The following is a 229,360-nucleotide window of genomic DNA, read 5'->3' on the forward strand; positions in this document are numbered from 1 at the left end:
TCGCCTACCTCCACGGCCACGAGGTCGGGGGCACCAACCCCAGCCTGCTCGAGGGCATGGCCTCCACCGGCCTGTGCCTGCTGCTCGACGTGGGCTTCAACCGCGAGGTCGCCGGCGACGCCGCCCTGTACTGGACCAAGGAGGAGGGCTCCCTGGCGGGGCTGATCGCGGAAGCCGAGGCGCTAGATGTGGAGGAGATCCGGCGCCTGGGCACGGCTGCCAAGTCAACCATAGAAGAGCGGTTCTTGTGGAAGTGCATTGCTAGTAGATACGAAGACCTCTTTGAAGATGACTTCTAAAAAGAAATACGTGCAGATTAGCACTCATGCGGATGGGTGGGGAAAGACTATTCTATTCGACAAGCATGAGGAGCTTAGAAGCGACGGGGTGGAGTCTTATGTATTTTGGGCGAGAGGAGACCATGAGCAAGATAACTACATGAGGAAAATCGCGAGCTTATCTGAGTCATGCATTGATGCTGTTCTAACAAAGCTGGATGGAAAGGCAGGCTTTCATTCTAAAAGACAGACGAAGCGACTACTGCGCATGCTGGATGAGATTGACCCGGATGTAGTACACCTGCATGTTCTCATTGGCTATTATCTGGATGTTGAGCAGCTGTTCTCGTGGCTTGCGAGGAGTCGTTGCCAAGTGATCTGGACACTGCATGATTGTTGGGCGTTTACAGGCCACTGCATACATTTTTCTTCTGCCAACTGCAATCGATGGAAGACAGGATGCACGTCTGAATGTCCGCAGATCAACTCTTATCCGAAAACGCTGAACAGACATACCATCAGTTGGAATTACCAGAAAAAGAAAGAAGTTTTTACTCAGCTTCCAGTTGACCGAATGAAGTTAGTAACTCCATCTAAGTGGCTTCGAGATTTGGCCAGCGAGAGCTTTCTAGCCAAGTACTCGATCGACGTTGTTCCAAACACAATCGATAGAGAAGTATTTAAGCCGGTGACAACAGATTTTAAAAGTAACTATGGCATTGAAGGAAGATACGCCATCCTGGGCGTTTCTTCAGCGTGGTCGGAGAAGAAGGGGCTACAGGATTTCATTCGCCTTTCAGAGGAAGTAGATGAATCTCACGTAATTGTTCTTGTTGGGCTAACTTCAAACCAAATAAGGCGTCTTGGAAGGCGACAGAACTCAAAGTTACTTCTTCTTCCAAAAACAAAGTCTATCGAGGAACTTGTATCGATATATAGTGGGGTAGATGTTTTCTTTAACCCCACGAAAGAAGATACTTTTCCAACAGTAAATCTCGAGGCTGAGGCGTGCGGCCTTCCGGTTGTGACCTACGATGCCGGTGGTTGCCGAGAGACGATAAGACGTGATGATTCCGCATGCGTCGACAACTACGAAGAAGCTGTAAGACAGATAGCTAAGCATAAGGGGCAGGCGACGCTCCAATGAGCAGAGTACTGCCTTTGGGAGCCAGGTCGTTCAATACTATTGAGAGGCCCATAAGAGACATAGCGGGACTAGACGGATGGTTCGGGATCGACAAGGCTGCCCTCGCACTTATTCTGGCAAAGGAATTCCTACTCGATTATCTCGGAGCAGGGTTAATTGCAAATCTTGTTATCTGTGGATACATTTTTGTACGCCTTGTTCTTTCAAAGCAAGGGCTCCCTTATTTTGCATATGCACTAGTGGGTACAATGTGTCTACTGTTCGGAGTCGGTTCCATCCTTGCTGGGGATACAATTACCGCTGCCAAAAACCTGTTGAGAATAGCGCAAGTCTTTCTTTATGCAATGTTCTGCTTCTTTTTACTCCAAAATTATGGTAATAAATTTCAGTCTCTTTTTCGAAAAAGCGCCTTCTTCTTCAACAGTGTTTTAGTCATTAATATCTGCGTGATTGTGCTTCAGTTCTGGTTTCCGGGTAGTTTTGTCGCATATCCGGGGGACACCACACTCACTCTAGAGGATACGATGTCGGGTTTGTTCGGCTCAGCCTCAACTCATGCGATCGCGATATACACGACCTTTGTGATTATTTACGATTATGTGGTGTTTCGTCGCGATAAGCGCGGGGTTCAATACTGGCTATATCTCATTGCGATAGCCATAGTATCGCTATGGATAGCTACTCTTAACGACAACAAGGCGTTGTTTTTCTTCCTTCCCGTTGGACTTCTTTTGTGTCTGGTAATGTACTGTTGCGTCAGGCCTCGAGTGGCAAGAAGGATTCTACTTCCTTACGCCGTTGGGGCGATCGTCTTGATCGCGGTTCTTTATTCGGCTTTACCCTTTTTCCGAGAGTACCTGGAGCAAAACATCTTCAAATCAATCGAGATAGCCACACGTGCCTTTGACTTGAATGCTTACGTTAATGGAAGCGATGAGAGGTTTAAGCTGATCGTGTATGCCCTATCTCTTCCTGGTACATGGTTAATGGGGGATGGATTTGGATTGGTTAACTTGTATCAAGAAGGATATAGGGGATTCAATCACTTCGGGTTAAGCGATTTTGGATCAATCGCTATCTTGGGAGGCATCTGGTTCTATATAGTGGTGCTTTACGCCTTCTCTCGTCCGTTTGGGGATTTCAAAAAAGAAAATGCTCCGCTAGTTTTTTCCGTGGTAAGCCTCTTTGCTCTATTGGCTTTCTATACTCAAGTTTTCACGCAAGTTAGGATAGCTATTCCGGCTTTTATGCTGGCCATTACCTTCTGTTGCCTATGGCGGGATCTGACTGTCTCGACATCGGGTCAAGGCAATCTGACGGATGGGCGGTAATTATTTCTAACCTAAGCAAGACAATCAGATTTTGTCGGGAAAGCCCAGACCAAGAGATTTTCAGCGAAACTACTGACTTTTCCGATAAGAGCTTTTCTCCACTTGTAACGGTTGTCATTACCACCTACGGGGATTGCTCGACGTTACTGAGGGCAATTGAGAGCGTGTTGAAGCAGAGCTATAAGAGTATCGAGATAATTGTTGTAGACGACAACGGAGATAGAGGAATGTATCGAAAAGCGACCGAAAAGATTATGGGCCGCTACGAAAAAGACCGTCGGATTCGCTATATCTGTCATCCGAAAAACCTGAACGGTTCAGCGGCGCGAAATACTGGTATAGGTCATTCGAATGGAAAATATCTAACATTTCTCGACAACGATGATTTTATGCTGAGCGACAGAATCGCCAACGCCGTAAAGACGCTCGAGGAAGTTAAGGCAGATGCCTATTTCTGCGATGTTCTGCTAATGGCTCAAGGACGTTACGCTAAGGTTCATGGCTTTTGCGGATCCGAACTAGTTTGGAAGGATCTGCTCTTTAGCGCAAGTTGCATGGGAACGGGGAGTAATTTATTTTTGCGTCGATCAGCTATTGACGAAACAGGTTCGTTCGACACTTCCTTCAAGCGAAATCAAGACGTTGAGTACATGCTGAGGTTTCTTCTCAATCATAAGTCTATCTGGCGCCCCGATTTGGATTTGGTTAAGGGCGAGAGTGCAACGAGCAATGAGCAATCATATGAATCATACGCGCAGACAAAAGCTCATTTTGATGTGACTTTTGCAAGCCTTATTTCTTCGTTAGATGAAGAAGAGGAAAAGAAGCGCCTTGTGTGCAGGGAGACAGAGTTGCTTTCTGTTGCTATTCGTAGCTGTAATGAGAGAGCAGTTCAATGCGCCTTGAAGAGGCTGGCCGACCTAGGTCGGCCAGTGGGAATGGCGCAAAAGGCCATGATCGGCCTCAAATGTAAGCGCAGACACGCTCCGCTTATGATCGAGAAGCTCATGAGATTGTTGAGGCATTACAGTGTGAGACGCCGATTGAGCGCCTCTGACAGGATCTCTGTTTCAGAATTAGCGAGCTTGGCCGTTACTCCCGAGTGTTGATTTGCTTGCAAGTAGTATCCAGCAGACTCTCACCGAACTTGCCAAAGATCGATGGCGGAAGATCGTTCACCAGTTATATAGCGATTCAAAAGGAGCTTTCCATGACGACATCAAGTCTTAGCGGTAGCACGCTCATGATTACGGGCGGAACGGGGAGTTTTGGCAATACCGTGCTCAAGCATTTTCTTGACTCTGGTTTATCGGAAATCAGAATATTCTCACGCGATGAGAAGAAGCAGGACGACATGCGCCATTTGCTGCAGGCTCGTCACCCCGATCTCGTCGGTAAGGTGAGGTTCTTTATCGGAGATGTGAGGGACCCTCAATCTGTGAGGGATGCTATGCGCGGGGTAGATTATATCTTCCATGCGGCTGCTCTCAAGCAAGTGCCTTCTTGCGAGTTCTTTCCCATGGAAGCAGTCAAGACCAATGTTCTCGGCACTGACAATGTGCTGCATGCTGCTATCGATGAGGGCGTAAAGCGCGTAGTGTGCCTCTCTACTGACAAGGCGGCGTATCCGATCAATGCTATGGGCAAATCCAAGGCCATGATGGAGTCCATCATCTACGCAAATGCGCGCAATGGTGCCGGCCGTACTACGATCTGTTGCACGCGCTATGGGAACGTTATGTGCTCTCGAGGCAGTGTTATCCCCCTGTTCATTGACCAGATACGCCAGGGAGAACCCGTTACCATAACGGATCCGACCATGACGCGTTTTCTCATGAACCTTGACGAAGCTGTTGATCTTGTCGAATTCGCTTTTGAGCATGGCGAGCCGGGCGATTTATTTATCCAAAAGGCCCCTGCCTCGACCATAGGGGATCTCTCCGAAGCAGTTCAGGAATTGTTTGGACATACGGGTACGCGGGTCATAGGAACTCGTCATGGCGAGAAGCTCTTTGAGACATTGATGACGCGTGAGGAGATGCTGCGTGCTGAGGACATGGGTGCCTATTTTCGAGTTAGCGCGGATACTCGAGATCTGAATTACGACCGTTTCGCGGCAGGCAACGTTCGCACACAAGCCGATGACTCCTATACCTCCCATAACACCCAGAGGCTAAACGTTGTCGAGACAATAGAGAAGATTCAGACCGCAGAATATGTGAGGCTTGCCCTTGAGGGACGTGAGGACGAGGTAGCGCAATGAGGTTTCTCGTCCTAGGTGCAACGGGCATGGCTGGGCACGTGGCTTCGCTGTACCTTTCTGAGCGGGGACATGAAGTCTGGGGGTTTTCCCGTCGTCCCGCCTCCTTTCTCAAAAGATCGCTGACAGGCGATGCTCTCGACGTATCGTCGCTGGAAGATGCTCTTGCCCAGTCTCGCCCCGAGATCGTGCTTAACTGCATTGGCTTGCTGAACGCTTCCTGTGATGAAAGGCCCGATCTAGCGATCTATCTAAATGCCTACCTACCTCACTTGCTCGAGCGGATGACGGCGGAGAGTCGGACGAGAGTGTTCCATCTCTCGACGGATTGTGTGTTCGCTGGCAACACCGGCCCGTATGACGAGTTCTCTACTCCCGATGGTAGGACGCTTTACGACAAGAGCAAAGCGCTTGGTGAACTTAGAAATGAAAAAGATCTAACGCTTAGGCAGTCAATTGTCGGTCCAGACATTGACCCGCACGGAATTGGGCTACTCAACTGGTTCATGGCGCAGGAGGAGCGTGTGCGGGGTTGGACTGGCGCCATCTGGACGGGGCTTACGACTCTTGAACTTGCGAAAGCCATTGAGGCGTGCGCATTGGATGGGTCTTCTGGCCTTGTGAATATGGTGCCAGACGGGCACGGAATCCCTAAATCCGATCTGCTGAGATTACTTTCTACGTATTTTCGTGATAGCTCCGTGACAGTGGAAGACGACCCTTCGGTGTTGCTCGACAAGACGCTTGTGCGTACGGTGCTGCCTGCGGGGTACCGGCCCATTCCCTATGCCGACCAGATTCAAGAGTTAGCAAGCTGGGTAAATGCCCACGGGGATATCTATCCCGAGAGGTATCAGAGGAGCCATGCGTATGAATAGGCTTCCCTTGAGAGGCAAGTACGACCTGATCGTTGTAGGTGCTGGGCTGTTCGGGTCTACCGTAGCAAGGCTTGCCACTGATGCTGGTATGGATGTGCTTGTGATCGAAAAGCGAGAGCATGTAGGGGGTAATTGCTGGTCTTTCAAACGTTTCGGCATCGATGTTCATGCCTATGGCCCACATGCCTTGCATACTAATGACAAGTCTGTTTGGGAATGGTTCTGCTCTTTCGCGGATTTTACTCCATGTGTCATGTCTCCGATTGCCAACTATAAAGGAAGCCTCTACAGTCTTCCGTTCAGCATGCGTACGTTCTATGAACTCTGGGGTGTTGTGACTCCAGAGGAGGCGGCACGCAAGCTAGAAGAGCAACGGGTGCTGTGCGGTAACCCTTCGAACCTAGAGGAACATGTTCTCTCCATGGTAGGGAGCGACGTCTACGAGAAGCTAGTAAAGGGCTATACGGAGAAGCAATACGGCAGATCTTGTAAAGAGTTGCCATCGTCGATAATAGCCAGGATGCCGCTGCTCATGACCTTCGACGTTGACTATAACCACAAGAAGTATCAGGGGATCCCCACAGAGGGGTGGGATGCTTTCTTCAGATGCCTGCTTAAGGACATTGAGGTTTTGACGAAAGTGGATTTTCTCGAAGTGAGAAGCGAGCTTGAAACACTTACAGGCCAGACAGTGTTTACTGGCCCGATTGACGAGTACTATGATTATCGTTTTGGCCCACTTGAATATCGGGGTAGGCGATTCGAGCACGAGGAACTCGCGATGTCCAACTATCAGGGTTGCGCATTGATGAACTTCACTGACGCGGAGACGCCCTGGCTGAGGACGATAGAGCACAAGCATTTCGTTAGATCCAACTCTCCCGCCACGGTGGTCACGCGCGAATATGCTACTTCATGGCGCCCTGGAGATGAGCCTTATTACACGGTAAATGATGAGGAAAACCAAGAGAGATATGGGCGTTATCGGGATCTTGCGTCCAGAGATGAGCGGGTTCTGTTCGGAGGCCGGCTGGGAGAGTACCGCTACTACGCGATGGATGACGTGGTTTTATCGGCGCGTCGATGCTTCAGCTTGATTGAGCGGAGGATAAATGTGTGAAACAAACGAAGAGGGCGAGATTGTATGCGAGGAGCCACTCCTATCTGTATCTATTGCTGCGTGTAACTCCGAGGCCTATCTTGAGCGATGCCTTGACTCTTGCCTCGGTTTCGAGGGGCTCTTGGATGTAATTATTGTTGACGATGGAAGCATTGACAGCACTGCAGAGATTGCAGACGCTTACGTTGAAACCCATCCCAAAATTTTTCGCGTTATACACAAGGAAAATGGCCACTACGGCTCTACGGTTAACGCCAGTCTTCCCATGGCGCGCGGGAAGTTCTACCGATTGCTCGATAGTGATGACTGGTTTAACCGAGAATCGCTATGTGAGTGGCTCAAAGTTCTTTCCGAGTCCGAGGCGGACGCCGTTTGTACCGCCAGTTTGAGAATAATGGAAAAGAGCGGATGCAGGATAACGATGGATCCCTGGCCAAACGTGGAGTCAGGTGAACATGATTTAGAAAATCTTGATGTGAATGAGGTTCCAGGGCCTGGAATCTCAAATCTGGCCTACCGGACAGACTTTCTCAGGAAGATGAAACTCAGTCTTCTAGAACACTGCAACTACGTTGACGAAGAGCTGCGTGCCGTTCCTTGGTGTCGAGTACGTACCGTAAGAGTTGATCATCTTCCCGTTTACTGTGTTGTAAAAGAACGGGATGGGCAGAATACTAGTCTTGTGGGAATAAGGAAAAGTGCTTTTGATAAAGGAAAGATGCTTTTTCATATAATAGATCAAGGCGATTTTGGCGAGCTTGGGGCACGAACGCATGCTCAAACTATGGCCTTAAGGGTTGTTGCTGATGACGTAGCCGGTGGCTGCTATAGCAACATGCTCCTCTTGGATACCACCCGGGAAACGAGGAAGAAGATCATCGACTTCGACCGAAGGCTTAAAGAGGAGTTGCCTGAGATATATGCTTTGAGCGGAAGAACTAGTCGAACTCTTCGCGCTTTAAGAGCGAGCAGCTTTCTTCTCTATTCTCCTCTTGCTCATAGGTGGCAACGAAAATGGAGAGCGTAGCCTGAACGTGAAGAACAAGCTGCGCGGATCGGGTCGCGTTTCAATGAGAAGAGCTGCGGCGATTCAATTTGCTTCGAAGTATGTAAGCCTGGGTGCACAGCTTGTCATCACCGCTGTTCTTGCCCGGCTCATATCTCCTGAAGAGTTTGGCTTACTTGCAATCATCACCGTGTTCACGGCATTCTTCTCCCTCTTCTCTGATATGGGAATCGGGGTCGCGATAGTGCAATTTCGCGATTTGGGGGAGCGAGACTTTGGCGCCCTCTTTGTCTTTTCGGCTCTGATAGCCTTTGCTTTGGCGGGATTGTTTTGCGCCCTGAGTCCAGCTGTGGCTGCTTTTTATGGAGAGCCATCCTTGATGCCGCTTTGCTGCGCGGCGTCCCTCTCCCTTGTGTTTTCGACACTGAACATGGTTCCGAATGGACTGATGCTTCGCGAGAGACGCTTCGGCTCCATCGGATTGAGGTTGGTGGTCGCTACTGCTGTCTCTGGCGTTGCGGCAATTGCTTCGGCGTTCTTCGGAGCCGGTGTTTATTCGCTTATCGTTCAGGTTGTCACTTCTTCTGCAATTGTGTTTATATGGAATTACACTATGAGGCCCATCGGGCGATTAAGCATTCACTTTGTTGCCCCATTGAGAAGGATCATTTCTTATTCGGGCTATCAATTTGGATTTAGCGCGATCAACTATTTTGCGAGGAATCTCGATACACTTCTTATCGGAAAGGCACTCGGCGTAGTTGCGGTTGGCAACTACGATAAAGCCTATAAGCTGACAGGCTACCCGCTCTCGTCGTTTTCGAGCGTTGTCGCTTCGGTGGTGCAGCCCTATATGGCCGAACATCAAGACAACAAGGATGTTGTCTTCGCCTATTGGATGAAGATAGAAAAAGGACTCTCCTTGGCAGGAGCATGCATCATGGCGGTCTTTGTGTCTGCCGCCGCCGAAATAGTAGGCCTGTTTTATGGTAGTCAATGGGGCGCTGCGATTCCACCGTTCGCTATTCTTTCATTCTCCGTGTACTTCCAGGTCGTGTGGAACCCTTCCGGGGCATTCTTCCAGAGTCTTGGACGGACAGACCTAATGTTCAAGGCGGGAGTCGTGAACACGCTCCTCACTATATCCGGCTTGCTGGTGGGCCTTGCAGGTGGAAGCATCGTGTCCGTTTCTGTGGGAATCGCGGTAGCATATTGTCTGCATTCGATTTCGCTCTGCTGGTTTCTATTATGGAAATGCTTCGGGGTCAAGCCTGCGAAGCTGCTTTCCTTTCTGCCCGAATTCGCGACAGCTCTTGTGGCGATTGTAGCGTGCGAGTTTGCCTCTCCGTATTTCCCTGCTGGGATGTTCCCCTCGTTCTGCTGCAAGGTTCTTCTGGCGGGAGCGGTGCTGCTCCTTGGTTTTGGGCTTACAGGTCAGCTCTCTCATCTGCGTGCGCTTTTGTGCAGGTAGGTCTCGTTGCTTAGCGGAGGAATAGACATGAGAATCGCAGTTGCTGGTACTGGGTATGTGGGGCTGTCGCTGGCCGTCTTGCTGGCGCAGCGCAACGAGGTCGTGGCGGTGGACGTGGTGCCGTCGAAGGTCGAGGCGCTCTCGCGGTGGGAGAGTCCCATCGCCGACGCGGAGATAGAGTCGTGGCTCGCCGAGGCCGCGGCGGGGGAGCGCGAGCTCTCGCTCGCGGCCACGCTCGACGGGGCGGCGGCCTACCGGGACGCCGAGCTCGTGGTCATCGCCACGCCCACCAACTACGACCCCGACCGCAACTTCTTCGACACCCGCTACGTCGAGCAGGTGGTCGAGCTGGTGCTGGGGGTGAACCCCTCCGCCGTCATGGTCGTCAAGTCGACGGTGCCCGTGGGCTACGCCGAGGAGCTCTGCGCGCGCTACCCCGAGGGCCGCTTCCTGTTCAGCCCGGAGTTCCTGCGCGAGGGCCGCGCGCTCCACGACAACCTGCACCCCTCCCGCGTGATCGTTGGCGTGCCGCGCTCCTCGGCCTTCGCCGGCGAGCTGGAGGGGGCCGCCCGCGCCTTCGCGGGGCTGCTCGTGGAGGGCGCCGACGCCGCCGAGCGCGAGCGGGAGAACGCCGACGGCACCCGCGGCATCCCCGTGCTGGTCATGGGGTCGACCGAGGCCGAGGCGGTGAAGCTCTTCGCCAACACCTACCTGGCGCTGCGCGTGTCGTTCTTCAACGAGCTGGACACCTACGCGGCCACCCGCGGGCTCGATGCGGCCGAGGTCATCCGCGGGGTGTGCCTGGAGCCGCGCATCGGCTCGCACTACAACAACCCCTCGTTCGGCTACGGCGGCTACTGCCTGCCCAAGGACACCAAGCAGCTGCTGGCCAACTTCGACCGGGTGCCGCAGAGCCTCATCCGCGCCATCGTCGAGGCCAACCGCGTGCGCAAGGACTTCGTGGCCGACGAGGTGGTCGACCGGGTGATGTCGCTCGTGTACGCCGGCGTCGAGGCGCCGGTGGTGGGCGTCCACCGGCTCACCATGAAGACCGGGTCGGACAACTTCCGGGCGAGCTCGGTGCAGGGGATCATGCGGCGGGTGCGCGCCCGCGGCGTGCCGGTGGTGGTCTACGAGCCGACGCTCGACGCCCCCGACTTCTACGGCGCCGAGGTGATCCGCGACCTGGCCGAGTTCAAGTCCCGCTGCGACCTCATCATCGCCAACCGCTGGGATGACGAGCTCGCCGACGTGGGCGACAAGGTCTACACGCGCGACCTGTTTCGGCGGGATTAGGAAATGATCAGCCCTGCTTGTCTAGGAACCGTCCATTGAAGCATGTGTTAAAAACTAGTGCGCAGCTTGGCGATATGTTTGTGAGTGCGATTCGGCTTAGAAAGCCGATGAAGCTCAGTTCTGAAATGAGGCTTACGAGAAGTTGGTCTGCGTAGGATGCGCTAACGATCTCGATGCCGGCAAAATCTATGTAGCATTTCCCGGAACACTCTTTAAGGGCGTTGCAGACTATATTGGCGAAGGCCTTTGCCTCGTATCGGCTGGCACATCCACGCGATTCCTCTCTGATTAATAGAGACGCATTCTGCAGTTGATCGTCCAACCGGTTTTCAAGCCACAGGTTGACCGGCGAATAACTGTCAAGCGCCTTTTCTAGTTGTATGGGATGATCAGTTCGTAGTTGGAAATCTACCAGGGTAGTACCCTCCTTGGGCGTTCGCACGGTCGATAACTTAGGCTCGGGAGTATCATCGACGGCCTTATGGCGAAGGGAATACTTCGTTCCGTTGGAGGTAAGCTCGAATGAGCCAGCAGATGCGGAGATGATGTTTCTCATCATCCATGGCTTATTGCCTGCTCCCTTGCCATCCGTGACGCCCTTTTGGAGTGCGTAATGAAGAGCTTTTTCGGCGTTGACGAACTTATGACCGCCTTGAGCCAAAGAGCTCTCAATGCCTTGGCCGGAGTCGAATACGGCAACAGCAACATGGTGCTCTTTTATATGGTATTGCACCATGACGAATCCAAGCATTTTCTCAGATTCCGACGCGGAGAAAGCATGCTGAAGGATATTGTCGGTCACTTCGTTGAGGGCAAGTTCAAGCCCTAGGATGACTCCGGATTCCATGGGTGCCGCTCGTCTTAGAGAATCGGCTATTCCTTTCATGATTTCGTAATGATCTTCAATTGAGAACTTCCAGATGCGATCAAGAAGCGAACTCGGAGAGGTCTCATTGTCGAGAGTGTGAGGGCTGATGATCCCGATTTGCTCGAAATGCGATTTTTTGTAAGCGGCAGAACTTATGAAATCGCAGCCTAGCTCGGCTCGACAATAATCAATAATTCCGGCAATGGGTACGCAAATGTTAGGGTAGTGTCCTCCGGAGGATGATCGTATTCTCAGCTTGAAAAGCGAGTGGCCTTGCTTCAATCCTTCCTGAATCTTTTTAAACAGGAACAGAGGTGCGCCCTTTTTTCGCGATATCCAAATTGATACTGACATGAGTTTGTCTGTCCGGTGAAAAAGTTGTAACCATAGGCAGACTCCTCAAACCCGTCTCGCTCAGTCTGCATTAGAATATAGCACGTGAAATCCCCCGGGCCTCTGCCATTGGCATGCAAACTTCGGGGGATATTTATTTGGCGGGGATCTGATGCTTTCGCTAAGAGCGTGGCCTTTTGCCAGGGGTTATCGCGCTGTTTGGTGGGCAGGAGCCGCCTCGTTGCGTCGGTCTTCAATGATCCCTGACCACCTAAAACCCCACCTCTTCGTAGATGAGTCCGCGCTTCTTCATGAGGGCAAGCCACTCTGTGGGTGAGAGGACGGGAATGGGGGAGCGCTCGAATCCCTTGGCGTCTCGGGTGATGAGGTAATCGGCGCGAACCTTGTCCGCCGCCATTGCTATTAGGCAGTCCTCGTAGTCCTCCCACTTCAGTCGCGCTGCGCGGCGCAGGTCATCGGCGGTGAGGGATACGGGCTCAATGAGGTTGAAGGCGCTCAGGAGCGCTTCTTGCAGCCGCTCGGCCGAGACATAGCGACTGAGGACATAGAAGGCATCGGTTGCCGACTGGGCGGGCACCCAGAGCTTGGCGTCTCCGAAGAAGCCGGCGGCGACGATGCGCTGGGCGCTATCGAAGAAGGGCTGCTTCCGGCCAAGATAATCGATGAGGACGTTGGTATCAAGCAAGAGATTCATAGCGCGTGTGCTTCCCGCCTCGAATGAGCTTCCGGTAGTCTCCACTGAGCTCTGAGCTTTCCCAGGGGATGTCGAGGGTGCTCTTTCCGAGGAATTGGGCGAAGGACTCTGTCGGACGGTCTTCGGGCTGCTCGGCCTGCGGGAGGTGTTTGGTAGCAAGCAGGTAGTCAAAGGCGCTGTTGACGAGATCCGATGTGGTGGCGCCAACGGCCGCGAGTACTCCTTGGGCGGCTTCCCGCTTTGCGGTAGGGACACGAGCGCTGATGAGAGAGCTGGCCATAAGAGGCTCCTTTCTATGGTGTAATACATATTACACCATAGAAAGGAGCCTGGTAATGTCGTAATAAACTCGCTTTATTACGACATCATGCGAACAGTAAATCGGTTATTGCGACATGAAAAGGCCCCCGCGCTGCCTTTGGGCGGCGCGGGGGCCTTTGGTTGCGTCGGGCGCTTTTCCCTATCGATACGCCGTGAGCGTGGGCATGTTGTAGAAGGCCAGCTCCCTTTCGGGGTTGGGGGCGGTGGTTACCGTGTAGGTGAGGGAGATGCTCTTCGACGGCAGCAGGCTCGGGCGGAACCAGAGGTAGGCCTGCAGGTCGTCTTGGATGGCGGAGGAGAGCTGGGAGCCGTCGCTGGCCGTCAGGTTGGTGATGGTGCCGCCGGCGGGCGCGTAGAGATAGATCTGCGGGATCATGTCGCCCGACTGGTACCCTTCGAGCTTGCCCATGATATAGGGGCCGCCGTCGTAAACCTCCTGCTGCTTCACCGTGTTCGTGAACGTGGTCTTCACCTCGTAGGACACGGTTCCGTCGGCGTTGGTCGTCGTGCTGAGGATCTCGTTGTTCAGGTCGAGGTACCAGCCCAGCTTCGATCCGATCCACAGGTTGAAGAACACGCCCACCTCGGGCGCCAGCGGGTCGGTGTTGAGCGAGCCCGACCAGCCGGCCTGCTGGATGGTGGTCTGATCGACCTCGTTGGTGAGCCACATCATGGTCTCGCGGCTCTCCATACAGTCCATCATGAGCGTCGCGAACTTCATGAGCGTCTCGGAGTTCATGTTGCCGAGCAGCTGCTTGAACGACAGGTCGGCCGCTTGGGCGAACAGCGCATCGCAGATCTGGTTCCCGTTTTCTGTCGGCGTGCCGCTCAAATACTTCCAATACAGATCATGCTGCAGCACCTTCGTCGCATTCTGCCCGTTGAGCTCGGTGCCATCACTCAGCTTGATCGGCCCGGTGATCGCCAGGATCTTCTGCACCACGCACGGCGTGATGCCGATGACGCCGTCCACGGAATTGCCCGTGCGCGCCGTGTACGATGCGGCCCAGATGTTGGCCACGGTGGGGAAGTCGGGGTCGAAGCCGGCGTCGCGCGGCACGGCCATCCAGTTCCCGAACAGCGCCTGCTCGGCCTCGGTCAGCTGGATGGACGACGGCGTGGCGTCGGTGAGCATGTCGTAGACGGTCGCGAAGTCGTTGAGCGAGATGGCGCCGTTGTTGATCTTGAGCGTGCCCATCGATCCGGGGAAGCCGCCGCTCGAGCGGATCTCGGCGGAGTTCTGCGCGGCGATGAGGTAGGTGCGCTCGCCGTCGACGCCCAGCAGCGTGCCCACCAGAGGGGCGAAGGCGTTGGCCTGCTGGAACGTGTCGTTGATGCCGACGATCTTCTCGCGCGCCGGGCCCATGACGGCCTCGAGCTGCTCGATGTTCATGGGCGTCATGTTGGAGAGCGAGTCGGTGCAGCGCTGCATGACGGGCGCCGCCTGCTGCAGCGAGTCGAGCAGCAGCCCCAGCGCCGCCACATCGATGGCGCCCTCCTGCGTGATGAGGGCCGACGGCGGGTTGGCCTGCAGCGCGTCGGTCAGGGGCACGAGCGCGTTGGCTGACGCATCCTTCAGCGTGGCCACCACGGTGCGCACGTTCTGGATGTCGGGCCCCACCACGGGCAGCGCTGACGCGAGCCCCCACAGCGGGCCGTCCATCTCGGACTGCATGGCGCTGGCGGTGTCGTCGATCTTGTGCGCAGCCGCCGCGGCGCCGGCGTAGTCGCCGCCCACGATCTGGTCCTTGATGCCCGAGACGCTGGTCATCACGGTGCTGGCCTGGGCTTTCAGCGTCTTGGCGGAGTTGAGCATGGTGTAGCCGGACACGCCGACGGCCACCGCCAGCAGCACGATGACGCCGAGTACGACGAAGGGCCACTTCCGGCGGCGCTTCTTGGCCGGCGGGGCCATCATCTCCTGGTAGTTGCCGAAGGCCGCGTAGCCGCCCTGGGCATTGCGCTGGCCAGCAGGAACCATGCCGGGGCGCTGCCCACGGGGGACGTTCACGGCCTGGCGGCGGCCGCCGCGCACCGAGGGGCGGGCGGCGGGCTGGCCTTGCGGCTGTCCGCTGGGATGCGCCGTCGCGCGCTGTCCGGCCGGCCGGCCGCCACGGGGCTGCTGCGCGCCCGCGCCGCCGTGCGTCGCGTTCAGACGCGGGTTGTTGCTGGGATGGCCGGTGGGGCGGGCGTCCTGCTGCGGTCGGCCGGCTCGCGGCGCGGCCTGCCGCGGATCCTGGGCGGCGCGGCCTCCCTGGGCGGCCTGCGCCCGGCGCGGACGCTGGGCCTCGCGACCCCCGGCACGCTGCGGCGTCCGACCGTCGCGGGGGCCGGCGCCCTCCTGCTGCGCCCGCGCGCGCGGGTTGTTGCTGCCCGCCTGCGGCCGGCGCCTCTCGGGCCCGGAGCCCCCCTCAAACCTATCCGTCATGATGCTCCTCTTCGTCCTGGATAAATGCCCGTGCGATCAGGCACGCGAATTGCACTGAACAGATAGCCAGAATGATACCAGCCCGGGCTGCCAACCGTCCGATGGTTGACCCAATCACAGACTATTCGGACACCATCAGGCGCGAAAAGGCGAGGTCAGGAGTGGAATGAGGGGTAAGTAGGCGAATGAGGCACCCTCGCGCCTGTGCCCTATTCCACCGTCAGGACGGGGAGGCTGGTCTTGCGCATGACGGACTTGGCGGTGCTGCCGAGGAAGTCGAGGATGCCGCGCTTGCTGTGGCGGCCCATGACGATGAGGTCGCAGCCGTGCTGATGCGCGTAGTCGGCGATGGGCTCGGCGGCGGTGGGGAAGACCTGCGCCTCGCTCGCGATGCGGCTCGGATCGATGCCCTCCAGCGTGGCGACCGCGTTGCGCAGCTGCTCGCGGGCATGCCTCTGGTCGGCCTTGTCCATCTCCTGGTCGAGCTCGAAGGTCGAGGGGTCGGGCATCATCGCGCCGCCGTCGTAGAAGGTGCCGGGGTCGACGTCGGCGGGGAAGACGATGGTCAGCAAGGTCAGCCGGACGCCCTCGTCCGCCAGGGCGAACTGGTGGGCGACCTCGAGCGCCGCCTTCGCGTGGTCGGATCCGTCGTACGCAACCAGGATGTTCGAGAAGATCATGATGGCCTCCCAAGGCTCGTCTGCCGTTGGGCCCATGGTACGGCGCCGCCTCGCGCGCTCGGGCCGCCGCCGCGAACCGACGCCGTTCCGCCGCCGCAAGGCAACCCGCACGTTGACGGGGAAGGTGAGGGAGGGCGCGAAGGCGCCCGCGCCGACGGCCGCGCGTCCCGCCGGCGCGGGTGGCTCGCGGTCCTTATCCCGCGCTGGCCACGTCGTTGGTGGTGAGGCCGGCCTTGGCGGCGAGGGCCTTGTAGTCCTTGGGGGCGGCGGAGTTGGTGGCGGCGCCGAGCGTGGTGCTGGAGGCCTGGGGCTCGGGGATGACGGCGCTCGTGTCGGTGGGGTCGAGGCCCGCGTCGACGCGCTTCATCATGTCGCGCCACTCGTCGAACATGGTGCCGACGTAGCTCACCCCGCCCTGGCTGAGCGAGTAGCTGGGGCACGCCGCCTGGTACATGACCAGGCCGTTCCCCTGGAACTTGGTGGCCAGGCCCACCAGGTCGCCGACGGAGTAGTCGGTGGTCACGCAGCCGGCCAGCTCGCCGATGAGGCCGGGAAGCTGGGTCGGCGGCGCGTCGAGCACCTGCTGGATGATGGCCATGATGATGAGCCGCTGGGCCTGGGCGCGGCCGAAGTCGCCGCCGGACACGTTGTAGCGCTCGCGCGCGAAGGCCAGAGCCTGCTCGCCGTTGAGCCGCTGCTCGCCAGCGCTGAAGCTCATGCCGCCGTTGCCGGCCTTGAAGCTTTCGGGCACCGTGACGGTGATGCCGCCGAGCAGGTCGACCACGTCCTTCAGCTCGTCGAAGTGCACCTCGACGTAGTGGCTGATGGGGACGCCGGCGAACTCGGAGATGCACTCCACGGCGCCGGGCGCGCCGCCGAAGGCGAAGGCGGCGTTGATCTTCTGCGTACCGTGGCCCTCGATGGTCACCATGGTGTCGCGGGGGATGGAGATGAGGTCGACCACCTTGTTCTTCTGGTCGACGCGGGCCAGCATGGTCACGTCGCTGCGGCTGGTGGTCTCGCCCTTGCGCGCGTCGCTGCCGAGGATGGCCACGTAGTAGGCGTCGTCGCCGCGCGTGGGGGCGAGCTTGTCGAGCAGCGCCTTCCGCTCGGCCTCGGTGTTGAAGCCGAGCGCGCGGTCGAGGGCGCCCACCCAGAAGGCGAGCGCGCCGCCACCGACCAGCGCGAGCGCCAGGATGACGCCGAGCGCCACCTTCAGCTTCCTGTGGCCCCCGCCGCGCCGCTTGGCGGCGGTGCCGGGCGGCACCACGGCGCCGGCCTGGGCCTGCTGGGCCTGCACGCCGCGGCTGCCGCGGCCCTTCGCAGGCGGCATGGCGATGGTGCGGCCTGGCTGCTGGCCGCCCGCCGCCCCGGCGTTCATGCGCACGGTCTGCGCCGACGTGCGCGTCCCGCCCGCGCCGGCCCGCGCCCGCGGGTTGCCGGGCACGCCCGCGCTGCGGCCCGCGTCCACGTCGCCCGCGTAGCCGCCGAAGGCGTCCTCGTCCGCCGGCTGGTAGTGGATGCCCTGGCCCGTGCGGATGCCCTGGCCGCCGGCCGCGCGGTGCTGCGGGTTGTGCCGCTGGCCGGACTGGGCGTTATGTCTGGGATTGTTGCTCGCCATAGCGTTCGGCGCCGGGCGCCTTGCCTCCTCGGTGGCCGTGCGCGTCTCGGTCGCGCGCTCCAGGATTCGGCGACGCCCGCCGGCGCGCCGGGCCCCGCATCCCCCGACGCGGAGGGCCTTTCTCGCCTTCATCCTACCATGGCCGCCTGGCCCCCACGCCATTTCCACGACGAACCCAGCTCGCCTGCATCGACGCGGGGCGAGCACCGGCATCGCATCAGCATCGATTCGGCCTCGGCGAGGGGAGGGGTTGTGCCAGAGCGGCGCGATCGGCTAGTATCTTTTTCAGGGGAAAGCTGTTGATCTGGGGATACGGCTGAATCAAGGGGAAGGGGATCCGTGGGTTTCCTGGTTGGGCCGCAGGGCGGGGACGACGCGCGCTCGTCGCGGTTTGTAAAGGCGCGTTTGCGTTTCGCGGTCGCGTTCGCCGCGGCGGCCCTGGCGGTGTTGGGCGCGTTGGGCGGCTGCGCGGTTGGCGGTGGGTTGGCGGATCCCAGCGATGCCGCTCGGGAGGCGCGCCCGTCAGTCGAGCGTGCCGTCGAGGTCGCGGGGGAGACGCCCGCGGAGGTCGGCGCCCCCGCGGACGCGCCGGATGACGGGGCGTCGGATGCGTCGGGCGCCGAGGCGCCCCTCGCCGGCACGGGCGATGCCGCCGACGCCGCTGTGGCCCCCGAGCTCGTGGTGCGCTTCCTCGACGTCGGCCAGGGCGACGCCGCGCTCATCAGCTGCGACGGCCAGTGGCTGCTCATCGACGGCGGCCCGCCGAAGGCGTCGTCGACGCTCTACGCCATCCTCCAGCGCCTCGGCGTGACGCGGCTCGACTGCATCGTCTCCACGCACCCCGACGCCGACCACGCCGGCGGCCTGTCCGGCGCCCTGGAGGTCGCGACCTGCGGCACGTTCTACGCCTCGACCGCCACATCCGACACGCGCACGTGGCGCGGCGTTTGCGATCGGCTCGAGCGCCAGGGCGTCCCCCTCTCCATCCCCGCCCCGGGCGACAGCTTCGATCTGGGCGCGGCGCGCGTGACCTTCCTCGGCCCCGTGCGCGCGGCGCCTGACGACAACAACAACTCGCTCGTGCTGCGCATCGACCATGGTGGCGACTCGTTCCTCTTCACCGGCGACGCCGAGCGTGAGGAGGAATCCGACCTGCTGGTCGCGGGCGCGAACTTGTGCGCCGATGTCCTGAAGGTGGGACACCACGGGTCGGCGGGGGCGTCGTCCCCGGCGTTCGTGGCAGCGGTCGACCCGCAAGTCGCGGTCATATCCGTCGGCCGCAACTCCTACGGCCACCCCACCGACGAGGTGCTCGACCGCCTGGAGGTCCAGGGCGCACGCGTCCTCCGCACCGACCAAGGCGGCGATATCGTGGCAACAACCAGGGGAAACGGCATAGCGTTTGAGCAGGTGGGGATGATCGGCGAGTAGGGAGAGCGGCCCGCGTCTGCTCGGCGGGCCCCGCTGGTGGCCGAGCGCCGCGGCGGGTGCCCGCGCCCGCTCGGCGGGCCTCGCTGGTGGCCGAGCGCCGCGGCCAGGGGCGCGCTTCTCGGGCGGTGCGGGCTTAGCGGGCCGAGGCGCCCTGGGCGTCGGCCTCGGCGGGCTCCGCGCAGGGGCTGGCGACTCGCGCCGCCTGCGCGTCCGCGCCGCGCCGCCGCGTGCCGTCCTTGGGGATGAGCGGCGCGATGAACACGCGGGGCGCGGGCGGGATCAGCCGATCCAGGACGGGCGTCAGCGTGCGACCCCACATCCCCACGGCGCGCCCGACCAGCAGCGCGGCGATGATCGTCCCCTCGCGCACCTGGTACAGGCCGCCGAGCGTCAGCAGCGAGAGCGCGGCCGCCGAGGTCATCAGCGTCACATCGACGGCGATCTTGCAGGTGGGGAAGGGCCGCCCGGACACGTAGGCGATGACCTGGATGATGGCGTCTGCCGGCGACATCACCAGGTCGGGCGCCATCTGAAGGCTGATGCCCAGCCCCAGGGTGAGGATGGACAGCGCCAGGAACGCGAGCTGCATCGGGTAGCCCGTCGGCGGTACGAACGAGAGCGCCCACAGCCACACGTCCACCGCCACGGAAAGCAGGAGGAACAGCGGCAGCTGCAACAGCTGGATGGGCTTGAACTCCTGGCGCAGGAGCGCCATCTCCAGGAACAGGAACGCCAGGTTGATGACGAACGTCCACGCACCCATGGTCATCCAGCCGGCGTCCAGCCGCGCGCAGAGCTCGGTGAGCACGGCCGGCATCGACGAGATGGCTGCCGTGCCCGTGCACGAGTGCTTCGACAGCGCGATGCCCAGCGCCACCAGCACGGCGCCCAGCACCGTCACCGCTACGCGCAGGCAGAAGTTAGCACGCGCGCCCGCGAAGAGCGCGCTCCAGTTGGTCTTGATGTGTCCCATAGCCAGAAGTGTAGCACCTCGTCTCCGCACGCCCGCCGCCCGCCGTCGGCGAACGGCGCCCAGCGCGCCGACGCCTCGCTCGTGCCCGGCGCCCGGGAGCGGCTTCTCGTGGACAAAAAACGCCGATCTCGCAGCTCTTCCGCGGGCGACCCCAAGCGCGGGTTCCGCTCCTCTCGCGATATGGCCAGGTCGGGAAGTCGCGGCCTTCCTCGCCGTCCTCCCCACCGCTCGCTTTCCCTCTCGGATTCATGCGAGATCGCCGATTTTTGTCCACCCAAATGCGAGATCGCGTGTTTTTGTCCACGCGCAGGGACAAAAACACGCGATCTCGCAGACCGTCCCGCCGCGCATCGACGCCGCCCGAGGGCTACGCCGCGCTCATCGCCCAGCTCGCCGTCCGCTGCGCGCCCGGCTTCCGCGACGAGCGCACCACCACGCCGCGCTCGCTGCTCGCCCCGGCCTCCGGCGCCTACGAGTTCAGCACCGACTCGACGCTGCGGCTGAAGTAGCCCTCGGGGATGTTGGCGGCTACGAACTCGGCGAAGGCCCGGGCCTCGTCGGAGCGGGGCGCCTCGGAGGGCCAGGTCAGCGACACGGGGTACCACATGGTGTCCGTCGCCACCTTGAAGCGCACGATGCCGGGCTCGTTGCGGTAGCGGTTGGCGATGCACTCGGGCAGCGTGGCCCATCCCAGGCCCGCCTTCACGCCCTCGACCATGGCCTCGTGGGTATCGAAGCAGCCCACCATGTTGTGGTCGCGCAGCGATATGCCGTAGCGCTCGCGGAAGTGGCGGTTGCCCACCATGTGTCGTCCGGAGTGCCACTCGTACACGATCATGGGCCACTTGAGCAGGGTCTCCACGGGCACGGGGTAGATGATCTGGTTGTAGGGCGCCTTGTCCGGGGCCAGGAACACGAGCTTCTTGTAGCCCAGCACCTCGTTGACGATGCCCGGCTCGGTGGGCTGGTTCTCCAGGATGGCGAAGTCCAGCTCGCCGTCCTTCAGCTTCTGAACCAGGTCGGGCTCGTAGCCGGCGTCCAGGTGGACGCGCGCCTCGGGAGCCTGCTTGACGTACTCGGCCACCAGGCGCGGCAGCAGCGTCACGCCGTCGGCGAAGCTCATGCCGATGGTGAGGCTGGCGGGGAAGTGCTCGTCGATGGCGGCGATCTGCGACGCCAGCACCCGTTCCATGCCCGCTACGTTCTGGGCGAACTTCACCACCACCTTGCCAGCTTGCGTGAGCGATATGCCCGCCGACGAGCGGTTGACGAGCGAGGTGCCGAACTTCTTCTCGATGCTGTTGATCTTCTGCGAGAGCCCCGGGCGCGACATGTACAGCTGGTCGGCCGCCTGCGAGAGGCTCTTCGCCTTCGCCAGGACCAGCAGGACCTCAACGTCGTCAAACAGCATCGTTCCCCCTTGCTTTTGGGAACTACGGGCGTGGTCGGGGTCGGGCGGGCGCCATCCGGCTTTGCGCTGTGCGAAAGAGGGTGGCCCACCCCGGCTCCGCGCCGCCGGCGCAGCATCCGCGATTAAGCACACATGAGCAGATTAAACACTGGCCGCTTGGAGTTAGTCCAGGGTGTCCGGCGGAATCGGTGAAGTTCTTTTTTCCCGAACCTGCAACAAACGCTTACATGTCCGAATTCCTTTGCAACCCCTGCAAGGAAGTCGAACGGGCAATCGGTGACTGACGTAGTAGCAATTACCTCCACCTTCCTATGATCGAGGCACAGGCGATAGGGGGTTGCGTCGTCGAGGGGGCCCACAAGAACCGTCGATCAACTCCCAAGCCTTGAGTGTCACGAAGAGGAAAGACGAGGAGGAATCGATGGACAAACAGGGAATCATCGAGGCCAGCCGGGAGCGTCGCGAAGGTGAGCGCATCTTCTACACGTCCTGCCCGGCGAACGGATGCTGGGACTCCGCATGCATTCTGAGGTGCCATCTGAAGGAGGGCAAGCTCATTGCCGTCGAGCCCGACGACTCCGTTAACAAGAACGACAGTCGCGAGGACTGCGGCTGGGAGAACATCTGGAAGGGCAACGTTCAGATGCGCCCCTGCGCCATGGGCCATTCCTGGAAGAAGGAGCTCTACGCCGAGACGCGCCTGCTCCATCCGATGAAGCGCGTCGGCAAGAAGGGCCCTGGCAACGGCTACTTCGTGCAGATCAGCTGGGAAGAGGCCCTCGACACCATCGCTGAGAAGATGATCGAGATCAAGGGCAAGTACGGCCCTTACGGCATCTTCCACTCCCAGTACCCCAGCTTCGAGAAGAACGGCTTCCCCCTGGCTCCCTGGTGGGAGGCGGGCTTCGGCGCGTGGGGCGAGCACTCCTGCTCGGGCCATGCGGCTGGCGAGATGTTCCACCTGGGCGTCGACATGCCCAAGTGCGCTCGCGGCGTCGCGGATAACCTGCCGGGCTTCGAGGCCTCGGACATCTTCAACTCCAAGCTCTTCATCATGTGGGGCATGGATCCGGTGGTCGCCTGGTTCGGACCGACGTCCTACTACATGCAGCTGGCCCATGAGTACGGCTGCAAGACCATCGTCATCGACCCGCGCTACACCCAGTCCGCCGAGATCCTCGCCGATCAGTGGATTCCCATTCGCCCCGGCACCGATCTGGCCATGATGCTGGCCGTGGCCCAGGTGCTCTATGAAGAGGATCTCATCGACCACGAGTTCGTCGACGAGTGGGTCGAGAAGGATGGCTTCGAGGAGTGGCGCGCCTACGTCATGGGCGAGGGCGAGGACGGCATCAAGAAGACCCCCGAGTGGGCTGCCCCCATCACCGCCGTGCCGGCTGAGACCATCCGCGAGTTCGCGCGTCTCTACGGCACCGAGAAGCCGGTGCATCTGCAGTACTTCTACTCCTGCGCCAAGCGCCACCTGGGCGACTACAGCGCGGCTGCCGCCATGCTGCTCCAGGCCATGACCGGCAACGTCGCCTGCGCTGGCGGCTGCGAGTCGGGCGCCTGCCTGCCCACCCCCGGCCGCGTGCCCGCGCCTCGCGCCGACTTCGGCCGCAATCCGGGCGACTACACGGTGCCGGTGCTGTTCAACAACAACTGCCTGACCGAGATCCTGGCGTCGCAGAAGGACTACTGGGAGGGCCGCATGAGCGAGGACGAGTTCCGTCATCGCATCGGCTCGCCGACCAACGACAGCCCGCTGCCCAACATCCAGATGATCATCTTCGAGAACAACTACGCCAACAACCACTCGAACGTGAACCGTCGCTTCCAGGGCATGGCCGACACGGAGTTCAACTGGGGCTTCCAGTGGCACGTGAACCAGCCCACCGCCGAGCTCTGCGACATCATCCTGCCGGCGCCGGTGTGGCAGCTCGAGGGCATGGACGAGTACATGTACGGCCATCAGCGCTTCGTGAGCGGCCCGAACGGCATGCGCAACTACTTCACCTTCTGCGCCCGTGGCTGCGACTTCCCCGGCGAGGTTCGCTCCAAGGAGTGGGTGTGGACTGAGATCGCCAAGCGTCTGGGCGATGAGGTCGTCGAGGGCTACAACCCCCGCATGAAGGACGTTCCGGTGGAGAAGTGGGTTGACGCCCAGGAGGCCATCTACAAGGAGGCCTTCGAGAAATGGGCCGACAACGAGACCGTCATGGCCTACCTCGGCTACGAGAAGCGCCCCACCTGGGAGGAGTTCAACGCGAATCCGGTCGTCCGCACCGAGATCGACGTGCCGTACTACCCCTTCAAGAACGTCATGGAGCGTGGCGACAGCCCGTTCCTCACGCCGTCGGGCAAGGTTGAGTTCGTGTCCAACTTCGTGAAGAACAACGACATGACCGAGACCCGCTGGCGCGGCCAGTACGAGGCCATGCCGGTGTGGAGCCCCAGCTACGTCGAGGGCGACATCTCCACGGCCTCCAACGACGGCTTCTACAACCCGAAGGTCAAGGACTATCCGCTGTCGCTGGTCACCCCGGTGTCCATCTACCGACAGCACTCCTCCAACGACAACAACCCGTTCATGCGCGAGGACGTCTACCGCCACGGCGTGTGGATCTCCGGCGTGGACGCCCAGGCTCGCGGCATCAAGGACGGCGACGTCTGCCGCGTCTACAGCGATCGCGGCGAGGCCATCCTCACGGCCTACGTGACCAACCGCTGCATGCCCGGCACCGCGGCCATCCACCATGGCGGCTGGTACCAGACCAACGGCGAGACGAGCGAGATGAACGCCTTTGGCCAGGATATGCGCGGTACGCCGAACATCTTCCTCGATGACGGCCACCTGCCCCACATCCTGGGCGCGCTGATCATCGCCGGCCTCATCAACGTTGAGAAGGTGGCCGACGGCGACGCCGAGGGCTACGGCTCCGAGGCCGAGCGCGGCGGCATGCGCGGCGCATCGGTCGCCATTGGCACCCGCGATGCCCTGGCCAAGAAGGACGGCGCCCGCGACGCGGCCGCCACGGCCTAGTGGCGAAGACTTCGAGAGGAGGAAACAGACAATGACCCAGTACGGATTCTTTTTCGACATGAACCGCTGCTACGCCTGCCAGGCCTGCAGCATTGCCTGCAAGGACTGGAACGGCCTTGAGCCCGGCGCCGAGAAGTGGATGACCGTCTACGAGTGGGAGCAGGGCACGTTCCCGAACATCCGCCTGCATGCGCTGGCGTTCCCCTGCGCGCACTGCGAGGATCCCTCGTGCGTGAAGGTGTGCGAGTCGGGCGCCCTCTACAAGGAGGACGAGTTCGGCGCGGTCCTGGTGGATCAGGACAAGTGCACCGGCTGCCGCAAGTGCTACGACGCGTGCCCCTATGGCGCGCCGAAGTTCGCCACCGACGAGCCGACGGCCAAGATGAGCAAGTGCACCATGTGCGTCGACCGCCTGGCCGAGGGCCAGCAGCCCCTGTGCACCCTGTCCTGCCCGCTGCGCGCCTTCGACTTCGGCCCGCTCGACGAGCTCATCGAGAAGTACGGCGACGTGCGCTACTGCGAGGGCATGCCCTCCCCGGACGCCACCAAGCCGGCCTATCTCGTCTGGAACCCGCGCGAGAAGAAGCAGCTCATCCCGTATCCCGTGGACGAGGCCATCGCGCTCAACCAGCAGCGTGGCGACCTGGGCACCATGTTCGAGAGCGAGGAGGACCTCACCACCTTCGACGAGGGCACCATCCGCCGCGACAAGCTGCAGATGAAGTTCGACAGCAACATCGAGCTCATGCGCGCCACCCGTAACGATATGGCGTAAGTCGTCTGACGACGGCCAGGGAGGTGGGGCCGAGGGGCGAAGCGAAGGCTGCGCAGCTTCTGAGCGTAGCCCCTCGGCCCCACCTCCCGTCCCGCGCTAGGCGAGGGGCCTGGCGCGGGCACGAGTTCCACCATCTACGTCCACTTGCTGGCTTGGAGGACCCGGAAGTGGGCTTAGGGGAAATCAGCATCAACCTGAAAGGGGAAAAGAAATGGAGTGGATAGGAGTCATCGGCATCGTCGCCGGTCTCGTCTTCTTCGTCGTCGCGGCCATGAAGGGCTGGAACGTGCTCATCACGTCCCTCGTGACCGCCATCGTCATCGCTTTGACCAACGGCATGGACATCATGAACTCCATGGTGGGTGCCGAGAAGTCCTACGTCACCGGCCTGGCCGGGTTCATCCGCGGCAACCTGCTGATCTTCATGGGCGGCGCCATCATGGGCGAGTTCATGGACAAGTCGGGCGCCGCCAAGGCCATCGCCCAGTTCGTCATGAACAAGGTCGGCACCAAGAGCCCGTACCTGGTGCTCCTGGGCATCGCCGCCGTGGGTGCCGTGCTCACCTACGCGGGCATCTCGATGTTCGTCGCCATGTTCGCCCTCATCCCGCTGGCGCGCCCGATGTTCCGCGAGTGCAACATCCCGTGGCACCTGTTCTGCGCCGCGTGGTCGCTGGCCGCCTGCTCGTTCACCATGGCCATGATCCCCGGCGTGCCGGCCGTGGCCTGGATCAACGCCGCCAACGGCTGCGGTGTGTCCCTGACCGCCGCCCCCATCATGGGCATCGTGGGCTCCATCATCGCCATCGTGGTGAGCTGCATCTACATCAAGTTCGCCCTCAAGCGCGCTGAGGCCAAGGGCGAGACCTTCGTGGCCGACGCCGACGACGTGGCCGTCGAGGAGCAGAAGGACCTGCCGAGCCTGTTCCTGTCGCTGCTGCCGCTGATCGTGCTGATCGGCGTCATCATCGGCCTTTCCGCCACCGGCATGAAGAACGTCGTCTACATCGGCATGCTGGCCGGCATCATCGCCTCCATCGTGTGCTTCTTCAAGTACGTGCCCTCGATGCGTGACACGCTCGGCAAGGGCGCCGTCGCCGGCGTGGGCCCGGCCGTGTTCACCTCCGCCGCCGTCGGCGTGGGCACCGTGGCCGCCGCCTCCGTGGGCTTCACCGTCATCTACGAGGCCATCTTCAACATGCCGGGCGGCACCTACGTGTCCGCCGCCACCATGGCCGCTGCCCTCGGCGGCATCATGGGATCCGGCTCGGGTGCTGTGGGCATCATCGCCCAGAACTTCCTGGAGCCCTACCTGGCCACCGGCGTCGACCCGGCCGCCCTGGCGAAGATCATCGCCACCTCGGCCACCATCGGCGGCGCGCTGCCCAACTCGGGCGCCATGTTCGGCATGCTGGCCGCCATGGGCCTGAACCACAAGAACTCCTACAAGCACATCGCCGCCATCTCCATCGGCGCCGGCCTGTGCGCCCTGGTGGTCATGATCATCATGGCCAACGTGGGCATCTACTAGGAGATTCTCCGATCTTTCCGGCTGGCGCGGCTGCGGCGCGCGGCATCCTCCAGGCCCCGCCGCGGCCGGCCGGCCCCTTGTCCCCCTTACCCTCCTGAGGAGAACACCATGTGCTTTAGACCTGCTGACACCGGCGCCTCCGCCGGTCCCGCCAAGTGCCCCGAGTGCGGCAAGACCATCCAGGCCATGGGCGGCATCGAGCTGAAGAGCTGCCCGTTCTGCAAGTGCGACTTCACGCCGTACCTGAACGGGTCCAAGCCGCTGCCCAACGGCGCGCCGGCCGCTCCGGCCGCGCCGGGCGCCCCCGGAGCCCCCAAGGCTCCCGGCGCCCCGGGTGCTCCCGCGGCCCCGGCCGCGCCTGCCGCGCCCAAGGCCCCCGGCGCCTAAGCCGCGTCAGCCTTGGGAGCTGGGCCTCCGCCGAGGGGCCCAGCTCCCTTCCCGAAGGTGCCCGCCGCACCCCACCTTGCGGGCGCCTTCGGGAAGGGAAGGGCATTCGCCGGCCGCCGAGGCGGTCGCCTGCCTCCCTTGCCGGAGGCGGCGGCCCGCGGCCGCCCGGCCCGCGCACGGCGCCGGCGAGCGGAGTCAGAGAGGGGAATCCGCCGATGGATACCAAGACGAGCGAGGCGAAGGGCAAGCCCACTGCCGACGTGGCCGAGAAGACTCGGGGCCGTGCCCCGGCGGCCGGAGGGGACGCGGCCAAGCCCCGGAAGAGGGGCTCGGCCACCGAGCAGGTGTCGCTGTTCGAGCGCGTGCCGGCCGACAAGCGGCTCGCGTGGCCCGACATCGGGGCCATCCTGGGCGGCGTGGTGTCGAGCCTGTCCAAGGTCATGGGCGGCGGCATCGTCGCCTTCTACGCCGGCTGCCAGATGGGCGGCGTGACGGTGGCCATCACCTTCGTGCTGTCGTTCTTCCTGACGCTTCTGGTGGGCAAGATCTGCTACCGCGAGGGACTGCCCAACAACGTGGTGTCCCGCTTCTACGTGTTCGGCCGGCGCGGGTCGGCGGCCGGATCCCTCATCTGGATCTTCTGCCTGGTGGGCGTGCTGGCCGTGGGCACGGTGCAGCTGGGCAACGCGATACTGTTCGCCTTCGGGTGGGAGGGCGAGGCCGTCCGCTGGGCGCTGTTCATCGGCATCTCGTGCGTGTGGGTGGCCATGGCGCTGTTCGGCACCAAGGTGATCGCCCGCATGAACGCCGTGTTCGTGGTGGCCCTGTTCTGCGTCATGGGCTACGTCATCTACCTCATCGCCGCCGACGGGCAGCTGGTCGACGCGGCCACCCACGGCATCCTCATCCCCGGCGTCGAGCCGCTCGAGGGCTTCGCCTACTCCGTGAACTACGCCATCATGACGAGCGGCCTCATGGCGCTGTTCGCCGCCGACTTCACCCGCTTCGCCCGCAAGGAGCGCGACATCGCGCCCATCGCCGCCACGGGCAGCGTCTTCGCCATCATCACCTACCTGTGCGGCGCGCTCATCGTCTACTACGGCTTCGACAAGTCGGTCGAGTACTTCTCCGCCCAGGGCATGGGCGCCACCCTGGCCGCCAACGCCGCGGTCACCAACCCGGGCGTGTCGTTGGTGCTGGCCGCGGGCGGCGTGGGCCTGGCGGTCATCTGCCTGTCGCAGATGAAGGTGGAGACGTCCAATTCCATCGGCGGCGCCAACGCCGTGTCGAACCTGGTCAACTGCCTCACGGGGCGCAAGCTGCCCTGGTGGGCGGCGGTCGTGGCCGCCAACGCCATCGGGCTCGCGTTCATCCTGGGCAACATCCTCGACCAGGTGAACGCCTTCATGAGCTACGGGTCGATCCTGACGAGCTCGTGGTGCGTGCTGCTCATCACCGACTACTACCTGGTGCGCGGCAAGATGGGCATCGGCGTGCAGGGCATCGACCTGGACGCGCCCGAGCACGAGGTCAACTGGCGCGGCGTGGGCACCATCGCCGTGGTCGGCCTGATCGGCAGCGTGCTCTACGCCACCGGCGCCGTGGCCGTTCCCTTCCTGGTGGTGGCCCCGCTCACCGTGGCCGCCTACGTGGCCGTGAGCTGGCTTCTGCGCGACAAGGTGCGCGCCGGCGAAATCGGCTAGCCGCGCCGAGCGCGGGTGTGCGCGTGTGCGGACGTGCCCCGCGAGAGCGCCTGCACCCCGCACTTCGTGGGGCGTGCGTCTCGTGAGAGCGTCCCTGCGAGCGCACCCGCATTGCCCCCACACCCCCGCGGGTGCACCTCCTCCCTTGGGCGCCGGGATGTTTCACGTGAAACATCCCGGCGCTTTCTTCTGTGAAAAACGTGTCTTCACACCATTTTTTATTACGAAAAAGTGGCGTGAAGATACGTTTTTTCTTATTATGATCGTATTCACCACAAGGAGGGAGGAAAGGGTGCGCAGGAAGATAGACGCGATCCTCGACCGCTGGGCCCAAGAGGGCGATGCTCGCCCGCTTCTGGTGCGCGGTGCGCGGCGCGTGGGGAAGACCTACGCGATCAGGCGCCTCGGCGAGGAGGCCTTCGGCGGCGACTTCGCTTACTGCGACTTCCAGGCCAATCTCGAGCGCCTGGAGGCCGTCTTCGCGGGGTCGACGGACGTGGCGCGCATCGTGGCCGACCTTGAGCTGCTCCTTCGACGCGACATCGTGCCCGGCCGCACCCTCATCGCCTTCGACGAGGTGCAGCTGTGCGAGAAGGCTCTCAACGCCCTGCGCTTCTTCGCCGGCAGCGGCTATCGCGTGATCGCCACGGGCTCGCAGCTGGGCCTCACCCTGCGTCATCGCGAGCTGCCGTTCCCCAGCGACGTGACCCACGTCTACCTGCGTCCGCTCGACTTCGAGGAGTTCCTCTGGGCCCGCGGCGAGGAGCGCATGGCCGCTGCCATACGTCGGGCCTTCGACGAGCGTGCCCCCTTCGCCTTCCACGAGGAGGCCCTCGACCTCTACCGGCGCTACCTGGTGGTGGGCGGCATGCCGGCGCCGGCGCGCGCCTTCTGCGAGGGAGGCGGCCTCGAGGAGGTGCGGGCGCTCCAGGCGGAGATCGCCCAGACCTACGTCGCCGACATGGCGCTCTACGCGCCGGCGGAGGAGACGGCGCGTATCCGGGCGGTGTGGGCGAGCCTGCCCGCGCAGCTCACCCGCGAGAGCACGGCCAAGTTCAAGTACGCCGACGTGGCGTCCGGCGGGAGGGAGCGCCAGCTGCGCGGGCCCCTCGCCTGGCTCGAGGCGGCGGAGCTGGTGCTGCTCAACCCGCAGACCAATGATGCGCAGCCGCCGCTCACGGCCCGCGGGGGAGGCTCCTTCTTCAAGGCGTACCTGCTGGATGCGGGCATCCTGTTCTACCGGCTCAACCTTGACGGGGGCATCTTCCTGGATGCCTCCCTGCGAGTCTCGCTCTCGCCGTGGTTCCGTGGGGCGCTGGCGGAGAACTACGTGATGGAGTCCCTGGTGGCCAACGGGGTTCCGACGTTCTACTGGACACCGGGAACCAGCTCGTCGGGAGAGGTCGAGTTCGTGGTGCAGACGCGCCGCGGCGCCATCGTGCCCATCGAGGTGAAGTCAGGGCCGAACGTGCGCTCGCGCAGCCTCAACGCCTATCGGGCCAAGTGCGGGGCGGAGGTGGCCGTGCGCCTGTCCGAGCGCAACTTCGGCCTGGAGGGCGGCATCCTCAGCATCCCCCTCTACGCCGCCTTCTGCTTGGACGAGGCTGCGCTGGCGGCGCTGTAGGCGCGCATGAGAAGGCCCCGGCGCGGGTTCGCGCCGGGGCCTTCTGGGTGATGGGGGAGGGGAGGGTGCTACTTCTGGGTGGCTTCCTTGGCGTCTTGGGCCTTGGCCTCCACGGCGCCCTTGGCCTCGTGGGCCTTGGCGACGACGGCGTCCTTGGCGTCGCCGGCCTTGTCAGCCGCGGCGTCCTTCGCCTCGGCTGCCTTGTCGGCGGCCTTGTGGGCGGCGTCGCTGGCGGCCTGCTTGGCGTTCTCGGCCACCTCGCCGGCCTTGTCAGCCGCGGCGTCCTTCGCCTCGGCTGCCTTGTCGGCGGCCTTGTGGGCGGCGTCGCTGGCCGCGTCGGCCAGGTCGCCCGCCTTCTCGACGGCGGCGTCCTTGATGTCGCCGGCCTTGTCGACGGCCGCGTCCTTCAGGTCCCCCGCCTTGTCGGCCAGGTTGCCCGCGGCGTCCTGGATGGCCTCCTTGGCGTCCTCGGCCATGTCCTTGAGCTTATCGGTGAATCCCATGGTCGTTCTCCTTTCGAGCTACTGCGTCTCTGACAGCCCGTCCGGTGAGTTAGCGGATCGGAGGGCTGCCGAGGCATTTGCGTTAGGTTACGGGGAGCCCGGCGGCGCGCCGCTGTCGCCGAGCTCCTGAAACGCTCTCATAGCCTAGCTGTGAACTAGGCGTTGTCATCGGCGGCGGGCGTAACGGTTCCGCGCAGGATGGGAAGCGGCGCGGGCGCGGGACGCGGGCGCTGTGAGAGAATAGCCCGAGGAAACCGGTCGTGGAAGGAGCGCTGCCATGACAGATAGCCAGGTCAGCTATGGGGAAGCCGTGGAACGCGGGATGGATGCGACGGGCGCGGCGCCCGCGGCCGTGGAGCTCGCGGCGGACGCCGTGGGCGTGGCGGGCGCGGAGCCTGGGGTCGCGGACGCCGCCGGAGTGGCGGGCACGACGGGCGACGGCGCGGCGAGCTCGCAGGGCGCCGCAGTCGCCGGCGCGGCGGGCAAGCCGCGGAAGTCGGCCGCCGAGTACGCCGAGACCTTCGGCAAGGTGGTGGACGTGGCTGACAAGGCCCTGCGCTTCATGCCGCTTCCCAAGGGGGCCAAGCGCGTCGTAAACAGCGCGATGCCCCTGGTCAAGCAGGTCGCCCAGATAGCGCCCGCCGCCGCGCCCGTGGTGGAGCCCTATGCGCGCAAGGCCGTGGCCCAGGCGAAGGTGGCGGCTCCCAAGGCCGCCGCCGCGGCCAAGGCCGGCGCCCGCGCAGCCGCCGCCACCGCCGGCAAGGCGGGCCACGCAGCGGCTACCGGGCTGTCCCATGCCGGCCACGCCGCCGCGACCGCCGGGCACGCCGTGGCCTCGGGAGCGTCGGCAGCCGGCCACGCCGCAGCGGCGGGAGCGTCGGCGGCCGGCCATGCGGCCGCGACCGCCGGGCACGTCGTGGCGGGCGGCGCCTCCCGGGCGGGCCATGCGGCCGCCGCGGGCGCGCGTGCGGCCGCGGGCGGCGTGCGCGCCGTCGCCGACCGGGTGCGCCCTAAGGAGCGCTAGCTCGCCTTCCCCGCCTTCATCCCGGCCTTGCGATAGCCGTAGTGCCCGCTCAGGGCGATCATGAACACGGCGGTCACCAGCACCGATGCCAGCTCGGCCACCGTCACCGACAGCCAGATGCCGTCGACGCCCAGCCACAGCGGCAGCAGGATGACGGCGCCCACCTCGAAGACGAGCGTGCGCAGAAACGATATGAGCGCCGACACCAGCCCGTTGCCTAGCGACGTGAAGAACGCCGACCCGTAGATGGAGAAGCCCATCAGCAGGAAGCACAGCGCGTACACCCGGTAGGCGTGCACGGTGAGCGCCAGCAGCGCCGCGTCGTAGCCGACGAAGATGCGCGACAGCGGCTCGGCCAACAGCTGCCCGGCGGTGAACATCGCCACGCTCCCGGCGGCGATGAGCCCGAGGCTCCGCAGCAGCAGGCTGCGCATCTCGCGGTGGTTCCGCGCGCCGTACTGGAAGCTCATCAGCGGCGACGACCCCATGGCGTAGCCCATGAAGATGGCGCCGAACACCATCCCCGTGTACATGATGACGCCGTAGGCCGCCACGCCGTCCTCGCCGACGTAGGCTAGCAGCTGGAGGTTGTACAGCATCCCCACCAGGCTCATGGCCACGTTGGCCACCATCTCCGACGACCCGTTGACGCACGCCTTGCCGATGACGCGCCACTGAGGTCGCACGGGGCGCAGCCGCAGGAAGCTCGCGTTCTTGCGCAGGAAGTAGATGAGCGGCAGGCCGCCGCCGACCAGCTCGCCGATGTTGGTGGCCAGCGCGGCGCCGACGAGCCCCCAGCCGAGCGCGCCGACGAACAGCGCGTCGAGCACCATGTTCGTCACGCCGGCCGCCACGATGATGCCGAAGCCGAGCTGCGGCTTGCCGGCCGTGACGAAGAAGCTCTGGAAGGCGTACTGCAGCATGAAGAAGGGCAGCGTCAGGAGGATGAGCCGCCCGTAGAGCGTGGCATCGGCCAGCAGCTGGCCGCTGGCGCCCAGGAGCGCGGCCACCGGTTCCGTCGCCGCGAAGCCCGCCGCGGCCAGCACGATGCCGAGCCCCAGGGCGAACCACACGAGCATCGAGAAGTACCGGTTGGCGCGGTCGTCGTCGCCCTCGCCGCGGGTCTTGGCCACGATGGCGCTGCCGCCGGTGCCGATCATCATGCCCGAGGCCGACAGGATCATGATGAAGGGGAAGATGAGGTTGACCGCCGTGAAGGCCGTCTTGCCGGCGAAGTTGGACACGAACAGGCCGTCCACGATGGAGTAGAGTGACGCGAAGATGGTCATGGCGATGGAGGGCGCCACGAACTTGAGCAGCTTGCCTGTGGTGAAGTGCTGGGACATGTCGACGGTCATGGAGGCTCCTCGGAGCGGGGGGGGCGGGCGCGTAGGGCGCGGGGTTGCGGGGCGTGCGGCGGCGCGCACGCGGGCGCGTGTGGCGGCGGGTGCGCTCGACTGGGGCGGGCTTCTCTCTCGGGGGCCCAGTGTCGCCCAACGCTGAGGGCGGATGTCAGGGTCGGCCCAGTCTCCAGAAGTTTTTCAGATAAGATGTTGACGAGTATTGGATAGTGTCATATAGTGTCCGTAGTCTAAAACACAGCGAAAGCGGACTGGAGCCTCCCCGATGGCACCGGTCCGCTTTCGTGTTCGGGGCGGTTGCGGGGGCGTCGCGGGTGCTGGCGCGGCCGCGCGTTCCCCGCCTCGTCCCACCTTGCTGTCGCGGTTCACGGCGGCTCGACGGCGCGGGCGGCGCCGGGCGTGCGGTCGCGGGGGCGTGCTATGCTGCTCGGCAGCAACCGACCCCGAGGGAAAGGCCCGCCATGCCCCATCAGCCCGACAACCCGAAGCGCGACGCGTCCCGCCTCATGGCGTCCATGGGGGAGCCGGCCGTCGGGCGGCGCGAGGCCCCGCAGCCGGAGGATCCCGGCGCGTCGCGGCGGCGCGTCGTCGTGGGGGTGGCCCTGGGGGCGGTCGTCGTGGCGGCGGTCCTCGCGCTCATGCTGTTCCTGGCGCCGAGCGCCGCGGCGGCATGCTAGGGGAGCGTCCGACGGCCGGCGCTGCCGCGGCGGGCGCCGCCGTGTCGGCGGCCGACCTGGTGGTGACGGCACGCCACGGCTTCACCGCGCTTGACGACGAGGTGCGCCCGCTGGCCGTGGGCATCGCGGGCGACCGCATCGCGTGGACGGGCGACCCCGCCGAGGTGGGCGACGCCGCCCATCCCGTGGCCGCCGCCGCGCGCCGCGCCGACTACGGCGACGCCTTCCTCATGCCGGGCTTCCACGACGCCCACCTGCACTTCTTCCACTCCGCGCTCTACGCGTCGCCCCTGGCCGACCAGTTCCTCGGCGCGAGCGAGCAGGACTGCGTCGACCGCCTGGCCCCGCTGGCCGCGCGGCGCCCCGCCGGGTCGTGGCTGCTGGCCCAGGGCTGGCGCGAGTACCGCTGGAACCCGCCGGTCATGCCCACGCGCGCCTCGCTCGACGCCGCCTACCCCGACCGGCCCGTGGCGCTGTACTCCGGCGACGCCCACACCTTGTGGCTCAACGGGCGCGCGCTCGAGCGGCTCGGCATCACCGAGGCCTCGGAGGCGCCGGCCGGTGGCAGCTACGACCGCGACGCGGAGGGCCGGCTGACCGGCATCGTGCGCGAGGCGGCGGCCATGGAGCTCATGCCGCGCATCGTCGGCGAGTTCACAGCCGACGAGCTGCTGGACGCTTACCGCGCCTTCCAGGCCACGCTCAACGCCCAGGGCGTGACGGCGGTCTGCGACATGGCGCTCATGGCGGGGCCGGGGCTCGACTTCGTGCGCGACGATCTGTTCGCCGCCCTGGAGGAGGCCGGCGAGCTCACCCTGCGCGTGTCGCTGTTTCCCACACTGCTGGCCGACGGCAGTCGCCTGGCCGGCCTCCAGGAGCGCCTGGACGGCCCGCTCGTGCGCGCCCAGGGCTACAAGCAGTTCTTCGACGGCGTGTCCAGCCAGCACACGGCCTGGCTGCACGATCCCTACGCCAACGCGCGCTTCCCCGGCGACTGCGGGCGCCCGACGGTGGATCCCCAGGTCATGGGCGAGCTCGTGCAGAAGGCGGCCGCCGAGGGGCAGGGCGTGCGCATCCACGCCATCGGCGACGAGGCGATCCACCGGGCGCTCGACCTGTACGAGGCCGCGGGCATCGGGCGGTCGCGAGCCGGCGCTTCGGATGCGGGCGTCGCGGGCGCCGCGGACGCCCCGGGTGCCGCCCCGCGCCCCGCGCCCGTCTTCACCCTGGAGCATCTGGAGAACTTCCAGCCCGCCGATATCGCGCGCCTGGCGCGCCTGGGCGTGGCGGCCTCGGTGCAGCCGCGCCACATGACGCTCGACCCCGGCGGCCCCGAGCGCGACCTGGGGCCCGCGCGCGTGCCGTACATGTGGCCCCTCCGCCAGCTGCTCGACGCCGGGGCCGTGCTCGCCTTCGGCACCGATTCGCCGGTCACGCCCACCGACCCGCTCGCTGCCGTCTACACGGCCGTCACCCGCAAGGACGCCGACACGCGCGCGCCGGAGGGCGGCTGGTTGCCGGCTGAGGCGCTCACCGTGCCCGAGGCCCTGCGCGCCTACACCGCCGGCAGCGCCCGCGCCGCCGGCCGCGGCGCCGACCTGGGCGCGCTCGCCCCCGGCATGCTGGCCGACCTGGTCGTGCTTGACCGCGACCTCACCGCCGTTGACTCCGAGGCCATCCCCGATGCCCGCGTCCTGGCCACCTACGTCGGCGGTCGCCGGGTCTACGCCGCCGACGAGTAACCGCGCGCCGGGCCTGCCCCGCGCCGCCGACGAGCGGCGACGTGCCGCGCCCGGCCCACCCCGCGCCGCCGACGAGCGAGGCGCGGCGTGCCAGGTTGCCGGCGGCTTGCCCCCGGCGATTGGAGCCCGCCGCCCCGAATCACCGGCGGCTTGCACCGATTTGGGCGTTTCATATCCATTTCGTCGAGTTTCCCGAGGCAAGCGACGGCGCCTCGGAGGGCCGCGCCGGCGTTTCCCCAGGTCAGTTTTTTCGCGTTCCCCAATCGGCGCCCGATTCCCGCGAAAAACGCCCTCCGAGCCTCGGGAAACTCGCGAAAATGGATATGAAATCCCGTCTGACCGAAAAGAGGGCGGCGTGGGAGGGCTCCTTCGCGCGGGAGCGGTATGCTTAGCGGGTCACTGACAACGCGCGCCGGCCGGGGGCCCGCGCGCCGACGCTAAGGGGTCGCCATGTACAAAGTCCACTGCCTCAACAACATCTCGCCGGAGGGCCTGGCCCTCCTGACCGACCAGTACGAGATCGTCGACGACATCGAGCAGGCCGATGCCGTGCTCGTGCGCAGCGCCAACATGCACGAGATGGCCATCCCCGCCAACCTGAAGGTGGTCGCCCGCGCCGGCGCCGGCGTCAACAACATCCCGCTCGAGGCCATGGCTGAGGCCGGCATCCCCGTGCTCAACACCCCCGGCGCCAACGCCAATGCCGTGAAGGAGCTCGTCCTGGCCGGCATGCTGCTGGCCAGCCGCGACATCGTCGGCGGCATCGCCTGGTGCCGCGACAACGCCGACGACGAGAACATCGGCAAGTCGGCCGAGAAGGCGAAGAAGCAGTTCGCCGGCCGCGAGATCACCGGCAAGACCCTCGGCGTCATCGGCTTGGGCGCCATCGGCAAGCTCGTCGTGGCCGCCGCCGAGGCCCTGGGCATGAAGGTCATCGGCTACGACCCGTTCCTTGACGCCGAGCGCGCCGCCGCCATCTCGCCGACCATGACCTTCACCGCCGACCTGGCCGACCTCTACGGCGCCAGCGACTTCGTCACTATCCACGTGCCGGCCACGGCCGACACCAAGGGCATGGTGGACGCGGACGCCATCGCCCAGATGAAGGACGGCGTCGTCTTCCTCAACTTCTCGCGCGACTCCCTCGTCGACGACGCGGCCATGGCCGCCGGCCTGGCCGACGGCAAGGTGGGCTGCTACGTCACCGACTTCGCCAACCCCGCCGTCATGGCCATGGAAAACGCCATCGTCATCCCGCACCTGGGCGCTTCTACCGCCGAGGCCGAGGACAACTGCGCCATCATGGCCGTCAACCAGATCATGGACTACCTGGAGAACGGCAACAAGGTGCACTGCGTCAACATGTAGGCGCGCCCGGCACGTCCGCGGGGGCATCCCCCGCGCGAGCCCCGCGTTTCGAGTTTGTTGCAAACGGCCGCCGTGCCCTCGGGCGTGGCGGCCGTCCCGTATCATGGCGTCCAATGCGAAAGCGGCCGTTCGGCGCTCTGGCGCCCGACGGCCCGTCATCGGCCCTGGCGCCCCGCGCGCCCGCGGCCGAAGAAGGAGGAACCATGGGCATTCTCGACGGGAAGGTCGCCATCATCACCGGCGCGACGCGCGGCATCGGCTTCGCCATCGCGCACGAGTTCCTGGAGAACGGCGCGAAGGTCGCCATCTGCGGCTCGCGGCCCGAGACGGTGGAGCGCGCGCTGTCCGAGCTCCAGGTCATCGACGAGGGCTACCCGGTCATGGGCATCACTCCCGACCTGTCCGACCCCGACTCCATCGCGGCGGAGTTCCAGAAGGTGGTCGACGCCTTCGGCCGCCTGGACATCCTGGGCAACAACGCCGGCGTCAGCTCGCGCACGCCCATCCTCGACTACACGGCCGACGAGTTCCGCAAGGTCATGGAGATCAACGTCGACGCCGTGTTCCTGTGCAGCCAGGCGGCGACCCGCATCTTCCGCGAGCAGGGCGAGGGCGGCTGCATCATCAACACCTCGTCGATGGTGGGCCGCTACGGCCAGCCCTCTGGCTCGGCGTACCCCACGTCGAAGTTCGCGGTGAACGGGCTGACGCTGTCGCTCGCGCGTGAGCTGGCCAAGGACCACATCCGCGTGAACGCCGTGGCGCCGGGCGTCATCCACACCGACATGGTGGACGCGCTGCCCGACTCGATCATCCAGCCGCTCATCGCCAGCATCCCGCTCGGCCGCATGGGCGAGCCGTCCGACATCGCCAACGCCTACCTCTTCCTGGCGAGCGACATGGCCAGCTACATCTCCGGCGCCGTCCTGCCGGTTGACGGGCTGTCGCGCCCGTAGCGAATCACACGCGCCGCTGATGCGAAGGGGCCCCTCCTCGGAGGGGCCCCTTTTGCGCGGGGAGGGAGGGACCCTTCGCTTGCGAGGGGCGGCCGCTAGCGGAGGTTGCGGCGGGCGGCCTCCACCACCAGGCGGACGCGGTTCTCGCGGTTGAGGGCCGATGCCTCGGGGTCGTAGTCGAGCACGGTGATCTGCATATCGGGGTAGCGCCGCCCCAGGTCGTGCAGCGCGCCGCGGCTCCTCACGTGGCCCTTGAGGCAGCCGAAGGACTGAAGATAGATGACGTGGCGCACGCCGGCGGCGGCGAAGGCGTCCAGCTGGGGGAGGAAGCGCACGTCGTCGGAGAACAGCAGGGCGGGGTCGGGGAGCACCGGCTCGGCGTCGAGAGCGCCGAGCATCTCGACCAGCCTGTCGTTCATGAAGGGGTCGAAGATGAGCAGCGGGTTGCCCACCAGCCCGATGCGCGGTCGGCTGGCGTCGTCGCCGGCGGGCGTGGGCGCGGGCACGTCGTCGGGCGCGGCGCCATCGGGCGCGCGCCAGGCGCGTTCCCAGGTGAAGGCGGGCGTGCGGCCCGTGGCGCGCTCGACCATGCGGGGCACGGCGTCCACCAGGCAGCGCTCGCAGACCGCCGGCAGTGTGATGGCGTCCAGGTCGGGGTCGGCCTCCAGCAGGCGGATGGCGCGCGCCGCCAGCGCGGTGGCCGTGAAGCACACGTCCTTGGCCGTGCAGCGTCGCGCCACCTCCAGGTCGCCCTCGTCCAGCCCGCGTGCGAGCAGGAGCGCCTCGTGGTCGCCGGTCGCCGCAGCGTCACCGGCACACGCCGCGGCCGCCTCGCCAGCATCGGGCGCGCCCGGCGCGTCGCCCGCGGCACACGCCGCGCCCTCCGCATCGCCGACGCCCGTCGGCGCCTCGCCCGCAGCGCCCGCGTCGCCCGTCACCGCGCCGCCGCTCGCCGCGCCCCGGCGCTTGCGCACGGCGATGGTCTCGGCGAGGGTGCGCAGGCGGATACGGAGGTGGGCGGTGTCCACCATCTCGTCCACCTTGAGCGCCGTGAAGGGCGCGCCGGCCGCCGTGACGAGGTCGCGCACCTCCTCCAGGCTCACGGCGTCGAAGCCGCAGCCGAACGACTGGAGGCACACCAGGTCGACCTGGGGGTGGGCCAGCGCGAAGCGCGCGCTCCTCACCAGGCGCTTTGCCGGCTTCCACGGCTGGGCGCCGGGGGCGTGGCCGTCCACCGCGCGCAGGCGCGCGCCCAGGCCGAGGGGGTTGAGCACGGCGAGCCCCATCTTCTGCAGCATGACGTCCACGTCGTGGGCCAGCGCGGCGTCGTTGTGGTAGGGGCGCCCCGCCACCAGCACGGCGTGGCGCCGCGGGTCGGCTTCCACCCAGGCGAGCGCCGCCTCGCCGGCGCGCTCCATCGTGTGCTCGAAGTCGGCCTGGGCGGCCAGCGCCGCGTCGAGCGCCGCCTCCAGCTCGCCCTCGGCCAGCGGCGCCCCGGCGGCGGTCGCCAGGGGGTCGAGGCAGGCGGCGAGCGCGGCGCGATCCTCGGGGCTGGCGGCGATGGCGCGCGGCTTGCTGCGGCTGAGCGTCGGCGCGATCAGCGGCGGGCGGCCCCCGCGGGCGCCCATCCCGGCGCCGTCGGCCAGCGCATCGGCGTACTCGCAGGTCACGGGGCAGTGGTAGCTCCGGTCGTAGCGTGCCATGAGCACGGCGTCGCAGTCCTTGCCCAGAAGCGAGAACAGGCGGCTGTGCGACAGCTTGGCGGGGAAGCACACGCTCTCGGAGGGCACCGTCTCACAGGCGGCTCGCGATCCGCCCTGGTCGGAGCCGTGATCGGGCACGCGCACGCTGAACCCGAGGGCGCGGATGAGCCCATGCCAGAAGGGCAGCGCCTCGTAGGATTCCAGGGTGTCCATGATCCCGATGGTCATCCGGGCGCGCGGGCCCAGGCCCTCCTCGTCGCCGAGGCGCCCGACGAGCGCCTGCTCGAGCGCCATCAGGTTGGGGGCGCTCTCGCGCCCGCCATCGGCCGGCCCCGCGTCGCCCGCGCCCTCCGCCGCGGCGCGCCGCCGCAGCTCGTCGGCGCCGCGGTCGCACTTGTTGCCGCTCACGAAGGCGCGGTCCTCGCCGAACTCCACCACGTCGAGCGAGCAGGCGTTGGCGCAGCCGGTGCAGGTGAGCGCCCGGTGCGCCGGCTTGAGCGCCGCCAGCTCGTCGCGCCCGATGAGCGTGCTCCGCCTCCTCGCCCGCGCGCCGTCGTCCGCGCCCTCGCCGGAGGCGGGGCCCGCACCTGCCCGGCCGTCGCCCTCCGCCTCCCAGCGGTCGCGCGCCACGAGCGCCGCGCCGATGGCGCCCATCAGGTGCGCCCGGTCGCAGCGCACGGCCTCGACGCCGCAGATCAGCTCGAAGGCGCGCAGCACGGCGTCGGACTTGAACGCGCCGCCCTGCACCACCACGCGGTCGCCCAGCGACGCAGCGCGCTCGCTGCCGATGATGCGGAACAGCGCGTTCTGCACCACCGAGTAGGCCACGCCGGCGGCGATGTCGTCGAGCGAGGCGCCCACCTTCTGGGCGTGCTTCACCCGCGACGACATGAACACGGTGCAGCGCATTCCCAGGTCGACGGGATGGTCGGCCCGCAGCGCGGCGGCCGCGAACTCCGAGGGGGTCGACCGCAGGCTGTGGGCGGTGCCCTCGATGAACGCGCCGCAGCCGCTCGAGCAGGCCTCGTTGAGCACGGCGTCAGCCACCGCGCCCTGCTCGACCCACAGCGCCTTCATGTCCTGGCCGCCGATGTCGAGCACGAACGACACGTCGGGCACGAGCTCCTGGGCGCCGCGCAGGTGCGCCGCCGTCTCCACCACCCCCGAGTCGATGCCGAGTGCCGCGCGCAGCAGGTCCTCGCCGTAGCCGGTGGCGGTGGCGTGTGCGATCCACGGCGCCTCCTCGCCCCGCGGGGCTGACCGCGGCAGCGATGCGAGCGCGCCCAGGACCATCTGGCGCACGGTGTCCAGCACGTCGCCGCGCGTGGGCTCGTAGGCGTTGTAGACCAGGCGCCCGTCGGCATCCACCAGGGCGACCTTCGCCGTCGTCGACCCGGCGTCGACGCCCAGGAACAGCGGCCCACGCGCGTCGAAGGAGCGGAGGGAGGGGAAGACGGCCCGGGCGTGCCGCTCGCGGAAGGCGGCCAGCTCCTCCGGGTCGGCGAACAGGGCGGGCAGGCGTCCCAGCTCCTCCTCGGCGTCGATGAGCTCGCCGGCGCCCGCGCGCTCGCACAGCTCGTCGAGCGACGCGGTGACGGCCTCCTCCTCGGACAGCAGCGCGGCGCCCAGGGCGGTGAACAGGTGCGCGTCGCGGGGCAGGATGCCCGTCGCGGGGGTGAGCCCGAGCGCGCGGCGGAAGCGGTGCGCCAGGTCGGGCACGTACTCGAAGGGCCCGCCCAGAAACACGAGCGTCCCGCGCAGGGGCCGTCCGCAGGCCAGCCCGCCCAGGGTCTGGCGCACCACGGCGTCCAGCGCGCTCGCGGCGATGTCGGCCTTCGCGGCGCCGGCGTTGAGTAGCGGCCGCACGTCGGTCTGGGCGAACACGGCGCAGCGCGACGCGATGGGGTAGAGCCGCGACGCGCCCATGGACAGCCGGCTCATGGCGCCGGTGCGCACGCCCAGCATGAAGGCAATGGTGTCGATGAAGCCGCCCGTGCCGCCGGCGCAGGTGGCGTTCATGCGCTGCTCCAGGCCGCCGGTCAGGTAGATGACCTTCGCGTCCTCGCCGCCCAGCTCCACCACGGCGTCGGCGTCGGGGTAGGCGCCGCGCACGGCCCGGGTGGTGGCCACGACCTCCTGGACGAAGGGGACGCCGAGCACCTCGGCGGCGCTGATGCCGGCCGACCCGGTGATGGCGACGGTGCCCTCCAGGTTGCCGTGGCGCCAGGACAGGTCGTGCAGCACCGTCTGGAGCGTCTTGCGGATGTTGGACTGATGGCGCTGGTAGGCGGAGTGGAGGATGGTGCCGTCCTCCTCGGCGATGACGACCTTGATGGTCTTCGACCCCGCATCGATGCCGATGCGCAGGGTCGGCCGGGACGCGCCGAGGGGCGCCCCGCAGTCGGTCTCGTGCATGATGTGCCTGCTCTTCCCTCGATGTTCTCGGGTCGATTATGACACAGAAGGCGCCTGCCAGCCCGTCGGCGCGCCCCGTGCGCAAAGCGCCCACACGCGCCCGAGCGCCGCGCCCGCGCCCGCCGCTTGGCGCCCGCCGCGACTGCGCCGGCCGCCCCGGTCGCCCGCGTCCGGCCGCGCCCGCTGCCCGCGCCCCGCGCGCCCTAGCGCCGCCGAGCCTCGAGGGGCGCCGGCACCTCGCGCTCCTCCACCATGGTCAGCAGCTCCTGCTGGGTGTGGATGTCCAGCTTGCGGTAGATGTGGTTGATGTGCGTCTTGGCGGTGCTCTTCGATATGCACAGCTTGTCCTGGATGAACGCCGCGTTGTGGCCCTTGGCCAGCAGGAACATCACCTCGGTCTCGCGCCGCGACAGCAGGTAGCGGTCGGCTATCTCCTCGCAGCGGCCGTGGAAGCGGCCCTTCGCGGCCCGCTCCTCGGCCTCGGCCCCGGCCGTCTCGTCGGCGTCGGGGGCGCCTTGCCCGCCGGTCTCCGCGGCCTCGGCTCGTGCGGCCGCCTGCTCCTCCTGGCGGTTCACCGCGGCCTTGAGCGACGTCCAGCCCGGGCTCTCGCCGCGCCGCGGGTCGATGATGGCCTGGATCTCACGCTGGCGGGGCAGCAGCGAGTAGCCGACCAGCAGCAGGAGCATCAGCAGCAGCGCCTCGGTGGGGGATCCGGGGGTCGCGCCGATCCCGGCCAGGATGCCCTCGGTGATGGTGGCGCCGGCGAAGGCGCCGATGGCCAGCAGGCCGCGGCCCAGCCCGAACACGAAGATGGGCGACAGCCGCAGCTCCTGGGACATGTCCGAGAAGAAGATCCACATCAGCGACTCGAGGCAGATGTAGCCCACCAGCACCATGAAGCACGCCGGCAGCTCGGCGGGGCCCGACAGCAGCGGCAGGCAGAACAGGGCCGCCGCGGCGAAGGGCACCAGGCAGCGGAACAGCATGTCCCAGTGCGAGTCGCCCTTGGTCACCGCCGCCACCACCAAGACGACGGCCGCGCCCACGCAGGCCCCCGCGCCGATGGCCAGCTGGCCCGTGAGGTCGCCGGTCTGGAGGAACCCGGTCACCACGCAGACGCGCAGCGCCCCCAGCGACACCCCGAAGATGAGCGAGGGCAGCCCGAAGCGCGCCACGAAGGAGGCGCGGCGGATGGGCAGCGGGTGGAAGATGGGGATCTCCTGGCGCCGGTAGTAGGGGATGGGCGTCAGCTTCCACAGCAGCAGCGACGCCAGCACCGGCAGCAGCGCGGCCATGAGGGCCGACACCGGCACGATGACCCAGTTGACGAGGCACAGGTAGAGGGCGATGCCCAGCACCACGGCCACGACGGTGTTCAGGATGATGGTGGTGAACTCGTAGCGGGCGAAGGCCGTGCCCCACATGGCCACCATGAGGCTGCCCCCCGCGCCCATGCACGCGCCCGACGCCACGGCCGCCGCGGCTGCCGTCGGGGAACCGGATCCCGCGGCGAACAGGCCCAGCGTTCCCGCCGAGGCCAGGATCGACGCCAGGGCCAGCGCCTTCTTCCCCACGTAGAACCGCAGAAACAGCTGGTTGGTGAAGGCGAGCAGCAGCAGGGCCAGGGCGAAGCTCACGCAGAACGCGTCAAAGACGAGCGTCGCCACCCCGCCGTCGTCGCCCACGCCGGGGAACACCGCCACGCCTCCGAACACCGCGGCGTACAGCCATCCCTGGAACATCCCGAACCCGACGCAGAGCGTGTTCAGGTCGCCCGAGGCGTCGGACTCGTTCCTTCCATGGGCGACGCTGATGGTGATGTGCGGGAAGTTGGAGGGCATAGGAGCTCCTTCGTCGTCTTGTCAGCGATCGATGAGAGGGGACGGGACGACGTCCTCCGAGGGCTTGGCGAGCCGGCCGGCCGCTGCCCAACGCGCCCCATAATACTACGCTCCCGGGTCGCCCGTAAGGAGCAAAATGGGAGCCCCTAGCATCCCCCCGCCGCCCCGCCCGAGAGGCGGGGAATCCGTTTCCATGGCGTTGACCAGGTGCGACCATTTCGAGGACGAGGAAAATCAACCCAGGGGGTTGAGCGGCGCCGCGCGAAAAACGACCCCCTGGAATGAACCTCGTCCCCGCCGCGCTCCGTACACTCCGGCTTGTCGGAGGCGCTGGGGACGCAACGGCTCCTCCGGCAAGTCAGCCATCTTCTATAAAAGGAGGAACCCCGATGTGCTTTAGACCTGCTGACGCCTCTGCGGGCTCGGGCGTGAACCAGTGCCCCGAGTGCGGCAAGACCATCCAGGCCATGGGCGGCATCACGCTCAAGTCCTGCCCGTTCTGCAAGTGCGACTTCACCCCCTACCTCGACGGCACCAAGCCGCTGCCCAACGCGGCCCCCGGCGCGCCCGCGGCTCCCGCGGCCCCCGGCGCCCCGAAGGCCCCCGGCGCCCCGAAGCCGCCGGCGGCCCCCGGCCAGTAGGCCGACCCTTGGCAACAGGCGCTCGGGCCCCTCACTAGGGATGGGAGGCCCAGCCGCCCCGGAGAACCACCTCCCCGGCGGCCGCGCTTGCTGATAGCGTGCCGCCAAGCACGCGAAGTTTCTACGGTATGGAAAACGTGGAGAAAGAAGGAAAGTATGGCATACGGTAAACAGTGGCAAACCGTAATGGAGGACGGCACCGTCGTCACTCGCTCCAACACCTGGTCGCCTCCGGGATCCCACCCCGTGGGGTACGGCGTCAAGGTCGTGACCAAGGACGGCGAGCTGATCCGCATCGAGGGCGATGACGACAACCCGATCACCACCGGTCGCGTGAACGCCATGAACCTCGCCCTGCGCGAGTACACCTACGCCCCCGAGCGCATCATCTACCCGATGAAGCGCGCCTACGAGGACCGTGGCAAGGACAAGTGGGTCCGCACCACCTGGGACGAGGCCATGGACACCATCTGCGAGAAGGTGCGCTACTTCCAGGAGACCTACGGCCCCGAGTCCATCGTCTGCTTCGGCGGCACCGGCCGCGAGGCGTGCATCTTCTACTACGCCCTGACGTTCTCGGTGCTGCAGTCCCCCAACTGCTGCTACACGCAGTCCGGCTGGTCCTGCTACGGCCCCCGCTGCTCCATCTCCGACTACGTGCTGGGCGCGGGCTACCCCGAGCTCGACTACGCCGGCCACCTGCCGGGCAGCTACGACGACCCCCGCTACACCCTGTCCAAGTGGGTCGTGGTCTGGGGCAAGGAGCCCCTGCCCTCCAACGGCGACGGCTTCTTCGGCCACTGCCTCGTCGACATGATGAAGCGCGGCACCAAGATCATCTCCATCGACCCCCGCATCACCTGGGTCGGCGCCCATAACGGCAACATCAACCTGCAGGTCCGCCCGCAGACCGACACCGCCCTGGCCCTCGGCATCATGAACCTGATGTTCGAGACCGGCGAGTACGACCACGAGTTCGCCGAGAACTGGATCTACGGCCTCGACGAGATCAAGGCCCGCGCCGCCGAGTACCCGGTGGAGAAGGTCTCCGAGATCACCACCGTCCCGGTCGAGGACATCAAGCGCGTCGCGCACATCATCGGCACCGAGCGCCCGATCGGCTGGGCCTGGGGCCTGGCCTTCGACCAGAACAAGAACGGCGTGCAGCTGTCCCAGGCGTTCATCGTGCTGGCGGCCCTGGCCGGCTCGATCGACCGTCCCGGCGGCCTGACCCTCGGCCCGCCGTCCGCCCTGCTGGGCAAGTGGCGCATGGAGCAGCGCGGCGCCATGGACGACGAGGTGTGGTCCAAGCGCATCGGCGCCGCGGCGTGGCCGGGCCTGTCCACCGGCATGGCCACCACCCAGCCCGACGAGACCCTCAACACCATGGAGACCGACGAGCCCTACGCCCTGAAGATGGGCTGGTTCAACAGCTCCAACTTCCTGACCCCCACCTGCTCGGCCCAGCCCAAGCGCTGGCACAAGGCCCTGCAGAAGCTGGAGTTCGTCGTGGTGCAGGACATCACCATGACCCCGACCGCCATGGCCGTCGGCGACTACTTCCTGCCCATGGCCACCTGGGCCGAGCATGACGGCATCGTGCTCACCCACTACGGCCGCAACACCGTGTTCATGGGCCCCATGAACAAGGCCCTCACCGTCGGCGAGTGCAAGTCCGACGTGGAGATCTGCCTCATGTTCGGCCAGCGCCTGAACCCCAGCTGGTGGCCGTGGTACAAGCCGGCCGACGGCAAGTCCCTCGACCTCGAGGCCCTGCAGACCGCCGTGGAGGACTTCTACAGCGACCAGCTCAAGGAGCTCGGCTTCGACTGGAAGGGCTTCCAGGAGCTCGGCCTGTACCAGCCCGGCGCCCACGGCTTCGAGTACGAGAAGTACGAGAAGGGCCTGCTGCGCTTCGACGGCCAGCCCGGCTTCAACACCATCACCGGCCAGATCGAGGCCTACTCGATCCTCTACGAATCCTGGGGCGAGGATCCGCTGCCCTACTACGAGGAGCCGAACTACAGCCCGATCAGCAAGCCCGACTTCGCCGGCCAGTACCCGCTCATCACCACGTCCGGCTCGCGCCGCTACAGCTCCTTCCACTCCGAGCATCGCCAGGTGCCCTCGCTGCGCCAGATCGATCCGTGGCCGTGGGTGCAGATCAACCCCGAGACCGCCAAGGAGTACGGCATCACCGACGGCGACTGGGTCGAGGTCTACAACATGTTCGGCGAGGCTCGTTTCAAGGCGGAGATCACCCCGGTCATGAAGCCCGGCATCCTGAACTGCGCCCATGGCTGGTGGTTCCCCGAGCAGGACGGCGAGGAGCCCAACCTGTTCGGCGTCTGGAAGTCGAACTTCAACAGCCTCGTGCCGCACTTCAACGTTGGCAAGCTCGGCTTCGGCGCGCCGTATAAGGGCGTCATGTGCAACGTCCGTCGTGTCCGCAGCCTCGACCAGGACTAACTCGAAAGGTAGTGACACACATGGCAGATCAGAAATACGCTTTGCTCGTTGACTACACCTACTTCTCCGGCAACCATGCCGCCGAGATCGCCTGCAAGGAGGAGCTCGGCCTGCCGATCGACCAGTTCGGCATCAAGGAGGTCGAGGTCGGCCCGTTCAAGAAGGGCGAGGGCAACGACGGCGACGCCTGGGAGTGGTTCTACATCCCCTGCCCGACGTCCATCTTCTCCGACCACTGGGGCACGGGCGGCGACAAGGCCGGCCAGCGTCCCCTGGCGGTCCAGGTCGAGGAGTCCGCGTCCATGTACTACGGCACCCTTGAGGAGATGCAGGCCAAGATGGCGGAGTTCGACCGCCCGATGGTCCTGTTCCAGCTGTAGTCCCGCGATCCCCGCGAGGTAGTGTGCCGCGGTCATCGGCTCGATGGCCGGTGACCGCGGCTTGTGCTTTGAGACTGACAAGGAGGGCACTATGACCCGCGACGAATTCCTGGCCCTCGACGCCCCCGAGGCGGCCGAGGTCCTGAACAAGCTGGTGGCCGAGGGCAAGTCCAAGGACGAGGCCCTGGCCGAGGAGGGCATCACCCAGGCTGACCTCATGAAGGCGCAGATCTTCTGGGTGAAGGACAAGTTCATCGCCCGCGCCTGGGGCGGCTACACCTCCACCAAGCGCACCGGCAACGAAGCCGGCGACGACGAGAAGGGCGTCGGCGGCAGCGATCCTTCCAAGGGCTTCGCCGGCATCTAGCATCTGCCGGCGAGGGATCGAAGGCCCGTCTCGTCCCCCTGAGGCGGGCCTTCCCCTTGCATCTCCGGCGCGGGCCGCTCCTCTGCCCAGCGGCCCGCGCCGGCGATGCATGCGCCTGTCAAATCACGGAGCGATCACGAAGTCGGGAAAGTCATCGAACGCGAGGAGGCATCAGTCATGGCGACGGAAGAGGAGATCAGGGCCGAGATCGAGAGGCTCGGGCGCCTGACCGAGGAGCAGGAGGACATCCTGTACAACATCTCGCTCAAGCAGGACGAGCTGGGCCGCCAGCCCACCAACCTGCTGCTGGAGCAGATCGAGGGCAGCGACGTCTACGGGCCCCTGATCGAACGGGAGTACCTTACCTACGAGGTGTTCAACCACGGCGGGCGGCACGAGATAGCGAGCCTGTACGTCACGCTGAAGGGGATGCGCTACTGCATTCTGTTCAGCGACGAGCTGTCGCCGCGCCGCAAGCTGAACCCCGCCGGCGCGCCCTGGTAGGCGCTGCGCGCGAGCGCGCGGGCGCTTGCTGCGCGGGCGGCCGGGCGCTACGATGCCCCCTGACCGATGGATGGGCCGCGGGCCCGGGGAGGGGAGGCGCGATGGACGCGGACGAGCTGCGGGACTTCTACGAGGGGCGCCAGTTCGAGTACGGGTTCGCCAGCATGTGCAAGATGGTGCTGCCGGACGACGAGCTGGCGGGCAGGCGCATCCTGGACGTGTGCTGCCGGCGCGGCCGCGGGGCCTACCGGCTGGGCGAGCTGGCCGGCGACGAGGGCTCGGTGCTCGGCGTCGACTGGAGCCCCGCCTACGTCGAGGAGGCCCGCGCCGGTGCCGAGCGCGCCTGGCGCAAGGGCGGCCTCTCCCGCAGCAACCTCGCGTTCGCCGTGGCCTACCCGGAAGACCTGGCGGCCGCCGGCGTCGAGGACGGGTCGATGGACGTGGCCTACGTGAACAGCGTGGTCACGCTGCTGGCCGACCCGGCGGCGGCCCTGGCCGAGATCGGCCGGGCGCTGCGCCCCGGCGGCCTGCTGATCCTGGAGACCGTGCTCGCCGACCGCCCGCGGGACGAGGCGGTGGTGGAGGCGGCCCGCGCGCTGGGCAACAGCGTCCAGGCCGCCCGCACCGAGGCCGAGACCCTCGCATGGCTCGCGTCCGCCGGCTTCTCGGCGCCCGAGGTGGTGGCCGAGGAGCCCGTCGAGGCGAGCCGGGGCTACCGGGAGGGCGCCACGGCGCCCACAGCCCCTGGCGACGAGGACGTGCGCTTCCGCGCCGTCGCCCTCAACGCCCATAAGAAGTAGGCGCCCTTCCGCGGGGAGGGCGCGAGGCCCGGCGCGCGGGGAGCGCGCCTTCCCCCAAAGGAGCACCGCATGGAGCTTGGATCGACCGTCACCCTCACCTACACCGGGAAGCTCGAGGACGGCAGCGTCTTCGGGTTCGCCACCGCCGATGCGCCCATGGTCTTCCAGACCGGGATGGACATGACCATCGACGGGTTCGAGCAGGCCGTCCTCGAGATGGCCGGTGAGCCAGGCGAGCGGAAGACGTTCACCGTCGGCCAGTACGACGCCTACGGCGAGTACCTGGACGACTACGTCACCACCATCCCCGCCGAGCAGATCCCCGCGCGCGACGTGGCCGTGGGCAAGCGCATCTGGCTGGCCAGCGGCGAGGACGGCGCGCCCATGCCGGCCACCGTCACGGCCGTCGGTGCCGGCGAGGTCACGTTCGACCTGAACCACCCGCTCGCCGGCCACGACCTGACCTTCGAGGTGGAGCTGCTGTCCGTCGAGGAGCCGCCGGCCGACTTCGTCTCCGCCGCCGAGAAGGCCCGCCACCTCAAGGAGCAGTCCAAGCTCCTCGGCGCCGACCAGGCCAGCGACTACCGCTAGTGCGCGCGTCGCGCGGGGTGTGCGTGCGGGTGTGTGGCGCGTGGCGCGTGGCAAGAGTGCGGGTGCGGGCGTGCGGTGCAAGAGTGCGGGTGCGGGCGTGCGGTGCAAGAGTGCGGGTGCGCGTGTGCGGCGTGGCAAAAGCGCGGCATGTGGGGTGCGTAGCGCGGGCGTGTTGTGCCGCGAGCGGCGCGAGCGCGCGATGCAAGCGTGTGGTGCGCGGGTGTGGTGAGGGTGTTGCCGCCGGGCTGCGCGTGATTGCTCCTGGGGGTGATCTGTGGGAGAATACCGGGACGCGGACGTCCGCCAGGCGGGCGTGGCGCGCGATGAGGTCGCGTGGCGCAGCGGGAGCGCAGGTGCCTTACAAGCACAAGGTCGGGGGTTCAAATCCCTCCGCGACCACCACGATACGAAAGGCCGGGGCCCACGCCCCGGCCTTTTTCGTTGCGCCCCCAACCCCCAACCCCCAACCCCCCAACCCCCAACCCCCCAACCTCCGACCCCCGACCCCCGACCCCCGACCCCCGACCCCCGACCCCCGACCCCTCCTGACTTCCCGGCGCCGTTTTGCGTCTTCTTCCTCCTGCTCTCGAAAATGTTTCACGTGAAACACTTGTTCTATTGTCGTGTGACATTGCGACAATAGCGCCCTTGCGCCCAGCATCCCGTGACGTGTCGGGTGCACCGCCATGACGCTCGCGCGCCGCCGGGGGAGCGCCATCGCGACGCCCGCGCGCCGCCGGGGTGGTACCGCTGTGACGCTCACGCGCTGCCGGGGCGGCCTTGCCGTGACGCCCGCGCGCCGCCGGGGCGGCTCCGCCGTGCGTCATCGAGCCGTCGGGGCGTCGCTCTCGCGGGGCTCGCGCATCGCGGGGGCGGCGCTGATGGCGGTCGCCGCGCCGCGGGGGACGATGGTCCGCGGCCCTCCGAGCACGCGTCGCGGCGGCATTCGCCATGCGGGGACGATGGCGGCGTGACGCGGGGCAGCCGCATCTGCGCCGCCGTGTGAGCGCTCCCCAGTTATTGGGGGTGCCCACAATGGCCTCCGATCGAGAGGACGGAGGTTCTATGAAGCGAAGTCGATCCCTCGCCGTGGGCGTTCTGTGCGCCCTGGGCTGCGCGGTGTGCGTGGGCGCGTTCCTCATGCAGGTGAGCGACCAGGCCGACGCCGCGCGAGCCGAGGCGCTCGCACGTTATGGCGGCGACCAGCTCGAGGTGTGCGTCGCGCGGCGGGACATCGCGGCGGGCGAGATCATCGACGAGGGCGCGGTCGACACGGGCCTGTGGGTGGCGGGGCTGCTGCCGGAGGGCGCCGTCACCGCGCGAGGGGAAATCATGGGCAAGCAGGCGTCGGCGCCCATCCTCAAGGGCGAGGCGATCACCACGCGGCGCATCGGCGCGCCCGCGGCCCAGTCGCTCGACATTCCTGAGGGGCTCGCGGCCGTGAGCGTTCCCGCGCGGGAGGTGCAGGCGGTGGGCGGCGCGCTCCAGCCGGGGATGCGGGCGGACGTGTACGCCACGGGCGCGAGCGCCACCGAGCTGCTCGTGCCGCGCGCGTTGATCGTGGCCACGAGCAGCGACGCGTCCGGGCCGCTCGCACCCGGCGCCGTCGCGTGGGTGACGCTGGCGGTGAGCCCGTCGGCCGTGCAGGAGCTGGTGGCGGCCGCCCAGAATCTCGAGCTCTACTTCGTCCTTCCCACGGGCGGAGGGGAAAGCGGCCGCACCGAGGCCTAGGAGAGAGCCGGCGCTGCCGGCGGAAAGGATGGCCATGGGCAACATACTATTCTGCGCTGACCGGGCGTCGCTGGCGAGTCCCGCGTCCCTGGGGTTGGCGGACGACCTGCTGCGGGAACGCGACTGGCTGGAGGGGCGCTCGGATGCCGTCGAGGCCCGGGCGCGGCTGGCCCAGCAGCCGCCCATCGAGGAGGCCTGGGTGGCGTCGAGCGACCAGATGGGAGCTGTGAACCTGGCGGCCGCCCTGCGGCGGGACGACGCGCGCATCCCCCTCTACCTGGTGGCGGAGGGCCTGAGCGGGTCGGAGGTCAGCCGCGCTCAGGCGGCCGGCGTCACGGGGCTGCTCACGCCGGATGGTCTGGCGCGTCGCGTCGCCCACGAGGATCGCCGCCGGCTGGCCTCGGCGGCGCGCGCGGCGGCCGTGCGGGCGGCCGAGGCGTCGGCGCGTCCGCTCGGAGCCGGGGATGACGCGCGGCTGCCGATAGTGTGCGCCCCGCGCCCGCCGCGAGACGACGGCGCGTGCGCCTGGGAATGCGACGGCGGCCCAGATGCGGAGGATCCGCTGCCGCCGCCGGCGCCCGCTGTGGAAGCGGGGCGGGCGGCTGCCGCGCCTGGCGCGCCCGGGGCGCCGTCGGGGGAGCGCGCCCCGGCGCTCTCGCTGTCGGCTGCCGACACGGCGCCGCTGCCGCCTGTGGCGTTGGCGCCCGCGTCGCCCGCCGCGTCAGCGTCCGCGCCTCGTGTGCCCGTGTCCACCGCGTCGGATCCCGCTGCCCCGGCGGCATCCCCGGCCCCCGCTCCACCGCCCGCGCCTGCCGCTCCCGCGGCACCGCCGCCGGCATCCGCTCCCGCCGCCGCCCGCCCTCCCGCGTACGTGCTGTCGGTGGTGAGCGGCAGCGGCGGCGCGGGCAAGAGCACCGTGGCCGTGCTGGCCGCCTGCCTGGCGGCGCGTCGCGGGCTGCGCACGCTGCTCGTCGACGCCGACCTCCAGTTCGGCGACGCCGCCGACCTGCTGGGATCCTCCGGCGCCCCCACGGTGGACGAAGTTCTGGCCGATCCGGGCCTGCTCGATGCTCCGGCCGACGCCGGCGTGCCGGCCCTCGTGGCCGCACCGCACCGCCTCGAGTTGGCAGAGGCCCTGGCGGCCCAGCTCCCGCGCCTGCTGGAGGAGGCGTCGGCCCGCTTCGACGCGGTGGTGGTCAACACGGGCGCCAGCTGGTCGGAGGGCCACGCCCTCGTCATCGAGCGCAGCGCCCGCACGCTCTTCCTCGTCGACCAGCGCGCTTCGTCGGTGCGGGCCTGCCGCCACGCGCTCGAGCTGTGCGCGCGGTGCGGCATCGCCACGGGCTCGTTCCTGTTCCTGCTCAACCGCTGCGCCAAGGGCGTGCCGTTCACCTCACTCGACGTGTCCTGCGCGCTGCAGGGCGCCCCGGTGAGGGAGCTGCGCGACGGCGGCCCGGCGGTGGAGGAGCTGCTCGGATCGGGGCTGGCCCAGACCCTGGCCTCCGAGCGCAACGAGCTGCGCGAGTCGCTGGGGGCCGTTCTCGACGACCTGCTCCCCGGGGGCTCGTCGGGTCGGGGCGCCGGCAGGGGCCGGAAGAGGGGGCGCGGGGCGTCCGAGGCGACTTCTGAGGCGCCCCCTGACGCCGGCCGCCCGCGTGGCCGGGACGCCGGGGGTCGCAAGGCGGGCCGGTGGGGCCGGCGCCGCGGCCGCCCCGCGGTGCTCGTGGAGGCGGGGGCCGCGCGATGACGCTGCTCGAGCGCGCCCGCGCGGCCGAGGCGGCGCCCGTCCCCGGCCGCCCTGCCCGGACGGCGACGGTGGAGGACCTGCGCCGCAGCGTGCGCGAGCGCCTGGCCATGGAGAAGGTGGCCGCGATGATGGGGGACAACCCCGAGCGCGCCCGCAACGAGCTGCGCGCCGCGTGCCGCCAGGCGTTCGCCGAGGGCGGGTGGGACGCCGTGACCCCGGTGGAGCGCGAGCGGCTGGTGGCCGACCTGGTGGACGTGGTGTTCGGCATGGGCCCCATCGACGGGCTGCTGGAGGACGAGACCGTCACCGAGGTGATGGTCAACGGCACCAAGAGCATCTACTACGAGCGGGACGGCCGGCTCCACCGCAGCCCGGCGCGCTTCGCCAGCGACGAGCAGGTGCGCGTGCTCATCGACCGGATCATCGGCCCGCTGGGCCGGCGCATCGACGAGGCGTCGCCGACAGTGAGCGCCCGGCTGCCCCAGGGGCACCGCGTCCACGCCATCATCCCGCCGCTCTCGCCGGACGGCCCGCTGCTGACCATCCGCCTCTTCTCGCGGCGCGTGATGACGCTCGAGGAGATGGTGGCCCGCGGATCGTTCGGCGACGACTTCCGGCAGCTGCTCGTATGGGCGGTCGTCGCGCGGAAGAACGTGGCGGTTTCGGGCGGCACGGGCAGCGGCAAGACGACGCTGCTCAACGCGCTGTCGTGCCACATCCCCGCGGGGGAGCGCGTCATCACCATCGAGGACTCGGCGGAGCTCAAGTTCGACGAGCACCCGCACGTGGTGCGGCTGGAGGCGCGGCCGAGCAACGCCGAGGGGCTCGGGGAGGTGACCATCCGCGAGCTCGTCATCAACGCGCTGCGCATGAGGCCCGACCGCATCATCGTCGGGGAGTGTCGCGGCGGCGAGGCGCTCGACATGCTCCAGGCCATGAACACGGGCCACGAGGGATCGCTCACGACGCTGCACGCCAACGCCCCGCAGGAGGTGGTCGACCGGCTGGTCACCATGGTGCGCTATGCGGTCGACCTGCCGCTCGACGCCGTGGAGGCGCAAATCGGCGGCGCGTTCGACCTGATCGTCCAGACGGCGCGCGCCCGCGACGGGTCGCGCTTCGTGTCGGCGGCGGCCGAGGTGGTCTTCGACGCGCAGCGGCGCGCATGCGTGCTCACGCCGCTCTACGAGCGCGGCCCGGGCGAGGAGCGGGGAAGGTGGCTCGCCGAGCCCGGATGGCTCGACGCGGCCGTGAGGTGGGGAATCATCGACGAGGAGGAGGTGGTCGCATGGAGGCGGCGACTCTCACGGCAGGCGGCGCGCTAGCGGGCGCGGCGGCGGCCGGGCTGGTGCTGGGCCAGTGGGGGTTCGAGGGGATCGTGCGGGCGCGCCGCGCCCAGGCCGTCGTGGGAGGCGATGGCCCGGGGGCCGCGCCGTGGCTCTTGCGCCACGGCGCGCGGCCGCTGCTGCCGGCGGCGCGGCTGCTGCTGCGGGCATGCGGCGCGCACCAGATGGCCCGGGACGCCTGCGCCCTGCTGGCTGAGCGCGGCGCCGTGTCGTCGCCCGAGGCGGTCGCGAGCCTGCTCCTGCTCGCCTGCGCGGCCCTCGGCGCTACGGCGTGGCTCGCGTCGGGCACGCCGGTGTGCGCTGCGGCCGTGGCGGCCTGCGTCACCGTGGCCGCGGCGGGCGCCTTGCGAGCCGCCCAGGATCGGCGGCAGGAGGCCCTGCGGGCGGGGGTGCCCGACGCGCTCCGCTCGATGGGGGTGTGCTTCCGCGCCGGCCTCTCGCTGCCGCAGACCCTGCGGCAGACGGCCGACGAGGTAGGCGGCCCGCTCGGCGCCCTGTTCGCCCGCGCCGCCGCGCGGCTGGGGACGGGCTGCACGCCGGGGGAGGCCCTCGCCGTCTTCCGCGGCCAGGAGGGGCTGGCGGAGCTGGCCTTCGTGGCGGTGTCGCTCGACGTGCAGCACCAGAGCGGCGGCAGCCTGGCGTCGGTGCTCGACGCCGCGCGGGAGTCGGTGGAGGGCGAGCTGGAGCTGCGGCGCTCCCTGCGGGTGCAGACGGCCCAGGCGAAGCTCTCGGCGCGCATCGTGACGCTGATGCCCTTCCTGCTGGTGGCGTTGTTCTCCCTGGTGAGCGAGGGGTTCCTCGAGCCGTTCTTCGGCAGCCCCGTGGGGGTGGCGCTGCTCGGCGCGGCCCTTGCCATGCAGGCGGCGGGCGTCCTCGCCGTGCGCCACATGCTCGACGTGGGCGTGGGGCGATGACGGCGGCCGGGGCGCCGGCCGCCTGGGCCGCGGCGGCGTGCGCGTTCGCGGCTCTGCTGGGGCTGTGGGGCTGGGATGCGGCGCGGCGCTGGCAGCGGAGGCGCTGCCACCGGCGGGCCCTGGGCGGCGCGGAGGCGACGGCCGCCGCGGGATCGACGGCCGCATCGGGCGGCTCGGCGGACGACCGGGTCGTGGCCTACCTGACGGCGTTGACCCGCCGGCTCGAGGGGGCGGCGCCCCACCGCTGGGCGCCCCCGCCGCTGGGCCGGCCGGCCTGGTTCGGGGATCACCTGGCGCGCGCCGGGCTGGGGGACGCCGTGTCGGTCGCGGCCTGCGGCGAGGCGCGGGTGCGCCTGGCGGCGGCCGGCGCGGCCCTGGGCGGCGCGCTCGGGATGGCGGCCTCGCCCGAGGCGGCCCTGCTGCTGGCGGGCGCCGGCGGCGCGCTCGGATGGCGCGCCCCGCGCTGGGCCGTGGCGCGCCGCAGCCGGCGCCGGGCCGAGGAGATGGAGCGCCACCTCTCCGAGATGCTGGACGTGGTGGCCCTGGGGCTGCGCAGCGGCCTGTCCTTCGACCGGAGCCTGGCGCTGTACGGCGAGCACTTCGACACGCTGCTGGCGGCGTCGCTGACCGGCGCGCGGCGGCAGTGGGAGTGCGGCCTGGCCACGCGCGAGGAGGCGCTGCGGCGCGTGGCGGCGTCCTACGACTCGCCGCCGTTCACGCGCGTGGTGGAAAACGTCGTGCGGTCGCTGCGCTTCGGCGCGTCGATGGCCGACAGCCTGGAGGACGCGGCGCGCGAGGCGCGGGCGGCCTACCGGGCGCGCCTGCAGGAGCAGGTGGCGAAGGCGCCGGTGAAGATGATGGTGCCCACGGCGACGCTCATCCTGCCGGCGATGCTGATGCTGGTGCTGGGCCCGGTGATGCTGGAGCTCATCGGGGGTTTCTCATGAGAGAGGAGAGAAGTCATGGTCAAGGACACGCTGGAGAAGGGGTGGGCACGCGCGAGGGCGGCCTGGGATCGCGCGGGGCTCACGGCGGCCGCGCTGCCGGGGCGCGTGCGGGCGAAGCTGGCCTGCGAGGCGGGCCAGGGGACGACGGAGTACGCCATCCTCGTCGGCATCCTGGTGGTCATCGCCATCCTGGCCATCACGCTGTTCCGCCCCAAGCTCCAGGAGCTGTGGGACGCCATCGCGACGGGCATCAACGGCTTGTAGGGCTCGCGGCCGACGAGGCGGGCCAGGCCACGGTGGAATACGCCGTGGTGGCCGGGGCGCTCGTGGCCATCGTGCTCGCCTGCGCGCTGCTCGCCCGTGCGTTGGGGGACGGGATGTTCGTCGACCACGCCCTGGCGGCGGCCTCGCATCACGTGCGGGCGGCCGCGGGCTGGGCGGCGGACGTGTTCTGCTACTGAGGAAGGAGGGGAGGAAGAATGGCAGGAAGGAGATCGTTCGCGGAAGCTGGGCGACCTGCGGATCCCGCGGTGCCGAGGCGGGCCGCGGGGCGGCTCGCGGAGCCTGTGGCGCCGGATCGCGCCCGTTCGCGCGGCGCGGACGTCCGACACGGCACGCGGTGTCAAGCGACGCGCCCCCGCGTCTTCGCGCGCCTCTGCGACGAGCGGGGCCAGGCGACGGTGGAGGCGGCCTTCGCACTCCCGGTGCTGCTCCTGCTGGCGCTCCTCCTCATCCAGCCGGGCATCGTCCTCTACGACCGCATGGTGATGGAGGCCGCCGCGGCCGAGGGGTGTCGCCTGCTCGCCACGCGGTCGGATGCCATGGGCGACGCGGAGCGGCTCTGCGAGGAGTACGTCCTGCGCCGCCTGGGGTCGGTGCCGTCCGTCGACTGCTTCCACGTCCACGGCGGCGGCTGCACCTGGCGGGTCGAGCTGGAGGGCGACGAGAAGTCGGAGAGGGTGCGCGTCTCGATAGCGACCGAGGTCAGGCCGCTGCCGCTTCTGGACGGCGCGGCGGTGATGGCGGGAATGGCGAACGAGCGCGGCAACATCGTGGTGTCGGTGGAGCGGTCGATGGCCGTGCAGCCGGCGTGGACGTCGGGGGCGGAGGCCGGGCGCGACCCGGCCCGCTGGATAGGGGCGTGGGTCGATGGGAACGTATGAGGCGGCCGCGGACGCTGTCGGGCGGTGCATGCGCGACGAGGACGGCCTGACGACGGCCGGCATGGCCGTGGCGCTGCTGCTTGTGCTGGCGCTCGTGTTCAGCAGCGCCCAGGTGTACCGGGTGAACGCGGCCGCGGCGGACATCCAGGAGGTGGCAGACGCCGCCGCGCTCGCGGCCGAGAACCCCGTGGCGGAGTTCATGGTGGCCGTGCGGCTGTGCGACGCGGTGGTGCTGTCCCTGTCGCTCCTAGGGACGGTAGCCTACGGCGCGGGGGTGGTGGCCCTGTGCGTGCCGCCGGCCGCGACCGTGGGGGCGCGTCTGGTCGAGCTGGGGTCGAAGGTGCTCGACGCGCGCGACGCCTTCGCCGAGCGCGCGGCCCGCGGGCTCAACCGCCTGCAGGCGGCGCTGCCGTTTCTGGCGGCTGCCAACGCCGCGGCCGTGGGCGCCGCTAACGACGGCGGCGCGTCGGGCGGCGGCTACCTGGCGGCGGCGATGCTGGTGCCGACGCGGGGGACGGACATCGCGGTGGGGCCGGATGCCGACGCCGCGGCCCTCCGCGAGGCCGTGGAGGCCGACGCCGAGGCGGTGAGGCAGGCGGCGGCCCTGGCCGAGGAGGCCGCGCGCCGGGCGCAGGAGGCCAAGGAGCGCGCCTTCGAGCGCGACTGCGGGGCCGATCCGGCCTACTGCCTCTATGAGCGCGCGGGCCACTTGGCCGGCCTCGGCGCGGGGGACAACCCCCTCTACCGCAGCGTCGACGCGTGGTCGTTCGCGGTGCCGCTCGAGCGGGCGCGGGCCTACTACGCCGCGCGCCTGGCCCAGGAGCGCCCGGCGGACGGCTCGGCGCAGGAGGGCGCGCGCTCGGCGCTGCGCCGGCTGTTCTACGAGTTCGCCGCCGACGAGCTCGCGGGCGGCTACGTGCGCGAGTCCGACGGCTCCTTCGAGGCGCTCTTCCCGCGCCTGCCGCGCAACACTGACGAGCTGCGCGCGACGACGCTCTACCGCCTGCGCGCCTTCCCCGTCACGGGCGAGGGCGACGCCCGCATGATGCACGCATGGGAGGGCTGCCCGGGTGCCGTCGGGGCAACGGGCCGAGGGTCGGTCGCCGACCTGGAGGAGGGCGGGTTCGCGCCGTGCGCCTCCTGCGCCTTCGAGCCCGCGAGCCTGGGGAACGTGGCGTCGGCCTCGACGGCCATCGAGAACGGCTTCGAGTACCACTACGCGGCCATCGCCCAGGCGGCGGACGACTACCAGGCCGCCCGCGAGGAGCTCGCGCCCGTGGCGGCCCAGGCGAAGGGGGTGGCCGGCGATCTCATCGGGCGCTGCGCCGAGGCGGCCCGCGCGGCGGGAGGCTTCCGCATCGAGGCTGCGCCGCCGGGATGCCGGGGCGCCGTGGCGCTGGTGGTGAACGTGCGGGCCGTCGCTGCCGACGGGGGCTTCGAGTCGCTGTTCGTCCTGGGCGGCATGACGCTGGGCGCCCGGGCCGCCGTATCGGGTGCCACGCTGCTGGAGGATCCGTCGCCCGAGGGCCAGACGGTCATCACGGCGCTCCTCGACGGCTTCGGGCGCGACGGCGGCGCGGCCGTGGGAGCGGGACGCATCGTGCTCGACTGCTGGTCGGGGCTGCTGCGGGCCTACGGCGAGGGGCAGGAGGCGCTTGCGGAGGCGGTGGAGTCCGCCACCTCGGAGGTGCCCCTGGTCAGCGCGAGCGGCCTGGGGACGTGGGCGGCCGGGGCCCTGCGCGACGCGTTCGCGGCGGCGGGGCTGCAGCCGGCGCGCCTGGGCGCCCTACGGCCCGTGCTGGTCAACAGCGCGCACGTGGCCGCGGCGGGGGACGACCGCTTCTCGGCGACGTTCCGGTCGGTGCGCGAGCAGGCGCTGCGGTTCTCGTCGTCCACGGCCGACCTGTTCACGTCGGTGGCGCTCGAGCTGGAGTCGGAGGCGCTCGACGCGGTGTCGGCCGCCGAGCGCGGCGTGGAGGTGGCGCGGATCGAGCTCCCCGTCGGCGACCTGTCGATCCCTGTGACGGTGGCGCTGCCCCCGTCGCTGGGCGACGACGCGCGCGATCTGGTGGGACGCGCCTTCGACGCGGCGGCCTCGCTCTACGGCGAGGTGACGGAGGTGACGCGGCCATGGCGGTGAGGGGGCCTGCGGGCGCCGCGCGCGGGCGTGGGTGCCTGCGCGGGAGCAGGCGGCTTGCGGGCGCGCTCCGCGACGAGGGCGGCCAGATGACCATCGAGCTGCTGGTGGTGCTGCCCGTGATCCTGATCGTGGCGGTCATCGCGGTGAACGCGCTCACGTTCTTCGGGGACTGCGCGGCCTTCGACCGCGTGGCGCGCAACGCGGTGAGGATCTGCGCGGCCTCACCGGGCTACGGCCAGGACGTGGGGCAGAGCGCCGCACAGGTCGAGACGATGGTGGGGGAGGCCCTGGCCCGCGACAACCTGGAGGTGTCGGCGGAGGCCTCCGGCGGCGCGCTCGGCCAGGTCACCTTCACGGTGCGGCTGTCCTACGCGCCGACGCTGTTCGGGCTGGGGCTGCGCGACGAGGTGCTGGGCGTGGCGCTCCCGCGCCTGGAGCACCGGGTGGCGCTGACGGTGGATCCCTACAAGCCGGGGATGCTGTTCTGAGGAGGGACGATGGACGAGGAGAGGCAGCGGCGCCGGGCGCTTGGCGCGTCGGCCCTGGTGGCGGGGATGCTCGCGATGGCGGCGGTGGCCGGCGCGCTCGGCCGGGAGCCTCCGCCGCAGCCCCCTGCGGCTACGGGGCGCGCGGCGTCCCTGGCGCGGGCGGCGCTGGGAGGGGAGGAGGCCTGGGCCGACGCGGTGCCTGGCTACCGGGAGGGGTCGGCCGCGCCGGACTGGTTCGCCGAGGAGCTGTTCGCGCCGGAGGGCGCCCTCGCCTCCTACGCCGACGAGGACGGTCGGGTGGTGGGGTTCTCGTTTCCCGGCTCCGCCGCCGACTGCGCCGCGATGGTGGCGGAGGCGATGGGGGAGCGGGGCTGGCTTGGCGTGCCCAGCGGCGTCGAGGGCTGCGTGACGTTCGTGAGAGGGGAGGGGTCGTGCCGATGGGCGATGGTGTCGTGCGTCGACGTTCCGGGAGGAACGAGCGTGGTGGTGCAGGTGCAGAGGGCATCCTGGGGCCGGTCTTCCTGGCCGTGAGCCTGCCGGCGCGGCTGAGGGGCCTTCTCCTGCGCGCCCCGCGCGACGGGGTGACGGTGCTGGCGCCCTGCCGCGACGTCCACACCCTCGGGATGACCCGCGCCATCGACGTGGCCTTCGCGGACGACCGGGGGCGGGTGATCCGCGCCTTCCGGGACGTGGGCCCCGCTCGCCGGCTGCGCTGCCCGGGTGCGGCGGTGGCGCTCGAGCGATTCGCGGCCGACGGCCCGTGGCTTCGGCCGGGAGACCAGATGGAGATTGCCGTCGCCAGCGCGGCGGCGCGAGAGGAGGAACGATGAAGATGTGTCCGGTATGCCGGACGACGCTCTTCGAGGATATGGAGGTCTGCTACGGATGCCTCTACCGCTTCGGGAGCGAGCCGGCCCTGGAGAAGGCGGCGCGGCAGCTGGAGGAGGGTCCCGCCAAGGCGGACGGCGGGGCGGGAGGCGCCGGCGACCTGCGGCGCTGGGCGGTGCGGCTGGAGGTGCGCAGCTGGTCGAACCCCGATCAGGTGTGGACGGCCGAGCTGATACCTCCCTACGAGGACGGCGGCGCGGCGGCGCTGCCGGTGCGGGCGCGTCCCGGTGGGAGCGGCCCCGGCTCGGCTCCGGCTGCCGCGGCGGCCGTGCCGGAGGCCGCGGCAGCCGTCTAGGCGCCCAGCTCGGCGAAGAGGCGCTGGGCTTCGGCCTGGAGGCGCGCGTCGATGGCGATGTAGGCGTCGAGGAGGCGTCCGCCCCTCTCGGTGAGCTCGCTACCGTGGGCGCCGTCGCGGTTCAGCAGCTGGATGTCGAGAGCCGCCTCGGTGTCCTTGATGATGCGCCAGGCCTTGCTGTAGGCCATGCCCATGTTCTTGGCGGCGGCGTTGAGCGATCCGTATTCCCGCACGCCGAGGCAGAGGTCGGCAACGCCGCGGCCGAACGCGGAGGTGCTCTCGGAGTGGGGGTTCCTCACCGAGAGGCGGACGTTCGTCTCCAGCTTGTCGAGTTGATCCATGGTGTGTGTCCCTTCGGTCGGGATGCCCGGGTGCCCTCCGGTCGCCTGGGCACCGCTCCAGGTTAGCACAGCTGGGCGCGGTTCCCGGGGAATTGGGCCACGGCATCCTCTGGAACCGTGGCCCTCAGGTGGCGTTCCTAGCGAGTCAGAAAGCCCGCGGCCGCCTCCTTGATGGATTCCACGTCGCCGTCGATCACCGCGGAGAAGCGCACGGGCATCGTGTCCAGCGAGGCCAGGCCGGCGGGGATGGCGCGGCCGCCCGTCTCGCGGGCGATGAGCTCGTTGAGCTGGCAGCCGGTGAGCTTTGCCACGTCGTCGGGCAGCGGGGCGCCGGCGTCTAGGCCGTGGAGGGCGCGGTACACGTTGTCGCCGAACTTGGCCCAGTGGGCCGTGCTGGCGATGAGGACGGGGTTCTCGCCGCGGAGGTTCTGGGCCACGCGGTAGGCTACGGCCGTGTGCGGGTCGAGCAGGTAGTCGTGCTCGTCGAGGGCCTCGCGGATGACGGCCAGGCACTCGTCGTTGTCCACCGAGTCGGCCGCGAAGTCGGCGCGCACCTTGGCGAAGGTGTCAGCGTCCACGCGGAAGCGGCGCTCCTCGGAGAGGTCGCGCATCCACCCGGCGATGGCCTGGGCGTCGCGGCCCGTCAGCTCGAAGAGCTGACGCTCGAGGTTAGACGAGACGAGGATGTCCATCGACGGGGAGGGGGTGGTGACGAACGGGCGGTCGGAGATGTCGTAGGTGCCCGTGTTGATGAAGTCGGCCAGGACGCGGTTCTCGTTGCTGGCGCACATGAGGGTGCCGATGGGCACGCCCATGGCCTTGGCGTACCAGGCGGCCAGGATGTTGCCGAAGTTGCCGGTGGGCACGCAGACGTCCAGCTCGGCGCCGGCCTCCAGCTTGCCCTGGGCCACCAGCTCGGCGTAGCTCGATACGTAGTAGACGATCTGGGGCATGAGGCGCCCCCAGTTGATGGAGTTGGCGCTCGAGAGGGCCACGGCGTGCTCGTCGAGGAGCCTGCGCGCGAACGCGTCGTCGGAGAACGCCCGCTTCACGCCCGTCTGGCAGTCGTCGAAGTTGCCGCGGACACCCCACACCTGCACGTTCGACCCGGTGGTGGTGACCATCTGCTTGCGCTGGATGTCGCTCACGCCGCCGTCGGGGAAGAGCACGCCGATGCGCACGCCGTCCGCGTCCTTGAAGCCCTCGAGGGCGGCCTTGCCGGTGTCGCCCGAGGTGGCGACGAGGATGAGGAACTCATGGTCGAGCGCGCCGGCCTCGCGCAGGGCGCTCGCGCTGGCGGAGAAGAACTGGGGCAGGCACTGGAGCGCCATGTCCTTGAAGGCGCTCGTGGGGCCGTGCCACAGCTCGAGGACGTGGGTCTTGTCGTCCAGCGACGTGATGGGGCAGATGGCCTCGTCGTCGAAGTTATCGCCGTAGGAGCGCTCCATGAGGCGGTCGATCTCCTCATCGGGCAGATCGATGCCGAAGGCTCGGTAGACGGCGGCGGCGCGCTGGGCGTAGGGGAGCGCGGCGAGCCCCGTGATCTGGTCGAGGGAGAGCTGGGGGATGCGCTCGGGCACGTAGAGGCCGCCTCCCTGGGCCAGGCCGTTGACGACGGCCTCGGTGAAGGGGACGGGTGCCTCGCAGCAGCCGCGCGTGTCGATGTAGAGGTTCTGGCCGGCGGGGGCCTCGCTGGATGCGACGTTTGTCATGTGGGGTTCTTCCTTCCCGGGGGCGGACGCGCACAAGTATACTATGCTGCCATCCGGGCCGGCTTGCCGCGGGCCCAGGTTCTGAGCAACGCGCGATCGCCCCGCCCGGGCGGCGCGCCTCCGCACGGCGATCCTGACGGGAGGCCTCTATGGCGCAGCGGTCGTTCTCCATCTTCGGCGACTCCATCTCCACCTTCGAGAGAGTCACCAACCCGGCGAACCGCATCTACTATAAGGAAGACCTGCGCGCCGCGACCGGCGTGGAGGAGGTCGGCGACACGTGGTGGGCGCAGGTGATAGCGCGCCTCGGCGGCCGCCTGCTGGCCAACGCGTCGTTCTCCGGCTCGATGGCGGAGGGCGCGGGATTCCCCGCCGGGTGCTCGTCCGAGCGCATCGCCCAGGTGGCGGGGCCGGACGGCGAGGCGCCCGACGACATACTGGTGTTCATCGGCATCAACGACTACGGCTGGGCCGGCGCGCGGGCCCAGGCGGCGGCCCGCAGCGAGGCGATGCCGCGCTGCCCCGAGGCGCTGGCGGTGCCCGAGGGCGCGCCGGGCCCCGCGACCGCCGCGTCGCTGTCCGGGTTCGCCCGCGCCTACGGCGAGATGCTCGCCGGGCTGCGCGCCGCCTACCCCGCCGCGCGCGTCTGGTGCCTGACGCTGCTCCCCGGCCGCGAGGTCGGCGCCGCAGGGCCCTCCTTCGCCTACCAGCTGCGGGGCATCGACCTCGACGACTACAACGACGCGATCCGCGCGGCAGCGCGCGCCCACGGCTGCGAGGTGGCCGACATCCGCGCCGCGGGCTTCGATTACGAGGCCCTCGACGGCACGCATCCCACCAGGCGCGGCATGGCGCAGTTGGCCGAGCTGACCCTCGCCGCGATGAGCGCTCCCGTCCCCAGCGTTTCGCCAGCGGATGGGGGAGCGAGCGCGCCTGGTGCCGTAGGTAGCCGCGCGAGCGCGCCGGACGTCGCAGGCAAGACCGCCAACGCGCCGGATGCCGCAGGCGAAGGCGCGGGTGCGCCGGGCGCCGCAGGCGAGGGTGCGGGCGTGCCGGGTATCGCGGGCGAGGGTGCGGGCGCGCCTGATGTCCCGGCGCCGGTGACGGTCGATGAGTTCGGCGTGCGGGATGCGGGGCTGAATGTTTCACGTGAAACATTCGTGGCGCTTCCGGCCGACCTGTTCCCCGCTGAGATGCGCTCGCGTCGCCGCTGCATGCGTTCCACCTGCTTCGACTGCGAGTTCGCCCGCAGCACGGGCGTCAAGTGGTCCTGCGTCTGCGAGCTGCCCTAAAGCCCTCCTGCCCTCGCCCACGCGCCTCGCGTCTGCCGCACGCTCGCGCCGGGGCGACCGCCCGTCCCTCCCGGCGCCCGGCGTGTGTCTCGCGCCGGCGTATGCTTGTCGTCTGCCCCGCCCGCGCGGCGCGTGCCCTGCCCCGCCTGGCGCGTGCTCGCGCGCTCCGCGCCCGCCCGTGCCGCGCTCTGCGACGCCGCGTGCTCGTCGCCTGCGTGCCGCGCGTTCGATGCATCCTCCTCCCTCTGCCCTTGTGAATTCTCTGTGATCTCCTCATCTAAAAAAGTTATCCAAGGCTTTCATTCTGAGAGAGTTTCCCTTATCATACTTTTTGTTATAGAAAGCTAACACTGATGGGAGTTGCGATGGAAGGCGTGATGAGGATGGCGGGCGCGGGCTTCGGTCTCGCATCGCTCAAGGCGAGGCGCGCGGCCGGCGCCAAGTCCAACCCTGGGGCCCTGCCCGACACGGGTGCCATATCTGGCCATGACGCTGCGGCCGGTCTTGGCGCAACCGCCACCGCGGAGGCCCGCGGGCCGCAGATGCCGCTGACGTTCCTGCGCAGCGGGGACGCGGCGTGCGTCGCGAAGGTGCGCGGACGCGGCGAGGTGCATCACCACCTGGAGAACCTGGGCTTCGTCGAGGGCGCGCCCGTGCGCGTCGTGAGCGAGCAGGGCGGCAACCTCATCGTCGAGGTCAAGGGCGCCCAGGTGGCGCTCGACCGCACGGTGGCGTCCAAGATCATCACCGCCGCGGCCTAGCACCGCTTCGCGCGCCGTCCGTGCGGGCGGATTCCGCCCCGGCTCTCCGTCTCGTCTCGTTTTCCGCGTACGAATGTTTCACGTGAAACATTTTCGGGCGGGTTCGCCTCGCGAAGGCGCGCAGGTTGATCGCGGCGGTGGGGGTCTCATCGGTAGTTGGCTAAGCATTGGGAAGGGAAGGTAGCATGAGCGAGATTGAGGGAGCGCGCACGCTGCGCGACGTGCCCGTGGGGCAGTCGGCGGTCGTCCGGCGCCTGGTCGGTGAGGGCGCGGTGAAGCGCCGCATCATGGACATGGGCATCACGAAGGGCACCGACGTCTACGTACGCAAGGTGGCGCCGCTGGGCGACCCGATCGAGGTGACCGTCCGCGGCTTCGAGCTGTCGCTGCGCAAGGACGAGGCTGCCCAGGTGCTCGTGGCCTAGGGATGTCGCGCGCCTGTACCCCCACGGCTCGTACCCGGCGCGCTGCCTGGCGTCGCGCTCGCGCCTTACGGCACGCCGCGCGTTTGACGGTTCGCAGCCGGCGCGCTGGCTGGCGCATAATCCCTGCTCAACGTATGGTTCTTGCACCTTAGCGTCGGGTATCTTCCGCGTCTTGGGACGCGGTTTTTTCGGAGTAGCAGTTAGTAATGGTTAACACTTCCACGGCGCACCGCCTGAGAAGGACTGAGAGGAAAGGCGGATCATGGGAATCAGCATCGCGCTTGCCGGCAACCCGAACTGTGGCAAGACGACCATGTTCAACGAGCTCACGGGGGCCAGCCAGTACGTCGGCAACTGGCCCGGCGTGACCGTCGAGAAGAAGGAGGGCCGCTACACGCGGGACCGGGACGTGACCATCACGGACCTGCCCGGCGTGTACTCGCTGTCTCCCTACACGCCGGAGGAGATCGTCACGCGTGACTACCTGCTGAGCGGGCAGCCCGACGTGGTGGTCAACCTGGTGGACGCCACCAACCTGGAACGCAACCTGTACCTGACCACGCAGATCCTGGACCTGGGCCTGCCGGTGGTCGTCGCGCTCAACATGATGGATCTGGTGCGCAAGAACGGCGACAAGATCGACGTCGAGGGGCTCTCGCGCCGCCTGGGCTGCCCCGTCGTCGAGACCACCGCCCTCAAGGGCCAGGGCGTGGAGGCGCTCATCGCGAAGGCGATCGAGGCCGCCTCCGCGCCGACCCCGTGCGCGTCGTCCGCCGCGCCCTCGTCCGCCCCGGCCGCCTCCGCGCCGACCCCCGCCGCGTCTCCCACCTGCGCCTCCGCCGCGCCCGCGTCGCCCGCGCTGCGCTTCCCGGGCGCCGTCGAGGACGCGCTCGCCGCTATCGCCGCCATCGTGGGCGACCGCGTCGCGCCGGCCCGGGCGCGCTGGTTCGCCGTCAAGCTGCTCGAGGACGAGCAGCTCACCGTCGACGCGCTCGACCTGTCCGCCGACGACCTCGCCTGCATCGCCGCCATCCGCGAGGCGCTCGAGGACGCCGAGGACGACGACGCCGAGTCCATCGTCACCAACGCGCGCTACGACGCCATCGGCGAGGTGTGCGCCGCCTGCGTCGAGCGCTCGCCCAAGGCGCTGACCACCACGCAGCGGATCGACCGCGTGGTCACCAACCGCGTGCTCGGCCTGCCCCTCTTCATCGCCGTCATGTTCTGCGTGTACTACCTGGCCGTCAGCGTGGCGGGCGGCCTGTTCACCGACTGGGCCAACGACGGCCTGTTCGGCGACGGCTGGCTCTACACCGGCACCGAGCAGTACGAGGCGACCGTCGCCGACTTCGACGCCGCGCTCGAGACCGCCGAGGGCGTGGCCGCCTTCGAGGCGGGCGCGCTCGTCGAGCCCGACCCGGCCGACTTCGGGCTGTACCACGTGGGCATCCCCGTCGTGGTGGGCGGCTGGCTCGATGCCGTCGGCTGCGCCCCGTGGCTCCAGAGCCTCCTCCTCGACGGCATCCTGGCCGGCGTCGGCGCGGTGCTCGGCTTCGTCCCGCAGCTCATCGTCCTGTTCCTGCTCCTGTCCTTCCTCGAGGGCTGCGGCTACATGGCGCGCGTCGCGTTCATCATGGACCGGGTGTTTCGCCGCTTCGGCCTGTCGGGCAAGTCGTTCATCCCCATGCTCATCGCGTCCGGCTGCGGCGTGCCGGCGGTCATGGCCACCAAGACCATCGAGAACGAGAAGGACCGCCGCATGACCATCATGACCACCACGATGATCCCCTGCGGCGCCAAGCTGCCCATCATCGCGCTCGTGTTCGGCGCGCTGGCCGGCGGCGACTACGCGGCCACGTGGTGGGTGGCGCCCCTGTTCTACTTCCTGGGCCTGGCCGCCATCATCATCTCGTGCGTCATGCTGCGCAAGTTCCGCGCCTTCGCGGGCGAGGCGGCGCCGTTCATCATGGAGCTGCCCCAGTACCACATCCCCACCCTCAAGAACGTGGCGATGGCCACGTGGGAGCGCGTGCGCAGCTACATCGTGAAGGCCGGCACCATCATCTTCCTCAGCTCGATGGTCATCTGGTTCCTCATGAACTTCGGCGTGTACGAGGGACGGTTCGGCCTGCTCGACACCAGCACGGACGGCTATCTGGGCCACAGCCTGATGGCCGGTCTGGGCGGCGGGCTGGCGTGGCTGTTCGCGCCGCTGGGCTTCGGCAGCTGGGAGGCGACGGTCACGTCCCTCACCGGCCTGGTGGCCAAGGAGAACGTCGTGGCCACGGTGGGGATCCTCACGAGCCTCGGCGAGGCCGGCGAGGGCGACCCGGGCATGTGGGCCGGCTTCGCGGCCCTGATGGGCGGCAGCTCCGCGGCGATCATGGCCTTCTGCGCCTTCAACCTGCTGTGCGCGCCGTGCTTCGCCGCCATCGGCACCATCCGCCGCCAGATGGCGTCGGCCAAGTGGACGTGGGCGACCATCGGCTACCTGACGGGCTTCGCCTGGTGCGTCGGCCTCATGATCTACCAGCTGGGCGGCCTGGCCCTGGGCGAGGTGGCCCCCAGCGGATGGACGGCGCTGGCGGTCGCGGTGCTGGCGGGGATGCTGTTCCTCGTCTTCCGCCCGGCCCCGGGCGACCGGGCGCGGAAGGCGTCCGCGGCGGCTGCGGCGCAGGGAGCCTAGGATGGCGGAGCTCACCCTCACCCCGGCCACCGTGCTGCTGCTGGCGGCCGTCGCCGCTTGGGCCGTGTGGGCCGTGCGGCGCCTGACGCGCCGGGGGCTCTGCGACTGCCACGACCACGGCGGCGGCCGCGCGGGATGCGCGGGATGCGCGGGCTGCCCCGCGGCGTCGGGCCGCAGCGGCGCGGCGGCGCCGGCGAGCTGCCCGGCGGCCTGCCGGGTCGCGCTGGATTCCGCCGCCCTGACCGGCGGCAACGCCGGCGAGCAGCCCCGGTAACCCTTCCCTGGTGCGGGCTTCAGCTGTGTTACTATAGCCCGTACCAAAGGAAGGGAGGGGTGCGGTGGAGAAGATGTCCATGTCCCACGAGGACTACCTCGAAGCCATGGTCATGTTGGGGGCCTCGCCGGAGAAACCCATCCGATCCGTCGACGTCGCCACCAAGATGGGCGTGTCGAAGGCGTCGGTCAACAAGGCCATGTCGGTGCTGAAGGAGAAGGGGTTCGCGGAGCAGCCGTACTACGGCGACATCACGCTGACGGAGCGGGGCTACGAGTATGGCTCGTCGGTGCTGGATCGCCACAACCTGCTGTTCCAGTTCCTGCACAAGGCCCTCGGCATCCCCGAGGAGCGGGCCGACCACGAGGCGTGCCTCATGGAGCACGCCATCAGCGACGAGTCCTTCGAGAGGTGGTCCGCCTACATCAAGGGGCTCGACTTGTAGCGCCGCCAGCAGGCCGCGAGGACGCTCAGGCGCCCGGCTCCGCACACGCGGGGCCGGGCGCCTTCTGCGTTGGAGGGGGAGGGAAACCTGCCATCGCCCGCCAAAAATCGGCTCGAAAGCTGTCCGCGCGGGCCGCCCCGCGCCTCGAGCGCCGCGCGGTGGGCGGCGGGCGGCCGCGGGGCTGGGGGTGCCGTCGGGCTTGTCTGTTTCGTGACGGCGTTGAGGGGGCGCGGGGGCGTGTGGTATCCTGCTGGCTAGCTTCTCGCATACCCGAAGAACCAACGCACCCCATGCTTGAAGGAGCTCATCGGCAGTGAATCGCCAGACGCATATCGTTTCCTTTGACGACGCGAAGCGCTCGCGTCGTTCTTTTGCGTCCGATAGCGGTTCTGATCTGGTGAAACGTGGGGAATCGGGCCGCGGCGCGCGCACCCGGCAGGGCGCTGGGCGCCGCTCGAGCGACGCGCCGGGCGCCGCAGGCCGCGAGGCCGCCAGCTCGCGCGCGGGCGCGCGCGGCGGGGCGCGACCCAGCCGCGAGACGCCGCGGGCCGCGGCAGGCGCCGGCGCGGCGTCAGGCCGCAGCGTGGCACGGGCGGCACGCGGCGCGTCTGCCGGCGACACCGCCGCCGGCTCCCTCCGTGCCGGCCGCGAGACCTTCCGCTACGACGGCCTGCGCGACGAGGTGCGCGTGCTGGATGGCGGCGCGCCCGCCCGCGGCACCCGCCCGCGCGGCGCGGCGCCGGCATCCGGTGGCGCCGGCCGCAGCGCGGCCCCCTCGCTGATCGCCGGGGGGCGTCGGCAGCGCGGCGCGTCCGCCGGCGCGCGCTCGACCCGCCACGACGCCGGCGAGGCGGCAGCCGAGGACTACCTGGAGCGCACCCGCGCCCGCCGCGGGGCGCGCGACGAGGGCGTCGAGGACGAGCCGCCCGCCAAACGCGGCCTGGCCGGCCGCCTGTCGAAGGCCCGCCGCAACGCGTCCAAGGCCAAGGCCGACCGCGAGTTCACGCGCCGCTACGGCGACGACAAGCCCTCGGCCGCCGAGGCGGGGCCCCGCGCCGCCGTCTACGAGACCCAGATGGGCCGCCAGCACAAGCGCGCCGCGCGCATGCAGGGCGACGGCCCGTCGCGCTCGTCGGCGTCCGGCCCGCGCCCCTCGGACAAGCGCGAGGGGGCGTCGTCCCGCAGCCGCTGGGCCACGCTGGGGGCGGTGGCCGCCTGCCTCGTCCTCACCTGCGTCTTTCTGTACCCGCCCGCCCAGCAGTACTACCAGGAGCTGCGCGAGCGCGACCGCCTGCAGGCCGAGTATGCGGCCATCCAGCAGCGCAACGACGCCATCCAGCGCGAGGTGGACTACCTCTCCGGCGACGCCGGGGTGGAGGACAAGGCGCGCAGCGAGTTCGGCTGGGTGAAGGCGGGCGAGCGCTCGGTGAGCGTCTCGGGCATCGACGTGCAGAAGGAGTCCAACTTCACGGCGAACATCGTGCCCGGCGAGGTGCCCGCGCCCGACACCTGGTACTCGTTCCTCGACCCGCTGTTCGGCGTGGAGTAGCGCCACCGGCCGCGCTTGCGCGGGCTGACGCGGCTGTATGCCGCGCCCGACCGCCGGACAGCCGCGCCGCCGGCAGCCGAGCGCGCCATCGCCCGTCGCCCCGGGGCGCGCGGGCCGCATCGAACCGACATCCCCGACCGAAGGGAGCACGCCATGGGTTACCGACCGGGTCGCTACGCGGCCATCGACATCGGGACGGTCACGTGCCGCATGCTGGTGGCGGACGTGGACGCCTCCGGCGCCATCGCGGAGCTGGACAAGGAGTACGCCATCACCAACCTCGGCGAGGGGGTGGACGCCTCGGGCGTGCTTGCGCCGGCCGCCATGGCCCGGGTGCTCGCGGCGGTCGACCGCTACGTGGCGGTGCGTGATGCCCTGGCCGAGCCCGGCCGCCCGGTGACGACCATCGCCATGGCCACCTCGGCCGCCCGCGACGCGGCCAACGCCGCCGAGTTCGCGGCGCTTCTGGCCGAGTGCGGCGTCACGCTCGCGGTCATCCCCGGCGAGCGCGAGGCGGCGCTGTCGTTCCTCGGCGCGAGCAGCGACTTTCCCGACGAGACGGTGGCCGTGGTGGACATCGGCGGCGGCTCGACCGAGGTGGTGGCCGGCCGCGCGGGCGCCGTGCCCGCGATGGCCCACTCTTTTAATGTAGGGTGCCGGCGCGTGACGGAGCGCTTCTTCCGCGCCGACCCGCCGAGCGCTGATGAGCTGGCGGCGGCCCGCGCCTGGGTGCGCGACGAGATGGGGCCGTTCTTCGCGCGGCTGCGCGCCGATGTGCCCGTCGACCGCCTGATCGCCGTGGCGGGCACGGCCACCACGGTGGTGTCGGTGCGCGAGGCGATGGCCTCCTACGACTCGGCTCGCGTGCACCGCGCGTTCGTGTCGGCCGACGACCTGCGCGCCGTGGCCGCGCGCCTGGAGGCGCTGCCCCTGGCCGAGCGCGAGCGCGTGGTGGGCCTCGACCCCGGTCGCGCGCCGGTGATCGTGGCGGGTATGGTCATCCTGGAGGAGGTACTGGCCCAGAGCGGCCGGCCCGGCTTCACGGTGAGCGAGTCCGACATCCTCCACGGCATGGTGCTGGAGGCCGCCCGGGCGTAGCGCCGCCCGCCTCCGTCGCGCCACGGCACCCGCCCGTGGGGTTCCGCCGCCGTGGCGCGAGCGTAAGGTTTTTCCCGGGGCCGCTGTGCTAACATGGTGCGCTGTGCTGCGGGGGCGTGGCGGAACTGGCATACGCAGCGGACTTAAAATCCGCCGCCGCAAGGCTTAAGGGTTCGAACCCCTTCGCCCCTACCAGGCTTCTTCCCGCGGCACCATGACCGTCCGACCCTAGGCAGAGAGCGCTATGGAAAACATCAACGAGATCATCGCCGGCGTCGAGAACCCGCCCACCACCTTCGAGGAGTACCTCACCTGCTACGCCGACAAGGTGGGCGCGCTCGTCAACGAGTACATCCCGCGCGGCACCCACCCCGACATGGATCGCTACCTCTACGCGCCCCTGTTCGACTACAGCCAGAACGGCGGCAAGCGCCATCGCCCTCTCATCTGCTTCGCGGCCTGCCAGGCCGTCGGCGGCGACATGGCGCGGGCCACCTCGGCGGCCGCGGCCATCGAGCACTTCCACACCGCCGCGCTCATCCACGACGACATCGCCGACGAGGCCGAGCTGCGCCGCGGCGAGCCGTGCCTGCACCTCACCGAGGGGCTGGGCCTGGCCATCAACATGGGCGACCTGGCGCTTTCCCTGGTCAACGGCACGGTGATGAACGACGCCAACCTCGACGACGCCACCAAGGTGCGCGTGGTGACCGAGCTCATCAACATGACGCGCCGCACCATCGAGGGCCAGGCCCTCGACATCGGCTGGGCGCGCGACGGCCGCTACGACATCACCCCCGAGGACTACCTGGTCATGGCCACGCACAAGACCGCCCACTACTCGGGCGCCGTGCCCCTGGCCATCGGTGCCATCATCGGCGGCGGCACCGACGCCCAGGTGGAGGCCCTGCGCAACTACGGGCTCGACACCGGGCTCGCCTTCCAGATCCAGGACGACCTGCTCAACCTGGTGGGCAGCGAGGAGTCCACGAAGAAGGACTTCCGCAACGACCTGACCGAGGGCAAGCGCACGCTGGTGGTGGTGCACGCGCTGCAGAACTCGCCCGACCGCGACCGCCTCATCGAGATCCTCTCCTCGAAGGAGAAGGATCCGGCCGTGCTGGCCGAGGCCGTGGCCATCATGGAGGCCAGCGGCTCGGTCGACTACGCGCGCGCCTACGCCGAGAACCTGACCAGCATCGCGAAGAACCGCCTCATCGACATGGTGGAGCCGTCGCCCTCGCGCGATTTGCTCGTGTCCATGGCCGACTGGTTCGTGAACAGGCTGAAGTAGCATGGATACCATCGAGAAGGGCCACGCCGGCCCCGCCGTCGAGGACGTGCAGCACCGCCTGATGCTCATCGGCCACCTGGCCGAGGATCAGGTCACCGGCACCTATGATGACGCCACGGCCCAGGCCGTGCGCGACTTCTGCCGCAACGTGGGGCTGCCCGAGTCCGACGAGGTGACGCAGAAGGTGTGGGCGGCCCTGGTGGACGCCTCCTATTCCCTGGGCGACCGCACGCTGTACCTGCGTATGCCCTACTTCCACGGCCATGACGTGCTGGAGCTCCAGCAGGCGCTCGGCGCGCTCGGGTTCGCCATCGGGCACGAGGACGCCATCTTCGGCGCCTACACCGAGACGGCCCTGCGCAAGTTCCAGCTGAACCTGGGCCTGCCCTCCGACGGCATCGCCGGCGCCTACACCTACGCGGCCCTGCGCAACCTGCACCACTCCTGGGAGGGGAAGGGCGCCGCCCACGCGCCGCTTCACCTGGGCTTCGCCCGCGCGGCCGACGTGCTGGAGGCCAACGCGCTGTGCCTGTTCGGCACCGACCCCTTCACGCGGTCGGTGGCCTCGCGCATGTCGAACCTGGCGCTGGCGACCAACCCGCTCTCTAAGATAGTGAGCGCCGACTCGCTTTCGGTGGCACCCGACGACAGGATGCTGCTCGTGCACGTGGTGGTGCAGGGCGCGCCGGTGGAGGAGGCGGTGCCCGCCGTCGACTGCACCGACGACGAGGGCCTGTCCCTGCGCCTGAAGAGCGCCATCGCCGCCGCCCGCGCCGCGCGCACGCCGCGCATCACGCTGACGCTCCCCAGCCAGATGTGGGAGGACGCCGGCGCCGATCGCTCGGCGCAGCACTTCGCCATCACGCTGCTCGACGCGCTCTGCACCGCCCTGTCGGAGTAGCGGGCACGCTCGGGCTGCTCGCCCCGCCCCGCGCGCTCGTCCGTCGCGCGCCCCGCGCCCCGCGCCCCCGCCTTCCGCGCCTTTGTTTCACCCTGGTTAACCGCCCGCCGGCAGTGTCCGGCCGCCGTCGGCCCGGTGGTACAATGCTGGGGTTTCGCAGGCTCGTGACGGAAGGGGAGGGCGAATGGCGCGTCCCATGACCATGGCAGAGAAGATCCTCGCGGCGCACGCGGGGCTCGATGAGGTGGAGCCCGGGCAGCTCATCGAGTGCGACCTCGACCTGGTGCTGGCCAACGACGTGACGGCGCCTCTGGCCATCAAGACCGTCCGCGAGGTGTCGGGCCGCGTGTTCGACCCCGAGCGCGTCATCCTGGTTCCCGACCACTACGTGCCCAACAAGGACATCAAGAGCGCCGAGCAGGCCAAGATCGTGCGCGACTTCGCGCGCGAGCAAGGCGTCACCCACTACTACGAGGTGGGCTGCATGGGCGTCGAGCACGCGCTTCTGCCCGAGCAGGGCGTCGTGGGCGCGGGCGACCTCATCATCGGCGCCGACAGCCACACCTGCACCTACGGCGCGCTGGGCGCCTTCGCCACCGGCGTGGGCTCCACCGACGCCGGCGTGGGCATGGCCACGGGCAAGGCGTGGTTCAAGGTGCCCGAGACGGTGAAGGTGGTGGTCGACGGCACGCTGGCGCCGGGCGTCACCGGCAAGGACGTGATCCTGCACCTCATCGGGCTCATCGGCGTGGACGGCGCGCTCTACCAGGCGCTGGAGTTCACCGGCAGCGCCATCGAGGCGCTCCCCATGGACGAGCGCCTGTCCATCTCGAACATGGCCATCGAAGCGGGCGGCAAGGCCGGGCTCATCCCCGTGGACGACGTGACGCGCGCCTATATGGACGGCCGCGTCGAGCGCCCCTACACCGCCTATCAGTCCGACCCGGACGCCGCCTTCGCGCGCGTCGTCGAGATAGACGCCGCCGACATCGTGCCGACGGTCGCCTTCCCGCACCTGCCCTCCAACACCCGCCCGGCCGCCGAGGCGCGCCACGTGCGCATCGACCAGGCGGTCATCGGCAGCTGCACCAACGGCCGGCTCGACGACATGCGCCAGGCCGCGGCGGTGCTGCGCGGGCGCACGGTGCACCCGGATGTGCGCTGCATCGTCATCCCCGCCACCCAGCAGGTCTACCGCCAGTGCATCGAGGAGGGCCTGATGGACGTGTTCCTCGACGCCAACTGCGCCGTGTCGACGCCCACCTGCGGCCCGTGCCTGGGCGGCTACATGGGCATCCTGGCGGCGGGGGAGCGCGCCATCGCCACCACCAACCGCAACTTCGTCGGCCGCATGGGCGATCCGACGAGCGAGGTGTACCTGTCCTCGCCGGCCGTGGCCGCCGCCAGCGCCGTGCTGGGGCACATCGGCCTGCCGGAAGACCTGGAGCCCGTCGCCGCGGCGGCGGACGCGGAATAAGGGGGAAGCCATGGAGTTCAAGGGCACCGTCCACCGCTACGGGCGCGACGTCGACACCGACGTCATCATCCCCGCCCGCTACCTCAACACCTCCGACCCGGCCGAGCTGGCCAGGCACTGCCTGGAGGACCTGGACGCCGGCTTCGTCGGCCGCGTTCGGCCGGGCGACATCATCGTGGCGGAGGAGAACTTCGGCTGCGGCAGCTCGCGCGAGCACGCGCCCATCGCCATCAAGGCGACGGGCGTGGACGTGGTGATCGCCAAGTCCTTCGCGCGCATCTTCTACCGCAACGCCATCAACACGGGGCTCGCCATCATGGAGTGCCCCGAGGCCGTCGACGCCATCGCCGACGGCGACGTGGTGCGCGTCGACGCCGACGCCGGCACCATCACCGACGAGACGACGGGCCAGGCCTTCACCGCCCAGCCGTTCCCCCCGTTCATCCGCGAGATCATCGAGGCCGGCGGCCTGGTTCCCCGCTGGAAGGCCCGCCTGGCGGACTAGCCCCGCCCGCCGCCGCTCGGCGCGCGAGGATTCCCTAGAGAAAGAAGGCATGCCATGAAGACGTACCGCATCTGCCTGCTGCCGGGTGACGGCATCGGGCCCGAGATCATCGCCGAGGGCGTGAAGGTGCTCGACGCCGTGGGCGAGAAGTACGGCGTGGGCTTCACCTACGACGAGGCGCTCATCGGCGGCGTGGCCATCGACGAGATGGGCGAGGCGCTGCCCGCCGCCACGCTCGCGGCCGCCAAGGCCTCCGACGCGGTGCTGCTGGCGGCCGTCGGCGGCCCCAAGTGGGACACCACCGACCCCGCGCGCCCGCGTCCCGAGCAGGGGCTGCTGGGCATCCGCAAGGAGCTCGGCCTGTATGCGAACCTGCGCCCCGTGACCATCTTCGAGGCGCTGGCCGGCGCGTCCACGCTCAAGCCCGAGGTCGTCGACGGGGTCGACCTGGTCATCGTCCGCGAGCTCACCGGCGGCCTGTACTTCGGCGAGCGCGAGCGCTTCTACGACGAGGAGGGCGCGGGCCCGGACGGCGGCAACGGCCAGCGCGCCTACGACACGCTCGAGTACCGCGAGTACGAGATCCGTCGCATCGCGCGCCACGCCTTCGAGATGGCCCGCAAGCGCCGCTCCAAGGTGTGCTCCATCGACAAGGCCAACGTGCTGGAGACGAGCCGCCTGTGGCGCGAGATCGTCCACGAGGTGGCGGCCGACTACCCGGACGTCGAGCTCTCCGACATGCTGGTGGACAACGCCGCCATGCAGCTCATCAAGGCGCCGGCCCAGTTCGACGTCGTGGTGACCGAGAACATGTTCGGCGACATCCTGTCGGACGAGGCGTCGATGCTCTCCGGCTCGCTCGGCATGCTGGCCAGCGCGAGCCTCGGCGACGGCGTGGCGCTCTACGAGCCGAGCCACGGCAGCGCCCCCGACATCGCCGGGCAGGGCATCGCCAACCCGCTCGCGCAGATCCTCTCGGTGGAGATGATGCTGCGCTACAGCTTCGGGATGCGGGAGGCGGCCGACGACGTGCTGGCCGCGGTGACCGCCGTGCTGGACGCGGGCTTCCGCACCGGCGACATCGCCGACGCGTCCACGCCGGAGGACCGCGTGGTGGGCACCGAGATGATGGGCTCGCTCGTGGCCGAGCAGATCCAGCCGACGGAGAAGTTCGCCGAGCTGTGGGGCCGCCACCCCGACGACTGGAAGGACTACCGCGCCAACTAGCGCGCGTCACGCGGGCGCGTGCCCGCCCATCGCCTCGCCAGGGCCCCGCGCAACGCCGCGGGGCCCTTTTGCGTGTGCGGACAACGCGCGCGGACAACGGGGACGCGGACAACGGGGACGTAGGATGTTGGACAACGGGGACGTAGGATGTTGTCCCGCCGCGCCGCCGTCCGCCCGCTCTTTTATTCCGGGGACAACGGGGACGTAGGATGTTGTCCCGCCGTGCTGCCGTCCGCCCGCTCTTTTATTCCGGGAATAGTTGACGCGGCGGGCGATAACGGCTTGAATGGTGGGGAACCAAGAGAGGGCCCGCGGGATGCGGGCGCACACGAGAAGGAGAGAATCCTATGACTGCCATCAAGCTTGCCGTCCCCACCATGGGCACCGCCGGTCTGGACGCCGAGCGCAGCGGCCACTTCGGCCACTGCGACTGCTTCACCATCGTCGACATCTCCGACGGCGAGATCACCCAGGTGTCCGCCCTGGACAACCCGCCCCACGAGGAGGGCGGCTGCCTGCGTCCCGTCAGCCTGCTGCACGATGCCGGCGTCGACGCCATCGTGGCGGCCGGCATGGGCATGCGCCCGATGATGGGCTTCGCCGACGCGGGCATCACCGTGTACTTCGACAACCAGACCCCCAACGTGGGCGACGTGGCCAAGATGGTCGCCGCCGGCCAGGTGCCCACCATGGGCCCCGAGAACGCCTGCCATCACTAGACGCGGGCAATCCGAGAGCAGAGAGGGGCCGCCTTCGGGCGGTCCCTCTTGTATTTTGCGTAATACTATGCTTCTCATAAGATAATTATAATGATAGAATTCTATCATTATAATTATCTTTAAGGAGAGCATCATGACGCAGATAATCCCGTCGACCGATCTCCGCAACCGGTTCGCCGAGGTGGAGCAGCTGGCCAAGGACACGCGCGAGCCCATCTACCTCACCAAGAACGGGCGGGGGAGCTTGGTGCTCATGGACATCGACGCCTTCGACGCCTACGTGGAGGAGCGGGCCTACCGGTGCTACCTGGACGCGGCGCTCGAGGAGGCGGCCCGCAACAAGGCAGCGGGCCAGTCGCGCTACCAGACCATGGAGCTGGCCTTCGAGGAGCTGCTCTCCGAGCCGCCGGCCGCTCTCTCGCGCCGGTCCAGGCCCCTCGATGAGACCGCGTGAGGTTCTGCTGCTGGACGACGCGATAGCCGACTTGCGGGATATCCGGCAGCATATCTACGAGGTGTCCCGGTCGCGGACGGTGGCGGACAAGTACCTGAAGCGGCTGCGCTACGGACTGCGCCACCTCGACTACACGGCCGAGGCCTGCCCGCGCTACCGCAGGGAGGACGGCGGGGAGACGCCCTACCGCTTCACGCCCCTCGGCCACTACATCGCGTTCTTCATCGTGGAGGACGACGTGGTGAAGGTCGACCGCATCCTGCATTCCCGGCGTGACTTCGGGCGTGCTCTGGGCGGGAGCGGGTTGGGGTACAATTGAGGTGAGAAACGGGTGGCGCCCTGGGGCGCCTGGCTATTTGGAGCGCTATCGTGACGACTGGAGGCGGGGCCGCGGAGCCCCGCGTTTTCACCATAGGCGGCCTGGCGGGGATGATCGGATCCTCGCGGCGCGTGCTGGAGGGGGCGCTGGCCCCCTTCCCCGGTGCGGCAGGGGATCCGGAGGGGCTGTTCGCCGAGCCGCTGGCCGAGGGTGGGGTGCTGCCGGGGCCCGGCAACGTGGTGGTGCGCCTGCCGGAGGTGCCCGTGTGTCCGCTGGGGCGGCCCATCGAGCCGGGAGCCGCCGTCGGCTGGGTGTGCGGCGCGCTGCCGGCGCCGTTCAGGGACGACCGCTACATCGTGGAGTTCACCGGGCGCAACGAGGTGCGCGTCCTGGCCTACCTCGACCGCTTCGGCCGGGTGTTCACCGCTGACGAGCCGAGCGAGGTGCCGCCCGCCCGCGTGCCCGACCTGGCCTTCGTGCGGGATGAGGAGGCGTCAGCGGGCGGGGATGAGGCCGGCTGGGTGGTCGTCAGCGCGGGCGGCGAGGAGCGCCGGGTGGCGCGCTACCGCGTGCGGAACGGCCGCTACGACCTCTTCGACAGCTGGTACGGCTTCGGCGCGGCGGGCGAGGGGCTGGCGTATCCCGACGCGCTGGCCCGCGCCTACCTGGCCTGCGTCCACCGGCCGTCGATCACGGGCACCCCCGTCCCCTCGAGCGGCCTGGGCTGCATCTTCGAGCTGCTGGGATCGTCCAACCCCGTGCGGGCGCTGCGGGCCGTGTGCCTGCTGGTCGAGCGCGCCCGCCGCGACCCGGCCCTGCGCCCGCCCGCGCTGGCGTCGCTTCTGGTGGCGTGGCTGGATGAGGCGGGCTTCACCGACCGGGTCAGCCGCGGTTGGCTCATCGGCGCCGACGCGGAGGGTCCGCTGCGACTCATCCGCACGCGCCGCTACGCCGACACGTTCTACCTGGCCGTGAGCGACGAGGACGCGGGGGTGCCCGAGCAGACGGTGTGGGCGGTGGAGTCGGCGCTCAACCGGTTCCTGCTGCTGGCCGACGCCCTGGGCGAGCGCGCCGCCGTGGCCGACGAGGCCGAGTGCGCCCGCTGGGACGAGGGGCTGCGTCGCGCCCTCGTGGATCAGGCGGCCGACGCAGCGTGCCCCGCGGACGCGGAGGCGCCCGAGCCGGCGGGGGAGTGGGCGGCCCGCGTGGCCGTCGCCGAGGCGATGGAGCACCTGCGGGTGCCCGTGCGCTTCCAGGCGGCGTTCGACCTGGACGTGGCCGAGCCCGGCGCGGCCGCCTTCCTGCTGACGGCGCCCGGCGCCGCGCTCATGCCGGCGCGCCGCTATGATGCGGAATCCGGGTGCTGGGCCGAGCAGCCGCCGGCGGCGCGTGAGGCCGAGGCCCGCGCCTACGCGGCGCGCCTGGGCATCGCGCTGGCGGCATCGGCCTTCGCGGCCAGCCGTGCTATCGACGAGGTGATGGTGACGGCGGTGCCGCTGCTGGGCGACGCGGACACGGCCGCGGCCGCCGCGGGCGACGCGGGCGAGGGAGCCGCGGACGGGGAGGGGAGGCTCTCCTGGTCGGAGGCCGCTGCGCTCGCCCTGGCGGCGGACGACGCGCTGGCGGCCGCGGCGGACGCGCCCGGGCCGGCGGCAGATGGCCCCTTCTTCTACCAGGTCGTCTTCGACCGCGCCCGTTTCACGGGCGGCGCCTACCGCGATGCCGCCGCGAGCGACCCGCTGGGCTTCCTCGCGTCCTTCGGCGCCGTGACAGACGCGGGGCTCGCCGCCGCGAGCCCGGCCGCGGCTGTTTCCGACGCTGCCGCGTCTGGTGTCGCCGCGGACGCGGGCGTTCCGGTCGCCGCCGTCCCGGACGCGGGCGTTTCGGGCGTCCCGGTCGCAGGCGTCCCCGCCGCCCCGGCCCCGGCCCTGCGCGACCCCTTCGCCCTGCTGCTCGATCGCCCCTCCCGCGCGGTGCGCGAGGCCGCGCCTGAGAGTGCCGATGCGCCGCTCACGGCCGACCAGCAGCGGGCCCTGGGCGCGCGCTCGGCCCGCGACCTGCGCGTCACCTACGACGGCGTGCTGCGGAGCACGGCCGACGAGCTGGTCGGCGCCGTGGCGGGGGCGGCCTCGGTGCAGGAGGCCATCCACCGGGTGATGGCGGCCCAGGACGCGACGGGCGACCCGCTGGTCTACCAGGGCTGCACGCGGCTGATGACGGCGCTCACTCAGGGCAGCGTTGCCCTGCACGACCGCACGGGCCTGCGCGCCGCCCTCGTCGGCGACGACCCCCTGGCCGAGGCCGTCGCCCGCGCTCGGGGCGCCCTGCCCGCCGACCCCCGCAAGGCGGCGGACATCCTGGCCGAGGCGCTGGCCGAGGCGGAGTCGGGCGCGCGCTTCGCCGACACGGCCGAGGCGGTCCACCGCTTCTTCGACGGCTACGCGTCGCGCCTGGCCTACAACCTGGCCGGCCCCGACGACGGCCGCGAGGTGGAGCTCGTGCCGCCCTCGCTCGTGCTGTGCTACCTGGACGCCATCAACCTGCTCGACGAGTCCTTCGCGCAGTCGGAGGCGGCGGTGGCCTATGGGCGCCGCTGCATCGAGCTGGCGCCCACCTTCTCGCTGGCGTACCGCCGCTGCGCGCGGGCCTACATGCTGGTGGGCGACCTGGAGAGCGCCGCCGACCTGCTCGTGCGCTGCCTGGCCTTCACCACCTCCTCCGACGAGATCGCCATGGCCTACTATCAGCTGGCCTACGTGGAGTGGAAGGCGGGCCGCGCGCGGGAGGGGCTGGCGTGCTACTGCAAGTCGATCATGGCGTCGCCGGTGTACGCGCCCCAGGCGTCGGTCGAGCTGCACGAGCTCATGCGCGAGGAGGGGCTCGACCTGCCGCCGCGCGACCAGGTGGACGACGTGCTGGACGCCGCCGGCATCCCCGTGGCGCCGGTGGGCGACCGCCTGGTGGAGCTGGAGGCTGCCTTGCGCGCGGCCGTCGACGCCAACCTGTTCGCCGTGGGCCGCTCGCTTCTGGCCGCCTACCTGCAGCATCGTCCCGACGACGCGCTGGCCGGCGTCCTGCGCTCGCTCGGCGGCCATGCGGCCAGCTAGCCCCCGCGGCCCGGCCCCCGCCTTCGCCTTGCGCTACAATAACTCGCGGTCAATCGCCGGCTGAGCGCCGCAACCGCCTACAGGAAAGAAGGAACCATGGCCATCCAAGCACCCGAGGGAACCCGCGACCTGCTGCCCGACGAGGCGCTGTTCTGGACGCGCTTCAAGGACACGGCCGCCGAGGTGTTCGGCCGCTACGGCTACGTGCTGGTGGAGACGCCCGTCATCGAGCAGACCGAGCTGTTCGTGCGCGGCATCGGCGAGGCCACCGACGTGGTGTCCAAGGAGATGTTCACCGCCGTGTCGGGCGAGAACCTCAAGCGGCTGCTGGATGGCGGAGCCATCAAGGCCAAGAGCCGCCTGTCGCTGCGCCCCGAGGGCACGGCCGGCGTCGTGCGCGCCGTGGTGCAGCACGACCTGGTGCCCCAGGGGGCCGCGCCCGCCAAGCTCATGTACGCGGGCCCGATGTTCCGCGCCGAGCGCCCGCAGAAGGGCCGCCAGCGCCAGTTCAACCAGGTGGGCGTGGAATGCCTGGGCGCCGAGGCGCCCTCCATCGACGCCGAGGCCATCATCATGCTCATGCGCTTCTTCGAGAAGGTGGGCATCCCCGCGTCCTCGATGGAGCTGCTGGTCAACTCCATGGGCTGCGAGAAGTGCCGCCCCGCCTATCGCGACCTGGTGCGCGCCTACATGGACGAGCACGCCGACGAGCTCTGCGAGACGTGCATGACGCGCGCCGCGGTGAACCCCCTGCGCGCCTTCGACTGCAAGAACGAGCAGTGCGCCGCCGTCATGGCGGGCGCCCCGAAGATCACCGACCATCTGTGCGACGACTGCCGCGAGCACTACGCGGCCGTGCGCGAGTTGCTCGACGGCGCCGGCGTTCCCTACGTCGAGGAGCCCAAACTGGTGCGCGGGCTCGACTACTACACGCGCACCGTCTTCGAGGTGCAGGTGGTCGACGGCCTGGGCAGCCAGAACGCCATCGGCGGCGGCGGGCGCTACGACAAGCTGGCCGAGGAGGTGGGCGGCCGGCCCACGCCGGGCCTCGGCTTCGCTCTGGGCTACGAGCGCTGCCTGATGGCGCTCGAGGCCGCCGGCGTCGAGCTGCCGCGCGCCCAGCGCTGCGACCTGTTCGTGGCCTGCGTGGACGACAGCGTGCGCGCCTCGGCGTTCGGGCTCGTGCAGGCCTGCCGCGACGCGGGCATCGTCTGCGAGATGGACCACCAGGGCCGCAGCCTCAAGAGCCAGTTCAAGCTGGCCGACAAGCTGGGCGCCGCCCGCGTGGCCGTCCTGGGCCCCGACGAGCTGGCCGAGGGCGCCTGCACCCTGCGCGACATGGCCGCCCACGAGGAGGCCCGCGTCAAGCTGGCCGACGTCCCCGAGGAGATGCACCGGGTGTTCCTGTAGCCGCCCCGGCCGCGCCGCCCCGTGCCTGTCCCAGCCGCGCCGCGCGTCCCACGTCCCGCGTCCCGCCGCGCTCCGGCTGCCGCGTCTCCCGGCGTCCGCCGCCCGTCGCGCCCCATCGGCGGGAGGGGGGCCGCCCGGTGGACAAAAAACGGCGATCTCGCAGGTCTTCGCGAGGTGACGGCGCGGCGTCGGGAAATACGCCGTGCGTAACCCCAGGTCATGATTATCCTCTTTTGCGATAATCGCGAGCGGCGCCTTCTCGGTCCTCGTTTTTCCTGCGAGATCGCCGTTTTTTGTCCACCCAAATGCGAGATCGCGGATTTTTGTCCATCGGGCATGGCGTATGGTGGGGGCAGGCAAGGTGACGGCCCCGTGCGAGAGGGAGGCGGCAATGGATGGCAGGGAGGAAGCCCGACGCTTGGGAGCGGACGCGGGCGACGAGGCGGGCGCGCTGCCCCCGGAGGCGGCGACGCTGCGGCGGTGGATCGGCGAGTGCCGGCCGGGCGGCATGGTGTTCTTCGGCGGCGCGGGCGTGTCGACCGAGAGCGGCATCCCCGACTTCCGCAGCGCGGGCGGCCTGTATTCCCAGCGCTACCCCCATCCGCCGGAGAAGATGGTCTCGCGCAGCTTCTTCGACGCGCACCCGCGCGAGTTCTACGAGTTCTACTTCGACCGCATGATCGCGCCGGACGCCCGGCCCAACCAGGCGCACCGCAAGCTCGCCGAGCTCGAGCGCGCGGGCACGTGCGCGGCGGTCATCACGCAGAATATCGACGGGCTCCACCAGGCGGCCGGCAGCCGGCGCGTGCTGGAGCTCCATGGCAGCGTGCACCGCAATCGCTGCACGGGCTGCGGCGCCGCCTTCGACCTGGCCCTGATGCAGGCGCTCCACGAGGAGGCCCCCGACGGCGTGCCGCGCTGCCCGCGATGCGGCGCCGTGGTGAAGCCGGACGTGGTGCTCTACGAGGAGCCGCTCGACGGGCGCATCCTGGAGGAGGCGGTGCGCGCCATCGCCGCGGCCGATCTGCTGGTGGTGGCGGGCACGTCGCTGGTGGTGTACCCGGCCGCGGGGCTGCTGCAGTACTTCAGCGGCGACCACCTGGCCATCGTGAACCTGGCGCCCACCGACGCCGACCGCCACGCCGACCTCTGCGTCCCCGCCAAGGTGGGCGAGGTGCTCGCCTTCTAGGCGGCGTCCCGCGCGCCTGGGCTCGTGCGCGCCTAGGCCGGCCGCATCCCGCGCCTCCGAGGTCGCGCCTCGTGCCCCGTGCGCCTGCGCTCGCCCCGCCCTTTGCGCCCTGCGCGCCTGGGCCGGCGCCATCCCGCGCGCCTGCCCATCGCTAGCTGCGTGGAGGTTTGCCCCATTCGGGCGCGCGTCCTGCCGCTCGCGCGCGGGCGCGGTACAATAACGCAGTTTGCGCGATCAGGCCGCTTGGGCTGTCGCGCCCCCAGGGGCGGCGGCTCGCGCGGCAGGCAGGATACCCGGTTCCAAGGAGAGACGCCGTCATGAACGACCTGAAGAACGAATACTGCATGCACACCGCCACCTGCGGGGAGCTGCGAAAGGACAACGTCGGCAGCGAGGTGGTGCTGACCGGCTGGGCGTGGCACAACCGCGACCACGGCGGCCTCATCTTCGTCGACCTGCGCGACCGCGACGGCTACACCCAGGTGGTCGTCGACCCCGACTGCGTGAGCGCGGACGACTTCGCCAAGGCCGAGCACCTGGGCCGCGAGTACGTGCTCAAGGTCACGGGCAAGGTGCGCGAGCGCGGCGCCGACGCCGTCAACCCCAACATGGCCACGGGCGACATCGAGGTGCTGGCCAGCGCCGTCGAGGTGCTCAACGAGTCCGTCACGCCGCCGTTCGCCATCGAGGACGGCATCGAGACCGACGAGACCACCCGCATGAAGTGGCGCTACCTCGACATCCGCCGCCCGGAGATGCTGGCGGCCCTCACCCTGCGCCACCGCGTGGCCCAGGCCATGCGCCAGGCCCTCAACGAGCGCGGCTTCCTGGAGATCGAGACCCCCATCCTCGCCAACTCCACGCCCGAGGGCGCGCGTGACTACATCGTGCCGAGCCGCCCGAACCCGGGCAAGTTCTACGCCCTGCCGCAGAGTCCGCAGCAGTTCAAGCAGATGCTCATGATGGCCGGCGTCGAGCGCTACTACCAGATCGCCCGCTGCTTCCGCGACGAGGACCTGCGCGCCGACCGCCAGCCCGAGTTCACGCAGGTGGACATCGAGATGTCGTTTGTCGAGGGCGACGACGTCATGAACATGATGGAGGGCGTCATGGCCGAGACCCTCGACGCCATCGGCGTGCCCCACGCCTTCCCGCTGCAGCGTATGCCCTACGCCGAGGCCATGGATAAGTACGGCTGCGACCGCCCCGACGTGCGCTTCGGGATGCTGCTGCACGACATCACCGACATCGTGAAGGAGTCGGGCTTCAAGGTGTTCGCCAGCGTCGCCCAGTCCGGCGGCGTCGTGAAGGCCATCAACGCCAAGGGCGCCGGCGACTGGAGCCGCGGCGACGTGGAGAAGCTGGCCTCCATCGCCGAGGCCAACGGCGCCAAGGGCATGGCCTGGGTGGCGTTCACCACCGACGGCCAGGAGAAGAGCCCCATCAAGAAGTTCTTCAGCGATGAGGAGTGGGCCGCCCTCAAGGCCGAGATGGACGTGGAGCCCGGCGACCTGCTGCTGTTCGCGGCCGACAAGCCCGAGGTGGCCAACGCGGTGCTCTCCGCCCTGCGCCTGCACATGGCCGAGGCGCTCGACGTCCCGCGCGAGGGCCACGCGCTTCTGTGGGTGGTCGACTTCCCCATGTTCAAGTACGACGAGGAAGAGAAGAAGTACTCCGCCGAGCACCATCCCTTCACCCACATCCTGGAGGAGGACCTCGACAAGATCGAGGACGCCCCGCTGGAGTGCGGCTCGTACAGCTATGACCTGGTCATGGACGGCTTCGAGGTGGGCGGCGGCACCATCCGCATCCACCAGGCGGATGAGCAGCGCCGCGTGCTGCGCCGCCTGGGCCTCACCGACGAGGAGATCGACGAGAAGTTCGGCCACCTCATCCACGCGCTCGAGCTGGGCGCCCCGCCGCACGGCGGCATCGCCCTGGGCCTCGACCGCCTGGTGATGCTCCTGGCCGGCAAGGACTCCATCCGCGACGTCATCGCCTTCCCCAAGACCTCGAGCGCGAGCGACCCCATGACCGGCGCCCCCAACGCCGTCACCGGCCGCCAGCTCAAGGAGGTCAACCTGCGCCTGCTGTAGGCGCCCGCGACAGCAGCCGAGAGGGCCCCGCCGGCATCGCGCCCGCGGGGCCCTCGTGCGTCCGGGGAAGGCGACGGCCGCTGGGCGGCCGCCGCGACGCCCGCCCGATGGCGCGGGCGCCCTGTATTTCCTCCCAGTCGTGGGTTTTTGGTTCGCGCGGGGCGGCGCGGTCGCGCGGGGCGGCGGGTTCCCCTATACTTGGGCGTTACAAGTTCGAGTGCCTCGAATGGGTATGGGCGGCGCCATGTTCCGAACCTGGTCAGGTCCGGGAGGAAGCAGCCATAAGGGACCGCTGACGAGCGCCCATGCCTATTCGGGGCACTTTTCTGTATGAAAGGCGCCTCATGGGAATCATCGAGTTCTTCGTCAACCTGCTCAAGGATCCGCGCGGGTTCATCGCCGCGTGGATCATCGCGCTGGGGCCGGTGTGGGTGTACACGCCGCTGTTCCTCATCGTGTTCATCGAGACGGGCCTCGTGTTCTTCCCCTTCCTGCCGGGCGACTCGCTGCTGTTCGCAGCGGGCGTGTTCTCGGCCGACGGCGGCGGCCTCAACCTGGGGGCGACGCTCGTCGTGTTCTACGCGGCGGCCATCCTGGGCAACACGTCCAACTACTGGATCGCGCGGTTCTTCGGCGCGCGCATCATCGATTCGGGCAAGGTGAAGGCGCTCACCCCCGAGCGCATGGCCAAGCTCGACCACTTCTTCGACCGCTACGGCGGCCTGACCATCATCATCACGCGCTTCATGCCGTTCTTCCGCACGTTCGCCCCCTTCATCGCGGGCACCGGGCACATGCACTTCGGGAAGTTCACCCTGTTCAACTGCATCGGCGGCATCGCGTGGGTGAGCCTGTTCGTGCTGGTGGGCTACTTCTTCGGCGGCGTGCCGTTCGTGCAGGATCACTTCGAGGTGATCGTGCTCGGCATCGTGGCCGTGTCGGTGGCGCCGGCCGTCATCGGCGCGGTGAAGGCGGCGATGAGCGCCCGCCGCGCGAAGGCGGGCGACCCGGTGGCCCAGGCCGAGGAGCGCGTGAGCGACGCGGAATACGAGCGCGAGCTGGTGCGCGAGAAGGTGCGCCGCGCCGAGGCCGAGGCCAAGGAGCAGGCCCGCGAGGCCGTCGCCGCCGAGCGGCGGGCCGCGGAGGACGCCGAGCGCGAGGCGCGCGCCGCCGCCGATGACGCACGCGAGGCCGCGGAGGCCGTCGAGCCGGTCGCGCCCGAGGCGTCGGGCGACCAGGATGCGGAAGTCGTGCCGGATGCTCGCCCGGCGCGACGCGAGAACGAGGAGGCGTAGGCCATGGCCGAGGCGCTGTATCGCAAGTACCGCCCGCAGATCTTCGAGGACGTCGTCGGGCAGGAGCACATAGAGCGCACCATCAAGAACGCCATCGAGCAGGACAAGGTGAGCCACGCCTACCTGTTCACCGGCCCGCGCGGCACCGGCAAGACCACCACTGCGCGCCTGCTGGCCAAGGCGCTGCTCTGCGAGCGGGGCCCGACGGCCGAGCCCGACGGCACCTGCGTCGACTGCGAGATGATCGCCGCCGGCGAGCACCCGGACGTCTACGAGCTCGACGCCGCGTCGCGCACGGGCGTCGAGAACGTGCGCGAGGAGATCATCGGCCGCGTGCAGTTCGCCCCCACCCGCGGGCGCTACAAGATCTACATCATCGACGAGGTTCACATGCTGTCGACGGCCGCGTTCAACGCGCTGCTGAAGACGCTTGAGGAGCCGCCGAGCCACGTGGTGTTCATCCTGGCCACCACCGATCCGCAGAAGGTGCCCGAGACCATCCACTCGCGCTGCCAGCGGTTCGACTTCCGCCGCATCTCGAGCGAGGCCATCGTGTCGCGCCTGGGCGCCATCTGCGTGGCCGAGGACGTGGAGTTCGAGGGCGAGGCGCTCGACCTCATCGCGCACCGGGCCGAGGGCGGGATGCGCAACGCGCTCACGTCGCTCGAGCAGCTGATCGCGTTCGGCGAGGGCAAGGTCACGATGGAGGTGGCCGAGCGCATGCTGGGCTCGCTCGACGTGAGCGAGCTGGCCGAGATCGTGCGCTTCGTGGGCACGCGCGACGTGGCCAGCTGCTTCCGCTGGACGGCCGAGTACGTGGAGACGGGCGCCGACCTGGCGCAGTTCACCCGCGACTTCGCCGAGCACATCCGCAACATGTACGTGATGAGCCTAACCGGCGCCGACGTGGCGCTGGACGTGAGCGAGTCGGTGCGCCGCGAGCTGGCCGAGGAGCTGCCGCTGTTCGGGCCCGACCGCCTGGCGCGCCTGCTGGCGGTGCTCGGCGACCTGTCGGCCGAGCTGAAGACGTCGACCAACCCGCGGCTGTCCTTCGAGATCGCGCTGACGCGGATGGTGCGGCCGGATTCCGACCTGACGCTGGCGTCGCTCGCCGAGCGCGTGGAGGCGCTCGAGTCGGGCTACTCGGCGGTGGCCCACGTGATGAGCGCGCCGGCGGGCGCGGGCGCGGCGGGCGCGATGGGCGCTCCGGCGGGTGCGGGTGCTTCACGTGAAGCAATCGGCGCTGCTGCTGGTGCGGCTGCGGTGGCTGGTGGGGCGTCTGATGCGGCTAGCGCGCGTTCCGGTGGCGCTGAGATGCCTGCGGGACGCTTGGGAGATGGTGCCACGGTTCCGGGCGTGCCTGACGCTGCCGCTGGGGTGCCCGGGGATGTTTCACGTGAAACATCGGCTGGCGAAGGCACCGGCAGGGGCGCCGCGGGGAACCCCGGCGCTGCCGCCGGCCAGCCTGCGGATGCTGGTGCAGCGAGCGTGGCCGCGGGTGCGGACGGCGCGGCGCGTGCTGCCGGCGCGGCTGGCGCGGGCATGGCTGGCGTCCCGAACGCGGGCGCTGCGGGCGCGGGCGTGGCGGGGCCGGCGGCTCCCGCTTCCGCGGCTGCGGCGGGCGGAACCGCTGCGGCGGGCGGGGCGCTTCCCGATGCGCTCCTGCAGAGCCTGCGCAACCCGGCGTCGCTCCAGCGCATGTGGCAGGCGGTGCTCTCGGCCCTGACCAAGGCCAAGACCGCCTACGGCGTGCTCTTCCTCAACACGAAGGCCGTGTTCGACGAGGCCTCGGGCACCCTGGCCGTCGAGTTCCTCCCCGAGAACGACTTCGCCTTCAAGACGGCCCAGGGCGCCGGCGTCCAGGAGGAGCTGGGGCGCGCCATCGCCCAGGCCTGCGGCGTCACGCTGCCGTTCATGATCGTGAAGGGGGGCGCTCGCGGCGCGACCGCCGGCGCGACCCCGATGGCCGCGGCCGTCGCTGCCGCGACGGCGTCGATGGCCCCTCAGGCTGCCGCCGGTGCCCCGGCGAGCGCTCCCGGCGCAGGCGCGCAAGGCTCCGTCGGCGCCCCGTCGGGCGGCACGGGCGCGCAAGGCGCCCCCGCGTCGCAGCAGGCCGGCGGGGGAGCCCCCGGTGCCGCCCAGGCGGCCGTCGCGCAGCAGGCCGGCGCTGGCGCCCCGTCGGGCGGCGCAGGGGCCGGTGCCGCTGGCGCCCCGAGCGGCGCGGGTGCGTTCGTTCCGCCGGATCCGGCGCGCGGGCATCACGGCATCGACGCCATGACCGGCGCCTCGGAGCGCCCCGGCGCCGCCGAGCGCGGCTACGGCGCGGCCTACGATGAAGTCCCCGTCGACCTCTACGACGAGGTTCCCTACGACGATGACGGCTACGGCGCCTACGACGCGCCGCCTGCCTCACCGACTCCGGCGGCTGCCCCCGCAAACGCCGGTGCCCCCGCGAACGCCGGTGCCCCCGCGTCGGCGGCTGCCCCCGCGTCGACGCTCGCGGCTTCCGGCGCCGACGTCCCCCCCTGGGAGGCGGCGCCTGCCGCATCGGGCGCTTTCGCATCGGGCGCACCCGCGACGGCGCAGCAGAATGTTTCACGTGAAACATTCGTACCCCCCACGCAGGGGAGCGCCACGCCGGGAACCTCGGCGGCTTCCGCGACCGGCGGCGCCCCGGCCCCCGCGCCGGGAGAGGAGCCCTCGCCCGAGGACCTCAACGCCATGCTGGCCTTCGGGTTCGGCGAGGGCGTCAGCTTCACCGAGGAGTAGCCGCGCCGGCGACCGACCGTCCCCGGCGCCCGGCGTTCGCGGGGACGCGCTCGACGCGCTATAGTGTCACCGGCTGCTTTGGCGGCCGTTCCGCAGCAACCCCGCCGGCGCGCAGCGGCGCCCGGCGCTAACGACGAGCACCAAGAGATGACGAAGGAGCATTCCCCATGGATATGAAGAAGATGATGAAGCAGGCCCAGAAGATGCAGCTGGAGGCCGCGCGCGCCCAGGAGGAGATCACCAAGATGGAGTTCGAGGCCACGGCCGGCGGCGGCATGGTCAAGGTGGTGGCCATGGGCGACATGAGCATCAAGTCCGTGACCATCGACCCCGAGGCGGTCGACCCGGAGGACGTGGAGATGCTCGAGGACATGGTGATGGCCGCCGTGAACGAGGCCCTGCGCAGCGCCACCGAGGCCACCAACCAGCGCATGAACGCCGTCATGGGCGGCATGAAGATCCCGGGGCTGATGTAGCGTACCCGCTCGGCTCGCCCACCGCAGGGCGTCCGAAATGTTTCACGTGAAACATTTGTGCTAGAATCCGATATCGATGAGCCTGGGGCTGCCTGCGATCGGCGCACGCGGCCCCTTCTGCGTCCGAGGAGTCCCCATGCAATCCGCCCCCGCCATCCAGAAGCTGCTCGACGAGCTGGAGCGCCTGCCCGGCGTGGGGCCGAAGTCCGCCCAGCGCATGGCCTACTGGATCCTCAACTCCGACCGCGCCACGGCGCTGCGGCTGGCCGAGGCCATCGCCGAGGTGAAGGACACCGTGCGCTTCTGCTCGCGCTGCTTCAACTACGCCGAGGGCGACCTTTGCGAGATATGCGCCAGCACCAAGCGCGACCAGGGGATACTCTGCGTGGTGAGCGAGCCGCGCGACATCCCGCCCATCGAGCGCACCGCCGTGTTCTCCGGCGTCTACCACGTGCTGGGCGGCGCGCTGTCGCCCATGGAGGGCGTCGGCCCGGACGACCTGCGCATCGCCGAGCTGCTGGCGCGGCTGGCGTCCGAGCCCGTGACCGAGGTCGTCCTGGCCACCAACCCCAACATCGAGGGCGAGACCACGGCTGCCTACCTGGCGCGCCTCATCAAGCCACTCGGCATAACGGTGACGCGCCCCGCCAGCGGCCTGCCCGTCGGCGGCGACCTGGAGTTCGCCGACGAGGTAACCCTCGGCCGAGCCCTGGAAACCCGCCGCCCCCTGTAGGCGGCGGCCGGCGATTGCGCCCGGCGCCTTCCCGTCCCCCAAATGCAAAACGACCCGCACAGGCTCATGCGGGTCGTTCGTGCTTCAGTCAGCGCGCTGATCTGTCCCCTCCAAAAACAGAACGGCGCCCTGACGAAGCCTAATGGGCGAAGCGAATTGACGCTCCTCGCTAAGTTCAACACAAAAGTATATCAGGCCGTTCACAGAACACCAACAACTATTTTCGGCGAGCGAACGGCGCGCGCTGCCGGTGAGAACGACGTTTCGCCTGGGCGCTCTCAGGCGGAATGTCCCGCATATCTGCCTGCTCTCGCATTCCCGTCTTGCGGCGCGGGGCAACGCCGGCCCCCTCTCCTCCCTCTGCTATACTGGGCCGCGAACAAGGAGGGGATCATGGTCAACGTACCCAGCCCGGCCGTCGCCGTCGTCGGGCGCCACAACTCTGGCAAGACCACGCTCATCGAGCAGCTCATCGCGTGCCTGGTCGGCCGCGGCCACGACGTGGGCAGCGTGAAGCACCACAGCCACGCCGGCTTCGAGATCGACTACCCCGGCAAGGACTCCTACCGCCACCGCGCGGCGGGCGCCTCCGAGACGGTCATCGCGTGCCCGGGCCAGATGGCGCGCATCAAGTCCGTCGAGGGCGAGCTGGAATGCAGCGAGATCGTGCGCTCGATGCCCGGCCACGATATCGTCGTGGTGGAGGGCTACCGCAAGAGCGGCCTGCCCACCATCGAGATCATGCGCTCGGGGAACCCCGCCGACGTGAACGTGGCCGAGGCCATGCTCAAGGCGGCCCGCGCCGGCGAGCCTTTGGGCACCGACTTCGTCCAGCGCTACCGCGAGGAGGAGCGCCGCGCGAGGGAGGCCGCCGCCAGCGCCGACGCGCCTGCGCCCGACGCGCCCGCTGACGCCTCGCCCGCTGACGCCCCCGCCGACCCCCACGCCCACACCGCCGAGGACGACCTGGCCCACAAGATGCCCGACGCCAACACCGTCGCCGTCGTCACCGACATCCCCGAGGCGCGCCAGGCCGCCGTGCTGTTCAACGTCCCCGCCTTCGACCTGGATGACGTGGAGGGCCTGGCCGGCTTCCTCGAGGAGCACTATGTCCGCCCGCGCATCAGCATCGTCATCCAAGCCGGCGGCGAGAGCCGGCGCATGGGCCAGTCGAAGGCCACGGTGCCCTTCGCCGGGCGCCCGCTCATCTGCCGCCTCATCGAGCGCCTGTCGCCGGTGGCCGACGAGCTCATCATCACCACCAACGAGCACGACCGCCTGGGCTTCCTCGCCGAGGCGTACCCCGACCTGGACATCAAGCTGGTGGGCGACGCCTTCGACTTCCGCGGCGCGCTGCCGGGCCTCTACACGGCGCTCACCGCCGCGCGCAACCCGTACGTGGCCGTGGTCGCCTGCGACATGGTGTTCGCCAGCGCCGCGCTGGTGGTGGCCGAGTCGCTCGTCATGGTCGACACCGGCGCCGACGTGGTGGTGCCCGTCAACAAGCACGGCTTCGAGCCCTTCCACGCGCTCTACCGCCGGTCGGGCTGCCTGCCGGCCGTGCGCCGCGCGCTCGACCGGGGCGACCGCCGCGCCCAGTCGCTGCTGGAGGATCCCGAGGTGCACGTCGAGGAGTTCTCGCAGAAGCGCGTGCTGGAGGCCGAGCCCCACGGCGGCTGCTTCATCAACGCCAACACCCCCGACGAGCTCAAGCGCATCGAGGATTCCTACCTGGAGGAATAGGCCGGCCTGGCGCCTGCCCGCCGCTTTGCGGGGCCGCCCGCCCCGCGCTGGCGCCCGCCCCGCGCCCGCCCGCCGAACCCCGTCCGAGAGAAGAGGAACCATGCCCACGATCAACGACGTCATGGAGATGGCCGAGGCGCTCGAGAGCGCGTCGGTGGTGGCCGCGCCCGACCGCTGCGTGGCGGTGCGTAACCGCAACTCGACGTGCCGCAAGTGCGTCGACGTGTGCATCGCCGATGCCATCGAGGTGGGCAACAACGAGCTGAAGGTGTCCAACGGCGCCTGCGTGGCCTGCGGATCCTGCGTGGCCGTGTGCCCCACGGGCGCCCTCATCGCGCTCGACCCCATGGCCGAGGACCTGGCGGTGGACATCGCCGGGGCCGTGCGGGCGGCGGGGGAGGGCCGTGCCGTGTTCGCCTGCGCGCGCATGGCCGCCCGCAACGTGGGCGATCCAGACAAGTACGCCGCCGTGCCGTGCCTCGGCCGCATGGTGGAGGAGGACATCCTCGACTTGGCCGCCCACGGCGCGAGCGAGGTCATCCTGGTGGACGGCACGTGCAAGACGTGCAAGTACCGCGCCACGGGCCCCGCCATCGACGCCACCGTGGCCACGGCCCGCGCGCTCCTGGACGCCCAGGGCTGCGCCATGCCCATCACGCGCACCTCCGAGTTCCCGCCCGACATCCTCGGCGACACGATGAAGGCGCGCGGGGCTGCCCGCCGCGGCTTCTTCACCAGCGCCACCTCCATGGCCAAGGACGTGGCCATGACCGCAGCCGAGAAGGCCATCGCCGACGCGCTCAACCAGCGGCAGCAGAACAAGATGGCCACCCTGCGCGAGCGCCTGGGCGTGGGCAAGACCGGCCGCCTGCCGCAGTTCGAGCCCGAGCGCAACTACCGCCTGCTCGACGCCATGGACGCCCTGGGCCAGCCGGTGGAGCCCGTCATCGACACGCGCCGCTTCGGGTCAGTCTCCATCGACCCCGAGGAGTGCACCGGCTGCGGCATGTGCGTGATGTTCTGCCCGACCGGCGCCCTGCGCTACGCCGAGCAGGAGGAGGAGAAGCCGGCCGCCTCGCCCAAGCCGGTGCTGGCCAGCCTCGCCAAGGAAGAGGAGGAAGACACCGGGTTCCGCGCCGTCGAGTTCTCCGCCGCCGACTGCACCCAGTGCCGCCTGTGCGCCGACGCGTGCCTGCAGGGCTGCATCGCCGTGTCGTCGGCCGTCGAGACCGCCGAGCTGTTCGACTTCGAGCCGCGCCCGCTCGAGATCCGCCGCCCCGGCAAGCGCCCCCGCCTCTTCGACCGCCGCCGGTAGCGAAAAGTCGGTTTCATATCCATTTTGGCGAGTTTTCCGAGGCTCAAAGGCCCGATTGGGGGCTTTTTCACCGCCTGCGAGCGGAGTCATTTTCAGCGACCTGGGCAAACGCTTCCGATCCTCGCGGCGGGGCTTGCCTTTGCCTCGGGAAACTCAACGAAATGGATATGAAACCGCCAAACCCCTGCCATTGCCCCTCTCCGCGCCGCCCGGCCGCCGCTCGCCCCCTTCCCGTCCGTCGCCGCGGGGCTGTGCTATACTGACGGCACTTTATTACGGTAGAGTGATGGGGCGGCCAACCGAGGGAGCGGCCGTCACCAGGGAAAACCGATTGGGAGGAAACGACTATGAAGAAGATGAAGGCGCTCATCGTCGCCGCGGCGGCCCTGAGCCTGTCCGCGCTGCTGCTCGCCGGCTGCGGCGGCGCCCCCGCCAACGACAAGAAGGCCGAGGACAAGGCCCCGGCCAAGGAGGAGAAGACCACGCTCGTCGTGGGCCTCGACAACGCCTACCCGCCCTACGGCTTCATCGGCGACGACGGCAACCTGACCGGCTTCGACATCGACCTGGCCACCGAGGTGGCCGAGCGCAACGGCTGGGACCTCGAGCTCGAGGCCATCGACTGGGACGCCAAGGACGCGCTGCTCAACCAGGGCACCATCAACTGCATCTGGAACGGCTTCACCATGGAGGGCCGCGAGGGCAAGTACGCCTTCTCCAAGCCCTACATGCACAATGAGCAGGTGGTCGTCGTGAAGGCCGACTCCGGCATCGACTCGCTGGAGGGCCTGGCCGGCAAGAACGTCATGACCCAGGTCGACTCCGCCGCCCTCGACGTGCTCGAGGACGAGGAGGGCCAGAAGGCCCTGGCCGACACCTTCGCCGGCGGCGCGGCCCAGACCATCGGCGACTACAACAACGCCTTCATGCAGCTCGAGTCCGGCACGGTTGACGCCGTGGCCTGCGACCTGTCCATCGCCGACTACCAGATGGCGGCCAAGCCCGACATGTTCGTGAAGCTCGAGCCCCTGTCCACCGAGAACTACGCCGTGGGCTTCGCCAAGGACGGCGACCAGGCCATGGTCGACGCGGTGAACAAGACCCTGAAGGAGATGTACGACGACGGCACCATCGCCGAGCTCTGCGAGAAGTGGGGCGAGTACGGCATCACCATCGACAACTGGGTGCTGGTCGACTAGCAACGCCACCCCCTTTGGCGCTCTAGTGCGCTAAACTGGGAAACAGAAGCGAACCTGGCGAATGCCGCGGGGCTGCCCGCGGCATTCGCTGTCGTCTTGGCGGGTTTGCCGGGGCGCCGCCCGGAGGAGGGCGGGCCCTGCGACGGGCGGCGTCGGGACGGAGAAGAGGAGGCACGGTGGAATTCTCGGTGATGATGGGCATCCTGGGCGACGGCTTCATGCTCACGGCGCAGATCTTCGTCGTGACGCTGGTCGGCTCGCTGCCGCTGGGCGTCGTGGTGGCCCTCGCGCGCATGAGCCGCTTCAAGCCGCTGGCCTGGGTGGCGCAGCTCTACATATCCATCCTGCGCGGCACGCCGCTCATGCTGCAGCTCATGGCCATCATGTTCGGCCCGTACTACCTGCTCGGCCTGAACATGGGATCGGACTGGAAGTTCGGCGCCTGCGCCATCGGCTTCATCCTCAACTACGCGGCCTACTTCGCCGAGATCTACCGCTCGGGCATCCAGTCCATCCCGCGCGGCCAGTACGAGGCGGCCGCCGTGCTGGGCTACTCCCGCGCGCAGACCTTCATGAAGATCATCCTGCCGCAGGTCATCAAGCGCATCCTGCCCGCCATGGGCAACGAGGTCATCACCCTGGTGAAGGACACGTCGCTCGCCTTCGTGCTGGGCATCGCCGAGATGTTCTCGGCCGCCAAGGCGCTTTCTGCCCGCGAGGTGTCGATGCTGCCCTACGCCATCGCCGCCCTCATCTACTGGGTGTTCTGCCTGCTCATCGAGTTCATCCTCAACCGCGTCGAGAAGAAGCTCGACTACTATCACGACTAGCGCGCCCGCGGGGCGCCTCTGCTGGGAGGCCTCATGACTAACGAAAACCTGCCCGTCGTCACGCTGGAGCATGCGAAGAAGGCGTTCGGCTCGGTCGAGGTGCTCAAGGACATCTCGCTCACGGTGAACCGGGGCGACGTGCTGGCCATCATCGGGCCGTCGGGCGGCGGCAAGTCGACGCTTCTGCGCTGCCTCACGCTGCTCGAGACGCTCGACGCGGGCGACCTGTCCTACGGCGACCTGGCCGTCACGCGCACGGACGGGGCGGGCCGCGCCGTCTACGGCGGCAAGGAGGTGCTCGCCGAGGCCAAGACGCGCTTCGGCCTGGTGTTCCAGAACTTCAACCTGTTCCCGCACTACACGGTGCTCAAGAACATCGCCGACGCCCCCATCTGCGTGCAGAAGCGCCCGAAGGACGAGGTCGAGGCCCAGGCGCGCGCCCTGCTGGCGAAGATGGGCCTAGCCGGCAAGGAGAACATGGTGCCCTGCGAGCTGTCCGGCGGCCAGCAGCAGCGCGTGGCCATCGCCCGGGCGCTCGCGCTCAACCCCGACGTGCTGTTCTTCGACGAGCCGACGAGCGCGCTCGACCCCGAGCTCACGCGCGACGTGCTCCAGGTCATCCGCGACCTGGCCGCCGAGCGCATGACCATGGTCATCGTCACTCACGAGATGGGCTTCGCCCGCGACGTGGCCGACCATCTCATCTTCATGGACGACGGCCGCGTGGTGGAGTCGGGTCGCGCGGCGGACGTCATCAACAATCCCGCCCACGAGCGCACCCGTGCCTTCCTCGCCAACTACGAGCAGGCCTAAGGAGGCCCCGTCATGGATGTGAAGAACCTCTTCGACCAGGGCGTCTCCAAGGCGCGTGGCGCCGTGTCGTCCGTCGCGGTGGAGCAGCGCGGGTTCGTGCGGGCCCTCGCGCGGATGTGCGACGACGGCTGGCGCGCCGGCTGGCACGAGCGCAACGGCGGCAACGCCTCCTACCGGCTGACGGCCGAGGAAGCCCAGGCCTGCCGCCCCTACTTCCACGAGGAGCCGCGCCCCTGGGAGCCGCTTGACGCCGCGGTGCCGGCTCTGGCGGGGGAGTGCCTGCTGGTGACGGCCGCGGGGTCGTACTTCCGCAACGTCAAGGATGACCCGTCGCGGGCGCTCGGCATCATCGAGCTCGACTTGAGCGGCGCGTTCTGGCGCCCCGTCTGGGGCTTCGAGGGCGGCGGCCGGCCCACGAGCGAGCTGGCGGCCCACGTCATCCTCCACGGCGTGCGCAAGGAGGCCACCGCCGCCGCGAGCCGCGTGGTCTACCACTGTCACCCCGTCGAGGTCATCGCGCTCACCTTCGCCCTGCCGCCGGACGCCCGCGCGCTGACGCGCGCCCTGTGGAAGACGATGACCGAGTGCATCATGGTGTTCCCCGAGGGCGTGGGCGCGGTGCCCACGGCGGTGCCCGGGTCGCGGAGCCTGGCCGACCTGACGGCCGCGGCGGCGCGCGACCACGCGGCCGTCGTCTGGGCGCACCACGGGCTGCTCGCCACGGGGGCAACCTGCGACGACGCCTTCGGCCTGGCCAGCGTGCTGGTGAAGGCGGCCGCCATCTACCGCGACGCGCGCGTGCTCTCCGGCGGCGCCGAGCCCGCCTACCCGCTGACCGACGCCGACCTGGTCCTGCTGGCCGGGGGCCTGGGCGTCACGCCCAACCCGGCGTACCTGTCGGCGGATGCGCCTGAGCCCGTTGCGCCCGCGTCGGCGGACGAGCCCGCCGCGTCTGAGCCCGCCGTGCCCGAGCCGGCGTCCGCCGAGCCCACGTCCTCGACATCCCAACCGGAAGGGGAGTGACCCCATGACCGTCACCTTCCACTTCGCGCGTCACGGCGAGACGCTGTTCAACGTCATGGGGAAGGTGCAGGGCTGGTGCGACACGCCGCTCACGGGCAACGGCCTGTACGCGGCCTACCGCCTGGGCCAGGGGCTCGTGGGAACCGACTTCATCTGGGCCTATTCCAGCGACAGCGGCCGTGCGCGCGAGACGCTGGCCGTGGCGCTGGAGGCGCGCGCCAACGAGCGGCGCTTGAGGGGCATCGACGAGGGCGACCGATCCATCCCCGTGTCGGCGGACCTGCGCCTGCGCGAGTGGTGCTATGGCTGGCTCGAGGGCGAGCTGGGCGAGGAGATGCGCCGCGCGCTGGTGGACTGCTTCGGCCGCGACCTCGAGCGCGCCGAGCAGAACGAGCGCCTGCCCGAGATCGCCGACTTCTTCGCGCGGGCCGACCCCACGGGCCGCGCCGAGGACTTCGCCGCCATCGAGGGGCGCCTGCGCTCCTTCATCGCCGAGGCGGCCGCCCACGCCGAGGAGGCCGGCGGCGGCGACGTGCTGGTGGTCACCCACGCCTTCATCATCCGCACGCTGGTCTACCTCTTCGACCGCGCCCGCATCAACGACCCGCTCAAGATAGAGAACGCCAGCCTCACCGAGCTCATCTGGCAGGACGGCGAGATCTGCCTGGGGAAGATCGGCGACACCGCGCACCTGGCGTAGCGCGCCGCACGGCACGTGGTCGGCCTGCGCCTTGCGTCCCGAGCTGCGCGGCGCGCAGTTGTCCCGCGGCGTGCGCGATTCCGCCCGTCTCGCCCGCCGCGGCTACTTCCGCGGCTTCCTCACCATGGCGCGCTCGGTGATGGCGAAGTCCGGGCTCTCGAAGACGTGGCAGACCTCGAACCCCACGTGCTCGTAGAGCTCCTGCAGGCTGTCGGAGTACGTCTCCAGGTAGCAGGGGATCCCGTGCTCGTCCGCGTAGTCGAAGAACGGCGTGATGAGCCGGCGGAAGCGGCCGGTGCCCCGCTGCTCGGGGTCGACGGCCAGCATGACGAAGTGGATGAAGTCGCCTTCCTTCCGCTCGCGCTCCTCCCAGTCGAAGACGGAGATGGGGGCCATGCGCTCCAGCTGCGCGGCGAAGGCGACGGCCTCCTCGTCGGAGAGCACCTCGTCGGTGAGCAGGCGGTCGGCCTTCTCCTCCAGGTGCGCCCAGGTGAGGCCCTCCAGGTCGCTCTTGAGGTAGGCGATGGCCAGGGCGGTGCCGTCCTCCAGGCAGTAGGCGGCCTGGTAGGGGGCGCCCACGACGATGTCGTTCATGATGATGGCGCGCGACAGGAAGCGCTCGCGGTCGGCGCCCTGCGATCCGGCGGGCAGCGCCTTCAGCAGCTCGAGCGTCCACAGCTCCTCGAGGAAGGCGTCGCCTCCCATACGCGCCAGCTTGACGGCCAGCTCCTTATCGGCGGGGTCGACGGTGACGAGTCCGGGCAGCTTCATGGCGGTTCCTCTCGGGTTGGGGCGGGCGGGGCGCCCGTCGGGTTCTGCGACGATTGTAGCCCGCGCCGCGGGGCGTTGGGGCAGGCGTTTCCGAGAGGACACCGGGCGGCGGCGGGTACCCGGCCCGTCAGCTTACGGGAGTACGTCAGTTGGTGTATCTCCGTGACGCGGGGATGACGTTTGCCCGGCGCCGATTCCGGCGTTTTCGCGCGGATGCTAAGGTGGGCGCGTCGCTGCGAGACCCACTCGGAAGCGGCCGCCACCCCTCCAACTCGGCGGCCCTTCGCCAGACGCGTGCGGTATCGCCACCGCCTTCGGAAACAACAGTCAGACCGATCAAGGAGCTAACCATGACTGAGAACAACACCACGCCTCCGGTGCCTGGCGCCGGGCAGCCGGGAGACGTCCCCGGCGCCCAGCCAACCCAGCCGATGCCGGGCGCCCAGCCCGTGCAGCCCGCCCAGCCCGCGCAGACGGTTCCCATGCCGGGCGTGCACGCCGCCCAGACCGCGCCGGTCCACGAGGCCCAGCACGCGATCCCGGCTGGCGGCGTCCCCTATGCCAGCGCCGGCCACGCGGCCGTGCCCCCCGTGCCCGAGGCCAAGAAGAACTCGGGCGCCAAGACCTTCCTCATCGCCTTCGCGGGCGCGCTCGTGGCCTGCGTCGTCGCCTTCGGCGTGATGGGCGCCGTGAACGCGGCCACCAGCGCGGGCAACGGCGGCGCCGTCGAGCCGGGTGCCACCGTGAGCAACCCGCAGGGCACCAACATCACCGTCAACGGCGAGGACGCCACGCTGCCCGAGGTCGTCTCGGCCAAGTGCCTGCCCTCCGTGGCGGCCATCGACGTGTACGCGCGCCAGACCAGCGGCTACGGCAACCTGTACGGCTACGGCTGGGGCGGCGGCCAGCAGGGCGGCGAGCTCGCCGCCACGTCGCTCGGCAGCGGCGTCGTGCTGACCGAGGACGGCTACATCATCACCAACAACCACGTGGTCGAGGGCGGCGAGGCCTTCGAGGTCACCGTCGAGGGCGTCACCTACGAGGCCGACCTTGTCGGCGCCGACCCCAGCTCGGACGTGGCCGTGCTCAAGTGCCAGGACGCCAGCGGCCTCACCCCGATGGAGCTCGGCGACTCGGATGACCTGGTCATCGGCGAGTGGGTCATGACGCTCGGCAGCCCCTTCGGCCTGGAGCAGTCCGTGGCCACCGGCATCGTGTCGGCCACCAGCCGCTCCCAGATCATGGACGCCTCCGCCGACCCGACCGGCATGAGCAGCGGCCAGAGCACCATCTACCCCAACATGATCCAGACCGACGCGGCCATCAACCCCGGTAACTCCGGCGGCGCCATGGTGGACGCCGAGGGCAAGCTCATCGGCATCAACACGCTGATCACCTCCTATTCCGGCAACTACTCCGGCGTCGGCTTCGCCATCCCCGTGAACTACGCGGTGAGCTTGGCGAACCAGATCATCGACGGCCAGACGCCCACCCATGCGCAGCTCGGCGTGTCGCTGATCAACGTCACCCCGCAGATGGCCCAGCGCTACGGCCTGACCGTCGACGAGGGCGCCTACGTCGCGGCCGTCACGCCCGATTCCGGCGCCGCGGCGGCCGGCCTGCAGGAGGGCGACATCGTGACCGCCTTCGACGGCAGCGCCGTGGAGAGCGCGAGCGACCTCATGCTCGACGTGCGCGGCAAGCAGCCGGGCGACACGGTGACGCTCACCATCGACCGCGGCGGCAAGAGCCAGGACGTCCAGGTCACCCTGGGCGACGACTCCTCCAGCCAGCAGCGGCAGCAGGCGCCCAGCCGCCAGCAGCGCTACGGCTACGGCCAGCTGGAGGACGCCGCCTAGCGTGCGTCTGAGGCAACCCGGCGCGGAAGGCGCCCAGAGCCAGCGGGCCCCTCGGTGAGGGGCTCGCTTTTTTATGGGCGGGTTGCTAGCGTGGGGGAAGCTCGTAGCGTCGATTCCTCGTTTCGCCGTGGGCGACGATAACTCCCTCAGCAGCTAGCCGATTCAGGTGGCTGCTGGCCGTTCGTCTGGTAACGCCTGCGACCTCCGCAACGCGGGCGACGGTGACGGGCCCCTCTTGGACGAGCTTCATGACGATTGCGGGGACTCCCTTCGCTGACTCAGCCTTTCGCGAGGGCTCCCGTGCCGTCTCGTCCTTTGCCCGCTTGGGGACGTGCGCGCGAAAGACATCCCCCTCTTCAAGAATGGGGTCTGCGCCTAGGTAGTGCTTGGAGTACTTGAAGAGGTTGCGCGTGCCGCTGCCGAGTTCATCGGCATAGGCAATTTGGCTGAAAAAGCGTGCGATTAGGGGATTCTTCGGAATAGGGTTGAAGCTCAAGGGGCTGATCGTCCCTGAGAACATCGCGCGGCTGGCGTTTTCGGTATGGATGCCGTTTTCGTCGATGATGAGTTTTGCGGGGAAGGGATTCGTATACTCGCGGTGGATGAGCAGGTTCGAGATGAGCTCGCGGCAGATGACGTCGCGCAGGCTTATGCGCGAGTCGCCTTCAAGGAAGAAGGGATTGGGGAGATTCTTGGCGCAGAACTCCATGAGTTGTCGCTGAGCGTCGATGAGGTTTGTCGTCACGACAATCCGATCGTCGTAGCGGTCTGCGTCATGTATGCGCACGATGGCATCTGTCTTGTAGGCGGGAAGTATCTGGGCTATCACCTCGTCTTTGCCCAGCAGAAGCGCGGCGGCTAGGTTGAGTCCCTCTTCGCCGGTAGAGAAGTCTCTTCCGATAAGGCCGGCATATCTCAGGATCTGGTCGTCGTCCAATGACGACCAGGGGTGTCCGGGCGTCCTCGTGGAGGCGAGCTTTCGGGCATGGGCGAGAACGTCAAGGCGAAGGTCGTCCATGCGCAGATAGGGATAGATTCTCTGCTCGGTGAACGTGCCGCTCTTTCTCAGATGAAGCGCGGTGGTCTGTGAGCCGGGAGGAATTTTGATGTCAGCATCGGCGACGCGGTCAAAAACCGTGCCCTTGAAGCTATGCACGTCGGGGCTCAGGGGAACCCATATCCTGATGATGGTACCATCGTCGATGACATGCCTTTCGGTTTCCACGCTTACAGGGGGACTGAATAGCTTTGGGTTGCGTGCCACGCTTGCGATGTTTCTCTGTATGGCAAGCTCCTGGCCTGCTTGGACGCCGGTTACTGTTCCGTCGTCTGCTATGCCAAGAAGGATGGTGCCTCCCGATCTGTTCGCAAAGGCGCAGATGGTCTCAAATACATCCTCGCCTGGGCTAGTTCCGCAGCGCTTGAACTCCATCGAGGGCCCTTCGCCGTGGGCTATCATTCGCAGAAGCTCTTGCTCGGCCATGGCCCTCATCTCCCTCGATGCGTTGAGGATGGTTTCAGGTGAGTATAGGGCATTTCCCGAATCATTTCCCGAATCATTTCCCGAATCATTTCCCGAATCGCCTTGCGCTAAGGAGCGTTCGCCGCTTGCCATCGAAACCAGCACGGGATTGTGTGGAGTTGTACGGATAATCCGTCAGTGGTGAACGTCTTTGGTTGCGTTCCAAGGGCTGTGATACTATATTCGACTGAACTGCCGCATGCATCTGAGCAGGCGGGATGTGATTCGACGAAGAAACGAGGGTGGGCCGCGCGTGAGCCAGTCGACGCTGACATATACCGCAGAGACTCGCGGGGGGGGGGCAGCCGCTTCAAGGTAACCCCGGCAGCCTCCGCGTAGACCCTGCCGCGGCGCGTTCGGCCGATGCCCGCGTCGCGAGGGCGCGCGCCCGTCGGTGCGCCCGACCCGTTTCATCTGTTTTTCCCGATCGAAAGCCGAATATCGCCGCTGACGCGCCCCTGGCGCGCTACGTCGTGCAGGTCGTCCCGTCCCGCGAGGACGCGGCGGCGCGGCGCGTGGCGGCCCTGGGCGGCCCTGCCGTGCGGGCGTGCTTCCCGCTGCGTCGTCAGATGCTGCGCAGGAAGGCCGGCGCGTGGAGCTACGCGCTGGAGCCCCTGTTCCCCGGTTACCTGTTCCTGTCCTCCGACGATCCGGAGTCGGTCGATCGCGCCCTGCGTCGCTCGACCCAGCCCGACGTGGTGCTGAGCGCCGGCCGCTGCGTGGCCGCGCTCTCCGACGCGGAGGCGGCCCTCGTGCGGGCCCTCGCCGATGGCGAGGGGATCGTGCGTTCCTCCCGCGGGCGCATCGTCGACGGCCAGCTGGTGGTGGATTCCGGCCCGCTCGTCGGGTTGGAGGATCTGGTGCGTCGCGTCGACCGCCATCATCGCGCGGCCTGGATCGACCCGTCCCGCGCCGCCGAGGTGCTGCTGGGGGAGGATCCGACGCGCTTCGGCACGCCGCTGACGCTGCCGGCCGGCGCCCACGGTCTCAAGGTGGGGCTGGAGGTGATCTCCAAGAGCTGACGAGCCGTCTCCGCCTTCGCAGCTTGTTGCGGAGAGCCCGAGCGAGCGGCGCGCCGGATTCCCGAAGATCGCGCCAGGCAATCGCCCTTTGAGTTCGCTCGACCTCTCCGCAGGAAACTGCACTGATATCCCGTTGCGTAAAGCGAGGCCGCGTTCGGCAGTCGTACAAGCGCGGGAGGGGAAGAGCGATTGCCGCGGAGGGCCGGAGGGCCCCGATGGCGGAGCCGAAGGAGGCGCCCTGGGCGACCGCCTGCGGCGAAGCCGTGCCGCGGTGGCTGAGCGCGGGCCCGCGGGCCCGATGGCGAGGCTGTGGCAGAAGGGAGGCGCCATGTGGTACGTGGTGCAGGTGGCGACCGGTCGCGAGCAAGCGGCCTGCGGCCTCATCGGCGAGCGCGTGGACAGCGCCCTTCTGAAGGAGTGCTTCGTGCCGCGTCGCACGGTGGCCTACAAGGAGGCCGACGGGTGGAAGACGGTGGAGGAGCCCCTGTTCCCGGGCTACGTCATCGTGGACACCGGCCAGCCCAAGCGCCTGCACGGGCACCTGCTGGCGCTGCCCGACTTCGCGCGCCTGCTCGACGTGGACGGCGAGTTCCTGCCGCTCGACGACGAGGAGGTGGCCTGGATTGACGCCTTCACGCATCGCGGCCACCGCGTGGTGGACATGTCGCGAGCGGTGGTGGAAGGCGGCATCGTCCGCATTGTGAGCGGGCCGCTGGTGGGCAAGGAGGCCCAGGTCAAGCGCATCAACCGCCGCAAGCGAACCGCCGTGCTCGAACTGCGCATCCTCGGCCGCGACGTCGAGGTGCCCATGGGCCTGGAGGTAGTTCGCCGCCAACGCTGATCCCCCTAAAGCACGACCGCCCCACCGGGGCACCCGAAGAACAAGAACCATAGAAGCCTTGCTCGACAACGAGATAGACTACCGCGAAGACGATGCCAGGTCGGAAACCGGCTCTGCGCGCCCGCCTGTTTGCACGCCCGAGTTGGGGAAGGCTGGATTTAACGCGGATGAGGGATGCCCCGCTGTGCCGGTCATCGTGGACGGGCGCTTCGTCGCGCCGCCGCCCGACCCCACGGTGGCCGCGCCCCGCAAGGGAGGCCGGGCCTACCTGGCCGCCAAGCGCGCCTTCGACGTGGCCTTCTCCGCCGCCGTGTGCGTCGTCCTCGCCGCGCCCGTGGCGCTGGCCTGCGCGGCCATCGCCCTCGACTCGCCGGGCAGCCCCATCTTCCGCCAGGAGCGCGTCGGCCAGGGCGGGCGGCCCATCCGCATCCTCAAGCTGCGCACCATGGTCGCCGACGCCCACGAGGCGCCCGAGCGCTACATGACCCCCGAGCAGCTCGAGGAGTGGAGGCGCGAGCAGAAGCTCGACGACGACCCGCGCGTGACGCGGGTGGGGCGCCTGCTGCGCCGCACCTCCCTCGACGAGCTGCCCCAGTTCCTCAACGTCCTGGCCGGCGACCTGTCGGTCATAGGCCCGCGCCCGGTGACGGAGGATGAGACCCGGGAGTTCGGCGACGCGCGCGACGAGTTCCTCTCCTGCAAGCCGGGCATCACCGGCTGGTGGCAGGTGACCGCGCGCAACGACGCCACCTGGGCCGACGGCGAGCGCCAGCTCCTCGAGCTGTTCTACGTGCGCCACGCGAGCCCGGGCCTGGACGCCCGCGTCTTCGCGCGAACCTTCAAGGCCATGCTGAGGGGGCAGTAGGAGATGGGCGAGATTATTGCTTCTGAAGCCAACCCGTTGGTCAGTGTGGTTGTACCGACCTTCAAGCGACCAGATAGATTGCCGGACGCACTGGACTCCATTCTCTCCCAAAGTTATAAGAATCTCGAGATCATCGTAGTTAACGATAATGTCTTATGCTCCGATTATGACGTGGGTACAGAAAGCATTATCTCCGTCTATCGCAAAATGGATAGTCGCGTTAGAGCTGTTCACACTTCTGGCCAGGTTGGGGGCGGGCGTGCGCGAAATATAGCGTGCAAGGAGGCTCTTGGGGAATACCTGGCCTTTTTGGATGATGATGATGTTTTCCTGCCTGACAAGATCGAGACTCAGCTTGCTTTTATGCAAAGTGGCGGATATGAGATGAGTTGGCAGGATATAGCTTGGTACAGCGAGCGTGGTCGCCTTGTTGAGTCTCGTCGGCTAGACCACTGCCAAGACTTCTCAAAAGAGGGATTGCTTCGCGCTCATCTGCTTATTCCTATATCCCCGACAGCAATATATATGCTCAAACGATCCCTCTTTGAGAGGACGGATGGTTTCGGGGAGGTTGCTACAGGGCAAGATTGGTGGCTGATGCTGCGGTGTATTGAGGCGGGTGCAAGGATAGGGTACATGCCTGGAGTCCATGTCCACCAGCGACTTCATGATGGGGAGCGGTTGTCGTTGGGGGAAAACAAGATTGTTGGCGAGGAAGCCCGTCATGATGCTGTGCGTACTTATTATCCGCAGTTGCCAGAAAAGGATGTGAGGTATATAGAGTTTCGGCACAATGCTGTACTTGCTTTTTCGTCAATACGGAGCGGTGCTTTGGCCAAGGGCGCATTATTTGCCTTTAAGGCGCTTGCCTGCTCACCCGTCGCCTTTTTTAGCGAGGGGCTTAAATTCATTCGGTCGGGCAAGAAAGATCGTTTCTAAGTATCGTATGACTTCATCTGGCCTCATTAAAAATATTTACCGTGTAGCGCTTAACGGTCTTGCTTCGGTGACGGGAGTTGAGTTCGCAAAAAAGTTTGACGCACGTATTCGCTTTGGTCGAAAGTTGGATCTGCGGGCGCCTGCCACGCTTGCAGATTTGGTCAACTGGTTGGAGCTCAATACAGATCAGACTTTAGCTGCTCAATGCTCTGATAAGTATGTCGTAAGAGAATATGTTACTTCGAAGAGGCTTGAGGGCATACTCATTCCACTTTGCGGAGGGTCCTGGACGGACGTGAGGCAGATAGACCTAGAATCTCTTCCTCGTTCACTTGTCCTTAAAGCCGCACATGGATGTGAAATGAACTATCTCTGTCGAGACAAAACTGACATCAAACACTCGGATCTAGAGAGGAAGGCGAAACGCTGGCTCAAAACAGAGTGCGTTTCGCCTGTTGATGTGTTTGTCGGCGTTTCGCGGTTCCTCCTCACTGTTTCAGAATCTATATGGCGTCTAAATTGGATGGGACGGGTTGATGGTCGCTGATTCGCTGGTGTCGATTATCATGCCTACCTGCAATTCTGCCAAGCATTTAGAAGCAGCCATTAACTCAGTCTTATCTCAGACTTACAGAAATTAGGAGCTATGCATCACAGATGATTGTTCCAGCGACAATACGGTGGCCATTCTGGAAGAATACTCAAAAAAAGATGGATGGATTAAACATCGACTCCTTTCAAAGAATTCCGGTGTCGCAGTTGCTCGCAACAGCTCATCGGACATGGCCTCAGGTCGGTATATCACATACCTCGATTCTGATGATGTCTGGGATCCGACAAAGGTAGAACTGCAGGTAATGTTTATGGTGGAAAACAGTAGCGCATTCTCTTGCGCTTCGTGCAGGGTCATTGATGGGAGTGGAATGGATCTTGACAAGACAGTTAAGATGCTCGAGAGAACCGATTACAGGGGATTCCTGTTAAATAATCTTTTGCAGACAGTCGGAATCATGGTGGATACAGAAAAGACGGGCAGGTCTTGCCTTGTCATGCCTAATTTAAGAAGACGACAAGATGCGGCGACTTGGCTTCAGGTTTTAGAAAATGATCATATTTGCTATAGAATGAGTGATGTCCTTTGCTCGTATCGTCGAGTTTCCGGATCTCTGTCAAGCGAAAAGTGCAAAGCTGCCAAGGGAGTTTGGTTTCTTTATCGCAAGGTAGAGAGGCTTCCTTTTCTGTTTAGCTGCAAATGCTTTGTTAGGTATGCCGTTTTGGTAGTTTAGAAGAGAACCTATTCGAACTGAGATGGTGAAATAAGCCACATGCGCATCAAACATTTACTGAGGACGGATTTTCCGAATTTGTATTCGAAGCTTAAGAGGGTGTACCAAAAAAGGGAGATAGAGAAACATCGTGAAATGAGTGTCTCAGCGATTGTCTCCGAATTAGGGAAGATGTACAGAAAGAGAATTGGGCTACCGTTAGATTTGTCTGACCCGAAAAGGTATACAGAGAAGATTCAATGGGTAAAGTTGTACGGTTGCTCGGATCAGAGCACCCTTCTAAGCGATAAATATGCTGTGCGTGATTGGGTTGAACGCAAGATAGGTTCTGAGTATTTGATCCCGCTGCTTGGGGTTTGGGAAAGCGTTGACGAAATCAACATTGATGAGTTGCCGCAGGCATTTGTTCTTAAAACTAACAATGCATCAGGTACGAATATACTCGTTCGTGACAAGAGAGAGATGGACTGGCGTAAAACAAAAAGGGTGCTGAATGACTGGCTTTTCATGGATTACGCTTATTACAGTTTCGAATTGCAATACAAGGATATTGCCCCAAGGATTATAGCCGAGGAACTGATGAAACCCGCAGAGGGTGAATCTGATCTAAGAGACTATAAGTTTCTCTGTTTTGATGGAGAGCCTGCGTATATTTGGGTGGATGTTAACAGGAACACCAATCATGCGAGGGCTGTATATAACTTGCGCTGGGAACTTCAATCATGGAACCAGTGCGATTATCCGGAAAAGGTTGATGTTGAAAAGCCTCAGAGCTTTGACGAGATGATCGAATTGGCGAAGATTTTGTCGAGTGGTTTTCCTCACGTTAGAGTTGATCTATACGAAATAAATGGCCGCCCATATTTTGGGGAGATGACTTTCACCAATGGGAGTGGATTCGAGCGCATCGACCCCATTGAATACGACGAGCTGCTCGGTAGCATGTGGACGATTGACTCGGCAGAAGATCCTTATGAGCTAGTAAAAAGAGAAGGTCGTCCGCAATATATCGAGGGAGCGCAGACGACGGCTGAAGGTCATCCGCAGATTTCTCGCTATCCTCGACAGGAGGCAAAGGTGACATCTGCAAAGCCGAGTGGGTATTTGGGACGATGATGAGTGCTTGTTGTCGGCGTTGGACGCTGATTTGTCTGGCGATGCCCAACAAAAGGACGAGAAGATGTTAAAACTTCAGCTGCTTATATCAACTATGGAGAATAGTCCCTCCAGCCTCTTCGCTCGTATGAACGTTCGCAACGAAGCGCTTGTTGTGAACCAATGCGATAAGTATGGCGCGACAAAGGGCGAAATTGCCGGAATAGGGTATATCTGGCTCGATTGTGGTGAACGAGGGGTTGGGCTGAGCCGAAATACGGCCTTGAATCGCGCACAGGGAGACATCGTTCTTTTTTGTGATGATGACTGTTGTTATGTAGATAATCTAGAGGAAGTTATTTTGGGCGCCTTCGAGAAAAATCCTGATGCTGACCTCCTTTTGTTTAATTTGCGACAAACCGGCAATGGCGAGAGAGCGAAGCTCGATATTGCCGAGAACAAGAGAGTGACTGGCTTGAGTTATATGAGATACGGCATTGCTCGGTGCGCTGCACGGAGGTCGGCTCTTGAGAAGAAAACGATCTCATTTTCAACGCTTTTTGGGGGAGGGTCACGCTACTCTTGCGGTGAAGACGTGGTTTTTTTCCATGATTGCCTAAAATCAGGATTGCGCATTTATACATGCACTGACTGCATCGGCACTGTGGACTTTTCGAAGTCTAGCTGGTTTAAAGGATATACAGAGAAGTATTACTATGATCGAGGGGCGCTGCATGCGGCTGTTGGCGGTATGCTTCACCCTGCGATCTCATTGAGGCACGCTCTGAAAACAAGAGATGTTCAGAAAGAAATTCGCTTATCTGGGGCGATGTCGGCCATGCTTCGAGGGGCAAAAGAATTTCTGAAATCTAACTAGCATTCCGGTTTTCGTGGAAAAGAAAGAAAAGCGTGTCAAACAGTATTCTGCTATATCCTGAATCGACGCTCGTGTATGTTGTCGTCGTTGCAGCCTGCTGTCTTGTAGCTTATTTGGGCGAGGGCCACGAAAGTCGCAGCTATCCAGCTATCATTATTTTGATTCTGGCCGTATTTGTGGGGCTCAGGTCAATAGACGTCGGAATTGACACGGGACATTTTTACAATCATTTTAATTCGCCGCTTGTGTTTGGCGTTGAGCCTGGTTTTCTATGGCTGATGAGATTCGTCTCGTCTTTGGGCGCCACGTATAGCTACGTTCTGATTATTGCGGCAGCAATCACTTACTCCTGCTTTGTTATGCGGTTATGGGAGCTCCGTGACAAGCTCAGCTTCCCATTGGGGGTGTTCGTGCTCTGCTCACTATACTTGCCATATACCATGAATACGTTTCGCCAGTTTATCGTTCTGGCAGTACTCTTCTGGGCCTCCCGTTACTTTTTTCGCCGAGAATATGCGAAATACTGCGTAATTGTTTTTGCCTGCATGCTGATTCATAAGACCTCAATTATCGCATTGGCACTACTAGCCTTGATTCCCTTTCAGCTTAAGGAGCTTAAAGGTAACGCCCGAACTCTGGCCCTTCTCTTTTCCCTCTCAATGCCGTTACTTATTGTGGTTGCAGGGTTCTTTTTGCTCAATTCAGGGGCTCTTTCCTCTTATTTGAAATACTTGATCGAGGAGGAGACGGGCCGAACCGGCTTAATGGCCCTGATCAAACTACTGTTCATTTTTCTTGCGTTTTCGTTGTCACGGGGCGGAGGCTATCGGAGAAGTTTGCTTCCTGATACGATTTCAAGGTTCATTGCCGCGATTGCCATATTTGGAATATGCTTAGAGCCGCTAAACGTGATATCTCCGTATCTTGATCGAGCGGCTCTCTATTTCTCGGTTTATCAGATAGCATTCTTTGCTATTCTCTACAAAAACGCCCCGGGAAGATCTCGTGAATTCATTTTTGCGGGGATATTTGTTATTTGCGCCTATGCGCTATATGCGTCTCTCGCATCAAATGGTCACGGAATCATGCCATATTCAATGGCGTCTCCTCTCATTCTATTCGGAAGCGAAGCGTAGCAGCACGATGGACACTAAGCTTCTGTCGGTAATTATTCCAGTGCATGACTCAGCACGATATGCGAACTCGCTCGCAGAGATGGTGATGTCTCAGACGTATAGCCGATGTGAGATTATTGTCGTAGACGACGGAAGTTCGGATGGAACTGCCTCTGCTTTTCGAAATGCATTCCATTCATGTGATTCTGTTTCTGTAATCGAACAGGATAATCAAGGATCCGCTATTGCCAGAAATAGAGGGCTGGCTTGCGCAACAGGCGATTATGTGATGTTTCTGGACGGCGATGACGTGTATCATAGAGAATTGTTCGAGTCTGTTGTTTCCGTTATGTCTTCATCGGGCGCGGACATGTGCATTTTCGAGGCTGCGGCAATTGACTGCCGGAACGGAGTGCGCAGCCCATATATTTCTTATGACGCTTTCCCGCAAGGTCTTTATTCCCGCAGCAAATTCGGTGCAGAGCTATTCGATGTGGTCAGAACCGTTCCTTGGAACAAATGCTTCCGACGAAGCTTTCTGGCAGACAACAATATCCTTTTTCAGAGCCTCCCGGTTAACAACGATGTGTGTTTTTCCGTATCAGCTGCCATATATGCAGAAAAGATCTACGTTCTTCGCAAATGCTTAATCGATTACCGCATGTATCTCGGCGAAAGCCTTCAGGACAAGAGGGGGAAGCATCCAGAGTGCGCCATAAAGGCCCTAGAGGAGGTATGGGCTCGCTGCAGCCAGATGATCGAGACTGATGATGAGGCGTTTCAGGCTTTTAACTCGCTAGCGCTTAACGCATTCTTCTACTCATTCTACGCATCGATCAATGATGAGGATATGTCGCGTCTGGTATGGGTAATGTTCAAAGAAAGCTTTTCTTACCAGGCGCTTGATGACTATCCCAAGAAAAAATTTAAGAGACGATCTGATTTGGTGAAGTATTTTGCAGTAAAAAATGCAGACTGCTCGAGTCTGCGGTATGCCTGCTTGTCTCATGGCGATCACAGGGATTCAGGATCGTTTCAAAAAGTGCTTCTCGCAATCAAATTGGTCTTTGCGGGCTTATTGGGTTTCTCTTGGAAGCGGGGAAAATAAATGGTTATTTTTGGTTCTTCGAACATCATTAAGTCAATCGAATTTAGGCATCGTTTGCGAAAGAAGCAGGAGATTATTAATAGACATAAAAAAATGAGTACATCGGAAATTGTCGATGATTTGCAGAGAAGATACCTTGAGATGACTGGCAGGCACCTCAACCTCGATGAGCCAGAGACGTTTACTGAGAAAATACAGTGGACCAAGCTGTTTGACCTGGACGAAGAGAAGACTACGCTATCGGATAAATATGCAGTTCGATCGTGGGTGGAGGGAAGGATAGGGGAAGAGTATCTCATTCCTCTGTATGGGTGTTGGGATCATGCCAATGAGATAGATTTCGATGCACTACCCTCGTCCTTCGTACTCAAGACAAACAATGCTTGCGGAACAAACATCATTGTACGCGACAAAGGAGAAATTGATGCTCAGTTGGCGAGGAGCCAGCTTGATGCTTGGCTGGAGATGGATTTTGGATGGGAGACCTTCGAGGCTCAGTACATGAGTATTCCGCCGAAAATTATTGCCGAGAAATTGTTGATCGGGGAGCGTGGATCCGACCCTACTGACTATAAGTTCCTTTGCTTTAATGGAAAGCCCGAGTACATATGGGTAACTGATGACCGAAGCACAAATCATACGGAGCTCACTCTGAATACCGACTGGACTAAAGCTGACTGGAGAGATGCTTCAACGAAAGAGCCGGAGACGCTTCCCGAAAAACCGAAAGAATTGGAGTTGATGCTGGAAATAGCTAGAAAGCTGTCGACAGGTTTTTCGCATGTTCGAGTAGATCTCTATTGTGTGAGCGGCCGGGTGTATTTCGGAGAGATGACTTTTACGAGTGGTAGCGGTTTTTTTAGAGTTGAGCCATCTGTGTATGATGAACGCATCGGAGCTCTGTGGAGGATTGACGATGCGAAAACTGGGATGTTTGACAATAGGCTGACGATCGGGAATGCCAGATGAGTAAGGCTATGCACAAAGGCGAGATGAGCGGTAGATACTTGCTTTCCGTTGTTGTTCCCACAAGGAATCGTCAGAAATATGCGCTAGGTCTAATTGAGCAGATAGCGAATTTCCCAAATTCAAACGATGCCATCCAAATCGTCGTTACGGATAATAGCGATAATGACAGCTTGAGGGATGAAGTGGAGAAGGTAGCCGGCAAGAGGAATGTAAAATACCTGTATATAGCCGAGCGCATCCCTGGTGTTGACAACTATGCAAAAGCAATAGAATTGAGCGAAGGGGAGTATGTTTGCTGCGTCGGCGACGACGATGCAATTCTCCCCGACTTATTGATGATAGCTGAATGGGCGTTAGGGAATGGGGTTGATGCGGTAAAGTTTGGCGCTCAGGCCTCATATGTATGGCCTAGCGCAGCAAATGGGTATATGTCTAGCCGCTTAAGTTTGAATCGGTTCTCTACATCGGTATCTGTAGTAAATGTCGAAGATGAGCTAATCAGCTTTCTGCGATCAGGCTGCCTTGACTTGCCCAGTGCGAAAATACCCAAAGCTTATCACGGACTTGTCCGTCGACGTTTATTCGATGAGATATTTAAGCGTACCGGGCGATATTGCGGGGGTTTGTCGCCGGATATCTACTTAAGCGTCTCGCTCGCGCTCTTGCTTGATAATCTCATCTGCATTGACGTTCCCTTGACTATTTTTGGCGCATGCAGGCAAAGTACAACAGGAGATTCGCTTAATAAGACAAATGTTGGCAGGTTGGAGGATGCCCCTCATTTTGTAGGACAAGAATACGAGTGGGATGAATTAGTTCCCAGATACTATTGTGGGGCCAATATTTGGGCGGACTCTGCGATGCATGCTTTAGTCGATATGGGAAGGGCTGATCTTAAAAAGCATTTTTCAGTGGAGCACATTGCGGCGTATGGTCTAGCTGAGAACCCAAGATACAGCGATGCCATAAAAGCATGCTTGTCTTCTTGCCAATGCGATGGCAGGAAAGTACGCAAGCTCGTGCTGTCAATGAGAAAACGGCGCAGAATTCGCTTTATAAAAGACGTGTTGAAGAACAATTCCTCGATAGCAAAGCCGTTTTATCGGGTGCGATCCGCTATTCGAGAGCGAAAGGGCGATGATCGATACGTTGCCTCGGGCGTCTGCTCCGCCGCCGAAGCTGCGAATATTGTCCATGAGCGCATCATGGATTGTATCCCTCGTATAATTAGCGCATTGGATCTGAGGGTCTCTGATAATGGGGAAAGATAGTAGATCAATCGTCTCCAATGTAGGGTGGTCGGTTGTCGAGCGCCTCTGCTCTCAGGTTGTTCTTTTTGTTGTGTCGGTAATTCTGGCGCGACTAATCGTTCCCGAAGTCTATGGAATTGCAACCGTAGTGACCGTCATCGTTAATATTCTTGCGGTTGTTCTTCCATCTGGCTTCTCTAGCGCCTTAATTTATTCAAAGATGGATGATGTTCGCTGTTACTCAACGGCATTTTGGGCGACGCTTATTCTGACATTGGTTCTATATTCTGTATTATTTATCTCAGCTCCCCTTCTCGCGGATTACTATTCGGCTGAGGAGATAACGGTCTATGTGCGCATAACAGCCATCCAGCTGATATTGCAGGGGATCCAATCCATTCCTTTTGCATATATCTCAAAAAAAATGCTTTTCAGGGAAAACTACAAAGCAACTCTTGTGGGCGTAATTGCCTCGGCGCTTGTTTCGATTTCGCTCGCTGTTTTTGGTTTGGGCGTCTGGGCTCTATTGCTGAGCGTCTCCATTCAGACGGCTGTTTCTACGATAGTTTTGTGTCGTGCGATCAACTTCCGCGTTGAGCTCAGGATGGATCTGGGCATTGCGAAAGAGATGTTTCTGTACTGCTGGAAGCTTATGGGCGTCGATTTCCTTAACTCGCTGTACTCAAGCCTTAACAGCTTGATTATTGGAAAGCTATTTCAGAAAACGGAGGTCGCCTTCTATACGCGTGCCTACAATTTGCCGCAAATGTTGCTGGGGAGCGTTACGACTGCAGTATCTAAGGTTTTGTTCCCCGTATTTTCCGAGAGAAATGAAAGCGTTGATTGCGTGCGACTGATGCTCAGAAAGTCAGTTCGACTGATGAACTACACGGTATACCCCTTGCTAGGCGCGTTGGGGGCAATGGGCTATGAGATTGTCGTCGTGCTTTATACCGAGCAGTGGGTTGGGGTGGTTCCATATCTTTACGTCATGTGTTTTGTCTGGGCTTTTCAGCCGGTTCAGACTTGCGCGATTCAGGCCTTCAAGGCTTTAGGGAAGACGGGGATATTTCTAAAACTAGAAATTTTAAAAAAGTTGGCTGGATTGATCATAATAGCGGGCTTTGTCTATTTTATGGGCGACCCGATGGCCCTTGCTTTCTCGTTGCTGGCAAGCCAGGTGATTTCCTCGTTGATTAATATGCCACTTCTAAAGAAACATTTAGGCTATTCGTATGGGGATCAGGTAAAAGACATGATCGAGTCTCTCCCAGTTAGCCTTCTGATGATCTGTGGCATTCGGGGCGCGGCGATGCTGGTTGGGAATTTGGCTATGAGAATTCCCCTGCAGATACTAATCGGAGCCGGGATCTATTCGTTGCTCTCATGGCTTATAAAAAGTGAGAACTTTTTCTATCTGAAGGATGTCGCATTGGAGATCGTTGGGCGCAAGATTAGATAGAAGCCCTCATTTGTCTTTCCGATTAACGGCTGGGCGTAAGTCGCGAAATGCCGAAAGCAGACGAATGGCTTCACTTCGAAATGGTCTGGCGGCCCTTTTAAAGCGATTGGTGTTTGTCGGATGTTTGTGCTGAGATCTGGCATGGCGGATTTTTTTGAGGCCTCTCTATTCTCTGACAGAGATGACGGGACCCGTGCAAGGCCTCCGGATTTGGGTGTGGATCTGTTTGCTGTATCCAGGCTAGTTGTGAACTTTGAAAACGAAAGAGGAAGGAGCTGAGATGAAGGACTCCAGTCATTTTGCAGGGAAAACGCTCATGATTACCGGGGGAACCGGCAGTTTTGGAAATACGGTGCTTAGGCACTTTCTTGAATCCGATGTAGGGGAGATACGAATTTTTTCTCGTGATGAAAAGAAGCAGGATGATATGCGACATCGTCTGCAGTTGATGCATCCGGAATGCGCAGAAAAAGTGCGGTATTTCATCGGAGATGTTAGGGACCAGAGAAGCGTAAGAGATTCGATGCATGGTGTTGACTATGTGTTTCACGCAGCGGCGCTCAAACAGGTGCCTAGTTGCGAGTTCTTTCCAATGGAGGCTGTTCGCACCAATGTAATTGGGACAGACAATGTTCTGCATGCAGCCATTGATGAGGGCGTTGAGCGCGTGGTGTGCCTTTCCACGGATAAGGCGGCTTATCCGATAAATGCTATGGGAAAGAGCAAGGCGATGATGGAGAGCATTATCTACGCCAATGCCAGAAATGGCGCTGGGCGCACCACGATTTGCTGTACTCGATATGGCAACGTAATGTGCAGCAGAGGATCTATCATTCCTCTGTTCATCGAGCAAATTCGCAAAGGAATGCCTCTTACGATCACAGACCCAGCGATGACAAGATTTCTTATGAACCTAGATGAAGCGGTTGATCTGGTGGAATTCGCATTCCTAAATGCTGAGCCTGGCGATCTGTTCATTCAAAAATCGCCGGCTTCGACTATTAGGGTGCTTGCCGAGGCAGTGCAGAAGATATTCGGTCAGACGGATGTGAAAATCATAGGCCCCCGCCATGGCGAAAAGCTCTTTGAAACGCTGATGACTTGCGAGGAGCGGTTGCGCTCGGAAGACATGGGAAGGTATTTCCGTGTGAGGAGCGATACCCGCGACCTCAATTACGATCGACGTATAGAAACTGGTGAGGTTCGCACTATGGCTGACGAATCGTACACGAGTCACAACACGGATCGCCTCGATGTCGATAGAACCGTGGAGAAGATAATGACCTCGTCCTATGTCAGGCTTGCGCTTGAGGGGAAGCTTGCTGAGGACGAGTTTTCCCAGGCGTAGCGATCTCCTTTTGAAAGGAAGGTGCGGAGGATGATCCCCCTCGTTAAAACATTTATTCCCGAGAGAAAAGAGCTCATGCCGGCACTTGAGCGAGAGTTATATAGTGGCTACATTGCGACTGGTGATACGGTTTCCTTATTCGAGCAGAACTTCGGCACTCTTATTGAAAATGAGAATTTCATAGCGCTTAATTCGGGGTCGGCGGCTCTTCACATAGCATTATGCTTGGCGGGAATAGAGCCTGGAGACGAGGTTATTAGTACTCCGATGACCGCTGAGCCCACCAATACGGTTATTGCGCAGACGGGTGCCAAGATCGTCTGGGCGGATGTCGATCCTAAGACGGGGCTCATCTCGCCTAACTCCATTAGGAGCAAGATAACGGAACGGACGAAGGCAATCGTTGTCGTTCATTATGCGGGAATGGTCTGCGATATGCGGGCCATAAATGCTATTTCTCAGGCATCTAATATACCCGTAATCGAGGACGATGCACATGCCTTGCTGGCTCAGTTTGAGGGAAAGCCTATTGGATCTAACTCGGCTTTTACATGCTTTTCGTTTCAGGCCATCAAGCAAATGACGACGGTTGATGGAGGGGGGATAGCTGTCAAGGATCCCTCTCTTGTTTCTGAGGCGAAACGGCTACGTTGGTTTGGTCTTGATAAAGGGGTAAGCCGACTTGGCAATGACATAAAGCGCATCGGCTACAAATACGCAATGAATAATGTGACGGCTGCGATGGGTCTTGTTCAGATAGATCATGTGGAAGGCAATGTAGGATCGTGCATTCTTAACGGAAGGTACTACGACGAGCGGCTTTTGGGCATTTCGGGGGTGACCACGGTTCCGTATTACGCCGATACGAAGCCCTCGTATTGGCTTTATACGATGAAGGTTGATCGTCGTGATGACTTTATTCGGGCAATGCGGGCACGTGGAATTGAGTCGTCTCCTCTCCATCATAGGAGCGACACCCATAGCGTCTTTTCCAATTCAAGATGCGACCTACCCGGTTTGGATGAGTGGTATTCGAATTATGTTCACATTCCTTGCGGGTGGTGGGTTGGTGATGAAGAGCGAGAGAAGATCGTTGAGGCGGTAAGGGCTGGATGGTGACGATACCGTTGCTAAAGCCCCATATGCCCGAGTTGGGCCAAGACTTTCTTGACGTTGTGAAGTCGGGCAACTTAAGTGGCGGCAGCAAAATGCGTCGCTTTGAGGACTCACTTTCCAGGTGGGTTGGAAGCGAAAGAGTGGTAGCGGTCAATTCATTTAATTCTGCGATATATGTAGCGTTGGCGACAATTGGCGTAGGAGCTGGCGATAAAGTTATTGCTTCGCCTATGGGGTGCCTTGCCTCGTTGCTCCCTGTGCGCGCAGCTGGAGTAAGTGTGGTTTGGGCAGACGTAGATCCGCTCACGGGCACTCTTGATCCTGCGAGTGTGGAGAGGTGCATGGGGCCAGAAACAAAGGCTGTGATTCATAATCATTTTTGCGGATATCCAGGACGTATAGACGAGATAAATGAAGTCGCTCATTCCTATGGCGTGAAGGTGATAGATGACGGCATCGAAGCCTTTGGGGCACAGTACAGGGATCGTTCCATCGGGGCGTCTGGAGCGGACGCGACGGTCTTTTCCTTTGGGCCCGTAAGAATTCCAAACACAGTTGATGGCGGTGCGGTTGTTGTTGACGACGAAGAGTTATTTGAGCGGGCGAGGCTTCTTCGCGATTGCGGGGTTGATCGCTCGAGGTTTAGGGACAGCATGGGTGAGATAGACGGGTCGTGCGATGTTCTGCTGCCGGGCATTTCGGCAAAGATGAGTGAGCTTAATGCTTTTATTGGACTATCGCAGATGGAGTATGTGGAAGAACTCCTGAACAAACAGAAGGAAAACGCTGATGCCTGGAAGAGCGTGCTTGTTTCTGAGAATGTTCAACCAGTTGGATCTGCAGATGCCGCCCCGAGCTGGTGGGTATTCGGGGTTTTGGCCGAGCAGAAAAAGGCGTTCATTGAGGAGAGTCGATCGCGGGGCTTTTGGGCCTCAGGGGTGCACGCCGATCTAAGCCAATACTCTATTTTTGGGGGCAGGGAGTGTAGCCTTCCTGGAGTCGATGAGTTCGCCTCTCGTTTTGTGGCATTGCCTTGTGGCTGGTGGGTCGAGCGAGATGAAATCCACGGCTTTTCTTGTAGCTAGGTGAGCAATTGCGGAAATGCTGAATCGGAGGCTTTATGGTTAGGTTAAAGGGCGTCGTTTTAGAGATGCTTCAGCACCAAGATGCAGATGACCGTCTTCTTCGGAAGATTATCGATCTGAAGAACGAGTCTTGGCCATATGGAGAGGAGTCCCAGCGAGAGTGGCTCAAGAAAAATATGGGCGTACATGATTGGCACTGTCTTTTGTGGGCAGGCGATGACTTGACGGGGTACTGCACCTTGTCAGAGGTAGTTCTGGATATCAATGGATGCACGAGCGACATCCTTGGGTTAGGCTGCGTTTGCGTAGCCAGCAAGAAAAAAGGCCATGGGTGGGGGGCAACATTGTCGACGCTCGTTTCCCAGCTTATAAGAGATTCTGGGCATGCCGGAATGCTTATATGCCGTGATGATCTAGTTGGGTTTTATCAGAATAATGGGAATTGGCTACTTTGGGATAAATCGCAAGGAGAAGATGTTTTCTTTGGGGGAAATCCTATTGGGGCAAACGTGATGACGTTGTCGTTGTCGCCCGAATCGGCAAGGGTTTCGATCGACAGAGTGTTTTGAGATCAAATTTAAGGTTGTTTCGCAGAACTTTGACAATCAAATAGGAGGGCGGTATTCATGAAAATCGCAGTAGCGGGTACTGGGTATGTTGGGCTTTCGCTGGCTGTGCTCCTGGCGCAGCGTAACGAGGTCGTGGCGGTGGATGTGGTGCCTTCCAAGGTGGAGGCGCTCTCTCGGTGGGAGAGCCCTATCGTCGATACGGAGATAGAGGCCTGGCTTGCCCAGGCCGCTGCGGGGGAGCGGCCGCTCTCGCTCGCGGCCACGCTTGACGGCGCGGCGGCCTATCGGGATGCCGAGATGGTGGTGATTGCCACGCCGACCAACTACGACCCCGACCGCAACTTCTTCGACACGCGCTACGTCGAGCAGGTGGTCGAGCTGGTGCTCGAGGCCAACCCGACGGCCGTCATGGTCATCAAGTCGACGGTGCCAGTGGGCTACGCCGAGGAGCTCTCGGCGCGCTATCCCCAGGGGCGCTTCCTGTTCAGCCCCGAGTTCCTGCGCGAGGGGCGCGCCCTCTACGACAACCTGCATCCTTCCCGCGTCATCGTGGGCGTGCCGCGCTCCTCGGCGTTCGCCGGTGAGCTTGAGGAGTCCGCGCGTGACTTCGCGGAGCTTCTCGTCGAAGGCGCCGATGCCGTCGAGCGCGACCGCGAGAACGCCGACGGCACTCGCGGGATCCCCGTCCTCATCATGGGCTCCACCGAGGCCGAGGCCGTGAAGCTCTTCGCCAACACCTATCTGGCGCTGCGGGTGTCGTTCTTCAACGAGCTGGATACCTACGCGGCCACGCGCGGGCTCGACGCCGCGGAGGTCATCCGCGGCGTGTGCCTGGAGCCGCGCATCGGGTCGCACTACAACAACCCCTCCTTCGGCTATGGCGGCTATTGTCTGCCCAAGGACACCAAGCAGCTGCTGGCCAACTTCGACCGCGTGCCCCAGAGCCTCATCCGCGCCATCGTCGAGGCCAACCGCACGCGCAAGGACTTCGTGGCCGACCAGGTGGTCGACCGCGTGATGGCGCTCGTGTACTCCGGCGTCGAGGCGCCGGTGGTGGGCGTCCATCGCCTCACCATGAAGAGCGGCTCGGACAACTTCCGCGCGAGCTCCATCCAGGGCATCATGCGCCGGGTGCGCGCCCGCGGGGTGCCGGTGGTGGTCTACGAGCCCACGCTCGACGCCCCCGACTTCTTCGGCGCCGAGGTCATCCGCGACCTGGGCGAGTTCAAGTCGCGCAGCGACCTCATCATCGCCAACCGCTGGGACGACGAGCTGGCCGACGTAGCCGACAGGGTCTACACCCGCGACCTCTTCCGGCGGGATTAGCGCGCAGGGCGCTGCCGCGCTCTTCTCGTAGCAGCTGCCATCCGCTCGTAGAAGTCTGCCGGAATTCGGCGGTGCCCGAAGCCCTTGACTTCTATGCCAGAGGGCGTCCGGCGGTACATGATTCTGCAAGTTGCCTTGACGCCTTGTCCCACACGGTGCTGATAGTGGTAGGATTCCCAGCCTTCGAATTCGTATTTCAGCGAGCTGGCGTCAACCTCCCTGGCTGCTAGGCGCTCGAGGGCGCGGCGTGTGCTTGCGCATGCGGCCAGGTAATCGTTGTCGTGGGGGAATGCGAAAGCCAGAAGAAAAGCATCCTCGACGAGATTGGCGGGATCCATGAGAATGCCGTCGATTTCCGAAAGCGACTCGATTGCCTGGCGGATGAGTCGCTTGCTAATCGCCATCGATGATCTTGCCCAAGGCGGCTGCGTGCTGGTCGAAGTAGTCCAAGGCGCTGGCCTTGAGGTCGGCGCCACCCTTCAGGTCGTTCCGCCCTTCTCGTACTTTGAACATCGTGGCGATCTGCGCTTCCTCGGCTTGCGATTCCAGCTCGGCTATCCGATCGCTGAGGGCTAGCGCATAATCGGGCGCGAGCATGTAGCCGACCACGCTGTTGCGATCGACGACCTCGAAGCACCCTGCCTCGGGGAGCCTTTCGCGCCAAGACTTGGAGCGGGCGAACTCCGAGACGCCCACTCGCTCGGTGGCATTGATCATCTCGCGGAACTTGGCCACCTTTTCTTCGGTAGGGGCGGGTGACATGTCTCGCCTCCTCTGGCCGGCCTGCTAATGGCCGTATTGTATCATGATGCAATCTAATTCACGTTATTATGTGAATTAGATTGCATATTAGTTGGCAAGCAATGCATGGCGATGTTCGTTGAAGCTTGGGCGCCGAAGTCGGGGGCCAGGCTTCGGCGCACCTTCCCGGCGCTTACAGCGCCACCTCGACCACGTGCTCGCCGTCGCCGGCGGCGAGGGCCTCCTCCATCGTCACGCCCTTGATGGCGGGATCTTCGTAGGTCGAGTAGTAGTACGTCTTCGTGGCGGCCGAGAAGCCCCCGGTGTAGAGGGTGACCTCGTAGGCGCCGTCGGCCATCGCGGCGGCTCCCTCTATCATGCCGCAGGCGGCGAGCGTGTGGAACAGGCGGCTCACGTTGGCTGACTCGCCCGACTGCACGGGGTAGTGCGCGTTGAAGTACGCGGCTCGCACGAAGCGCGCGGGGGACGAGTACTCGCCCGGCAGCCCCGGCATCCCCAGGCCCGATCCGAAGGGGGAGAGCGTCTGCTCGCGCCACTTCGCGTCTGCGGGCATGACGGGGGTGTCGGCCAGGTAGTTGCGCACGTTTTCGCGGTGGTAGTCGAAGCCGGGCTGGTTGGCCATGACGTCCAGGTCGTCATGGAAGATCTCCATCCCGCGCTTCGTGTACTCGACGACGATGCTGCGCGTGTCGTCGGCGATGATCCAATGGAGCATCGAAACGCCCAGGCCGTCGATGGGCGCGCCCACGACGGCAACGTCACGCAGGGCGGCCTCGGCCTCGTCGACGGTGGAGAAGCTTGCCGCCACCCATCGGGGCATCTCGTAGGAGGCGATGCTGGTCTTGCCTTCCACGGGCGCGTCCTCGTAGGCAGCGTACCCGGGGAAGTTCAGCCCTGCTATGGCCAGGCCGGCCTCGTTGGCGCAGTCGAAGAACAGGGGCAGCCCCTCCTTGCTCACGATTCCCATGCCGATGAGGGCGTGCGGGCTCGCGGGGCCGTCGACGAAGGCGAAGGGGCGGTCGAACGTCGCGGGCGTTGCCAGCACGCGCTCGCCGAACGGCGTGCACCAGTCGAGGTTGCGGCCGAAGAACATGCGGCCCTTATCATCGGTGAATCTGACGCTTGTGCACATGGGAAGAGCTCCTTTCCGGTGGATTCGCGCTCTATGGCGATGCCGAATAGATGGCGTTTGTATGCTGTGTCAATATATATTCTACATAGCTACTAAAAAAACATGCAAAAACGAACGTATGACGGTATTAAACGCGAAATCGTAGGATTAACAGGTGGGCATAATGCTAAGGTACCTCTTTCGAGGATGGTTTTCGCCAGACCGAAGGAGGATGTTGACCTTATGCGCGCGCATACAGAATATGTCGCGGAAGACCGTGCCTGCCGTCGTGCCGAGCTGCTGTTGAAAAGTCGTAAGCAAAGACGCGGGGCGGGCGCATCGGGGGGAATCGACGTCCTGGTCGCGTGCCCCCCCCCCGACGCTCGGCGCGAGCGTCGGGGGGCGGGTACCTGGTCAGCTGCTGAAAAGCCGGGCCTAGCCCGACGGCGTACCGGGAAAAGCCATGCTTGTCGATTCTGTTAAAACCCGCATAGCGTCCCGCGAGCTCAGATGCGCAGTGGTGGGCATGGGGTATGTGGGCCTCCCCTTGGCGGTGCAGATCGCCCGCGCTGGGTTCGTCACGGTCGGCATTGACGTCGATCAGGGGAAGGCCGAGCAGCTTGCCGCGGGCAAGAGCCACATCGAGGATGTGTCAGGAGACGATCTTCTGCAGCTTGCCCGGCAGGGGCTCCTGCGCTTCGCCGGTGACTTCTCTCCCGTCGCCGATTGCGACTTCGTCGCGCTGTGCGTTCCCACTCCGCTCGACGGGCTCCGCAAGCCCGACCTGTCCTGTGTTGCGAGCGCGGCGCGCTCCGTCGCCCCCTTCTTGAGGGAGGGCGCGATGGTGTCGCTGGAGTCGACGGTGTACCCGGGCGCGACCGAGGAGCTGGTGGCTCCCCTTATCGAGAGGGGCTCCGGCCTTGCGTGCGGAACCCAGTTCCTGCTGGGCTGCAGCCCCGAGCGCATCGATCCGGGAAATGCCGCCTTCGGCGTGGCCAACACGCCAAAGGTGGTCGGCGCCATCGGACAGGAGGCCCTCGACTGCATCTCGGCGGTATACGATGCCGTGCTGGACGGCGGCGTGGTGCGGGTTTCCGGCCCCGCCGTCGCCGAGACGGAGAAGCTGCTGGAGAACGTGTACCGGAGCGTGAACATCGGGCTTGTGAACGAGATGGCCATGCTCTGCGAGCGCCTGGGCATCGATGTGTGGGAGGTCATCGAGGCGGCCAAGACCAAGCCCTACGGCTTCGCCCCCTTCTATCCCGGCCCCGGGGTAGGCGGCCATTGCATCGCGGTCGATCCCGCGTATCTCGCTTGGAGGGCGCGCGAGTGCGGCTTCTCGGCCTCGCTGATCGAGGAGTCCTGCCGCGTCAACGACCGGATGCCGTCGTATTGCGCCGACCGCGCGGTGCGGCTGCTGCAGGGTCGGGGCGTGCCGCCGGCGGGGGCGCAGGTGCTCGTTCTGGGCGTTGCCTACAAGCCGGATATCGGAGATTGCCGGGAAAGCCCCGCGCTGCGCGTCATCGAATGCCTGGAGGGGCGCGGCGTCTCGGTCTCCTACTTCGATTCGCACGTTGCGTCCTGCGTTTGCGGCGGCGTGGAGAAACGCTCGCTTCCGGCGCTTTCGGCGGATGCGCTGGAGGACGCCGACCTGGTCATGGTGACCTGCGGCCATGGCGGAATCGACTACGACTTCGTGCGAGCTCACGCGAAGGCGGTCTTCGACACGCAGAACGCCTTACGCGATGTCGCCTGCCGCGATAACGTGATCGCGCTCTAGCGCCCGCGTGGACGAGAGGGGAAAACGAGTGAAGTATGCGCTCATCGGATGCGGCCGCATCGCGGCAAGCCATCTGCGAGCCGCCTTGAAAAACGGCCTCGACGTGGTTGCCCTGTGCGACGTGCGGGAGGGGCAGATCGAGCGGCTGGCCGGCGCCGTGGGATGCGAGGCCCTTTCCGCGGCTGAGCGCTATGCGGACTACCGAACCATGCTGCGCGACCATCCCGAGCTGGACGTGGTGGCCATTGCCACCGAAAGCGGCAAGCACGCCCGCATCGCGCTCGACTGCATCGATGCGGGAAAGAACCTCATCATCGAGAAGCCCGTCGCCCTCTCCATGGCCGATGCCGACGAGATCGTGCGGCGCGCCGCCTCGCGCGGGGCGACCGTCGCGGTCTGCCATCAGAACCGCTTCAATGCCGCTGTGCGGCGTCTGCGCGAGGCGGTTGAGGGCGGGAGCCTCGGCACGCTGTCCCACGGCAGCGTCAGCGTGCGGTGGAGCCGGTCTGAGGACTACTATCGCCAAGCGCCCTGGCGGGGCACCTGGGAGCAAGACGGCGGCACGCTGATGAACCAGTGCATTCACGGCATCGACCTGCTTCGCTGGATGATGGGCGACGATGTCGTGGAGGTGTACGGCGTTACCAGGAACCGCCTTCACGGCTTTATCGAAGGCGAGGACGTCGGCGCTGCGGTGCTCGCGTTCTCCAGCGGGGCCGTGGGCGTCATCGAGGGAACGTGCAATGTGTACCCGTGCAACTTGGAGGAGACGCTCGGCCTTTTCGGCGAGAAGGGCACCGTCAAGCTGGGCGGCTTGGCGGTGAACCGCATCGAGACGTGGCGGGTGGAGGGGTGCGCGCTTGACGATGCGGCCGCGCTGGACGAAGACGTGCGCAACGAGTACGGCAGCGGGCACTGCCTGCTCTACGCCGACGTGATCGACGCCATCGAGAGCGGCCGCCGTCCCTTGGTCGATGCCGTGGCCGGGCGCAACGCCCTCGAGGTGGTGCTGGCGATCTACAAGAGCCAGAAAACGGGCCGGCCGGTCAAGCTTCCCCTCCTGGATTTCTCGAGCACCGATATGGGGGAGGGGCCGCGTGGCTAGCTTCTTCGCGCATGAGACCGCCTGCGTTGACGAGGGGGCGTCCGTCGGCGAGGGCACTGCGATCTGGCATTTCTGCCACATTCAGAGCGGCGCGCGCATTGGGCGCGACTGCGTCTTGGGCCAAAACGTCAACGTGGGCCCTGGCGCCGTCGTCGGCAATGCCGTAAGGATCCAGAACAACGTGTCGGTTTACGAGGGAGTGGAGCTGGCCGACTACGTGTTCTGCGGGCCCTCGTGCGTCTTTACCAACGACATGGCGCCACGGTCGAAGTACCCGAAGGACCCGACGCGGCGGGGCGTGGGCCGCGTGCGCACGTTCGTGGGCGAGGGGGCCTCCCTCGGCGCCAACGCCACGATCGTCTGCGGGCACGTGATAGGGGAGTGGGCGCTTGTGGGAGCCGGTTCCGTGGTGACTCGCGATGTGCCCGCGCACGCGCTTGTGGTGGGCGTTCCCGCCCGGCAGGTGGGATGGGTCTGCGAATGCGGGGAAACCCTGGGCGAGTCGCTGCGATGCGATGCGTGCGGGCGCGCTTACGCCGCTTCCGATGCTGGCCTGCGGGAGGTCGCGCCATGATGCCGTTTCGCGACGTGCGCGCCCAGTACGAGGCTTTGAGGGCCCCGCTCGACAGGGCGGTGGCGGCCGTGATGGGCGAGGGACGCTACATCGGGGGGCCTCGAGTGCGCGATTTGGAAGAGCGCCTCGCCGACTACGTCGGCGCGCGCCATTGCGTCACGTGCGCCAACGGCACCGATGCGCTCTCGCTGGCCCTCATGGCGTGGGGGATCGGGCCGGGTGATGCGGTGCTCGTTCCCGACTTCACGTTCTTCGCGACGGCGGAGGCCGTGGCGAGGGTGGGGGCGGTCCCGGTGTTCGTCGACGTGGATTCCCTCACCTGCAACATATCCCCTGCCTCCTTGGAGAAGGCGGCGAGCGCTGCCGAGGCGCAGGTGGACGCGCGGCTCGCGGCTGTGGTGGCGGTGGACTTGTTCGGGCTTCCGGCCGATTACCCCGCTTTGCGCGCGGTGTGCGAGCGGCGCGGGCTGTTGCTGCTCGAGGACGGCGCGCAAGGGTTTGGCGGCGCCGTCGGCTCGCGGCAGGTGGGGTCGCTCGGCGATATCTCCACGACGAGCTTCTTTCCCAGCAAGCCCCTGAGCTGCATGGGCGATGGCGGGGCGGTATTTACCGACAACGACGATTGGGCCGCCCTGATTCGCAGCCTGGCAGCCCATGGGGCCGGCGCGTCGAAGTACGAGAACGCTCGGATCGGCATGAACAGTCGCCTCGACGCCCTTCAGGCTGCGGTGCTCTTGGTCAAGATGGATGCGTTCGAGCGCGAGCTCGATGCCGCTCGGGAGGCGGCCGGCCGGTATGGGAGGGCGCTCGGGGAGGTCGGCTTGGGTCTGCCCGTCGTTCCCGATGGGTTCGAAAGCGCCTGGGCGCAGTATACCGTCCGGCTTCCGGAACGCGTCGATCGGGAAGCGTTCCGCTCCTGCTTGGCCGACCTGGGCGTTCCCACGCAGGCGTATTACCCGCAGCCCCTGCACAGTCAGGCGGCTTGGGACGAGAAGGTCGTCTGCTTCGGCTCGCCCGAGACGGAGCGCCTGTGCCGCACGGTCGTCAGCTTGCCCATGGGGCCTTACCTGTCGGATGCCGACCAGCGATGCGTGATCGACGCCGTGGGGAATGCGCTGCAGGCGATCGAGGGGGCCAGCCCCCGTCGTCGAAGCTGCGCGAGAGTTGAGGATGGGGGTCTGCTGTGAAGATCGCGCTGGTCATAAGCTGCAAGATGCGGTTCGGGGGCGCTGAGAGGAGGCTCGTCAGGGTTCTCAACGAGGCGGGGAAGAGGCACGAGGTGTTCTTTCTCGTGAGAGGCTGCTCGCGCGCCTTCTTGGACGAGTCGCTGAGCCTTGCCAATTGCGACGTGTCGCATATCTCGAGGATAATCGCCGTAGAGGACGGCTCCCGGATACGCGGCAGCCTCAAGGCATTGAGAAGGCTGAGAGGGCTGGACGTCGACGTCGTCCACGTGTACGGCGCGAGCAGGTTCAATGCCGCGCTCACGGCCTGGGCGCATGCCGTGGGGAAGAGGGTTCTGTTCTCGATGGTGGATTGCGTGACCTTCTACGACAGCATGGGATTTATCGAGGAGAAAACGTCGGCGTCTCTCCTGAGCGGGAGGCTGCTCGATTTTATCTTGCGTCGCGTTGACGTTCTGGACGTTCTCTGCCCGGAGCAGCTGAGCTTCTATTCGCAGAAGGTGCGGAGGGGCTGCTTGGTCGGAAGCACCCCGGGGACCTTCACCGACCTGGAGGCATACCGCCCGCAGCCCAAGGAGAGGCTCTTCGTCTTCATTGCCGCCCGGCTGAACAAGCAGAAGAACCCGCAGCTCATGGTCGATGCCGTGAAGATGTGCCAAGACGCCTTGAGGGCCAGCGGCTACAAGGTGCTCATATGCGGCTGCGGCTGGGAGGAGGAGCGCATCCGCGGGCAGATCGAGGATCTCCGCCTTGATGACATCGTGACGATGCCGGGTTATGTGAGCCCTCGCGAGGTCCTGCCGAAGGCCGAGGTGCTTTGCGCGCTTCAGAAGGGTACCAACTATCCGTCGCAGACGATCGCGGAGGCCGTCGCCTCGGGGTGCTTCGTGATCGCGACTGATGTCGGCGAGACCCGGCGGATGCTCGATCCGTCCTTTTCCAGCCTGGTCGATCCGTTTGCGGCTGAGCTGTCAAGGGCGATGGAGTCCTATATTCTCTTGGCGGAGGATCAGAAGCACCGCTGCTTTGCCGATGCGCGCGGGTATGCCGAGCGGCATTTCTCGATCGCCCCTTCGCGAGAGTACTTTCTGGGCCTCTACGAAAGCTGCCAGCCGGGCGCGCGCTAGGGTTGCGCCGTGAGGCGGGCGACGGCGGCGACCTGCGGCTTCGCACGCTCGTGTGGTTGCCGTCGCCGATCCGGGCATGGCGCTCGCCGTGCCCGGCGGGGGCGCTGCCGGGCGCTGGGCGCGAGGGAGGCCCTACGCTTTCCGCAGTTTCTGGGGCGTGGTTCAGCGGTCGGCCGGTTTCCGTTAGAATGTTCGGTTAGGGTTTACGCTTCTTGACGAAGGGATGGATTCATGGCCGACGGATACAAGTACGACCGGGTGCTGCTGAAGCTCTCGGGCGAGGCGCTGGCGGGCGACCTGGGCTACGGCATCGACCCGAAGGTGGTCGACGACCTGGCCGAGCAGATCGCCGAGATCGTGCGCGACGGCGTGCAGCTGGCGGTGGTCGTGGGCGGCGGCAACATCTTCCGCGGCCTGGCCGGATCGGCCGAGGGCATGGATCGTGCCCAGGCCGACTACATCGGCATGCTGGCCACGGTCATGAACTCCCTGGCGCTTCAGGACTCCTTCGAGCGCCACGGCGTCATATCGCGCGTGCAGAGCGCCATCAACATGCAGGAGGTGTCGGAGCCCTACATCCGCCGCCGCGCCATCCGCCACCTGGAGAAGGGCCGCGTGGTCATCCTGGCGGCCGGCACCGGCAACCCCTACTTCACCACCGACACCACCGCCGCGCTGCGCGCCTGCGAGCTGGACGTGGACTGCCTGATGAAGGCCACCAAGGTGGACGGCGTCTACGACTCCGACCCCAAGACCAACCCCGACGCCCAGCGCTTCGACCGCATCACCTACCTGGAGGTGCTCAACCGCGGCCTCAACGTCATGGACGCCACGGCCACGTCGCTGTGCATGGACAACGCCGTGCCCATGATCGTCTTCGACCTGACCAAGCCCGGTAACATTTCGCGGGCGCTCAAGGGCGAGGCCGTGGGAACCACGGTAGAATAGGGCAACGCGCCCGGTGGCGCCCCGGCCCCGTGCCGTGAGCCGCCGCACGAGAGATGAAAGCGCCGGCCGGGAGGGGCCGACACGAGACGCGCCGGAGGCGCCCAGGGAAAGGAACCACGATGGTTGACGAGATTCTGATGCAGGCCGAGGAGCGCATGGAGAAGGCCCTGTCCTCGTTGCGCGACAACTTCTCCTCCGTGCGCACCGGCCGCGCCAACGCCATGGTGCTCGATCGCATCAAGGTCGACTACTACGGCGTCCCCACCCCCATCAACCAGATGGCCGGCGTGAAGACGCCCGAGGCGCACCTGCTGGTCATCGAGCCCTGGGACAAGAGCATGCTGCGCGCCATCGAGCACGCCATCCAGGAGAGCGACCTGGGCGTGACCCCCAACAACGACGGCTCGGTCATTCGCCTGCCGTTCCCGGCGCTCACCGAGGAGCGTCGCCGCGAGCTGGTGAAGCAGTGCAAGACCTTTGCCGAGGAGTGCCGCGTGGCCGTGCGCAACGCCCGCCGCGACGCCAACGCCGCGGTGGAGAAGGCCATCAAGAACGACAACCTGCCCGAGGACGAGGCCAAGCGCGCCGAGGCCGAGATCCAGAAGATCACCGACAAGTACATCGCCGACGTCGACGCCTCCTTCAAGAAGAAGGAGGCCGAGGTCATGGAGATCTAGTTGCTTCGTCCGTCCTTTCGGACGGACGAACTAGTGGTGCGAACGACCTGTGAGGTCATCATGAACAAACCGCTCGATTACATATTCCCCGCGCCCCCGTCCGATGTGGATTTGGGGGCGCTCGACGTTGACCGCATCCCCGAGCACATCGCCGTCATCATGGACGGCAACGGGCGCTGGGCGAAGAAGCGCGCGCTCAACCGGCTGCGCGGCCACAAGGCCGGCATCGAGGCGGTGCGCGAGACCATCCGCTGCGCGTCTGACCTGGGGGTGCGCTACCTCACCATCTACTCGTTCTCGACCGAGAACTGGAAGCGGCCCGAGGACGAGGTCGTCGGGCTGATGGATCTGTTCGCCAAGACCATGCTGGCCGAGGTGGACGGGCTGCACGAGGAGCACGTGCGCGTGATGACCATCGGCGATCTGAGCGTGCTGCCCGCCGAGACCCGCGAGGCGTTCGACGAGGCGTGGGAGAAGACGCGCGACAACGACGGCATGACGCTGGTGGTGGCCGTGAACTACGGCTCGCGCCAGGAGATCCTGCGCGCGTGCGAGCATTGCATGCGCGAGGCGGTCCTGGTGGCCGAGGAGACCGGCGAGGTGATCGTCCCCACCGAGGAGCTGTTCGAGCGCGGGCTGTACACCTGCGGCATCCCCGACCCCGACCTGCTCATCCGCACGAGCGGCGAGATGCGCCTGTCCAACTTCCTGCTGTGGCAGATCGCCTATTCCGAGTTCGTGGTCACCGACGTGCTGTGGCCCGACTTCGACCGCTACGAGCTTCTGCGCTGCCTGCTGGAATACCAGGGGCGCGACCGTCGGTTCGGGGCGGTGAAGTAGGTGCCGTCCGACGAGGAGAGACGGGAGGCAGCCTCGGCGACGCCGGCGCCGGGGCGCGACGCGGCCGTGCCCGGGGAGCCCGGCGCGCCCGATGCCGCCGATCCCGCGCGTCCGCCTGCGTGGCGCCGGCCCACCACCGTCGAGCAGCTGGAGAGCCAGCGCCAGAGCAAGGCGGAGCGCGCGGCCAAGCGCCAGAAGATGAAGCAGGCGGCGCTCGACAAGACGCCGAAAAAGCTCAAGAACCCCTCCGACATCCAGGTGCGGTTCCGCACGGGGCTCGTGTACACGGTGGTCACGGTCGTCTGCGTGCTGGCGGGCAACATCCCCATGCTGCTTATGCTGATGGCAGTCGCTGGCATCTGCGCGGGCGAGTTCTTCTACATGCTGCGCTCGGACGCGAAGCTGCCCAACGAGATGCTCGGCATCGTGGCGGCCGTGCTCTACCCGCCGAGCGTCTACTTCTACGGGCTCACCGGCGCCTTCCTGGTGAACCTGGCGCTTCTGCTGGCGCTGCTCGTCTGGTACGTGTTCTGGACGCGCGCCCGCATCCCTGACGTGGGCGTCAGCTTCTTCGGCGCGGCGTACACGGGGCTTCTGCTGTGCGGCCTGGTGGTCATCCGCCAGTCGCTCGGCAACCCGTGGGGCGGGGTGCTGGTGCTGCTGATCTTCCTGAGCGTGTGGGCCAACGACTCCTTCGCGTACCTGGTGGGATGCCGGTTCGGCAAGCACAAGCTGGCGCCGCGGACGAGCCCGAACAAGAGCTGGGAGGGTTTCCTGGCCGGCCTGGTGGGATCGATGGCGTTCTGGTGCGTGATGACGCTGGTGCCCGGCGTGACCATGGGCATTCCCATGGCGCTGCTGTTCGGCCTGATCTGCGGGCTGATGTCGGTACTGGGAGATTTGGCTGAGAGCCGCATCAAGCGCAACTCGGGCTTCAAGGATTCCGGCACCATCATGCCGGGGCATGGCGGGCTGCTCGACCGCTGCGACTCGCTGTTCCTGGCCGCCGTGACGTCGGCCATCTTGCTCGTGGCAGGGGGGTGCATTCCGTATGTCATCATGTGACGAGGGCGTGCAGACGTCGGTGCGCGGTGCGCGGGACGCGAGCGGCGCGGGCGTGAGCGCGGCGGCGCGGGGCGCGCGGCGGCGAGTCGTGGTGCTGGGGTCGACGGGATCCATCGGCACGCAGACGCTGGACGTGATCGCGCAGCACGCCGACAGGCTGGAGGCCGTGGGCCTGGCCGTGTTCGGCAGCGTGGACGCGCTCGGCCGCCAGGCTCGCGAGTTCGGCGTGCGCCACCTGGCCGTGGGCGACGAGCGGCTGGCGGGCGACGCGCGCTGCGACGATCTGGCGGCGTGGTGCGCCGCCGCGCCGGAGGGCACCTTCGGCACGGGGGGCGCGGCCGTGGTCGACCTGGTGCGGCTGCCCGAGGTCGACGTGGTGGTGAACGCCCTGGTGGGCGAGGCCGGCATGCGCGCCAGCTACGAGGCGCTCGCGGCCGGCAAGGTGCTGGCGCTGGCGAACAAGGAGTCGCTGGTGGTGGCCGGCGACCTCATCATGCCGCTGGCCGCCGAGCTGGACGCGCGGCGCCGCGCCGAGGGGCTGGCCCCGGCATTCGGCCCCGCCGGTGCGCTCATGCCCATCGACTCGGAGCACGGCGCCATCTACCAGTGCCTGCTGGGCGAGGACCCGCGCGAGGTGACGAGGCTCTGGGTCACCGCGTCGGGCGGCCCCTTCCGCGGGCGCACGCGCGACGAGCTGTCCGCCATCACGCCGGCCCAGGCCCTCGCGCACCCCACGTGGAACATGGGGGCGAAGATATCCATCGACTCCTCCACGCTGATGAACAAGGGGCTCGAGGTGATCGAGGCGCACCACCTGTTCGCCATGCCCTACGACCAGATCGAGGTGGTGGTGCAGCCCCAGAGCGCCATCCACTCCATGGTGGAGTTCGCCGACGGCAGCGTGAAGGCGCATCTCGGCACCACCGACATGCGCATCCCCATCCAGTTCGCGCTGTCCTACCCCGAGCGGTGGGGCGCGCCGGTGCGCCCGATGGATTTCCGCACGCTGGGAACCCTGGAGTTCGCGGCGCCGGATGTCGACACGTTCCGCTGCCTGGCGCTCGCGCGCCACGCCGGTGCGGTGGGGGGCACGCTGCCCTGCGCCATGAACGCCGCCAACGAGGTGGCCGTGGCCGCGTTCCTGGCGGAAGAGTGCCCCTACCTGGGCATCGCCGCCTGCGTCGAGGCGGTCATGGACGCCCACGAGCGCGAGGGCGTCCAGCGCGTCGAGGGCCTCGACCAGCTGGAGGCCGTGGATGCGTGGTCTCGCGAGGCTGCCCGCGCCTGGGTGCGCGCGCACGGCGCCTAGCGACGCGCGAGGGGGGGGCCGGCGACGGGCGTTGCCGCCCCCCTGCTTCTAGCGGCGGCGCATCTTCGCGGCGGCGGGGACGGCCAGGGCGCAGGCGCCTGCGGCGGCGAAGGCGAGCAGCGCGACGGCCAGGCTGTCACCGGTCTTCGCCAGGGGACTCGCCGGCGGCGGGGGCGGCGCAGGCTCGTCGTCCGGCTCCTCCGGCGGGGACGGGGGCTCCTCGCGGTCGGTCACCGCGACGGTCTGCTCGGCGCAGTCCAGGTCGCATTCCTCGGCCACCAGGTCGTCGCCGTCGAAGAGGAAGGCGACGGCCACGAGGCTGCGCCCCGCCAGCTCGGTCGCGTCCAGGTCGTAGGCGACCTGCGTCTCCAGGTCGGGCCCGTCGGCCACCACGCGGGCCGTGCCGTGGGCCACGCAGCAGCCCATGGCCGCGTTGTAGGCCCGCATCCCCCGCAGGGGCTGCGCGTCCGGGTCGGCGAAGTCGTCGCCGACGAGGATCGGCAGCGCGTCGGCTCGGTCGAGCAGCATCCCCGCGATGACGTACTCGCGTCCGGGCACCACGTCGCGGGCGATGACGCGGTCGACCACGCGCACTCCCTCTTCGGGCGCGACAGACTTGTCGCCGTCCGCGTCGTCGCGGGCCCGCGTCATGATCGTGCTCGGCACGACGCGCACCGTCTGGCCCTCGTCGGCGATGTCGGCGTGGGACGCTAGCGGCACGCCCTCGCGGCACAGCTCCTCGAAGGCCACGACCTCGCGCCCGGCCAGGGCGGACGCGTCGAAGGCGAAGGTCAGCTCCACCGTGCCGTCGGGCGCCTCGGGCGTGAAGGCGACCTCGGCGGCCACCGGCGCCCCCGCGGCGCCGACGAGCGGCCCCTCGTCGGATCCGTCCTCACCGCGCAGGTGCAGCGTCCCGCGGATCACGTACTCGCGGTCGGGAATGAGCCCCTCGTAGGCCACGGTGTCGGTCAGGTGCGCCTCGCGCTCGGCCACGACGCGCTTGTCGCCGTCGAGCGCGTCGGCGGCCTGCGTGGTGAGCGCGGGCCGCTCGACCGTCACCGTCTGGCTCTCGTCGGCGATGTCGGCATCGGTGGCCACGGCCGCGTCGCCGCGGTAGAGCGTCTCGAAGGCGACGAGCTCGGTGCCGGCCGGCAGGGCGCTGCCGTCGAAGGCGAACGTGACGGTGGCGCTCCCGTGGCCGGCATCGGGGACAAAGGAGGTCTCGGCCGTCACGGGCGCGCCGCCCTGGGCGATGGGCTCGCCGGTGGCGCGGTTCATGAGCACGCCGCGGACGGCGTATTCCGCGCCGGGGACGAGGTTGGCGAAGGCGATGGTGTCGCTCACGGACGCGGCCGGGTCGGCTACGAGGGACTTGCGCCCATCGGCGGTGGCGGTGGCGACGCTGCTCACCGAGGGCTCGACGAGGCGCACGGTCTGCCCGAAGTCGTCAAGCTCCTCGTGGCTGGCGACGAGGCGCCCGTCCTGGTCGTAGAGGAGCTCAAAGGCCACGAAGCTGGTCGTGTCGGTGTCGAGGGCGTTGAAGCGGTAGGTCAGGTCGACGAACCCGCGCCGCGCAGCGGGGGAGAACGCACGCTCGGCGGTGAGGGGCCCGCTCGAGGTGGCGGCCGGTTCGCCGGTCTCGGAGTCCATGAGGGTGCCGACCACCCGATAGGCGGCGCCGGGCGTGAGGTTGGCGTACTCCACGCGGTCGACGATGGTCGCGTCGGCGTCCGCGATGAGCAGCTTGTCGCCGTCGAGGCCGTCGGATGCCGTGGTGGCCAGGTAGGGGGTGCCGTCGTCGGGCTCGCCATCGTCGATGGTGCCCAGGCGCACGGTGTAGGAGTCGCGGCTGACGACGATGCCGGGGATGGTCACCAGGACGAGCCCCTCGTTGGCCTTGCAGGGTAGCTCCTCGAGGGTGTAGGTGTCGTAGGGGAGCGCACCGCGGGCGTCGTCGGGGGCGGTGCCGGCCCCGAACCAGACGCCGGCGCCCGCGTCAGACGCCCCGGCGCCGGCGGCGTCGTTGGCGTTGGTGCGCTGGGTGTGCGGGCTCCACGAGGCATGGGTGCTCGCGTAGCCGTTCGCGTCGGTCACCAGGATGTGGGCCTCGCCGGTCGTTTGGCTGACCAGGCGGAACGGCACGCCGGCCAGGCGCTCCATGGTGCCCTCGCGTACCTTGACGAACTCGAGGTCGCCGCGCTTGACGTTGTTCGCGAAGGCCGCACCGCCCGCGAAGGGGTCGACGACGACGCCGGGCGCGGCGATGGAGAACGAGCGCGGCGCGCCGTCGGTGAGGAAGTAGCCGTCGCCGGGCATGACCTCGCGGATGGAGTAGTCGCCGAAGGGCAGCAGGTCGGCGCCGGTCTGGGCCGCGCCGTCCTGCGTGGTGAGGCGCTTGACCACCTGGCCGGGCCCGTAGCTGACGCCGTCCACGACCACGGCGCGGTCGCTCGCGTTGCTGATCTCGAAGGTGGCGTCCAGCGTGGCGCCGCCCAAGGGCTCGCCGAGGCCGGACTCGCGGTCGCGCTTCTCGACGCGCACGCCGCCGCGGATGACCTGCTCGGCGACGGTGGGCGCGCGGTAGGCCGTCACCTCCTGCGTCCCGCCGTCCCCGGTGACCTGCCGCACGTGGACGGTGGGGTCGGGCAGGTAGCCGGCCGGCGCTCTCGTCTCGCTGATGAGGAGGGTGCCGAGCGGCAGGACGGGCGCGCCGCCTCCGTCGCGGAAGAAGTCGTCGCCGCCCACCCGGTGGGCGTCATCGGGGACGATGCGGCCGTCGGCGTCGGTGCGCAGCACCCATGTGCGCAGGGGCGCGCCGGACGCCTCGGCCTCTGCCGCGGTGGCGTGGTGCCCCGCGTAGAAGCGGAAGGAGAACTCCGCGCCGGCGAGGGATCCGGATCCCTGGGCGACGGGCGTGCTGGAGTCGGCGTCGGCCTTGGCGAGCCAGAGCGCGGCAGGGTCGTACTGAGGCTGGTCGTAGACGCGCCCGCCGCCGACCGATGCCGTCTGGCCGGGCGCCACCTCCACCTCGTAGACGGTGGGGTCGAGGACGAAGCCGGGCGGGCTCGCGACCTCCTGCACGTAGTAGGTGCCGGGCGTCAGCTCGCCGGAGGAGGCGTGGCCCGCGGCGTCGGTGACGAGCGTGGCCACGGCGTTCCCGCCGGCGTCGGTCACCGCGTAGAAGGCCCCTTCCAGCTGGTAGCAGCCGTTGTTCGCGGATATCCCCTCGGCCGCGCTCGCCTTGTCCAGGGCGAGCCAGCCCACGTTGTCGAACGTGAGGATGATCTGGTTGCCCGCGCCGGTGGCCAGCGCGTAGGCGTTGAAGGTGTCTGGCACGCGCCAGCCGTTGGCGTAGATCTTGCCGGCGGTGGTGTTGTCGAAGTCCGGCACGGTCTCGGTGGAGGTGAGCTGGCCGGTGAGGTTGTCGCGCGCCCAGCGCTTGAAGTCGGCGTTGCACCCGTAGGTGGCCTTGTTGAAGTCGTAGGAGTAGCGGTCGCTCACCATGATGTGGAGGCAGACCACGTAGCGGTCGTAGGTCATGGGCGTGCCGTCGTACCAGGCAGAGGGCCAGATGCCGGGGTCGAAGCCGTAGCTGCCGGGGCCGAAGTAGAGCAGCGCGCGCAGGTGCTGGCGCTCGGCGTCGTACCACTCGGCGTTGCCGACGTAGCCGATCATGAGGTCCTGCTTCTCGTAGGCCCCCGCGGCGGGGGTCTGCTTCGCCGGCTGCGCGCAGATGGCGGGCGCGCCGTTGACGGTCATGCGGCCGGTCGAGTAGCCGGCGTAGGGGATCTGGCCGTTCACCTCCAGGTACGCCTGGTCGGAGGCGAAGGCGCGCCGGTCGGGCGGCGAGCACAGGGCGAGGGGGATGAGGCCCGCGACCAGCAGGGCGGCCGTCAGCATCTTGACGGCGCGGGTCACGGCCCGCTTGAGCGGGATGGGGGCGGATGGCACGGTGGGCTCCTTTCTCCGGGTGTCGGCAGTTGCTGCGTCCCGGGCATCCTAGGCGCCCCCAATGACGGGACGGCACCGCAGCGGCGCTTCGGCTGCCACCGCCCCGCAGCGCGCCGCCGGCGTCCCCCGCCCCCGCGGCGAGGGAGCGCAACGCCGCCCCACGCCACGCGACGAGGGGGCGCGACGCTGCCCCGCGTTGAGCGGCGAGGAGGGCGCGTCGCCGCCCCGCACCACGCGCGCGTCCCGGGAGCGCCGCCCCCGCCGCGTGCGTGCGCCTCACGCGCGGCGCCCCCACTCCTCGGAAGCGCGCCAGCCCCCTCCTTTCCCTCATGGGTTTTCTGTTGGAAAGCGGGAGGTAGCGGGCGGGTTTCCTATAATGGCCGTCAAGAGAACCGGGGCGAGGCAACGCCCCGACCCGCCGCGCGCCTGCGGCCCCCTGCGTATCCCCCGCGCGGCTTCCGCGCTTCTGAGAGGAATCGAATGGATCTCCTGTTCACCATCTTATGCGCCGTCATCGTCATCGGCTTCCTCGTGTTCATCCACGAGGGCGGCCACTACCTGGCGGCCCGCGCCTTCGGCGTGCGCGTCACCGAGTTCATGCTGGGCCTGCCCGGCCCCAGCGTCGGCTTCACCCGGGGAGGCACGCGCTTCGGCGTGACCGCGGTGCCGCTGGGCGGCTACGCCCGCGTGTGCGGCATGGAGCCCGGCGAGATGCAGCCGCACCTGAAGGAGGCGCTCGCCGCGCTGTACCGGCGCGGCACGGCCGAGATGGAGGACATCGCGGCCGACTGCAGCATCACCGACGACGAGGCCTACGAGGCCCTGGAGGAGCTGGTCGAGTGGGGAAGCTGCAGCGGCCCCACGAAGAAGGACCCCTACAACACCTACCGCGCGCCCGCCGTGGAGCCCACGCGCCGGCAGCGCCGCGCCGCCGAGGCCGCCGGCGAGCCCGCGCCCGCGTCCTACGCGCTGGGCGAGGCGCGCCCGGTCGACGACGCGCAGGTGCTCTTCGACTCCGAGTACCGCCAGCAGTACCGCAGCCTGCCGTTCTGGAAGCGCTCGGTCATCCTGGTGGCGGGCGTGGCGGTGAACCTGCTGTTCGCCGTGCTGGTGTTCGTGGTGCTGTTCTCGGTCATCGGGTTCGACGTGCAGAACACCGAGACGGGCGAGATCTTCCATTACAACGCGACGCCCTGGCAGTCCATCACGGTGGGCTTCAGCTACATCGGCATGGTGATCCAGGCGGTCGCGGGGCTGTTCAACCCGGCCACCGCCGCCCAGACGGTGTCGGATTCCACGTCCATCGTGGGCATCGCCGTGCTGTCGAAGCAGGCGGTGGAGGCGGGCGCGTTCATGGCGCTGCAGTTCATGGCGATGATCTCGGTGTCGCTGGGCATCATGAACCTCATCCCCATCCCGCCGCTGGACGGTGGCCGCTTCGTGGTCGAGGTGTTCCAGAAGGCCACGCGGAAGGTGGTGTCGCCCAAGGCCATGGGGTACATGTCCATGGCGGGGATGGCGTTGTTCCTGGGGTTCTTCGCGATCATGCTCAACCAGGACATCCAGAACCTCATCGCGGGCACTGGCGTCTTCGGCCCGCCGAGCTCGTAGGGGCGGCGTAGCTTATATATGGGTAGGCGCTGAGGCGCCCTGTCGGCGGGAAGGAGCGGGTATGGTGCGAGAGGAGCGGCCCTGCCAGGGCACGCGGCAGGTGATGGTGGGCGACGTGCCGATGGGCGGCGGCGCGCCGGTGGTGGTGCAGTCGATGCTCAACGCGCCGGCCAAGGACGTGGGGGCCAACCTCGCGCAGATCGCCGCGCTGGCCGAGGCCGGCTGCGAGGTGGTGCGCATGGCCATCCCGCACCGCGACTGCCTGGACGCCTTCGCGGCCGTGTGCGCCGCGTCCCCGCTGCCGGTGGTGGCCGACATCCACTTCGACGCGCAGATCGCCATCGAGGCCGCGCGCCGCGGCGCCGCCAAGCTGCGCATCAACCCCGGCAACATCGGCGGCCTGGAGGCCACCGACGCCGTCATCGAGGCTGCGCGCGAGGCCGGCATCCCCATCCGCATCGGCGTGAACGCCGGCTCGCTCGACTCCGCCCTGGCGGCTCGCGACGACCTCACGCTGCCGCAGAAGCTCGCGGCCAGCGCGGCCGACTACGTGCGCCACTTCGAGGAGCGCGGTTTCCACGACATCGTGGTGTCGGCCAAGGCCCACGACGTGCAGGCCACCATCGACACCTACCGCCTGCTGGCCGCCGATATCCCCACGGTGCCGCTGCACATCGGCGTGACCGAGGCGGGCACCGCCTTCCAGGGCATCATCAAGTCGGCCTGCGGCCTGGGCGTCCTGTTGGAGCAGGGCATCGGCGACACCCTGCGCATCTCGCTCACCGACGACCCCGTGACCGAGGTGCGCGCCTGCTGGACGCTGCTGGGCGCGCTCAACCTGCGTCGCCGTACCCCCGAGCTCATCAGCTGCCCCACCTGCGGGCGCTGCCAGGTGAACCTCATCGGCCTGGCCCAGGAGGTCGAGCAGCGCCTGGCGTCGGTGGCCTCGCCGGTGAAGGTGGCCGTCATGGGATGCGTGGTGAACGGCCCGGGAGAGGCCGCCGATGCCGATATCGGGGTGGCTTGCGGGGCGGGAACCGGCGTGGTTTTCTCCCATGGTAAAATCGTTCGGAAAGTAAGCGAGTCAGAGATCGTGGACGCACTCATGGAGGAGATTGAGCAACTATGACGAACACCGTGCTGCGCATGAGCCAGCTGTACGCCCCCACGCTGAAGGAGGATCCGGCCGACGCCGAGATCGCCAGCCACCGCCTGCTTTTGCGCGCGGGCATGATCCGCAAGACGGCCTCGGGCGTGTACACGTTCCTGCCGCTGGGCTACCGCGTGCTCTCGAAGATCGAGGGCATCGTGCGCGAGGAGATGGACGCCACCGGCGCCCAGGAGATCATGATGCCGGCGCTCCAGCCCGCCGAGCTGTGGCATGAGAGCGGCCGCTGGGACGACTACGGCCCCGAGCTGATGCGCCTGGTCGACCGCCACGACCACGGCTTCTGCCTCGGGCCCACCCACGAGGAGCTCATCACCGCGCTCGTGCGCAACGAGCTGCGCTCCTACAAGCAGCTGCCCTGCTCGCTCTACCAGATTCAGGTGAAGTTCCGCGACGAGATCCGCCCGCGCTTCGGCCTTCTGCGCAGCCGCGAGTTCATCATGAAGGACGCCTACAGCTTCCACGCCGACCAGGCGTCGCTGCAGAAGACCTACGACGACATGAGCGTCGCCTACGGCAACATCTGCGAGCGCTGCGGCCTGGAGTACCGCCCCGTCGAGGCCGACTCCGGCCAGATCGGCGGCAAGGTGACCACCGAGTTCATGGCGCTCGCCGAGGCCGGCGAGGCCGAGCTGGTCTACTGCACCTGCGGCTACGCGGCCAACACCGAGGCCGGCGCGTGCCTGGCGCGCCCCACCTGCTATGAGGTGCCCGCGCTGGAGAAGATCAGCACGCCCGGCGTGCACACCATCGAGGAGCTGGCCCAGTTCCTGGACATCCCCGAGTCGTCCACGGTCAAGGCGCTTTCCGGCAGGGGCGACGACGGCGTGCTCACCGTCATGTTCGTTCCCGGCGACCACGAGCTCAACGAGATCAAGGCCGGCCGCGCGGTGCCCGGCTTCGCCCTGCTCACCGACGAGGAGATGGAGGCCGCCGGCCTGCACAAGGGCTCGATGGGCCCGGTGGGCCTGCCCGAGGGCACGCGCGTCGTGGCCGACGCGAGCCTGCAGGCGGTGCCCCAGTGGGTGGTCGGCGCCAACGAGGACGGCTTCCACTACGTGGGCGCGCGCCTGGGCGAGGACTTCAAGGTCGACACGTGGGACGACCTGTGCATCGTGAAGCCAGGCGACAGCTGCCCTGACTGCGGGCTGCCCCTGGAGGGCGCGCGCGGCATCGAGGTGTCGCAGGTGTTCCAGCTGGGCGACAAGTACTCGGTGGCCATGGGCGCCACCTTCGCGGACGAGAACGGCGAGGAGAAGCCCTTCATCATGGGCTGCTACGGCGTGGGCGTGAGCCGCACGCTGGCCGCCGTGGTGGAGCAGCACAACGACGAGCACGGCATCATGTGGCCGCTGTCCGTGGCGCCGGCGCACGTGTGCGTCATCCCGCTGACGGTCGGCGACGAGCTGGTGCAGCCGGCCGCCGAGCGCGTGGCCCGCGAGCTGGCGGCCCTGGGGCTCGAGGTGGTCATCGACGACCGCGACGAGCGTGCCGGCGTGAAGTTCGCCGACGCCGACCTCATCGGCTGGCCGCTGCAGATCGTCGTGGGCAAGCGCGGCCTGGCCGAGGGCAACGTCGAGGTGAAGCTGCGCCGCACCGGCGAGAAGAAGAGCGTGCCTCTGGCCACGCTGGCCGAGATGATGACCTTCGCGCGCCGCAATGCGAAGAAGTCGAAGGCCGGCGTCGGCACCTTCGACATGCTGTTCGCGTAGATGGAACAGGCGCCCCTGGGCGTGCTGTTCGACTTGGACGGCACGCTGATCGACACGCACGACATCATACTGGCGTCGTTTCGCCACACCACGCGCACGGTGCTCGGTCGCGAGATACCCGACGAGGTGCTGATGCAGAAGGTGGGCCAGCCGCTCGTCACCCAGATGTGGGACTTCACGGACGACCAGGAGGTGCACGACCGGCTGGTGGACGAGTACCGCGCGCACAACGACGTGATCCACGACGAGCGCGTGGCCCTGTTCCCCGGCGTGGCCGAGGCCCTGGCGGGCCTGGCGGCGATGGGCTGCCCGATGGGGGTGGTGACCTCCAAGCGCAGCGGGCTCGCTCGGCGCGCGCTGGAGCTGACGGGCGTCGCCGGGCGCTTCGCCTTCGTGCTGGGGCCGGACGAGTGCCCAGCGCACAAGCCCGACCCCGCGCCGGTGGCCCAGGGCTGCGCCGAGCTGGGCCTGACGCCGGCGCGCTGCCTGTACGTGGGCGACAGCCCCTTCGACATCCAAGCCGGCAACGGCGCCGGCTGCGCCACGGCGGCGGCCCTGTGGGGCATGTTCCCGCCCGAGGTGCTGGCCGCCGAGGGGCCGACCTTCACGCTGGAGTCGATGGCCGAGCTGCCGGCGCTGGCGCGGCGCCTGGCCGCGGGGCGCTAGGGCGGGGGGGCGCCGAGCCGCCGGAAACGCGATGCCCCTGGCTCAACGAAGCCGTAACATCGTCGCCGCGGGGCCCTGGCCCGGCGCGTTTGGGCGCATCATGGGCCTAGAGCGAACGGGGCGCCGGCCTGCGGGCGGGCGCGACAGACGAGTACGGAGGCCCATCATGTCGAGCATCACCGACGGTTTCAAGGACGTGTTCATGGCGGGCATCGGGGCGATGGCCCTGGGCGCCGAGAAGTCGAAGGAGCTGGTCGACCAGCTCATCGAGAAGGGCGAGCTGACCGTCGACCAGGGCCAGGCCATCAGCGCCGACCTGATCGATCGTGCTACCCAGACGGCTGGTAAGACGGCCGTGAGCGTGCGCGACGACCTGATCGCCGCGCATCTGGCGACGCTGAGCAAGGACGAGCGCGACGCCTTCGCCGCCAAGGTGGCCGAGATGGCCGCCGCCGCGAACGAGAAGGACGCCGCGATGAACGCCCAGGCCGACGAGGTGGAGGCCGTCATCTCCGACGAGGTGGTCGCCGACGCCGATGCGAAGGCGGGCGTCCCGCCCATTGAGTAGCGGCCCGCCAGCGGCCGCCGACGACCGCGCGACAACCGGAAACCCCGAGGGGCGGCGGCTTCGGCCGCCGCCCCTCTTGCGTGAACGGCCTGGTCAGAGGGCTGCTACCAATAGTTGCCCCAAATTCCAACTGGAAGTGGTCGCCGGGCGGCGCTGCCACGGGTAGGGTGGTCTTCCGCTAAGATGGGACGCATCGAGGAGAAAGGGCCATCATGAACGTGGAGATCGCGGAGCGCCTGGCGGCGCGCCGGAAGCAGGCCGGGCTGTCGCAGGAGGCGTTGGCCGAGAAGCTGGGGGTGTCGCGCCAGGCCGTGTCGAAGTGGGAGCGGTCGGAGTCGTCGCCCGACACGGACAACCTGATCGCGCTCGCGCGGCTCTACGGCGTGTCGCTCGACGAGCTGCTCTACGTGGACGACGCCATCGCCGACGACGTGGCCTTCGAGGCGGAGGATCGCGCGGGCGGCCGGGCGGCCGCGGGTGCGAGGACGAGTGCGTCGGGCGGCTCGGACGCTCCGGGCGACCCGGACGCGCCCGCCGACCCGGCCGCCGACGCGGCGCCCGGCGACGCGAGCGGCAAGGGCAAGGTGCGCATCACCCCCGCCGGCATCCACGTCGAGGACGGCCCCGACTACGTCCACGTGTCGTGGCGCGAGGGCGTGCACGTGGTGGACGGCGCCAAGGGCGAGGAGGTTCGCGTCGGCTGGGACGGCGTCCACGTCCGCGGCCACGACGCTGCCGGCCACGTCTTCGACCACGAGGGCCCGGGCGACCCCTTCGACTGGCACACGGCCAGCACCTTCCGCCAGGCGTGGCTGCGCTTCCCCTTCTGGCTGGTGGCCATCCTGGCCTACCTGCTGCTCGGCATCTTCCAGGACGCCTGGGGCCCGGCCCTGTTCCTGTTCTTCACCGTCCCCGTCTACTACGTGCTCGGCGTCGCCATCGACGAGCGGCGCATCGCCCCGGCTGTCTGCGCGCTCTACCCGCTGGGCGTGACGGCGTGGTTCCTCTGGATGGCCTTCATCAACAACGCCTGGCATCCGGCCTGGGCCATCTTCCTCACCATCCCCATTGTGGAGTGCCTGACGGTGTACTGCTCGAAGGCGTGGCAGCGTCGCAAGCGGGCGCGGGCCGTGCACGACGGCGTCATTGACGTGGAGGGCGAGGCGGGGGAGTAGGCCGCCCGCCCGCCGGGCGCATCCCGCATCTGCGGTCGTGCCCCCGCCCGCCTTGTGCCTCGGTTGGGCTTTCGGGGGAGATGGCGCGCGGGCACGGGGGCCGTGCTACACTAGCCGGCGACTGATTGGCCGGCACTTCGCCCGGCACCCCGACCGAAAGCGAGCCCCATGGCCGACTACATCGAAGGCAAGCGCCCCGTGGTGGAGGCGCTGCGCACGCAGATGCCGATCAAGTGCGTCCTCGTGGCGGACAACGTGCAGCGCGACAGCCTCGTCAACGACATCCTGCGCAAGGCCAAGCAGCGCGACATCCCCGTGAAGACCATCTCGCGCAAGCGGCTCGACGAGATATCGGAGCGCGGCAGCCACCAGGGCGTCATGGCCGAGGCCCTGCCCTTCGACTACGTGAACGGCACCGCCATCCTCAAGGCCGCCGAGGCCAGCGCCGAGGCCCACGACGGGCGGGCGCTCGTGGTGGTGCTCGACCACATCACCGACGCCGGCAACCTGGGCGCCATCGCGCGCTCGGCCGAGAGCGTGGGGGCCGCCGGCATCGTCATCCCCAACAAGCGCGCCGCGCGCGTGACCGCCGCCACCTACAAGAGCTCGGCGGGCGCCATCGCGCACATCCCCGTGGCCCAGGTGGCCAACATCGCGAGCACCCTCGACCGCCTGAAGGAGGCGGGCTTCTGGGTGGCCGCCGCCACCGAGCACGCCGCCGACTACATCTGGGACGCCAACCTCAAGGGCAAGATCGCGCTCGTCCTGGGCAACGAGGGCGAGGGCGTGTCGCGCCTGGTGCTGGAGCACTGCGACTTCGGCGTGAAGCTGCCCCAGGTGGGGGCCGTCTCGTCGCTCAACGTGGCCCAGGCGTCCACCGCCTGCATGTACGAGTGGCTGCGCCAGAACCGCACGGCCGCCGAGGGCCTGCGGGGCTAGCCCGTCATGGCGCGGCCGCGGAAGAAGCTGCTCATCGTCGACGGGTACAACGTGCTGCGGTCGGGCAGCCGCTACCGGCCCATCGACGACCCCGATTACACCGACGACGCCTTCAACAAGGCGCGCGAGACCCTCATCAACGACGTGGTGAACTACGCCGGGCGCGACACGCGTGCCATCATCGTGTTCGACGGCGGCCAGAACGCGTTCTCGGAGGGCGGGGTCGAGAAGGTGGGCGGCGTGCAGATCATGTTCTCGCCGGCCGGGCAGTCGGCCGACAAGGTGATCGAGAAGCTGGCCCACGACGCGCGCGAGCGCATGATCGAGACCATGGTGGTCACCTCCGACGCCACCATCCAGGACACCGTCTTCGGCGGCGGCGTCGACCGCATGAGCGCCGACGGGTTCTCCCACGAGGTGGGGGAGTACTACCTGAGCGCGCGCCTGGACGAGACGCCCGCCGTGGCCGAGAAGCGCACCCTCGCCGACCGCATATCCCCCGAGGCTCGAGCCAAGCTCAAGGCCCTCCGCGACGGGCGGTAGGCGGCGTCCTTGCCCCTCTTTTGCAGAAAACCGCAGGTGGGGATGGGGGGCAACCGATGGTTGCCGGGGAATGATGAGTGAAATGACCACCTTAGGTGCTGGTGCAACCGCGGGCGCACCCCTAGGCTGAAAGGCGAATCATGACAGGACAGAAGCCACGAAGGGAACATGCCATGAACGTCGAGATCGCCCAGCGCCTGGCCGAGTTGCGTCGTGCGCGGGGCTTCAGCCAAGAGGGCCTGGCAGCCGAGCTGGGGTTGTCGCGCCAGGCCGTGTCGAAGTGGGAGCGGGCCGAGTCGGCGCCCGACATGGGCAACCTGATGGCCCTGGCCGACCTGTACGGGGTGACCATCGACGAGCTCCTGCGCGTGGACGCGGACATCGCCGACGACGTGCGCTTCGAGTGCCAGGATCGCCGCGACTCGACGGAGGCGCGCGCCGAGCAGGCGGCCGAGGCCGCCCAGGACGCCGCGGCGCGTGCCGAGAGCGCGGCGGCCTCGGCCGAGGCGGGGTCGGCGGCGGCGCGCGAGGCAGCCGCCCGGGTGGACGCCGCGCCCGTGAGCCCGGCGGGCGCCTACGAGTGGCGCGCGCCCGAGGCGCCCGTGCCCGCGCCCGCAAGTGCGGGGGTCGTGCCGCCCGCCGGCGCGACGCAGACCGGCGCCGCCGGGTTCGCGCCCGAGGCGGGCGCCGGGTTCGCGGGGCAGCCCGCGCCCGGGGCCGCGGTGCCCCCGCCCTGGGGGACGGTGCCGCCCGCCGCGCCGCCGCAGGCGCCCGGGCCGGTGCCCGGCGCCGTGCCACCCGTGGCGCCGCTGCCGAAGAGCCCCCTGCGGTCGTTCCCGTACCCGCTTCTGTGCGTGGTGCTGTTCCTGCTCGGCGGGTTCACCGTGGGCTTCGGCTACACGTGGCCCATCTTCCTCACCATCCCGTTCTGGTACTGGGTGGTGAGCACCGTGGAGGCCGACCCCGAGTACCAGGCCCACCGCGAGGAGCGCTACCGCGCCGCGCAGCGGACGGCCGTCCAGCCGCCGGCGGGGACGGTCCCGCCGCAGGATCGCTAGGAGGGCGTCATGAGGCTTCTGCCGAGCACCTGGGTCAAGGTGGCCCTCATCATCGTGCTGTGCCTGGCCGTGGTGGGCGGCCTGGCGGGCGGCTGCGCCGCGCTGGGCAACGCCTGGAAGGCCGCGTGGGCGCCCCTGCAGGGTCGCGCGTCCGGGGCGGCCCCCGCCGATGCGGCGCTCGCCCCCGGCGGCGGCGCCTTCGCGGCGGCGGACGTGGACAGCCTGGACGTGTCGTGGGCGGCCGGCCACGTCACCATCGAGGTGGTGGGAGACGGCGAGGACGTGGAGCTGGTGGAGACCTACGTCGGCGCCGGCCGCCAGCCCGCCACCGTCGCCTACCTCGACGGCCGCACGCTGGTGGTGGACTACGGCATGACGGACAGCCTGTGGGGCTGCGCCAGCGCCGGGAAGAAGGACTTGGCGATCCGGGTGCCGGCGTCGCTGGCCGAGCGGCTCGACCTGGTGGCGCTGGCCGCCGCGTCGGGCGAGTACGAGATCGGCGGCATCCGCTGCGACCGGCTGCTGCTGGAGCTGGCGTCGGGGCGCGTCGCGGCCCACGACGTGGCGGCGCGCGAGCTGGACGCCGAGGTGGCGAGCGGCACCATGGAGCTGGGCGTGGCCGTGAGCGAGCGCGCCGGGTTCGACATCGCGTCGGGCAGCGTGGAGGCGCGGATGGGCGAGGGCGCGCCCGCGCGGGTGAACGCGTCGCTCGCCAGCGGGAGCCTGCGGCTGCTCGTGCCCGCGGACACGGGGTTCACCGCCGCGGTGGACAAGCTCTCCGGCAGCTTCGAGACCTCCTTCCCGTGCACGACCGAGGGCGACACGCATATATATGGTGACGGCGCGATGCGCGTGGACGCGAACCTCACGAGCGGAAAGATCGTGATAGCCGAGGCCTAGGAAGGAGCCCAGCGTAGGGGTCATTTCCCCTTGAAAGCACAAAGAATTTCCATAGCTGGTTAAAATTTTCCTTGACTTCCCACTGTACGCGTCATATCTTAGCAAATTGCAGCTTTTTTGCAGATTTGCGATGCGCGTGAAGGAGGAACAGCCTCGTGGCTCAAGGAAAAAACACCGCTCCCACCAGCCTTTATAGGGATCGCAGAAGCTTCGCGAAGATTCCGGACGTGATGGACGTCCCCAATCTTATCGCCATCCAGACGGAAAGCTTCGACTGGTTCAAGGAAGAGGGCCTGGCGCAGGCTTTCGCCGACATCTGTCCTATCGAGAACAACACGAAGGACATGGCCGTCGAGTTCGGCCGTCATGAGTTCGGCGAGCCCAAGTACACGGTGGATGAGTGCAAGGAGAAGGACGTCAGCTACCAGGCGCCCCTCTTCGTGGAGATCCGCTTCATCAACCGCGAGACGGGCGAGATCAAGGAGCAGGACGTGTTCATGGGCGACTTCCCGCTCATGACCCCGCGTGGCACCTTCATCATCAACGGCACCGAGCGCGTCGTCGTGTCCCAGCTGGTCCGCTCGCCCGGCGTCTACTTCGCCGCCGAGCGCGACAAGACCTCCGACAAGACCATCTACTCCGCCAAGGTCATCCCCTCCCGCGGCGCCTGGCTCGAGTTCGAGACCGACAAGCGCGACCTGCTGTCCGTCCGCATCGACCGCAAGCGCAAGCAGCCGGCCACGCTGCTGGTGCGCGCCCTCGGCCTGGCCGAGACCCGCGAGGAGATCATCGAGCTGCTCGGCGACTCCGAGATGGTCCTGCGCACGCTCGATCGCGACCCCGCCACCACCAAGGAGGAGTCGCTCATCGAGCTGTACAAGCGCTTCCGCCCCGGCGAGCCGCCGACGATCGACAGCGCCCGCACGCTGCTCGAGGGCCTGTTCTTCAACCCGCAGCGCTACGACCTGGCCAAGGTCGGCCGCTACAAGATCGACAAGAAGCTGGGCTTCGACCCCGAGGAGAACGACTCCTCCACGCTCACCGATGACGACATCGTGGCCACCATGCGCTACATCATCGCCCTGCACGAGGGCGAGGAGGGCTACGCCACCGATGACATCGACCACTTCGGCAACCGCCGCATCCGCTCGGTCGGCGAGCTGATCCAGAACCAGTTCCGCATCGGCCTGTCGCGCATGGAGCGCGTCATGCGCGAGCGCATGTCCATGCAGGAGCCCGACGAGATCACGCCGCAGTCCCTCGTGAACATCCGCCCCATCGTGGCGGCCACCAAGGAGTTCTTCGGCAGCTCCCAGCTCTCGCAGTTCATGGACCAGACCAACCCCGCCGCCGGCATCACCAACAAGCGCCGCCTGTCGGCCCTCGGCCCGGGCGGCCTGTCCCGCGAGCGCGCCGGCTTCGAGGTGCGCGACGTCCACACCTCGCACTACGGGCGCATGTGCCCCATCGAGACGCCTGAAGGCCCCAACATCGGCCTCATCGGCTCGCTGGCCACCTACGGTCGCATCAACGCCTACGGCTTCATCGAGACGCCGTACCGCCGCGTCGTGGACGGGAAGGTGACCGACGAGGTCGACTACCTCACCGCCGACGAGGAGGAGAACTACATCATCGCCCAGGCCAACGACCTGTTCGACCCCGAGACCCGCGAGTTCGGCTCCTACGATGCCGACGGCAAGTGGGTCAAGGCCGCCAAGGTCCTGTGCCGCACGAAGAACGCCGCCGGCGAGTTCGGCGAGCCCGACGAGGTGGAGCCCGAGCGCGTCAACTACATGGACGTGTCCCCGCGCCAGATGACCTCGGTCGCCACGTCGCTCATCCCGTTCCTCGAGCACGACGACGCCAACCGCGCCCTCATGGGCTCGAACATGCAGCGCCAGGCCGTGCCGCTGCTGCGCCCGACGGCGCCGCTCGTGGGCACCGGCATCGAGCACCGCATCGCCGTGGACTCCGGCGAGATCCTCGTGGCCCAGCGCCCCGGCGTCGTGGACTACGTGGACGGCCAGACCATCATCATCTTGAACGACGAGGGCGAGTACGACGAGTACCTCATCCCCAAGTTCCAGCGCTCCAACCAGTCTGGCTGCCTCAACCACCGCCCGCTCGTCCGCAAGGGCGACGAGGTACAGGCCGGCGACGTGCTGGCCGACGGCCCGTCCTGCGACGGCGGCGAGCTGGCGCTCGGCCAGAACCTCATGGTGGCCTACATGCCGTGGGAGGGCTACAACTACGAGGACGCCATCATCGTGTCGGAGCGCGTGGTGTCGGAGGACCTGCTGACCTCCATCCACATCTCCGAGTACGAGGTGGACGCCCGCGACACGAAGCTGGGCCCCGAGGAGATCACCCGCGAGATCCCCAACATCTCCGACGACATGATCTCCGACCTGGACGCCGACGGCATCATCCGCGTGGGCGCCGAGGTGTTCCCGGGTGATGTGCTGGTGGGCAAGGTCACCCCGAAGGGCGAGACGGAGCTCACCGCCGAGGAGCGCCTGCTGCGCGCCATCTTCGGCGAGAAGGCCCGCGAGGTGCGCGACACCTCGCTCAAGGTGCCCCACGGCTCCGGCGGCCGCATCATCGGCATCCACCGCTTCTCGCGCGAGAACGGCGACGAGCTGTCCCCCGGCGTGAACGAGCTGGTGCGCATCTACGTGGCGCAGAAGCGCAAGGTGCAGCAGGGCGACAAGCTGTCCGGCCGCCACGGCAACAAGGGCGTCATCTCCCGCGTGCTGCCGGTGGAGGACATGCCCTACCTGGCCGACGGCACGCCCATCGACGTCATCCTGAACCCCCTGGGCGTCCCCTCGCGAATGAACGTGGGCCAGCTGCTCGAGAACCACCTCGGCTGGGCCGCCAAGTGGGGCTGGTCTGACGCCGAGGAGACCGACGAGGTCGTGGAGGGCCCGATGTTCGTGGCCACCCCCGTCTTCGACGGCGCCACCGAGAAGGAGATCTCGGACGCCATCGAGCATGCCAACCGCAACCTCATCAACATCAACCACGCCAAGTACGGCGACATGGCCCGCGACGAGCTGGTGCCCCAGCTGTCCCGCACGGGCAAGACCTGGCTCTACGACGGCCGCACGGGCGAGAAGTTCCGCGAGCCCATTACCGTCGGCCAGACCTACATCCTGAAGCTCGGCCACATGGTGGACGACAAGATCCACGCGCGCTCGACCGGCCCCTACAGCCTCATCACCCAGCAGCCGCTGGGCGGCAAGGCGCAGTTCGGCGGCCAGCGCTTCGGCGAGATGGAGGTGTGGGCGCTCTACGCCTACGGCGCCTCCAACGTGCTGCAGGAGATCCTGACCGTCAAGTCCGACGACACGGCCGGCCGCGTCAAGTCCTACGAGGCCATCGTCAAGGGCGAGAACATCCCGGCGCCGGAGGTGCCCGAGTCCTTCAAGGTGCTCGTCAAGGAGATGAAGTCGCTCTGCCTCAACATCGAGCTGGAGGGCCACGAGGTTCCCTCCGAGGACGCCGACGACGAGCTCGACGTGGACCAGGCGCTCTACGAGGCCCTGGCCGCGGACGCGCGCAAGACCGAGGACGAGACGGCCTCTGCCATCGATGACATTGCTGCTGAACTGGGAGAACTGATGAGCGACGTCTCAACCGATACTGATATCAACGAACTCATCGGCGAGGGAGAGGAGGCCTAGGATGCCCACGGAATACGACGTGAACAACTTTGACGCCCTGCGCATCTCCCTGGCGAGCGCCGAAGACGTGCGCAGCTGGTCGCGCGGCGAGGTCAAGAAGCCCGAGACCATCAACTACCGCACGCTGAAGCCCGAGAAGGACGGCCTGTACTGCGAGAAGATCTTCGGTCCCACCAAGGACTGGGAGTGCGCCTGCGGCAAGTACAAGCGTGTGCGCTTCAAGGGCATCGTCTGCGAGCGCTGCGGCGTCGAGGTGACCCGCTCCAAGGTGCGCCGCGAGCGCATGGGCCACATCGAGCTGGCCGCGCCCGTGAGCCACATCTGGTACTTCAAGGGCAGCCCCTCCCGCCTGGGCTACCTGCTCGACATTCCGCCGAAGGAGCTTGAGAAGGTTCTGTACTTCGCCAGCTCCATCATCACGAGCGTGGACAAGGAGGCCCGCGAGGAGGACGCCGACGACCTGCGCGACGAGCTGGCTGCCGACCTCGATGAGCTGGACGCCGAGCGCGACCGCCTCATCGAGGCGACCCGCCGCCTGTCCACCGACTATGTCCCCGAGGACGACGACTTCGTGGACGACGTGGAGGAGGACGAGCGTCTGACCCCCGAGGAGGTCGACGAGGAGATCGCTGACATCTACGAGGAGTTCAACGAGCGCAAGGCCCTGCGCCAGGACGCCTTCGACGCCTTCATGAAGATCGAGCCGAAGCAGCTGGTGCCCGACGAGGCCCTCTACCGCGAGATGCGCGCCAACTACCGCGACTACTTCACGGGCGGCATGGGCGCCGAGTCGGTGCGCGACCTGCTGGACGCCATGGACCTGGAGGCCGTGGGCGAGGAGCTGCGCGAGATCATCGCCACGGGCAAGGGGCAGAAGCGCGCCAAGGCCATCAAGCGCCTGAAGGTGGTCGACGCGTTCCTCAAGTCCGACAACAAGCCCTCCGACATGATCCTGGACGTCATCCCGGTCATCCCGCCCGACCTGCGCCCGATGGTGCAGCTCGACGGCGGCCGCTTCGCGACGTCGGACCTGAACGACCTGTACCGCCGCGTCATCAACCGCAACAACCGCCTCAAGCGCCTGCTCGACCTGGGCGCGCCTGAGATCATCGTCAACAACGAGAAGCGCATGCTGCAGGAGGCCGTCGACTCCCTGTTCGACAACGGCCGCCGCGGCCGTCCCGTCACGGGCCCGGGCAACCGCCCGCTCAAGTCCATCAGCGACATGCTGAAGGGCAAGCAGGGTCGCTTCCGCCAGAACCTGCTCGGCAAGCGCGTCGACTACTCCGGCCGCTCGGTCATCGTCGTCGGCCCGTCGCTCAAGCTGCACCAGTGCGGCCTGCCGCAGCAGATGGCGCTCGAGCTGTTCCGCCCCTTCGTCATGAAGCGCCTGGTGGAGCTCGAGTACGCCGCCAACATCAAGGCCGCCAAGCGCGCCGTCGACCGTGGCGCCAGCTACGTGTGGGACGTGCTCGAGGAGGTCATCGTCGAGCATCCCGTGCTGCTGAACCGCGCCCCCACCCTGCACCGCCTGGGCATCCAGGCCTTCGAGCCGGTGCTGGTCGAGGGCAAGGCCATCAAGCTGCACCCGCTGGTCTGCACCGCCTTCAACGCCGACTTCGACGGCGACCAGATGGCCGTGCACGTGCCGCTGGGCGCCGAGGCCCAGGCCGAGGCCCGCGTGCTCATGCTGTCGTCCAACAACATCAAGTCGCCGGCCCACGGCCGCCCGCTGACTGTGCCCACCCAGGACATGATCATCGGCCTGTACTACCTGACGGCCGCCCGCGACGGGTTCCCGGGCGAGGGCCGCGTGTTCATCGACATCGACGACGCCATGAACGCCTACGATGCCCGCGCCGACCTGGACCTCCAGGCCAAGATCTGGGTGCGCCTGCGCCGCGACGCGCGCATCGCCACCGCCTTCGGCGAGTTCGAGGATCACAAGGCCGGCGAGCGCATCGAGACCACGGTGGGCCGCATCATCTTCAACGACGTGCTACCCGACGACTACCCCTTCCTCAACTACGAGATGAACAAGAAGGAGATCAGCCGCCTGGTCGAGGACGTGTGCAACCGCTACGCGCTGTCCGAGGTGCCGCCCATCCTGGACGGCCTGAAGGACGCGGGCTTCCACTACGCCACGCGCGCCGGCGTCACGGTGTCGGTCTACGACGCCACGGTGCCGCCGAACAAGGCCGAGATCCTGGCCGCGGCCGACGCGAAGGTCGCTGCCATCGACGAGGACTACGAGTTCGGCCTCATGTCCGACGACGAGCGCCACAAGCAGGTCGTCGACATCTGGAACGAGGCGAACGAGGAAGTCGGCGAGGCCATGGCCGCCAACTTCGACAAGTTCAACCCCATCTACATGATGGCGTTCTCGGGCGCCCGCGGTAACATCAAGCAGATCCGCCAGCTGGCCGGCATGCGCGGCCTGATGTCCGACCCGAAGGGCGAGATCATCGACCGCCCGATCAAGGCGAACTTCCGCGAGGGCCTGTCGGTGCTCGAGTACTTCATCTCGACCCACGGCGCCCGCAAGGGCCTGGCCGACACGGCGCTGCGTACCGCCGACTCGGGCTACCTGACCCGCCGCCTGGTGGACGTGGCCCAGGACGTCATCATCCGCGAGATCGACTGCGGCACCACCGAGGGCGTCCCGTACCCCATCGTCAACGAGAAGGGCGACCTGGACGAGAACCTGATCGGCCGCTGCCTGCTCGAGGACGTGCGCGGCACCGACGGCGAGCTGGTGCAGGCCGCCGACGAGTACATCACCTCCATGGACCAGCTGCGTGCCATGAGCCAGGCCGGCGTGGAGGAGGTGGTCATCCGCACCATCATGACCTGCCATGCCGAGCACGGCGTCTGCCAGAAGTGCTACGGCTGGGACCTGGCCACGGCCCGTCCCGTCAACATCGGCACGGCCGTCGGCATCATCGCGGCCCAGTCGATCGGCGAGCCCGGCACCCAGCTGACGATGCGTACGTTCCACACCGGCGGCGTCGCCGGCGAGGACATCACCCACGGCCTGCCCCGCGTCCAGGAGCTCTTCGAGGCCCGCAAGCCCAAGGGCCAGGCGGTGCTGGCGGAGATCTCCGGCACCATGCAGGTCTCGGGCGACAAGACCTCCAAGACCATCACCATCCACGACCAGGAGGGCAACTTCCGCGAGTACGTCGTGTCGGCGCGCGCCCAGCTGCTCCCGGGCGTGAGCGACGGCTGCGAGGTGCGCGTGGGCCAGCAGCTGACCAAGGGCTCCGTGAACCCGCACGACCTGCTGCGCCTGACCGACCCGAACACCACCCTGCGCTACATCGTGAGCCAGGTGCAGGGCGTGTACGTGTCCCAGGGCGTGGACATCAACGACAAGCACATCGAGGTCATCGCGCGCCAGATGCTGCGCAAGGTGGCCGTGCTCGACGCCGGCGAGTCCGACTTCCTGCCGGGCCGCCAGGTGAACCGCTTCGAGTTCGAGAAGGTGGCCAACGAGCTCATCGCCGAGGGCAAGGAGCCCCCGGTAGGCCAGCCGCTGCTGCTGGGCATCACCAAGGCCTCGCTGGCGACCGACTCGTGGCTGTCCGCCGCCTCCTTCCAGGAGACGACCAAGGTGCTCACCGATGCCGCCATCGAGGGCAAGACCGACCACCTGGCCGGCCTGAAGGAGAACGTCATCATCGGCAAGCCCATCCCCGCGGGCACGGGCCTCAAGCGCTACCGCGACGTGAAGCTCACCTACAAGGGCCGCCCGATCGACGGCGTGGCGGGCGACGCCCTGCCCGACTTCGCCCCCGACGCCCTGCGCGAGATCGAGGAGCTGCTGCCGCAGCCCCAGGACTGGTCGCTGGACGGCGACGGCTACTTCAACGCCGGCGGCAACTTCGGCAGCTTCTACGGCTCGCTGTCGTTCGGCCACCGCGGGCACAACCTGTCCGACGAGGACGCGCGCCTGTACATCTACGACGACCTGGGCGTGTCGCAGCGCTGGGCCAACAAGTTCTCCGAGGCCGGCATCGAGACGGTGGCCGACCTGGTGGGCCACACCGAGGAGGACCTGCTGCGCATCGAGGGCATCGGCGTGAAGGCCATCGAGGAGCTGAAGGAGGGCCTGGAGGCCCGCGACCTGATGCACGTCATCGAGGACGACCTGGCCGCCACGAGCGACGACATGAGCCAGCTGCTCGACATGGTGTTCTCGCCCGACGACACCATCCTCATCGGCGGCGACGAGCCCCCGACGTTCAACACCGACGACGAGGAGATGCTGGGCGAGGCCCTGCCGCCGCGCTCCTACCAGCGCAACCTCGAGGAGCTGGACGCCCTGCTGGGCTCCGTGGGCTCCTTCGGCTTCGGCATCACCAGCGAGGAGACCGAGGCCGCGGCAGACGACGAGGACGACGAGTAGTCGGCCGAGGGACTATGAGAGGGGCGGGCCGCGGCTCGCCCCTCTTCGTTGGGGCGCCGGGGGCGCCCGGCCCGTTCGACGTGCCGGATCCGCCGGATCCGCCGAGAAAGGCAGGGGAGATGTCCTGCAAGACGTACGTTCCCGAGGGGGAGGCCGCGCCTGCGTCGCAGGTGGGCGCCACCTTGGAGGCCCTGGCGGCCACCATCGCCGCCCGGCGCGAGGCGGGGGAGGAGAGCTATACCCACCGCCTGCTGACCGCGGACGTGGACGCGGTGCTGAAGAAGGTCATGGAGGAGGCGGGCGAGGTGGCGCTCGCGGCCAAGGACGCCGACACCGCGCTCTACTTCGCCGGGGAGTCCGCCGACGTGGCCCCCGACACCTCGGCCGCCGCGCGGCTGGCCGAGGCGGCCAGCCAGTCGGTCGACCACCTGCGCTACGAGGCCGCCGACGTGGCCTACCACCTGCTGGTGGTGCTGGAGCGCTTCGGCATCGGCCTGGACGAGTTCGCGGCCGAGCTGAACAACCGCATGACCGAGGACGAGCGCCCCGCCGGCGCCGTCCGCCTGTACGATGATTACGTGAGAAGGGGGAAGTGACATGCCCAGACTGTTCGGAACCGACGGCGTCCGCGGCGTCGCCAACACGGAGCTGACCTGCGAGCTCGCCTACCGCCTGGGCCAGGCCGCGGCGGTCTTCCTGGGAGAGTCCGTCGTGGTGGGCAAGGACACCCGCCTGTCCGGCGACATGCTGGAGTCGGCCCTGGTAGCCGGCATTACCAGCGCCGGCGGCACGGCGCTTCTGGCCGGCGTCATCCCCACGCCGGGCGTGGCCCTGCTCACGCGCGCCCTGGGCGCCAGCGGCGGCGTGGTCATCTCGGCCTCGCACAACCCGCCGGAGTACAACGGCATCAAGCTGTTCGACGCCGCCGGCTTCAAGCTGCCCGACGAGGTGGAGGACCACATCGAGGGCTTCGTCCGCGGCGGCGGCCTGGAGGGCCTGGTGGAGCGCTCGAAGGTGACGGGCGAGAACGTCGTCATGCCGTCGGGCGCCGCGCTCGGCGTGGCCATCCCGCTCGACGAGGCCTGCGAGATCTACATCAACCACGCGGTGAACAGCATCCGCGACCAGGGGATCGACTTCTCCGGCATGACCATCGCGCTTGACGCGGGCCACGGGGCGAGCGCGCTCACGAGCGCCGAGGCCCTGCGCCGCCTGGGCGCCGAGGTCATCGCCATCAACGAGGACTTCGACGGCACCGACATCAACGTGGAGTGCGGGTCGACCCACCTGGCGCCGCTCGCCGCCCTCATGGAGGAGAGCGGGGCCGACGTGGGCATCGCGCACGACGGCGACGCCGACCGCGTGATGATGATGGCGCCGGGCGGCATCGAGATCGACGGCGACGTGATCGAGGCCGTGTGCGCGCTCGACATGAAGGAGCGCGGCGTGCTGCCGGGCAACACCGCGGTGTCCACGGTCATGTGCAACCTGGGCTTCGTCCACGCCATGCGCGACGCCGGCATCGACGTGGTGCAGACCAAGGTGGGCGACCGCTACGTGCTCGAGGAGATGCGCGACAAGGGCTACGCCATCGGCGGCGAGCAGTCGGGCCACATGATCCTGCTCGAGCACAACTCGACGGGCGACGGCCTCATGACCGCCTGCCAGTTCCTGGCCGCCGTGAAGCGCACCGGCAAGCCGGTGGCCGAGGCCGCGGCCGTCATGACGCGCTTCCCGCAGGTGCTCATCAACGTGCGCGTGCGCGACAAGCACACCGCCGCCGAGAACCCGGCCATCAAGGCCGCCGTGGCCGCCGCCGAGGAGGCCCTGGGCGACAACGGCCGCGTGCTCCTGCGCCCGAGCGGCACCGAGCCGGTCATCCGCGTGATGGTGGAGGCCCTCGATGCCGAGCAGGCCGAGGCCGAGGCCCAGAAGCTGGCCGAGGTAGTGGAGCGCGAAGGCTAGCGAAGCCGGGGCGTGCGTGGCGTGCGAGGGGGTGCCCCGCGTGCCGAGCCCGAGGGGGCGCCAAGTGGCGCCCCCTCGTTGTTTTTCGCGAGAGCGCGCCGCGCGGGGCGCTGCGATGCCTCCGTTCTCCTCGCGTGGACAAAAAACGGCGATCTCGCAGGTTTTTGGCGGCTCAGGGGAGGAGTGGCGCGTTGCCGCTTTGCATTTCCCCAGGTCAGAAGCTTGGGCCTTGAAAAGCCCTGCGCACGGGCCCGCGAGATCGCCGTTTTTTGTCCACGTGGATGCGAGATCGCCGAATTTCGTCCATCTTCCTGGACAAAAACCCGCGATTTCGCATCCAGCCCCGCCGGGGGGCGCCTGCCGGAAGGCCCAGCCTCCTCCGCGGGCCGCCGGGGGACGCCTGCTGGAAGGCCCAGTCCCCTCCACGCGCCAACGCTCCCCAGAGAGTTTTCGAGGCAGCGGCCCTCCTCCATCTCCGCGTCCGCCTGTTCGCCGCTTCCCGCTCTCCCGCAGGCCTCCTTCCCGTTCCCCGTGGTTGGCGCTCTCCTGCCGGCCCCCTTCCCGTTCCCCCGTGGTTGGGAATGAGGGGTATTCCCTGATGGATGGCTATAATCGGAGGAGAGAGACGGAGAGAGGGGAGCAGGGCATGGGTGATCTGGCGAAGCTGGCGGCGCTGGGGCGCGCGGGCGCGGCGTGCGGGATGGATGCGGGCGGGCTACTCGTGCCGCTCGGCGCAGGCGGCCCGATCGCGCCGCTTGGCGCGGGGCGAGGCGGTGGCGCGAGCGCCGCGGCCGTCGACCCGACGGCGCCTGTGCGCGAGGTGCGCCACGCGTGGTGCCAGATGTGCGGGCCGGCCAAGACCAACTGCTCGACGCTCTGCACGCTCGAGAACGGCCGCTGGACCCGCGTCGAGGGCAACCCGAACGCGCTCAACAACGGGCGCCACGGCACGTGCTCGCTCTGCGCCAAGGGCAACGCGGCGCCGCAGATCCTCTACGACCCGCACCGCATCCTCTACCCGATGCGCCGTGTCGGCGCGAAGGGCGAGGGCCGCTTCGTCCGCTGCACCTGGGACGAGGCGCTCGCCGCCATCGCCGCCCGCCTGGGCTCCCTGTGCGACCAGTACGGGCCTGCCTGCTACGGCGTGCTCTCGCCCCAGGCCTATCCGGTGCTGCGCACCGTCGGGCGGCGCTTCCTCAACGTGATCGGCAGCCCCAACTACCTGCACAGCGGCATCTGCGCTCTGCAGCGGCGCGCCAGCAAGACGGTGACCATCGGCGGCGCCGTGTGCCCGCCGGCGCAGCTCGACAAGACGCGGCTCCTGGTGGTGTGGGGCGCCAACCCCGAGAACTCGGCCGTCAACCAGGGCGCGGTGCGCGACCGCCTCGACGCGCTGGCCGGCGGCACGACGGTGGTGGACATCCGCCCGCTCATGGATCCGCTCGCGTCGAAGGCCGATATCTGGCTGCCCGTGCGTCCCGGCACCGACGGCGCGCTCGCGCTCGCGTTCCTCCACGTCATCATCGGCGAGGGGCTCTACGACCGCGCCTTCGTGGAGGAGTGGTGCCTGGGCTTCGATAAGCTGGCCGACCACGTGCGCACCTTCCCGCCCGAGTGGGCGGCCCCCATCACGGGCATCGCCGCCGACGACATCCGCCGCGTGGCGCGGATGATGGGCACGATGGCGCCGATGGGCATCCTCTACGGCAACGGCATTGGCGACCAGGCGGTCGACGGCCACTGGGCCTGCGCGTCCATCTGCCTCATCGAGGCCATCACCGGCAACCTCGACGTGCCGGGCGGGGGCGGCGCGCCGGTGCCGCCGGGCAAGCCGCTCGTGCGCGTGGCGCCCATCGACGCGCTGACCGAGCGGCTGCCCTTCTCGGACGAGGACCGCGCGAACGGCTGGTGCGCCGGCGTGTCGGCGCTGGTGGCGCCCGAGACGCCGCGCTGGTACCAGTCGCCCGCCACCTGGGAGTCGGGGCCGAACTCCGCCTACTTCCGCGCGCTCATGGGCGTGGCGAACGACGAGCCGGGGCACCTGCGCGCCGTGCTCGGCCAGGCGTCCAACCCCTTCGGCGCCACGCGCCAGCCCGCGCGCGTGGCCGAGGCGCTGCGCAAGCTCGACCTGTACGTGGTGCACGACACGCGGTGGAACCCGTCGTGCGACTTCGCCGACTTCGTGCTGCCGGCCTGCACCCACTACGAGTGCTCGCAGCAGATCGGCACGAAGAACGGGCCCGAGGGCACCTTCGTCGCCGTGACCCAGGCGCTGGCCGCGCCGATGGGGGAGTCACGGTCGGATTGGGACCTGTACCTGGGGCTGGCCGGCGCGCTGGGGCTGGGCGCCGACTTCTGGGAGGGCGACATGGACGCGTGCCTGCGCGAGCAGCTGGCAGGGTCGGGCCTCACGCTGGAGGAGCTGCGCGCGGCGCCGGCCGGCGTGTTCGTCGAGCGTCCCGCCGACGCCCGCCCGCCCGAGCCCGCGCGCTGCGACTACGCGCGGCTGTTCGCGAGCCTGCCCGAGGGCAAGGTGCAGTGCGCCAACGCGTGGATCGGCGGGCGCGTCGACAACCGCGACGAGGAGCCGCTCGGATGCCTGCCGGTCTACGTCGGCCCGCCCGAGGGCCTGGCCGAGACGCCCGATTTGGCGCGGGACTACCCGCTCGTGCTGTCCGACGTGCACGCCTACCGCCTGTGCAACCACAGCTACTACACCGACACGCCGGCGCTCCACGCGCTGCAGCCGACGCCGTGGGTGAAGATCAACCCGGCCACGGCGGCGCGCTACGGCATCGCCGACGGCGACTGGGTGCGCGTCGAGTCGCCCCACGGATGCGTGCGGCTGGTGGCCGAGTACTTCGAGGGCGTGGCGCCCGACGTGCTCATGACGCGCCGCGGCTGGTGGCGCGCGACCACGCCGGACGACGCGGCCGAGCGCGCCCGCTTCGCGTGGCAGAGCGACTCGTCAGTGCTCTACGACACCGACGAGCGCCGCTTCGACCGCTTCCACTCGGCCATGGCCAAGCAGACCCTCGTGCGCATAGCCCGCTGGGAGGAAGGGGACGACGATGAGTAGGGAAGGGAAGGTGCGCGTGGAAGGCGGGATGATGGCCGGTGCGGTGGCGCGGGCCGCGGGCGCGGCCGCTGAGGCGGCGGCCGGCGCGGCGCGCGGGGTCGCGGGCGTTGCGGGCGCCGACGCGGGCGCGGGCGCTGTGGGCGCGGATGCCGCGGGTGCGGACACGTCGGGCGCGCCGAATGCGGGTGCCGCGGGTGCAGATGCCGCGAGCGCGGGCGCCACGAGTGCGAGGCGGTTCCGCATCACGTTCGACGGCGCGCGCTGCGTGAAGTGCTGGGCGTGCGAGGTGACGTGCCGGCAGTGGAGCGGGATCCCCGCCGACCGTCCGTCGCGCCGGCGCGTGCGCGAGGTGACGAGCGGGACGTTCCCGCAGGTGAGGCGCACGTTCGTATCCGAGGGCTGCCGTCACTGCGCGGACGCGCCCTGCGTGGCGGCCTGCGCGGCTGGCGCGCTCGCGCAGCGGGCCGACGGGCGGGTGACGCTGGACGCGGCGCGCTGCGTCGGCTGCCGCGCCTGCGCTCGGGCCTGCGCCTTCGACGTGCCGCGCTTCGCAGGCGGCGTGATGGACAAGTGCGACGGCTGCTGGTCTGCCGGCGTGCCCGACGGCGCGACGCCCCACTGTGTGGCGACGTGCCCCACCGGCGCGCTGGGCTTCGAGTCCGTTCCCGCGGGCGCCCCGGAAGCCGCGGTGGGGGACGGCGTCGCCCGCACGGCCGCGCCCGCATCCGAGGGGGAGGGCGCCGAAGCTGCTGAGGGCGCCCCCGCGCAGCCCGGCGCTCGCGCGTGCTCGCCTTCGGCTGCCTGCACGAGTGCCGCGGAGGGCGCGGCTGCCGAGCGCGGCGGCGTGCCGGCTGCCAACGCCCCGTCCGCGCAGCCCGGCGCCGCCGCGCCTGCGCCCGTCGACCCCGCGCAGCTCGCGGATGCGTGCTCGCTGCTGGCGGCGCTCGTGATGCGCGAGGCGCCGGCAGGGCTCCTGGCGGCGTTGCGCGACGACCCCGACGCAGCGCCGGCGACCCTCGTCCCCTATGCGCGCTCGCTCGCGGGCGCCGACCTCGGCCAGGAGGCCGAGGCCCTGGCCGTCGACTTCGCCACCGTGCTCCTGGGGATGTCGCCGCACCCGGTGTTCCCCTACGAGTCGACCTACGCCGATGCCGACCGGCTGCTCATGCGCCCCGTGCGCGACGAGGTGGTCGCCGCCTACGCGGCCGCCGGCTTCGCCGCCGACCCGGCGCTGCGCCTGCCGGAGGACCACCTCGCCTTCGAGCTCGCCTTCGTCGCGCACCTCGCGCGCCGCGAGGCTGCCGCCCGCGCGGCCGGCGATGCGCCGGCGGCCCGGCAGGCCGGCGCCCAGCGCGCCGCCTTCGCCCGCGATCACCTCGCCTGGGCCCCGCGCTTCGCTGCCGACTGGCAGCGCGCGAGCGCGTCGCCCTTCTACCGCGCCGTCGCCCGGCTCCTCGCCGAAACGGCCCATCTGGCCGCCGCCCCGGCGAACGGGTAGTCCCGACGCGGCGCTTCCTGTCGCAAAACCGCGGTTTTTGTGCAGGCTTATGACCAGGTAAAACAACACGTTTCACCTGGTCATAGGCTGTTTTTCACCATGCACAGAAATGGCGGCTTTGCGGCTATTCCTCAGCCTCATCGGCGTCTTCGCGGGCGCGGCGGCGCAGGGCGGCGGCGAGGAGGGCGGCGCCGGCCGCGAGCCAGGCCGCGAAGACGGCCCCGACCGCCGGCCAGCCCTCGGCGGGCGCCTCGTCGGTGACGAGCCAGATCATCACGGCGGTCGCGGCCTCGAGCGGCAGGGCGGCGGCCAGCGGCGCCACGGCGCGGTCGAGCTCGGCCACCTGCGACGGCAGCGCGAGGACGACCAGCACGAGGCTCCAGATGCCCGTCTGGGCGTAGGCGCGCAGGGTGACGCCGAGCGCGGTGACCACCAGCAGGAACGGCAGGCTCGTCGCCGTGACGGCCAGGGTCGCGGGCGCCCAGCAGCCGAGGGGCGCGCCGATGGCGATGAGACACGCCAGGACGGTCAGCGCCGTAAAGGCGAGCGCGGCCGCCACCTTGGACGCCACCATGGCCCCGAGGGAGATGCCGGCGCGGAAGAGCGTCGGGCAGGCCCCGTGCTCGCGTTCCTCCACCAGCAGGAACAGGACGACCGAGCCGCCGCCCATCAGCGCGGGCACGACGGTGGCGGAGGCGAGCAGGAAGCGCCGCAGTCGCTCATCGGCCAGGAGGGAGCCGTCGGCCCACTGCGCTATGAGCCAGCACAGCGCGACGCCGAGCCCGGCCACCACCACGAAGGCCGGTGTGCGCAGGGCGCAGCCGATGTCGCGCAGGATCAGGGCGCCCAGGGCGCGCAGCGGCTCGACCTCCCTCATCCCCGTCCTCTCATCCGTGGGCCCAAGTCCCCACATTATAATAGGGCGCGGTCGGAAGCGCGCCGGCCGCCGCGGGGACGGCCCCGTGCGGATCGGGCGCGGGATACGGGACGCCGGCCGGAAGGGGCGCGTTTCATGGAGGCACGGCAAGATCAGGCGGCGGCTGCGGAAGGCGCCGCGGCGGGAGGTGGCAGCGCGCCGGCGCGCGGGCAGGCCGGCTCCACGGCCCTGCCGACGGAGTACGCCTCGGCGGCCGACCTGGTGCGCGGCGAGCTGGGCGCCGGGCGCAGCGTGCACCTGGAATGCTCGCGCGCCGCCATGCGCGCCGCGCGCGAGGCCGTGCAGGAGGTCGCCGGCGCGCGCCGCGCCGCCTTCTACCTGGAGGACGACGGCGGCTTCGACCGCGACACCGTCCGCTCGTACCTGCGCTTCTTCGCGCGCCTGGCCGGCGACGGCGCCGCGGCGGCCGAGGCGATCGACCACTTCGGCCTGCGCGGGCGCGCGGGCGCCCTCGTGTCCAAGCTCACGGCCGAGGAGCGGGTGCTGCTCAGCTTCGCGCGGATGAGCCTGTTCGACCCCGAGGTGTGCTTCTGCGAGCGCCCGCTCTTGGAGCTGGGCCCCGACGCGCGCCAGGTGGTCCTCGGCTGGATCGGCGCCCGCAGCGAGGCGGGCACCCTCTTCGTCACCTGCGGCCAGCCGCTGCGCGAGGCCCTGCTCATGCCCGGCCGCGCCTTCTGGGAGGAAGAGGGCCGCTTCCTGGCCGCCGAGGTGGACGACGCCGACGACGACGCGGAGCCCGCCTTCGAGGGCGACGAGGTGCGCGTCTGCAAGATCGCCGCCAAGGCCGGCGACGTGACGCTGCTGCTCGACCCGCGTGAGATCGACTTCATCGAGAGCGCCAACCGCGTCAACTACGCGAGCGTCCGCGGCGAGCTGTACCCCACGGCCCTCACCATGGACGAGCTGGAGGGCGAGCTCGAGCGCTTCGGGTTCTTCCGCTGCCACCGCTCCTACATCGTCAACGTCCAGAAGGTGGCGAAGGTGGAGCGCTACACCCGCAACACCTACAACCTGGTGCTGTCCGACGCGCGCCATTCCTCGCTGCCGCTGTCGAAGGGCCGCGCCGAGGAGATGCGCGACCGCTTCCGCTGGAAGTAGGGCCCCGGAGGACGGGAGGGGCGGGAGGGGTTCGCGCGCAGTTTCACAGCGACTGGAACAGCCCAGTGGTCTGTTCCACCAAGCGAGGACTGTTTGAGCACGAACTCCTCCCGCCCCTCCCGCCCTCCGGGCGCTCGTCGCGTCCGGTCGCCGCCATGCTCCACTCGTGCGCCGCCCTGCTCCTCTCGTGCGGGCGGCGCTCCTCTCGTGCCGATGTCGTTGCAGGTCACGGGTTTGCCGGGGATCATGGGCGTCGTCAAGTCAGCCGGCGCCGCCCCCAAGGCGCCCCGCACGAGAGAGAAGCATCACCATGGTAACCACCCACGCCCTGAGCATCCTCATCCTGCTCCTCACGGTCGCCTTCCTCATCCTGCTCGCGTCCCATGTGCACCACGACCTCATGCTGCGGCAGCTCCGCGCGCGGCTCGACGAGCTCGAGCCCGCTCCCGCGCCCGCCGAGTAGGGGAGGCGCGCCATGACCGGAGCCATCCTCTCCATGGACGCGGTGAGCCTGTCGTTCAAGGACAAGCGCGTCCTGGACAACCTCACCTTCTCCATCCCGCGCGGGCAGACCTTCGGGTTCCTCGGACCGTCGGGCGCGGGCAAGACCACCACCATCAAGCTGCTCACCCGCCAGCTCGCGAAGGACGCCGGGCGCATCAGCCTGCTCGGGCGCCCCATCGAGCGTGCCAGCGCGGCCGACTACGAGCGCATCGGCATCCTGTCGGACACGAGCGCGCTGTACGACCGCATGTCCATCGCCGACAACCTGCGGTTCTACGCCCGCCTGCGCGGCGTGAGCCACGGCCGCGTGCCCTACCTGCTCGAGCGCATGGGGCTGACCGACTCGGCCAAGACGCTCATCAAGAACTGCTCGAAGGGCATGCGCCAGCGGGCGGCCCTGGCGGCGTCGCTCGTGCACCAGCCCGAGCTGCTGTTCCTCGACGAGCCCACGAGCGGCCTGGACCCGGCGGCCCGCGCCGAGGTGCACAAGATGCTCGGCGAGCTGCGCGACCGCGGCACCACGGTGTTCCTCACCACCCACGACATGGCCGAGGCCGAGGCGGTGTGCGACCGGGTGGCCATCCTGAACGACGGCGCCATCGTGGCCTGCGATGACCCCGAGGAGCTGAAGTTGCGCTATGCTCGCAACCGCGTCGTCATCCGCACGCGCACGCGCGGCACCTTTGAGGTGGCCAAGGACGCGGCCGGCGCCGACCTCATCGACGATCTGATGCGCGCCGGCGAGCTGGTGTCCATCCATTCTGACGAGCCCAACCTGGAGGAAGTGTTCCTCGAGGTGACCGGAAGGGAGTTCTAACATGGCGGCCTCGCTGCGCAAGCTGGGCGCGCTCCTGGACAAGGACGCGCGTGACCTGCTCAAGAACCCGACGATGGTGGTGGCCGTCATCCTGCCGGCGGCCATGATCCTGCTGTACCACTTCGTCTACCGCGAGCCGCTCGCCGTCGCCGACGGCGACCCGGCGGTGCGCGTGCTCATCGACGGCCTCTTCCTGGCCAGCGCGCTGTGCCTGAGCGTGGGGATGGTGGTGTCCATGACGCTGATCTACGGCATCGCCGAGGAGAAGGAGAAGCATACCCTGCGCACCCTCATGTTGGCCAACGTGAGCGCCGGCCAGGTGGCGCTGGCGAAGGGCATCGTGTGCCTGGCGACGACGCTGGTGGTGGGCGCGCTGTGTTTCGCGCTGACGGGCGTCGGCTGGGGGATGTTCCCCGCCTTCATCGCGCTGACGGCCCTGGGGGCTGTGCCGGTCATCCTGCTGGGGCTGGTGCTGGGGCTCGCCTCGCGCGACCAGATGACGGCCGGCCTGTACGGCACGCCCATCCTGCTGCTGTGCCTGGTGCCGATGTTCGCGCCCATCGCCCCGGAGGCCGAGGCCGTGGCGGCCTACACGCCGCTCGGCGGGGTGTGCGAGCTGCTGCGCCTTCTGCTGGAGGGCAGCCTGACGCCGGAGGCGGCCGCCCTGCCGCTGGCCGTGACGGCCGCCTGGATAGCCGTGGGCGCCGTGGCGTTCAAGCTCCTCTACCGCAGGCTCGCGCAGGACAACTAGCGCGGCCGGCGCGCCGCTCGCCTGGGGCGCCGGCGGGGCGTTCCTTGTGCGGGCGAGTGGTTCGCGGTATCATGATCGGACTGTTATCCGCGATTCCCGGCGCCCCGGCGCCTTCCGAGACAAGGGGTATCCCCATGGATCTGTTCGGCTTCACCGTTCCCATGTCGGCGATCTGGATCATCGTCGCCATCATCGTGCTCGTCATCGTGGCGTTCATCGCCAAGGGCTTCATCGACGAGATGAAGAAGTAGCATCGCCGACGCGGGCCCGCGGCGCCTGGCGCGCCCTGCCGCCCGATGGTGAAAATTGCGTAAACCACGCACTTCACGCCCCCGTCATCGGGGGCGTTCCCTATTATGGTGGGGTGTTAGCAAGGCAGGCGGCGGCGCGGGGGAGCGCGGCCGCGAGGCGGGCCCGGCGAGAGGGGGCCCGCGGAGGGAAAGGACGGTGCCGTGGCAAGAGGTCACCGCAACGACGCAGCGCTCGACGATGTGTCCCGCGAGGCCACCAAGGCTCGCGCCCGGCAGAGGCGCCGCGGCCCCTGGCGCGTGGTGTTCTGGCTGGCGCTGGTGGTGCTCGTCGGGTCGCTCAGCGTGCTCGGCTACCTCATCTACACCTACTGGAACGGGCAGCGGGCCTACGACGACATCGTCGAGGTGGCCTTCGAGGAGCCGGCCGACCCGCGGGCGGCCACCCTGGCCGACTTCCAGGTGGACTGGGACGCCCTGCGCGCCATCAACCCCGAGGTCGTGGCCTGGGTCTACATCCCCGGCACGCCCATCAACTACCCCGTGGCCCACAAGCCCGGCGACGACCAGTACTACCTCAAGCACAACTTCGCCAACTCCACCACCGGCGAGTTCGGCGCGGAATACGGCTGCGTGATGCTGTCGGGCGAGAACAACGGCGACTTCACCGACGAGGTCAACATCATCTACGGGCACAACATGCGCAACGGCTCGATGTTCGCCTTCTTCAACCAGATGAAGGACAACGAGGTGTTCAACGAGCACCGCACCGTGTACCTGCTGACGCCCGAGGGCAACTACCTGCTCAAGTCGTTCGCGCTCGACCACGTGCCCGGCTCGAGCACCGACATCGTCATCCCCAACTTCGAGACCCCCGAGGAGCTGACGGCCTACGTCCAGGACCGCATCGCGCAGTCCATCGTGACGCCCCTCCCGCCGGCGCCGGCCGCGGCCGACATCACCAAGGTCTTCGCCTTCAGCACCTGCGACGGGGCCAACAACAAGAACCGCTACATCACCTTCTGCTACGTCGACGAGTTCCTGCCGCTGTCGGTGGCCCAGGCGGCGCCCGGGTTCGCCCCCGAGGTGAGCGGCGACGACGTGGCCGCCGCCAACGACGCCTCGGCGGAGCGCGTGTCGTGAGCGACGTCTGGGAGGGCATGGGCGCGCCCGAGTGCCTGGAGGAGGAATGCGGCGTCTTCGGCGTCTTCGCCCCCGGCGAGGACGTGGCCCGCATGACCTGCTTCGGCCTGCAGGCGCTGCAGCACCGCGGGCAGGAAAGCGCCGGCATCGCCGTGGGCGACGGCGAGACCGTCGTGGTGGCCAAGGACCTGGGCCTGGTCACGCAGGTCTTCGACGAGGCCGCCCTGGCGGCGCTGCCCGGCGAGGTGGCCGTCGGCCACGTGCGCTACTCCACGAGCGGCGGATCGGCGTCCTGGGAGGCCGCGCAGCCGCACATCTCGGCCATCGACGACGTGCTCATCGCGCTGGCCCACAACGGGACGCTGGTCAACACCAACGCCATCCGCGCCCAGCTGGTGGGGGAGGGCGTGCCGTTCCGGTCGGCCACCGACAGCGAGGTGGCCGCCAAGGCCATCGGCTACGCGACGCGCCAGACCCACCACCTGCGCGAGGGCATCCGCTACGCCATGGAGACGCTCGAGGGCGCCTACGCCATGGTGCTGGCCAGCCCCGACTCGCTCTACGCCTTCCGCGACCCCCACGGCATCCGCCCGCTGTGCCTGGGCGAGCTGCCCGACGGCCGCGGCTGGGTGGTGTCGTCGGAGACGTGCGGGCTCGACATCGTCGGCGCCCGCTACGCGCGCGACGTGGCCCCCGGCGAGGTGGTGCGCATCAACGCCGACGGCATCACCTCCGAGCAGGCGGTGCCCGCGCGCGAGCCGGCGGCCTGCATCTTCGAGTACGTCTACTTCGCGCGGCCCGATTCCATCATCGACGGCCAGAGCGTCTACCAGGCGCGCCGGTCGATGGGCCGCATCCTCGCCCGCGAGGCGCCTGTCGAGGCCGACCTGGTGCTCGGCGTGCCCGACTCGGGTGTGCCGGCGGCGCTCGGCTACGCGACCGAGAGCGGCATCGCCTTCACCGACGGCATCGTGAAGAACCGCTATGTGGGTCGCACCTTCATCCAGCCCACCCAGGAGATGCGCCAGCTGGGCATCCGGCTCAAGCTCAACCCGCTGCCCGAGGTGATCGCCGGCCGGCGGCTGGTGGTGATCGACGACTCCATCGTGCGCGGCAACACGTCGCGCAAGCTCGTGTCAATGCTGCGCGACGCGGGCGCGGCCGAGGTGCACCTGCGCATCGTGAGCCCCGAGGTGACGTGGCCGTGCTTCTACGGCATCGACACCGACACGCGCGACCAGCTCATCGCGGCGAACATGACGCTTGACGAGATGAACGCGTGGATCGGCTCGGACTCGCTGGCGTTCATCAGCCTGGAGGGCCTGCGCGAGGCCGTGGCCGACGTGCGCCACCCGGGCTTCTGCGAGGCGTGCTTCACCGGCGACTACCCCGTGGCCATCCCGGCCGCGGTGGCCAAGAGGAGCTTCCTCACGCGCAGGGAGCAGGAGGCGGGCGCCGCCGAGGCGCGCCGCGGGTAACGACGAGGCGAGGCCGCCGCGCGCGGCCCGGGGAAGAACTGACAGGGAAGGGAAGATACGATGGCTGACGAGCAGGTAACCTACGCCCAGGCCGGCGTGGACATCGAGGAGGGCGCCCGCGCGGTGGACGCCATCAAGGGCGTGGTGCACAGCACCTACCGCCCCGAGGTCGTGGGCGACATCGGCGGCTTCGGCGGGCTGTTCTCGCTGGCCGCGGCCAAGGAGATGGACGACCCGCTGCTGGTGAGCGGCACCGACGGCGTGGGCACCAAGCTCAAGCTGGCCCAGCTGGTGGGCAAGCACGACACCGTGGGCATCGACCTGGTGGCCATGTGCGCCAACGACATCCTGGCCACGGGCGCCGAGCCGCTGTTCTTCCTGGACTACGTGGCCGTGGGCAAGCTGGACGCCGAGGCCATGGCGAAGATCGTCGGCGGCATCGGCGAGGGCTGCCGCCAGGCCGGCTGCGCGCTCATCGGCGGCGAGATGGCCGAGCACCCCGGCGTGATGGACCCGGACGACTACGACCTGTCCGGCTTCTGCGTGGGCCTGGTCGACCGTCCGAAGATGCTCGACCCCCAGGCGGTGCGCGAGGGCGACGTGCTGGTGGGCCTGGCCTCGAGCGGGCTGCACTCCAACGGCTACTCGCTGGCGCGCAAGGTGTGTGTCGAGGGGCTCACGGCCGAGGAGGCCCAGGCGCCCGTCGAGGCGCTCGGCGGCCAGTCGGTGGCTGACGCGCTGCTCACGCCGACTCGCATCTACGTGAAGCCGGTGCGCGCCGTGATGGAGGGCTGCCCGGGCGCCGTGCGGGCGCTCGCCCACATCACCGGCGGCGGCATCACCGAGAACCTCAACCGCGCGCTGCCCGCCGGCTGCGACGCGGTGGTGGAGCTGGGCACCTGGCCCGTGCCGCCCGTGGTGCGCTACGTCTGCGACGCCGCGCACCTCGCCGAGGACGAGGCGCTCAAGACCTTCAACATGGGCCTGGGCCTGGTGCTCATCGTCGACCCGGAGCGCGTCGACGAGGTGTGCGCCGCGCTGGCCGCCGCCGGCGAGGCGCCCCGGCGCGTGGGCCGCGTGACCGCCGGCACCGGCGTGGTGCGCTACGAGAACGAGGGGAGCCTCTATGGCGCCTAGCTTGAGGATCGGCGTGCTGCTGTCGGGCAGCGGCACCAACCTGCAGGCCATCATCGACGCGGTGGCCGACGGGCTGCCGGTGGAGGTGGCGCACGTCGTGTCGTCGCGGCCCGATGCCTACGGCATCGAGCGCGCGCGGGCGGCGGGCATCCCCGTGACGGTGCTCAACCGCGAGGTGTACGCCGACGCGCAGGCCGCCGACGCGCTCATCGCGCGCACCCTGCGCGACGCCGGCGCCGAGTACGTCGTCATGGCCGGCTACATGCGCAAGCTCACGCCGGTGATGCTCGACGCCTTCCCCGACCGCGTGCTCAACCTGCACCCGGCGCTGCTGCCCTCGTTCAAGGGGGCCCACGCCATCGCGGACGCCTTCGATGCCGGCGTGAAGGTGACGGGCGTCACCGTGCACCTGGCCAACGAGGACTACGACAAGGGGCCCATCGTGGCCCAGGAGCCGGTGCGGGTCCAGGAGGGCTGGTCGCTCGACGACCTGGAGGCCGCCATCCACGAGGTGGAGCACCGCCTGTACCCGGCCGTCCTGCGCGTTATCGCCGAGGGGCGCCTCGAGCTCGGCGCCGATCGCAAGGTGCGCATCGCGGAATAGCGCGAGGTGTGGGGCGGCGCGCCCATCCCGCGCTCACCGAGGGGCCGCCTTCGCCGAGGCGGCCCCTCTCCTTTTGTTGCCGCCTTGTTTATTCTCGATAGACTATAATTGATGATGGAGAATTCCCCAGAGGCGCCGCGGCGCCGGAAGGAGGCGGGCCATGGAGCGGGCCACCCTGGAGCGCATCATCGACGACCTGGAGGCCGGGCGCACGCCGGCGCTGGCGACGGGGGACTTCCCCGCCTTCTCGGCCGAGGCCGCGGCGGGCAACCCGCACGTGGGCCCCGAGGCGCTCGACGCCATCGCGGCCAGCCTGACGGCGGCCGACATCCCCACCTTCCAGCGGGCGCTGCGGGCGCTGGACGAGGGCGACCTGGCGTGGCTCGGGTTCAAGGTGGTGTTCGACCCCGCGGCAGCCGTGGGCAACGTCGACAACGAGGTGACCAAGAAGTACGGCGAGCAGGGCTCGGCCGACGGCGAGCCACTCGTGTTCTTCTGCAATGACGCCAAGGAGATCGTCGCCGCGCGCGAGCCGTCGCCCCGCGACGTGTTCCAGATGAAGGACGTCACCCGCGGGCCGTCCATGCACAACGAGCAGTTCGATGGGCTCACCTGGGTGAGCGTGCCCCTGTTCGACCAGGTGCGCGTCGTGCTGCTGGGCGCGTCGGATGCCGCGGCCGAGGTGGCGGCGCTCGCCGACCACGTGGGCTTCGTCGTGACGGCCGTCGACTACGACCCCGCCTACCTCAACGAGGACCGCTTCCCCGCGGCCGAGCGCGTCCTGCTCCACGGCGGCAACTTCGACGAGCTGGCCAACTTGCCCGGGCATCCCGGCGACTACGTGTGCGTGCTCACGCGCGGGCACATGTTCGACCCCGAGGCCTGCGTGTGGGCCGTCCAGAACGGCGCGCACTACATCGGGATGATGGGTTGCGCGGGTAAGAACTCCACGGTGCATGACCTGGTCATCGACGCGGGGCTCACCGAGGCGGACTGGGATCGCATCAAGCGCCCCATCGGCTTGAAGTTCGGCGCCAAGACCCCCGCCGAGCTGGCCATCGCCATCGTCGCCGAGCTGGTGGACGTCCGCTACCGCGCCCGCTACGGCGAGGAGGCCCGCGCCCGCCATGAGGCCAGCCTGGGCCGCTAAGCCGCCTGTCACGCCAGGGCCCCAGCCGGACGGCCGGGGCCCTGCTACGCGGCGCGGTGCCAGCGGCACGTCGTGGGCTCGACGGCGCCGCTCGTGACGGCGCTGTCGAGCGATTGCGAGCGCGGCGCTAGCGCACCTTGATGAAGGCCATGGCCACCAGGGCCACGAGCGCCAGAGGCACGCACAGCACCAGCGACGCCATGAGCCAGCCCATGTCCATCATCATGGCGCCGAACAGGGGCGACCCGATGGTGGGCGCCAGGTTCTGCGAGATCTGCATGACCGACATGCCCATGGCCACGGCCAGCGCCCCGCCGCCGCGCTTATCCATGATCTCGGGCGTCATAGGGCGGGTGCCCGACGCCACCAGGCCGCCCATGCAGCCGAAGACGATCACCGACACCCACACGAGCGCGATGCTGCCCATGAAGGCGATGGCCAGCGTGGCCGCGCACAGGCCGAACGCCACCATCACGAAGGGCTTGCGGTGCCCCAGCCGGTCGTAGAGGATGCCCATGATGGGCATGATGACGATGGTGAGGATGGGCATGATGGACGTGATCTGGCCCGCCGCCGCGTTGGTGAGGCCCATGCCGTTCTGCAGGTACATGGGGTAGTAGCTCATGAACACGCCGTTGCAGATGAAGTTGAAGCAGAAGAACGCGATGCAGAGTAGCCAGATCTCCTTGTTCTTGAGGTAGCCCAGGCCGCGCATGAAGAAGCCCTTCTGCGCCTCGACGCTCTGCTCGGCCGTCTCGGCGGCCGACTGGGCCGGGGCGCGGAACAGGGCCAGTACCAGCACGAACACCACGACGGCGCAGATGACGCACATCCACCAGGCGCCGCGCCAGCCGAAGGCGTCGGCCACGGGCGGCACGATGAGCATCGACACGGTGGAGCCCAGCGGCATCCAGGTGCACCAGATGGCCAGCGGCAGCGCGCGGCTGCCCTCGGGGAACCACATGGACAGGGCCGTGGGCGCCGCCACGCCGATGAAGGCGATGCCGCAGCCCTTGATGGCGCGGCTGAGGAACAGCAGCGCGACGGAGTCGGTCATGGCGCCGATGAGCGAGCCTACGCCGATGCAGGCCACCGACACCAGGATGGCCGTCTTCTCGCCCATCTTGCCGCACATCCTTCGACCCCCTACCGCCGCGCCGCCGGCCCCGGGCGCTCCCGCTGCCCCCGGCGCGCCCAAGCCCCCGGTCGCGCAGCCGGCGGCTGCGCGGGGCGTTCTGCGGCGCTCGCGGACACTTTTCACGTCTCCGATGGCAAGATAGCGAGGTTTGGCATACTGCGGAGACGCCGCAGGCGGCGTTTTAGCATCAAGCATCGCCTGCGACTCGCTAAAACCCCAGGTCGCCACAAGGCGAGGTCTGCGAAGGCCTCGCCTTTTCGTCTTGAGAGTATGCCAAACCTCGCTATCTTGCCATGCGAGCGCGCTCGGCTGTCCGCGCCCCAGGCCTTCGGCCGGGGCGCCTTTGCTTCTGCCGGCGGGCGGGGGCGGCGGCTGGTATGCTTAGCGGGTAGGGATTCCCGGAAGGAAAGGATGTAAGACCATATGAGCGATCCTCAAGTTAAGCGCGTGCTGATGTCGGTGACCGACAAGACCGGCATCGTCGACTTCGCGCGCGCCCTCGTCGACGAGTTCGGCGCGGAGGTCATCTCCACCGGCGGCACCGCGCGCGCCATCGCCGAGGCGGGCGTGCCCGTCACCCCCATCGACGACGTGACCCAGTTCCCCGAGATGATGGACGGCCGCGTGAAGACGCTGCACCCCAAGGTGCACGGCGGCCTGCTCGCCAAGCGCGACAACCCCGACCACATGGCCCAGGCGGCCGAGCACGGCATCGAGATGATCGACATGGTGGTCGTGAACCTCTACGCCTTCGAGAAGACGGTCGAGTCGGGCGCCGACTTCGGCACCTGCATCGAGAACATCGACATCGGCGGGCCCTCCATGCTGCGCTCCGCCGCCAAGAACTTCGAGTCGGTGGCCGTGGTGACCGAGCCGGCCAGCTACGACGCCATCCTCGACGAGATGCGCGCCAACGGCGGCGCCACCACGCGCGACACCCGCGCGAAGCTCGCGCTCAAGGTGTTCCAGACCACCGCGGCCTACGACGGCGCCATCGCCGCCTGGATGGGCACCCAGCTCGACGGCGCGGCGCAGTTCCCCGACGAGCTTTCCGTGCGCCTGACCAAGCGCCAGGACCTGCGCTATGGCGAGAACCCGCACCAGAGCGCCGCCTTCTACGCGCGCGACGACTACCAGGGCGCCGAGCACTCGCTCGCCCACGCCACCCAGCACCAGGGCAAGGAGCTGTCCTACAACAACTACCTCGACCTCGATGCGGCGTGGAGCGCCGTGCGCGAGTACGAGGGGCCGGCCTGCGTCATCGTCAAGCACCTCACGCCCTGCGGCGTGTGCGAGGACGCCGACGTCACCACCGCCTACAAGCGCGCCCACGAGTGCGACCCGGTGAGCGCCTACGGCGGCGTCATGGCGTTCAACCGCCCCGTCACCTCCGACACCGTGGTGGCCATCTTCGACAACAAGCAGTTCGTCGAGGCCATCATCGCGCCGGAGTTCTCCGGCGACGCGCTGGAGATGTACAAGGCGAAGAAGAACGCGCGCCTGCTGTCCACGGGCGGCGTCAACCCGGCCGGCGGCGAGGTGGAGTTCCGCTCCGTCGAGGGCGGCCTTCTGTGCCAGGACTCCGACGCGGTGGCCGAGGACGTGGCCTCCTTCACGTGCCCGACGGCTCGCAAGCCCACCGACGAGGAGATGGCCGAGCTCGTCTTCGCGTGGAAGGCGTGCAAGTCGGTGAAGTCCAACGCCATCCTCATCGCCAAGGACCACGCGTCGGTGGGCGCCGGCGGCGGCCAGCCCAACCGCGTGAACTCCGCGCGCATCGCCGTGGAGCAGGCCGGCGAGAAGGCCCGCGGCGCCGTGGCGGCGTCGGATGCGTTCTTCCCGTTCCGCGACGGCTTCGACGTGCTGGCCCAGGCCGGCGTGACCGCCATCATCCAGCCCGGCGGCTCCATCCGCGATGACGAGGTGGTCGCCGCGGCCGACGAGCAGGGCGTGGCCATGGTGTTCACCGGCCATCGCCACTTCCGCCACTAGACGCGCAGCGCGCAGCCCGCGACCGAAGCGCCCCGCCCCAGCCGGCGGGGCGCTTCGCGTTGGGGGAGGGCGATCGCGCGCAGCAACAAGCGGGCAACGGCGGCCGGAAAAGGCAGTGGTGGTTTCGCGAATAAGTTAGGCGCGGGGTATACTTATGCGCGTCGGCCGCCCGCGGGGCGGGTGTCTAGCCTGAAAAGAGTTGCGCCCATGATCATCCTCGACGCGCCCTACGCCTCTGGCCCCCTCGTGCAGTGGCTCGCGCAGTCGCAGCACCCGGTGCTCGCCAACGACTTCTCCCGGGCGCTCTCTGCCGACGCCGACGCGCCCCTCAACCTGGTGGGCGACGCCGAGGCCGTCCGCCGCCTCGACGCCGGCGAGCGCGTCTACACCAACTCCGAGAACGCGCTGGCCTGGATCCTCGAGCACTGCTCCAACGCTACGCTCACCGGCGCCATCCGCCTGTTCAAGGACAAGGCGGCCCTGCGCGAGAAGCTGGCGCCCCTCAACCCGGGGCTGTTCTTCGCCACCCTCGACCGCCGCGAGCTCGAGGCCGTCAACGTGGACGACCTGCCGCTGCCGGTGGTGCTCAAGCCGGCGGTGGGCTTCTGCTCGATGGGTGTCTACGTCATCGAGGAGCGCGACGACTGGGCGGATGCCGTGGCCGACATCGCCCGGCACGAGGACGAGTGGCATGCGCGCTACCCCGACAGCGTCGTCGGCGCCGATGCCTACCTCGTCGAGGGCTACCTCGAGGGCACCGAGTACGCGCTCGACGCCTACTTCGACGAGGACGGCCGCGCCCACGTGCTCAACGTCCTGCGCCACGACTTCGCCGGGCCGGAGGACACCTCCGACCGGATGTACCTCACCGACGCGGCCATCGTCGCCGAGATGGCGCCGCGCCTCACCGCGTGGCTCGACCAGGTGAACGACCTGGTGGGCGCCCGGTCCATCCCCGTCCACGTGGAGCTGCGCGTCGACGGCGACGCCATCGCCCCCATCGAGTTCAACCCCCTGCGCTTCGCGGGGCTCGGCGGCACCGACGTGGCCTACTACGGCGTGGGCCTGCGCACCTACCAAGCGTTCCTGGAGGACGAGCCCGTCGACCTGGCCGCGCTCTACGGCGCCCGCCCCCACGACGTGTTCTCCATGTCGCTGCTCAACCCGGCGCCCGACGCCGATCTGACGCGTCCCTTCGACTACGACGCCCTGGCCGCGCGCTTCACCGACGTGCTGGCGCTCGTGCCCTTCGACGCGGACGCGGTGGGCTCCTACGGGTTCCTCTTCCTGCGCACCGACGACGCCACGGCGGCCGAGCGCGACTGGCTGCTCCACGCCGACCTGGAGGCCTTCGCCGGCGAGGGGGAGGCCCGATGAGCGCCGCCTCGCCCAAGAAGGTCCCCACCCCCGCCGAGCAGAGCGTCAAGGCCAGCTCGCGCGGCAGCCTGAGCAAGATCCTCGCTGGCGGCGTGCTCGTCATCGTGCTGGCCGTCATCTTCCTGCGCGGCGACCAGCTGGTCGAGCTGGCCGACACGGTGCGCAAGGGCGCGCCCGTCTTCCTGGTGCTGGCTGTCGTGTCGCAGCTGGCCAAGTACTTCTCGCAGGGCTGGGCCTACATCTACTGCTTCCACGCCGTGAGCGAGGACTTCAGGTTCCGCGAGTCCATCAAGCTCGTCTTCGGCACCTTCTTCATGAACACCGTGGCCCCCTCGCTCAACCTGGCGGGCATGACGCTGGTGGTGGACGACGCCGCCAAGCGCGGCATTCCCGCGGGGCGTGCCACCAGCGCGGCGCTGCTCATGCAGGTCACCATCGACACGGGCTTCGTGGTCATCATGCTCATCGGGTTCGGCCTGCTCAGCCTGACCGTGGGCCTGCAGCCGGGCTGGCTTCTGGTGGGGCTTCTGGCCGTGCTGCTGGTGAGCGTGCTGGTGACGGTGATGATCGTGGGCGGCAAGCGTCCCGAGCTGGTCATCCGCGTGCTGACGCCCATCGAGCGTTTGGTCGACCGCATCCTGCGCAAGTTCAAGAAGGGCCCCATCGACGGCTGGGCCGACCGCACCGTGCGGTCGTTCTCCGAGGCGTCGGGGCTCATCGTGCAGAACCCCAAGAAGACGGCCGCCGCCTTCGGGTTCTCCATCCTGGCCAGCACCTTCGAGCTGGGCTGCTTCGCCCTGACCGGCGTGGCCTTCGGCGTGCAGGCCATCGAGCCCCTCGTCTGCGGCTACGTGGTGGCCACCCTGTTCGCCATGATCTCGTTCACGCCCCAGGGCGTCGGCGTGGTGGAGGCGGCGGTGCTGGTGGCGTTCACCCTGTTCGGCATCAGCCAGGCCACGGGTATCGCGGTCATCATGGTGTACCGCGGCATCGTCTTCTGGCTGCCGTTCCTCGTCGGCGCCATCCTCATCCAGCGCACCAAGGCGTTCAAGGCCAAGGGCGTGGCCTACAAGAAGCCCTCGCCCGCCCAGGAGCGCGCCGCCCAGGCGGATGCGCTCGAGAGCGCGGAGGCGAGCGGCGCTGCGGACGGGAAGCCCGCGAAGCCTTCGCCGGCGGCCGGGCCGCGTGCGGACGATGCCGTGGGCGCCGATGCGGAGGGTGCCCCTCCTGCGGATGACGCGGCGGCCGCGCCGCCGCCCGAGGGGGAGGTCGCGCGATAGCCTGTCAAGCCGAAGGGCCCGCCGTCGACGGCGGGCCCTTTTCGTGCGCAGCCGGATGCCCCTAGGCCTCCCAGGCGAGGAACGCCCAGGTGGTGACGCGGGGGTCGCGCAGGTGCCAGGCGCCCTCGGGCACGCCCTTCTTGTCGGGCAGCCCGGCGCGCTCGTTGGGGACGAGCTGGTCGTCGAGCCACGCGTCCATGCGCGCGATGGCGGCCTCGAGTCGGGCCGGCGCGACGGGGCCGGCGGCGTGGCGCACCATGGCGGCGTAGTCGTCGCGGGCCGCCTCCGGCGTGGCGTAGGTGACGTCGCGCTCGCTGGCGATGTAGGCCACCTCGGGGCGCAGCCCGTGGTAGACGAGGATGTTGAAGGCGAACTGGAAGTCCTCGCCCGCCTGGCGGGGCAGGCCCGCGGCCCGCAGCGCCCGGCCGTCCACCCGTGGCGAGTCGTCGGCGGTGAGCGTCACGCAGACGCGCCGGCGCGCCACGGCGGTGAGCTTGAGCAGCGAGTCCTCCAGGTCGCTCGTGGCGATGGAGCGCGACGCCACGCACACGTCGCGGCTGCCCGGCGCCACGCCGTGGGCGGCCCAGTCGTCCTCCCAGCTCATCTGCACGGCCTCGATGCCGGCGATGCCCTGCTCGGCGGCGAGGCCTTCCATGACGTCGAGCATGCCGGCCGAGAAGTCGGCCGCGAGCACCGGGTGCCCGGCGGAGGCCAGGGGCAGCGCGAGCGCGCCCGTGCCGCAGCCCATGTCGAGGACGGACTCGCCGGGGCGCACGGCCGCCAGCTCCAGGAAGCGCGTCACGTAGGGGCTCGGGGCGTCCTTGGTCGCGAAGGTCTTGGAGCGCTCGTCCCAGAACGCCGCGTCGTCGGGCGCGCGCCGGGTGCGCTGGCGCTCCTTCCAGGCGTCGTTCCAGGAGGAGGAGAAGGCGTCGGCGGTCATGGGGCCTCCTTCGGGCGAGGGCGTCGTCCCGCCGCCCGGCGCGCGGCCTTCCGCGATCCGGCGGCGGGGGAGGGGTATATTCTCGGTTCAGTATAACCCGAATTGCGCCAGAGGAGCGGATGCGGCCAGGTTCGCGTGACGGGTGGTTCCGGCTACGGCCCGGTTCGCGTGCCAGGCTGCCCTGGTCGCGGCCCGGCGGGGCGGTGGATACGCGACATCTCGCCTTTTTGTCCAGAATCTTGGACAAAAAGGCGAGATGTCGCATGGGCGTGGACAAAAAACGGCGATCTCGCAGCCTTGCGCGTCCCTTTGGAAGAAGGAGCGCGCGCATGCTTCGGGAATCTCCTGGTGAGAATTATTCTTCAGTTGAATAATCGAGGCGTCCGCCGCCAAACGGCGCGATTTCGCTGCGAGATCGCCGTTTTTTGTCCACGGCGCGCGCCACCGGGCTGCTCGCGTGCCGCCGGCAAGTTCGTCGTTGCCAATTCGGGCGGGTGTGGTATCATAGCGTCCGCTGTCGATGCGACGGCGTTTTTCGGGATGTGGCTCAGCTTGGTAGAGCGCTGCGTTCGGGACGCAGAGGCCGCAGGTTCAAATCCTGTCATCCCGACCACTAACTCAAGGAGCCGCCCCCGGGCGGCTCCTCTCATTTCCCCACGTCTTTCGAGCCTGTTGCGGTTTGCTGACGGGTGGGGCGATGGCCCGGCTGCGGGGGAGCGCGGCGCTAGAGTGGGGGAGAGCGGCGCCGCGATTCGGGCGCCGCGCGACCGCATTCGAGGAAAGGCGCCTGCCATGACCATGGACATCCCCCTGAGCCGCCAGGACGAGCAGCTCGACCGCGCGCATGCCGAAGAGAAGCGCGAGCATCGCGACGACATCCAGCGTGATGAGCGCTACGCCCACGCCGATGAGGGCTATCACCAGATGAAGGAGGCCAAGGAGGTGCGCGATGCGCGCCTCGGCCACGAGGAGAAGGCCGAGCGCCGCCAGGCCGATGTGCGCGACGCCGCGCTCACCGAGGAGGCCAACGCCGTCCTCGACCCCCAGAACCAGTAGCGCGGGCTGGGGCGCAACGCGGTGCGCAGGAGTCGGTGCATCGGCCAGGCGCGCCGCGGCGCCCGCTTTCTCGCCCTGCGCCTGCCCCTGCGCCCCGCCCCTCCGCCTCGTCGCGGCGTCCGTCTTGCCGTGCGGTATGATGGGCGTCGGATGACGAGGGGGGAGGGCCCATGGATGATCTGCTGACCTTTGAGACGCGGGCCGCGTTCCGCGAGTGGCTTGCGGAGAACGGCACGTCGAGCGGGGGCGTGTGGCTGCGGTTCGGGAAGGCGGGCGGGCCGGCTACCCTGAAGGCCGCCGAGGCGCTGGAAGAGGCGCTCTGCTTCGGTTGGATCGACGGCCAGATGCGCAAGATCGACGAGGACTCCTACCGGAAGTACTTCGCCCCGCGCCGCCCGGGCAGCAAGTGGTCGGACAAGAACAAGGCCCTCGTCGCCGACCTGGAGGCGCGCGGCCTCATGACCGACGCCGGGCGCGCCAAGGTGGACGAGGCCCACCGCAACGGCCAGTGGGATGCCCCGCGGCCCGCCGCCATCACCGACGACCAGGTGGAGGCCGTGGCCGCCCTGCTGGAGGGCCACGAGCCCGCCTGCGCCAACTTCCGCGCCATGGCGCCCTCGGCGCGCAAGACCTACGCCCGCGCCTACTTCGACGCCAAGACCGACGCCGGCCGGGCGCGGCGGCTGGCGTGGATGACCGAGCGCCTCGACCAGAACCTCAAGCCGATGTAGACGCGACCCCTCGTCGGTGAGGGGCCGCGCCTTGCGGGACGCCCTCCGGCGGGCGGCCGGCGGGAAGACGCCGCGTAAGCGGGCGCCGCGCAACCCGGCGGCCCGGCGGCAGGAGATCATCGACGCGGCGGCGGACCTCATATCCCGCGAGGGGACGGCGCGCGTGACCAACCGCCGGGTGGCGGAGCGCGCCGGGGTGCCGCTCGGATCCACCACCCAGTACTTCAAGAGCATCGACGAGCTGCGCCGGGCGGGGCTCGCCGAGCTCTCGCGGCGGATCGAGCGCGAGTACGACGAGGTGTTCGAGGTCGTGGCGGAGGGCTCCCGCGATGCCCGCGGGAGCGAGGCCTTGGCCGATGCCATCAGCGAGTACCTCTCGGATCCCGTGCGCGTGGGCGCCGACGCGGCGCTGTGTGCGGCCGCCGTCGAGGATCCGGAGGTGCGGGACATCACGCGCGCGGGCTTCGACGCGTTCCTCGGGCGGTGCGCGCCCCTCATGGACGTCGAGCGCGCGAAGATCCTCTTCGCCTTCACCGAGGGCGCCGTCCTGAACTCCTGCTACATGGGTGTCCCCTACGACCGCCAGACCATTCGCCTGGCGGTTGCCCTCATCCTCGGCGACGCCCGCTAGCCGCTAGCCGCCGGTCGCGTCCGGCGTCCTCGCCTTCCGGTCGCGCCTGAGCCCCTCGGCGCTCCGTCTGCCGCCCGTGGGCCGCCCCCCCGACGCCCGCGAGCCACATGTGCCGCCCGGCGCCCCGCGGGTTGGCGGCTTGGCTTATTTGTTTCCCCATGAGAATATAGCCAAGGAGAAAGGTTTCGTAGAGGGCCTCTGATCTGGTAAAACGCAGGGACATCACCCATAGTTGGCGAGGAGATCCATCTTCTGGAAACCTGAAATCACTCTAACTTTCGCCCATTACGGACGTTTCGACGCCCATCCCCTTCTCGGTAGAGTCGTTCGCGTAGGAACGACCACGAGGGGGACTCATGGGGAACTCAAATCTGGACGCCGTGCTCGCCGAGGCAGACGATCGCGTGGCTTGCGCGCTCGCCGCCGCAACCGAGGATCCGGCGCCCGCCTCGCTGGAGGAGGCCGTCGAGAAGGTGACCGCCTGCGTCACCGCCAACCACGCCAACACCCTGCCGCTTCTTGCCTGCCTGCGCGCGGTGCCCGAGCCCGTGCCCTACCGCGCGGCCGCCGACGCCGTCGACGCGCTGCCGGTGATGGCGCTCACCACCCAGAACGCCTACGTGCTGTTCGACCTGCTCGTGCGGGCGGGCGGCGTGGCTGCCATCCCCGTCGAGGAGCCGGCCCCCGCGGCCGCGTCCGAGACCGGTGTGCCGGCAGTCGCCGTTCCCGCTGCCGAGGCCCCGGTCGCCTCCGCTGCGGCCACCAAGGCCACCAAGTCCGCCAAGGCCCCGGCCGCTGCCGTCCTCGTCCCCGCAGATGCCCCCGCATCTGCGGACGCTGCCAATCCCCCGGCCTTCCCGGCCGCTGCCAGCACCGCCCCCGTCACGGACTCCCTCCCCGACCAGCCGGTTGACCACCTGCTCGTCGTTACCGAGGCGGGGCGCGCGGTGCTCGGCGCCTTCGAGCCTACTCGTCGCTTCGCGGCCCTCATCGAGCAGGAGCCGGCGGGCTACGCCGATGCCTATGCGCGCGTGCTCGACCTGTGCGCGCGTTCCGCAGGCGCCTCGCGCGCCGATATCGAGGAGGTCCTGGCCGGGCACCCGGCCCTCTTCTCCCCGAAGCAGATCTACCCCAACTACTTCATCTCGAAGCTCGAGACCGTCGACGGTATCTCTTGGGACGGCTGCTGGCACGTTACCGAGTCGGGGTTGCGCATGCGCGCCCTGGTCGGCTAGCGCCCGCCTCCGCCCAATGGAATACGAAGCAGGAAGAGAGTCAAGAGGAGGGAGCTCAATGAGCCATTCCAGCATGACACGCCGGGGATTCCTAAAGTCCACGGCAGCCATGGGGGCCGTGGCCGCGCTCGGAATCAGCGCAGCCGGCAGCCTCGTCGAGGCGGATCCCGCCCATGCGGCGACCGCAGGGGAGGAGAAGGTCTACAAGACCTCGTGCCGCGCCTGCATCGCCAATTGCGCGGTGCTCGCCCATGTGCGTGACGGCCGCGTCATCAAGATCGAGGGCAACCCGGAAAGCCCCATGTCCCAAGGCGGCGTGTGCGCCAAGGGCCTGGCCGGCATCCAGGCGCTCTACCACCCCAACCGCAACAAGTACCCCATGCGCCGCGTGGGCGAGCGCGGCGGCAACCAGTGGGAGCGCATCAGCTGGGAGGACGCCATCACCGAGGTGGCCACCAAGATCAACGAGATGTCCGACAAGTACGGCTCGGAGTCCATCTCGGTGTCCACGGGCGGCGGCGGAAACCCGCACTTCTCCAACATCAAGCGCTTTGGCGAGGCCATCAACACCCCCAACGTGTGGGAGCCCGGCTGCGCCCAGTGCTACCTGCCCCGCATGGGCGCGGCGCTTCTGGCCTACGGCCGCGGCAAGCCCAACAACCTGTCCTTCTCCGATTCCAACGGCTGGGACTACTACTACACCGACAGCCCGGTGACCTCGCTCGTGCTGTGGGGCACCGACCCCTCCAACTCCTCGGTGGCCACGGGCGGTCGCGCCCTGGCCGAGCTGCGCGCCCGGCCGCAGGGTCTCAAGACGGTCGTCATCGACCCGCGCTACACCCTCGATGCCGCCAAGGCCGACGTGTGGCTGCCCATCCGCCCCGGCACCGACGTGGCCCTGCTGCTCACCTGGACCAAGTGGATTCTCGACAACGAGAAGTACGACGAGGAGTTCTGCCGCTCTTGGACGAACATGCCCTACCTCATCAACCCCGAGACGCGCCTTACCCTCAAGGCGACCGAGGCGGGCCTGGAGGGCACCGACGCCGACTACGTAATCTGGGATCCGGCCGCGAACGCGCCGGTAGTCGTCCAGTACCCGATGAACGAGGGTGTGGCCGCCCCGCTGTTCGGCACCTACGAGGTCAATGGCATGCAGTGCCCCACCGGCGGCGAGCTGCTCAAGCAGTCCGTCGAGGAGTGGACGCTCGAGAAGGGCGCGGAGGTCTGCTGGCTCGACGCCGACCAGATCGAGCGTGCGCTTGAGATCTACACCGACCCCGAGGGTCAGTCCGGCATCATGCAGGGCGTCGCCATCGACCAGTACGCCCAGTCGCAGCAGAGCGCCCTGGGCGCCCTCAACCTCGAGTTTCTCATGGGCAACGTGGAGAAGCCGGGCACCATGCTGCAGAGCTTCGCGCCCGCTCCCTGCAAGGACCAGCTGGGCAACACCCCGCGCCTGCTCTCTAAGGACAAGGTCATGAAGCGTGCCGGCTACCTGGAGCACAAGGGCCTCATCTGCTGGGACATGGCGTTCATCCCCGGCATCTTCGACATGATGCGCGACGGCGACCCCTATCAGATCCACATGTGGATCGAGCGCTCGGGCAACAAGCACGTGGTGCTGGGCAACTCGTCGTGCCTCGATGAGATCACGCCGAACGTCGACTACATCGTGCACGCCTTCATGTACCCGACCGCCTTCTCGGTCCTGTGCGCCGACCTCATCCTGCCCACCACCGAGTGGCTTGAGACCAACCTGCCCATCCCGCAGCTCAACACCATCGTCATGCGCCAGGCGGTCACCCATCTGTTCGAGACGGTGGAGGAGGGCATCATCTGGACGAACATCGTCCAGAAGTGCGCCGAGCTGGGCAACGAGCACGCTGCCAAGGCCTTCGACGCCGACGCCTGCATGACCACCCCGTTCTACAAGAACGAGTACGAGAAGCAGCTCCAGCATCTCAACAAGCTGGACATGACCTGGGAAGAGGCCTGCGAGCAGGGCGTCATCAAGTGGGCCGAGGAGGACGAGTACCGCACCTACGGCGTCTACCTCAAGCCCGATCCCGCCACCGGCCTGCCCAAGGGCTTCGGCACCCCGTCCAAGAAGCTCGAGGTGTACTGCGAGTCCAACATCATCCTGGGCCGCACCGGCGCCCCCTGGGCCCAGTGCGCGGAGGAGAAGCCGCTCGTGCTGCCCCCGGCGTCCGAGGACTACGAGCCCCTGGCCTACTACATGGAGCCCGCCGAGTCGCCCCTGACCGACACTGAGTACCCGCTGGTGCTGACGGAGGGCCGCCTGCCCATGTACCACCACGGCACGCTGCGCAACATCCCCTACCTGCGCGAGATCTACCCCGTGCCCGAGATGTGGATCCACCCCGAGGACGCCGAGAAGTACGGCATCACCGACGGCGAGTGGGTCAACATCGAGAGCCGCCGCGGCAAGACCCACGGCAAGGCGCGTGTGACCACGGGCATCGCCAAGGGCGTCGTCTACCAGGAGCGCTTCTGGGCTCCCGAGCTGCTGGACTCCGACGACCCGGCCCAGGCCTACAAGGTGATGAACGTCAACGTGCTCACCAAGAACGACGCTCCCTACAACCCGGAGTACGGCACCTACACACTGCGCGGCTTCCAGGTGAAGGTGAGCCCCAGCGACGATGAGATTCTCAAGAGCGTGTGGATCGAGCCCGAGCAGTTCAACGCTTGGATGCCCGCTCCCAGCGATCCGACCGAGGATGTGTATGACTATGGCGCGTAACTGCATTGTGGTGAACCTCGACCGCTGCACCGGATGCTTCGGCTGCGAGGTCGCCTGCAAGATGGAAAACGACGTGGCCCTGGGCCAGCGCTGGTCGAAGGTGTTCACCGTGGGCCCGGTGGGGGAGTACCCCGACATGACCCGCTACGCCCTGCCGACCATGTGCCAGCAGTGCGAGGATGCCCCGTGCGTGTCGGTGTGCCCCACCGGTGCGAGCTATCGCGACAAGGACAACGTGGTGCTGGTGAACAAAGAGCAGTGCATCGGCTGCAAGTACTGCATGATGGCGTGCCCCTACGGCGTGCGCTCGTGGAACGCCGACGAGGGCTGCGTCGAGAAGTGCACCCTCTGCGGCCAGCTCACCTCCCAGGGCAAGCAGCCCGCCTGCGTGAAGAGCTGCGCGGCCGGCGCCCGCTTCTACGGCGATTTGGACGACCCCGAGTCGGCTGTGTCCAAGGAGCTGGCGAAGTACGACGAGAAGGACATCCACGTCCTGCGCGATGCGGGGAACAAGCCCGCCACCCGCTACATCATGACCGATATGATCGGCACGTGGTACGACCGCGTCGAGCCGCGCGGCGGCCACCAGACGGCGGCCTACCCGGTCGAGGATTAGAAGAGAGGAGACCGACGTGGAGATCCAATGGTCCCTTGTCCTTTTCACCTGCCTGTCGGGCGCGGGCGCGTGGCTGCTTGCCTGCGCCGGCCTTGACGCCTTCCGCGGGCTGACGCGGAAGGCGACGGCGCCGGCTGTCGTGGCCGCCCTCGTGCTCATCGTGGTCGGCGGCCTGGCCTCGGCCACGCACCTGACCCACGTCGACCGCATCATGGCGGTCCTGGCGCACCCGGCCCCCGGCATCTTCCTGGAGGCGCTGCTGCTGGGCATCGACGTGATCGTCGGCGTGGTGTTCCTGGCGCTGGTCAAGCGCGAGGGCTCCGAGGCGGCCCGCAAGGCCCTCGGCGCCATCGCGGTGGTCATGGCCGCGGTGTTCAGCTTCTCGTGCGGGTCGTCCTACATGATGGCGTCCCAGCTGGCATGGAACACCGTCGCCCTGCCCCTGGGCTACCTGGGCACCGCCGCCGCCACCGGCACGGCGCTGTGGTACCTGCTGTGCGCCGCGCTCAAGGAGGACGGCCCGGCCCTGGCCTTCGCCGCCCAGGAGACCCTGGTCGGCGGCGTGGCCGCGCTGGTGCTGGCCCTGGCCTTCGGCTTCGCCTCGGGTGCGGCCATGGGCGCTGACGCCCTCACCTTCTGGGTGGGCGTGGTGCTGTGCGGCGGCGTGGTGCCCGCGGGCTGCGGCCTCATGGGCATGAAGAAGTCCGAGAGCGCGCTTCAGCTGGCCGTGGTGGCCGTGGTGGGCTCCCTCATCGGGTCGGTCGCCTTCCGCGTGCTCATGTGGCTGGCGAGCGTGACCCTCATGAACCTGTTCGGCGCAACCATCTAGCAACCTGGCGGATGACGGGGAGGAGCACCCTCATGCAAGACGCACCTATCGACGCGGCCCTGGCCGACGACCTGCGCGAGGCGAGCGCCTCCCGCGCCGGGTTTGCCCGGTTCCTGGCCAGCCTCTACCTCTACGAGCCCACGCCCGAGCAGGTGGAGGCCCTGGCCGGTCTCGAGTTCGAGGACGACGGATCGGACCTGGCCCGCGGCTACGCGGCCATCCGCGAGTACCTGCGCCATCGCGATCGCGCGACGGCGCAGGCCCTGGCCGTCGACTACGCCCATGTCTTCCTGGGCGCGGGCACGTACGACAAGATCATGGCGCCGCCCTACGAGTCGGTGTTCACGAGCGAGGAGCGCATCCTCATGCAGGATGCCCGCGACGGCGCGCTGGCCTACTATCGCGCCGAGGGGCTCGAGCTGCCGGCCGACAATACGACGCCGGAGGATCACCTGGGCTTCGAGCTCCAGTTCGTCGCCCTGCTGGCCGACCGCCTGGGCGAGGCGCTCTCGGCCGGCGATGTGGCCCGCGCCGCCGAGCTGGCCGACCTTCAGCGCGGCTTCTACGACTACCACCAGGCCAACTGGCTGCCGGCGCTGTGCGATGCGGTGGAGGAGCACGCCCAGACCGACTTCTACCGGGGAGTGGCCCTGCTCACGCGCGGCTACCTGGCATCGGAGCGCGCCTTCCTCGACGAGCAGGCCGCAGCGCTGGGCCTTGGGGGGCCTGCGCCCGAGGTGTTGCCCCCCTGGCGCGAGGCCGCCCGCGAGGCCGGGGCCTAGCCGTGAGTGCCGGACTCACCCGCCGGTCGTTCATCGGCCTGGCCGCGGCCACGGCCGTCGGCGCGTGCGTCGGCGGTGCGGGGCTGGCCTTCGCCGGCCCGGCAGACGTGCTGCGTCCACCGGGCGGCCAGGACGAGGCCGCGCTCATCGGCGCGTGCCTCAAGTGCGACCGCTGCCGCAGCGTCTGCCCCACCGGCGTGGTGAGCGTGGCGCAGGTGGAGGACGGGCTGCTGCGCGCACGGACGCCCGTCCTGAACTTCCATCGCGGTTGGTGCGACTTCTGCGGCAAGTGCCAGCAGGCATGCCCGACCGGCGCGCTGGGGCCCTTCGACCCGTCGCGCGACAAGCTGGGCGTGGCTGTGGTGCAGCCCGACCGCTGCCTGTCCTACCTTCAGACCTGCACGGACTGCCGGGATTCCTGCGGCTTCGGCGCGCTCTCCTTCAACGAGGGGGGCCACCCGGTGGTCGATGCGGCAGCCTGCAACGGCTGCGGCCGCTGCGAGCTGGAGTGCACCGCCCTGGTGTACGGCGCCTTCGCCGGGGGGACGCGTCGCGGCATCATGGTGGAACCCGTCGCCGCAGTCGAGACAGAGGGGAGCACCCTATGAAGATGAGGATGGCGACGGCCCGCACGTTGGCGGCCTGCGGGGTCCTGGGCCTGGTGGGCGTGGGCCTGGCCCTGCATACGGGCACGGGCACGCCCTCTGCCTGGGGGCTGCCGGACATCGCGGCCATCTGCCCGCTGGGCGCGGTGGAGGCGGCCATCGCCTCCAAGACGGTGGTGCCGCCGCTTCTGATAGGGCTGGCGATCGTGGTGGCGCTGGTGGCCGTCTTCGGCCGCGCGTTCTGTGCCTGGGGGTGTCCCGTGCCGCTGCTCAGGCGCGTCTTCGGACGGCGGAGCCGGGGATCGGCGAGCGCCACGGGCCATGCGCGCCCTGCCGCCGGCAAGCCTGCCGAGGATGCGGCATCCGGGCCAGCGGCCTCCGCCGACTCGCGACCGGCGCTTCCCGCGCGCGTCCTGGACGTCGCTCCGAGCGAGCGGGGCAGCGCCGCCGACCCGCGCAACTGGGTGCTTGGCGCTACGGTGCTCACCACGGCGGCTTTCGGATTTCCCGTGTTCTGCCTGGTGTGCCCCGTGGGCCTCACGGTGGCCACCTTCATCGGGCTGTGGCGGCTGCTCCAGTTCAGCGAGACGACGCTCTCCCTGGTGGTGTTCCCGCTCATCCTGGTGGTCGAGCTGGTTCTGCTGCGGAAGTGGTGCCACCGCTTCTGCCCGCTGGGCGCGCTGCTGGCGCTCATGGCGCGGCTCAACCGCACGCTGCGCCCCACCGTGGATGCCTCGGCCTGCGTGGCTTGCGACGGATCCGATGGCTGCGGCCGATGCGCCGAGGCGTGCCCCGAGGGCATCGACTTGCACCACCCCGCCGCCTCGGCTCCGATGGGCGAGTGCACAAAGTGCGGCGAGTGCGGCCAGGCGTGCCCGGTACATGCCATATCGTTCCCCTTTCTTCCCCGACGTTCCGCGCGAGGGGATGGCGAAGGGGAGGAGATCTTGGCGGAGGCAGGGGAAAGATAGCCTCACCTGGAGGGGACGAGGGGACATGAACCAAGTACAATGGGGGGCGACCGAGGCGACGACCGAGCAAGTGAGGACCGCTGCCATGCCCCAGATAGCCAATCGGATCTACCGTGCCGCCACCGGCGTGCCGAAGGACGAGGGGGAACGGCCTGCCGACGATGTGACGGCCGGCGGTATGTTCTCGCCCACGCGCCTGGGCATGGACATTGGCCGTCAGTGGCCTTCCCTCAAGCTGGTGGGGTTCGGCATCTACTACGCCTGGATCTGGATATCGTATAACTCAAGCGTCCTCATGGTAGGCGATGCGCCTGAGGCCCAGGTGGCCGACACGGTGTTTGCCACCTACCTCGCGTCGACCCTCGCTCTGGCGGCCATGCTGCTGGGGCTTTCCTGCGCTGTGAGGAGCGTGCGACGCCTGGTGGAGAGCAAGGGCGTCATGCTGGTCTTCGCGCTCCTGGCCTCGCTGGGCACGGTGGGGGTCTGGGTTTCCTCGGTTCATGGCGTCCAGGACAACCTCGCCCTAAGCGCGGCGGGTGCCCTGACGGGCGTGGGGACGTCGTTCATCGTGCTGCGGTTCGGCCTGGTGTACGCCAAGGTGCCGCCGCGCGAGGTGGTCATGTACAGCACCGCCTCGTTCGTGTTCGCCTGCATGATCTACTTCTTGGCGGTGGGGCTTCCCGAGCCCTTGGGCCTGGCCTTCACCGCGTGCCTGCCCGTAGCGGCCGCCCTCACCACCATGACCGACGCCGAGCTGGTGGAGGGCGATGATCCGCGCCCCGCCGTCTTGCCGCGTCCCAAGTCGGGCGTCGGGCGGTTCTTCGGGAGGCTTGTGGCGGCGGTTGTCATCTTCTCGTTGGTGGTGGGGGTGGCCCGCGGCTTCTCCATTCTGAACGACCCGGCGTCCACCTTGGACGACCAGGGCGTGCTCATCGTCTTCGGCAGCGCGGTTTTCGCTGGCGCGGTGTTTCTGATCGTCGGACTCCTGGGGCGCTCCTTCGACATCAGCTGCCTGTACTACCCGGCCATCATCCTGCTGGCGGCGGGCATCCTGGTCACTCCGCTCCTCGACCACGGCAGCGCCTTCAACAACTACTTCGTAGGCATCGCCTACAACTGCTTCGTGCTGGTCATCTGGTGTCTTCTGGCCTACGTGGCCTACCGCTCGACCTTGCCTGCGCTGCGGGTGTTCGGCCTGGGCCGCGGCGCTTCGGCGCTGGGCACCACGGTGGGGTGGTTCCTCGGCTCGCGCCTGCTCGAGCTGCCGGCCGAGAGCTCCTTTTCCCTCAACGTGGTGTCGGTGTCCATGGTGTTCGCCCTGCTGGTGGTTTCGATGCTCGTGCTGAACGATCGCGTTATCGGCGAGGCGCTGCGGACGCCCGATGAGCACGGCCCCGTGCGCGCAGATGCCGCGGCGGGTGCGCGGGATGACGCGCGCTGTGCGGGAGGAGACGCGTCCGAGGGCGAGCGGGCCGCTGACGCCGGCTGTGATCGGGAGGCTCCCTGCGAGGCTGCCGCGCCCGCTGACTGGGCTTCGGACGGCGCGCCCGAGCAGGAGGTTCCCGGGTCGGCCCCCGGGTCGGCGGAGATCGCCTGGCAGCTGCATGCCGCTCGCTGCGATGCGCTGGCGGCGCGCTATGCGCTCTCGCCGCGCGAGCGTGACGTCCTCTACCTGCTGGCACGGGGGCGCTCCATCGACTACATCGCCCAGGACCTCTCCATCTCCTTCAACACGGCCAAGTCCCATATCCGCCATATCTACGTGAAGGCCGACATCCATTCCCGTCAGGAGCTCCTCGATCTGATGGACGCCGAGCCCGTCCGCTAGCCGCGCTCGCCGCCCGGCGCGGCCGGCAGGCTTCGGCCGGATTGTCGGGCGGCCGCGTGCGCGCCGGTGTTGTTTTCGTCGGAGGCGTTCCATTTGCAGGCGGTTGTGGTACCCTTCCCCCAGCAAAAAAGGGGCGAGGGCTCGCCCCGGCACCGAGGCGGGCGCAAGCCCTTGGAGGAACCTATGAAATTTCTGGGAATGGGCGTTCCCGAGCTGCTTATCATCCTCGCGGTGATCCTGCTCATCTTCGGCCCGAAGAACCTTCCCAAGCTCGGCAGCGCGCTGGGCAAGACGGTGAAGAACCTGCGCGACGGCATCGGCTCCGGCGAGAAGGAGATCGAGGAGGCCGCCGACGCGGACGACGTCGTCGAGGAAGTGGTCGAGGAGGCCCCCAAGAAGACCGTCAAGAAGAAGGTCGTCGTCAAGAAGGCCGACGACTAGGCCCGCCCCGGCGCGGCGCCCTGGCGGCCGCCCGCCCGACACCCGGCTTCACGAGCGCACCGTCTACCAGGCGGTGCGCTCATCTTGTGTCAAAGCGCGAAACCGTTACCTTCGCGCTCATCGTATCCCAGCGCGCCGGGGGAGGCGCGCTCAACCCGAAGGACGGAAACCATGGCTGACAGCAACTACATCCTCACCCAGGAAGGCAAGGAGAAGCTCGAGGAGGAGCTGCACTACCTGGAGAACGAGAAGCGCGCCGAGATCGGCGAGCGCATCAAGGTGGCGCGCGAGTTCGGCGACATCTCCGAGAACTCCGAGTACGACGACGCCAAGAACGAGCAGGGCATGATGGAGGCGCGCATCGCCGAGATCAGCCGCATCCTGTCCGAGGCCACCGTCGTGAACACGCCGAAGCGCTCCAACAAGGTGAACATCGGCTCCACGGTCACCGTGAACATGGGCGGCCGCGAGCGCGTCTTCGCCATCGTCGGCGGCGCCGAGAGCGACGTGGCGTCCGGCAAGATCTCCAACGAGTCCCCCGTCGGCGCGGCGCTGCTCGGCCACAAGAAGGGCGACACCATCGAGGCCACCGGCCCCACCGGCAAGGACATCACCATGGAGATCCTCAAGATCGAGCACTAGGCCGGGGCGCGAGCGCGCCCGCCAGAGGGAACGGAAAGCAGTCATGAGCGAAGAAATCACCGAAGCCATCGTCGAGGACGACCCCATCGAGGTGCGCCGCGCCAAGCGCGCGGCCCTCATCGCCGCGGGGCAGGATCCCTACGGCCACGCCTTCGACCGCAGCCACACCGTGGCCCAGCTGAACGAGGGCTGGGTGCACCTGGAGGACGGTGCGTCCACGGACGACGAGGTCACCATCGCGGGCCGCGTCATGGCCAAGCGCGTCCAGGGCAAGATCGCCTTCCTCGAGCTGCGCGAGGCCGGCGTGGACATCCAGCTGTTCTGCCGCGTCAACGCTCTGGGCGAGGATGCCTTCGCGGCGCTGTGCGACCTGGACGTGGGCGACTGGATCGGCGTCCACGGCACCATGATGCGCACGAAGCGCGGCCAGCTGTCGGTAGGGGTGGACTCCTTCGAGCTGCTGAGCAAGTCGCTGCGCCCTCTGCCCGAGAAGTTCCACGGCCTGACGGACAAGGAGACGCGCTACCGCCAGCGCTACGTCGACCTGACGATGAACCCCGAGGTGCGCGCCGTCTTCGAGAAGCGCTTCAAGATCGTGTCGGCCATCCGCCGCTACATGGAGGACCAGGGCTTCTACGAGGTGGAGACGCCGTTCCTGCACGCCATCATCGGCGGGGCGAACGCCAAGCCCTTCATCACGCACTTCAACGCGCTCGACCGTGACTACTACCTGCGCATCGCCACCGAGCTGCCGCTCAAGCGCCTGCTGGTGGGCGGGTTCGACAAGGTGTTCGAGATCGGCCGCCAGTTCCGCAACGAGGGCATGGACCCGTACCACAACCCCGAGTTCACCACCATGGAGGCCTACGCCGCCTTCAGCGATCTGGACGGCATGATGGACCTCACCGAGGGCTACATCAAGGCCGCCGCGCTGGCCGCCTGCGGCACGCTCAAGATCACCTACCAGGGCACCGAGATCGACCTGGACGGCACGTGGCGCCGCGCGTCGATGATCGAGCTGGCCAGCGAGGGCGCCGGCGAGGACGTGTCGTTCGACCGCACCCGCGAGGACCTGGTGGCCATCCTCGAGAAGCACGGCGGTCACGCGGAGGACGCGTGGGGCAAGGGCAAGCTCATCGCCGAGATCTTCGAGGCCGTGGCCGAGGCCAAGCTCGTCCAGCCCACCTTCGTCATCGACCACCCGCTGGAGGTGTCGCCGCTGGCGAAGAAGCACCCCGACAACCCCGAGCTCACCCAACGCTTCGAGCTGTTCATCCTGGGGCATGAGTACGCCAACGCCTTCACCGAGCTCAACGACCCGGTCGACCAGGCCGAGCGCTTCCGCGCCCAGGTGGAGGCCAAGGACCTGGGCGACGACGAGGCCATGGGCTACGACGCCGACTACATCCGCGCGCTCGAGTACGGCATGCCGCCGGCCGGCGGCGTGGGCGTGGGCATCGACCGCCTGGTCATGCTCCTGGCCGATGCGCCGTCTATCCGCGACGTGCTGCTGTTCCCCCACATGAAGGACGAGGCGCCTGCGGGCGGCCGCGGGGCCGCGCCAGCTGCCGAGGTCGCGCCGGCCGATGCCGTGCCGGCCGAGCCCGTCGACTTCTCGAACGTGGTCATCGAGCCCCTGTTCGCCGACGAGGTGGACTTCGACACCTTCAGCAAGTCCGACTTCCGCGCCGTGAAGGTGCTCGCCTGCGAGGCGGTGCCCAAGTCCAAGAAGCTGCTCCAGTTCACGCTGGACGACGGCACGGGGGAGGAGCGCACTATCCTGTCGGGCATCCACGCCTACTACGAGCCCGAGGAGCTGGTGGGCAAGACGCTCATCGCCATCACCAATCTGCCGCCGCGCAAGATGATGGGCGTGGAGTCGCAGGGCATGCTCCTCTCGGCCATCCACGAGGAGCCCGGCGAGGACGGCGAGCCCGAGGAGCGCCTGAACCTGCTGATGGTAGACCCCCGCATCCCCGCCGGCGCCAAGCTCTACTAGCCGCCGCCCGGCAAACGCCGCCAGCCTCAGGGGCTGCCCGGCATTCGCGATCAACCCCAAAGGCCCCCGCTTGGCATCTGCCAAGCGGGGGCCTTCTTGCGCGCGGGTCGGCATCTGCCGGGCGGGGGCCTCTTGCATATGGGACGTCTTGTCATCTCACGGTTGGGGATGACAACGAGGGCGGCCCTGTCGTCGGGGGCGGCCCTGGGCGAGAATCGGGCCGAGGGGGCGATGGCCATGGACGTGCGTACCCTGGAGCTCTTCCTGGCGGTATCCGAGAAGCAGAGCATAGCGAAGGCCGCGCAGTGCAGCTACCTGTCGCGGCAGGCGCTGACCGAAGCCATGAACCGGCTCGAGGAGGAGCTGGGCGTGCGCCTGTTCGCGCGGAGCCACGCGGGCGTGGCCCTGACGCCGGAGGGGCGCTACCTGGCCGAGCGGCTCTTCGTCCTGAAGCCGCTGTGGCTGAGCCTGCTGGAGGGCCTCAAGGGAAGCGACCCCGAGCCCAAGACCGTCCGCATCGGGCTGCCGCTGTTCCTGTTCAGCACGCAGACGCTCGGCGGCATCGTGGGCCTGTCATCGGAGTTTCCCCAGTTCGCCATCAGCATCGTGGACTGCTCGTCGGAGACGGCGCTGAGCCGCCTCGGCGATAACGACCTGGACGTGGCGGTCACGTGGGTCGGCTCGCGCAGTCGGCGCTTCGCGGCCGAGCCCGTCGGCGGCGCCGAGCCGCGCGCCTTCGCCTGCGTGTCCGCGGCCTCGCCGCTCGCCCGGAAGCGCGGGCTCACCTCGGCGGACTTCGCCGGGCAGAACCTCCTGGCCTTGGAGGCCGACACGCTGGCGGGCGCCCGCGAGGCCGAGTACTGCCGCAGCGCAGGGGCGCGCCTGACCATCGTGCCGCGCAGCCACTCCTTCATCGCGGGGATGGTCGCCGAGGGCGCCGGCGTGTTCCTGCTGCCGAGCACCTCGGCGAGCCAGTTCGCCTCGAGCGCCGTGGCCGCCGTGCCCGTCGTCGACTTCCCCAAGGTGCTGCACCAGTCGGTCGTCCGGCTGGCGGGCGCCTCGCCGGAGGTGAGCGCCCTCGCCCGGAGGCTCTGCGAGACGCTCACCCGCCAGGCCGCGCCCTACGCCTGATCGCCCGGCGCACCCGGGGCGGCTGGCGCACCCGGGGCGGCTGGCGCACCCGGCGCCGACAGCCCCACCGGCAGCTCCGCGCCGCACGCGGGGCACGTCTTGTCGAGGAGCGCCACCTTCTCGCCGCACGCGGGGCAGGTCTTGTCCAAGTCCACCGAAGCTGGTCTGAAGCACATGATCGTCGTCCTTTCTCGGGTAGCGCCGCCCTCCCGCCCGATCATGCCGGGCGGGAGGGCGGCCGGCCGGGGCGCTCGCGCGGCCCCGGCCGGAGGGGTCTTACGCGGTAGGGGTGTAGAGCACCATGAACTGCTTGTCCATGCGCGCCGCCAGCTCCTCCACCGGGCCGTATTCGATGACCTGGGCCTGGCAGTGGTGCACGCAGGTGGGCCAGCGGCCCTCCGCCACGCGGTCGGCGCACAGGTCGCACAGCGCCGTCGGCGCGGGCAGGTAGTGCCAGTCCCACTTGCGGGGGCCGATCTGCTGCGGGCCGATCTCCTTCAGCTGGATGCCCCACAGCCCCGTCTCGAAGCCGTGCTCGACCTTGCAGGCGGTCTCGCAGGTGTGGCACCCCGTGCAGAACTCGTAGTCGATCAGCAGGCCGTATCTCGTGTTCTCCATCTTCTGTCCCTTCTCGCTCGGCGTCTGATTAGTAGCCCGGATCGTAGGTGGGGTGGTAGTCGGTGCACTTGGATATGCGGCACATCTGCGTGTCGTAGGGTGCGCAGTAGCCAAGCGGGCCGTAGTCCTCCATGGGAACGAGCTGGTTGATGTTGGAATCGAAGACGCCGAAGGGGTTGTCGCCCGAGATGTCGTCCCGGCGCTCGGGGTACCACCAGCCGTGCTCGGCCATGATGGTGTCCGGGTGCATGGACGGGTTGATGACGCACTTCTCGCGGACGGAGCCGCGCGGGTTCTCGATGAGTACCCAGTCGCCTTCCTGGATGCCGTACTTGTCGGCGGTCTCCTGGGTCATCTCCACGCGCGGCCAGGGGTGGAACTCGCGCATCGACTTGAGGTGCCGGTGCTCGCTGTGGAAGAACTCCCAGGACCGGCGCCCGGTGGTCAGGTAGAGTGGGTACTCCTCGAAGGCCTCGGGGTCGGCCGTCTTGTTCGGCTCGGGCACGTAGTGGGGCAGCGGGTCGCCACCGGCGGCCTCGGCCGTTAGGCTGTAGAACTCGAAGCGGCCGGTGGGGGTGGAGAACCCGGGCTGGCCATCGGAGCGCAGCAGGCCCTTCTCGTACTTCCGGTACTCGAACGGCTCCCAGATGTACATCTTCTCGCGCAGGTCGTCGAAGGTGAAGTCCGGCGGGTAGTAGGGCTTGCCCGCCTGGTCGCGGATGTTGTGGAGCACGTCCTCCCAGAACTCGGTCGCGTTGGCCCACGGCGTGCCCTCGGGGTTGAGCCGGTGCCCGATGTCGAGCACGATGTCCTCGTCGGTGTGGGCGTTGGTGGTGACCACCGGGCTGATGGCGCGGGTGGGGTTGAACATGCTGCGGCAGCCGGTGCGCTCGATGCTCATGGCGATGGGCAGGAACAGGTCGGCGCAGGCGGCGGCCGTGGGCGTCATGTAGTAGTCGGTGACGACGAAGAAGTCCACGGTGCGCACGGCGGCGAGCAGGCGCTGCGGGTCGGCGCCCATGTTGGCCAGGAAGTTGGACGACTGCTCGAAGAGGAACTTGATGGGGTAGGGCTCGCCGGTCTCCAGGGCCTTGAGCAGGCTGTCGGGGTGCGCCTGGGGCTCGAGGCCCATCTGCTCGACGACGAACTCGTCCTGGCCGAGGCGCTCGGTCATGTCGAACTCCTCGCCGGCGGTGTTCTTCATGCCCGAGAACATGCGGCGGGCGTCGCCGGAGATGAAGCCGGTGTTCACGACGATGTTGCCGCCGGGCACGTCGATGTTGCCCGTGAGGGCCCACAGGGCCGCGCAGCCCATGGCGGCGCCGAACCCGTTCTTGAACTGGTCGAACTTCAGGCCCCACTGGACGGAGGCGGGCTTGGCGGTGGCGTAGCGCCGCGCCGAGGCGACGATGAGGTCGGCGGGGATGCCCGTGATCTCGGCGACGCGCTCGGGCGGGTACTCGGCGGCGCGGGCGGCCAGCTGGTCGAAGCCGTAGGTCCACTTCTCGACGAAGTCGTGGTCGTAGAGGTCTTCGGCGATGATGACGTTGATCCACCCGAGGGCGAGAGCCCCGTCGGTGCCGGGCTTGATCTGCAGGTAGTATTCCGCCTGGGCGCCCATCCACGTCAGGCGCGGGTCGATGACGATGAGCTTGGTGCCCATGCGCATGAGGTCGACGATCCAGTGGCCGAAGAACCCGTCGGCGTTGGACACGATGGGGTTGCAGCACCAGATGACGCACACCTCGGGGTTGACGTAGTCGGGATGGTCGTAGCCCTCCTCCACGCACTGGGCGCAGTCGGCTACCATCACGTCGCCGCCCATCCAGAAGCACACGTTCATGCGGGGGACGTAGCAGGAGTTGCCGCTCAGGAACCCGAAGGTGTAGTTCGGCGACCCCATGACGGTGGTCGCCAGAGCGGCGAACTGCCAGGTGGTGTTGCGCCCCGTGCCGCCGAGGATGCAGAACGACTTCTTGCCGTACTTGCCGAGGATCTCCTCGGCCTTCTCGACGTAGAGGTCGTAGGCCTCATCCCACGTGATGACCTCCCACGCGTCGTCGTCGCCGCGCTTCGCGGGGTCGCGCTTCATGGGGTTATAGATGCGGAACGGGTGGTTGACCATCTCCTCCATCGCCAGGCAGCGCATGCACAGGCGGCCGTTGGAGAGCGCGCCCTTGGGGTCGCCCTCTATCTTGACCAGCTTGTTGTCCTTGACGTAGTGGAGCACGCCGCAGCCGTTATGGCAGCCGGGCGCCGTGTACTGGCAGTTGCGGTAGACCGTGTACTCGCCCTCCTGCCAGATCCACTCGTCGCGGTAGAGCTCCTCGTTGATAGGTCGCGGGCATCGTGGCATTGCCTCTCCTTTCGCCGGCTCTCCTCCATCGTGCGGGGCGCCCTCGCCGGGGCCCCTCCTGACGACCAGTGTACGAACGGCCGCCGCGCCGCGAAATCAGGTTCTTCCTGCCACCGCGTCAGGCAAAAACTGACACCGGCGAAAAAGTCGCCCCTGACCGGCGGATGCTAGAATTGCGCCATGGACATCAAGCAACTGCGATACTTCGTGACCGCCAGCGAGTGCCTGAACTACGCCCATGCCGCCGCCATCCACTACACGACGCGGCATTCCATCACCCATGCCATCAAGAGCCTCGAGGAGGAGTTCCGCCGCAAGCTGTTCGTCATCGAGGGGAACCGGCCGCGGCTCACCCCCGAAGGCGAGCTGTTCGCCAAGAAGGCCAAGCGCGTGGTGAGCGAGTTCGACCAGATGATCCGCGACTTCTCGGTTGCCGCGGACGACTACCGCAACCAGACGCGGGTCAGCATCGACTCGTGCCTCCTGCCGCGCGGGGCGAAGGCCCGCGGCCCCCTTGACGACGACATCGCCTCCCGGGCGTTCATCGAGGAGTCCGACCCCGAGGGCTGCCTGCGCGGCCTCTACGACATGCGATTCGACCTGGCGTTCGCCCGGTGCGACCGCCTGAGCTTCGAGGGGCTGGGGACGGCGTGCTTCGGGCGTCGCCCGCTTGGCGTGCTGGTGGCCTCCGCGCACCCGCTCGGCGGGCGCGACCGCCTCTCCCTGGCCGACCTGGGGTCGTGCAGCCTGGTGGTCTCGCGGGGGCACTGCTACCGCCACGCGTCCCTCCTCTCCGCGTGCCGCAGCCGGGGGATCGGCCCGCGGGTGCTCTCCTGCGTGGACGACCCGTCGCTCACGCTGAGCCTGGTGAGCCGGCGCCGCGCGGCGGCCCTCGTGGCGATGGAGGGCGAGGACGCGGCCTCCTACGGCCCCTACCGCGTGATCCCCCTCGGCGAGAGCGGGGAGTACTGCCTCTACGACTGCCTCGTCTACCGCGACGACCAGGCCCAGGCGCGCAGCATCCGCAGCTTCATCAGGGGATACGTGATGGATGGGCGGCTCGACGCCATCGGGCTGGCCGTCGTTGACCCGCTGATAGCCGAGCTCCGGGGCCGCGCCCGGTAGGGCCGCCCCGCGCCTCGCTCCCGTCGTCTCCGCGTCTCGCCCTGCGTCTGCGCCCCGCGCCATCCCCGCGCCTCGCGCGCACCGCCCCGCGTTCCGCCCGCGCGGCGCCCTTGGACAACTCCCATGCACGTTTGACAACTCCCACGTCCTCCCTCTGACCCCCGTCGGGCCCGCGGCCGCAGGGTATATTGCCGCCATCAGCCACCCGAGCGAAAGGAGGGGCACCGGGTTTTGAGGGGATTGACGGCCCGTTAAGCGAAAGGGATCACCATGGGAAACTCTGAGGAAAAGGTACCGATCGTCGAGGGCGCCGGGGAGAGGGCGCTTGAGCAGGACGGCGCGGCGGCCGCGCCGGAGGCGAGCCAGGGGAAGGGCGTGGGCTACAGCGTCATGTCCGTCCGCTACGGCCTGGGCATCATGTTCTCCACCATGATGACGGCCATGATCAGCACGTTCTGGGCGGTGTATTTGACCGGCACGGCCGGGCTGGACACCGTGCTCATGGCGAGCGTGCTCTCCATAACCGCGCTGGTGGACACCATATCGCTGCCCTTCCTGGGCGCGATCATGCAGAAGCTGCGCCTCTTCGGCGGCAAGTACGGCATGTTCCGCCCGTGGTTGGTCATGGGCGCCATCCTGTGCGGCCTGTTCTTCTGGATGCGCTTCACCGACCTGGGGCTCACGGGCATGGGCCAGGCCATCTGGTTCGGCGTGACGTGCTTCGGCTACAACCTCTGCTTCAACCTGGCCTACACGGCCTACAACGGCGTGCTGCCCCTGCTGGCGCCCGACCCGGACAACCGCATCGCCTACTCCGCGACGCGCAACCTGCTGAACTCGGCCGGCCAGTTCGTCTTCTCGCTCGTGGCGGTGAGCGCCGTGGCCCTGTTCGGCCAGGGCAACGACGTGATGGGCTACTCGCTGTTCGCCGTGTCCATCGCCGCGCTCTACATCATCGCCTACGCGCAGCTGGCCGCCGCCTGCAAGAAGTCCGACGTCATCAACGAGGGCGAGGAGGAGACGAAGGCGGGCGCCGAGAAGAAGACCGACCAGTACAACGCGTCGCTGTGGCAGATGATCCGCTACACCCTGTGCAAGCCGTTCATCCTGTTCATCTGCGCGGGCATGTGCCGCACGTCCATGTACATGATCGTGGGCGGCCTGTCGGCCTTCTACTACACCTACGTGGCCGGCGACGCTGCCATGCTGACGGTGTACCTGTCCAGCTCGACGGGCCTCATGATCCTCGGCTCGTTCATCGCGCCGTTCGTCGCCAAGTACACCAAGGGCTCGCGTAACCTCTACGCCCTGGGCGTGGGCATCTTCACCACCTGCCTCCTGGGCGCGTTCTTCCTGGGCTCCAACCCGGTGGTCCTGACGGCGCTCATGTGCATCGGCTACGTCGGCTGGGCCTTCGCGCACTCCTGCGAGATCGCCTACTACAGCTCCGTCGTCGACTACTCGTCTCTGCGCGCGGGCCGCGACCTCAAGCCCTTCATGATGATGCTCTTCTCGCTCATCCCCAAGCTGGCCATCACCATCGGCTCCACGGTGCTCGGCTTCGGCCTGGTGGCCATCGGCTTCGACGCCACGGCGGTCACGCCCGAGGCGGCCAGCGGGCTGCGCTTCCTGTTCAGCGGGCTGCCGGCGGCCTTCGGCATCGCGTGCGTCGTGCTGACCCTGCTCAACCCCATGAACAAGAAGCTGTCCGACCAGGTGGCCCGCGACCTTGCGGCCGTCGAGGCGGCCGAGTAGCGGAAGGTCGGCGGGATGTGCGGCTACGCCTGCATGCAGTGCGGGGCCTGCAAGGGGGCGCGGGCGGGCATCGTGCCCAAGGTGCCCTGCACGGCCTGCGGCGCGCTGAACGACCCCGGGCGGGAGCTCTGCGAGAGCTGCGGCGCGCCCCTCGAGGACATCACGCCGGGCATTGCGTTGAGATACCATGAGAGGAGAGAAGATGGACTTCGATAACGACATCGGCAAGCCGTGGCGCTGGACGGAGGAGGACGGCACCGTGGTGACGCGCGGCGCGGCCTGGTCGGCGCCGGGATGCCACCCCACGGGCTGCGGCATCAAGACCTACGTCAAGGACGGGAGGCTCGTCCGCATCGAGGGTGACGAGAACCACCCCGTCACCAAGGGGCGCCTGTGCGTCCGCTGCCTCACCCTGAAGGACTTCACCTACCATCCCGACCGCATCATCTACCCGATGAAGCGCGCGCGGGAAGACCGCGGGCTCGACAAGTGGGAGCGCTGCTCGTGGGAGGAGGCCTACGGCATCATCGCCGAGAACGTCGGGCGCATCAAGGAGAAGTACGGCGCCGAGACGCTGCTCGCCATGACGGGCACCGGCCGCATGACCCAGATGGCCGGCGTGGGCGCCCACCGCGCGCTCGGCACCCCGAACGGCTGCTACGCCCAGTCCGGCTTCGCCTGCTACGGGCCGCGCGTGTCCATCACCCAGTACCTGCTGGGCGCGCCCTACCCCGAGATCGACTTCGCCGGCGGCCTGCCGGGCGGCTACGACGACCCCCAGTACCAGGTGCCCGAGATGATCGTGCAGTGGGGCAAGGAGCCCCTCGTGTCCAACGGCGACGGCCTGTTCGGCCACGCCGTCCTCGACCTGGTCAAGCGCGGCGCCAAGCTCATGTGCGTCGACCCGCGCCTCACCTGGACGTGCGCCCTGGCCGACTACCACCTGCAGCTGCGCCCCGGCACCGACGCGGCGCTGGGCATGGCGATGCTCGACACCATCATCGCCGAAGACCTCTACGACCACGACTTCGTCGACAAGTGGTGCTACGGCTTCGAGCAGCTGGCCGAGCGCGTCGCCACCATGCCGGCCGAGCGCGCCGCGGACATCTGCGGCATCCCGGCCGAGGAGATCAAGGAGGCCGCCCGCGCCTACGCCAACGCCAAGCCGGCGTCCATCGCGTGGGGCCTGGCCATCGACCAGACGGTCAACGGCGCCCAGGCGGGCCAGTGCATCCTGAGCCTCATCGCCATCACGGGCAACTTCGACGTGCCCGGCGGCAACATCCTCCAGGACATCTTCGACGGCTCCGGCGACAAGGTGGTCGCGGGGCTCGGCTGGAAGCTGCTCCCCGACGAGCTGAAGGAGAAGGTCATCGGATTGGAGGAGTACCCGGCCTACGTGAACATGATGCTGCGCGCCCACGCCGACCGCGCCCTCGACGCCCTGGAGACCGACATCCCCTACAAGATCCACGGCATCTGGTTCGGGTCGACCAACCTCTTGGCCCCCACCTGCTCGGCGCAGCCGAAGCGCTGGTACAACGCGGCCAAGGACCTGGACTTCAACTGGGTCAACGACATCTTCATGACCCCGACCGCCATGGCGCTGTGCGACGTGTTCCTGCCCATCTCGTCGTGCATCGAGCAGGACTCCATCGTGCCGACCCACTACGGCGGCACGCCCAACTACTACAGCGCGCTCAACAAGTGCATCGAGGTGGGGGAGTGCAAGGGCGAGTTCTACAACTACCACGACATGGGGCTCATCGTGAACCCCTCGGCCTGGACGGGCGACAACGCCTGCACCCCCATGGAGTTCATTGATGACTACTTCGTCGGCGGCACCGGCATGAACCATGCCAAGCTGCGCGAGGAGGTCACGCACCAGCGCGTCGTGGGCTACCGCAAGTACGAGACCGGACATCTGCGCCCCGACGGCATGCCGGGCTTCAACACGATGACAGGTCGCCTGGAGCTCTACTCCTACGCGTTCCAGTCCTTCGGCGAGGACCCGCTGCCCTACTACGTCGAGCCGCCGTTCAGCCCCGTGTCCACGCCGGAGGTGGCCGAGCGCTACCCGTTCATCCTGACCACCGGCGCGCGCGAGTACGCCTACTTCCACTCCGAGGGACGCCAGATCCCCTACCTGCGCGAGCTGGTGCCCGAGCCCCTCTTCGAGGTCAACGAGGCCGACGCCCGGGCCAAGGGCATCAAGGACGGCGACTGGGTGCGCGTCGAGAACCAGTTCGGGTTCTGCCTGCTGGTGGCCAAGGTGACCAACGCCGTCAAGCCGGGCCTGGTCCACGCCCAGCACGGCTGGTGGTTCCCCGAGGAGGACGGCGAGGCCCCGCACCTCTTCGGCGTGTGGAAGTCGAACATCAACAGCCTGGTGCCCCACTCCCGCAACGGCAAGCTCGGGTTCGGCGCCCCCTACAAGTGCCTGCTCTGCGACTTCCGCAAGGCGGTGCCGGAGGACTTCGAGAACGTGGACGTGGAGGGCGTCGACCAGCCCGGCATGCCCAAGCACAAGTATGATGACAACTTCTACCGTCTGGACAAGGACGAGAGCTACCAGGGCGCATCGCCCGCAGCCGGGGAGGGGGAGTAACCATGGGACGCTACGGCCTGCTCATTGACTACGAGTACTGCTCGGGATGCCAGTCCTGCGAGGTGGCCTGCAAGGAGGAGCACGGCTACCCGGTGGGCAAGTGGGGCATCCGGGTGTTCAACGACGGCCCCTGGCTCGTCGACGAGCCCCACGACTGGAACTGGCACAAGATCCCGGTGCCCACCAAGCTCTGCGACCTGTGCGCCGACCGGGTGGCCGCGGGGCGCGAGCCCACCTGCGTGCACCACTGCCTGGCCCAGGTGATGAAGTTCGGCCCGGTGGCGGAGCTCGCCCTGGAACTCGAGAAGAAGCCCAACCAGGTGCTGTGGTGCCCTCGGTAGGGTAGGCAGCGGGCTCCGATGACGGGGCGCGGCGGCGCGGCGCGGGGCGCACGCGGCGTCGCGCCCCTCCCGGGGCACCCCGGGCCGCCGGGCCGTTGGAGGCTCTGATGGGATACCGCCCGACCGCTTCCGAGCGGAAGGGGGATAAGGGGGAGGAACATGACGAAACGCATCGTCGGCATCGCCATAGCCATGGCGTTCCTGCTCTTCTTCGCGCTCACCCCGCCGCCGGAGGGCCTGGCCGTGCCGGCCTGGCACGTGTTCGGCGTGCTGTTCTCGTCGGTCATCATGTGGCTGTTCGACATCTTCCCCAAGATGATCGTCACGCTCTACGTGTGCGCGGCCTGCGTGGTGGTGGGCTGCTACGATTCCATGTCCGAGGCGCTCAAGTCGTTCATGACGAGCGCGAGCATCATGGTGCTGGGCTCGTTCTTCCTGGCGGGCATGCTCTCGCAGACGAACATCCCGCTGCGGCTCGTGGGGTTCCTCACGCGGTTCACCAAGGACAGTGGCAAGGCGTTTCTGCTGGTCATCCTTGCCACCTGCACCCTCATCTCGTCGTTTTGCGACGACATGACGGCGGCGACCATCGTCTACACGTTCGTCGTGTCGCTGTTCGGCATCGAGCGGCGCGTGGTGGTGGAGGAGAACCGGGCCCTGCGCGCGGCGATGATGATCGGCATCCCGCTGGCGGCCTACGCCGGCGGCTGCATAACGCCGGTGGGGGCGCCGAGCAACGTGGTGGCCATCGAGCTTCTGCGGGCCACGGCGGGCGTGGACATCACGTTTCTGCAGTGGTTCCTCATCATGATCCCCATCTCGTGGTTCATCGTGATCGTGCTGTGGGCGTTCCTCTGCCTGACGCTGCGCCCCGAGCCCCTGGATCCGGCCACCTACCGCAAGATCCGCGAGGCGACGAGCCTGGGGCCGTGGACGGCGGCGGAGAAGAAGTCCCTGGCGGTGTTCCTGGGCATGGTGGCGCTGTGGTTCGCCGGCTCGGCCGTGCCGATTCTCAGCAGCCCCATGGTCGTCATCATCGGCGCCATCGTCATGTACCTGCCCGGGGTCGACCTCATGGTGCCCGAGCGGTTCCAGAAGATCGCCTCGTGGGACCTGTTCTTCTTGCTGCCGGGCGTCATGGTCATGGCGACGGTCATCGAGCGGTCCAGCCTCATCCAGTGGCTCATCGACAACGCCTTCACGGCGCTCTCGGGGCTGCCGATGCCGGTCACGCTGTTCCTCGCGTGCCTCGTGCTGTTCCTCATCCGCGTGTTCATCCCCGCGGGGCCGCCGGTGACCATCCTCGCCATCCCGGCGCTCATCGGCATCGGCGCGGTGGCGGGCATCCACCCCGTCACCATGACGTGCATCGGCGTGGTGTGGGGCACCATCTGCTTCATGCTGCCCATCGACATCCTGCGGGCCTACACCTACGACGCGGGGCAGTTCACCGTCAGGCAGATGTGGCGGGCCGAGGTCCCCACCGTCCTGATAAGCCTCGCGTTCACCACGTTCTACATGCCCCTGGCGGTGGGGCTGGCCTTCCCCGGGTAGGGGCGGGCCCCTGACAGGCCGCGCGCCCGGCCTAGGGTCGGCGCCGGCGCCATGACGAAGGAAGGGATGGTCGCGATGCGCGAGCTCGGATCATGGGTGGACATACGCTACCGGGGAACGTATCCTGACGGAACCGTGTTCGAGGATCGGCTCTCCGGGGAGCCCCTGCGCGTGGTGTTCGGCGCCAGCTGCGTCCCCCGGGGGCTGGAATCGGCGCTGCGCGAGATGGCGCTCGGAGAGGAGCGCCGGGTCGAGGTGACGGCTGCCGAGGGGTTCGGCTCCCACGAGGAGGCGGCGGTGTTCCGCATCCCGGTGAGCATGATCCCCGACTACCGGTCGCTGCCGGTGGGCGAGTACATCCAGTGGTACGGCGATACGGCCAAGAACCGGGAGCCGACGGCGGCGAAGGTGGTCAAGGTGGACGACTTCGAGGTGGTGCTCGACCTCAACCACCCCCTGGCGGGGCGCGACGTCGTCTACGAGGTGACCGTGGTGGACGAGGGCGAGGCGGGGCGCACCCCGGTGGACGCGATGCTCGACGAGCTCCGCCAGCAGGTCGCCGCGCAGGTAGTGCGTGAGGGCGCGGCCTCGAACTGACGCCTTGGGACGCGAGGGCAAGGGAGGTGACCCATGGAGATCAGCCAGCTGCGCTTCTTCCTGGCCTCGTGCGACGGCGCCAGCTTCGCGAAGGCCGCCGAGGCGACGGGCGCGACGCGGCAGGCCGTCAGCAACGCGGTGAGGGCCCTGGAATCGGAGATGGGCATCCAGCTTTTCGAGCGCAAGCACAACCAGATGCGGCTCACGGAGGAGGGGGAGCGCCTCGCGCGCCGGGCGCAGCGGGTCATCAGCCTGGTCGACGACCTCTACAACGAGGAGACCGACGGCCGCGATGAGCTGGTGCTGGGCCTGGACTCCTTCACGGTGGGCTCGATGACCGACCCCTTCGACTCGCTGACGGAGTACGCCTCGGCCGAGGGCGGCTGCTTCGTCCGCATCACCCAGGACCTCTTCGAGGCTATGGGCGAGATGCTGCTCGACGGCCGCCGCGACCTGCTCATCCTGCGATCCCAGCGCGACTCCTTCGACGGCTGCGTCTCGGTGCCCCTGCGCACGGCGAAGCTGGGGCTCATCGTGAGCGGGGACGACCCGCTGGCGCGGCGGGACGTGCTCGGCACCGACGACGTGAGCGGCCGCGCGCTCATCGTCCCGAACGGGGCGGAGCAGCGCTACAAGGTGCTCTTCGACGCGCTGGCCGTGTCGGCGGGGCGCCGGCCCAAGGTGAGCTACGTCGACAACTCCGCCGTGGCCCTGCAGGCCATCAAGAAGACGGGCGGCGTCGGCATCACCGACTTCGACGGCCCCGCGCGCAAGATGGAGGTGGGCGGCTGCCTCAAGATCCCCTTCGCCGGCGCCTCCGAGAACGTCTACGACTGCGCGATCTACCCCGAGGACAGCCCGAAGAAGGACCAGATCGGCCACTTCGTCCGCTGGCTCCAAGCCGGCGAGCGCTTCCTCAAGTGGCACCCCTCCGTCCCGATATCCTAGGCCTCGCGCGTTCTTGCCGCCCTTCGGGCGAAATACACGCAGGCCGTATTTCGCCCGAAGGATCTGCTCGCATTCCCTGATGCGAGGGGCCCGCCTGGCGGACGCCGGGCAGGCCCCTCGGGCGCGGGTGCTACGCGGCTACCTCGATCGGGTCGCCGGGGGCTACCCGGCCGCCGCGCAGGACGCGGCAGAAGACGCCCTCGCGGGGCATGATGCAGTCGCCCATCTGGTGGTAGATGGCGCAGCGCGCGTGGCACTCCTTGCCGATCTGGGTGAGTTCGAGCAGGGTGTCGCCGCAGGTCAGCTGCGTGCCGATGGGGAGGCTCTTGAGGTCGATGCCCTCCACCACCAGGTTCTCGCCGAAGGCCCCGTTGCCCACCTCGGCGCCGCGGGCCCGGAAGGCCTCCACCGGCTCGAGCGGCAGCAGGCTCACCTGGCGATGCCACTTCCCGCCGTGGGCGTCTCCCTCGACGCCCCAATCGGCCTGAAGCGTGACGCTCGGCTGCTCGGTCTTCTGGGTTCCCTTGGCGGTGCTCGTGCATACGGCTCTGACGACGCCCATGATGCGCCCCTCTCCGGTCGGCGATGGCCCGCGCGCCACCCCCGGGCCACCCGGTGCAAGGGCTGTGGGATCCCGCTCCCGCTGCACGACGGGGAAGACGGGCCGTTCTCGGCGCAGGAATAGCCTACCAGAATCCTAGATTATCCTCAAGAGGGAATAAATGAAGAGGGGGGAAGGAGGGAAAGAGAGAGGGAAGAAGGGGAGAAAAGGGGCGCCTCGCCTGGGTCCCTACTTATATATGTACGCAAATTGTGTGGGGCTCGCATCGCCAGCTGATGCCTTAGCACTTGGTTGACAGGAGTGCTAGGATGATTCCGAACAACTGAGAGAGCGCAAGGCTCCGCGAGAAACGAGGCGAGCATGTCATTCGAGAAGTTCACCGACAAGGCCCGCAAGGTGCTGGTCCTGGCTCAGGACGAGGCCCGCGGGCTGCACCAGCCCTACGTAGGCACCGAGCACATCCTGCTCGGGCTCATCCAAGAGAAGGACGGCCTGGCCGCCCAGGCGCTCGCGCGCCTGAACGTCGGCTACGAGGGCGTCGTCCAGACCATCCGCCAGGTGGTGTCCATCGACGAGGAGGCCGACGTCTCCGGTCACCTCCAGTTCACGCCGCGCGTCAAGCGCGTGCTGGAGAACTCCCTGCGCGAGGCCATGCAGATGGGCCAGTCCTACATATCCACCGAGCACCTGCTGCTCGGCATCGTGCGCGAGGGCGAGGGCACCGCGCTGGAGGTGCTCGGCCGCATGGGCGTCACCGGCGACGACGTGCGCGCCGCCCTGAACGACCTGGTGGGCCAGAGCGCCGTCTACGCCGGCCGCGGCGGGTTCGACCCCATGGGCGGCGGATCCGACTCCATGCTCAAGGAGTTCGGCACCGACCTCACCAAGAAGGCCCGCGACGGCCAGCTCGACCCGGTCATCGGTCGCGCCGCCGAGATCGAGCGCGTCATGCAGATCCTGTCGCGCCGCCAGAAGAACAACCCGCTCATCCTGGGCGAGCCCGGCGTGGGCAAGACGGCCATCGCCGAGGGCCTGGCCCAGCTCATCGTCGCCAACCAGGTGCCCGACCTGCTGCGCAACAAGCGCCTCATCACGCTGGACGTGTCGGCGCTCGTGGCCGGCTCGAAGTACCGCGGCGAGTTCGAGGAGCGCCTGAAGAAGGTGATCAAGGAGGTCATGGACTCCGGCGACGTGCTGCTGTTCATCGACGAGATCCACACCATCATCGGCGCCGGCTCGGCCGAGGGCTCCATCGATGCGGCCGCCATCCTGAAGCCGCCCCTGTCCCGCGGCGAGATCCAGATCATCGGCGCCACCACGCTCGAGGAGTACCGCAAGCACCTCGAGAAGGACTCCGCGCTCGAGCGCCGCTTCCAGCCCCTCACGGTCAACGAGCCCAACGAGGAGCAGGCCATCCGCATCATGGAGGGGCTGCGCGACCGCTACGAGGCGCATCACCAGGTGCGCTTCACCGAGGAGGCCATCCAGGCCGCCGTCACGCTGTCCGAGCGCTACATCCAGGATCGCTACCTGCCCGACAAGGCCATCGACGTGCTCGACGAGGCCGGCGCCCGCATGCGCATCCGCAACATGACGCTGCCCAAGGAGCTGCGCGACCTCGACGACGAGCTGCGCCGCATCCAGGCCGAGAAGAACGCCGCCATCGCCGACCAGAACTTCGAGCGCGCCGCCCAGCTGCGCGACGAGGAGGCGTCCCTCAAGGACAAGCGCGAGCAGGCCGAGAAGCAGTGGACCGAGGACGCGTCCAAGACCATCCAGCAGGTCACGCTGGAGGATATCGCCGACGTGGTGTCCATGACCACCGGCGTGCCCGTGTCCAACCTCACCGAGGCCGAGACCGAGAAGCTCCTGCGCATGGAGGGCGTGCTCCACGAGCGCGTCATCGGCCAGGACGAGGCCGTCACCGCGCTCTCCAAGGCCATCCGCCGCTCGCGGTCCGGCCTGAAGGACCCGAAGCGCCCCGCCGGCTCGTTCATCTTCCTGGGCCCCTCGGGCGTGGGCAAGACCGAGCTCTCCAAGGCGCTCGCCGAGTTCCTGTTCAACTCCGAGGACGCGCTTTTGTCCTTCGACATGTCCGAGTACATGGAGAAGCACACCGTGTCGCGCCTGATCGGCAGCCCGCCGGGCTACGTCGGCTTCGACGAGGGCGGCCAGCTGACCAAGGCCGTGCGCCAGCGCCCCTACTCGGTGGTGCTGTTCGACGAGATCGAGAAGGCGCACCCCGACGTGTTCAACATCCTGCTCCAGATCCTGGAGGAGGGACGCCTGACCGACGCCCAGGGCCGCACGGTGGACTTCCGCAACACGGTCATCATCATGACGTCGAACGTCGGCGCGCGCGACATCGCCCAGACCACCCCGCTCGGCTTCTCGGCCGGCGAGGGCGGTGGGCTCTCCGACAAGGAGATCAAGTCGCGCGTCATGTCGGAGATGAAGAAGCTGTTCCGCCCCGAGTTCCTCAACCGCATCGACGAGATCATCGTGTTCAAGTCGCTCACGGCCGATCAGATCGCCCAGATCGTCGAGCTCATGGTGGCCGACCTGCGCGACCGCATGATCGCCCAGAACATGACCATCAACCTGGACGAGGAGGCCGTCAGGCTCATCGCGAAGGAGGGCACCGACACCACCTTCGGCGCCCGCCCGCTGCGCCGCGCCATCCAGCGTCTGCTGGAGGACCCGCTCTCCGAGCAGATCCTCGAGGGCCGGTGGACGAGCGGCAGCGTGGTCGACGTCACGGTGGCCGACGGCGAGCTCGTGTTCAACGAGGGGACGGGGTCGATCCCCGCGCCCCGCAAGCGCGACTCCATCGCGCGCGACGCCGAGCTGCTGCTGACCAACTTCGACCTGGGCCACGCCGGCATGAGCCCGGCCCCGGCCGGCTCGCTCACCGGCGGCGCCGCCGACTAGCCGCCGCGCCCGCATCCCGCCCGAACGCCAAGGGCCCCGGGGACACGTCCCCGGGGCCCTTCTTGCGCGCCTGGGCCGCGCTGGGCCTAGCGGGCGATGCGGTCGAGCACCTCGATCTTGCGTTTCACCTGGTCGACGATGATGCCGATGCGCCGCTCGGGAATGTTGGGGTTCTTCCCCAGGATGCTGGCCACGGCCTCGGGGAACCCGTCGAGGGCCGCCGCGTCGAACCAGCCGAAGTAGCCGTCGAACAGGGCCACCTGGTCGGCCGGCTTCATGCCCATGCGCTTGAACGGCTTGGCCAGGTACAGGAAGTCGGCGGGCACCTCCAGAAGCTCGGCGTCCGACCACAGGCACGACCCCGTGTCGAACACCGGCGCCAGGCCCGTGACCTCGAGCGTCTCCGCGTTGCGGATGACGCCGAAGTTGCGGTAGTGCCTGTCGCGGTTGGCCAGCACGAAGTCGCAGGCGAACATCTTGGCCAGCTGGGTCATCACCTGATCGGCGTCCAGGCCGAAGTCGACGCAGCGGCGCACGTAGAACTGGAGGTCGGACAGGTTGTTGGGCTGCTTCACGTTGCGGACGACGTCCCAGCCGGCCACGAGCTCCTCGTCATCGCCCAGGAGGTTGCCGCAGGCGGAGTACACGCGGCGGCCGTCCTCGAACAGCCAGTAGGGGGTGAACTCGCCCGGCTCCATGAGGCGCCGGTGCAGCTCGGTGGCGATCACCTCGTTGTAGGGCTCCTGGTTGACGAAGCCGATGCCCGACTTCAGCAGCACACGCTGCCCGTCGATGATCTTCCACTTCTTGAGCAGGTCGCCGCCGAGCGTGCTGTTGGGCGACGAGAGGCTCACCCGCGCGTAGTCGGGCGCGTCGGGCGATGACCCCTGGGAGTCCTGCCCCAGGGTGAGGAACCCCAGGTCATCGGTGAAGTCGTTGTCGAAGAAGTTGACGGCGTCCCAGGTCTTGGGGTCGTCCTCGTCGTTGAGCCAGTAGCGGTCGGAGAGCGACAGCCCGAAGCTCCGCTCGGCCAGCACGAGCGTGCTGTCGAGCCGCAGGTTCTCGAGCAGGCGTTTGACGTGGGCGCGCGAGGCGGGGATGGCGCGATGATGCCACCAGTAGTTGAGGTCATAGGGGCCGATGTCGCCATGGCGGTCAGCCATACCGATGGGCGCGGCCTCCAGGTGCTCCCGCCGCGTGACGCGCACGGCCTTGTGCTCGTCCAGATCGTACTCGAAGGCCAGCACAGGCGTGTTCTTGTTCATGAGCACGTAGTGGACCAGGGCCATCGCGCATCACCACCTTCCGAGAATCGCCTGCGCTCATCCTGCATTATACTGTAGGGCACCTATTCGTCCGTCAGGGGGTATGCCCATGTCACAGACCATCGATCCCATCTTCGAGCCGGCGGCGCTGCGGGCGCCGGAGCTGCTGCTGGACGGCCTCGACTTCGACGCGCTCACCCAGGTGAACTGCGGGCTCCAGGGCAAGGTGGACAAGAATCCCCAGACGGCGGCCATCATCCTGGCCGGCGGCACGGGTGAGCGCTTCGGCAAGGAGGGTGGCAAGCAGCTGGTGGAGATAGCCGGCAAGCCCATCCTCACCTGGTCGGCCGAGGCCTTCGACGCGGTGGGCGACGTGGGGCTCATCGTCATCGTGTGCCCCGAGGACCGCATGCGCGAGTACCTGTCGCGGGCCATCGACCCGTTCCCCTTCGTCACCCCGGTGGTCATGGCGCCCGCGGGCTCCATCCGCCAGGAGTCGGCCTTCTCGGGCCTCGAGTACGTCGGCGACGAGTACGAGTACGTGGTGCTGCACGACGGTGCCCGCCCGCTCATCTCGCCCGATCTCATCCTGCACACCATCAACACGGTGAAGGGCAACTTCGACTGCGACGGCGCCGTGGTGGCACATCCGGCCATCGACACCCTCAAGGTGGTCGAGAACGGCGTCATCATGGGCACGCCCGACCGCAGCGTGTTCTGGAACGCGCAGACGCCGCAGGTGTTCCGCACGGGCATCTACCGCCGCGCCCACGCGAGCGCGCTGTCCGATGGGTTCGTCGGCACCGACGACTCGTCGCTCATCGAGCGGCTCGGCGGCCGCGTGCTGGTGGTCGAGGGCAAGCGCGACAACATCAAGCTCACGGTGCCCGAGGACTACGTGCTTCTGGCCAGCGCCGTGCGCACCATGTTCCTGAAGGACGCGGAGGGGATGCGCCATGGCGAGTAGCGCGCCGGCGGGTGCGGGTGCGGTGCGCGACGCGTCGGGCGCGCCGGGTGCGGCGGACGCGGGTGCGGACGCGCCGGGCGCGGCGGCCGTCCCCGCGGCCCTGCGCGGGCTGCGCACGGGCCTCGGCTACGACGTGCACGCCCTGGCCGAGGGGCGCCGCCTCATCCTGGGCGGTGTGGACATCCCGCACGACCGCGGCCTCGACGGCCACTCCGACGCCGACGTGCTGGCCCATGCCATCGCCGACGCCCTGCTCGGCGCCGTGCGCGGCGGCGACATCGGCAAGCTGTTCCCCGACACCGACCCCGCCTACAAAGACGCCGACTCGCTCAAGCTGCTGGCCGCCGTAGCCGCCTTCGTGCGCGAGCGCGGCTTCACCATCCTCGACGTCGACAGCGTCGTCGCCGCCCAGGCGCCCAAGCTCTCGCCTCACCGCGACCAGATGCGCGCCAACCTGGCCGCCGCCCTGGGCATCCCGGTGGAAAACGTCGGCGTGAAGGCCACCACCACCGAGTGGCTCGGCTTCGAGGGCCGCGAGGAGGGCATCAGCGCCACCGCCACCTGCCTGGTCTGCCGCCTGTAACCCGCCGGCGCCGTCATCTCCTGCCGGCAAGCCCCCTCGTCTCCTGCCCGACGCTATAATGGCCGACTGGGAAGGCGCCGCCTGAGGGGCGGCGGAGCACGGCTCGGCAGGGGAGGAGGCCGCGTGGAGGAGCGAGGCAACCGAGGCAGATCGGCTGGCGAGGGCAGGCTGCTGTCCCTGGGGCTCGAGGGGCTGGAGGCCCTGCGCGTCCGCCGTGGCGAGATGGCGGGCCAGGTGATGGCACGCCTTGCCGACAGCGAGGAGTTCGCGGCCATGGTGGAGCGCGGCGTGATGCCGTTCCGCCGGCTCATGACCTACTACGACTGCGCCATGATGGAGGTCGAGACCAAGTTCCGCGTGCTCGACGCCGAGTTCGGCCTGCAGCATGACCGCAACCCCATCGAGTCGATCAAGACGCGCCTGAAGAGCCCGGACAGCCTGGCGAAGAAGCTCTCCCGCAAGGGGTTCCCCATGACGGTCGAGTCCATCGAGGAAAACATCTTCGACGTGGCCGGCGTGCGCGTGGTGTGCACGTTCCCCGAGGACCTGTTCTCCCTGGCCGACGCCCTGCTCGCCCAAGACGACGTGACGCTCATCGAGCGGCGCGACTACGTGGCCAGCCCCAAGCCCAGCGGGTACCGCAGCCTCCACCTCATCATCGAGACGCCCATCTTCCTGGAGCACGAGAAGCGCCTGGTGAAGGTGGAGGTGCAGCTGCGCACCATCTCCATGAACTTCTGGGCGTCGCTCGAGCACCAGCTGCGCTACAAGAAGGACCTGGCCGAGGCCGATGCGGCCGCCGTGGCCGAGGAGCTGGTCGACCTGGCCGAGGTGGCCGCGAACCTGGACGCCCGCATGCAGGCCCTGCGCAACTACCTCGACGCCAGCGCCGACTAGCCGCGCGCGGGACAACGGGGACGTAGGATGTCGTCCGCGCCGAGCGTCGCTGAACGTCGTCAACGGGGGCGGGACAACATCCTACGTCCTCGTTGTCCTTTGCGCTCCTTTCCAAAAAACTTTTCCCTTCGTCGCACATTCGGGCGGCCCAGCGCGTATTACGGGTGAAGGGCCTTTCAATCCGGGAAGACGAGGGAGCATCTGTGGACAGCCGTGAGTTTCGCGCCGCCGTCGACGCCTATGGCGACATGGTGTACCGCATCGCGCTCAACCAGACGCGCAGCGCCGCCGATGCCGACGACATCACGCAGACGGTGTTCATGAGGCTCTACGCCAAGCCGCCGGCCGACGCCGACGGCGAGCACCTCAGGCACTGGCTCATCCGCGTGACGGTCAACGAGTGCAAGAGCCTGTGGCGCACGCTGTGGCGCCGGCGGGTGAGCCTGCAGGACATCACCGACGAGCACCTGCCGCCCGCCTTCGACGAGCCCGACCACGAGCGCCTCTACGACGCCCTGGCCGCGCTGCCGGAGAAGTGCCGCATCGTCGTGCACCTCTTCTACTTCGAGGGCTACGGCACGCGCGAGATCGCCGGCATCCTGGGCGTGCGGGAGCCCACGGTGCGCACCCGCCTTTCCCGGGCGAGGAAGATACTGAGACAGCAGCTGAGGGAGGCGTGGGAAGATGAGCAACCAGACCGGATACCAGGCAACGAGGTACCGAGCCATGATGGAAGAGGTTCATGCCCCTGCTGACCTGCTGGGAAAGGTTAAGGGCATTCCCATGGAGAAGAGGATGAAGGCGCCGGCCGCGGCGCTCAAGGTGGCGACGGCGGCGATGGTGGCCGTGGTGGGCGTGTTCGCCGTGACCAACGGCGTGTGCTACGCCGCCACGGGAGAGACGTGGATCGAGAAGGCGGTCGTGATGGTGAACGGCAGCCCGGTCGAGCTGGACGTGAAGATGACGCAGAACGGCGACGTGACCATCGGCGAGGTCACCTACGAGGTGGCCGACGACGACTCGGGCGCCGCGCTCGACATGACCGTGGTGAGCGAGGGCGGCGATCCTGCCGAGCCGGGCATCGGCACCTTCGAGATCACCGACTACACGGCCCCCGACGCCCCCGCTGGCAAGGCGGTGGCGACGGCGCCCGTGCTCGAGCGCGACGACGGCCGCGTGTACGTGGCCCCGGAGGGCGCCGAGCCCGTCGAGGTGACCGATCAGCTGGCCGCGGAGGGTGCCGCCATCGGCGAGTACGAGGCCGACGGCGTGACCTACGTCTACAAGGTGGCCGGCGAGAAGGGCGCCTACCACGCCACCGTCGAGCGTGCCTGATTCCCTCCTGGCGCGCCCAAGCCCCCGGCCCACCCAGCCGGGGGCTTTTCTTATGGTGCGGCTTCTGCTATGCTATGCATTACGTAATGCAATATAAAAGAGGAGGAGCGGTGACGACTACGGGGACGCTCAACGTTCGGCTGCCTGAGGATCTGAAGCGCCACGGGGGAGAGGTGCTGGCGCGGGGCGGCGTGTCGGTGTCCCAGGCCGTGCGCTGCCTCTTCGAGCATCTGGAGCAGACCCAGGAGATTCCCTCCTGGATGGAGGCCGAGCCGCGGGAGGGCGCCGTGGCGGCCCGGCGCCAGCTGCTCCGCTCGCTCGTCGGGATGGCTGATCTGCCCGAGGGCTACGATGCCCGCCAGGACTACCGTGCGCACCTGCTGGCGAGGCAGGCGTTCGGGGGCGAGCGATGAGGATCCTCGTCGACGTGAACGTGATCGTCGACATCCTTGGGAATACGGACGACTTCGCCGACTCCTTCTGCGCCCTCGACGCCATCCTGCTGCGGGAGTTCGAGCCGTGCCTGCTCGCATCCATGACGCCGACCATCCACTACGTGCTGGCGGCGAGGAAGTACGCCACGCGCGCCCAGGCGACCCAGGCGCTCGAGGCGCTGTCGTCGCTCGTGTCGGTGCTGGACGTGACGGGCGCCGACTTCCGCGCCGCCCTCAAGAGCCCCCTCGTCGACTTCGAGGACGCCCTCATCGCCGAGGCGGCCCGGCGCCACGGCGTCGACCTCATCCTGACGCGCAACCTGCGCGACTTCCGGAAGTCGCCGGTGGCGGCGATGTCCCCACGCCAGTTCCTCGAGGCCTATCGCCCCGCAGGATACGAGTACGGCGAGGTCGAGCTCGACGGGGAGGGCGCCGACCAGCCCTAGCCCGTCGTGTCGGCGGGGGTGGGGATGCGCTACAATCGCATGCATTCGCGAATACGTTAGGAGCATCCCATGACCATCAGGCTCTACGATACCAAGCTGCGCCGCAAGGTGGACTTCACGCCCCTCGTGGAGGGCAAGGTGTCTATGTACGTGTGCGGCCCCACCGTGTACAACCGCATCCACATCGGCAACGCGCGCACGTTCATCTCCTTCGACATGATCCGCCGCTACCTCCAGTGGCGCGGCTTCGACGTTACCTTCGTGCAGAACGTCACCGACGTGGACGACAAGATCATCAAGCGCGCCAACGAGGAGGGCCGCACCGCCGCGGAGGTGGCCGCCGAGTACACCGAGGCGTTCATCGGCGACATGCACGCGGCCGGCGTCCAAGACCCCGACGTGCGCCCCAAGGCCACCGAGGAGATCCCCGCCATGATCGAGCTCGTGCAGAGGCTCATCGACGGCGGCCACGCCTACGAGGTGGACGGCGACGTGTACTTCGCGGTGCGCTCGTACCCCGCCTACGGCGGCCTGTCCGGCCGCAACATCGACGAGATGGAGGGCGGTCACCGCGAGCTGCGCGCCGACGGCCAGGGGCTGGAGGACCGCAAGCGCGACCCGCTCGACTTCGCCCTGTGGAAGGCCGCCAAGCCGGGCGAGCCGTCATGGGAGAGCCCCTGGGGGTCCGGGCGTCCCGGCTGGCACATCGAGTGCTCGGCCATGTCGCACAAGTACCTGGGGCTGCCCTTCGACATCCACGGCGGCGGCTCTGACCTGGCCTTTCCCCATCACGAGAACGAGCGCGCCCAGTCGGAGGCGGCCTGGGGCTGCACCTTCGCCAACCACTGGATGCACTCGGGCATGCTCCAGATCAACGCCGAGAAGATGTCGAAGTCGCTCGGCAACTTCATGCTGCTCTACGAGGTGCTCGAGACGACGCGCCCCGCGGCCCTGCGCATGCTGATGCTGCAGACGCACTACCGCAGCCCGCTCGACTTCTCGGAGGACCGCCTGGCCGAGGCCGACGCCGCGCTCACGCGCATCGAGAACGCGGTGCGCAACCTCGACTGGCTGGCGTCGAACGCCGTGGACGGCGCGCCGGACGTGGTGGACGCCGCGGCGCTGGGCGCCCAGGTGGCGGCCGCGCGCGAGGCCTTCGCCCAGGCCATGGACGACGACTTCAACGCGCCGGCGGCCCTTGGCGCCATCTTCACGCTGGTGGGCGAGGTCAACGCCGCGGTGGCGGACAAGTCGCTGTCGGTGGCCGACGCCGAGGTCGTGACGACCGCGCGTGATGGCATCGTCGAGCTTCTGGCTGTGCTGGGCATCCAGCTGGAGGACGACCAGGACGAGGGCGCGGCCTATCCGCCCGAGGTGATCGCCCTGGCCGCCGACCTCGCCGGCTACGGCGGCGCCGACGCCATGGAGGCGGTCGAGGCGCTGCTCGAGGCCCGTGCGCTCGCCCGCAAGGAGAAGAACTGGGCTGTGGCCGACGGCGTCCGCGACGGTCTGGCCGCCCTCGGCTTCACCATCGAGGACACCCCCCAGGGCGCCCGCGTCTCCTACGGCGCGTAGCGCCTGCACCGCCGACAGGCGCCGCGGCCCCGTCGATCCGACGGGGCCGCTTCTCGTTATGACCCCCTTCCGAAATCGGGTCAACGGCGTATCGTCTTCCGCGAGGGCGCGAGGGCGCGAGGGCGCGAGGGCGCGAGGGCGCGAGGGCGCGAGGGCGCGCCCGTCGGACGGAAGGGAGGGCCGCCATGAACCCGGTCATCGAGCTGCGCGGCGTCACCAAGGACTACGGCGCCGGCCGCGGCGTGTTCGGCCTGTCGCTGGCCGTGGGGCGCGGCGAGGTGGTGGGGTTCCTCGGCGCCAACGGCGCGGGCAAGTCCGTCACCATGCGGCTGCTCATGGGCTTCATCCGCGCGGACGAGGGCCGCGCGTCCATCGGCGGCGCCGACTGCTTCGCCGACCGCGCGGCCATCCAGCGCCGGGTGGGCTACCTGCCCGGCGAGCTGGCGTGCCCCGCCGACATGACGGGCGTCGCCTTCCTCGACTTCATGGCGGCGATGCGCGGCGCGTCCGACGCGCGCCGCCGGGCCGAGCTGACCGCCTTCTTCGAGCTGGACCCGCGCGCCCGCATCCGGTCGATGTCGAAGGGCACCAAGCAGAAGCTCGGCATCGTGGCCGCCTTCATGGGGGCGCCTGACGTGCTGCTGCTCGACGAGCCTACGAGCGGCCTCGACCTGCTCATGCAGCGCCGCTTCGTCGAGCTCGTGCGCGCCGAGCGCGACCGCGGCGCCACGGTGCTGCTGTCGTCCCACGTCCTGGGCGAGGTGGAGGGCACGTGCGACAGGGCCGTGTTCATCCGCGCGGGGCGCCTGTCGTCGGAGGCGCGCGCGGCCGACCTCACGCTCGACGCCACCCTCGAGCGCCTCTACGGCGCCGACGCCCTCGACCGCCACTGGGCCGCGCCCGGCGCCGCGGTGCCCGGCGTCGCGCCTGCGCCGCCGGCGCCTGTCCCTGCCGCCTCGTCGAAGGGAGGCTCCCGATGATCTCCGCCCTCCTCGCGCGCAGCCTGCGCGCCTCGGCTGCCGTGCTGATCGCGCTTGCCGCCGTCATCGCCCTGTACGCCGTCGAGGTCGTCTACCTCTACGACCCGGCCGTCAGCGAGAGCCTGGCGCTCATGCAGCAGGCGCTCCCCGAGCTCTTCGAGGCGTTCGGCATGGCCAACCCCGCATCCACGCTGCTCGACTTCCTCATCAACTACCTCTACGGCTTCCTGCTCACGGCGGCGCTCGTGTTGCTGGCCGCCTACCTGGCCCAGCGCCTGGTGGCCGGCCCGGCCAAGGACGGGTCGCTCGCGTGGCTGCTGGCCGCGCCGCGCCGCCGCGCGGCGATTGCCGGCACCCTCGCCCTGGCGGCGGCGCTGGCCGTGGCGCTGCTGGTGGCCGTCACGGCGGCGGTCGAGGCGGCGGCCTGCGAGGCGCTGTTCCCCGGCGAGCTCGACCATGCAAGCCTCGCGCGCGCCAACGCGGGGCTGCTCGCCCTGGGGCTGTTCGCGGCGGCGCTCTGCCTGGCGTCGGCCTGCGCCTTCCAGCGCCCGGGCCTCGGCCTGGGGGTGGGCGCCGGCGCCTGCGCGCTGTTCTTCGTCATGGGGCTGTCGGGCACGGTGGGGGAGGGCCTGGCCTGGGTGGCCGACCTGTCGCCCTTCGCGCTCTTCGACCCCTACGGTCTGGCGGCCGGCCAGGGCGATGCCGTCGCGGGGGCCGTCGCGCTCGCCGTGGCGGCCGCGGCCCTGTTCGCCGCGGCCATCGCCTGCTTCTGCCGCCGCGACTTCAGCCTGTAGGGCTGGCGGGAGCGGACGCCTTGGAAAAACGGGCGTCGCATGCAAATCGGAGCGGTTTTGTACTCCCGCGATGCCGGTTTCGCCGCCTTCTCTGCTATGGTGCGCGCAAAACCCCAGGAACTGCGTCCGCAGATCGCTGTCGCAGCGGGGTTTTCGCGCCGGGCGGAGTGCAAAACCGTTCGAATTCGCAGACTCCTGGCGAAAACGCGAGGCCTAGCGGTAGGCCCAGCCGCGCAGGATCTCGCACCACTGGCGGTAGGCGGCCATGAACGCGTCCAAGTCGAGGCGCTCGCGGGCCATGAGGCGCTGGTGCAGGTAGCCGTCCCCCATCATGATGAGCATGTCGAGCACCTCGCGCGGATCCACGTCGTCGCGGAAGCGGCTGAAGTCGACGTTCTTGAAGAACCGTCCGAACATCTCGTCCACCTGCCGGCTCGTCCACGCGGCCATGGTCTCGCGGATGTCGCGGTGGTCGGCGTAGAACGCGCGCACCGAGAACTCGAGGGCCCACGGCCAGCGCGTCAGCGACGCCACCTTCTGCTCGCCGGCGTACAGCATGAGGTCGAAGAAGTCGTCGATGGCGTAGAAGTCGTCGTCGACCACCCATTCGACCACGCGCTCCATCAGGTAGTCCAGGGTGCGCAGGTACAGCGAGCGCTTGTTGCGGAAGTAGAAGAACAGCAGGCCCTTGGACATGCCGGCGCGTCGGGCGATGTCCTCGGTGGAGGCGCCCTGGTAGTCGTTGCGCCCGAAGCCCTCGACGGCCGCGCGCATGACGGTATCCTGCCGCTCGGGCGGCAGCGCGTCGAAGTCCCCCTGCCGCTGTCCGTCTGACGCCATGGCCCCTCCTCGGTCGCATCTCGCGTTGACCGGCCGGTCAACGCCCGGCGCCCATCGTACCCCATTGACCGGATTCCGGAAGGGGGAGGGGAGGCAGCTCCGCGTTCGCGGGCGGCGGGCGCGGATGCAGGACGGGCGCTCCCGGGCGGCGGGCGCGGATGCGGGGCGGGAGCCTTATAATGGTGCGTCATGGCCGAGGCGTCTCGCATACCGATGGAGCTGCTGGCCCCCGCCGGGGGGATGGATCAGCTGCGCGCGGCGGTGCGCTTCGGCGCCGACGCCGTCTACCTGGCGACCGACCGCTTCGGCATGCGCGCCCGCGCCGCCAACTTCGCCCTGGCCGAGCTGCCCGAGGCCGTCCGCGTCGCCCATGACGCCGGCGTGCGCGTTCACGTGGCCTGCAACGTCCTCATGGGGCCCGACGACATCGACGCGCTGCCCGCCTACCTGCGCGCCGTCCAGGACGCCGACGCCGACGCCCTCATCATCGGCGACTTGGGCGCGGCCGCCCTGGCGCGCGAGCACGCGCCCTTGGTCGAGCTGCACGTGAGCACTCAGGCCTCGGTGGCTAACGCGGCGGCGGCGCGCGTCTGGCACGCCCTGGGCGCCAAGCGCGTGGTGTGCGCCCGGGAGATGTCGCTGGCCGACATCGCGCGCCTGCGCCAGGACACCCCGCCCGACCTGGAGATAGAGGCCTTCGCCCACGGGGCCATGTGCATGGCCGTGTCGGGCCGCTGTCTCATCAGCAGCTACCTCACCGGCCGCTCGGGCAACCGGGGCCACTGCACCCAGCCCTGCCGCTGGAGCTACGCGCTGGGCACCGCGCCCGATGCAGGGGAGCGCCCCGCGGGGTTCCTGCTGGAGGAGGAGAAGCGCCCTGGCGAGTTCATCCCCATCGAGGAGGACGGCCGCGGCACCTTCATCATGAACGCGAAGGACCTCAATATGCTGGCGCACCTGCGTGAGCTGGCTGACGCGGGCGTGGACTCCATCAAGGTAGAGGGGCGCAACAAGAAGGCCTTCTACGTGGCCACGGTGACGGCCGCCTACCGCCGCGTGCTCGACGGCGAGCCGCCCGAGGCCGTCGCCGACGAGCTCCTGGCCGTGAGCCACCGCCCCTACGGCACCGGCTTCTACTTCGGCGAGGCCGAGCAGGCGCCGGACTATGACGGCTACGAGCAGGAGACGCGGCACGTCGCCGACGTGCTGGCCTGCGAGGAGCTGGCTGCGGGGGAGGGCGCGGAAGCCGTGCGCCCCGCATCGGCCGCGGAGGGCGCGGAAGCTGGGGGCGCGGGCATCGCCGCAGCGGACGCCCCGGTCGAGGACGCCGGCGCCGCGGCGGGTGCGCCGGACGCGGACGCCGCGGAGCGCCGCTGGCGCCTGACCGTGCGCTGCCGCACCCGCTTCGCCGAGCGCGACGCGTTGGAGGCCCTCGTCCCGCGCGCCCCCGCCCGCGCCCTCGAGGTGCGCGACCTCACGTGGCTGCCCGAGCCCGACGCCGACGACTCCGCGCCCCCGCCCGTGCCGGTGGCCGTTGCCAACCGCTCCTGCGCGCGCTATACCCTGACGACTACCTGTCCGGTGCCGCCCGGGTCGTTCCTGCGCGTCCGCGCCTTCCGCCGCTCGGCCCGCCACGGCTGACCCGCGCGCTGCCGCCCCGCACCCGGCCGCCGCGCCCAACCGCCCGACCGCTGCGCCCAACCGCCCGGCGCCCCGCGCTCCGCGCCCAGCCACCCGGCGCCCCGCACCTGCCCGCGCTCACCTTCCCCGCCTCTGACCAGGCCCTCCGCCCACTTCGCACCCGTGATGATATTGTTGCGCGTTCTGGACGGCCCCCGCCGCCCTTCTTGGTATCATGGGAGCATCATATTTCCTAGGGAAAGGGAACCGTCATGGGAGTCAAATCCGCGGAGGTACTGGAGATATCCTACGATGAGCTGCCGACCTACCTGCACGCCCACCACTCGGTGTACATGGACGTCGACGGCGCCACCTATTACCTGACCGACGTGAATGACCGCTACTGGCGCGTGCAGGACACCGCCGAGTTCAACGAGAAGGGCCACTACGTCGACTGCAGCGACCTGGTTCCCACCCTGAGCGAGTTCCTGGAGCTTCCCTTCCTCCATGGCAAGGCTGTGAAGGACCTCTTCGAGGAGGCCACCTTCTACGCCTCCGAGAAGCCGGAGTAGCCCCTTCCCACAACTGAATAGCGAACCTACGGGGGCGGCTCGTGACGAGCCGCCCCTTCTTCATGCCTTGTGCTATGATGCCTGCTGTTAAACGGCGCGCCGCGGGCCCTCGAGACGGGCCGCGGCCTCACGGGAAAGAAGGAACCATGGCAGAAGAAGAGTGCAGCCACGAGTGCTCCAGCTGCGGCGTCTCGGGGTGCGGCGACCGCACCGCCGACGCGGGCCCGAGCACGCTCGAGACGAACAAGCGCACCACCATCAAGAACGTCATCGGCGTCGTGTCCGGCAAGGGCGGCGTGGGCAAGTCCCTGGTGACGAGCTTGCTGGCCTCCGAGATGCGCAAGCGCGGCCACAAGGTGGCCATCCTGGACGCCGACGTGACCGGCCCGTCCATCCCCAAGTCCTTCGGCATCACCGGCCACCTCACGGCCGACGAGGACGGCATCAACCCCTCCTGCTCCGAGAGCGGTATCGAGGTCATGTCCGTGAACCTCATGCTCCCGCAGGACGACCTGCCGGTCGCCTGGCGCGGCCCGGTGGTGTCCGGTGCCATCAAGCAGTTCTGGCAGGAGGTCAACTGGGGCGAGATCGACTACATGTTCGTCGACATGCCTCCGGGAACCTCCGACGTGTTCCTGACCGTCTTCCAGTCGCTGCCGGTCGACGGCATCGTCACCGTGTCGGCCCCGCAGGAGCTCGTGGCCATGATCGTGGGCAAGGCCGTCAACCTGGCCCGCTCCCTCGAGGTGCCGGTCATCGGCCTGGTGGAGAACATGGCGTACTTCAAGTGCGATGACTGCGGCAAGGAGCACCACATCTTCGGCGAGCCCCAGGGCGCGGCCGTGGCCGAGAAGTACGAGATCCCCGCGGTGGCCACGCTGCCGATGGATCCGAACTTCGCGCGCCTGGTCGACGCCGGCCAGGTGGAGGCCTACGACGTGGAGGGTGCCCTCGACGGCATCATCGACCAGATCGAGGCCGCCGCGAAGGCCGAGGCCTAGGGGAGGGGACGCCCTGCGGAGGGAGCCCGCGGCTCCGCGTGAGCGGGCCGGGTGAGCGCCCGGCGACCGCGCGCAAACTTTTCCGAAAAAGTCCTTGCGCCCGCCGCTCCTTCTGTTAATATAGTCCTCGCACTTTTTCGGGGCATTAGCTCAGCTGGGAGAGCGCATGGCTGGCAGCCATGAGGTCAGGGGTTCGATCCCCCTATGCTCCACCATAGGAACATTAGCCGAACACCATGGCTCGGCTATTACGTGGCATGGCGCACGCTCGTCATAGTCGCAAGATACAAGAAGACCCCCTGATGCAGGGGGTCTTCCTCTTTCTGGTGTCTGGTGCAGCCTAGACCTTGAGCAAGTAGTCATCCGCAGCGGGTCCGCCTGTAGGCTTGCCGACCGCCACGTACCGCTTCTTGCCGGACGATGCGCCGGTGTAGCGTCCCCACACCCACCCATCGGCGATTTTGTACCAGTCATCCAGCACCACGGTCTGGCCCTTGGAGTAGCTGGCCACAACGTTGCCGCTGAGGCTCGGGGCATCGCGCACGTTCAGAGAGTTGACCTGGCAGCGGTACTTGCCGCCGAATCCCGTTCCGGTCTTCTCAGCCGAGGTTGATGCAGATGGGGCGGCAGGCTGAGCCGCAGGCTTCTGCGCGGGCTGAGAGGGCTTCGGATTGGTGGCCAAGATGCCGATGCCTGCGGCCTTCAAGATGGCATCAGCGATCTCGGTGGTTCGGGAATCGAAGATCGCGCGGTCCTCGGCGTTGGAGATAAAGCCGACCTCCGCGAGGCGGTAGTTGATTCCGCGATTGGCTGCGCGCTTCGGGTTGGCCAAGTCGGTGCGCTTCACGATGGTCTGCGAGCGCCCCGGCAGGATGGCGGCCAGCTTCGAGGCCAGCGCCTTGTCGAAGTCATCGGCATCGAACCCGCCATAGATGATGACGTGCGCGCCTCGCGCGCTCTCCGCCGCCGAATCGCGGTGAAGTTCCAGCAGCATGGCACCGCTCGGAAGGGTCAGGCTGTTGATGCCGCCGTCAGCGTACCAGTTGCGGGAGGTGTCCAGCACCTCCACGTCGGAGCCGCCGCGCTCCTTAATGATTCTCGCGAGGTAGCGGACGCGCTCCTCCTCGGTCTGCCCGCCGGCGCATGCGCCTGGGTCGCCAGCGCCGTGGCCGCAGATGATGTACAGCTTTGCCATATCGGCCTCCTATTCGTTCCAGTAGATCGACGGCAGCCCCCAGTCCACGTAGTACATGCCGTCGAACCAGTAGCTTCCGACCCCTGATTCGCGCGCCCACTCCTTCTCCTGTGGGGTGAGGAGGTCGCGGTCTCGCACTTGGTTGGCCAGCGCCATCACGTCGGGGGTCGGAGGCTTCGGATGCCATTGCGACGTGAGAACCAAGGCGGCGCCGATGCCCACGGTGAGCATGAGCGCCGCGATCGAGTAGAACAGGGCGCGCTTAACCCTCTGATCCCGTGGCATGGTCTTCCTCCACTTCCACGGTGAGGTCGGGCGCTGCCGGGTCGTGCGGTTTGATCGATTTGATGACCGGCAGGGCGGCAATATGCGGGTTGAGCGTGCACAGGTTCTCGCACACGCTTACGATCTCTGTGGCCACGATGAAGATGCACGCGCCCGAAACGGCGGGGAGTTCGGGGATGGTCACGCCAAGCCCGACGGCATCTGCCTCGAAGTTCATCCATACGGCGGCCACCTCGTAGATGAACGCCAGGGCGATCAGCCCGAAGAAGCCGGCCTTGTGCCAAAGCCCCTCGCGCATCTTGCCCGATTCAACGGTCTGGTTCTTTGCAGCCCCCGCGAAGCCTGTGACAATATCGAGAATCATCATCACAGAGGCCACGACGATAGGATGCCATTGGATGGCTAGCTCTTCCATGCTATTCCTCTTTCTGTTCGGGGGTTGCCGGTGCCTCGTCCGCAGGCTCCTCGGTGACGGTCACCACAGGCTCATCGTCCTCGGCCGTCATGGCTTCCAGTTCGTTGATGCGCTTGCGGCAGTCCTTCCGCAGCTTGATGGTGTGGACGATCTCCTGGCCGGCGTTGGCCAAGGCGCTGAGCAGTTCAGCAATGCCCTCCGCCGCGAAGATGTCCTCGATAGCCCGCAGAATCTGGTAGTCGGTCTGGTCGAGGATGTTCTTGTTGGCGTTGATCTCGCCCTCGATTTCCTGGCGCTTCACGTGGGTCCTCCTTTCTGTTCTTCGGATGGACCCACTTTATTGAGGGTGTCGCTTTACGCCGCCAGGGGCAGTTCTCTCACTTCGATTTCAGTGAGACCCCCCCCGGAAAGTGTTTACCGGGTGGAACAATTCGCGGTAGAGCGCGTCCATACTCTCCACGGTCTTCTGCGCGTCTATGTGCTTCATGCTGCCGCGCCACGATTGATAGGCGGCGTAGGCCTGCTCCTCCGTCATTGCCCCGCGCCCTACCAGCTTGGCCATGGCCTTCAACTTCCGGCGCATCTTCGTGATGGAGGAGCGGCATGGCTTCACGACCACCTTGCCGGTCTCGGAGTAGAAGAACCGCTTCTTGAGGAAGGTGAAGCCACGGGACAGCTTCACGATGCGCGTCTTCTTGGTGTTCAGCCTCATGCCCCTGGCGGCGCACAGCGCCTCGATGCAGCCCAGCACCGTCTGCAGGTGCTCCTTGCTCGTGTGGATGGCGTAGAGGTCATCCATGTAGCGGCCATAGGCCTCAACGCCGCAGCACTCGGTGACGAAGTGGTCGATCGGGTTGAGATAGGCCACCGCATGTATCTGGTTCGGCTCGTCTCCGAGGCCGAGGCCAACCTCCCCCTGCCGGTCTACGAAATGGGTGCCCAGCGCCTTGAGGCGCGGGTCATCGAACTGCTCAAGTATCTCCTTGGCATGCTCGTGGTCGATGCTCGCGAAGTATTTGGAGATGTCCACGAGCAGGATGTAGCCGTCGGTTCCGTGCTTTCGGAAGTGCCTGGCCATGTGGTGCTTCACGTGTTGGATGGCGTAGAGGGTGCCGCGCCCCTTCACGTTGGCGTAGTTGTTCGCGATGAGGGTGGGCACCACGGCGGGCACCAGTGCGTTTTGGCAATATGATTTCTTGATCACCCGCTCGTATATCTTCACGGCGGAGATTTCGCGGCGCACGCCCTGCTCGTATATAACGAAGTCGTTGGTCGGCCGGCAGAAGTCCACGCCGTTGAGGATGTCGGCGCGCGCCTTGGTAATGTTCCGCAGGATGTGCACGAGGTAGGTCTGTATGCTCGCCTTCCACTTTACGTTGCGGCCGCACTGCTTGGCGGCGATGTAGAGGGCGTTGGGGTCGGCTATGCGCTCAAGGGTGCAGTTCCTCACGCGCTCGGCTCGCTTCGCCGCGCGTTTCTCCTCGCGCCTCTTGCGCCTTGCCGCACGTCTTTCCTCGGAGTTCATGAGTGCGCCCCGCACGGCTCCCAATGGAGCGTTCTGCCAGCCGCTTGAAGGGTCGGCATGAAACGGCGCGGAACGTCCAACGCACCGCCATGCAAGCAGCGTCCGCCGCCCTCCGCGAGGCGCTTATTGACGGGGGTGACCCCGAAGGTTGCGCATCCCTTCCTCTTTGGCACAGCGTTCGCAAAGCTACTAGGACGGGCCGTAAGTGAATCAGGGCGCCACACCGATCGTGCCATACGAGCACGCAATGGTGGTGGCAGTGCCGTAGGCGGAGGCGTAGCACGCGGTGGTCGAGTGGAGGCCCGACACGCAGCGCAGCCACACGCTAGACGAACTTGCGACGCGCAACCTGCGGCCATTATAGCCGCACCCCGCTCTGCATGGCCACGAGGTCCCGTAGGCGCTGCGCTTCCGCCTCGGCAGCGGCCAACTTGCCCTCAGCGTCTTCCTTTCCGATCAGCTTCACGCCGTTCTTCGCGCCTTGCAGAAGGTCGATCTCCTCGTCAAGGAGTTCCAGCAGGCGGTTGAGCTCGTTGATGTTCACGCCTGCGCCTTTGCGCGGCTTCTGCTCGCCGTCTTCCGTTTCCGCAGGCTTCGCCGGCCCTTGGCGCACCTCGATCAGGCAAGCGATGATGTCATAGAGCGCGTTGGCGTCTCCCATGGCAAGGGCGAGGTGCTTCTTGCGCTCGATCACGCCCCAGGACGTATTGGGGTAGAACCGAGGCGGCCTCTGTA

At 67.7% G+C, this 229,360-nt stretch carries 201 protein-coding genes, 4 tRNA genes, 1 other RNA gene and 1 pseudogene; 172 read left to right on the forward strand and 35 right to left on the reverse strand.

The window, feature by feature from the left end:
• The 10 genes and pseudogenes from LPT13_RS10215 to LPT13_RS10260 form a co-directional block, all read left to right on the forward strand.
• A pseudogene (locus tag LPT13_RS10215) lies at positions 1-299 on the forward strand (beta 1-4 rhamnosyltransferase Cps2T); the annotation flags it as partial.
• A gap of 10 nt (positions 300-309) precedes the next feature.
• Positions 310-1,425, forward strand: coding sequence for a glycosyltransferase (locus tag LPT13_RS10220; protein ID WP_242166226.1), 1,116 nt, complete (start codon positions 310-312; stop codon positions 1,423-1,425).
• Positions 1,422-2,756 (forward strand): hypothetical protein, encoded by a 1,335-nt coding sequence (locus LPT13_RS10225; RefSeq protein ID WP_242166227.1) that lies wholly within the window; start codon positions 1,422-1,424, stop codon positions 2,754-2,756. Before LPT13_RS10220 ends, LPT13_RS10225 begins: the two co-directional genes overlap by 4 nt.
• On the forward strand, positions 2,699-3,865 hold the full coding sequence (locus LPT13_RS10230) for a glycosyltransferase family 2 protein (RefSeq protein WP_277927059.1): 1,167 nt from the start codon (positions 2,699-2,701) through the stop codon (positions 3,863-3,865). The genes LPT13_RS10225 and LPT13_RS10230 overlap by 58 nt, the downstream gene beginning before the upstream one ends.
• 101 nt (positions 3,866-3,966) lie before the next feature.
• Complete coding sequence (locus tag LPT13_RS10235; protein ID WP_242166230.1) at positions 3,967-5,019, forward strand: polysaccharide biosynthesis protein; 1,053 nt, start codon at positions 3,967-3,969, stop codon at positions 5,017-5,019.
• Positions 5,016-5,894, forward strand: coding sequence for an NAD-dependent epimerase/dehydratase family protein (locus tag LPT13_RS10240; RefSeq protein ID WP_242166231.1), 879 nt, complete (start codon positions 5,016-5,018; stop codon positions 5,892-5,894). The genes LPT13_RS10235 and LPT13_RS10240 overlap by 4 nt, the downstream gene beginning before the upstream one ends.
• A complete protein-coding gene (gene glf / locus LPT13_RS10245; protein ID WP_242166233.1) occupies positions 5,887-7,014 on the forward strand; it encodes a UDP-galactopyranose mutase in 1,128 nt (375 codons plus the stop codon). Before LPT13_RS10240 ends, glf begins: the two co-directional genes overlap by 8 nt.
• Positions 7,007-8,041, forward strand: coding sequence for a glycosyltransferase family 2 protein (locus LPT13_RS10250; protein WP_242166234.1), 1,035 nt, complete (start codon positions 7,007-7,009; stop codon positions 8,039-8,041). Before glf ends, LPT13_RS10250 begins: the two co-directional genes overlap by 8 nt.
• Before the next feature lie 7 nt (positions 8,042-8,048).
• Positions 8,049-9,491, forward strand: coding sequence for a lipopolysaccharide biosynthesis protein (locus tag LPT13_RS10255; protein ID WP_242166235.1), 1,443 nt, complete (start codon positions 8,049-8,051; stop codon positions 9,489-9,491).
• Between the two features lie 27 nt (positions 9,492-9,518).
• Positions 9,519-10,787, forward strand: coding sequence for a nucleotide sugar dehydrogenase (locus tag LPT13_RS10260; RefSeq protein WP_242166236.1), 1,269 nt, complete (start codon positions 9,519-9,521; stop codon positions 10,785-10,787).
• A 7-nt stretch (positions 10,788-10,794) separates the two neighbouring features.
• Here the strand turns inward: LPT13_RS10260 and LPT13_RS10265 are convergent, their stop codons facing one another.
• The 6 genes from LPT13_RS10265 to LPT13_RS10290 all read right to left on the reverse strand — a co-directional run bounded on the left by LPT13_RS10265 (position 10,795) and on the right by LPT13_RS10290 (position 17,753).
• The gene (locus LPT13_RS10265; RefSeq protein WP_242166237.1) at positions 10,795-12,009 is read right to left on the reverse strand and encodes a hypothetical protein; all 1,215 of its coding nucleotides are present in this window, start codon (positions 12,007-12,009) and stop codon (positions 10,795-10,797) included.
• Between the two features lie 250 nt (positions 12,010-12,259).
• Positions 12,260-12,694, reverse strand: a complete 435-nt coding sequence (locus tag LPT13_RS10270) for a type II toxin-antitoxin system VapC family toxin (protein WP_242166238.1) — start codon at positions 12,692-12,694, stop codon at positions 12,260-12,262.
• Positions 12,687-12,983 carry a hypothetical protein gene (locus LPT13_RS10275; protein WP_242166239.1) on the reverse strand — a complete coding sequence of 99 codons (297 nt, stop codon included), beginning with the start codon at positions 12,981-12,983 and terminating at the stop codon, positions 12,687-12,689. Before LPT13_RS10275 ends, LPT13_RS10270 begins: the two co-directional genes overlap by 8 nt.
• Positions 12,984-13,163: 180 nt before the next feature.
• On the reverse strand, positions 13,164-15,005 hold the full coding sequence (locus LPT13_RS10280; protein WP_242166241.1) for a DUF4012 domain-containing protein: 1,842 nt from the start codon (positions 15,003-15,005) through the stop codon (positions 13,164-13,166).
• Positions 15,006-15,661: 656 nt separating this feature from the next.
• Positions 15,662-16,168, reverse strand: coding sequence for a universal stress protein (locus tag LPT13_RS10285; RefSeq protein ID WP_242166242.1), 507 nt, complete (start codon positions 16,166-16,168; stop codon positions 15,662-15,664).
• Between the two features lie 157 nt (positions 16,169-16,325).
• Positions 16,326-17,753 (reverse strand): LCP family protein, encoded by a 1,428-nt coding sequence (locus LPT13_RS10290; RefSeq protein ID WP_242166243.1) that lies wholly within the window; start codon positions 17,751-17,753, stop codon positions 16,326-16,328.
• A 483-nt stretch (positions 17,754-18,236) separates the two neighbouring features.
• On the opposite strand from LPT13_RS10290, the gene LPT13_RS10295 reads away from it, so the two are divergent.
• On the forward strand, positions 18,237-19,184 hold the full coding sequence (locus LPT13_RS10295) for a ComEC/Rec2 family competence protein (protein WP_242166244.1): 948 nt from the start codon (positions 18,237-18,239) through the stop codon (positions 19,182-19,184).
• Between the two features lie 133 nt (positions 19,185-19,317).
• On the opposite strand, the gene LPT13_RS10300 is transcribed toward LPT13_RS10295, so the two are convergent.
• Positions 19,318-20,157: a YczE/YyaS/YitT family protein gene (locus LPT13_RS10300; RefSeq protein ID WP_242166246.1), complete on the reverse strand. Its 840-nt coding sequence runs from the start codon at positions 20,155-20,157 to the stop codon at positions 19,318-19,320.
• A gap of 290 nt (positions 20,158-20,447) precedes the next feature.
• Here LPT13_RS10300 and LPT13_RS10305 point away from each other — a divergent pair, with 290 nt between their 5' ends.
• Positions 20,448-20,666 (forward strand): hypothetical protein, encoded by a 219-nt coding sequence (locus tag LPT13_RS10305; RefSeq protein ID WP_242166248.1) that lies wholly within the window; start codon positions 20,448-20,450, stop codon positions 20,664-20,666.
• Here the strand turns inward: LPT13_RS10305 and LPT13_RS10310 are convergent.
• Positions 20,627-21,568: a LysR family transcriptional regulator gene (locus LPT13_RS10310; protein WP_242166249.1), complete on the reverse strand. Its 942-nt coding sequence runs from the start codon at positions 21,566-21,568 to the stop codon at positions 20,627-20,629. The genes LPT13_RS10305 and LPT13_RS10310 overlap by 40 nt on opposite strands.
• Before the next feature lie 421 nt (positions 21,569-21,989).
• Here LPT13_RS10310 and LPT13_RS10315 point away from each other — a divergent pair, with 421 nt between their 5' ends.
• The 6 genes from LPT13_RS10315 to LPT13_RS10340 all read left to right on the forward strand — a co-directional run bounded on the left by LPT13_RS10315 (position 21,990) and on the right by LPT13_RS10340 (position 30,631).
• Positions 21,990-24,611 carry a molybdopterin-containing oxidoreductase family protein gene (locus LPT13_RS10315; protein ID WP_242166250.1) on the forward strand — a complete coding sequence of 874 codons (2,622 nt, stop codon included), beginning with the start codon at positions 21,990-21,992 and terminating at the stop codon, positions 24,609-24,611.
• A 31-nt stretch (positions 24,612-24,642) separates the two neighbouring features.
• Entirely contained in the window at positions 24,643-25,386 is a 744-nt protein-coding gene (locus tag LPT13_RS10320) for a 4Fe-4S dicluster domain-containing protein (protein WP_242166251.1), read from the forward strand.
• Between the two features lie 211 nt (positions 25,387-25,597).
• On the forward strand, positions 25,598-26,917 hold the full coding sequence (locus LPT13_RS10325; protein ID WP_242166252.1) for a GntP family permease: 1,320 nt from the start codon (positions 25,598-25,600) through the stop codon (positions 26,915-26,917).
• 108 nt (positions 26,918-27,025) lie between these two features.
• Entirely contained in the window at positions 27,026-27,304 is a 279-nt protein-coding gene (locus tag LPT13_RS10330) for a hypothetical protein (protein WP_242166253.1), read from the forward strand.
• A gap of 215 nt (positions 27,305-27,519) precedes the next feature.
• Positions 27,520-29,007: a cytosine permease gene (locus LPT13_RS10335; protein WP_242166254.1), complete on the forward strand. Its 1,488-nt coding sequence runs from the start codon at positions 27,520-27,522 to the stop codon at positions 29,005-29,007.
• A gap of 292 nt (positions 29,008-29,299) precedes the next feature.
• Entirely contained in the window at positions 29,300-30,631 is a 1,332-nt protein-coding gene (locus LPT13_RS10340) for an ATP-binding protein (RefSeq protein ID WP_242166255.1), read from the forward strand.
• Between the two features lie 68 nt (positions 30,632-30,699).
• On the opposite strand, the gene LPT13_RS10345 is transcribed toward LPT13_RS10340, so the two are convergent.
• On the reverse strand, positions 30,700-31,134 hold the full coding sequence (locus LPT13_RS10345) for a hypothetical protein (protein WP_242166257.1): 435 nt from the start codon (positions 31,132-31,134) through the stop codon (positions 30,700-30,702).
• 277 nt (positions 31,135-31,411) lie between these two features.
• Here LPT13_RS10345 and LPT13_RS10350 point away from each other — a divergent pair, with 277 nt between their 5' ends.
• Positions 31,412-32,158, forward strand: a complete 747-nt coding sequence (locus LPT13_RS10350) for a hypothetical protein (RefSeq protein ID WP_242166260.1) — start codon at positions 31,412-31,414, stop codon at positions 32,156-32,158.
• Here the strand turns inward: LPT13_RS10350 and LPT13_RS10355 are convergent.
• Positions 32,155-33,516 (reverse strand): MATE family efflux transporter, encoded by a 1,362-nt coding sequence (locus LPT13_RS10355; protein ID WP_242166261.1) that lies wholly within the window; start codon positions 33,514-33,516, stop codon positions 32,155-32,157. The two genes, LPT13_RS10350 and LPT13_RS10355, sit on opposite strands and share 4 nt — an antisense overlap.
• 464 nt (positions 33,517-33,980) lie before the next feature.
• Here LPT13_RS10355 and LPT13_RS10360 point away from each other — a divergent pair, with 464 nt between their 5' ends.
• The 4 genes from LPT13_RS10360 (at position 33,981) to LPT13_RS10375 (ending at position 38,262) form a co-directional block, all read left to right on the forward strand.
• Positions 33,981-34,196, forward strand: coding sequence for a hypothetical protein (locus LPT13_RS10360; RefSeq protein WP_242166262.1), 216 nt, complete (start codon positions 33,981-33,983; stop codon positions 34,194-34,196).
• Positions 34,190-35,938: an amidohydrolase gene (locus LPT13_RS10365; protein WP_242166263.1), complete on the forward strand. Its 1,749-nt coding sequence runs from the start codon at positions 34,190-34,192 to the stop codon at positions 35,936-35,938. The genes LPT13_RS10360 and LPT13_RS10365 overlap by 7 nt, the downstream gene beginning before the upstream one ends.
• Before the next feature lie 450 nt (positions 35,939-36,388).
• Positions 36,389-37,306 (forward strand): 3-phosphoglycerate dehydrogenase, encoded by a 918-nt coding sequence (locus LPT13_RS10370; RefSeq protein ID WP_242166264.1) that lies wholly within the window; start codon positions 36,389-36,391, stop codon positions 37,304-37,306.
• 203 nt (positions 37,307-37,509) lie between these two features.
• Entirely contained in the window at positions 37,510-38,262 is a 753-nt protein-coding gene (locus tag LPT13_RS10375; protein WP_242166265.1) for an SDR family NAD(P)-dependent oxidoreductase, read from the forward strand.
• A 95-nt stretch (positions 38,263-38,357) separates the two neighbouring features.
• Here LPT13_RS10375 and LPT13_RS10380 read toward each other — a convergent pair whose 3' ends face one another.
• Positions 38,358-42,380, reverse strand: coding sequence for a BadF/BadG/BcrA/BcrD ATPase family protein (locus LPT13_RS10380; protein WP_242166266.1), 4,023 nt, complete (start codon positions 42,378-42,380; stop codon positions 38,358-38,360).
• Between the two features lie 203 nt (positions 42,381-42,583).
• Positions 42,584-44,221 carry a response regulator transcription factor gene (locus tag LPT13_RS10385; protein WP_242166267.1) on the reverse strand — a complete coding sequence of 546 codons (1,638 nt, stop codon included), beginning with the start codon at positions 44,219-44,221 and terminating at the stop codon, positions 42,584-42,586.
• Positions 44,222-44,610: 389 nt separating this feature from the next.
• Here LPT13_RS10385 and LPT13_RS10390 point away from each other — a divergent pair, with 389 nt between their 5' ends.
• The 21 genes from LPT13_RS10390 (at position 44,611) to LPT13_RS10490 (ending at position 61,632) form a co-directional block, all read left to right on the forward strand.
• Positions 44,611-44,862, forward strand: a complete 252-nt coding sequence (locus tag LPT13_RS10390) for a hypothetical protein (RefSeq protein ID WP_242166268.1) — start codon at positions 44,611-44,613, stop codon at positions 44,860-44,862.
• 156 nt (positions 44,863-45,018) lie between these two features.
• Entirely contained in the window at positions 45,019-47,331 is a 2,313-nt protein-coding gene (locus tag LPT13_RS10395; protein ID WP_242166270.1) for a molybdopterin-dependent oxidoreductase, read from the forward strand.
• Positions 47,332-47,351: 20 nt separating this feature from the next.
• Positions 47,352-47,711: an oxidoreductase gene (locus LPT13_RS10400; protein ID WP_242166272.1), complete on the forward strand. Its 360-nt coding sequence runs from the start codon at positions 47,352-47,354 to the stop codon at positions 47,709-47,711.
• A gap of 91 nt (positions 47,712-47,802) precedes the next feature.
• Positions 47,803-48,078: a hypothetical protein gene (locus tag LPT13_RS10405; protein WP_242166274.1), complete on the forward strand. Its 276-nt coding sequence runs from the start codon at positions 47,803-47,805 to the stop codon at positions 48,076-48,078.
• Between the two features lie 177 nt (positions 48,079-48,255).
• Positions 48,256-48,582, forward strand: a complete 327-nt coding sequence (locus LPT13_RS10410) for a hypothetical protein (RefSeq protein ID WP_242166276.1) — start codon at positions 48,256-48,258, stop codon at positions 48,580-48,582.
• Between the two features lie 101 nt (positions 48,583-48,683).
• Positions 48,684-49,382 carry a class I SAM-dependent methyltransferase gene (locus LPT13_RS10415; protein WP_242166278.1) on the forward strand — a complete coding sequence of 233 codons (699 nt, stop codon included), beginning with the start codon at positions 48,684-48,686 and terminating at the stop codon, positions 49,380-49,382.
• Positions 49,383-49,451: 69 nt separating this feature from the next.
• On the forward strand, positions 49,452-49,973 hold the full coding sequence (locus LPT13_RS10420; protein ID WP_242166279.1) for an FKBP-type peptidyl-prolyl cis-trans isomerase: 522 nt from the start codon (positions 49,452-49,454) through the stop codon (positions 49,971-49,973).
• A 327-nt stretch (positions 49,974-50,300) separates the two neighbouring features.
• Positions 50,301-50,375, forward strand: a tRNA-Val gene (locus tag LPT13_RS10425).
• Positions 50,376-51,038: 663 nt separating this feature from the next.
• Positions 51,039-51,704, forward strand: a complete 666-nt coding sequence (gene cpaB, locus LPT13_RS10430; RefSeq protein WP_242166281.1) for a Flp pilus assembly protein CpaB — start codon at positions 51,039-51,041, stop codon at positions 51,702-51,704.
• Between the two features lie 34 nt (positions 51,705-51,738).
• Entirely contained in the window at positions 51,739-53,451 is a 1,713-nt protein-coding gene (locus LPT13_RS10435) for a CpaE/TadZ family protein (RefSeq protein ID WP_242166283.1), read from the forward strand.
• Complete coding sequence (locus LPT13_RS10440) at positions 53,448-54,776, forward strand: TadA family conjugal transfer-associated ATPase (RefSeq protein ID WP_242166285.1); 1,329 nt, start codon at positions 53,448-53,450, stop codon at positions 54,774-54,776. Before LPT13_RS10435 ends, LPT13_RS10440 begins: the two co-directional genes overlap by 4 nt.
• Positions 54,740-55,711 carry a type II secretion system F family protein gene (locus LPT13_RS10445; protein WP_242166288.1) on the forward strand — a complete coding sequence of 324 codons (972 nt, stop codon included), beginning with the start codon at positions 54,740-54,742 and terminating at the stop codon, positions 55,709-55,711. Before LPT13_RS10440 ends, LPT13_RS10445 begins: the two co-directional genes overlap by 37 nt.
• A complete protein-coding gene (locus tag LPT13_RS10450) occupies positions 55,708-56,658 on the forward strand; it encodes a type II secretion system F family protein (RefSeq protein WP_242166290.1) in 951 nt (316 codons plus the stop codon). The genes LPT13_RS10445 and LPT13_RS10450 overlap by 4 nt, the downstream gene beginning before the upstream one ends.
• Positions 56,659-56,673: 15 nt before the next feature.
• A complete protein-coding gene (locus LPT13_RS10455) occupies positions 56,674-56,922 on the forward strand; it encodes a hypothetical protein (protein ID WP_242166292.1) in 249 nt (82 codons plus the stop codon).
• Complete coding sequence (locus LPT13_RS10460; RefSeq protein WP_242166294.1) at positions 56,886-57,119, forward strand: hypothetical protein; 234 nt, start codon at positions 56,886-56,888, stop codon at positions 57,117-57,119. The genes LPT13_RS10455 and LPT13_RS10460 overlap by 37 nt, the downstream gene beginning before the upstream one ends.
• Positions 57,120-57,338: 219 nt before the next feature.
• Entirely contained in the window at positions 57,339-57,821 is a 483-nt protein-coding gene (locus LPT13_RS10465; protein ID WP_242166295.1) for a TadE/TadG family type IV pilus assembly protein, read from the forward strand.
• Positions 57,808-59,961 (forward strand): molybdenum cofactor biosynthesis enzyme, encoded by a 2,154-nt coding sequence (locus LPT13_RS10470; RefSeq protein ID WP_242166296.1) that lies wholly within the window; start codon positions 57,808-57,810, stop codon positions 59,959-59,961. The genes LPT13_RS10465 and LPT13_RS10470 overlap by 14 nt, the downstream gene beginning before the upstream one ends.
• Before the next feature lie 86 nt (positions 59,962-60,047).
• A complete protein-coding gene (locus LPT13_RS10475; RefSeq protein ID WP_242166297.1) occupies positions 60,048-60,449 on the forward strand; it encodes a hypothetical protein in 402 nt (133 codons plus the stop codon).
• Between the two features lie 9 nt (positions 60,450-60,458).
• The gene (locus LPT13_RS10480) at positions 60,459-60,980 is read left to right on the forward strand and encodes a hypothetical protein (protein WP_242166298.1); all 522 of its coding nucleotides are present in this window, start codon (positions 60,459-60,461) and stop codon (positions 60,978-60,980) included.
• A gap of 56 nt (positions 60,981-61,036) precedes the next feature.
• Positions 61,037-61,279, forward strand: a complete 243-nt coding sequence (locus LPT13_RS10485; protein ID WP_242166299.1) for a DUF192 domain-containing protein — start codon at positions 61,037-61,039, stop codon at positions 61,277-61,279.
• 2 nt (positions 61,280-61,281) lie between these two features.
• Positions 61,282-61,632, forward strand: a complete 351-nt coding sequence (locus LPT13_RS10490; RefSeq protein ID WP_242166300.1) for a hypothetical protein — start codon at positions 61,282-61,284, stop codon at positions 61,630-61,632.
• Here LPT13_RS10490 and LPT13_RS10495 read toward each other — a convergent pair.
• Complete coding sequence (locus tag LPT13_RS10495) at positions 61,629-61,973, reverse strand: winged helix-turn-helix domain-containing protein (RefSeq protein ID WP_242166301.1); 345 nt, start codon at positions 61,971-61,973, stop codon at positions 61,629-61,631. The two genes, LPT13_RS10490 and LPT13_RS10495, sit on opposite strands and share 4 nt — an antisense overlap.
• A gap of 137 nt (positions 61,974-62,110) precedes the next feature.
• Entirely contained in the window at positions 62,111-63,685 is a 1,575-nt protein-coding gene (gene thrC / locus LPT13_RS10500; RefSeq protein WP_242166303.1) for a threonine synthase, read from the reverse strand.
• A gap of 149 nt (positions 63,686-63,834) precedes the next feature.
• On the opposite strand from thrC, the gene LPT13_RS10505 reads away from it, so the two are divergent.
• The 33 genes from LPT13_RS10505 to LPT13_RS10665 all read left to right on the forward strand — a co-directional run bounded on the left by LPT13_RS10505 (position 63,835) and on the right by LPT13_RS10665 (position 99,809).
• The gene (locus LPT13_RS10505) at positions 63,835-64,977 is read left to right on the forward strand and encodes an SGNH/GDSL hydrolase family protein (protein WP_242166304.1); all 1,143 of its coding nucleotides are present in this window, start codon (positions 63,835-63,837) and stop codon (positions 64,975-64,977) included.
• Between the two features lie 377 nt (positions 64,978-65,354).
• Complete coding sequence (locus tag LPT13_RS10510; RefSeq protein ID WP_242166306.1) at positions 65,355-65,738, forward strand: FeoA family protein; 384 nt, start codon at positions 65,355-65,357, stop codon at positions 65,736-65,738.
• A 185-nt stretch (positions 65,739-65,923) separates the two neighbouring features.
• A complete protein-coding gene (locus LPT13_RS10515; protein ID WP_242166308.1) occupies positions 65,924-66,163 on the forward strand; it encodes a FeoA family protein in 240 nt (79 codons plus the stop codon).
• Positions 66,164-66,425: 262 nt separating this feature from the next.
• Positions 66,426-68,849 (forward strand): ferrous iron transporter B, encoded by a 2,424-nt coding sequence (feoB, locus tag LPT13_RS10520; protein ID WP_242166309.1) that lies wholly within the window; start codon positions 66,426-66,428, stop codon positions 68,847-68,849.
• A 1-nt stretch (position 68,850) separates the two neighbouring features.
• A complete protein-coding gene (locus tag LPT13_RS10525; protein WP_242166310.1) occupies positions 68,851-69,123 on the forward strand; it encodes a hypothetical protein in 273 nt (90 codons plus the stop codon).
• Positions 69,124-69,187: 64 nt separating this feature from the next.
• Positions 69,188-69,568, forward strand: a complete 381-nt coding sequence (locus tag LPT13_RS10530) for a metal-dependent transcriptional regulator (RefSeq protein ID WP_242166311.1) — start codon at positions 69,188-69,190, stop codon at positions 69,566-69,568.
• 583 nt (positions 69,569-70,151) lie between these two features.
• Entirely contained in the window at positions 70,152-71,117 is a 966-nt protein-coding gene (locus LPT13_RS11870) for an FtsB family cell division protein (RefSeq protein ID WP_242166312.1), read from the forward strand.
• Between the two features lie 153 nt (positions 71,118-71,270).
• The gene (locus LPT13_RS10540; RefSeq protein WP_242166313.1) at positions 71,271-72,215 is read left to right on the forward strand and encodes a Ppx/GppA phosphatase family protein; all 945 of its coding nucleotides are present in this window, start codon (positions 71,271-71,273) and stop codon (positions 72,213-72,215) included.
• Between the two features lie 110 nt (positions 72,216-72,325).
• Positions 72,326-72,410 (forward strand) — tRNA-Leu (locus LPT13_RS10545).
• 49 nt (positions 72,411-72,459) lie between these two features.
• Positions 72,460-73,509: a polyprenyl synthetase family protein gene (locus tag LPT13_RS10550; RefSeq protein WP_242166314.1), complete on the forward strand. Its 1,050-nt coding sequence runs from the start codon at positions 72,460-72,462 to the stop codon at positions 73,507-73,509.
• Position 73,510: 1 nt separating this feature from the next.
• Positions 73,511-74,410: a peptidoglycan-binding domain-containing protein gene (locus LPT13_RS10555; RefSeq protein ID WP_242166315.1), complete on the forward strand. Its 900-nt coding sequence runs from the start codon at positions 73,511-73,513 to the stop codon at positions 74,408-74,410.
• 184 nt (positions 74,411-74,594) lie between these two features.
• Positions 74,595-75,887, forward strand: a complete 1,293-nt coding sequence (gene leuC, locus LPT13_RS10560; protein WP_242166316.1) for a 3-isopropylmalate dehydratase large subunit — start codon at positions 74,595-74,597, stop codon at positions 75,885-75,887.
• A 10-nt stretch (positions 75,888-75,897) separates the two neighbouring features.
• Positions 75,898-76,392, forward strand: coding sequence for a 3-isopropylmalate dehydratase small subunit (locus LPT13_RS10565; RefSeq protein WP_242166317.1), 495 nt, complete (start codon positions 75,898-75,900; stop codon positions 76,390-76,392).
• A gap of 54 nt (positions 76,393-76,446) precedes the next feature.
• Complete coding sequence (gene leuB, locus LPT13_RS10570) at positions 76,447-77,619, forward strand: 3-isopropylmalate dehydrogenase (protein WP_242166319.1); 1,173 nt, start codon at positions 76,447-76,449, stop codon at positions 77,617-77,619.
• A 347-nt stretch (positions 77,620-77,966) separates the two neighbouring features.
• Positions 77,967-78,338, forward strand: a complete 372-nt coding sequence (locus LPT13_RS10575) for a NifB/NifX family molybdenum-iron cluster-binding protein (protein WP_242166320.1) — start codon at positions 77,967-77,969, stop codon at positions 78,336-78,338.
• Positions 78,339-78,471: 133 nt separating this feature from the next.
• Entirely contained in the window at positions 78,472-78,792 is a 321-nt protein-coding gene (locus LPT13_RS10580) for a type II toxin-antitoxin system Phd/YefM family antitoxin (protein WP_242166321.1), read from the forward strand.
• Positions 78,779-79,111 (forward strand): type II toxin-antitoxin system RelE/ParE family toxin, encoded by a 333-nt coding sequence (locus LPT13_RS10585; protein WP_242166322.1) that lies wholly within the window; start codon positions 78,779-78,781, stop codon positions 79,109-79,111. Before LPT13_RS10580 ends, LPT13_RS10585 begins: the two co-directional genes overlap by 14 nt.
• A gap of 50 nt (positions 79,112-79,161) precedes the next feature.
• Positions 79,162-82,218: a hypothetical protein gene (locus LPT13_RS10590; protein ID WP_242166323.1), complete on the forward strand. Its 3,057-nt coding sequence runs from the start codon at positions 79,162-79,164 to the stop codon at positions 82,216-82,218.
• 96 nt (positions 82,219-82,314) lie between these two features.
• A complete protein-coding gene (gene hisS / locus LPT13_RS10595) occupies positions 82,315-83,628 on the forward strand; it encodes a histidine--tRNA ligase (protein ID WP_242166324.1) in 1,314 nt (437 codons plus the stop codon).
• 418 nt (positions 83,629-84,046) lie between these two features.
• On the forward strand, positions 84,047-84,817 hold the full coding sequence (locus LPT13_RS10600) for an NAD-dependent protein deacylase (RefSeq protein WP_430622580.1): 771 nt from the start codon (positions 84,047-84,049) through the stop codon (positions 84,815-84,817).
• A 317-nt stretch (positions 84,818-85,134) separates the two neighbouring features.
• The gene (gene aspS, locus LPT13_RS10605; RefSeq protein ID WP_242166325.1) at positions 85,135-86,913 is read left to right on the forward strand and encodes an aspartate--tRNA ligase; all 1,779 of its coding nucleotides are present in this window, start codon (positions 85,135-85,137) and stop codon (positions 86,911-86,913) included.
• Positions 86,914-87,137: 224 nt separating this feature from the next.
• Positions 87,138-87,231: signal recognition particle sRNA small type (ffs, locus tag LPT13_RS10610), an RNA gene on the forward strand.
• A gap of 26 nt (positions 87,232-87,257) precedes the next feature.
• Positions 87,258-88,208 (forward strand): VTT domain-containing protein, encoded by a 951-nt coding sequence (locus LPT13_RS10615; RefSeq protein WP_242166326.1) that lies wholly within the window; start codon positions 87,258-87,260, stop codon positions 88,206-88,208.
• Positions 88,209-88,211: 3 nt separating this feature from the next.
• Positions 88,212-90,977 carry a DNA polymerase III subunit gamma/tau gene (dnaX, locus tag LPT13_RS10620; protein ID WP_242166327.1) on the forward strand — a complete coding sequence of 922 codons (2,766 nt, stop codon included), beginning with the start codon at positions 88,212-88,214 and terminating at the stop codon, positions 90,975-90,977.
• 167 nt (positions 90,978-91,144) lie between these two features.
• The gene (locus tag LPT13_RS10625; RefSeq protein WP_242166329.1) at positions 91,145-91,453 is read left to right on the forward strand and encodes a YbaB/EbfC family nucleoid-associated protein; all 309 of its coding nucleotides are present in this window, start codon (positions 91,145-91,147) and stop codon (positions 91,451-91,453) included.
• A gap of 136 nt (positions 91,454-91,589) precedes the next feature.
• A complete protein-coding gene (gene recR / locus LPT13_RS10630) occupies positions 91,590-92,186 on the forward strand; it encodes a recombination mediator RecR (RefSeq protein ID WP_242166331.1) in 597 nt (198 codons plus the stop codon).
• Positions 92,187-92,579: 393 nt separating this feature from the next.
• Complete coding sequence (mobB, locus tag LPT13_RS10635) at positions 92,580-93,929, forward strand: molybdopterin-guanine dinucleotide biosynthesis protein B (RefSeq protein WP_242166332.1); 1,350 nt, start codon at positions 92,580-92,582, stop codon at positions 93,927-93,929.
• Between the two features lie 100 nt (positions 93,930-94,029).
• Complete coding sequence (locus LPT13_RS10640; RefSeq protein ID WP_242166333.1) at positions 94,030-95,244, forward strand: 4Fe-4S binding protein; 1,215 nt, start codon at positions 94,030-94,032, stop codon at positions 95,242-95,244.
• Positions 95,245-95,591: 347 nt separating this feature from the next.
• On the forward strand, positions 95,592-96,443 hold the full coding sequence (locus LPT13_RS10645) for an amino acid ABC transporter substrate-binding protein (RefSeq protein ID WP_242166334.1): 852 nt from the start codon (positions 95,592-95,594) through the stop codon (positions 96,441-96,443).
• Positions 96,444-96,619: 176 nt separating this feature from the next.
• Complete coding sequence (locus LPT13_RS10650) at positions 96,620-97,273, forward strand: amino acid ABC transporter permease (protein WP_242166335.1); 654 nt, start codon at positions 96,620-96,622, stop codon at positions 97,271-97,273.
• A 33-nt stretch (positions 97,274-97,306) separates the two neighbouring features.
• Entirely contained in the window at positions 97,307-98,086 is a 780-nt protein-coding gene (locus tag LPT13_RS10655; protein WP_242166336.1) for an amino acid ABC transporter ATP-binding protein, read from the forward strand.
• Positions 98,087-98,098: 12 nt separating this feature from the next.
• Positions 98,099-99,109: a rhamnulose-1-phosphate aldolase gene (gene rhaD, locus LPT13_RS10660; protein ID WP_242166337.1), complete on the forward strand. Its 1,011-nt coding sequence runs from the start codon at positions 98,099-98,101 to the stop codon at positions 99,107-99,109.
• A gap of 4 nt (positions 99,110-99,113) precedes the next feature.
• On the forward strand, positions 99,114-99,809 hold the full coding sequence (locus LPT13_RS10665; RefSeq protein ID WP_242166338.1) for a histidine phosphatase family protein: 696 nt from the start codon (positions 99,114-99,116) through the stop codon (positions 99,807-99,809).
• A gap of 102 nt (positions 99,810-99,911) precedes the next feature.
• On the opposite strand, the gene LPT13_RS10670 is transcribed toward LPT13_RS10665, so the two are convergent.
• Positions 99,912-100,580 (reverse strand): GNAT family N-acetyltransferase, encoded by a 669-nt coding sequence (locus LPT13_RS10670; protein ID WP_242166339.1) that lies wholly within the window; start codon positions 100,578-100,580, stop codon positions 99,912-99,914.
• A 350-nt stretch (positions 100,581-100,930) separates the two neighbouring features.
• Between LPT13_RS10670 and LPT13_RS10675 the strand changes: the two genes are divergently transcribed.
• Positions 100,931-102,439 carry a trypsin-like peptidase domain-containing protein gene (locus LPT13_RS10675; RefSeq protein WP_242166340.1) on the forward strand — a complete coding sequence of 503 codons (1,509 nt, stop codon included), beginning with the start codon at positions 100,931-100,933 and terminating at the stop codon, positions 102,437-102,439.
• An 85-nt stretch (positions 102,440-102,524) separates the two neighbouring features.
• Here LPT13_RS10675 and LPT13_RS10680 read toward each other — a convergent pair whose 3' ends face one another.
• Positions 102,525-103,922, reverse strand: coding sequence for an RNA-binding domain-containing protein (locus LPT13_RS10680; RefSeq protein ID WP_242166341.1), 1,398 nt, complete (start codon positions 103,920-103,922; stop codon positions 102,525-102,527).
• A gap of 512 nt (positions 103,923-104,434) precedes the next feature.
• Between LPT13_RS10680 and LPT13_RS10685 the strand changes: the two genes are divergently transcribed.
• The 17 genes from LPT13_RS10685 (at position 104,435) to LPT13_RS10755 (ending at position 122,234) form a co-directional block, all read left to right on the forward strand.
• Entirely contained in the window at positions 104,435-104,983 is a 549-nt protein-coding gene (locus tag LPT13_RS10685) for an antitermination protein NusG (RefSeq protein WP_242166343.1), read from the forward strand.
• A 328-nt stretch (positions 104,984-105,311) separates the two neighbouring features.
• The gene (gene loaP / locus LPT13_RS10690) at positions 105,312-105,824 is read left to right on the forward strand and encodes an antiterminator LoaP (RefSeq protein ID WP_242166345.1); all 513 of its coding nucleotides are present in this window, start codon (positions 105,312-105,314) and stop codon (positions 105,822-105,824) included.
• Positions 105,825-106,008: 184 nt separating this feature from the next.
• Complete coding sequence (locus LPT13_RS10695; protein WP_242166347.1) at positions 106,009-106,689, forward strand: sugar transferase; 681 nt, start codon at positions 106,009-106,011, stop codon at positions 106,687-106,689.
• Positions 106,690-106,692: 3 nt separating this feature from the next.
• Positions 106,693-107,628: a glycosyltransferase family 2 protein gene (locus LPT13_RS10700; RefSeq protein WP_242166348.1), complete on the forward strand. Its 936-nt coding sequence runs from the start codon at positions 106,693-106,695 to the stop codon at positions 107,626-107,628.
• Positions 107,629-107,635: 7 nt separating this feature from the next.
• Positions 107,636-108,175 (forward strand): ATP-grasp fold amidoligase family protein, encoded by a 540-nt coding sequence (locus LPT13_RS11940; RefSeq protein ID WP_430622581.1) that lies wholly within the window; start codon positions 107,636-107,638, stop codon positions 108,173-108,175.
• Positions 108,176-108,278: 103 nt separating this feature from the next.
• Positions 108,279-108,914, forward strand: coding sequence for a glycosyltransferase family 2 protein (locus tag LPT13_RS11945; protein ID WP_430622582.1), 636 nt, complete (start codon positions 108,279-108,281; stop codon positions 108,912-108,914).
• A 39-nt stretch (positions 108,915-108,953) separates the two neighbouring features.
• A complete protein-coding gene (locus LPT13_RS10705; protein ID WP_242166350.1) occupies positions 108,954-110,030 on the forward strand; it encodes an ATP-grasp fold amidoligase family protein in 1,077 nt (358 codons plus the stop codon).
• Positions 110,031-110,094: 64 nt separating this feature from the next.
• Positions 110,095-110,886: a glycosyltransferase family 2 protein gene (locus LPT13_RS10710; protein WP_242166351.1), complete on the forward strand. Its 792-nt coding sequence runs from the start codon at positions 110,095-110,097 to the stop codon at positions 110,884-110,886.
• 32 nt (positions 110,887-110,918) lie between these two features.
• The gene (locus tag LPT13_RS10715; protein WP_242166353.1) at positions 110,919-112,022 is read left to right on the forward strand and encodes an EpsG family protein; all 1,104 of its coding nucleotides are present in this window, start codon (positions 110,919-110,921) and stop codon (positions 112,020-112,022) included.
• A 7-nt stretch (positions 112,023-112,029) separates the two neighbouring features.
• A complete protein-coding gene (locus LPT13_RS10720; protein ID WP_242166356.1) occupies positions 112,030-113,109 on the forward strand; it encodes a glycosyltransferase family 2 protein in 1,080 nt (359 codons plus the stop codon).
• A gap of 93 nt (positions 113,110-113,202) precedes the next feature.
• Positions 113,203-114,078 (forward strand): ATP-grasp fold amidoligase family protein, encoded by an 876-nt coding sequence (locus LPT13_RS10725; protein ID WP_242166358.1) that lies wholly within the window; start codon positions 113,203-113,205, stop codon positions 114,076-114,078.
• Positions 114,075-115,349 carry a glycosyltransferase gene (locus LPT13_RS10730; RefSeq protein ID WP_242166360.1) on the forward strand — a complete coding sequence of 425 codons (1,275 nt, stop codon included), beginning with the start codon at positions 114,075-114,077 and terminating at the stop codon, positions 115,347-115,349. The genes LPT13_RS10725 and LPT13_RS10730 overlap by 4 nt, the downstream gene beginning before the upstream one ends.
• Positions 115,336-116,790, forward strand: coding sequence for a lipopolysaccharide biosynthesis protein (locus LPT13_RS10735; RefSeq protein WP_242166363.1), 1,455 nt, complete (start codon positions 115,336-115,338; stop codon positions 116,788-116,790). Before LPT13_RS10730 ends, LPT13_RS10735 begins: the two co-directional genes overlap by 14 nt.
• Before the next feature lie 280 nt (positions 116,791-117,070).
• Positions 117,071-118,138, forward strand: a complete 1,068-nt coding sequence (locus LPT13_RS10740) for a polysaccharide biosynthesis protein (protein ID WP_242166364.1) — start codon at positions 117,071-117,073, stop codon at positions 118,136-118,138.
• A 30-nt stretch (positions 118,139-118,168) separates the two neighbouring features.
• Positions 118,169-119,257 carry a DegT/DnrJ/EryC1/StrS family aminotransferase gene (locus LPT13_RS10745; RefSeq protein ID WP_242166367.1) on the forward strand — a complete coding sequence of 363 codons (1,089 nt, stop codon included), beginning with the start codon at positions 118,169-118,171 and terminating at the stop codon, positions 119,255-119,257.
• Positions 119,251-120,339, forward strand: coding sequence for a DegT/DnrJ/EryC1/StrS family aminotransferase (locus LPT13_RS10750; protein ID WP_242166368.1), 1,089 nt, complete (start codon positions 119,251-119,253; stop codon positions 120,337-120,339). Before LPT13_RS10745 ends, LPT13_RS10750 begins: the two co-directional genes overlap by 7 nt.
• A gap of 626 nt (positions 120,340-120,965) precedes the next feature.
• Complete coding sequence (locus tag LPT13_RS10755) at positions 120,966-122,234, forward strand: nucleotide sugar dehydrogenase (RefSeq protein WP_242166370.1); 1,269 nt, start codon at positions 120,966-120,968, stop codon at positions 122,232-122,234.
• On the opposite strand, the gene LPT13_RS10760 is transcribed toward LPT13_RS10755, so the two are convergent.
• The 3 genes from LPT13_RS10760 to LPT13_RS10770 all read right to left on the reverse strand — a co-directional run bounded on the left by LPT13_RS10760 (position 122,231) and on the right by LPT13_RS10770 (position 124,128).
• A complete protein-coding gene (locus LPT13_RS10760) occupies positions 122,231-122,638 on the reverse strand; it encodes a hypothetical protein (protein WP_242166372.1) in 408 nt (135 codons plus the stop codon). The genes LPT13_RS10755 and LPT13_RS10760 overlap by 4 nt on opposite strands.
• Complete coding sequence (locus tag LPT13_RS10765) at positions 122,628-122,996, reverse strand: hypothetical protein (protein WP_242166373.1); 369 nt, start codon at positions 122,994-122,996, stop codon at positions 122,628-122,630. The genes LPT13_RS10760 and LPT13_RS10765 overlap by 11 nt, the downstream gene beginning before the upstream one ends.
• A gap of 172 nt (positions 122,997-123,168) precedes the next feature.
• Positions 123,169-124,128: a linear amide C-N hydrolase gene (locus tag LPT13_RS10770; protein WP_242166374.1), complete on the reverse strand. Its 960-nt coding sequence runs from the start codon at positions 124,126-124,128 to the stop codon at positions 123,169-123,171.
• Positions 124,129-124,570: 442 nt separating this feature from the next.
• On the opposite strand from LPT13_RS10770, the gene LPT13_RS10775 reads away from it, so the two are divergent.
• The 10 genes from LPT13_RS10775 to dxr all read left to right on the forward strand — a co-directional run bounded on the left by LPT13_RS10775 (position 124,571) and on the right by dxr (position 134,716).
• On the forward strand, positions 124,571-125,887 hold the full coding sequence (locus tag LPT13_RS10775) for a nucleotide sugar dehydrogenase (RefSeq protein WP_277927062.1): 1,317 nt from the start codon (positions 124,571-124,573) through the stop codon (positions 125,885-125,887).
• A gap of 28 nt (positions 125,888-125,915) precedes the next feature.
• The gene (locus LPT13_RS11875) at positions 125,916-126,992 is read left to right on the forward strand and encodes a Gfo/Idh/MocA family protein (RefSeq protein ID WP_242166375.1); all 1,077 of its coding nucleotides are present in this window, start codon (positions 125,916-125,918) and stop codon (positions 126,990-126,992) included.
• Positions 126,985-127,566: an acyltransferase gene (locus LPT13_RS11880; RefSeq protein ID WP_242166376.1), complete on the forward strand. Its 582-nt coding sequence runs from the start codon at positions 126,985-126,987 to the stop codon at positions 127,564-127,566. The genes LPT13_RS11875 and LPT13_RS11880 overlap by 8 nt, the downstream gene beginning before the upstream one ends.
• A complete protein-coding gene (locus LPT13_RS10790; RefSeq protein WP_242166377.1) occupies positions 127,563-128,753 on the forward strand; it encodes a DegT/DnrJ/EryC1/StrS family aminotransferase in 1,191 nt (396 codons plus the stop codon). The genes LPT13_RS11880 and LPT13_RS10790 overlap by 4 nt, the downstream gene beginning before the upstream one ends.
• Positions 128,750-129,877, forward strand: a complete 1,128-nt coding sequence (locus tag LPT13_RS10795) for a glycosyltransferase (RefSeq protein WP_242166378.1) — start codon at positions 128,750-128,752, stop codon at positions 129,875-129,877. The genes LPT13_RS10790 and LPT13_RS10795 overlap by 4 nt, the downstream gene beginning before the upstream one ends.
• A gap of 231 nt (positions 129,878-130,108) precedes the next feature.
• A complete protein-coding gene (pyrH, locus tag LPT13_RS10800) occupies positions 130,109-130,825 on the forward strand; it encodes a UMP kinase (RefSeq protein WP_242166379.1) in 717 nt (238 codons plus the stop codon).
• A 119-nt stretch (positions 130,826-130,944) separates the two neighbouring features.
• Positions 130,945-131,502: a ribosome recycling factor gene (gene frr / locus LPT13_RS10805; protein WP_242166380.1), complete on the forward strand. Its 558-nt coding sequence runs from the start codon at positions 130,945-130,947 to the stop codon at positions 131,500-131,502.
• Between the two features lie 60 nt (positions 131,503-131,562).
• On the forward strand, positions 131,563-132,342 hold the full coding sequence (uppS, locus tag LPT13_RS10810) for an undecaprenyl pyrophosphate synthase (RefSeq protein WP_242166381.1): 780 nt from the start codon (positions 131,563-131,565) through the stop codon (positions 132,340-132,342).
• 198 nt (positions 132,343-132,540) lie between these two features.
• Complete coding sequence (locus LPT13_RS10815; protein ID WP_242166564.1) at positions 132,541-133,407, forward strand: phosphatidate cytidylyltransferase; 867 nt, start codon at positions 132,541-132,543, stop codon at positions 133,405-133,407.
• Positions 133,394-134,716: a 1-deoxy-D-xylulose-5-phosphate reductoisomerase gene (gene dxr, locus LPT13_RS10820; protein ID WP_242166383.1), complete on the forward strand. Its 1,323-nt coding sequence runs from the start codon at positions 133,394-133,396 to the stop codon at positions 134,714-134,716. The genes LPT13_RS10815 and dxr overlap by 14 nt, the downstream gene beginning before the upstream one ends.
• Positions 134,717-134,764: 48 nt before the next feature.
• Here the strand turns inward: dxr and LPT13_RS10825 are convergent, their stop codons facing one another.
• Complete coding sequence (locus tag LPT13_RS10825; protein WP_242166385.1) at positions 134,765-138,667, reverse strand: VaFE repeat-containing surface-anchored protein; 3,903 nt, start codon at positions 138,665-138,667, stop codon at positions 134,765-134,767.
• A gap of 480 nt (positions 138,668-139,147) precedes the next feature.
• On the opposite strand from LPT13_RS10825, the gene LPT13_RS10830 reads away from it, so the two are divergent.
• The 16 genes from LPT13_RS10830 (at position 139,148) to LPT13_RS10905 (ending at position 163,643) form a co-directional block, all read left to right on the forward strand.
• On the forward strand, positions 139,148-140,278 hold the full coding sequence (locus tag LPT13_RS10830; protein WP_242166387.1) for a site-2 protease family protein: 1,131 nt from the start codon (positions 139,148-139,150) through the stop codon (positions 140,276-140,278).
• 61 nt (positions 140,279-140,339) lie between these two features.
• Positions 140,340-141,407 (forward strand): flavodoxin-dependent (E)-4-hydroxy-3-methylbut-2-enyl-diphosphate synthase, encoded by a 1,068-nt coding sequence (gene ispG / locus LPT13_RS10835; RefSeq protein WP_242166389.1) that lies wholly within the window; start codon positions 140,340-140,342, stop codon positions 141,405-141,407.
• Positions 141,404-143,158 (forward strand): proline--tRNA ligase, encoded by a 1,755-nt coding sequence (locus LPT13_RS10840; RefSeq protein ID WP_277927063.1) that lies wholly within the window; start codon positions 141,404-141,406, stop codon positions 143,156-143,158. The genes ispG and LPT13_RS10840 overlap by 4 nt, the downstream gene beginning before the upstream one ends.
• On the forward strand, positions 143,159-143,824 hold the full coding sequence (locus LPT13_RS10845) for an HAD family hydrolase (RefSeq protein WP_242166391.1): 666 nt from the start codon (positions 143,159-143,161) through the stop codon (positions 143,822-143,824).
• A gap of 166 nt (positions 143,825-143,990) precedes the next feature.
• Complete coding sequence (locus LPT13_RS10850) at positions 143,991-144,392, forward strand: phasin family protein (RefSeq protein WP_242166393.1); 402 nt, start codon at positions 143,991-143,993, stop codon at positions 144,390-144,392.
• A 212-nt stretch (positions 144,393-144,604) separates the two neighbouring features.
• The gene (locus LPT13_RS10855; RefSeq protein ID WP_242166394.1) at positions 144,605-145,567 is read left to right on the forward strand and encodes a helix-turn-helix domain-containing protein; all 963 of its coding nucleotides are present in this window, start codon (positions 144,605-144,607) and stop codon (positions 145,565-145,567) included.
• Between the two features lie 168 nt (positions 145,568-145,735).
• The gene (gene rlmB / locus LPT13_RS10860; RefSeq protein ID WP_242166395.1) at positions 145,736-146,506 is read left to right on the forward strand and encodes a 23S rRNA (guanosine(2251)-2'-O)-methyltransferase RlmB; all 771 of its coding nucleotides are present in this window, start codon (positions 145,736-145,738) and stop codon (positions 146,504-146,506) included.
• Positions 146,507-146,512: 6 nt separating this feature from the next.
• The gene (locus LPT13_RS10865; protein WP_242166396.1) at positions 146,513-147,049 is read left to right on the forward strand and encodes an NYN domain-containing protein; all 537 of its coding nucleotides are present in this window, start codon (positions 146,513-146,515) and stop codon (positions 147,047-147,049) included.
• A 173-nt stretch (positions 147,050-147,222) separates the two neighbouring features.
• Entirely contained in the window at positions 147,223-148,107 is an 885-nt protein-coding gene (locus LPT13_RS10870; protein WP_242166397.1) for a helix-turn-helix domain-containing protein, read from the forward strand.
• 9 nt (positions 148,108-148,116) lie between these two features.
• A complete protein-coding gene (locus tag LPT13_RS10875) occupies positions 148,117-149,007 on the forward strand; it encodes a DUF4097 family beta strand repeat-containing protein (RefSeq protein WP_242166398.1) in 891 nt (296 codons plus the stop codon).
• Between the two features lie 155 nt (positions 149,008-149,162).
• Entirely contained in the window at positions 149,163-152,693 is a 3,531-nt protein-coding gene (gene rpoB / locus LPT13_RS10880; RefSeq protein ID WP_242166399.1) for a DNA-directed RNA polymerase subunit beta, read from the forward strand.
• Position 152,694: 1 nt separating this feature from the next.
• A complete protein-coding gene (locus LPT13_RS10885) occupies positions 152,695-157,101 on the forward strand; it encodes a DNA-directed RNA polymerase subunit beta' (RefSeq protein ID WP_242166400.1) in 4,407 nt (1,468 codons plus the stop codon).
• Positions 157,102-157,220: 119 nt separating this feature from the next.
• A complete protein-coding gene (gene hisE, locus LPT13_RS10890; protein ID WP_242166401.1) occupies positions 157,221-157,697 on the forward strand; it encodes a phosphoribosyl-ATP diphosphatase in 477 nt (158 codons plus the stop codon).
• 1 nt (position 157,698) lies between these two features.
• Entirely contained in the window at positions 157,699-159,066 is a 1,368-nt protein-coding gene (gene glmM / locus LPT13_RS10895; protein ID WP_242166404.1) for a phosphoglucosamine mutase, read from the forward strand.
• Positions 159,067-159,712: 646 nt separating this feature from the next.
• On the forward strand, positions 159,713-162,145 hold the full coding sequence (locus LPT13_RS10900) for a molybdopterin-containing oxidoreductase family protein (protein WP_242166406.1): 2,433 nt from the start codon (positions 159,713-159,715) through the stop codon (positions 162,143-162,145).
• The gene (locus LPT13_RS10905; protein WP_277927064.1) at positions 162,138-163,643 is read left to right on the forward strand and encodes a molecular chaperone TorD family protein; all 1,506 of its coding nucleotides are present in this window, start codon (positions 162,138-162,140) and stop codon (positions 163,641-163,643) included. The genes LPT13_RS10900 and LPT13_RS10905 overlap by 8 nt, the downstream gene beginning before the upstream one ends.
• Before the next feature lie 124 nt (positions 163,644-163,767).
• On the opposite strand, the gene LPT13_RS10910 is transcribed toward LPT13_RS10905, so the two are convergent.
• The gene (locus LPT13_RS10910) at positions 163,768-164,520 is read right to left on the reverse strand and encodes a hypothetical protein (RefSeq protein WP_242166408.1); all 753 of its coding nucleotides are present in this window, start codon (positions 164,518-164,520) and stop codon (positions 163,768-163,770) included.
• Between the two features lie 135 nt (positions 164,521-164,655).
• Here LPT13_RS10910 and LPT13_RS10915 point away from each other — a divergent pair, with 135 nt between their 5' ends.
• From LPT13_RS10915 to LPT13_RS10955, 9 genes are all read left to right on the forward strand, one after another.
• Positions 164,656-165,678, forward strand: a complete 1,023-nt coding sequence (locus tag LPT13_RS10915) for a LytTR family DNA-binding domain-containing protein (RefSeq protein WP_242166409.1) — start codon at positions 164,656-164,658, stop codon at positions 165,676-165,678.
• A gap of 310 nt (positions 165,679-165,988) precedes the next feature.
• Positions 165,989-166,141, forward strand: a complete 153-nt coding sequence (locus LPT13_RS10920) for a hypothetical protein (RefSeq protein WP_242166410.1) — start codon at positions 165,989-165,991, stop codon at positions 166,139-166,141.
• Between the two features lie 12 nt (positions 166,142-166,153).
• On the forward strand, positions 166,154-166,999 hold the full coding sequence (locus tag LPT13_RS10925) for an ABC transporter ATP-binding protein (protein WP_242166411.1): 846 nt from the start codon (positions 166,154-166,156) through the stop codon (positions 166,997-166,999).
• A gap of 1 nt (position 167,000) precedes the next feature.
• Positions 167,001-167,750, forward strand: a complete 750-nt coding sequence (locus LPT13_RS10930; RefSeq protein WP_242166412.1) for an ABC transporter permease — start codon at positions 167,001-167,003, stop codon at positions 167,748-167,750.
• 452 nt (positions 167,751-168,202) lie between these two features.
• Positions 168,203-169,141: a class B sortase gene (locus tag LPT13_RS10935; RefSeq protein ID WP_242166413.1), complete on the forward strand. Its 939-nt coding sequence runs from the start codon at positions 168,203-168,205 to the stop codon at positions 169,139-169,141.
• Positions 169,138-170,619 (forward strand): amidophosphoribosyltransferase, encoded by a 1,482-nt coding sequence (gene purF / locus LPT13_RS10940; protein ID WP_242166414.1) that lies wholly within the window; start codon positions 169,138-169,140, stop codon positions 170,617-170,619. The genes LPT13_RS10935 and purF overlap by 4 nt, the downstream gene beginning before the upstream one ends.
• Positions 170,620-170,679: 60 nt before the next feature.
• Positions 170,680-171,756 (forward strand): phosphoribosylformylglycinamidine cyclo-ligase, encoded by a 1,077-nt coding sequence (purM, locus tag LPT13_RS10945; RefSeq protein WP_242166415.1) that lies wholly within the window; start codon positions 170,680-170,682, stop codon positions 171,754-171,756.
• Positions 171,746-172,360: a phosphoribosylglycinamide formyltransferase gene (gene purN, locus LPT13_RS10950; protein WP_242166416.1), complete on the forward strand. Its 615-nt coding sequence runs from the start codon at positions 171,746-171,748 to the stop codon at positions 172,358-172,360. Before purM ends, purN begins: the two co-directional genes overlap by 11 nt.
• A 160-nt stretch (positions 172,361-172,520) precedes the next feature.
• Positions 172,521-173,510 carry an XdhC family protein gene (locus LPT13_RS10955; protein WP_242166418.1) on the forward strand — a complete coding sequence of 330 codons (990 nt, stop codon included), beginning with the start codon at positions 172,521-172,523 and terminating at the stop codon, positions 173,508-173,510.
• 127 nt (positions 173,511-173,637) lie between these two features.
• On the opposite strand, the gene LPT13_RS10960 is transcribed toward LPT13_RS10955, so the two are convergent.
• A complete protein-coding gene (locus LPT13_RS10960; RefSeq protein ID WP_347264327.1) occupies positions 173,638-174,843 on the reverse strand; it encodes an MFS transporter in 1,206 nt (401 codons plus the stop codon).
• A gap of 228 nt (positions 174,844-175,071) precedes the next feature.
• Between LPT13_RS10960 and purH the strand changes: the two genes are divergently transcribed.
• The 3 genes from purH to LPT13_RS10975 all read left to right on the forward strand — a co-directional run bounded on the left by purH (position 175,072) and on the right by LPT13_RS10975 (position 179,297).
• Positions 175,072-176,640, forward strand: coding sequence for a bifunctional phosphoribosylaminoimidazolecarboxamide formyltransferase/IMP cyclohydrolase (gene purH / locus LPT13_RS10965; protein ID WP_242166421.1), 1,569 nt, complete (start codon positions 175,072-175,074; stop codon positions 176,638-176,640).
• Between the two features lie 207 nt (positions 176,641-176,847).
• On the forward strand, positions 176,848-178,017 hold the full coding sequence (locus tag LPT13_RS10970) for an ATP-grasp domain-containing protein (RefSeq protein WP_242166423.1): 1,170 nt from the start codon (positions 176,848-176,850) through the stop codon (positions 178,015-178,017).
• On the forward strand, positions 178,014-179,297 hold the full coding sequence (locus LPT13_RS10975; protein WP_242166426.1) for a lysylphosphatidylglycerol synthase transmembrane domain-containing protein: 1,284 nt from the start codon (positions 178,014-178,016) through the stop codon (positions 179,295-179,297). The genes LPT13_RS10970 and LPT13_RS10975 overlap by 4 nt, the downstream gene beginning before the upstream one ends.
• 61 nt (positions 179,298-179,358) lie before the next feature.
• On the opposite strand, the gene LPT13_RS10980 is transcribed toward LPT13_RS10975, so the two are convergent.
• On the reverse strand, positions 179,359-180,237 hold the full coding sequence (locus tag LPT13_RS10980) for a class I SAM-dependent methyltransferase (RefSeq protein WP_242166428.1): 879 nt from the start codon (positions 180,235-180,237) through the stop codon (positions 179,359-179,361).
• A 536-nt stretch (positions 180,238-180,773) separates the two neighbouring features.
• On the opposite strand from LPT13_RS10980, the gene LPT13_RS10985 reads away from it, so the two are divergent.
• From LPT13_RS10985 to LPT13_RS11060, 16 genes are all read left to right on the forward strand, one after another.
• Positions 180,774-180,850: transfer RNA gene (locus LPT13_RS10985), tRNA-Pro, on the forward strand.
• A gap of 179 nt (positions 180,851-181,029) precedes the next feature.
• Positions 181,030-181,293, forward strand: coding sequence for a hypothetical protein (locus LPT13_RS10990; protein WP_242166429.1), 264 nt, complete (start codon positions 181,030-181,032; stop codon positions 181,291-181,293).
• 170 nt (positions 181,294-181,463) lie between these two features.
• Positions 181,464-182,024 (forward strand): YdeI/OmpD-associated family protein, encoded by a 561-nt coding sequence (locus tag LPT13_RS10995; protein WP_242166430.1) that lies wholly within the window; start codon positions 181,464-181,466, stop codon positions 182,022-182,024.
• Between the two features lie 31 nt (positions 182,025-182,055).
• Complete coding sequence (locus LPT13_RS11000) at positions 182,056-182,655, forward strand: TetR/AcrR family transcriptional regulator (RefSeq protein WP_242166431.1); 600 nt, start codon at positions 182,056-182,058, stop codon at positions 182,653-182,655.
• 356 nt (positions 182,656-183,011) lie between these two features.
• Positions 183,012-183,890 carry a hypothetical protein gene (locus LPT13_RS11005; protein WP_242166432.1) on the forward strand — a complete coding sequence of 293 codons (879 nt, stop codon included), beginning with the start codon at positions 183,012-183,014 and terminating at the stop codon, positions 183,888-183,890.
• A 73-nt stretch (positions 183,891-183,963) separates the two neighbouring features.
• Positions 183,964-186,657 (forward strand): molybdopterin-containing oxidoreductase family protein, encoded by a 2,694-nt coding sequence (locus LPT13_RS11010; RefSeq protein WP_242166433.1) that lies wholly within the window; start codon positions 183,964-183,966, stop codon positions 186,655-186,657.
• Positions 186,647-187,273 carry a 4Fe-4S dicluster domain-containing protein gene (locus LPT13_RS11015; RefSeq protein WP_242166434.1) on the forward strand — a complete coding sequence of 209 codons (627 nt, stop codon included), beginning with the start codon at positions 186,647-186,649 and terminating at the stop codon, positions 187,271-187,273. Before LPT13_RS11010 ends, LPT13_RS11015 begins: the two co-directional genes overlap by 11 nt.
• A gap of 16 nt (positions 187,274-187,289) precedes the next feature.
• Positions 187,290-188,102, forward strand: a complete 813-nt coding sequence (locus LPT13_RS11020; protein ID WP_242166436.1) for a DmsC/YnfH family molybdoenzyme membrane anchor subunit — start codon at positions 187,290-187,292, stop codon at positions 188,100-188,102.
• 32 nt (positions 188,103-188,134) lie between these two features.
• Positions 188,135-188,884, forward strand: a complete 750-nt coding sequence (locus tag LPT13_RS11025) for a TorD/DmsD family molecular chaperone (RefSeq protein ID WP_242166438.1) — start codon at positions 188,135-188,137, stop codon at positions 188,882-188,884.
• A gap of 2 nt (positions 188,885-188,886) precedes the next feature.
• Positions 188,887-189,492, forward strand: a complete 606-nt coding sequence (locus tag LPT13_RS11030) for a 4Fe-4S dicluster domain-containing protein (protein ID WP_242166440.1) — start codon at positions 188,887-188,889, stop codon at positions 189,490-189,492.
• On the forward strand, positions 189,489-190,460 hold the full coding sequence (locus tag LPT13_RS11035; RefSeq protein WP_242166442.1) for a 4Fe-4S binding protein: 972 nt from the start codon (positions 189,489-189,491) through the stop codon (positions 190,458-190,460). Before LPT13_RS11030 ends, LPT13_RS11035 begins: the two co-directional genes overlap by 4 nt.
• Before the next feature lie 85 nt (positions 190,461-190,545).
• Positions 190,546-192,288 (forward strand): response regulator transcription factor, encoded by a 1,743-nt coding sequence (locus LPT13_RS11040; protein WP_242166443.1) that lies wholly within the window; start codon positions 190,546-190,548, stop codon positions 192,286-192,288.
• Positions 192,289-192,471: 183 nt separating this feature from the next.
• Positions 192,472-192,729, forward strand: coding sequence for a twin-arginine translocase TatA/TatE family subunit (tatA, locus tag LPT13_RS11045; RefSeq protein WP_242166444.1), 258 nt, complete (start codon positions 192,472-192,474; stop codon positions 192,727-192,729).
• 171 nt (positions 192,730-192,900) lie between these two features.
• A complete protein-coding gene (gene greA, locus LPT13_RS11050) occupies positions 192,901-193,371 on the forward strand; it encodes a transcription elongation factor GreA (RefSeq protein ID WP_242166445.1) in 471 nt (156 codons plus the stop codon).
• Positions 193,372-193,414: 43 nt separating this feature from the next.
• Entirely contained in the window at positions 193,415-195,370 is a 1,956-nt protein-coding gene (gene lysS, locus LPT13_RS11055; RefSeq protein ID WP_242166446.1) for a lysine--tRNA ligase, read from the forward strand.
• A gap of 237 nt (positions 195,371-195,607) precedes the next feature.
• Positions 195,608-196,501, forward strand: a complete 894-nt coding sequence (locus tag LPT13_RS11060; RefSeq protein ID WP_242166447.1) for a LysR family transcriptional regulator — start codon at positions 195,608-195,610, stop codon at positions 196,499-196,501.
• Here the strand turns inward: LPT13_RS11060 and LPT13_RS11065 are convergent.
• The 3 genes from LPT13_RS11065 to LPT13_RS11075 form a co-directional block, all read right to left on the reverse strand.
• The gene (locus LPT13_RS11065; RefSeq protein WP_242166448.1) at positions 196,492-196,677 is read right to left on the reverse strand and encodes a zinc ribbon domain-containing protein; all 186 of its coding nucleotides are present in this window, start codon (positions 196,675-196,677) and stop codon (positions 196,492-196,494) included. The two genes, LPT13_RS11060 and LPT13_RS11065, sit on opposite strands and share 10 nt — an antisense overlap.
• Before the next feature lie 100 nt (positions 196,678-196,777).
• Positions 196,778-197,119: a 4Fe-4S binding protein gene (locus LPT13_RS11070; protein WP_242166449.1), complete on the reverse strand. Its 342-nt coding sequence runs from the start codon at positions 197,117-197,119 to the stop codon at positions 196,778-196,780.
• Between the two features lie 28 nt (positions 197,120-197,147).
• Positions 197,148-199,475, reverse strand: coding sequence for a molybdopterin-dependent oxidoreductase (locus tag LPT13_RS11075; RefSeq protein WP_242166451.1), 2,328 nt, complete (start codon positions 199,473-199,475; stop codon positions 197,148-197,150).
• A gap of 180 nt (positions 199,476-199,655) precedes the next feature.
• Here LPT13_RS11075 and LPT13_RS11080 point away from each other — a divergent pair, with 180 nt between their 5' ends.
• The 8 genes from LPT13_RS11080 (at position 199,656) to LPT13_RS11115 (ending at position 208,403) form a co-directional block, all read left to right on the forward strand.
• Positions 199,656-200,600 carry a LysR family transcriptional regulator gene (locus LPT13_RS11080; RefSeq protein ID WP_242166452.1) on the forward strand — a complete coding sequence of 315 codons (945 nt, stop codon included), beginning with the start codon at positions 199,656-199,658 and terminating at the stop codon, positions 200,598-200,600.
• Positions 200,601-200,870: 270 nt separating this feature from the next.
• On the forward strand, positions 200,871-202,355 hold the full coding sequence (locus LPT13_RS11085; RefSeq protein WP_242166454.1) for an MFS transporter: 1,485 nt from the start codon (positions 200,871-200,873) through the stop codon (positions 202,353-202,355).
• 15 nt (positions 202,356-202,370) lie between these two features.
• A complete protein-coding gene (locus LPT13_RS11090; RefSeq protein ID WP_242166456.1) occupies positions 202,371-202,571 on the forward strand; it encodes a hypothetical protein in 201 nt (66 codons plus the stop codon).
• Positions 202,558-204,963 (forward strand): molybdopterin-dependent oxidoreductase, encoded by a 2,406-nt coding sequence (locus LPT13_RS11095; RefSeq protein ID WP_242166457.1) that lies wholly within the window; start codon positions 202,558-202,560, stop codon positions 204,961-204,963. Before LPT13_RS11090 ends, LPT13_RS11095 begins: the two co-directional genes overlap by 14 nt.
• A 2-nt stretch (positions 204,964-204,965) precedes the next feature.
• Positions 204,966-205,304: a 4Fe-4S dicluster domain-containing protein gene (locus LPT13_RS11100; protein WP_242166458.1), complete on the forward strand. Its 339-nt coding sequence runs from the start codon at positions 204,966-204,968 to the stop codon at positions 205,302-205,304.
• A 159-nt stretch (positions 205,305-205,463) separates the two neighbouring features.
• A complete protein-coding gene (locus tag LPT13_RS11105) occupies positions 205,464-206,858 on the forward strand; it encodes an SLC13 family permease (protein WP_242166459.1) in 1,395 nt (464 codons plus the stop codon).
• A gap of 66 nt (positions 206,859-206,924) precedes the next feature.
• Complete coding sequence (locus LPT13_RS11110) at positions 206,925-207,455, forward strand: FKBP-type peptidyl-prolyl cis-trans isomerase (protein WP_242166460.1); 531 nt, start codon at positions 206,925-206,927, stop codon at positions 207,453-207,455.
• A gap of 33 nt (positions 207,456-207,488) precedes the next feature.
• The gene (locus LPT13_RS11115; protein WP_242166461.1) at positions 207,489-208,403 is read left to right on the forward strand and encodes a LysR family transcriptional regulator; all 915 of its coding nucleotides are present in this window, start codon (positions 207,489-207,491) and stop codon (positions 208,401-208,403) included.
• A 130-nt stretch (positions 208,404-208,533) separates the two neighbouring features.
• On the opposite strand, the gene LPT13_RS11120 is transcribed toward LPT13_RS11115, so the two are convergent.
• Positions 208,534-208,965, reverse strand: a complete 432-nt coding sequence (locus LPT13_RS11120) for an MOSC domain-containing protein (protein WP_242166462.1) — start codon at positions 208,963-208,965, stop codon at positions 208,534-208,536.
• Positions 208,966-209,325: 360 nt separating this feature from the next.
• Here LPT13_RS11120 and LPT13_RS11125 point away from each other — a divergent pair, with 360 nt between their 5' ends.
• A complete protein-coding gene (locus tag LPT13_RS11125) occupies positions 209,326-211,896 on the forward strand; it encodes an ATP-dependent Clp protease ATP-binding subunit (RefSeq protein ID WP_242166463.1) in 2,571 nt (856 codons plus the stop codon).
• Between the two features lie 86 nt (positions 211,897-211,982).
• Here the strand turns inward: LPT13_RS11125 and LPT13_RS11130 are convergent, their stop codons facing one another.
• Positions 211,983-213,185 carry a HipA domain-containing protein gene (locus LPT13_RS11130; protein ID WP_242166464.1) on the reverse strand — a complete coding sequence of 401 codons (1,203 nt, stop codon included), beginning with the start codon at positions 213,183-213,185 and terminating at the stop codon, positions 211,983-211,985.
• Positions 213,186-213,270: 85 nt separating this feature from the next.
• Between LPT13_RS11130 and ispD the strand changes: the two genes are divergently transcribed.
• The 10 genes from ispD to LPT13_RS11180 all read left to right on the forward strand — a co-directional run bounded on the left by ispD (position 213,271) and on the right by LPT13_RS11180 (position 221,172).
• Positions 213,271-214,128, forward strand: coding sequence for a 2-C-methyl-D-erythritol 4-phosphate cytidylyltransferase (gene ispD / locus LPT13_RS11135; RefSeq protein WP_242166465.1), 858 nt, complete (start codon positions 213,271-213,273; stop codon positions 214,126-214,128).
• The gene (gene ispF, locus LPT13_RS11140) at positions 214,118-214,711 is read left to right on the forward strand and encodes a 2-C-methyl-D-erythritol 2,4-cyclodiphosphate synthase (protein ID WP_277927066.1); all 594 of its coding nucleotides are present in this window, start codon (positions 214,118-214,120) and stop codon (positions 214,709-214,711) included. Before ispD ends, ispF begins: the two co-directional genes overlap by 11 nt.
• A gap of 123 nt (positions 214,712-214,834) precedes the next feature.
• Positions 214,835-215,608, forward strand: coding sequence for a GTP pyrophosphokinase (locus LPT13_RS11145; protein WP_242166466.1), 774 nt, complete (start codon positions 214,835-214,837; stop codon positions 215,606-215,608).
• A 203-nt stretch (positions 215,609-215,811) separates the two neighbouring features.
• Positions 215,812-216,363, forward strand: a complete 552-nt coding sequence (locus LPT13_RS11150; RefSeq protein ID WP_242166468.1) for an RNA polymerase sigma factor — start codon at positions 215,812-215,814, stop codon at positions 216,361-216,363.
• Positions 216,335-216,943 (forward strand): hypothetical protein, encoded by a 609-nt coding sequence (locus LPT13_RS11155; protein WP_242166470.1) that lies wholly within the window; start codon positions 216,335-216,337, stop codon positions 216,941-216,943. The genes LPT13_RS11150 and LPT13_RS11155 overlap by 29 nt, the downstream gene beginning before the upstream one ends.
• A 110-nt stretch (positions 216,944-217,053) precedes the next feature.
• Positions 217,054-217,356 (forward strand): type II toxin-antitoxin system RelB/DinJ family antitoxin, encoded by a 303-nt coding sequence (locus LPT13_RS11160; protein ID WP_242166472.1) that lies wholly within the window; start codon positions 217,054-217,056, stop codon positions 217,354-217,356.
• Positions 217,353-217,823, forward strand: coding sequence for a PIN domain-containing protein (locus tag LPT13_RS11165; RefSeq protein WP_242166473.1), 471 nt, complete (start codon positions 217,353-217,355; stop codon positions 217,821-217,823). Before LPT13_RS11160 ends, LPT13_RS11165 begins: the two co-directional genes overlap by 4 nt.
• A 69-nt stretch (positions 217,824-217,892) precedes the next feature.
• A complete protein-coding gene (cysS, locus tag LPT13_RS11170) occupies positions 217,893-219,398 on the forward strand; it encodes a cysteine--tRNA ligase (protein ID WP_242166474.1) in 1,506 nt (501 codons plus the stop codon).
• A gap of 185 nt (positions 219,399-219,583) precedes the next feature.
• Complete coding sequence (locus tag LPT13_RS11175) at positions 219,584-220,378, forward strand: ABC transporter ATP-binding protein (protein ID WP_242166475.1); 795 nt, start codon at positions 219,584-219,586, stop codon at positions 220,376-220,378.
• Positions 220,375-221,172: a hypothetical protein gene (locus LPT13_RS11180; protein ID WP_242166476.1), complete on the forward strand. Its 798-nt coding sequence runs from the start codon at positions 220,375-220,377 to the stop codon at positions 221,170-221,172. Before LPT13_RS11175 ends, LPT13_RS11180 begins: the two co-directional genes overlap by 4 nt.
• A gap of 213 nt (positions 221,173-221,385) precedes the next feature.
• On the opposite strand, the gene LPT13_RS11185 is transcribed toward LPT13_RS11180, so the two are convergent.
• Positions 221,386-222,012 carry a TetR/AcrR family transcriptional regulator gene (locus LPT13_RS11185; RefSeq protein WP_242166477.1) on the reverse strand — a complete coding sequence of 209 codons (627 nt, stop codon included), beginning with the start codon at positions 222,010-222,012 and terminating at the stop codon, positions 221,386-221,388.
• Between the two features lie 189 nt (positions 222,013-222,201).
• Between LPT13_RS11185 and LPT13_RS11190 the strand changes: the two genes are divergently transcribed.
• From LPT13_RS11190 to LPT13_RS11205, 4 genes are all read left to right on the forward strand, one after another.
• Entirely contained in the window at positions 222,202-223,653 is a 1,452-nt protein-coding gene (locus LPT13_RS11190; RefSeq protein ID WP_242166478.1) for a peptidase U32 family protein, read from the forward strand.
• Between the two features lie 251 nt (positions 223,654-223,904).
• Positions 223,905-224,204: a CDP-alcohol phosphatidyltransferase gene (locus LPT13_RS11195; RefSeq protein WP_242166479.1), complete on the forward strand. Its 300-nt coding sequence runs from the start codon at positions 223,905-223,907 to the stop codon at positions 224,202-224,204.
• A 146-nt stretch (positions 224,205-224,350) separates the two neighbouring features.
• Positions 224,351-225,205, forward strand: a complete 855-nt coding sequence (locus LPT13_RS11200; protein ID WP_242166480.1) for a P-loop NTPase — start codon at positions 224,351-224,353, stop codon at positions 225,203-225,205.
• A 139-nt stretch (positions 225,206-225,344) separates the two neighbouring features.
• Positions 225,345-225,420, forward strand: a tRNA-Ala gene (locus LPT13_RS11205).
• 125 nt (positions 225,421-225,545) lie between these two features.
• On the opposite strand, the gene LPT13_RS11210 is transcribed toward LPT13_RS11205, so the two are convergent.
• From LPT13_RS11210 to LPT13_RS11235, 6 genes are all read right to left on the reverse strand, one after another.
• Positions 225,546-226,400, reverse strand: a complete 855-nt coding sequence (locus LPT13_RS11210) for an N-acetylmuramoyl-L-alanine amidase (RefSeq protein ID WP_242166481.1) — start codon at positions 226,398-226,400, stop codon at positions 225,546-225,548.
• A gap of 9 nt (positions 226,401-226,409) precedes the next feature.
• Positions 226,410-226,685, reverse strand: coding sequence for a hypothetical protein (locus LPT13_RS11215; RefSeq protein ID WP_242166482.1), 276 nt, complete (start codon positions 226,683-226,685; stop codon positions 226,410-226,412).
• Positions 226,663-227,100, reverse strand: a complete 438-nt coding sequence (locus tag LPT13_RS11220; protein WP_242166484.1) for a phage holin family protein — start codon at positions 227,098-227,100, stop codon at positions 226,663-226,665. The genes LPT13_RS11215 and LPT13_RS11220 overlap by 23 nt, the downstream gene beginning before the upstream one ends.
• A gap of 1 nt (position 227,101) precedes the next feature.
• Entirely contained in the window at positions 227,102-227,401 is a 300-nt protein-coding gene (locus LPT13_RS11225; RefSeq protein WP_160345509.1) for a hypothetical protein, read from the reverse strand.
• Positions 227,402-227,488: 87 nt separating this feature from the next.
• Complete coding sequence (locus LPT13_RS11230) at positions 227,489-228,550, reverse strand: RNA-directed DNA polymerase (RefSeq protein ID WP_242166486.1); 1,062 nt, start codon at positions 228,548-228,550, stop codon at positions 227,489-227,491.
• A 433-nt stretch (positions 228,551-228,983) separates the two neighbouring features.
• Positions 228,984-229,319: a hypothetical protein gene (locus LPT13_RS11235; RefSeq protein WP_242166487.1), complete on the reverse strand. Its 336-nt coding sequence runs from the start codon at positions 229,317-229,319 to the stop codon at positions 228,984-228,986.
• Positions 229,320-229,360: the final 41 nt, after the last annotated feature.

Source organism: Adlercreutzia faecimuris, assembly GCF_022669055.1.
Taxonomy (GTDB): domain Bacteria; phylum Actinomycetota; class Coriobacteriia; order Coriobacteriales; family Eggerthellaceae; genus Enterorhabdus; species Enterorhabdus faecimuris.

Coding starts and splice junctions, on each gene's coding strand:
- LPT13_RS10730 (WP_242166360.1), top strand. CDS start 114,075: ATGAGTAAGGCTATGCACAAAGGCGAGATGAGCGGTAGATACTTGCTT.
- LPT13_RS10645 (WP_242166334.1), top strand. CDS start 95,592: ATGAAGAAGATGAAGGCGCTCATCGTCGCCGCGGCGGCCCTGAGCCTG.
- LPT13_RS10315 (WP_242166250.1), top strand. CDS start 21,990: ATGGACAAACAGGGAATCATCGAGGCCAGCCGGGAGCGTCGCGAAGGT.
- leuC (WP_242166316.1), top strand. CDS start 74,595: ATGGCGCGTCCCATGACCATGGCAGAGAAGATCCTCGCGGCGCACGCG.
- LPT13_RS11220 (WP_242166484.1), bottom strand. CDS start 227,100: ATGGAAGAGCTAGCCATCCAATGGCATCCTATCGTCGTGGCCTCTGTG.
- LPT13_RS10410 (WP_242166276.1), top strand. CDS start 48,256: ATGGCGACGGAAGAGGAGATCAGGGCCGAGATCGAGAGGCTCGGGCGC.
- LPT13_RS10470 (WP_242166296.1), top strand. CDS start 57,808: ATGGGAACGTATGAGGCGGCCGCGGACGCTGTCGGGCGGTGCATGCGC.
- LPT13_RS11095 (WP_242166457.1), top strand. CDS start 202,558: ATGGACTTCGATAACGACATCGGCAAGCCGTGGCGCTGGACGGAGGAG.
- LPT13_RS10875 (WP_242166398.1), top strand. CDS start 148,117: ATGAGGCTTCTGCCGAGCACCTGGGTCAAGGTGGCCCTCATCATCGTG.
- mobB (WP_242166332.1), top strand. CDS start 92,580: ATGGTCAACGTACCCAGCCCGGCCGTCGCCGTCGTCGGGCGCCACAAC.
- purH (WP_242166421.1), top strand. CDS start 175,072: ATGAGCGATCCTCAAGTTAAGCGCGTGCTGATGTCGGTGACCGACAAG.
- LPT13_RS10565 (WP_242166317.1), top strand. CDS start 75,898: ATGGAGTTCAAGGGCACCGTCCACCGCTACGGGCGCGACGTCGACACC.
- LPT13_RS10740 (WP_242166364.1), top strand. CDS start 117,071: ATGAAGGACTCCAGTCATTTTGCAGGGAAAACGCTCATGATTACCGGG.
- LPT13_RS10885 (WP_242166400.1), top strand. CDS start 152,695: ATGCCCACGGAATACGACGTGAACAACTTTGACGCCCTGCGCATCTCC.
- LPT13_RS10360 (WP_242166262.1), top strand. CDS start 33,981: ATGCCCCATCAGCCCGACAACCCGAAGCGCGACGCGTCCCGCCTCATG.
- LPT13_RS10330 (WP_242166253.1), top strand. CDS start 27,026: ATGTGCTTTAGACCTGCTGACACCGGCGCCTCCGCCGGTCCCGCCAAG.
- LPT13_RS11035 (WP_242166442.1), top strand. CDS start 189,489: ATGAAGATGAGGATGGCGACGGCCCGCACGTTGGCGGCCTGCGGGGTC.
- LPT13_RS11090 (WP_242166456.1), top strand. CDS start 202,371: ATGTGCGGCTACGCCTGCATGCAGTGCGGGGCCTGCAAGGGGGCGCGG.
- LPT13_RS10855 (WP_242166394.1), top strand. CDS start 144,605: ATGAACGTGGAGATCGCGGAGCGCCTGGCGGCGCGCCGGAAGCAGGCC.
- LPT13_RS10845 (WP_242166391.1), top strand. CDS start 143,159: ATGGAACAGGCGCCCCTGGGCGTGCTGTTCGACTTGGACGGCACGCTG.
- LPT13_RS10335 (WP_242166254.1), top strand. CDS start 27,520: ATGGATACCAAGACGAGCGAGGCGAAGGGCAAGCCCACTGCCGACGTG.
- glf (WP_242166233.1), top strand. CDS start 5,887: ATGAATAGGCTTCCCTTGAGAGGCAAGTACGACCTGATCGTTGTAGGT.
- LPT13_RS10585 (WP_242166322.1), top strand. CDS start 78,779: ATGAGACCGCGTGAGGTTCTGCTGCTGGACGACGCGATAGCCGACTTG.
- LPT13_RS10975 (WP_242166426.1), top strand. CDS start 178,014: ATGAGCGCCGCCTCGCCCAAGAAGGTCCCCACCCCCGCCGAGCAGAGC.
- LPT13_RS10240 (WP_242166231.1), top strand. CDS start 5,016: ATGAGGTTTCTCGTCCTAGGTGCAACGGGCATGGCTGGGCACGTGGCT.
- LPT13_RS10505 (WP_242166304.1), top strand. CDS start 63,835: ATGGCGCAGCGGTCGTTCTCCATCTTCGGCGACTCCATCTCCACCTTC.
- frr (WP_242166380.1), top strand. CDS start 130,945: ATGGTTGACGAGATTCTGATGCAGGCCGAGGAGCGCATGGAGAAGGCC.
- ispF (WP_277927066.1), top strand. CDS start 214,118: ATGGCGAGTAGCGCGCCGGCGGGTGCGGGTGCGGTGCGCGACGCGTCG.
- LPT13_RS10760 (WP_242166372.1), bottom strand. CDS start 122,638: ATGGCGATTAGCAAGCGACTCATCCGCCAGGCAATCGAGTCGCTTTCG.
- LPT13_RS10375 (WP_242166265.1), top strand. CDS start 37,510: ATGGGCATTCTCGACGGGAAGGTCGCCATCATCACCGGCGCGACGCGC.
- LPT13_RS10910 (WP_242166408.1), bottom strand. CDS start 164,520: ATGAGGGAGGTCGAGCCGCTGCGCGCCCTGGGCGCCCTGATCCTGCGC.
- LPT13_RS10265 (WP_242166237.1), bottom strand. CDS start 12,009: ATGTCAGTATCAATTTGGATATCGCGAAAAAAGGGCGCACCTCTGTTC.
- LPT13_RS10515 (WP_242166308.1), top strand. CDS start 65,924: ATGAGCGAGATTGAGGGAGCGCGCACGCTGCGCGACGTGCCCGTGGGG.
- LPT13_RS11010 (WP_242166433.1), top strand. CDS start 183,964: ATGACACGCCGGGGATTCCTAAAGTCCACGGCAGCCATGGGGGCCGTG.
- cysS (WP_242166474.1), top strand. CDS start 217,893: ATGACCATCAGGCTCTACGATACCAAGCTGCGCCGCAAGGTGGACTTC.
- LPT13_RS10900 (WP_242166406.1), top strand. CDS start 159,713: ATGGGTGATCTGGCGAAGCTGGCGGCGCTGGGGCGCGCGGGCGCGGCG.
- LPT13_RS10280 (WP_242166241.1), bottom strand. CDS start 15,005: ATGGTTCCTGCTGGCCAGCGCAATGCCCAGGGCGGCTACGCGGCCTTC.
- LPT13_RS10655 (WP_242166336.1), top strand. CDS start 97,307: ATGACTAACGAAAACCTGCCCGTCGTCACGCTGGAGCATGCGAAGAAG.
- LPT13_RS11100 (WP_242166458.1), top strand. CDS start 204,966: ATGGGACGCTACGGCCTGCTCATTGACTACGAGTACTGCTCGGGATGC.
- LPT13_RS10350 (WP_242166260.1), top strand. CDS start 31,412: ATGACAGATAGCCAGGTCAGCTATGGGGAAGCCGTGGAACGCGGGATG.
- LPT13_RS10395 (WP_242166270.1), top strand. CDS start 45,019: ATGGCATACGGTAAACAGTGGCAAACCGTAATGGAGGACGGCACCGTC.
- rlmB (WP_242166395.1), top strand. CDS start 145,736: ATGGCCGACTACATCGAAGGCAAGCGCCCCGTGGTGGAGGCGCTGCGC.
- LPT13_RS11005 (WP_242166432.1), top strand. CDS start 183,012: ATGGGGAACTCAAATCTGGACGCCGTGCTCGCCGAGGCAGACGATCGC.
- LPT13_RS10575 (WP_242166320.1), top strand. CDS start 77,967: ATGACTGCCATCAAGCTTGCCGTCCCCACCATGGGCACCGCCGGTCTG.
- LPT13_RS11195 (WP_242166479.1), top strand. CDS start 223,905: ATGGGAGTCAAATCCGCGGAGGTACTGGAGATATCCTACGATGAGCTG.
- pyrH (WP_242166379.1), top strand. CDS start 130,109: ATGGCCGACGGATACAAGTACGACCGGGTGCTGCTGAAGCTCTCGGGC.
- LPT13_RS10355 (WP_242166261.1), bottom strand. CDS start 33,516: ATGACCGTCGACATGTCCCAGCACTTCACCACAGGCAAGCTGCTCAAG.
- LPT13_RS11040 (WP_242166443.1), top strand. CDS start 190,546: ATGCCCCAGATAGCCAATCGGATCTACCGTGCCGCCACCGGCGTGCCG.
- LPT13_RS10415 (WP_242166278.1), top strand. CDS start 48,684: ATGGACGCGGACGAGCTGCGGGACTTCTACGAGGGGCGCCAGTTCGAG.
- LPT13_RS10445 (WP_242166288.1), top strand. CDS start 54,740: ATGGAGGCGGCGACTCTCACGGCAGGCGGCGCGCTAGCGGGCGCGGCG.
- LPT13_RS11075 (WP_242166451.1), bottom strand. CDS start 199,475: ATGCCACGATGCCCGCGACCTATCAACGAGGAGCTCTACCGCGACGAG.
- LPT13_RS10815 (WP_242166564.1), top strand. CDS start 132,541: ATGAAGCAGGCGGCGCTCGACAAGACGCCGAAAAAGCTCAAGAACCCC.
- LPT13_RS11190 (WP_242166478.1), top strand. CDS start 222,202: ATGGCCGAGGCGTCTCGCATACCGATGGAGCTGCTGGCCCCCGCCGGG.
- LPT13_RS10995 (WP_242166430.1), top strand. CDS start 181,464: ATGGATGATCTGCTGACCTTTGAGACGCGGGCCGCGTTCCGCGAGTGG.
- LPT13_RS11110 (WP_242166460.1), top strand. CDS start 206,925: ATGGTCGCGATGCGCGAGCTCGGATCATGGGTGGACATACGCTACCGG.
- rhaD (WP_242166337.1), top strand. CDS start 98,099: ATGGATGTGAAGAACCTCTTCGACCAGGGCGTCTCCAAGGCGCGTGGC.
- LPT13_RS10420 (WP_242166279.1), top strand. CDS start 49,452: ATGGAGCTTGGATCGACCGTCACCCTCACCTACACCGGGAAGCTCGAG.
- LPT13_RS10765 (WP_242166373.1), bottom strand. CDS start 122,996: ATGTCACCCGCCCCTACCGAAGAAAAGGTGGCCAAGTTCCGCGAGATG.
- LPT13_RS10555 (WP_242166315.1), top strand. CDS start 73,511: ATGGATACCATCGAGAAGGGCCACGCCGGCCCCGCCGTCGAGGACGTG.
- LPT13_RS10775 (WP_277927062.1), top strand. CDS start 124,571: ATGCTTGTCGATTCTGTTAAAACCCGCATAGCGTCCCGCGAGCTCAGA.
- LPT13_RS10550 (WP_242166314.1), top strand. CDS start 72,460: ATGGAAAACATCAACGAGATCATCGCCGGCGTCGAGAACCCGCCCACC.
- LPT13_RS10455 (WP_242166292.1), top strand. CDS start 56,674: ATGGTCAAGGACACGCTGGAGAAGGGGTGGGCACGCGCGAGGGCGGCC.
- LPT13_RS11065 (WP_242166448.1), bottom strand. CDS start 196,677: ATGTGCTTCAGACCAGCTTCGGTGGACTTGGACAAGACCTGCCCCGCG.
- LPT13_RS10400 (WP_242166272.1), top strand. CDS start 47,352: ATGGCAGATCAGAAATACGCTTTGCTCGTTGACTACACCTACTTCTCC.
- LPT13_RS10290 (WP_242166243.1), bottom strand. CDS start 17,753: ATGGCGAGCAACAATCCCAGACATAACGCCCAGTCCGGCCAGCGGCAC.
- LPT13_RS10365 (WP_242166263.1), top strand. CDS start 34,190: ATGCTAGGGGAGCGTCCGACGGCCGGCGCTGCCGCGGCGGGCGCCGCC.
- LPT13_RS10955 (WP_242166418.1), top strand. CDS start 172,521: ATGGAGCGGGCCACCCTGGAGCGCATCATCGACGACCTGGAGGCCGGG.
- LPT13_RS10380 (WP_242166266.1), bottom strand. CDS start 42,380: ATGCACGAGACCGACTGCGGGGCGCCCCTCGGCGCGTCCCGGCCGACC.
- LPT13_RS10250 (WP_242166234.1), top strand. CDS start 7,007: ATGTGTGAAACAAACGAAGAGGGCGAGATTGTATGCGAGGAGCCACTC.
- LPT13_RS10640 (WP_242166333.1), top strand. CDS start 94,030: ATGCCCACGATCAACGACGTCATGGAGATGGCCGAGGCGCTCGAGAGC.
- LPT13_RS10525 (WP_242166310.1), top strand. CDS start 68,851: ATGGCGGAGCTCACCCTCACCCCGGCCACCGTGCTGCTGCTGGCGGCC.
- LPT13_RS10670 (WP_242166339.1), bottom strand. CDS start 100,580: ATGAAGCTGCCCGGACTCGTCACCGTCGACCCCGCCGATAAGGAGCTG.
- LPT13_RS10540 (WP_242166313.1), top strand. CDS start 71,271: ATGGGTTACCGACCGGGTCGCTACGCGGCCATCGACATCGGGACGGTC.
- purN (WP_242166416.1), top strand. CDS start 171,746: ATGGCGCCTAGCTTGAGGATCGGCGTGCTGCTGTCGGGCAGCGGCACC.
- LPT13_RS10750 (WP_242166368.1), top strand. CDS start 119,251: ATGGTGACGATACCGTTGCTAAAGCCCCATATGCCCGAGTTGGGCCAA.
- feoB (WP_242166309.1), top strand. CDS start 66,426: ATGGGAATCAGCATCGCGCTTGCCGGCAACCCGAACTGTGGCAAGACG.
- LPT13_RS10435 (WP_242166283.1), top strand. CDS start 51,739: ATGGGCAACATACTATTCTGCGCTGACCGGGCGTCGCTGGCGAGTCCC.
- LPT13_RS11070 (WP_242166449.1), bottom strand. CDS start 197,119: ATGGAGAACACGAGATACGGCCTGCTGATCGACTACGAGTTCTGCACG.
- hisS (WP_242166324.1), top strand. CDS start 82,315: ATGGCCATCCAAGCACCCGAGGGAACCCGCGACCTGCTGCCCGACGAG.
- LPT13_RS11115 (WP_242166461.1), top strand. CDS start 207,489: ATGGAGATCAGCCAGCTGCGCTTCTTCCTGGCCTCGTGCGACGGCGCC.
- LPT13_RS11025 (WP_242166438.1), top strand. CDS start 188,135: ATGCAAGACGCACCTATCGACGCGGCCCTGGCCGACGACCTGCGCGAG.
- LPT13_RS11165 (WP_242166473.1), top strand. CDS start 217,353: ATGAGGATCCTCGTCGACGTGAACGTGATCGTCGACATCCTTGGGAAT.
- LPT13_RS10300 (WP_242166246.1), bottom strand. CDS start 20,157: ATGGGACACATCAAGACCAACTGGAGCGCGCTCTTCGCGGGCGCGCGT.
- lysS (WP_242166446.1), top strand. CDS start 193,415: ATGAGCGAAGAAATCACCGAAGCCATCGTCGAGGACGACCCCATCGAG.
- LPT13_RS10840 (WP_277927063.1), top strand. CDS start 141,404: ATGACGAACACCGTGCTGCGCATGAGCCAGCTGTACGCCCCCACGCTG.
- greA (WP_242166445.1), top strand. CDS start 192,901: ATGGCTGACAGCAACTACATCCTCACCCAGGAAGGCAAGGAGAAGCTC.
- LPT13_RS10495 (WP_242166301.1), bottom strand. CDS start 61,973: ATGGATCAACTCGACAAGCTGGAGACGAACGTCCGCCTCTCGGTGAGG.
- LPT13_RS11015 (WP_242166434.1), top strand. CDS start 186,647: ATGGCGCGTAACTGCATTGTGGTGAACCTCGACCGCTGCACCGGATGC.
- LPT13_RS10865 (WP_242166396.1), top strand. CDS start 146,513: ATGGCGCGGCCGCGGAAGAAGCTGCTCATCGTCGACGGGTACAACGTG.
- tatA (WP_242166444.1), top strand. CDS start 192,472: ATGAAATTTCTGGGAATGGGCGTTCCCGAGCTGCTTATCATCCTCGCG.
- LPT13_RS11180 (WP_242166476.1), top strand. CDS start 220,375: ATGATCTCCGCCCTCCTCGCGCGCAGCCTGCGCGCCTCGGCTGCCGTG.
- LPT13_RS10370 (WP_242166264.1), top strand. CDS start 36,389: ATGTACAAAGTCCACTGCCTCAACAACATCTCGCCGGAGGGCCTGGCC.
- LPT13_RS10275 (WP_242166239.1), bottom strand. CDS start 12,983: ATGGCCAGCTCTCTCATCAGCGCTCGTGTCCCTACCGCAAAGCGGGAA.
- LPT13_RS10850 (WP_242166393.1), top strand. CDS start 143,991: ATGTCGAGCATCACCGACGGTTTCAAGGACGTGTTCATGGCGGGCATC.
- LPT13_RS10920 (WP_242166410.1), top strand. CDS start 165,989: ATGGTAACCACCCACGCCCTGAGCATCCTCATCCTGCTCCTCACGGTC.
- ispD (WP_242166465.1), top strand. CDS start 213,271: ATGTCACAGACCATCGATCCCATCTTCGAGCCGGCGGCGCTGCGGGCG.
- LPT13_RS10830 (WP_242166387.1), top strand. CDS start 139,148: ATGGATCTCCTGTTCACCATCTTATGCGCCGTCATCGTCATCGGCTTC.
- LPT13_RS11155 (WP_242166470.1), top strand. CDS start 216,335: ATGATGGAAGAGGTTCATGCCCCTGCTGACCTGCTGGGAAAGGTTAAG.
- ispG (WP_242166389.1), top strand. CDS start 140,340: ATGGTGCGAGAGGAGCGGCCCTGCCAGGGCACGCGGCAGGTGATGGTG.
- aspS (WP_242166325.1), top strand. CDS start 85,135: ATGAACGACCTGAAGAACGAATACTGCATGCACACCGCCACCTGCGGG.
- LPT13_RS11060 (WP_242166447.1), top strand. CDS start 195,608: ATGGACGTGCGTACCCTGGAGCTCTTCCTGGCGGTATCCGAGAAGCAG.
- LPT13_RS11200 (WP_242166480.1), top strand. CDS start 224,351: ATGGCAGAAGAAGAGTGCAGCCACGAGTGCTCCAGCTGCGGCGTCTCG.
- LPT13_RS10285 (WP_242166242.1), bottom strand. CDS start 16,168: ATGGGCCCAACGGCAGACGAGCCTTGGGAGGCCATCATGATCTTCTCG.
- loaP (WP_242166345.1), top strand. CDS start 105,312: ATGTGGTACGTGGTGCAGGTGGCGACCGGTCGCGAGCAAGCGGCCTGC.
- LPT13_RS11940 (WP_430622581.1), top strand. CDS start 107,636: ATGACTTCATCTGGCCTCATTAAAAATATTTACCGTGTAGCGCTTAAC.
- LPT13_RS10960 (WP_347264327.1), bottom strand. CDS start 174,843: ATGCTTGATGCTAAAACGCCGCCTGCGGCGTCTCCGCAGTATGCCAAA.
- hisE (WP_242166401.1), top strand. CDS start 157,221: ATGTCCTGCAAGACGTACGTTCCCGAGGGGGAGGCCGCGCCTGCGTCG.
- dxr (WP_242166383.1), top strand. CDS start 133,394: ATGTCATCATGTGACGAGGGCGTGCAGACGTCGGTGCGCGGTGCGCGG.
- LPT13_RS10790 (WP_242166377.1), top strand. CDS start 127,563: ATGATGCCGTTTCGCGACGTGCGCGCCCAGTACGAGGCTTTGAGGGCC.
- LPT13_RS11215 (WP_242166482.1), bottom strand. CDS start 226,685: ATGCCACGGGATCAGAGGGTTAAGCGCGCCCTGTTCTACTCGATCGCG.
- glmM (WP_242166404.1), top strand. CDS start 157,699: ATGCCCAGACTGTTCGGAACCGACGGCGTCCGCGGCGTCGCCAACACG.
- LPT13_RS10235 (WP_242166230.1), top strand. CDS start 3,967: ATGACGACATCAAGTCTTAGCGGTAGCACGCTCATGATTACGGGCGGA.
- dnaX (WP_242166327.1), top strand. CDS start 88,212: ATGGCCGAGGCGCTGTATCGCAAGTACCGCCCGCAGATCTTCGAGGAC.
- thrC (WP_242166303.1), bottom strand. CDS start 63,685: ATGACAAACGTCGCATCCAGCGAGGCCCCCGCCGGCCAGAACCTCTAC.
- LPT13_RS11085 (WP_242166454.1), top strand. CDS start 200,871: ATGGGAAACTCTGAGGAAAAGGTACCGATCGTCGAGGGCGCCGGGGAG.
- LPT13_RS10675 (WP_242166340.1), top strand. CDS start 100,931: ATGACTGAGAACAACACCACGCCTCCGGTGCCTGGCGCCGGGCAGCCG.
- LPT13_RS11080 (WP_242166452.1), top strand. CDS start 199,656: ATGGACATCAAGCAACTGCGATACTTCGTGACCGCCAGCGAGTGCCTG.
- LPT13_RS10230 (WP_277927059.1), top strand. CDS start 2,699: ATGGCGGGATCTGACTGTCTCGACATCGGGTCAAGGCAATCTGACGGA.
- LPT13_RS10970 (WP_242166423.1), top strand. CDS start 176,848: ATGATCATCCTCGACGCGCCCTACGCCTCTGGCCCCCTCGTGCAGTGG.
- LPT13_RS11120 (WP_242166462.1), bottom strand. CDS start 208,965: ATGGGCGTCGTCAGAGCCGTATGCACGAGCACCGCCAAGGGAACCCAG.
- LPT13_RS11175 (WP_242166475.1), top strand. CDS start 219,584: ATGAACCCGGTCATCGAGCTGCGCGGCGTCACCAAGGACTACGGCGCC.
- LPT13_RS10580 (WP_242166321.1), top strand. CDS start 78,472: ATGACGCAGATAATCCCGTCGACCGATCTCCGCAACCGGTTCGCCGAG.
- LPT13_RS10450 (WP_242166290.1), top strand. CDS start 55,708: ATGACGGCGGCCGGGGCGCCGGCCGCCTGGGCCGCGGCGGCGTGCGCG.
- LPT13_RS10770 (WP_242166374.1), bottom strand. CDS start 124,128: ATGTGCACAAGCGTCAGATTCACCGATGATAAGGGCCGCATGTTCTTC.
- LPT13_RS10720 (WP_242166356.1), top strand. CDS start 112,030: ATGGACACTAAGCTTCTGTCGGTAATTATTCCAGTGCATGACTCAGCA.
- LPT13_RS11185 (WP_242166477.1), bottom strand. CDS start 222,012: ATGGCGTCAGACGGACAGCGGCAGGGGGACTTCGACGCGCTGCCGCCC.
- LPT13_RS10475 (WP_242166297.1), top strand. CDS start 60,048: ATGACCATCGAGCTGCTGGTGGTGCTGCCCGTGATCCTGATCGTGGCG.
- LPT13_RS10745 (WP_242166367.1), top strand. CDS start 118,169: ATGATCCCCCTCGTTAAAACATTTATTCCCGAGAGAAAAGAGCTCATG.
- LPT13_RS10905 (WP_277927064.1), top strand. CDS start 162,138: ATGAGTAGGGAAGGGAAGGTGCGCGTGGAAGGCGGGATGATGGCCGGT.
- LPT13_RS10405 (WP_242166274.1), top strand. CDS start 47,803: ATGACCCGCGACGAATTCCTGGCCCTCGACGCCCCCGAGGCGGCCGAG.
- LPT13_RS10385 (WP_242166267.1), bottom strand. CDS start 44,221: ATGCCCTCCAACTTCCCGCACATCACCATCAGCGTCGCCCATGGAAGG.
- LPT13_RS10320 (WP_242166251.1), top strand. CDS start 24,643: ATGACCCAGTACGGATTCTTTTTCGACATGAACCGCTGCTACGCCTGC.
- LPT13_RS10680 (WP_242166341.1), bottom strand. CDS start 103,922: ATGGCCGAGCAAGAGCTTCTGCGAATGATAGCCCACGGCGAAGGGCCC.
- LPT13_RS10735 (WP_242166363.1), top strand. CDS start 115,336: ATGGGGAAAGATAGTAGATCAATCGTCTCCAATGTAGGGTGGTCGGTT.
- LPT13_RS10870 (WP_242166397.1), top strand. CDS start 147,223: ATGAACGTCGAGATCGCCCAGCGCCTGGCCGAGTTGCGTCGTGCGCGG.
- LPT13_RS10990 (WP_242166429.1), top strand. CDS start 181,030: ATGACCATGGACATCCCCCTGAGCCGCCAGGACGAGCAGCTCGACCGC.
- LPT13_RS10980 (WP_242166428.1), bottom strand. CDS start 180,237: ATGACCGCCGACGCCTTCTCCTCCTCCTGGAACGACGCCTGGAAGGAG.
- LPT13_RS10615 (WP_242166326.1), top strand. CDS start 87,258: ATGGGAATCATCGAGTTCTTCGTCAACCTGCTCAAGGATCCGCGCGGG.
- uppS (WP_242166381.1), top strand. CDS start 131,563: ATGAACAAACCGCTCGATTACATATTCCCCGCGCCCCCGTCCGATGTG.
- recR (WP_242166331.1), top strand. CDS start 91,590: ATGCAATCCGCCCCCGCCATCCAGAAGCTGCTCGACGAGCTGGAGCGC.
- LPT13_RS10510 (WP_242166306.1), top strand. CDS start 65,355: ATGAGGATGGCGGGCGCGGGCTTCGGTCTCGCATCGCTCAAGGCGAGG.
- LPT13_RS10440 (WP_242166285.1), top strand. CDS start 53,448: ATGACGCTGCTCGAGCGCGCCCGCGCGGCCGAGGCGGCGCCCGTCCCC.
- LPT13_RS11125 (WP_242166463.1), top strand. CDS start 209,326: ATGTCATTCGAGAAGTTCACCGACAAGGCCCGCAAGGTGCTGGTCCTG.
- LPT13_RS11210 (WP_242166481.1), bottom strand. CDS start 226,400: ATGGCAAAGCTGTACATCATCTGCGGCCACGGCGCTGGCGACCCAGGC.
- LPT13_RS11105 (WP_242166459.1), top strand. CDS start 205,464: ATGACGAAACGCATCGTCGGCATCGCCATAGCCATGGCGTTCCTGCTC.
- LPT13_RS10725 (WP_242166358.1), top strand. CDS start 113,203: ATGAGTACATCGGAAATTGTCGATGATTTGCAGAGAAGATACCTTGAG.
- LPT13_RS10700 (WP_242166348.1), top strand. CDS start 106,693: ATGGGCGAGATTATTGCTTCTGAAGCCAACCCGTTGGTCAGTGTGGTT.
- LPT13_RS10345 (WP_242166257.1), bottom strand. CDS start 31,134: ATGGGATTCACCGATAAGCTCAAGGACATGGCCGAGGACGCCAAGGAG.
- LPT13_RS10925 (WP_242166411.1), top strand. CDS start 166,154: ATGACCGGAGCCATCCTCTCCATGGACGCGGTGAGCCTGTCGTTCAAG.
- LPT13_RS10260 (WP_242166236.1), top strand. CDS start 9,519: ATGAGAATCGCAGTTGCTGGTACTGGGTATGTGGGGCTGTCGCTGGCC.
- cpaB (WP_242166281.1), top strand. CDS start 51,039: ATGAAGCGAAGTCGATCCCTCGCCGTGGGCGTTCTGTGCGCCCTGGGC.
- LPT13_RS10480 (WP_242166298.1), top strand. CDS start 60,459: ATGGACGAGGAGAGGCAGCGGCGCCGGGCGCTTGGCGCGTCGGCCCTG.
- LPT13_RS10915 (WP_242166409.1), top strand. CDS start 164,656: ATGGAGGCACGGCAAGATCAGGCGGCGGCTGCGGAAGGCGCCGCGGCG.
- LPT13_RS10490 (WP_242166300.1), top strand. CDS start 61,282: ATGTGTCCGGTATGCCGGACGACGCTCTTCGAGGATATGGAGGTCTGC.
- LPT13_RS10625 (WP_242166329.1), top strand. CDS start 91,145: ATGGATATGAAGAAGATGATGAAGCAGGCCCAGAAGATGCAGCTGGAG.
- LPT13_RS10705 (WP_242166350.1), top strand. CDS start 108,954: ATGCGCATCAAACATTTACTGAGGACGGATTTTCCGAATTTGTATTCG.
- LPT13_RS10665 (WP_242166338.1), top strand. CDS start 99,114: ATGACCGTCACCTTCCACTTCGCGCGTCACGGCGAGACGCTGTTCAAC.
- LPT13_RS10710 (WP_242166351.1), top strand. CDS start 110,095: ATGTTAAAACTTCAGCTGCTTATATCAACTATGGAGAATAGTCCCTCC.
- LPT13_RS10325 (WP_242166252.1), top strand. CDS start 25,598: ATGGAGTGGATAGGAGTCATCGGCATCGTCGCCGGTCTCGTCTTCTTC.
- leuB (WP_242166319.1), top strand. CDS start 76,447: ATGAAGACGTACCGCATCTGCCTGCTGCCGGGTGACGGCATCGGGCCC.
- LPT13_RS10310 (WP_242166249.1), bottom strand. CDS start 21,568: ATGCTGTTTGACGACGTTGAGGTCCTGCTGGTCCTGGCGAAGGCGAAG.
- LPT13_RS11130 (WP_242166464.1), bottom strand. CDS start 213,185: ATGGCCCTGGTCCACTACGTGCTCATGAACAAGAACACGCCTGTGCTG.
- purM (WP_242166415.1), top strand. CDS start 170,680: ATGGCTGACGAGCAGGTAACCTACGCCCAGGCCGGCGTGGACATCGAG.
- LPT13_RS10930 (WP_242166412.1), top strand. CDS start 167,001: ATGGCGGCCTCGCTGCGCAAGCTGGGCGCGCTCCTGGACAAGGACGCG.
- LPT13_RS10755 (WP_242166370.1), top strand. CDS start 120,966: ATGAAAATCGCAGTAGCGGGTACTGGGTATGTTGGGCTTTCGCTGGCT.
- LPT13_RS10390 (WP_242166268.1), top strand. CDS start 44,611: ATGTGCTTTAGACCTGCTGACGCCTCTGCGGGCTCGGGCGTGAACCAG.
- LPT13_RS10225 (WP_242166227.1), top strand. CDS start 1,422: ATGAGCAGAGTACTGCCTTTGGGAGCCAGGTCGTTCAATACTATTGAG.